Below are 230,686 nucleotides of genomic sequence, written 5' to 3'. Positions count from 1 at the left end.
TCGTAACTGCCGAGCGGGTCGCCGACACCTTTGTCGCAATACTGAAGGCGTCGGGGTTAATCGCCAAGGCGCTTTTGCCGAGTATTTGGTGATACCTGCGTTTAACGCGTTCAAAATCCCTGACAACATCAGTGATGATCTTGCATCAATCTTCGATCCGTTCGGTAATGCTGTGCATACGGCTTTGGCCTTTGACCTGGTTGGCGAAGATGTACTGATCACTGGGGCCGGCCCCATCGGTATTATGGCAGCCGCAGTGGCGAAACATGTCGGAGCTCGACATGTGGTTATCACTGACGTAAATCCCTATCGATTAGAGCTGGCTAAAACCATGGGTGCGACCCGAGCGGTTAACGTAGCACAAGAAGATCTGAAAGATGTGATGCGTGAATTGGGAATGACCGAAGGCTTCGACGTGGGACTAGAAATGTCAGGTGTTCCCAGTGCCTTCGATAGTATGTTGGAGAATATGAACAATGGCGGCAAGATTGCCATGCTGGGTATTCCACCGAATGCAGTTGCGATTGATTGGAATCAGGTTATTTTTAAAGGTTTAACGATTAAAGGGATTTATGGGCGAGAAATGTTTGAAACTTGGTATAAGATGGCAAGCCTACTGCAAAGTGGGCTGGATCTGAAGCCAATCATTACGCACCAATTTCGCGTGGATGAGTTTCAACAAGGCTTTGAGACGATGGGGTCTGGTCAGTCTGGTAAAGTGATATTAAATTGGGAGTAGTCTGCTTATGTCGACGTTTAAACATATCAGCCCAGAGCAAACTTACGCCAAAATTGAAAATGGTGAGGCGCTTGCGATTGCCGATATTCGCGATTATCAATCCTATTTAAATGGGCATATGCCGGCAGCAACGCATTTAAATAATGAAACGATTGCCGAGTTTATGCAAAACACACATATGGATACACCTGTTGTTGTGGTTTGTTATCATGGGATCAGTAGCCAACAAGCCGCTGAGTATCTCGTAAGCCAAGGTTATACGGATGTGTACAGTATGGATCAGGGCTTTGAGGGGTGGCGCCTACGTTATCCCATTGAGTCAGGAGCCTAAGTATGACGCCGCTGGTTGGCTTCCAACATGAGCAAGCAGCGCGCCTTCTAATCGCGCATTTGAATGCGCAAGGAATACCAGCGAGTTATCGCAAGACGGATGATGTGCATGAAGTATTGTTAACTCGCGCAGACGACGTTGAAAAAGCAACACTGCTCACACGCATATTTCTCAAAAATCCGCATGCGAAAGAATATCAATCGAATGCCTGGGAGGTGGGTGAACAAGCTGAACGCTCTGGCTCACTGAACCTTACATTCCCATCGTTGTTGGAATGGCTCAAGGCGCCATTTACGACAGTTATAGCTGTGTTGTGCTGTTTAGTTTATGCGTTGATGGCGCTCGGTGGATTCACTTGGGTCAAGGATTGGTTGTTTATTACGCCAATTGATGCGCTTTTACAACATCATGGATACTGGCGAATTTTCACCCCGAATGTGATCCATTTCTCCCCTCTACATCTTATTTTCAATGTCCTTTGGTGGCTGATGCTAGGCAGTCAAATCGAACGACGCTTAGGACTGTCTGCGATCATTATCATTTTTGTTTTAGCTTCGATAACGTCGAACGTGGCGCAACTATGGGTGTCGGGCCCCAATTTCGGTGGTCTTTCGGGCATTGTTTACGCCGTACTCGGGTTTGTCTGGTGGGCCGGCTGGCTGCGCCCGGATTGGCAGCTGCAGGTCAGTAAACCTATTGTTGGCTTTATGCTCGTTTGGTTAATGATTGGTTTTGCCGACGTGTTGTGGATTTCAATGGCGAATACCGCGCACTTGGTAGGCTTGGTGAGTGGTTGTTTACTTGCTGCAGGATTCGCACGATTAATCCCGAAGTAGCACTTTGGTATGCTGAGAAGTGTTTGCCTCAGCCATTCACTGCTGAAGACTTACTAAAAGCAGAAAGACCAAGATTAGCGCAGTGTTAGCCCTGATAAAGATATTTAGTAAAAATCACATCACTGACAACTGCCTTGCCGGTCTCTTTTTCCAAGCGTTGTTGCAGCAACTGTAAGATGGTGCGGCGAATATCTTCTCGTCCGGTTAGTGATTTAACTTTGTCTTCGGGCTGACGTCCAAAAGTTTCAATCACAATTGCACGCAAGAGTGGCATGTGATGTTCGACAATCTCTAAATTGTCGGCATCGTCCAGCATCAACTCAACAGTGACTCGAACAAAGCCCAGTGTGCGTGCATTTCCGCTAAGATAATTGGTGACGATGTCGGGTTCTAACCCCATATAAGCATATTGCTTTTGCTGCGCAGACGCTGCAGAGCTCATGATTAAGCCTGCGATGACAATGGTTGTTTTAAGTAACTTTTTCCATGCGGCTGGGAACATCGTTTCTTAAACCTTATAAGCCAGTGTGAGTATTCAAAGTATCGCATAAGTTTAGCAAACGCCGGATAAAAAAATACGGCTAAAACGATATATGGATATTCTGAACTCGTGAATGTTAATATTATCGGCAATCACCTGTGTAAGTTTTAAAAGAATTTGTCGAATCAAACCAGCCAACAACCAGCGGCCCCTGTAGCATTAGAATTTGAGTGGCGCGCCAACAATCAACTTGATGTTAGCAATGCCTATTTAGCCAACTGGTTAATGGATACTGGCTCTCTTACCGAGCGTTTACAAAGCATGTGCCGACACTTTACCGTTGAGGTATTGTTTCACGCTCAGATTGCTGCCGATACGAGCAGCGATAGTGAAGCCAACTATTTACGTGAAGTCATATTATGGGGTGACGGTGTGCCTTGGGTATTTGCGCGTTCGATCATACCTGCAGCAATTAATAATGGAGAGCTTCTGGGGCTAGGTGAACAGCCGCTGGGGCAGCGCATATTCAATGATGAGCGTTTTGTTCGCAGTCAATTTGAAATGTGTCGAGTCGCCCGAGACACGCTATGCGCTTATTTGCCGTCGAAGATTACAGCAGTCATTAATTCGTCCACAGGCGATAATATTAAAGAGCTGTATGGCAGACGTTCAGCCTTTCATTTTCTTGACCATCAACTGAGTGTCGCGGAAATATTTTTACCTCAGGCTCCGGCATACAGCCACGGATAACGGATTTTTTGCATGAAAGCGAAGATTTCTGCCTATTGGCAGCTAATGCGGGCGGATAAACCTATTGGGATCTACCTGTTACTTTGGCCCACGTTTTGGTCGGTTTTGATTGCCGCTGAAGGTAGGCCGGCATGGTCTATTGTGGTGATATTTGCCCTCGGCGTGGTGCTAATGCGCTCTGCAGGATGCGTAATTAATGATATAGCTGACCGACACGTAGATGGCAGCGTAAAACGCACTGCGCAGCGGCCCCTGCCGAGTGGTAAGGTGACTTTGCGAGAAGCCCAAGGATTGTTTGCGGTGCTAATATTATTGGCGTTCATCTTGGTGTTGCAGCTAAATTTTCAAACCTTACTACTTTCTGTAGTCGGCCTCCTACTCGCCGCGGCGTATCCGTTTATGAAACGTTATACCCACCTGCCGCAAGTCGTATTAGGAGCTGCGTTTAGTTGGTCTATTCCTATGGCGGCTATGGCGATCCTCGAAGATTTACCACCATGGGTGTGGGGACTTTACTTGGCTAATCTGTTGTGGACGGTTGCTTATGATACCGAATACGCCATGGTCGATCGTGATGATGATTTAATCATTGGGGTGAAATCAACCGCAATATTATTCGGTCTATATGACCGAGCGATCATTGCCCTATTACAGATTGTGTGTTTACTGGTTTTGACCTGGACCGGGTTAAGTCTTGCAATGACATGGCCTTACTATCTGTCTCTGGCTGTTGCAGCGAGCTTATTTGTCGCCCAGCAAGTCATGATCCGCCAGCGTGAGCGTGATGCCTGCTTTCGTGCGTTTTTGCACAACCATTGGGTCGGTATGGTGATCACTATAGGAGTCGCTCTGCACTATTGGTTTTGATAATTAGCAAAACCTAGCTCTGCCCCACAATTGGAATGAAAGTAATGCATCAAAACTAACACTGTGAGCTGGCACATCTAGCATGCGCACAGCCAACTTGTTTTGCTCGCTATGTGCGCAACGCCTGTTTTAATTTATTGCTGTTCAGTTGAAGCCTCGAGTGCAGCGACTCGTGCCTCAAGGGCTTCTAATTTCTCGCGTGTGCGGATCAACACTTGGGTTTGCACATCAAACTCTTCACGGGTGACTAAGTCGAGTTTCGAAAGCTGGCTTTGCAGTACTTGTTTGATGCGAGCTTCGGCACCTTCGGCCATACTTTTCACGCCCGGCGGTACCGCATCAGAGATTTGTTTGGCAATGTCTTCGAGTTTTTTAGGGTCAAGCATGGTGGCGCCTTTACATTATCGTTTATACCCGTAGTTTAAGTGACTGGTTCGAGGATGCAACGATAGAGTTCAACGTCGATTAAAAATTCGTGTAAAATGCTCGCCCTTTTGGTGAACAACCGACACGCTAATTAAATGCAGTTAAACCCCGCGCAACAATCTGCTGTTACCTTTATTTCTGGCCCTTGTTTAGTGCTGGCGGGTGCTGGTAGCGGCAAAACGCGGGTAATTACCAATAAAATAGCCTACCTAGTGCGCGAATGTGAGATGCCAGCCCGGCATATTGCAGCAGTTACGTTTACCAATAAAGCCGCGCGCGAAATGAAAGAGCGCGTTGCCCAAACCTTAGGCAAAAAAGAAGCGCGAGGCCTGATGGTTTCTACCTTTCACACGCTAGGTTTAACTATCATCAAAAAGCATGTATCCCAGTTGGGTTTGAAAGCGGGTTTTTCGCTATTTGACGACAAAGACAGCATAGCCCTGCTAAAAGACCTCACTGAGGCCGAGTTTGATGGCGACAAAGACCAACTCAAGCTATTGCAAACCTGTATCAGTAATTGGAAAAATGACCTACTTTTACCTGAAGCACTGAGTGCGCGGGCAAGCTCACCTGCGGAAAAGCAATTTGCTGCTTATTATCAGCAGTATCAAAACCACTTGCGCGCCTACAACGCGTTAGATTTTGATGATCTTATTTTGCTGCCAACTCTGCTGTTGCGTAGCAATGAAGAAGTGCGGCAGAAATGGCAAATCCGTATTCGTTACTTGTTAGTCGATGAATATCAAGATACCAACACTAGTCAATATGAACTGGTTCGATTATTGGTGGGCGATAGAGCTCGTTTTACTGTGGTTGGTGATGACGATCAATCGATTTACTCTTGGCGTGGCGCGCGACCGCAGAATTTAGTGTTATTACAAGAGCACTTTCCTGCATTGAAAGTGATCAAGCTTGAGCAAAACTATCGATCTTCAGGGCGCATCCTGCATAGCGCCAATATCTTGATCCAAAATAATCCGCATGTGTTTGAGAAAAAGCTGTATTCAGAATTGGGCTATGGTGAGCCATTGCGCATCATTATTGCTAAAAATGAAGAACATGAAGCAGAACGCGTGGTCGCCGAATTAATGGCCCATAAGTTTATGCAGGCCACTGAATATAAAGATTATGCGATTTTGTATCGCGGCAACCATCAATCTCGGGTTTTTGAAAAGCTGCTGATGAGCAATCGGATCCCATACAAAATCAGTGGCGGGATGTCGTTTTTTGGGCGCGCGGAAATCAAAGACATGATGGCTTATCTGCGGTTGTTGGTAAACGTGGATGATGACAATGCCTTTTTGCGGATTGTTAATTTACCGGCGCGCGGGATTGGTCGAGCCACGCTAGAAAAAGTCGGTAATCTCGCCAATCAACACCACATCTCATTGTTTGCCGCTTGCTGCCATTCAGATTTAGCGCAGCATATCAGTGGCGCTGGTTTGGCGGCTGTTGAACGTTTTGCGCGCTGGATGGTGGAGCTTGCCGACAATGCTGCGCGCGGTGATACGGTTGCAACCATTGGCGAGATGATTAAGTCAATGGGGTACGAAGAATGGTTGTACGAGCACAGTGTCAGTCCCAAAGCTGCGGAAATGGCGATGGCCAATATCAGTACCCTCTATAAGTGGCTCAAAGACATGCTTAATGGCTCTGAATTAGAGCCACCAATGACATTACAGGAAGCTGTAAACCGCTTTATTCTGCGCGATATGATGGAACGAGGTGAAGAGGAAGGTGATGCAGACCAAGTCCAATTAATGACTTTACACGCCTCTAAGGGATTGGAGTTTCCACATGTATTTATGGTGGGCATGGAAGAAGGCTTGTTGCCGCATCAAAGCAGTATTGATGAAGACAATATCGAGGAGGAGCGACGCTTAGCCTATGTTGGGATCACCCGTGCTCAACAAACACTCGTTTTCAGCATTGCCAGGGAGCGTCGTCAATTTGGTGAAGTTATCAACCCCGATCCAAGCCGTTTTTTGTATGAATTACCCCAAGATGATCTAGACTGGGAATTTAAGAAAAAGCAAAAGACTGCGGAAGAGCGTCAGAAAGAAGGCGAAGCCAGTATTGCTAATCTACGGAACTTGTTAAACAAGTAAGTTTGATTAGGCGTCCTTTAACAGTATTGTTGGTGCTAATAGCTTGCCTTGGCCATAGACACACCCCAACTCATGCAAAATGTTGAGTTGCCCCTGATTATCAATCCCATCGGCGATCACATGAAAACGCAGATGTTCACTGATCAGCATAATTGATTGGATCAGCTTCTGATTGCGCTGCGAGCGAGGTAAAGAGCGCACAAAACGATGATCTACTTTGATGTAATCAAAGGGATATGAGAACAGATAGCTTAGCGAAGCTAAACCACTACCAAAATTATCGAGTACCAGCGAAATTCCGGCGCGGCGTAACTTTTTAATCGCCGGTAAAATAAATTGTGAGCGGCGATTCAAATCGTTCTCATCAAATTCAAACACTAGCTTCTTCGGCGAAATGCCGGCTTGTTTGATTTGCTCTAATAGGCGGTTTACCAGATTGCCTTGAATAACATGGTTGATCGACATGTTGATCGCAATCTTTGAATCCTTGTCTTTACCAGCCACCGTTTCCCAGTGCTTAATCTTTTCACACGCGTATTTCAGCATGTAATTATCAAGTTCAAGCGTAAGCCCTGACTGCTCCGCTATTTGCCAAAATTGCTCGCGTTTTACCTTACCTAAGGTCGGGTGCTCCCAGCGCACGTAACATTCGTAATATACAGGTTCGCCATCAGCCAATGACACCGTGGGCTGAATAAAACATTGGAACTCCGCATCGCGCAGCGCCTTGCGGAATTCATTTTCAAGTTCAAGTTCTTCCAACAGCCGCTCACGCATGCTTTTATCAAATGTAATGAAGCGCCCACGCCCTTGTTGCTTGGCTTGGTACATAGCGGCATCGGCATCTCGCAAGACTTCTTCAGCTTTTTGATAAGTGATATCTAGGTGTGCAATACCAATACTTGCACCGGAATACATCTCTTTTTCTTCCAGTACAAAGGGTTCTGCAATTGAGTCGATGACTCGGCTCGCGACTTCTTCAACGTCATGAACATCATCAAAATTATCAAGTAGAATGACAAATTCGTCACCCCCTAGGCGCGCCAGCAAATCATGGCCACGAATGCAGGTGTTAATGCGTCTGGCGACTTCAATCAAAAACTGGTCGCCGGCGTGGTGGCCCAAGGTATCGTTGATCACTTTAAAGCGGTCTAAATCAATAAACAGCACTGCAAAATTGTTTTCTGGGTGGCGCTTTTTGTTCGCCACCGCGAGCTCTAAACGGCTGTTAAACATGGTGCGATTGGGCAGATCGGTTAGGCCGTCGTGATGCGCATCATGGATCAAGCGTAATTCTATTTCTTTGCGTTGTTCGATTTGATTCTTGAGGATCTCATTAGCGCGATTAAGCTCTTTGGTGCGTGCTTCAACCCGTTCACTCAGCTTTAAGGTGTATTGTTGGATCGCCTCAGACTGGCGCTTCCGTTCCATCGCAACCGCGATATGGTGTGACACATAGCGCAGGAGTTCGAGGTCTTTACTGGTGTACTTGTTCTGCTTACCGTAAGTTTGTACTGCAATTACACCTGAGATCTCTCCATCGACCACCAGGGGTGAACCCAACCAAGAGTTAGAGCTAGTCAGCATGTTTTGCGCAACGCTAACATCTAATTCACCACTTTCGACCAGCTGGACAACTCGTGAGGGGTTAATCATTTCGGCCTGACCACTGCGCAAGACAAACTCGGTCAGTCCATAGCCTAAGGGGCGTTTATCTGGCGCACTGTCTTTCTCATCGCTAAAGTACGGAAAGTTCAGGTGTTCTTTTTCTTCATCTAAGATTGCAACATAACAGTTTGGCGCGCTGATCAAACGCGAAATGATGCTGTGCAACTGCGAATAAAACGACTGCATGTCGTCATCTAAATTCGCCGCGACTTCAGATATTTCAAATAGAGCTTGTTGCAATGACTCAACTTTCTGGCGCTCTAGAATTTCTTCTTGCAAGTCATCGTTAATTTGCCGCAGTTGTTTGGTTCGCTCGCGGATCGTGCGTTCTGTCATTTCACGACTTTTCACCCGGTCCACGGTCGTAACAATATGCTGGGAGACGAAAAGCAAGACTTCTAAATCATCATTCGAGTAGCGCAGGCTATCATCATAGGTCTGAACCACCATCGCGCCGATCACTTGTGAGCCACGTTTAAGTGGCACACCGATAAAATCAGACGGCACTGAACCCATGATCTTAATACCTTTGGCTCCCAGCACTTCTTCAGCATTTTCTTTACCAAAGACAACATATTCGCCACTGCGTAAGATGTGTCCGGTGATACCATCCATCAATTGCTCAGCCGGGATCTGTTTTACCGTTTGCTCATCGAATTCATCAACAAAATAGACAAAGTCGATAATTTTTTCTTCGCGCTCGTAAAACGCAACGAAGAAGTTATCGGCGTTCATAAAGTCGCCAACAATGTCATGGATAGAGCGATAAAGGTTTTGTAAGTCACTGACTGAACTGGACAGTTCAGAGATATCAAATAGGGCTTTTTGCACCCGCTCCGCGCGCTTGTACTGCTCGGTCAATTGTTGCAGTTGAGGAATGAGTTCGCGTAACTCTTCTTCTGACAGGTCGTTTTTGGATAGATCTGCTGTCATTCTCTCTCTCGTGCAACGTTGGTTGGATGTCGAGTGTGGCCGCTTTGCAGCGGCCAAAATAGACTAGATGCCTTCGATCATGTATTCAATAGCGGCTTTGATATCGTCGTTAGAGCAGTCGCCACAGGTTCCCATTGGCGGCATGGCATTGATACCGTTGATGGCGTTTTCCCAAACTGTATCGAAGCCTTTTTCGTCCAAGCGAGGTTGCCAATCAGCTGCGACCTGCAGCTTAGGGGCACCCAATACGCCAGAACCGTGACAGGCTACACAAGCTTGGTTATAAATGTCTTGACCTGAACGAGGGCCTGCCGCGGCAGCACCTGCTGCTTCAGCGCCTGCTACATGAACTGAACCATAAGGTTTGATGCGCTCAGCAATTTCTTCATCTTTCATTTCCTGAGCATTGAGTGTTAGCGCACTGAACAATAATGCTGACAAACCTACTAAAACTTTTACTTTCACAACAGACTCCAGCCGTTCGTTAATTTCGCGATTTATTGTGTCAATTCGGTTTAAAAGGCGAACTGTCACAATTTTGCAGACTCCCGATTATAGCGGTAATTTCAATCGGGACAACCGTTAACATTGATGATATTACGCAAACCTCGGTATTTCGGTTTTAATCGCACTTTCAGAGTGACAAAGCGGTTGAAGCATTAATGTTTGCAACGTATTATTGGCGCCTCTTCACGGCACCCGTAGCTCAGCTGGATAGAGCGTTGCCCTCCGGAGGTTACGGACATCCGGGAATAGGGAAAAGTGAGCAACGGACATTGTGTTAAGAATACGACGCAACGTCGTGTATGATAAAAATTGAAGTAAAAAGTTTATCCGCCCCTAGCTCAGCTGGATAGAGCGCAGCCCTCCGGAGGCTGAGGTCAGAGGTTCGAATCCTCTGGGGCGGGCCATTTCCCTCTTTTTTGTACTTTGCTTTTCTTGGTCACAAACCTTCAAAAAGCATTCTGTGACCAGATTGTGACCAAGCTAAGGGATTTACATTTCACCTCAGTAGCCTCTTGTTCCCTTGACCTCCAAAATATTTTTCATAGATTTCTAAAAATAATCTTCAAAAAAATGACAGACTATTTTTTGCCGTTATCTTGGTTTACATCATGGTAGTAACAGATGACGGAGGTATTCCATGAAATTAAGCAAAACGAGCAGTGATTTAGTCGCGCTATTTAACGTTGTCTATCAATATCGAGTACGAGAGTGGTCACTAAACTCTGAACCTTATAAACAAGACTTGGAAACAATTGAATGGTATCGAATCAGCCAGGCACAAGCATATGCAGAACTCGAACTATTCAAAACGTCGGATTTATATGATGTGTTACAGGAAATTTTTGACACTGGATATAGCGGTGAGAATTTGATCGCCTTTGCAGCATATGTTGTGAATGTGCGCGGACTGCCAAATCCTATGGCGGATGAGCCTGCATTGATTTCGCAAGATCTTCATCAATGGTTGTTTGCAAACCAGAAACAGTTTAAGAGTTTTGATTTTTCGTTTAAAAACTTAGAGGAAGCTTATAAGGAATCATGCTGGCATCAATGGTGTGAAAATCACAGTAGGCTTGTCTAATAGGATTAACTTTGATCAATTCTCTTGTCCAGACTGCAACAAACATAATTACGAATACTTGGGCGAAGCTTTTGGACTAACAGCAAACGTAATGGGTGGTTTACGATATCGACCATCCATTGCTTCACGACTAACTCATATCCCACTCTTCAACCAAGCATAACGAGTCTGGTGCACAGCGCTTCAGAATGTCTTTGTTTACTTCGATATTCGGAATGAAATCAACGCCGATAAAATAATCGTCACCAATCACATTTGCGCCATACTTTTCTGGTTCTCTTAGCAGTTGAGGTAAAACATGCTTAAATGGCACGGTATAGCGGTTGGGATAGTAGTTATTGCCGCCGCGATACTGGGCAATACCCAGCTTTTCGAGCTGTTGTATCCAAAGGTCGCTGTATGGACCTACTTTGAATACAGCAAATTTATGGGTATCGCTTTTACTGGCGAACTGATCGAGAGGGTGCTCTTTAACATCTTCGTCGATCAAAAAGATTTCGTATTCGAAGCCAAGCATCACTGTTCCTCACAAAGTTGATTGTGCGCCTCAATTTTCTTCCATAATTTGGAAACAATAAACTCTGGATCATCTAACGAGGAAGGATTTCTAAGTTTATTGAGTGGATACCAGACGCCATTCGTTTCTTTATAGAAAACGAGTTTATAAATATTGCCTGTGTGAGAAACTCTTTCCTTCTCTATGCATTCTGATATCCGTGTATAAGCTTGATTAAGGCTTTTAGGGTTAGGCTTTATATCTAGCGCCTCAGGAAGTTCTATGGCGCCACAGTAAACGACTCCCTTTTCGAACGGTAGGTAATCAAACCAGCCTGTGCCTTCGGGTGTTTTACTAGAAGAGAAGGAGTCAGCTGCCGTCAATTGTTTGAGCGTAAGTTTGATGAATGAATAGTTACCTAAACCAATTCGCAAACTCTCATGACATAATCTAAAGTCCACATCATGATAAAATGAACGTCGAATTTCCGAAGATAGGTCTTCAAATTTCGGTACTTTAACTGCGACTAGCAGCTCATCGCCATCATCAAATATTTTTACTTTAAACGGCTTTGGCTTTTTTCTGACAAAACCTTGTTCTTTAATTGATGCAACATCTACTTCGGCAATAGCTTTTGCCCCTGGAGCAAAAGTTATATGCTTGTCTTCACAAGTCCAACGCTTGCCATCAAATACGAGATGAATATTTTTCTTCCCTGAATTCATTTTATTCTCCCTAAGTTATTGCAAAAAAATTTCTAAGCGTCTAACGCTATTCAACCAACGCTTTCAATAAAGCATCTCTCGCATCTTGATAAAACTGAATATCCACTTTCGTGGCCATATCATCGGACAAGTCATAGAGTTGTCGACGGGCGGTCACGGGCATGAGAAGTGCGGTTGCCCCTTTTTCTACGGCTAATTCAGCAATGTTGACGGCATTGTGAATTGGCTCGATTGAACCACCCAGGTTAATTTCACCGACAACAATTAATCCACCTTTTACCGGCTTCTTGAGTAAGGCACTGCTCATTGAGATCAGTACAGGTACTCCAAGCTTTGCGCCTTTCTTAGCGGCGTCAAATGCGCGTAATTGAATGGAGTATTCGTGGGAGCGGGGTTCGCGGTCTCCAACTAACGAGGCAGCGCGAGCATAAAGGTTTTGTTCAGCATAGCGAACAGACTCCTTGAATGCGGGTGGCGCTGGGTTATTGAGGATCTTCACGCCCGAACCGGGGCCAGCGTTCACTTCAATTCGATACAAGCCTGCATTGTCACCTGTATCTTGGCCGCCTTCGCTGATGGTCCAGATTTGACCTGGTTCCATCGGGTCATCACCGATTTCGTTATCAGAGCTCAGTTCCGGGGTGGCAACGAACTTCTCTACGCCATCATCACCAATAAAGTAGCTAAAGTGAGTATTTCTGAATTCAGCTGCGCCAATCCTTTTTTGTTGTTCTTTGACACGGCGACGAACTTCTAGCGCCAACCTTACTGACCACTCTAAATCTTCGTCAGAAACCTGCATATCTGGCAAGGGGTATAGCAGCTTCAATAACCCTGATGCGGTTTTATTTACTGCATTGGTATCCCGTCCACTTAACGCTCCACCAAAGTGAACACGGTTCTGTAATACACTTACTCGGCTTTGAAAGCGCAGTCGGCTCAAGCATTCTGAGAAGAAGTCACTGACCAATCCAAAATGATCAGTGACCAAATCCGAGCTCATTTTAGGAATATCCCAACCAGGCAAGTATCCATGGATACGATCCATCCAGGCCGTGTCGTCGCGCATCTCTTGCGGCAAAGGTCCAAAAAGGTGGCCTACGCGCTGTTGATGTTCTACATCGACATCAAAATTGCCTACGAATACCATTGAACCATCGGCTCGAATGCTTTCTTTGCCCCGAGAAAACTCCCCAGACTCCATGTAGCCTTTCATGATATTAATGCCTTCCTTTGAGTCAAAGGAAATACCGCTAATCTCATCAAAACACACCACATCGTATTGGCACACCAGGCCACGTGCTCCGGTGGCGTTATTGACAAACATTTTTGCAATTGTCGCTTTACCGCCAGAGATAAGGTGCGCGTAGGGGGAAACCTGTTGAAATAGATGACTCTTGCCGGTTCCGCGAGGGCCTAATTCAACCAGATTATAATTACGTTCAACAAAGGGGACCATTCTCAAAAAGATTGCATCTTTGGCTCGGTCGTCCAGCTTGTCGGGCTCGAGTCCAATGCCCCGTAGCAAAAAATCTTTCCACTCCTCAGTAGTGAATTTAGCGCGAGCTTCGCCTAAGGCATCTAATACATCTCGCTTAGACAATTGAATGGGTCTTAACTCCCGAATTCCGAACGCGTTACCTTTTTCTTCAGCAATAAGGCTGTCGTATTCAAGGGTAATCTCAGCGTAAAAGCCACCGGTTAACAAACGCTCATTATCATCTACCAGATTGTCATTGATTCGCACCTTATTCAGCTGAATGCTAGGCAAAGAAGCAAGATAGCCATTGTCTTTCTGGCTGAAGCGAGCACTGACCAAGTCAATGAGTTTTACGGTGCCGTTTTTATATGCTTTAGCTTTGAATAACTCTTCTTCACCTGCTCGAACCGTACGCGACTCAAGTTGCTTTTGTACGATTCCTAACCCTTCATTAATGTCTTCTGGGTCAGTGCTCGCACAATAGCGTCCTAACATAAATTCTACGACATAAGTTGGAACCGGAAATTGCCTCGCAAAAGTTCTGACAAGATCTTTTCTAACTAGATACCCTTCTAGTGTTTGTGCCGCTTTTAAATCTAATTCATCAAGTTCCATCAATCTTCCTCTCCAACAATAGTTGGCTGCTTAGCAAGCACATTTCCGGCCTCATCAATTAACACGGTAACTGCAGATGTGCCCTCATGATCGTCATCAACCATTAAGCTGCATTTGCCATCTTTAAGTAGCTTTCTGGGGCTAATTTCAGACGCTTCATTAGCTGGCTGCGTTCGCAACACCGCAGTTACTGATGGACTATCAGCCTCGCATTTCAGTTTGCAAACAAGTCCTACCCAGCGAGCCTCAGTAATACTGGCTGATATCGCACTAACTTGTGATGGCTCTTGTCGATTTAAAATGCTGATCACCGGGGTGTAGCATTCTTGAAGGCTTAATCCACCATGATCATAGTGTTTCCCAGCAATAAAACTTCTGGCACCTGGAGCCATGGCTACAGAAACCTCCGGGTGCCAGTGCCATCCCAGTGTTAAGTGATCTGTTTGCACATTTTCTTTAATTAAGGCGCATCGCCCCCATCGAGTTTCAGTGAGATATTTTGCTATCTCGACTTTTTGCATGGGGGAGGGCGTCAATATCCAGCCGTGGTCGGTGACAATTCTGATTTTCCGCCAACCTGCAGCGAAAAGGTCTTCCACTCGCTCAACTATTTCATCGAGTAACGTATTAATCCGTCCGGCAAGTTTTAATTCTTTTACATGGCCTTCTTTATCGATATCGCCAGTTTGAACCCAAGCGTTAGTGCTTGGATCGCCTGTTTCATTTTCTCCTAGATACGCCCAGCCTTTCTCTGAGAGATACTTCTTCAAATAGTGGGATGAAAATGCGACGTCACTTTCTTGAAGGCTAGGTTTAAAATCTTTATCTGATGATCGGCCGGTGATTTTATCGTTTACTGGGGTAACGGCCGCTTTGGCAGTCGATGTTACCGACGGTAGTGCAGACCAATCGCTGGTCAACGTAACATCACCTAGGTTATTCAGTTTGTCGATAAGGCGTTGTGCGACATCAAAGCGTAGTCCGTCGACAAAAAATACAACCTCACCACCTACCTCATAGTGAGCGGTAGCCTCTCTCGCAACATTTTCTCGTTGATATCCGTTTCGCTTAACCAGTGACTGAAAGTTATTCGTAACTTCTTCCAACCAGGGTGTATAAATAAGATCAAGCAGAGACTTCACTAACGTTTGATGATGGGATTTAAGGTTATAAGCAAGCGCCTCGAGCATATGGTTATCCGCTTGCCAGAATGTGTTGCGATATTGCTCTGCCATTTCATCAATGCTAAGCCCAGAAAAGGCGTGTTCGGTGAGTTTCGCTACAATAGCAAGGTGTTCTAGCACACCTGCCAGTGGTGAAAGTCCCAAATCAAACCAAATCCAATTTCGGCGGTCTGCGTGTTCTTGTTCCAGTTTTAAAAGCTGGCGCCGGGCTTCTGAGCTGCCTGCTTTGCCAGGAATATTTTGCAATGCCTTTTCTAATTGAGATTCTAATTGGTCATTAAGTGCGGGGTAGCTTGTGCCTTCAGCGGCAAGATCGGGCTCTACTTTCATCAGCAGTTCTGGTAGTTCTGCATAATGATGGCAGGTTTCAACATATCGCTGCCAAACGGATTCCCATGGCCCCTGTCTGGCGCACAGCCTTTCTGCTGCGGTCAGTTCTCCATCTTTATCTGGATTAAAGTGATATTCCGTTTCCCAAATGCTCGCTAATGCTTCCCATCTTGCTTGATCCCAGTTCTCTTTTGCGCGTTTGGGGGCATTCATCCAAACCAAAAGGTCACGCACAGGGTCGCTCGAAATCAGCTTATTAAAATCGGGCGCTTCTAGTCGCTTATTCGCTAAATCTTCACGTTCACTTTCTAGTATTTCGGGGACAACTTTAAGCAACGCTTTTTGTGTATTGTTGTCACCAGCCACATCTAAACCGGCACCACCGCTTTGCGAGAGTAAAAATGCGTTTACTGTCCAGTCTCGTCCAGCACTGTTATACGCCCACCACGTTCCTCGATATTGCAATTCGGCAAGCGGCTTAAGTTCATCAGGGCAATTTGCAATTGCCCTTAAGTCTCTGCGTTCATAGCCAGGTAAATATATAATCGGTGTTTTATCGGTTGGATAATCAAACTCTGGCAACACACCTTCAATAACGCACTTAATCCAAATGGCAGGGCCCATGCGCTTATCAGGGTTGTAATCACCCAGCACCAATAGCTCGGGCATTGCAGATTGGAGCAAGGGTAATGCGCTTTCCCAGTCACGTTTTTTATCCGTCCACAACACCACTGAAGGCGCTACCTGGATAGCGGAATTGTACTTAGCGCTATATCGTATTTCTTTACACAACAGGTCAAGTAACTTCATTCACTATTACCTTTCGCATCTCTAGCGAGCTGTTTCTCCTCTAGGCTCAAATGGTGCTCATTAATGCGTGCGCCGAGTTTTTCGCCGTAGTCGGGGCCCAGGTGATACCAGGGGGCCGACTCGACATCGGTGCCACGGTCTTTGGCCCATTTAATGTTAGGCTTGGCGCGCAGTAGCCCTGCGCCTTTTTTGCCCATGTCTTTAGCCAGCATAAAGGGGCGAATATTTAACCGTACACCATCGTTTAAGTCGGGTTCCCAGCCAATAGGTTGCTCTGACAGCGGCTTCCAACGCACGAAAATATCGTAGGGCTTTTCACCGCGCAGGATATTTTCTAATTCAGCTTTCAACGTTTGCGCGGCACCCAAGCGAACATCGGCACCGTCAACACCATCAGCAACACCTGCCTGCTGAGTGCGGATCCAGTCACCCAGGTAGGTATAGATAAGCCGTTCAAGACCGGCTCTATCCAGCTTGTGGTAGTTGACCAGCACACTAAAGCCATCTTTCAGGCCATCCCAAATGTGCCAGATGAACGGACGGTGTTGGAATAGCCTGCAATGTTGCTCAAAGAACTTGTCCCGTAGCCAGGCATTGAGTGATTTGCTGCCTACTGATTGTAGTAATTGATTGCGAACGCTCACCGTCCACTGGTCGCCATAGGCAGCTTCCAATATGGATTCTAGTCGACTATTAGCCGCCTTTTCTCCCCGCACGGGTGGAATACACACAATGCCATCGTCATCAACCAGTGCATTAAATACGTCGCAGCGATCAATCCATGCTCGCTGCTCATCGGCCAATTCCATTTCCGCATCCAGCTCGGCTGGCCATTGATAGCCAAGCAATCTAGCCACAGCAACATGCAATACGGTATCGTCAGTGCGTAGGTCTGATTCGGCCGTCCACTTTGTTTCTTCATCCCAAATAACTGAGCCGCAGGGGTGCCCATGGAATATCCATTGGGTGGGGTCGTCAGAATAGGGTTTGGGCAGGCCATTGGGATATTGTTCTTCAGCGACTTTGGTCCAATAAGCGAGATCGAAAGGAACTTTGACCAAAGTGGCGTTAGTGACATTCAACTTCTGATCAATTCGACGTACCGCTTCGTTGTATTCTGGAGAGGAGCAGAAGCACCAGATTGCGGGAAGGTGGGATTCGTTGTTTGGAAGAATCACAGAGCAATTTGTATCGAAATGAACGCCAGTGTGAATAGTACACGGCAACTCTCCCATTTGCTTAACAACTAATCCGGCCTTACTTAAAGCATCCGTACCACGCAAATAAGCCTGTCCACGATCAAAAGCTGCTTCTAAATCATCGTTAAACCACAGTAAGAGGTCCTTTCCGCCAAAATCGACATTCGATTCAATTGTGCTTTGCCAGTACTTCCAATCTCCTGTAACTTCCTCGATTTCCCAAAACCTTCGACCATAATGAGGTGCATCAGCAGGTGAAACTCCTTGTAATCCTGATGCAATTTGCTGAAGTAGCGCTATCGCATCAGTATCATCCAGTGCAACCCTCGCATCCGGATTCTCCAGCTGCTTCGACTGCACAACACTTTTCACTTCCGCCGAAATCAACTGCTCAGCTTTTTCGGCTGCCGTGCGAGGTTCGGAAACATCCACCCCACGAATCAGTTGTCTGCGCTCAGCAGCATCAAATAGCCCGCCCGATTCTCTAGCAGAATTGCCTCGGCTAAGGTTGATTAATATGGCTTTAACGACCTCACCGCTAATGGTCTCAAACGCACCGGGCCCCAAACGAGCAATTAAATGCCATGTGGCTTGCGTGAGTAATTTTTCCCGAAACATCTTGTAACTTGTTAAGAACAACCAATTTTGAGGCAAGACAATGCTCGAGCTTCCGCCTTGTTTACAGAATTCTAGGCACCGGTCGAGAAAGACTGTGGCAAGGTCGTTTTTACCTTCGCCATAATATCTCTCACAGAACGACTTTAATGTTTCAGCCTGTTTGCCTCTTGCCAGATAAGGCACATTGGTAATGACCCAATGATATTGACTAGACAGCAACTTAGCTGCTTTCACTAACCCTTGTGCAGCAATACCGGCCTCAAAGGATTGCGATACCTGACTTGTTTCTAGGTCTTGGTTTTTCTTTAACGCTTCATCTGCTTCAAGTGTGTCACTAAGTACTTTTTCAAGCTCATCCCATTTAGCAATTTTGGCGCTATGTAAGCGTTTGGGGTTGATGAGGCTGCCAAGCACCGGCGCGTCTTTAAACGTTTCGTACATCCAATCTAGGGCGATTGTCAGGTTCTGTTTACCTGCTTTTTGGCTGAGCGCTTTCCATTCGTCTTTTGCGGCGGTAATCGACAAGCCACTGCAGGCAAGGTGTAACTCTGGCAATTGGCGATAACCAATAGCTTCATCTGTTTTGCTGTCTTTCGGGTAGCGCCACGCTTCCAATGCTAAAGCAAAGGCGGCAAGTTCTACACAGCGCTGGTCAAGCTCCAGGCCATGGATGTTTTCGGCCAGCACTTTGTCAACCGCTTGCTCTGCTGTGAGTTCTTCCATTTCCATGCGCATGGGCACGAGCATTAAAAACGCTGCAACCAAGAAATGACCGGAGCCACAACAGGGGTCGAGGGTTTTAAGTTCGCTTAAGTGTTCTGGCCAACCTTCAAAGAAGCCCGATGCGGGTTGCCATTGGTCATTTTCCTTAACAAAGCGAAGGTAGGTAAGTGGCACGCCGGGAATGGTAGCCTTTTCTCTCAGCTCTTGTTCAGATGTTGCATTGGTGAAGTCATCCTGGCTTAACCGTTTTCCTGCCCACCAGGCGCCTAAGCTGTTATCGAGCAGAAAGCTCACCATATAGGGTTCGGTAAAAAGTTGTGTTACCGGAGACAACTCATCGGCGCCAATTTTGACTTCCGATTTGTTGACTTCGTCTTTACGTTTGCTCTGCCAGAACTGGTATACCCAGCCAAGACTGTCTTGAGCTTGAAACACCTCTGGCGCTAATCCAAGCACCAACTGCTCTAGTTCCCGCTGTAGCTCAGGGGCAAACTGCAACTTGAACACAGGGGAGTCGATGCGAAATATCTGCGGCAACATTTTTGACGCAAGCACGCCGGCTAATGCCCAGCCACTATTACACTGCGCTTCAAGATCATCCTGAAACACGCCGTCTTGCACCAGTTCATTACACTCATCGATGGTCAAAGGTGTGTATTGGTCGTACATCAACAAGCTGTTTTGCTCCAAGAAGCGGGCGAACAACATGCGATGCCAGTGCTCATAGGCCACTTCAGTGACCAGCTTATTAATTCCTTGCTCACCATTGGCGCGGCGGATATCGCCCAATTGGCGACCATGGGCACGCAGCTGGTTTCGAAGTGCGCGCTGAGACTCATCGAAATAATCGGGCGCTTTGTTATCCCCCACTGCTAAGCGTTCAAGTGCTTGTTGGGCGGCTTTTTCTGCAATATCACGGGCCTTAATGACGGTGCGTTCAAGGCCTGTGCGCAATGTTTTTTCGAGTGGTTTACGTGTAGTCATTAGAAGCTCACCGGTCCATCGTTTAACTTATCTAATACTGCTTTTTTCACTTCATCTAACCAGGCATCTAGCTCTTGAGGACTGCGTACAGTGACACGTCGAGGTGAATAATGTTGCACCTTTGGCTCTAACATTTTCACTGCTTCTTGGCGCGCATTTTCAAACTTTGACGTCAACGAGTCTGTTTTGTCCCGCCATTGTTCTAGCGTGGTATTTTCTAGTGCATCGATCAGTGCATCTGTCGTACTGATATCCGGTGCAGGTGTGATAGCCAGATGACGGCGTGTCCAAATGTCGGTTTGTTGCTCCTGCGTTAATTTCTGCCAATCATGGTCCGCGTTGAGTTGATCTGCCAATGACTGGTGTGTTGCTTGGTAATCGTCAATACGATGTTTTAACGCTTCACGTAGTTTTTTGACCAACTCTTTCGTTGTGTCGATGACTGGGTTGGGGTCATCAAGTAAAGAGCGATTCTTTACAACGGTGTCAGCAAGGTTTTTAGCTGGCTCGAAAAAGGCAAGGCCTTCGCTGAGTCGCAGTAATTCTTGTAACTGCGCCCAATCATGACGACGCTGCTTTATTTTCTCCGCCGTTGCTTTCCAGTCAGTCAATGCCGCCTTAATGGCATCTTGATTATCAAGGATCACTTTGAGTTGAGCATTGCCCGATTGGCGCGCAATCTCGTCAAAAATAGCGCTGTCTGGCGCAGGTGGGAACGGCGCAGAATCGCCGGCTTCTTTGGCCAGCTCGCGTCCTTTTTCGGCAAGTAAAATTGCTTTGGCTTTTTCTTCGCCTTTTTCGCACTTGATGCCTGCGGCAGAAATCACGCTTTTGATTTTGATTAAATCGACTGGGCGAATAGTTAACTGTTCAGGCCGGAAGGTTGTGCTGGGTAGTTGTTTTCTCTCTAATTCGGATGCTTTTAGCCCAGGTTCAGCAATCAGCACGCCTGCAGCGAGCATGGCGTACAATGCACCATCGATCGCATCCTGAGACCAGCCATAGCCCTTGCCTTGAAAGTTTTCGCGAATTTCTTTTCCGGTCTTTGATACGCCGATAAAGCTCTTTATCTTAGCGCACACAGGGTGCTTTTCAGGATCATCATTGTGTCCCACTGCTTCCATTGCATTTTGACCGCCATCTTTTCGAGCTCGTTCAATAACGCGCGCCCAACCGGCGTGGTCAGCTACATCAAATTCATTGTATAGGCGAATCACTGAGGCTTTGGCTGCGGTTTCTACTTGTTCGGCAATGGAGTTACCGTCAATTTCACTGCCACCGGCCTGGAGCACGGTGACACCATCGAATATTTCTTTTAACAGGGTCTGCACATTACGCTCAGCATCTCGCTTACGTGTTTCCATGGCGCTGCGAGCATCTTTACCGGCCTCTGTTCCTGGAATACCGCGCTTTTGAAGTGTGGCGTCGGCAGCATGCTCAGCGATAATAGCTGCTGACAGCTCAGAGCGGTTTCTCGCCGGAATATACAGATATATGGTAGGGCTATCTGTGGGCGCACGGCGTGCTTCGGTTAAGAAACTGTTTTCGTCAAGACTCCATCCATCCTGAACCCAAGCATAGACTTTCTCGTCAGCGTCACGCGGTAACTCTGCATCGAAACAAGGAATTACCTGCCTAACTTCGTTCGTTTGTCCTTGTGTTACGCGAACTTTGCTTAACTCCGCCCTGACTTTTTTATGTAGCAAATCTTCACGAAGGTTTTCCACTCGCTGCATGTTACCGCGTAAATCCGCTTCTTCTTGACGGAAGGTGTCATACCACTGTGCGCTTTCTTGTGTTTGCACGCGATATTCAGTACCAGCTCCTGTCTGCATGGCCATGATATGCCCGTCATCCACCAAAGCTTGTAAGAGCGAGGGCACGGCCGTGCGTATTTCGTCCTTACCGTTCTTAAGGTCGTCAATTAGCAGATCCGCCAACATTTCTGCAGTCGCACGCACGCCGCAATCTGCGGCTGGCTCGGTAGGTAACTTGCCGATAAGGAGAACAAGGGAAAGGATCCGGGCTTTTAATTTGCTTGTGCTGTCACCGGCAGCCAAGCGCCCGATAATTTCACCCATTTCTTTTGAGACAACACCGGTTTGGATCAAGTTGACCGATATTTGATCGTAGATGAAATCAGCAGGTACCACATGCCCGAGGGCTTTATTTGCGGTTGCTTGAGCCGCTTCATGAATGACTTTAAGCTGATTTCTCAGCTGCGATACAGTACCGGTAGTATCGACGATGCGAAGAACTCTTTCCCAAAAACGTCTGCGAACGGGTAGCAGCGGATAGTCAGCAATCATCACCCGCTCATCGTCCTGGTGATGCTCGATACGCGTGCCGCGCAAGTGCCTGGAGATCTCGCCCAGATTATCTTTTAGTACCGCATCAATTTTTGGCTTAACGTCCTCTTTTTTAGACAGTATAACTTTTCGAATAACCGCTTCTACGTCAGTGTCTGAAAGTTGAATGGGTAATTGGAAGCGCCCCATCAAACGTTGCAAATTCGGCATGCCTGAAAGTGCACTTTGGCCAGTGCCAACAAACAACAACTTATTAGAGAATGCAGCATGCTTACAGCAGGTTTCTACTACCTCTTGCACCATATGAGCTTTGTCAGAGTCGTTACCTACGTATTGCTGAACTTCATCCAGCACAACGAGCGTTAATGGAAATTTGCCATCTACAGAGAGTGCCTCGCTGATAGCGTTAACCATTTGATTATTGGTAACGTCAGTTACGTGGGGATATTGTTCTTTAAGCAGTTGTCTCATCTGTTTGATGTCGTCGGCAAGGGTGGGGTCGGCTTCTAAAAGCGCACCCGCAATACTGCGAGACATGTATAGATCGTCTAGTTCATCCAGCCATTCATCGTCTTCTGCTTCCACCGCTGCTTTGACCTGGTCAAGTAACCCTTGTTTTTTAAGCCACATAACAAAACGTGCTTGGTGATATTGTTCAGGTAGCCCCGCAGATTTAAAGACGATATTCAAAAGTGCCAGGCGGACATTATTGTCTGCGCCTGAGCCTAATGTGCCTGATGCAGCATGCAAGCCTCCATACCGCTTTGCTTGGTTGCTGAGCTCGACAAGATTTTCTCTAATTTCATCAGGTAGGAGAGCGATATCTCTAGCAGACGAACCATCAGGAAAGAGCTGATTTATCCATAGTGCTCTCAGCATTTTGGCTAGGTGAGATTTACCTGATCCGAAGAAACCCGATATCCAGACACCTTTTTGTTCGTGTTCTTGTGTAAGGTTCGTCAGGTAATTAGACAGAATTTGTTTAAGCCCTTTTTCATACTCGCCATCACAAACAAAGGTATCTAATTCATAGCGCAGTGTTTTAAGTGCCTGCGAGGACTGGTCGTCTTTAACTTCTGCAACACCGTTGTTAGCTAAACGGTTCTGCATTGGATCTTTTTGATAAATTTCTTGATTTAACATGGTTGGTAACTCCTTTTTGACCAAGTTAGTTGTCAGCCGTAATTGCAGTTGCTAGATACCCCCAGCCATCTTTCGCATCGAGAAGCCGGTATTTGTTATCGATATACTCACCAGGGAAGAACACCAGTAATCGCCCGGGTACATAAGCTGAAAGCTGCTTAACAAAATCTGAAACGGATGCGAAACCAAACAATGTTCCACAACCAATTAACGCGACTAGCGTATTGTCGTTAACTTTGCCATCCAATGAGTCGGCGAGCTTTTCAACAGACTGCCGAGCAAATTTTTTATACTTTGTCTTTAAGCTTTCGGGATCGTCGAAGTATTCTTCACGATATTTTTGCGACGCCATCCATTCTGGGAAAAGGCGAGTAATGTCCAATTCAACCCAGTTGTGATTTTCAGATGTCGTCGCGAATTGAAATTCTTCAATGCGAGAGCGAAGTTTTAGTTCGTCCTCTTTATGATAAACCGCGAAAAGTACGCGTTGCTCGTCTGATAATCCTTGAATCCAAGGAATGCTGATAAAGTTTGAATAACTCTTAATAAGACGTTCGAGTCGATTACTCATTTAACCAATTCTCCTCTTCCCGGTTTAATAAACCTGAAAGACCAACCTCGATAACTTCACTTGAGTGTTTAAACGATATGAGACCCATGTGGCCAGCTAGTCGCGCTAACTCGAGCAATTTTTCAGTCCGGCACTGGAGCATTTGAGCCCAGGTTGATGTGAATAATCTATTGCCGGTGGCACCTTGTACTCGTCCAAGGATTATTGCGAAGACGATATTAACGGCCTTGATCTTGGGTTCACTACGCGTTTTTTTAACTCGGCCTGATAAGTAGCCTGCGTTTGTCCACGTACCGTTTACGTTTTGTGCAAGAGATTTCAGCATTGCTGGGCTGTATCTGTCGGGGAATTGTTCATTAAACGCGTCTTCCATTTGTTGTCTTGACAGCGTCTCGCCGATGTTAAGTTCTAAAATCGTAGAGAGCGACGCCCGAAGCAATGGGTCACGAGCGAGAGCCATTTGGCAAGCCAATAAAGGCCGAGCTTCTTCATCTGATTCCCACAATAATCTGAAAATTCGGAATAAAGGAATTTCTGTATTCATTCCGTAAAGATCGACTAAATGGCGCCAAGTCAATTGGCGTGCTTTCATAGATGGCTTATTGAGCGCATTAAATTGTTCAATATCTTGTTGGTATTCCTGAGCAGTTGCGCTTGAGGAATGTCTTTCAAAAAGTACTGTCAACTCCGCCAGCATCATAGTTCTGCTGGAATGGGCGCCATTTCTACCGTATTTGAAGCCAAATTTTTCTTGGATTTCTTGCGTTATCATTATTTGGTCTTTTCAAGTAATTCACCAACTTCACAATCAAATAACTCACACAGTTTGTCGATTGCATCAAGGTCGATGCGTTGAGCTGTCTCTTTGTAAAGCAGGGTGACTGTATTCCGGTTTAAGCCGGTTTCTCTAGCCACATCCATGATCTTCATCTTTTTTTCGCCCATTAATCGAGCTAAATGACACCTAATCACACCGTTTAACCTCGTAAATGACTTAATGTCATCCAGAATGGCAAAAAGCCATTGACAAATACATTCTGCGATGTAAAATGTCATTCAGGATGGCAAATTGAGTTTTTGAATGTCTATTTGCTGTTTACAGTATCACGAAGTAGAGGTAATAGCGATGCAAACCACGTCAAATTTTCTAACAACCGCTGAGCTTTCCAAAATGATCAAATACGACTGCCGCACCATTCGTGAGCAGTTAAAGGATTCGGTATTGATAGAAGGAGTTCACTACATACGGCCATTTGGTGGTCGTAAGATTTTGTATGTCTGGGACGCTATTCAGCGTGACATGTGCAAGTTTTCTAAGCAAGCCATGGCGATTCCTATGAGTAACGGAGGTGTGACCCATGCCTAGTATTAATGTGCGCAAAGAAACCGGAAAGCTCTATCTGGATTTTCGATTCCGCAACATGCGCTGTCGCGAGCAAACCGAACTCAATGACACGCCGGCGAATCGCAAGCGCTTGCAAGTGTTGTTAGACAAGATCCAAGCGGAAATTCTGTTGGGGCAGTTTGACTATGCGGCCACGTTTCCTAACAGTCGGATGCTCAATAAATTAAAGCAAACTGCGGACGTTATTGCCGCCAAGAGCGAAGTTATTCCGACTTTTGATGCTTTCGCCAAAGCTTGGTTTGAAGAGCAAAAAGTGCAGTGGAGTAAAAGCTATACGGCCTCGATTGACAATATCGTGTTTGGAAGACTGGCTGTCTATTTTGAAAATGTGCCAATAAATGAAATCACTAAACAGCAACTTCTTCAGTTTAGAAGTCACGTGTGCAGGTTAAAGAAAAAGGATGGCAGTACACTTTCGCCCTCTCACGTGAATCGGCACATGAAAATTGCTAAGGCTATTCTCACGGAGGCAGCTGAACGATTCAGCTTTACCAATCCATACGGAAAAATCAAACCCTTAAAGGTACCAAAGTCGGATATCAAGCCGTTCACGCTAGATGAGATTAATCAGGTTTTAGCCAATTGTCGCCCTGACTTCAGAGAGTATTTCCTCATTCGCTTTTTCACTGGCATGCGCACAAGTGAAATAGATGGGTTGCAGTGGAAGCATGTCGACTTTGATAAGCGCCAAATCTTGGTTCGTGAAGCGTTAGTAGGTGGCGAGCTCGGTTATACAAAAACCGACCACAGTCAACGAAATATCGAAATGAGTGAACCGGTGTTCGAAGCGCTAAAAACCATGCAAGGTCGCACTGGCAAATTCCAATTCGTATTTGTTAATAAAGCTGGGAAGCCACTCGAACACAACGCAGTTACAAAGCGTGTTTGGTATCCATTGTTACGTAATCTTGGCATCCCTAAACGCAATCCTTATCAAATGCGACATACCGCTGCGACGCTTTGGCTTGCAGCAGGTGAGTCACCTGAGTGGATCGCACAACAAATGGGGCATGCCAATACAGAGATGTTGTTCCGAGTGTATTCGCGCTACGTCCCCAATCTAACCCGAAAAGACGGCTCTGCCGCCAATGCCATGTTTTCAAAAGTAGTAGGAGATACTCATGATGATGAAGCCGCAGAATAATTACTTTCCGCTATATTCAGTTGAAGAATGTTATCGCTTCAAAGGCGACTACTTTTTGGCGGGTTTTGTGACTAAAGCCGATGAGCAAAAGAACCTGTTCGCTGAGATTCGAATCTCTGATGCTACTGGCACACAAGTTTTGTATTGCAGAGACAACTCATGTATTGAGGGTGATATTCAGCCAAATTCAATGGTGCATGTAGAGGGAAGAGTAGAACGAATAGGTAAGCGCCCTTACTTATCCTGTAAATACATAGGAAGTTCAGTGAAAGGCGGGCTATTTTTCCGAAACCTTTTACAGTTGCCTTCGTCACTCTGCCGCGACCCGATTTCATTAGGACGGCTAATTAGATTAGTTGATTCAATAGGAATGAATGAGTTGAAGGCGTTTGTGACTGATGTAATTTTACAATCAGACGTCGCACTCAAATTCCTAACCTGCCCGGCAAGTATTAAGTATCACCATAATTACGCAGGTGGTTTACTCGATCATTCACTTGAAGTTGCAAGCAACTTTGCTGCGACGAAGGCGGCCAAGAGCATCCAGTATGATCTAGCGGTTGTCGCAGGTTTGCTTCATGATATCGGCAAAACTAGGACCCTTACGCCTGATCTTACACTTACCGATGTTGGGATAATGGCAGAGCATGACTCGCTAACACTAGAAGTTTGTTCTGGCGCACTAGCGAAGCTGTCACATATCAATGCATGGGCGGCAAACCAACTTAGACACGCCTGGACATGCTCAACGCCCGGTTCTCGATACGGGCTTAAACCCAAAACCGAACTAGCTAGGCAGCTACAACAGCATGACCGCGACAGTGCGTTTAACAGCGAATTTAATTCAACTAACGAAACTAATTAATTTAATTAACGGAATTAATGTTATGGCACGTCATGCAGAGGTAAAAGAGAAAGAGATCATTGAAGCTGCACTCAAATTGGAGGAAAAGGGCAAGATACCTAATCCCGGTTCAATCAGGGCGCAGCTTGGTTTTCGGGGTGGATTAGCCCGTATCCGCAGAGTGTGGGAAGGCTATCAAGAAAAACGGGGTGGCAATGAAGATGATGATGAAAATCAGTTCACTATTGATGATTTACCGACAGAATTGTCTGATGCCTATAACTATCTGCTTGCCAATCAGAAAAAGACATTAGAAAGTCTGATCGTTCAAGCATACAACCGGTGCCAAGCATTATTTGAAAAACGATTAAGTGAGCACACAAGTCAGCATAACCAGCAACTGCAGTACTTTAAGGAATACGAAAACAGTGCAGATGAATCAATTCAAAAGTTAGAAGATGAGCTTCGCTCGCTGCATTCTGAACTTAAAGAGCTTGCCGATCAGAATGCGAAACTGATCTTGAATAACGCTGAACTAAAAGGGCAGGTTAAAGCCTTTGAGCAGAGTATTAAGCAAGCTGAGCAATCGTGAGGGAGTTGAATGAGATTGAATCTATCCGAGTTTGCTTTGTTTTTTACAATGCTGACGCTGTCAAATATCGTGATCATGACCTTCGTTTTTTACCTGTGTTTAGACACCGTAATTGGGTTGTTTACAGGTATGAATGTGAGTGTCAGCCTATTTCAATCCATGGCAGTTGCCATTTTTATAATGGCTCTAAGAGGAGCATTCATGCTCAAACTAGACTCAGAAGATTAACCGCAATATCACAACAGCTACCCCATTACACTCAAGGTATGTATTTCATTTCTGTATTTGTAGCTAGCACCCCGGGGATCATAATAGCAAGTACGTGGGATACGTACTTAATCGCATTGCTGGAGTATCGTTCAGCATCAGAGCTCGGCTTTTGAGGATGAAGAAAGTACAAGCGCGCACGACCATTTTTGAACTTCTCAGACAAAACTTCATTAGGTGATATTTTGATTGATAAGTCGGCATCTATCTTATTCCACTGTTCTTTCACCCGCGATCTTTCATACTTAGGCATATCCAGCTCAAGTTGCCATTCTCTTACTTTAGAAAAACGCAACGCAAAGCGCATAAACCGATAAAACTCATCTGCATCATCGAATTTCAGATAGCTTTGGCTATTCATGGCTGTATTTATCACTCGCTGAATAAACCATATCAGTTCAGAACGTTCTAACTGAAAAAGTTTCCGAGCGGATTCAACAGCCAGCTCGGCTCTCTGACGCTCAGCATTAGATGCAGGCTTGATAGGCATGAGTGGTGTATTCTCATTGCGACATTTGGTAGGGAAAAGTCGGAGCTTACCCTTCGAAGTCCTCAACTCCGAGGCGGCGACTGCTCGCTCATACCAATCGTTTATGACGGAGTCTTCCAGGTTTAGCATGTCTGCAACTTGAGGAATGGTTTCACCTTTTTCGAGGTGCTCCAGTGCGGTCAAGCAGTCAGCATAGGTAGTTTTTCTCTTAGGGTGAATGAGCTGAGGTTTATCTACTTCGATTACCTGAGGATTACTAGTCTGCTTGCCACACAATGCTTCAATCAAGAGGGTTTGTATCTCATGCTGTTCAGGCCTATCGCTAGCACACCTTCGAGTTATAAGGTGTTTGCTCAATGCTGACAGGTTCTCCCAGTATCGACGGCTGCGCTGGCATGGGTTGGCACTTAAATGTTCGTACAGAATAATGTCTGTAAAGTGTAGATAATTTCTGAACGTGGTTTCAGGGCTTAAATGGCCTGCAAATGCCGCGATTTCATACAACATGTCTCTACTGTTATTAACCGCAAAGAATCGTCTAATCTGCGCGACCTGCTTATCTGTGTATGGGCATGATGTCAGAAGCAAATCAGAAGAAAGTACGGCTTGTAGTGTTGAAATCGCTTTATGCCTCAAATGATAGGTATGAATATGCTCTCCACACACCTGACTTAACCTATCACTGAACTTATTGTGAAAATCACTCAGTGAATAAGGCAAGTTGGCGTTGTCGCTATTCGAAAAAAGTAATTGTCCGAGTTGATTATTAGCATCTAGAAGGCGCCGCTTTAAGTAGGATTTGAATAGACAAAATTCCTGTGGCTTTAACATTAGAGATAATGGGATCTTTCTCCGTGCAGAATATGACTTGTTCGTACCAAATCTATTTTGACGAATAAAAATGCAATGCTGAGCTGAGGGCTCGACATCTTGCAGTCTTAACTTTAATACTTCGCTCGGTCTTAGCCCACATCGAGCCATTAAAATCGCAGTCAACACCAATCCCTGGCCTTTCAAATTCTGATGTTCATCCACTTCACTGATGCTATTAATAAATCGGATAAAATTGGATTCACTGATGACATAGTTGCGAATATTACTAACCTTTGAAATAAATATGTCATCGAACACCGGCAAGGTCGTATTAAATACTTCATTGCTGAAAAAGAATAACTGTTTGATAATACTAACTTTATCTGCTTGTGAGATGTTATTTTCGCTCACGGCTAGCAGCGCTTCTAGTAGCTCAGTCATGCCGTATTCATCCAGAGTGATTATGTCGACGTCTTTAGTGAACGAAAGCCAATGTGTGCCTAGGTGAGATAGATATGTTTCAGCAGTTGAAAGCATCCAAGATTGCTCTTTGATTCCTTTTTCAAAGAAACCGAGCAGCATGGTTTGCGGTAATGATGCGGAAACAGATTTCAATGAGTCTAGTTTACGAAGTGTCTCAGAAATCGGAATGACACTGCCGTTTGGATCTTTAGATTTAATTGCGTGACGCAAATTTGATAGAAAAACCTTGTCAGTTAAACGCGATTTCGGAAGTGTTTGTGCTGATTCGCGCGGAGTTTCTGTTTCTACTGAAAGTTGCTCGCCTTTTGGACGATAGTCAGGTTCAGTGTGCCAAAATGTTTTCCAGCAAGATGGACTCATGCTGGTTGCGCTTGTCTTCCCAGTCGCATAGTTGACTAAGTATGCCGGTAAGTTAATCTCTGGATGCTCCGCCGCATAAAGAAAGCCCGCCTCACAAAGCACTTTTAAACTGCTGATACGTTTAAACTCTACGACCGAAGCAAAGTGTTTTTTCACTATTTGAAACAGTGATTTATCGTCCTGCTTAGCTAGCCTTCGTTTGTCTTTGGCGGCGTTAAGCGCATGAATGGCTGCTAATGTCTCTGTATCTATAAGCCAGCGACGAAAACCTTCATTACCAGATTTAGCAACATCTGCGGGAGAAAACTCAAGATATGGCCCAATTGGACTTATTTTTATCTCTAACTCATCCTTCACAATCATGTTTATGAGTTGAGAAAGGTACGCTGGTTTCGCAAGGCCTCCACTGTAGATAGCCAGCATTATCACACGCACTACTTTTTCTTTATTAGTCGTCATCTTACCTGCTTGGGATATTTGCAAACTCAGTGCATCGGCGGCTTTAGAAAAAGCCGCTACTTTACGAAATTTTTCTAGAAGCCAAGGCGAGGAGTTCCGGTTTACATTACTCATAATGTCACCTTCAGCGGCGAGATTAACATCAATTCAAGTTCATCATTGAGGGCATTTGCGATATGTCGCATGTCTGACATATCCAAGCTACTGTAGGATGAGAATGATTCATCAAGCAGGTTTTCATGCCCCATATACGCATCGATTGCAGGAGGTTTAAGGTCAACCCATCGTGCAAGGGCAGATCGGATCCAATGTCGATTCCAATTGCCTCGCGCTTTTATCGCTGGAATATCAGAGCTCATGGCAGCAGAATGGCTGAACGGTTTTAGACCGGTATTAATCCATAAGTGAAAGAGGCCAGTTTCACCATCTAGAGTGCGTCGAAGTATGTCAGCTTCTGTAGGGTAGATGTATTGAATCTTCGTGATGAACGAGTTAAGAAATGCCAGGTAGAACTTAAATTGTATGAATGCAGAATCATTAAGTGGTACAACCCGCGCAGATTCACGATTCTCTTTGTCGTTAATAAGAACTACTCTGCGGGACACGTCGAAGTTTTCGAATTTGCCGTAGTACTTGCGTGATGGACGGTGACCCGTGCACATATTCAGCAAGACCACAGTGTAATAAGTGTAACAGTTAAACAACTTCCAGTGGTCTTTGGTCTTAAACCGTTGCAAATTTGTGATTGTCTTGGTGAGCTTTTCAACGCCTATCTTTATTTCAAATTCCGGGACTCGGAAGTTACTTCCCATAGCAGGTATCATGATTCGATTGTTAAGCACTGACTCAATTTCAAATTGAGGAAGCTGTGCAATTTTCATGAGCGCATTTACAAACTGATAATGCTTTTTCGCCAGCTCAGCTGCGCTCATTGATAGATATGAACTTCCACCGTGTTCTTTTAGTGGCGTATTTGAAATCCAGTGAACTTCGGCCTGCGTTAAGGAACACTTAGCTGCATGCATCTTGATATATTGCTTTATACGCGTAAGGGTAAGGCGAGACTGAGTCGCTCGATTCAGTGTTTTCAGCAGCTCAATAGCCTCTTCAGTGAGTACATCTGTAGACTGACCCGATGCGGCTTCTATCGACTCAATAATATCTCTCGGAAGGATCACGAATGGGCTGAGGTTGCCCGATGATGAGGCTTTATCCTCAGAACAGTCTTTATTCCACTTTGGAAATGTCAGGGTTGAAAACAAGATGCCAAACTCTGTGCCCACTTCATATCTAATTTCAACATCATCACGCGTTAAATATTCAAAGCTACGACCCGTAAAAAGCGAGGCCAGTAGCACGCGTTCGACGATGCCAGAGTCTGATTGACAACAATACTGAACTAAGCATTTCACATCATGCTGGCTGAGCGTGTTGTAGTCGCACATCAATAGCTTTTCACGTTTTAATTTGTGTTGGCCTGCCATTGAGGAAGTATTGGTGTTTGTTGCCGAGCTCATTTCATTTCCTCCACCTTACCCAAGAAGTAGCGAACTGATGCTCGGCTCTCGCCTGTAAATTCAATGATCTGAGCTTGCAATGTCTTCGGAGTTCGGCCTGAAAAAAATCTGAATATTAATTCTTGGGGAACGTTAGAAAAGAAAAGTGCCAGGTTTGGTAACACTGCACTTCTGCAAGAGAGCGAAAGGATTGCATCTAAAGTATAGCTCCAAGCTTTGAACTCAATATTAGAAGGACCATTGAGAACATCTTGTTTTCTTACGTTTTCAGGGGTTAGTAACAGTGGTAGCCAACCAGTGAAAAAGACTTTATTCCCGCATGAGCGTTCAAAGAAGGCTAAATGCTGTCTCTGGCTAAAAAGCTTAAGTTTATGCTGTGAGATTGGAGCAGATGACGAAGAACAGAAAATCTCTTGAGTCAGCTCGAAAGCAGGAACCGCCAGCTGGTGGCAGATAAGATTTGGGACTAATTTTTTATCATTTAAATGCTGCATAACAAACCCTCAATCAACAAACGTTAATTCAAAAAATTCATGTTGTTGTTTAAGGTGCTGCTATCAGCACACGGTCAGATTAAATGCAGATTTCCTTTGTCGTCAAACTAAAAAAGATTTTTTTGTTCAGTTTTGCGAGGTTTCTCTATTTTTGGGTTCTGGCAAGTTTTAACTTTGTTGGATTTGCGAGTTTTTTAGGGCATTTTTCACACTTTTTCTCATCGGTGAACCAGGCTCCAAATCAAAGTGTTAGCCTGAAGTTGATTCATTTTTTGATGAGGAAATTTTATGCATATGAACCCCATGATTAAAAAACTTTTTAAATACGCCAAAGCCTACGAAAAAATGCAACGCGGAAAAAAGAGCGTTTCTAAAAGCAAATTAGCTTATGAATTTGTCTGCCTCATATGTCAATCGCGGAGTGATCTCGTGTTCTTGCTGGATGAGAAAGCGCTGACAATGTTAACGAGGTTGGAGCAATTTACGCTGCTCAAAATCTTGTGTGATATTTACGGAGAGCCGAGTACTTGGAAGAATTTCGAAGGCAAGCCAACACCATGCAGCACACTGTTAAGGCTCGAAAAGGAGTATCTTGAGGCATTCGGATCCACTCAATATTACGATTTTTCGTATGCATTTCGTGATTTTCATGACTATCTTCATCCCAATGACAAGTATAGAGTCGATGAAGAAATAATCATGCTTGCTGATAGACCAGTGCGGCATGTGGGGTTGTGGCAGAGAATAATAAGTTGGATGGCGCAATCACGAGTGTCTAGATGGAGTCGTGCCGATTATGACCAAAACGTGCCGTTTTAACGCTATTTGTAGAATATCAGACAACGGGATAAAGCGGATCACCCCAAAGTGTGTTTGGATTATCCATCATCGTATTGATAATCACAGGCACCAGCTTGCCGAGAAAAGCAGCACCATCTTTAATTTGTTGTCTATTCGCTGAGCTCTTCCAGGTTGCACCACCATGCACCAATTGGTTTCTCAGTGTATACATACGTTGCAAAACAATTGATAAAAGCCGAGTGGTATTTTGCTCACCGAGCGCCTTATTCGCGGCACTATTTGCATTCTCGAAACTGGTTTTCCACTCTTCCTCACTTATTTTGCCGCTTACATGGTCCCAGAAAGGTTGATAAACAAATTGGTTAGACAGTAGCAAACGGATACTGGATGTAAATTGCTGCCAGACCAGATTGTACAGGGCGTTATCTGTGTCTAGCTCAACGAGTTTTGCAATGAACTTGGAGAAACTGGTTGTCTCACTTCCTCGAACAGTAAATTCCAAGTCTTGTGCGTAGGCGGCATTAAATGAAATCCATAAGAATATAAACTGACTATCTAAGTCATCGCCACACTGTTCTGATTTATCTAGCCAAGAGAGTGCTCTGTGTACTCTAAGGCCTAGCGATTCTGGAAATGAGTCGCGGATTTCCCTCTGTTTTGTTTTAAGCGTTTTGTAATCCATAAGTCCTCCGTTACTGTCGAAAAAAGCGTAGCAAGAGTTTGTACCTCTCGCCATTTAATCTCTTTCCTTGTTAATTATTTCGGTTTTTATTTGACAGTTTATAAGACAGTGTATATAACATAATGACTGTCAAATAAAAGTGTTTTGAAATGTCTGACTACAGCATTGAGCAATTAGAAGAGTTAACGGGGTTTGCGCGGCGCACTATCCGCTTTTACATCCAGCAAGGGTTAGTTGAAGCGCCCTTCGGTGCACGCAAAACACCGAGCTACACACAGCAACATGTTGAGCAGTTACTTAAAATCAGGCAGTACAAAGATGCTGGATTAAATCTAAAACGAATTGCACAACTACTTAATTTTTCGAACGAGGAAAGTGACGTACCAGAAAATCGAGAGCAGATAGGTAGCGTGTCACTTGTCTCGCGGATTTGCATTGCTAATGGTGTTTCGCTTGATATAGACAGGAGCCAATGTTCGCTAAATGATGCTCAGATTCGTCAGTTAGCCAGCGACGTCATTTCATGCCTCAATAAACTCCACGGAGCGTCTCATGATTGAACCCAAGTTGCATTTATCTGCCACTATTGATGTCAAATTTAATGGGCCTATGGCGCTGACCAAATATTCACTCAAGGTAGAGAACGCTACCCGCTCAAACATTGAGGCGCTTTATCACTTTGCGTTACCTCGTGAAGGTTCATTGTTGCGGTGTGAAGTGAAGATGGATGGTCATGTTTTTAGCAGCACTGTTATGAAGCGGAGAGACGCGAGCAATTTGCATGAGGAAGCAATAGAGGAAGGTCGTCGTTCAGTACTTTTAGAATCCATGGATGATGGTGTTTATGGTTTAAACGTAGGTAACCTTGATGCAGGCGAGTCGCTAAAGATTGAGATGGATATCGCGAGTTTGCTGACAATATCCGAATGTGGGCAGGCTTATACCTACCGATTACCAACTACGATAGCACCGCGCTATGGGTTAACGGGAAATGACATCGAGCCGGAGTACAACTTTTTCGCGCGCTACCCATTTGCGATGAACGCGACACTGCCAAGTGATGCGACGATTTCTTCAAGTTCGCATTCCGTATTAGAAAGCGATGATGCTTGTGTTTTAAGCGGTGAGCTCGACCGAGATATTTTTATAACCTGGCATCAAAAGCCTGATAATCGATTACTCTGCGCATCTTACGAAGGCTCTAGCTATACACTTGGCTTTCCAATTCAAGTAGCTGAACAAAGCCAAAGTAATCAATCAGAAGAAAAACATCTTCATGTGGTATTAGATAGGTCTGGTTCGATGATGGGGCCTGCAATTCAATTGTGCAGAAGCGCATTGAGTCAGGTAGTAAAAGGTGTTGGTGAAAACACCTACTTTAATCTTACATCATTTGGCTCACATCACAGTACGTTGTTTAAGTCAGCACGAAAGATGACACAAGTTGATCGAGGTCTTTGCTTGGGTGAAATTGGTCTTATTGACGCCAACATGGGCGGTACAGAGCTTGTATCTGCACTTCTGCATTCAGCGTGGCAATTATCAGAAAATACTCAGCCTAAGCATCTTCTTCTCATTACCGATGGCAATATGCATATGAGTGATGAAGAAGTGGCATCAATTGAACTGCTGTGTGTTCAACGTAAAGCTAATCTTCACATCATAGGCATAGGTTACAGCGTCAACGCTCATGCGCTAACAAGGTTGCACAATACCGTTCCCGGTACGCTACATATTGTTAATCCAAATGGTGAGCTGTCTAGCGTTATTGAGAATGTGATAAGGATAATCGAGTCAATACCTAAACCATCATCACTTAGTTGGAAGGGTGCACCAGATTGGTCAGTCATGCCGAGAATATTGTATTCCGAATTGTCACAGCCAGTTATGGCAGCTGGTAAACAAACACTCATCGACAACCAGCAAGAAACGAACTGGCACCCTGAAGAGATAACAGGAGAGTGGGCGAAAGCACTGGTTCACATTGCAGCAGCAAAGCACCTTCATTCATTATCTTCGGCTGAAGCCACTACCCTTGCTGAAAAATTAGGAATGTTAAGCCCGTATACAAGTTTTTTGATGCAGGATGTCGGTAATTCAAGAGTGGAAACCCAAGCTATTCCTACCGTTATTCCACAGATGACGTCACCGACATCGGTTACAGTAAATGCATGCCATTCAGTGTATTCAAATCACCTTTCACCAAGCGACTGTGATGTGGAGTATTTAGATATACCAGCGTTTTTACGAAAAACCAGTGGTGACGAAGTAATTGAAATTCAGAAAAGTAAGCCTGCACTCGAAACATTAATGCAAAACTTATTACAAGATTTGGACCGCCGCTGGTGGCGAGAGTCGAGTTGGTCAGAAGATACTTTGCGAGGCATGATAAACAATAATGCTCTGATTGATACGATCATAGAATTTGCGAACGAGCAGGCAATGCCGGTACGATTTGTTATTTTTGCCATGTTACTTGCTCACATTAATCATGATTATCTCAAATTAAGTTTAACCGATAGAGTTGATAGGCGAGTACACCGGTTGGAAATTAAACTGTCTGAGTCGCTAAAAGCGTCAACCGAGACTTTTTATAGGCAACTACAGAACGACTCGGTTGAGTGCTCATAAAAATTCACTTAGGGTGAGCATATGTTAGGCGTTTTTGGTGGCGACATAATTGGTTCTGTTTAGGAATTCAAGAAACGCACTCCATACGCATTCACTCCGCTTTTTTATCCAAAATCGCATATCACTATCGATTCCATGTGTTTAATTGCCATTATGGATTCATTGAGCCATGATGAAAAGGCATAGCTACCTTAACAAAGCTAAGTAGTCTCGCTGATAGTAGTAAGTAATATTACTTTGTGTAATATTACTTATTTGCCAGTTCTTCACAGTGGATAGAAAGCTCGTGAATACTCTTTATACATGGATAGGTAATACTGATATCAAAAATATGCAGCAAGATGAACATGCTGCTATTTCAACGATAGCGCTACAAAATCCTAAACCATTTGATCGTGTCTTTATTTTTGCCAATGACTGGGAAAATGATTGGATGCCTTATGAAAAATGGTTAGTAAAACAACTTAAAGAAGCAGGCCGCCCATTCGACAATGTAGCAATCTTCAAAGCCAATATAGACGGCCCAACAGACTACCCAACGATTATAAGGGAAACGGAGAAATGGGTTTCTAAGCTATCTGAAGAAAGTGAAGAGCTTTATATCAATATTACTTCAGGTACACCTGCGATGAGTGTAGCATCTGTCCTTGTCGGTAAAGGTAAACACAACACGTATTTCATTCAGTCTAAACGTGACAACACTATAGAACATGTAGATGTTCCAGTTGATTTTGGTCAAGCCTACGTAAAATCTGCTGCAAAAAGCATTGCAGATAAAGCCGTTAAAGCACCCTCATCCCACAAACAGTTCGACAATATCATTGCTCAATCACAAATAATGCAAAGCCTAATCACTAAAGCAAAACGTGTGGCTGAATCTGAACTAGAGTTGCCTGCTTTAGTGTTAGGCGAGACGGGAACGGGTAAAGAAGTTATTGCTAATGCTATTCATGCGGCGAGTCCTAGAGCTGGTAAACCTCTGAAAACAGTAAACTGCGGAGCATTGCCTGAGTCATTAGTAGACTCCATCTTATTTGGACATGTTAAAGGAGCTTTTACTGGTGCGAATGAAAAGCACGAAGGGTTATTTGAACAAGCCAATGGCGGCACGCTATTTCTTGATGAGGTAGGTGAATTAACGCCAAGTGTCCAAGTAAAGCTGTTGCGGGCTTTACAGCAAGGTGAAATCACCAGAGTTGGTGATAAAAAAACGATATCAGTTGATGTCAGGATCATTGCTGCTACTCATAAAGATTTACTGCAACTTGTCGAACAGGGCGAGTTCAGGGAAGACCTATTCTATCGTTTAGCGGTTGGCCTATTGCATATCCCACCTCTTAGAGAACGTCATGAAGATATTGAGCCATTAGTTTTGGAATTAGTAGACGAACTCAATCAGGCCGCAAACAAATACCCAGGTTACAAAAGTAAGAATATTTCTGAAAAGGGAATAAAATTTATTAAGTCACAACCTTGGCACGGCAACATTCGCGAGTTATGGAACACAATTAATAGAGCTTTTTTGTGGTCGGATAAAGAAAAGATTACCGATGTAGATATCAAAAATGCACTAATCGTTCGTTCACCGAAAACTGAAGATTCTCAGGTGGTTTTGTCACTCGGTCAACAAGTAGATATTTACCATCTTATTGAAAAATATAAGAAAAAATACGTAGTGGCAGCAATGAAGGCTACTGGTAATAACAAAACGAAAGCGGCAAAGATGCTCGGTTTAAATAGCCAACAAGTGATTACTAAGTGGATTGAAGCTTTGGATATAGAGATCTAATAATATGTTTGAAATTGTCCCGTATTAAAACTTGGCACTTGACCTGCAATTTAAGGAATATCAAATCATGAAAGGAAGACGTTATGACTTTTATTGTAAGAGAACAAGATCGACTATTAATTGCTCCTGAGCTAACAAATAGCCAGCATGCACTTACAAGAGAATGTCAAAGAGGCATATCTAAAAAGCAGGTAATTCTGGTTTACAAATACGGTCGTGTTATTCACGCAAGACGCGCTAGCTATTATGTTATTGGCAAAAAAGAAATTGAAAGATATGGCTCTATAGAGCCTGAATTGAAAGAGATGAATGGAATTCAGCTTGTTGTATCCTCAAATGGAACAGTATTGACAGCCTTCAGAAACAAAGCGCTTAGAAAGATCCGTCCATTCAAGCACAGCCACAAACACTTACATTAATTTGTAGGTGATCGAAGTGAATCAATCAAAATTAAAAGGATAGAAAATGAGTTTAAAAAAATTCGCAGTAGCAAAAGCCAGAGCTCTCCCTGTCATTATTCTAGCTGATACCAGTGGCAGTATGTCGGTAGATGGAAAGATCGCCGCGCTTAATGAAGCTGTTCAGAACATGGTTTCTACATTCAAACAAGAATCAGCACGACAAGCTGAAATTCAAGTGGGTTTAATTACCTTTGGTGGTGATAAGGCTGAAATGCATCTACCACTTGCTAAAGCATCTGAAATAGAAGTTATGCAGCCACTCGATGCAATTGGTCGCACACCGATGGGACATGCCTTTGAATTAGCAACGGAGTTGCTTGAAGATAAAGAACTAATCACATCCCGCGATTATCGCCCTGTATTAATTTTACTTTCTGACGGTATTCCAACCGACAGTTGGCAAGCAGGTTTAGAAAGTTTAACCACGAGTGAACGCGGTCAAAAAGCCAGCCGTTTTGCAATGGCAATAGGGGCTGAAGCTAATATCGATGTACTTGAAGCATTTAACAATGATTTAGAAGCGCCAGTGTTTAAAGCTAATGAAGCCAGAGATATTCACCGTTTCTTTAGAGCGGTCACCATGAGCGTAACAGCTCGCTCTCAAAGCAGAACTCCTAACGAACTCGCACCAATTAACTTTGATGAGTTAGACAACGATGACGACGACTTAGGCCTAGATTTAGAAGGTCAATGGTAAGTATTCGTCACCTAAGTGTTTCAGTCATTGGGCCTAGTCATTTACTTAATGGTCAGCCCAATCAAGATTCGGTGCTAGTAAAAAGGGTGCCAAGCGGTTGGCTCGCCGTTGTTTGTGATGGCATGGGATCTAAGCCTGATTCTGATGTGGGATCAAGACAAGCATGTCGAGCTGCATTTGACGTGATTAAGACGGTTGATTTCAGTATTGAAAGTAAAGCGCTGATCAAACGGGTTTACCAAAAGTGGTTGAACTCTCTTGGCGATATCAAAGCCAGTGATGCAGTGACAACTTGTTTAATTGCTTGGGTTTCTAATAGAGGAGAACTAAGAACGTTTCAGTTAGGCGACGGTTTAATTTTAACATCGCAACAGACAATTGAGAATTCGGATACAAATGATTTTGGCAACATCACTACAGGTTTAGGTAAATCTAAACAGTATTCAGACTGGCAGGTAACGAAGCAGCAATTGAGTGTAGGTGATGTAATTGCGCTTATGACCGACGGCATTAGTGAAGATCTGCACCAAGGAATGGAGCTGGACTTTGCAAATTCGATTGTTGAAAGCACTAAGGGCAAGAGTATTAGGCAGGCTAAAGCTTGGTTAAAAAACGAATTTAGGAACTGGGGTACACCGAATCACACGGATGATAAAACCATCGCAGTATTGGTTTTGAGCTGACTGTGCAAAACAAAGGTTATAAACAAATGACAAGAGAACAAACAAAAAAGCGCATTGTAACCGACACCTTTGGTCAAGAGTTTGAGTTAGTTAAAAAGATTGGACAAGGTGGTCAAGGAGTTGTTTGTACAACTCAGATTGATAACGTGCTGGTTAAAATGAGCACGCAGCGAGATAAAGAGAAAAAAAGAAAGTGGCTTGAGCATGTTCATTGGTTAATGAGGCAACCTTTAGAGCAATTAAACATTGCTAAACCATTCTCGCGCATTGCTATGAAAGGGAATAACTTTGGTTACGCCATGGAACTGATGGACGGACTAATTCCTCTAGAATCGTTAATGAATGAAACTGAAGAGTTAATTGCGGCGGAAGGTTCACCAGCGCATTACTTATCAACGGGGGGCTTAAAACGTCGAATGACTATTTTGGCAAAGCTTGCCAGAATACTGTCAGATCTTCATGCAAGAGGTTTAGCGTACGGTGACTTATCTCCGGCTAACATTTTTGTTTCAGAAAACCCTGATTACTCTGAAGTGTGGTTGATTGACTGTGACAACATTTGTGTCAATCAACGTGAAAGTTTTGACTCTTTGGTAGATGAAGGCAAGCCAGGTCGCATTTTTAGCCCAGGTTTTGGTGCACCAGAAGTTGTTAATGGCGAAAGCTTTGTTTCCTCGTTAACGGACGCATGGAGCTTTGCAATCGTCGCGATGAAGCTATTAACAACTAATCATCCATTTATTGGTGAAGCTGTTGAAAATGGTACTCCTGAAGACGAAGAGCAAGCGTTTGCGGGTGAGTTACCTTGGATATACCACCCAACTGATCATGCAAATGCGTTAGATCAAGATAGCCCCAAAGGCATTCCATTAGAGCTGGTAGCGCTAAAGCCTCTTTGTAATTTATTTGAGCAATGCTTTAACGCGGGTAAAAACGATCCGCTAGCCAGACCGAGTTTAAGTGAATGGGCGGAAGTCTTTGAACGGCTTGCGCATATGCTAGTGAAGTGCCAAAACAAAGAATGTAATGCTTCTTTTAACTTCTTGGTGAGTGACGGTCATTTAGAGTGCCCTTTCTGTGGTACTTCAATGAACAACAGCCAAGTCTTGTATATTCGTAATAACCTCCAAGACTTATCAATTCTAGAGCTACCTAATACAACGCTAAATGATACATACGTTGATACGGGGTATCATCAAACGCTTAATATTGGAGAAACCATCGTAATCAAAAACTCTTGCCCTGGCTCTATGTACTGGTCTGAATCACAAGAGCTACTGTCGATAAGCTTTTCCAAAGAGGGTTTAGAGATCACGCCAATAGGTGTTAAATCTTTTGAGATGGGGATAGGTAAAAACAAACTTCAAACGTTCAACTCGAAAACACCAATATCGGCTTCCACAAGAGCTAATCAATGGCTAGTCATTAAGCCAATTGTCGAGACCACTGAGCCGCAAATAGCTAACTTGTTTAGGTTGAGGTGGTAGGCTGATGAAAACACAAGATCTAAAGCATTTAACTCAAGAAAAGATTATTGAAGTTGCTATTGAAGAGGATGCTATTTCGACCTTGGATTGTGAACAAGATATCTCTTTTCACATTATCCATGACGAGCTGTTTATTAAACAAAGGGAGCTCTTAGCACAGGTTACTAACGCTGAAGTATTTGATAGTTATGGTGACATTGAGCACTTTATTTGGATTCCGATTTCTAAAAAAGAAAACAAGGTGCTTATTCAAACGATCCCCTGCTTACCGAATAATTTGGATTTTCACGAGCTGCAAGTTTCTGTAGATGAAAACATTATTGAGCAAGTTGCTACACTCGCAAAGCTAAAAAACAAAGACATTGATAGCGTAACAGATTGGCTAAAAAGCGAGTTTGTACTTGATGTTAATAACCAATCGAGAGTGCTAACAGCGATCAGTAAAGCAAGCCTTGCTGAAAATAGAGGGATAACGATTGTCGGTAAATCGAGTTTGCTTGAAGTGCAATATACTCCAGAGCAAAGGATGTGGGCGAAATCGGTTAAGAAATTGCGCCGTAAAGTAAAGTTCGATTTGAGTTCTATAGATTGTGAACTATCGTTTGTTGACTATACGGTTGCAGCTCGAATTCAAGACCCTTTAGTGAAGCAAAAGCTTGAGGAGTTAAATCGAGATAATTCAACATACATAAACTTATGGAACCAATATAACCAAAAAGTTAAAGAAAAAGCGGTAGAACTCGCCAATAACGCTGGCTTTGTTCGTTATATCAAAATCGATAAAGAAGACTCAGTTGATGGTGTGAAGTGGAAGTTTTATTTCCAAGAAAAAGATATTGAGAAAGTTAAACAACTAGCCGCAATTTTAAGAGAAGAGCCTAACCATACATTAGAGATCAACAAGCGCTTGCCTAGCTGGTTAGAGAATAATATTGGTGATATAGGGCTTGAAAAGGATGAGACGGTAGAGAGTATAGCTGCTCAATTCTCGGGGTATACTAACCAGTATATAACGCTCAACTTAAACTCTTACGGAAAGCCTGAAGAAAAAGGTGTTATTTATTTGTCGATTAGTGGCTCAATTGTGCAAATGCAACGACGCGAGCAAGCAAGGGATTCAATTGCAGGATTTTTGAACCCAATGAAAGACCTACGTCTGTTAATTGAAGATCAAAATTTTAGTATTTCTAGGCAAAAACAAGCTAAAAATAAATTAAAGCCGTTAACTGCTGCGGCGAGAAGATCCTTTAAAGGTGAGCCAACAGCAAAGCAGATAGAAGCATTAGATGTTGCTTTAAATACACCTGATATTGCCTTAATTCTCGGCCCTCCAGGTACGGGGAAAACTCAAGTTATTAGTGCGCTGCAAAATAGATTGGCAGAAGAGCATAAAAGCAATTTAACGGGGCAAATACTACTTACTAGCTATCAAAATGATGCAGTGGATAATGTAATCGCTAGATCCGAGGCATTTGGTATTCCGGCTATTAGAGCGGATGACAATACCCGCGCCCCTTATTTATTGGAGCAGTGGAGCCAGAAACAAACAAGCAATTTAACTGAAGTTGCGAATGAGTTAGTCCAAAATGACGGCAGTTATAAAATTATAAAAAACATTCGCAAGGATATTGCGACTATACTAGCTTCTCGTGTAGATAAAAAACAAAAACACGAGCGAATCAAAAGTCTTCTAGAGGATATTGATAATCTTAGGATCAACCACGGTTTTGATATACCTCAGTCCCTAAAAGCAAAACTTGAACAACAGTTTGAAACTCAAGTCGATGAGAGCAACCCAACTTCTAATCCTTTGTTACTGAGACAAGTTAGAGGTTTACGAACCTCTGAACGATCGTATGACGATGATGGCTATGAACAGTCTTTCAAGTGTCTATCCGCTTTACGCAGAACTGGGCGATATGAAGAAGAAGTAAAAGTTCTTGATGAAATTATCGATAAGCTGACTCTCAGTGCTGAAGACTTTGAAAAAATCAGAAAAATCAAAAATAATTTACTAGATGATTTAATCCCTGATTACCGACCTAAGTCCTTACAAGTTGAGCTTTCAAAAGAAGAAATATCAACGCTCCATCAATTGAATGAAGTTATCGCTAAGCATGCAATGAATTGTGCTGCTGGAATACCTGATGTTATCGAGGAGTATTTAGACTTAATCAAGTATCAACCGGATTACCTTGCAAAAAGTGTTAGAGACTACACCACTTCAATTGGTGCATCGTGTCAACGCTCTGTGGGTCAACAGGTTGTAAAGTATAAAGAACAAATTAATGCTTCTTTGGATGAAGTCGTTGGAGATTTTACCTTCGATACGGTCATTGTGGATGAAGCTGCCAGAGCAAACCCGCTTGATTTGTTTATTCCAATGGCACTGGCAGCGAAGCGCATCGTATTGGTTGGAGATCACTTCCAGCTACCGCAAATGTTAGAACCCAATATCGAAAAAGAAATGATTGAAGCAGGTGACTTGCAACAAGAGACTGCTAAAGCAATCAAAATGAGTCTTTTTGAGCGACTATATACGCAATTAAAAGCTCGCCAAGCCAAAGATGGGATTCAACGAACTGTGATGCTCGATACCCAGTTTAGGATGCATCCAGATATCGGCGGATTTGTTAGTCGATGGTTTTATGAATCTGAAGGAGAGCCAAAACTTGAAGCAGGCTTAAGTAAAGATCATTTCGATCTCGGTATTGCGAAGTATAGAGGGAAAGTAGCCGAATGGATTGACGTGCCATTATTGTCAGGCAAAGAGCAGCGTTCTGGAACCAGTTGGCTGCGCGATTGCGAAGCGCAAAAAGTGGTTAGCGAAGTGCAAGAGCTTTTAGCGGAAAATCCTCATCTTAGTGTGGGAGTGATTACCTTCTTTGCGGCCCAGCGAGAGTTAATTCTCAGCAAGCTCGCAAAAGTAGGTATCTGCCAACAGACTAAAGATGGCTGGGAGTATTTGCCTGGCTATAAAACTACTGATGAAGGGAAAGAAAAAATTCGAGTTGGCTCTGTTGATGCATTTCAAGGAAAAGAGTTTGATGTGGTGATCCTATCAACAGTGCGTTCAAATAACATTACGGCATCAGATGAAAATGCATACCGAAAAAAATACGGCTTCATTCGCACACCAAACCGTTTAAATGTGGCGTTTAGTCGAGCTAAGAATTTAATTAAAGTTGTTGGTGATAAAGCGATGTTTTCTGGCGAGTCCGCCGAAAAAGCCATTCCTCAAGTATGGGCATTTATTCACGAACTCTGTGAGGTGAATTCATGATTACACACAGAGATATTCAGGATGTTTGCTATTTAAAAAGTAAGCTGAATCGATACCAGAATGAAAAAGATATCTTTTGGCCGTTTTATTTATGGCGTGTCGCTGCACCTAAAAGTGAGCCAAGCTTGAATATTTTTCAGCTGTTGGTGTTAAAGCTTGTTTTGGCAGGGTGTCGTGACAACGAAAAATTATGCCGATATAGCAATTTAGATAAAGAGCTTATCAGGTACGTATTAGCTCAGTTAACTAATGATGGTTACCTTGACGGTTGGAACCATACCGACAAAGCCAAGCAGTTACTTTTGGGTATAGAAGAGTCTTCAAACGAGAAAACAAGTTATTACATACTTCAAGATGCAACAACGGGAAAGTTGATGCCGAGAGTGCTCTCGTCATTACCGCACATAGGAAGCATGGACTTCACTGAGCGCTTTCCACAATTTGTTCGAAGTAAAGGCTCAGGTAAGTTGATAATGCCTTTATTGATTACCAATACCGTTAAGCCACAAGCGCCATCCTCAGAGCAAATGAACACCAGCTTAAGAGCATATCGCAGAGTATTGAACCAGTTAAAGCAAGCTGACTTTTATATATCTGACGATGCGCTAGAAGTTACGTACTCAATTGAGTTTATTGAACCTGAACCTATCGCAGCGTTTATCCACACAAAGCTATTTTCAACAATTTCTGGTGAGCGCTCATGGTATTTATCTGACCCAACGGGACTAACGGAAACCCTTCCAGAGCTAAATGATGTTGCCGAGCAGTTGTTAGATTCAAATAAACACTTTGCTTCTAGAGTTAATGAGGTAATGGGTATCGCTGAAGATGAACATACGCTCAATTATAAGCAACAAGAACAGCTATTTGAGGAGCAGGCAAAAGTAGAGTTGTTATCAAACTATCCTTGGGTTCAGGAATATTCACTGATAGAAAAGCATGTATTAGCAACACTGAGGTTTAAGAACCAGGTTGAACAATTGAAAACGCCTAGGCCAGAAGTCTTGGAAGGGTTGTTAAGTGAGTTGCAAAAAATAATCGAAGCTTGGTTGAAAACCTTTATGAAGCCTAATGAAGCCAACAATGACTGGGAAATTTTAGTTATGCGGTGGAACGGAAATAGACCTGTTTTTCAGCATGACAAAAGACTTATTGAGCAAATTTACTTAGGAGTTAGCGGCGTTAGTGCCTATGCCGCGAAAAGGTTAGCAACCGTTAGAGGGGGCAATGTTCAGTCAGCAATGACAAGAGGCAATCAATCATTAAAGCCGATGCTAGCCGCGATGTTATTAACGTTTCCAAAGGTTATGGAACAATTATCAATGCAACTGCCTAACTGGTTAGACGATGCAATTCGGCTTGCAGATGATAGAAACCAAAAAGCCAGTCACGCAAGTGGCGAAGTTTTAACTAAAGAAGAGGTTCAAAAACACTTCTATTCAGTAGATGAATTATTAAAAGCTTTAGACAAAGTATTAGGGAGAAAATAATGGCGAAACGTAACAAATCAAGGACGCCCCAGCCGAAGGCTAATAACTTATCAAATTCAGCATCAGATAAAATAGGGAGCGCATTAGCTTCCGTTGATAACTTGGTAGAAGGTCATAGTGAATCTGGTTTTGGCACACTGGCAGAAAAACTTAAGCTAGCAAAAACTTCACATGATGCTGCGAGTGAAGAACAAAAAAGAGAAGCTGCTGAGTCTTACGGTGATGATATTCAAACTCTGGTTGGTGAGCTGAAAAAGCTGGTAGAGCAAAACAGAAAGCTTGAATCGGAGAATAAACAAAGCTTATCAAGAACAAAGCAATTAGAAGAGTCAGTAGACGAGCTTAAAAAGAAAATTGAGTCAGAAAGAAAAGAAATAGATAGGGAATCCAAAGAGCTTTTAGCTAACAAAAAGAAGAATGCTCAAGAAAGAGCTGAAATTGCCAACAAACTCGAAGAGCTTAAAGAGAAAGAACTTGATGCTCAAAGTGGTTTTGCAGCAAAACACATGGAAATGCTGGATTCATTTGAGGAAAAACAAAATAAGCTTCTCGAATCATTGGAACAAAAAAAATCAAATCTTGAAAAAGAAGTACATGAGCTAACTATGGCTAAACAATCGTTGAATGAAGCGGAAAAAGCCTTGCTTGAAGAAAAGCTACAAGAGTTATTTTCTAAAGAAGCAGAATTAGAAGAAAAAGAGTTCCAATTAAATCAAGAAAAAAAACAAATTGAGAGAAAGCGTAAGCAAGCTCAGTTAACTAATGAAGAAGCGAGTAGTTATAAAATTTCACTTAAAAATGAAATTGAGAAAGAGTTTACCTATCAGATATCTTCACTTGAAAACCAGAAAGCTAGCCTTGAAAAACAAATTGCTCAGTATGACCAAGGTGAAAAGCAGTTACTTGCAAAGTTGAGTTCGTTTAAGGACTTAGAGAGACAATTTGGTGACGCTTCGCCGCAAGAGGTTTTAGAGCAACTTAATCACTACAAACAAGCGGTAAACAAACTGCGTTTACAGTTAGATGAGAAGCCTAGTGAACAGCTTGAACAAAATTTCAAAGAGCTAAAGAAGACTTACGAGGCATTAGAGCAAGAATACAATAATGCTCATGCAGAGCTACAGCAAAATAAAGTGCAGCTTACAAAAAGTAGAATGTCCGTTATTGAGTTAGAGCACGTTCAAAAACAGAAGCAAACTTTGGAAAAACACAATCAATTGTTAAAGGCCGCGGTTGACCAGTTGAGCGCTGATGTTGATGATCTCGTTAATAAGCAACAAGCTAAAACCGCATTCCCAGCTCTTTTAGAGCTTGATAGCAAACTGAGAGCTAAAGGGATAACAGAGTCTATTCCGTCATTAAGAAACTTTGCAGTGGAGCTTCAGCATCGTATTGCTTGGGACTCTCATGAACAGAAAGAATTGTTCTATCGCCTTGAAGATATTTGGCTGTTTATTGCTGGCCTTGCGATGAGCCGTTTACATATCCTACAAGGGATCAGCGGCACAGGTAAAACAAGCTTAGCAAAAGCATTTGCAAGAGCTGTTGGTGGTGGTGTGAAAACCATATCTGTTCAAGCTGGTTGGCGTGATAAAGGAGATTTAATTGGTCATTTTAATGCGTTCGAGAAGAAGTTTTACGAGCAAGAAACTTTGCAAGCTTTATATGAAGCGCAATCTCCAGCATACAGTGATCGTCCATACATCGTTTTACTAGATGAAATGAATCTTTCCAGACCAGAACAATATTTTGCAGAGTTTTTATCAGCTTTAGAATTAGATCCCAAAGACCGCATTCTTACGTTGATGACAACAGGACAACCTAATGGGCCTGAAAAGTTAATTGATGGAAGAAAAATTAAAATACCCGAAAACCTTTGGTTTGTTGGCACAGCTAACCACGATGAAACAACGTTTGAGTTTGCTGATAAAACTTATGACCGTGCCCATGTAATGGAGCTTCCAAGGCATAAGATTTCGTTTGAAATCAACAAAAATCTTGAGCAAGTGACTTACAGTTTTGATTCACTTGAGGCAGCATTTGAAGCGGCAGCTAACAAACATAATTCTCAAGTCACTAAACTTATTAAAGCATTAGATAGTTCTGAGCTTTCAATGATTCTAGAGGAAGAATTCAATGTTAGTTGGGGCAATCGACTAGAAAGGCACATGATTAGATTCATACCAGTGATGCTTGAGTGTGGCAGTGATTTGGGTTTCGCCTTGGATCATATGTTAGCAACTAAGGTGTTAAGGGCGGGTAAAGCGACTGGCCGTTATGACACTGAGCATGAAGATATTTCAAACCTTATTGATGCATTAAACGAGTTTTGGCGTACCCAGGGCTTTAATTCCAAACCTGAAGCGAGCTTGAAACTCTTAAATAATGAATTGAAGAAAAAGAATAGTCTTTAATGATTACTTGGTATGACAGATTTAACGGGAAGTTAGTAGAACAGCTTCCTAAAAATATTGTGCCTGGAAGATATGCGGCTCAGGAATCGTGCATTTTTAATGGACATTCAAATATTCAGCCAGATGATTTTCTTATTTGTGATGGAACTGAAAGGTTTCACATTGGATCTCAGGTAGGCTCATTTATACATAATGAAAAGTCAGGAAAACTTGAGGCGGAACTAGAAATTATCGAGAGTGCAATACTCGCATATCAAGAAGCGGTTGATTTGGGGAAAGATAGCTCTTTTCTTATACCAGATAAATTACTTGCTCGCTTTGAGTTAACTAAATTTGAGGAATTACTATTCGATGTTCTAAAAAAAGGTCATCTCCAAGAAATTGCCAGACGGCCTAGAATGGAGTTAATTTATGAAGAGCATCTTGTTCCAGTATCCAGAGCTAAAAAAGTAGCAGGCTCTGCCAATGCTCACCTAGCTTCTCATTCAGAGTGTTGGCAAACCAGGACATTAACTGGTGTGATCCCTAAGCAAATCCTCGCTTTAGAAAGTGAAGACCAGCTCAATATTTATGAAAATCGAGTCTATGTGAAATTACTGGGTAATATTGAGCAATATCTAATTAAGCGCATTTTAGAAGTTAAAAAATTAGAAGAATTATTCAAGCAAGCAGTGAGCTTTCAAAATGCGGAAGGTATTTATTTCGAGTTACGGGAGAGTATCTTTACCTTGTGGGGAGAAGGCTTTTCTGATGATGATCAGGGGGATGATGCCGCAATACAAGGAATAGCAACACTTGAACTGTTAACGAAGATGTTGAAAAAAGTAAGAACATTACAACATTCAGGTTTGTACCTAACGTTAACTCATAATATTCATGTCCCACTTAAGTTAAATATGACCAACGTTTTGTCACATGACCAGCATTATCGTCATGTAGCAAGGTTATGGAACAGTTGGTTGGATACCCAGCAAGCTGATAATCTCGAACCTGAACAAATATTTCAACGAAATAAGAAGGTTGCAGTTGCATATACACAATATTGTTGTGACTTGGTGAAACGAACGTTGTATGAACTTGGTTTTAAAGAGTTACCATCAAACCGCTTTAAAAGAAACGGAAACCAGACTATTGATCTTGAGGTTACATCTGGCTCTGAAATCGTATTAAGAACACCTGAGCGTAGTTTATTTTTTATTCCGTGTTTCACTAATAGTATTGACCTCTCAGACACAGAGTTGATGGAAAACAGTCACAGGATATTGCTTTCTTTAGGTTCAGCCGTAGAAATGAATGAAAAACATCTTTGCGCCGCACCAACCAATTTTTATTCATTAGAACAACTAGCTGTTTTGATTTCGAAGTGGTTAATCAGTCAAACATTGAAAACTATTGGAATTACAGTATCTAAAGCTCCATCACTGCTTTTAAAAACGTTAAACCAAATGAATAAAAATGGCTATTGGAAGCTTGAAAATAATAGCGTCACCATAATAAAGCCATGCCTAGCTATTAAACCTCAGTTATTAGAATTTAAAAAAGAACACAAGCAGGATGTTTCTATCGCTCAGGCTGTTGATGCAGTTACTGAGGCAGCAGAAAGTTTTGAAGAGCTGTTGTTCTGCCCTTGCTGTGGTGTAAAAGCTGATGAAAACCAATGGATTTCTAGAGATGACAATTGCTTTGCAATTCGAAAATCCAGCTGTAATCACCTATGGGAGATTAACCGACAAGCAGATGGCAATAAAGTATTAAAAGTCGTACCAAATAAGGTTGTTGATAGTGACATGCTAAATGACTTTACGCGTACAGGCAGATTTAGCCTTTTAGTAAATGTATAGATAAAATTAATTACTCTTAAATAAGATTCTTTACGAATTCAAGTCTTTGTCATTGCTTGTTTTTTTGTTATCCGTTTGAATATATTGGGTATTTTGTTTTTGGTTTGATTTTGGCATTGCTATGCGAAGTTATTAACTTCGGAATGTCTTTAATGAACCAACAATCGATACAAACAGTAATTTTTGCAAACTCTATTAAACACGGTCAGCATTGCGTTGCTGGAAAGACATTAGACGGTAGGCATTGGGTTAGACCTGTGGCGGATAGTGACGGAAAAGAATTAACACATACCCAAGCCAAGTGCCGTAACCCTCATGGTACCTTTAACGTTAAGCCTTTACAAAAGGTAACCATCGGTCTTACAGCTCATGTTCCATTGATAAACCAACCTGAAAATTACTTGATTGATGATAGTGTTTGGCAGCAGAACTACACGTTAGACCACCATCATATTATCAATTTTTTGGACCATCCATCAGATTTATGGGGTAAAGGTGATAGGGTAAGATATGAGCTTATCAAATTAGGTCAACTGGTTGTTTCTCAAAGTTTATATTTAGTGCAAGTGAGTAATTTAAGCCTATATGTTAGTCCGTTTAATAAACGAAGAGCATCTTTCAAATACAATGGTTGGGAGTATGATTTACCAGTGACTGACCCCAGTTTCGACGCTCTTGTTCAAGACACACGTGCTATTAAAGGGATACTTTGCATTAGTTTAGGAGAAGAGTTTGAAGGTAATTGCTACAAATTAGTTGCGACTATTTTCTAAGGGGACATGATGAACTTGTATACAATTGGCTTTACGAAAAAAAACGCGGAAACATTTTTTACTTTCTTACAAGAATCTGATGTCAAAACACTCATTGACGTTAGGTTAAACAATGTCTCACAGCTAGCGGGCTTTGCGAAAAGAGATGATCTTAAGTTTTTTTTAAAGGAACTTTGTGGCGCTGATTACGTACACTCGCCAGAATTAGCTCCAACGAAAGATATATTATCTGCATACAAAAAAGGCGAAATGCCTTGGAATGTTTATGAAGACAGATTTTTAAACCTCATGAGCCAAAGAAATATTGAAAAGTTAATTACGCCAAAATTATTAGAGGATGGTTGCTTACTTTGCAGTGAACATGAACCTCACCTATGTCATCGAAGCTTGGTTATACAGTACCTTAACGAGCACTCAAACTTAGAATTAAAAGTGAAACATTTATACTAATGAACAGCGTTTTAATACTTTATCCAAGCCTTTTTAAATGTTATTCAAAGTTTTTAAGAAAGGTGCAAAAAATCACTTCTAGCTTAGGAGAAGTTGAGATTGTTTTTTCTGATGATCCGAACCAATTTATACAAAAAATATGTGCTGAAAGCTCTGGTCAGATTATTAGCAAAAAAGTAGATGCTTGGACGGTAGAGCGTATAACACATGCCATAATTTTTGATGACGGTGAAGAATTTTCCGAAGAAACAAAGTTATTAACCTTAAATGATAAGCCTTTAAGATTAATAAGGATAAAATTAACAAGGGTTATTAATATAAAACATGAAGCTAAGTATCAATCGGAAAAAAGCACACCAAGTTATGAATATATCGGGAGAGGGTCTTACTGGGGTAATCCCTATTCAATGTTTGAAGACGGCGATGACCGAGACGAAGTAATTCGAAAGTACAAATATGATTTTGATTTTGAGAAATTTCCTAATAAAGAGAAAAAGGAAGTTTATAAATTAGCCGGAAAGCGGCTCGGATGTTTTTGTAAACCACAACCTTGCCACGGTGATATATTGGCTGATTTTTTAAACCAGTGGGATGATGGAATGTAAAGGGCGCTTATTCGTTACGAGATCGTACAACCAAATCAGAATATGGAAGGAACGCAAGTGTCAGATAAAAATATCAGTTCGTTTCCACCAGAAGTGCAATAGCATCTTTAATATTATGTATATTGCTAAATCGCCCCGAGAAACGGCGAAACAATTTATGTGGGATGTAATCCCGTTAAGTATACATTGTAGTGCGAGACTGTAATAATTGTCGCTACTGATTATACTACTCATTGTTGTGGACTTTTTCGCAGGGCTCAAAACTGGCTAATTTCATCACGCGAAATCATAAAGTTTTGTGACCGTACTGTGACCATCGGTGTTAATCGGGGTAAGTTGGCTTTTTAGCGAATGCGTCCTAACACATTGATATACCTATTAATGCCGTTTTTCGCAGGGGTGCGACTTTTAGCCACTTTTCGCAGGGTCGCTCTCCGGAGGCAAAGGTCATAGGTTCGAATCCTATCGGGTGCGCCATATAAACTCACTCACTTTAATAAGCTTGAGTATCGCGATAGCTTTACTCAGTGATATTGTTAAGCGCAAACAGAATTGCCCTTACCGTTTTTCTATAGTGTTGCATTGACATTGTAATGATCTCAAAATTGTTAGAAATAGGTTCATTTAAAGCTTTTTGTAAATTCTCCTTCGAATTAGCGATAGAAATGAATGAAAAAGTTTAAACGTATACTAGAATAACAACCAAATTACCCAAGTCGCTGCTAAGCGGGCCTTTCAGTTGAAAGAGAATATTGACTACTATTCTTCCAATGCTCAATCACTGGCCGAGCAATACAATAGCGTTCAATTTGAATCAGTTCATAAGGATTGGTTAGACCTAATTCCAAGTGCAGGCATGGTTCTTGATGTTGGAGCTGGTTCTGGCCGTGATGCTCGTTTTCTGGCTGCAAAAGGTTTAAGTGTTGTTGCTGTCGAACCTGCGGATGGTATTCGTGAGCTTGCACAGCAATATTTTGTCGGAAAACCAATTCACTGGATTGCTGATACATTACCTGAACTATCTGCGGTATATGCACTGCACACAAAGTTTGACTTGATACTTTTAAGTGCCGTTTGGATGCACATACCACCCTCCTCGCGGCAGCGAGCATTTCGAAAGTTAAGTTCTTTACTTAAGCCTAATGGGAAATTAATTATTTCATTAAGGCATGGCGCTTGTCGTGATGAGCGCACAATGTATCCAGTTTCAGCAGATGAATTGTCGCAATATGCGAATCAATTTGGTCTTACATTTAAGCTGTTAACAACGTCACAACGAGATGATGAATTAGGGCGTGATGATGTCAGTTGGCAAACGGTTTTGATGTCACTTCCCGATGATGGAACCGGTGCATTCCCCTTAATTCGGAATATCGTGGTTAACGACAATAAGTCTTCAACTTACAAAGTTGCTTTGCTAAGAACTCTTCTGCGCATTGCTGAGGGGCATCCAGGAGCCATTATCGAACAAACCGATGAGCATGTTCTCCTTCCTGTTGGCCTAGTCGCTTTGTATTGGATGAAGCTATATAAGCCATTAGTTGATCAATTTGGTATGCAACAAAACAGTAATAACAACAAAGGGCTCGGATTCATCAAAGCTGATGGGTGGCAGAGACTTACTTCTCACAATTGCAATGACTTTTATATCGGAGCCAGTTATTTCGAAGGTAAGGTTGTGCAATCTCTTTATCAAACTTTGAAAGATATCGCCTCCACTATTAAGAGTATGCCAGCTAAGTACACCACGTTACCAGGTACTAAAGATGCCGTATTTCAGGTCGAACTTCATCGAACTATGAAGCCAGATGGGCAGCTCACTTTAGATTTTAAATTTTTGTCATCGCTCGGAAGGTTTCTTGTTCCAAAGTCCATTTGGGATTCATTAACGCGATTTAGTGTGTGGATTGAACCCACTTTGGTCAACGAGTGGGCAACGTTAATGGCGAGTTATGGTCGCAACAAAGAAAGTCAGTTTTCTAAATTAGACTATCTAAATGCGTTAAATTGGGACAACCCAGAGCGTACGACTTCGCGCATAAGACAGCGAGTCAATGATTTGTTGAGATCGGAAAATGTTGTTTGCTGTTGGTCAGGTAAAAGCTTACACAGAGCTGACTACGCTGTAGATCATGCATTTCCATTTGCGCGTTGGCCAAACAATGACTTGTGGAATTTGTTGCCAAGCATGACTAAAATTAATGCGCAAAAGTCAGATAAATTACCCACTGGATTAAAGCTAATTGAAGCTAGAGAATTTATTACTTATTGGTGGAAGCAAGGCTGGCAAACGAATCAAGCTGAATTCTTTAGTCAGGCAAATTTAGCGTTACCCAATTTGAAACCAGAGAATACTAACTTCGATGATGTATTTGCTGCATTTGCGTTGCAAAGAGATCGCTTAAAAGATTTCCAACAGTTAGCGGATTGGCAGTAAAAGTAAGTATCTAGGAATTAAACCGAAAACGTTTGTAAATTTGATAAGTACCAATTTACACTGCTATGAATGAACGTATCACTTTATACTGATACCTCCTTTTTTTTGCGCTTAATTCCTCAATTGCTCGAAAAAACCAGATCCGCTAGTCGCTAAAAACCGTATCAATTGTCGCAATTATTGCCCCAAATTTTTCTAATTTGTGTTACTTTCTGGTGACTTGCATCAGTCATCATTGGATTCAGGAGCGCCGTTAAATCATGAGCTTATTTTGGGTATCCGTCATCATGCTAATTGGTGTGCTAGTGCCTGTTGTGACTGAGCGCTTTGGGCGCACTGCGAATACGCTTTTCACCATGCTCGCACCGGCCATTGCCCTCGCATACATCATTAGCTTGGTGCCAACGGTTTTAGCCGGAAACGTGGTAACCGAGCATCTTGAGTGGATACCGAGTGCCGGCTTGGTGCTTTCCATGCGCTTAGATGGATTGGCATTAATGTTTGCGTTGCTGATCCTCGGCATTGGCTTACTCATTATACTTTATGCGCGGTACTATCTATCTGCGCAAGAGGCCGCAGGCCGCTTTTTCGCCTACTTAATGCTGTTTATGACGGCGATGTTATCGATCGTGCTTGCGAATAATATTTTGCAACTTTGGATGGCGTGGGAAGTCACCAGTATTAGCTCGTTTTTACTGATCAGTTTCTGGGGTAGCAAATCTGAATCACGCAAAGGCGCGCGCATGGCGCTTACAGTGACCGGTGCGGGTGGCTTAGCGCTGCTCGCAGGGTTACTGTTGGTCGCTGACGTGGTCGGTAGTTACGATCTGGGTACCATACTGGCCAGTGGCGATGTTATTAGAGAGAGTACTCTGTACCCAGTTATACTAATATTGGTATTACTTGGGGCATTTACTAAGTCGGCTCAGTTTCCATTTCACTTCTGGTTGCCTCACGCCATGGCGGCGCCAACACCAGTAAGTGCTTACTTGCATTCTGCTACCATGGTAAAAGCGGGTATTTTCTTGTTGGCGCGTTTTTTCCCAGTACTATCAGGCACCGACATGTGGTTCTTGATTGTGACACTGGCGGGATTAACCACCTTGGTACTCGGTGCGTATGTTGCGTTGTTCAAACATGATCTCAAGGGATTATTAGCTTATTCAACGGTAAGTCATTTAGGTTTGATTGTACTGCTATTGGGCATGGACACTCAGCTAGCCACTGTTGCGGCCTTATTCCATATTATGAACCACGCGGTATTCAAAGCTTCTCTGTTCATGGCAGCCGGGATCATTGATCACGAATCAGGTACCCGCGACATGCGCAAATTAAATGGTTTGTGGCGTTTTATGCCATATACCGCAACCCTAGCGATGGTCGCAGCAGCGTCAATGGCGGGTGTGCCGCTGTTTAATGGCTTCCTCTCCAAAGAAATGTTTTTTGCAGAATCCTTACATCAGGAAGCCTTAGGCTTTTTGTTTTGGATGATCCCGGTGCTAGCGACTCTTGCAGGTATTTTTGCCGTTGCTTATTCACTCCGCTTTGTGCATGACGTATTTTTCAATGGCGACCCGATTGATTTGCCGAAGACACCGCATGAACCGCCACGGTATATGAAAATCCCAGTCGAGATTTTAGTGGCACTGTGTTTGTTGGTTGGGGTATTCCCTGGCTTTATGGTTGGAGATTTTCTTGACGCTGCAGCGCGTGCTGTGGTGGTTGGAGAACTGCCTTACTACAGTCTGGCAATTTGGCATGGATTTAACTTACCTCTCCTAATGAGTGTGATCGCGATTGTCGGTGGTGTGGTTATTTACGCCTACCGGAACCAGCTCTATCGCTTCCAAGGTCAGTTCAAAGAGTCCGACGAGAAATTAGTTTTTGAAGGTGTTATCCAAACATTAGTGGGGTACGCTGAAACGGCTCACAATAAATTAAGTAATGGCTCGTTACAGCGTTATGTCGCGCTACTACTTATGTTCACGGTGGTTATTACGGCGATACCACTGATTAATCTTGATGTGGCAGCATTACATCTACCTGATCAACCCGTTAGCTTTGCCGAAATTATTGCGGGGATCATCCTATGTGTCAGCGCCGTGGCAACCGTTATCTTCCATCGCAAGCGAATGCTAGCGCTGATTTCTTTATCCGTGGTTGGTCTTATTGTATCAGTTGCATTTGCACGTTTTTCAGCGCCAGATTTGGCCCTGACCCAATTGGCAGTGGAAGTTGTGACCGTCATTTTATTAATGCTAGCGCTTTACTTCTTACCACAAAAGACGGTCACCGAGTCTGCGCCCTCGCGCGTTGTTCGTGACTTAGGTATTGCAGCTGCGGTTGGTGGGATCGTGGCAACGATTAACTATGCGTTTATCACTCAACCGTTAAATAGTATCTCCGAGTTCTATTTGGCCAATAGTAAAACCGGAGGTGGTGGCACCAATGCGGTCAACGTTATATTGGTCGATTTTCGTGGGCTAGATACACTGGGCGAAATATTGGTGCTGGGTATTGCGGCTTTCGGTATTTTCAAATTACTCACCGGTGTCCGCTTATCCATGACCACAGCCAATGACAAAGGTATCCCATGGTCGGAAGACAGTCATCCGCCTATTTTAACGATGATTTCGCAAAGCTTGTTGCCCCTTGCGTTATTAGTCTCATTTTATATTTTCTTGCGCGGACACAATATGCCTGGGGGAGGATTCATTGCAGGTTTGATCACTTCAGTCGCGCTGATCCAGCAGTACATTGCACATGGGGTTGATTGGATCAAACCGCGCCTGAAGGTGGATTATCAGGCGTTAATTGCGTGGGGGGTGTTAATTGCTGCGTTTACGGGCATCGGGAGTTGGTTCTTTGGTCGCCCCTTTATGACCACCTGGTTTGATTATTTTGACATTCCAGTCATTGGTGAAATTGAGCTCGCTAGCGCTTTGATATTTGATTTAGGCGTGTATTTAACAGTGGTAGGTGCCACCTTACTCATTTTGGCGAATTTAGGTAAGTTGACATCGGTTCATCGACCGACTGCGGAGGAATAATGGAAACTTTATACGTAGTATGTGTGGGTGTTATCACCTTTTGCGGTGTGTTCTTGTGTTTACGGGGGCGGACATTTTCGGTTGTTGTTGGTCTCACCATGTTGTCTTATTCGGTGAATTTATTCTTATTCTCTAGCGGGCGTTTGAATTTGGATGGGGCGGCGATTTTAGGTAAAGCCGAAAATTATGCGGACCCGTTACCGCAAGCATTGGTGCTGACTGCAATCGTTATTGGTTTTGCGATGATTGCCTTCGTTGTGATTTTATCGATGCGGGCGCGCGCCGACCTTGGCAATGATCTCGTTGATGGTCGCGATCCGCCCGATACTGACAAGCGCGTTAAGCCCATCAGGAGTAAACTATGATGGTGCATTTGCCGATCCTACCCATTTTAATTCCATTGGTTGGTGGCTTGTTGATGTTGCTGCCACCCTTTGTGGGCAGTGAAAAGTACCAATATCGCCGAGTTGCCTCGATCTCGCTATCGGTCTTACAAGTAGTGTGCGCACTGTGGTTAATGACGACGGTTTGGCATGACGGTGCACAAATGTATGCGGTTGGAGACTGGCAACCACCGTTTGGCATTATTCTCTATGCCGATCTACTGTCGAGTATGCTGGTAGCTCTGACCAGCTTCCTGGGGCTTGGTGCAGTCATGTACGCCTGTGCAGGTACTGACCGAGAAGGTAAATATTTTCATCCCTTAATTCAATTCCAATTATTGGGAATTGCGGGAGCGTTTTTAACCAACGACCTCTTTAATCTGTTTGTTTTCTTCGAAGTATTATTAATCGCGTCATATACGCTGCTAATTCATGGTGGTGGTAGGATGAAAACTGCTGCCAGCGTGCATTATGTTATCTTGAACCTGATTGGTTCAAGCTTGTTCCTTATCGCCTTGGGTACCCTGTATGGCACCACCGGTACACTCAATATTGCAGATATGTCGCAGCGTGTTGCCCAATTAAGTGACAGTCAGGCGATAATTGCGCAAGTGGGTGGGAGCTTATTGCTCGTCGTGTTTGGTCTTAAAGCCGCCATGCTGCCATTACATTTCTACCTGCCTAGAACCTATGAGGCTGCGAGTGCTCCAGTTGCGGCGCTGTTTGCGATTATGACTAAAGTCGGTGTGTACTGCATCTTTCGGGTTTATACCGTTATTTTTGGCGAGCAAGCGGGTGAATTAGCGAATATGGTCGAGCCATGGATATGGGTGTTGGCGTTGAGTTCAATTATCGTTGGCACCATTGGTGCCCTGGCGAGTCCAAGTTTGCGGATGTTGGCAGGCAACTTAGTCATTGTATCAGTGGGCACATTGCTAGTGACCTTTGCGTTGAGAACGCCTGAGGCGACTGCAGCGGGTTTATACTACCTTGTGCATAGTACGCTGATCACCGGTGTTTTGTTTTTAATTGCCGACATGATTGGTGAGCAACGTGGTAAGGCGTTTGACCGTTTTGTTATTGCGCGTAAGTTAAAACAACAAACCTTGCTGGGAATTGGCTTTTTTGTCGCCGCCTTAACAGTTGCTGGACTACCGCCTTTTTCCGGTTTTCTGGGTAAATTAATGATCCTGCAGGCGGTCACCGACGGTACTGCGCGTCTCTGGGTCTGGTCGATTATTCTGATCTCCAGCTTAGTAACGATCGTCGCCTTTTCGCGAGCAGGAACAACCTTGTTCTGGCGCTATGCACCCAATAGCGGTCCTAGCGAGTCCGACGGGGCCTCAGCGTGGCAAATCGCAGCCACCGTATTATTACTGGTCGCTTCACCGGTGTTGGTTGTATTTGGCGACAGCGTTATCCAATATACTCGAGCAGCGGCTGAGCAACTGCACAATCTCAATGGGTTATTGGATGTGATGAATTTGCGGGGAGGTTTATGATGCATAGCTTGGCAAAGTTACTGCCCATGCCGCTACACAGTATCATGTTGCTAGTGGTTTGGCTGATGATCAACTCCAGCATGAGTCCGGGCCATTGGCTGCTGGGCGCTGCATTAGCGATAGCAATTCCGCTTTTATGCGAACCGCTACGGGTACCTCAACCTGCCATAAAAAAGCCGCTAAAGGTAATCAGCTATGTATTGCTGGTATTGAAAGACATCGTGGTAGCGAATCTTGAAGTCGCCGTGTTGGTTTTAGGGCCGATGCGTAAAATAAAGCCGGGCTTTGTTGCGGTTCCGTTAGATTTACCTGATGTCTTTCCGGTGACCATACTGGCTAGCACGGTCACGATGACGCCGGGCACAGTCAGCTGTGACATCTCAAGTGACCGAAAATGGCTGTATGTGCATGTGCTGAACATGCCCGCCAATGAACAAAAGGTCATCGATTTTATCAAACAGCGTTATGAAGCGCGCGTGAAGGAGATTTTCGGATGCTAGATATCACCGTAATCATCGTTGCTATCATGCTCTGTGTCGCATTGATATTGAATTTGTGGCGATTGCTGATTGGCCCCCACATTGTCGACCGCATATTGGCTTTGGACACTATGTACATAAACAGTATCGCATTGATTTTATTGTATGGGATCTACAACCGCACTGCCTTGTACTTTGAAGCAGCATTGTTGATTGCCATGCTTGGCTTTGTCAGTAGCGTGGCGTTTGGCAAATATTTGTTGCGTGGCGACATTATTGAATAGGACAGAATATGAGTTTTACTGCTGAGCTAATTATTTCAATACTATTGTTGCTAGGCGGCATATTCGTGTTGGTCGGCTCTATTGGTTTGCTGCGTTTGCAGGATTTGTATGTTCGCTTGCACGCACCCACTAAAGCGACAACCTTGGGCTTGGGTGGGATTTTGCTGGGCTCGTTGGTGTATATGGCCTTTACCCAAGGTTATGTAAGCATCAAAGAACTCCTAATCACTCTATTCTTAGTGATTACGGCGCCAGTAACAGCGCACATTCTAGCCAAGGCCGCGATGCACCTCCAGGTTGGCACTATGGCGCGCACCAAAAATACGCACCATGTCCTCACTGCGCGTGAGCAAAAAGCGCCAGAGGCCTCGCCAAAAGATGAGCAAACAGAAAGTTAAGGCCAGTGATATCATCAACCCGGCTTATCTTGGTGCGCGCAACAGTCGGTGTCTTTCTCTATAGATAGAGCTCTCCCAATCAGCTAGGTTGGTTTCAGACGGAGTGCGGGTGAAGCCATTAAAGAGGCGCACGGTTGCGCGGTTGCGCAATAATTTCTGTAATGATTGCCGACCAATCCCATTCAGGTCAATCACGAGGTTTTCACCGCACGCTTTTGTGATGGACAAAAAAGCAGCGCCAGTGAACATGATGTCACCAATTTGGTAGCACGCGGAAGCCAGCGAAAGGCCAGGTGTGAGCATAACTAAAACAGGTATGTGTCCTAAATTAATGACTTCGCCATCATCAAAAAGATAATCATATCCTTGCGTGCTGCGCACAACCTCCCCCTCGACTAAGCGATAGGATGCTTGTGAGGTTGGTACCCTTAGGATAGCCTTACTGATCCCTATTTCGCCGTTGCAGCGGTGCTTTAGGAAATGACTCGCACTATAGTGATTGGGCTGAGTATGGGTTTCCAGAATCCATTGCAGCGTTAATTGTTGCGCGTTGATGTAGTGGACCAGCGCCTCTACCGGCGAACAATCCACATTGCCGCTAGAGTTTAGCGTGAATGTTGGGTCGATCGCTGCGGCGAATTTTGATGCGTTGTCACTAATGATGTAGCTGACAGTGCGTGTCTGCGGATTGATAAAAGGTTTAACACTAAGCGCCGTCATAATGTTCAACTTGCTGCTGGACACTTGATAATGTATCCAGTGAGACGAGTGAATCGACTACCAGCTCGGATGGAACAATGTGGGTGCTGAGCACAACCGTTTTGGTTTGAGCGAGCAAGCTGATTTGCTCGGCAATTCGTGATGTATTCTTTGCATCCAAGCCCTCGAAAGGTTCGTCGATTAAAATGACAGCAGCGTCGCTTAGCAGTGCTCGGGCTATTCCGAGCCGCTTTTTCTCGCCGCCGGATAGTGTTCTACCTGCATCGCCTAGCCATTCATTACAATCGTCAAGATAGGCCAATCCTACATTGCGCAACGCTTGTTTTACTTGCGTTTGACTTGCCTGCTGATTAGCTATCTGCAGATTGGCAAGCAGTGTGTCAGATAGACAATAAGGAAATTGCTCTACATACAATATGTTGTTTAATACCCCCTGCGGCAGGCTCTCTTGTTGCCCTGATTCTGTAGCAGAACACAACGATCGCGTGCCGGTTGATGGAATGAGCCCTGCGATAGCTTGAAGGAGTCTAGATTTGCCTGTACCGGAGCTGCCCACTATCACATTTAAGCTGCATGGGGCAAAGTAAGTCGATACTGTCGGCATTTGCGTTTTACTGGCTTTAAAATGCGTTAAGTCAATTGCGTGAACAGGATTATCAAGTCGCGGAACGCGCTGATGATTGGTTAATTGTGCATTGAGTGAGCGTTTGGCCTGAACATATTCCAATAGGGTTTGCTGACTGGGCAAACTGGGAGTGAGCCAGTCATTAACGCCGAGTAATACCATTGGAACAATAATAAACATGGCATTGCCTAGCATAGTGTGGCTGTAGTGAGTGAACAGCACACTAATTGAAGTGATACTCAGTAGCAGCAATATAAGCGACATGAGTTTGATACGTCTGTGTTGCAGATTGAGCGCGTGCCTTACGGGATTTAGCGATGGCATATTCACCTGCCCTGCAGCTTGCATATGCCATAGGCTCGCTGATTCAATGTGCTGATGAATATTAAGCTGTTGGTCCCGTTGTAAGGCGACAATTTTCGCTGCAGTGCCCAACAAGCTGACGAGCAGTAAGGCATACAGGATAAAAAAGCTAACACTGAAATACAGCACAATGAGTGATAATGCTGGTATGTAAAATAGACTGATAACATTCAGTAGTGTTAGCGAAAACAGAATTCCACTATTTTGTGCAACGAAAGCCATCCATACGGCAGCAACGCGCTCGCTGTTGTGATTCATAGCGTCGAGAGCTTCGCTGCGTATAACCTCTGTTTGACCTTCTAGCGCAGCAAATAGCCTGTCTCGGAGGTTGGCGAGGCGGAGCAGCAAGTCATGATGGCCAACGAGTAGACTAAAGTAGCCACTGCCGATACGCAGCAGCGCAAGTGCACGAATGACGACGGCAGGTAATACATAATTAAAATTTACCCCAGCAATAGCACAGGCTGCGATAAACCATGAAGCCAGCAATAAAATGGCTATACCAGCGCTATAATGCAATATAGCTAGCAGCAAACTGCCAACTAACGAGGCCTGGGTTGGACGTTGACGCTCGCATATCATGAGTGGATCTCGCCGTCTGCAATTTGCCAATGTTGACTGAACCATGACGTTGGAATTGGTTTGTGTGAAGCCCAAATAACAGTCTTATCATGCAGCTTCTGGCGGAGCAGTTGTGCAAGTGCAAGGTGTTGTTCATGGGTAAGATGAGCTGTGGGCTCATCCAGTAATACTATGTCTGGCTCATGCAACAATACGCGGGCCAATGCTAGACGGTGCGCTTCGCCACCGGATAATGGCGGGTGATCACCAAGCTCGGTATCTAACCCTTGCGGGAGACGCGCGAACCAGTTATCTAACTGAACTGCGCTCAAAGCATTAAGCATTTGTGCAGTCGAAATGCTGTCCTTGCCTAAACATAAGTTGTGCGCCAAGGATGCATCAAGAATGGTTGCTTGCTGTCCGAGCATGAATGGTCGAACCGGAAAGGCGTGAGAAGCTTGACGAAAACTCATGAGTGCCTCCATTAATGCTGTTTTACCGCTACCAGAGTCACCACTGAGTAAGATCCAATCACCCTTACTGAGCGTGATTTTGTTTGCGTGTAAGCGAGGCTTGGCGACTTGATAGTTGAGCCAAGTGACACCCTCGAAGCGGGTCACGAAATAGGACTCTTGAGTATCACCAAGGACTTGATGTAGCCGTTCTGCGCCGGCTTCGGCTTTTGCTTTCTGGTGATAATAGCGACCTAAGGCCTTTAATTCTGAAAAAAGTAACGGCGCTACGAGTAACATGAAAAGGCCCTGCGAAAAGTTTATTTCTGGACCAATGCTGATTTCTCCTAGCAGGCTAAAACCGATAAACACAGCGATTAATGCGATCGCAATCGTAGCGAAGAAATCCAGTACGGTGTTGGATAAAAAAGCCACTCTGACGACCTGCATGGTTTTGCGGTTGACGATATCGCTTGCGTCGGCGAGTCGAGCTTGCTGTGTTGCATGCTGATTGGTCGCGGTCAATAGTGGAAGCGCTTTAAGACGGTCGCTAAAAAGGTCGCCTAAACGTTCAAGTGCGATAAAGTGTCGGCGATGCAGTTGCGCCGCGTGTTTGCCAACTAAAATCATGAACAATGGGATAATTGGAAACGTCATTAACAAGGTCAAAGCAACCACATAGTTGACGGGTATTAAAATCAGAATGACAAGTACAGGAGCAATTGCGGCAAGCCATTTTTGAATACAATATTGCGTAAAGTATTCAGCGACATCAGGAATGTTAGTCATTACCAGTTGCTGCCAAAATGTTGCGCTGAACCGACGTGTGAGCGCTGTTTGTTGCTGTAATAGCGCTCGGTTGAGACGTTTCTCCATACTTTGAATGCTTTGCCATTGTAGAGCAAAAGCAAACCTATCAGCAGCGTAAGATGTTAGTGCCCAGGTTGTACCGCTAATTATCAAGGGAAGCACCTGCTGCCCCGTGATGCTGCGCTCAAACACAATAACCTCTGCCATAAGACTGGCAAAAACACTGAAACTCATAATTTGCGCGAGCAGTTGCACAAGGCGTATAGCCAATACTACAAGTTGCTTGCGACGTAAGGGTTTAGCTTCAGTGCTTAACCAGTCTGATATGGCGGAGTTTGTCGCTGTCATTACGCTTCGTCCGTTCTATCCATATCTTCGGTGGATTCTAACCACATGGCGTTTATGATGCCGAACGAGCAGGCCAATAATACGCCTAGTATCCAGGTGAAATACCACATAATAATTCTCCTTAATAAATTGTGTGTGATTGATTGAGGTCAGCCTGTTTTATACGTCCACGCATCACCCAGAAACCATAGATGGTGTAGGCAAGGACAATGGGTACAAAGATACAAGCTACAATAAACATGGTATTAAGAGTCAACAGTGATGACGTCGCATCCCAAACCGTTAAACTTGCTGCTGGCATAGTGCTGCTGGGCATCAAAAATGGGAACATCGAAAAGCCGGCGGTGAGGATAATGCCGGTTATGGTGAGCGCACTAGCAGTAAATGCGAGGCCACTCTTACCCGAATATGACGCGTTTGCACAAACAATGGCAGCACCAATACCGATGATTGGGGCGCTTAGCATCCAAGGATAAGTCGCATAGTTGCTTAACCAAGCGCCACTGACGATTTCTACCGTTTTTGTCAACGGATTGCTGGTGGCGAGTGGATCGACTGTAGAGGTTATCACGTAGCCGTCTACAGCAAAGTTTAGAATCAATCCAGCAAGAATAAACAAGCCTGCGGTAGCGACTGACAGCACGACAGAAACTTTGCGCGCGCGGTCATACAGGTGTGAGTCTGTTTTTAGCTGTAACCAAGTAGCCCCATGGTTGAGCAGCATAAACACAGAAACCAAGCCAGTGAGTAAGGCGAATGGTGTCAAGAGACCAAAAAAGCTGCCGGTATACGTCGCCTTTAAGGTATCGTCGAGCTCAAAGGGTACTCCGAGTAATAAGTTACCAAAGGCAACACCGAAAATAAGAGCTGGTATGATACCCCCAGCAAACAGTGCCCAGTCCCACATTAAACGCCACTTTTTATGCGGTAGTTTACTGCGATAATCAAACCCTAATGGACGCATCCATAGCGCGATTAAGGTGAGTGCCAAGGCCAGATAGAAGCCCGAAAAAGCGGTTGCATAAATTAATGGCCAAGCCGCAAATATGGCGCCACCAGCGGTGATAAACCAAACTTGGTTACCATCCCAATGTGGACCGATAGTGTTGATCATCACCCGCCGATCTTCATCCGTTTTTCCCACCAAGGTCAGCAGTGCGCCTACGCCTAAGTCAAACCCGTCGGTTACCGCAAAGCCAATCAGCAATACGCCAACCAGTACCCACCAAATGAGGCGTAACATTTCATAGTCAATCATGAGTGAGCTCCTTTAGGTTCGGCATCCACAGTGCCGACAGAAAGTTGTGCAAGTAGCTGTTCTTGTTCTGCAAACGTTGCCGAAGGGCCTTTGCGAGCATACTTTTGCATTAAATAAAATGCGGCGATAAACATGAGCGTGTAAAAGGTGGAATAGGCCACCATAGTGATCACGACATCACTGACAGAGAGGTTTGATACTGCAGTGTGCACGGGCAATATTTCTGCAATGGACCAAGGCTGACGACCATACTCTGCAACAAACCAGCCCGCTTCAGAGGCAATCCATGGGAGCGGTAAACTCCACACCGCGGCCTTAAGCAGCCAACGAGGTTTCGTAATCTGGTGTTTAGTTGAGTAGTAAAAAGCACACAAAAATAACAGCAACATGGCGACACCTGATGCTACCATGATGCGGAAACTCCAGAACAATGGTGCCACCGCAGGAACGCTATACTCCACGGCTTGCGCCAGCGCCGTTTCACTGGGGTTAGTAATATCCTCTGCAAACGGTTCAAGTAGCATGGCAAAACCGAGATCATCCTTATGCGCTTCAAATTGCGCTAACTGTGCGGCTGTCGCTTCACCACTGCGCACCACATCAAGCACAGCATAGGCTTGAATGCCTGATAAAATGCGTTCTCTATGTTCGATTTTGTGATCTTTTAAGCCAGTAACTTCTTCATCTAAAGAACGGGTTGCAATAATGCCCATGGCATAAGGGATCTGGATGGCATAATCGACTTGTTCGGTTTCGTCATTAGGGATCCCAAAAACCGTAAATGGCGCTGGTGCCGGATGGGTTTCATACTCAGCCTCGACGGCAGCAAGTTTTACCTTCTGTACATCGCCGAGTTCATAACCACTCTCGTCGCCGAGTACAATTACGGACAGTATGGACGCCAAGCCAAAGCTAGCGGCAATGGCAAATGAACGACGCGCAAAGGCAATGTCTTTACCCTTTAATAAATAATAAGACGATATCGCAAGTACAAAGACTGCGGCAGTGACATAACCCGCGGAAACGGTGTGCACAAATTTTACTTGTGCAACAGGATTAAACATTACCTCAGCGAAGCTAGTCATTTCCATACGCATTGATTCGAAATTGAACTCAGCTCCCACTGGATACTGCATCCAGCCATTGGCAATTAAGATCCACAATGCCGAGAAATTTGAGCCAAGCGCAACCAACCAAGTGGTCATCAGGTGCTTCACTTTTGACATTTTATCCCAGCCAAAAAAGAACAGTCCGACAAAGGTTGATTCAAGGAAGAACGCCATCAAACCTTCAATTGCGAGTGGTGCACCAAAAATATCGCCAACATAGTGGGAGTAGTAGGACCAATTCATTCCAAATTGAAATTCCATCGTCAGACCGGTGGCAACCCCAATCGCAAAGTTTATCCCAAACAACTTGCCCCAGAATTTGGTCATTTGTTTGTAGATTTCTTTGCCCGTCATGACATAAACCGACTCCATAATGGCCAACATAAAAGTCAGACCCAAGGTCAGTGGCACAAATATGAAGTGGAACATCGCGGTCATGGCAAATTGCCAACGCGACAACTCGACTAGCGTCTCGTTCATATGGTTTCTCCTGATAACGCAGAGCGCTGATTAAATACACCCTTGAGCTGCATCCAACGTGCCAACCCTGCAATTAGCGGAATTCAGCAAAAAAGTTGATCGTGATCAATTCAATGGGCTGGTTTTGCGCTGATTAAGGAAAGCTACAGTCAAATTTGGCGAAAGCCTGTGTCAGTAATGTCAGTTATGACAGCGAGAATTGAGTTGAGGTTAATTTTTGGAATAATGACACTTTTGGTAACAAAGGAACAAAGGAACAAAGGAACAAAGGAACAAAGGAACAAAGGAACAAAGGAACAAAGGAACAAAGGAACAAAGGAACAAAGGAACAAAGGAACAAAGGAACAAAGCAAGCGATAGTCCATGTTCGCTTGCTTACACGATTAATCTTCTTTTGCTGGTGGTGTTTTGGTCAACGAGAATGCGCCACGAATGTCACCCATTGAGAATCCAGTCGCTTGATCGTTTGGGTACAAGGTCTTGATCTGAGCGGCTAGATTCGGTTCTATGTTACTGCCGTGGCAGGCTAAGCAGAGCTGGGTGGTTGGGATGGCTCGCATAAATCGAAAGCCGTCAGGTGTTAACTCGCTACGCTGTAATTGTGTGAACGCCACTCCGTTTTGCATTTGCTGCGCAAATAGCGCCAAACCTACGGCTTCCCAGTCGTCGGGTTGGTTGTCGGCATTACGCGTTTTCAAACTCGTTCGACGCAAGTTCCATCCGTCGGCTGAGAGTTCGGCAGCAATATCAGGCGCTTGATCATTGCAAACCTCTACGGCAGCTGAAAACCCGCCTTGCTTTACCGCACTCATGAGTGCAGTCTTCAGAGCCGAGGAGAATTGATTAATTTTTTCGTCGGCAGCGCGTTCCAGTGCTTGCTGCTGTGCGGCAGAACCGGGAGCTTTTGTTATAGGAGTCCCCACCGTCTCAGCAGCCACTAGCGGGTAGGCGCTGATGGCTAGTATTAATGTCGCGAAAGTGCAGTATTTTGAGCTATTCAACGGCTTACTCCAAACGCTCAATACCCAAGGCTTTAAGTACATATTTTTCATATACAGGTTCACTGGTACCGGTTTTCATTTTACGCATAAAATACTTTTCAAAGGCAATTTTAGCTAAATGCACCCATTTACCTTTCTTAAACCACGTAATATTCCGTGGGGGTATTTGTGGCATAGCCACAAATGCAGCGCCTGTGTCACCCATGTCAGCAAGGCATATGGCATGCCACGTACCTTTGCTTGCAGGTTCTTCGTTATCGACAATGATGGATTTTAAGTTGTGCGCAATTGCGGTCATCATGGTCTCGATCATATAGCCTGTTTTGGGTGTCCCTGTTGGTACGGGCGTGGGCTCAACTGGCGGAATAGCCACACATACGCCACCAGAAAATATATTGGGGTAGGTTGGATTGCGCTGAAATTCATCGGTGATCACAAATCCTTTGGGGTTACATAATCCTTCAACATTCGCGACGGCATCAATACCAGCAAAAGGAGGAATAAGCATGGAGTGGTTAAACGCGATGTCATGATTGAACTCTACTTCACCCTTTCGATTGAGTTCTGAAATGTGCATCAGGCCATCTTCAACCCGATCCACTGTGGCATTGCAGATCCACTTGATATCCCGTGTGCGTAACTCGGATTCTAAAACTGATTTTGAGTCACCCACACCGCCGAGCCCAAGATGGCCAATATAGGGTTCACTGGTGACAAAATGAATCGGAACTTTATGCCTAATTTTTGCATCACGCAGTGCTTTGTCGAGGATAAAAGCGTACTCATAAGCAGGACCAAAACAGCTCGCACCTTGAAATGCCCCAACGATGACGGGCCCCGGATTGGCCACTAGTTTTTCAAAATCTCGGTGGCATGCTTGTGCATGATCCAGAGTACAAATAGATTGGGTGAAGTGCTCTGGTCCCGCGCCGGGAATATTATCGAAGGCGAGTTTAGGGCCAGTAGCAATAATCAAGTAGTCATAATCAACAGCTTCACCATTATCGGTTTTAAGCACATTATTGTGCGCATCAATTTCGACAACTCGACCACAGACAAATCCAATATTTTTCTTCTTAAGGTACTTTTCTATCGGAATGGTAATGGCTTCTGGCTCTCGCCAACCAACTGCAACCCATGGGTTGGAGGGGACAAAACGAAACTCTGGGCGTTCATTCACAACGACCACTTCGTGATTTTTCCCTAAAATTTCCTTTGTTTCATAAGCCGCCGGCATACCACCGGTTCCAGCTCCTAACACCACTACTTTTGCCATTGTTGTTTCCTAAGTCGTTATTTAACAAACGCTGATGAATAAATGTAAATAACCTGTAAACAAAAGGCGTGCCAATCCTGTTTGATTGTAACCATATGAAATTAATGGGTTTTATTTTAAGTTGGGTAGTGCGGTAGATTTGTGTGTATGAATCGTGTCATATTTGACAGCAACTAGGTCAAGATTGTCAGTTTAAATTAGCGCGAATGAATACATCGATTGTCCAGTCCATGATTAATGCCATCGATAAACCAGCAATATTTATCGACACCAAGTACACCATTCTGGCTGTGAATGAAGCTTACCGAGATACTTATGAAACCGAGGTCGTGGTGGGCAATAGTCATTGTTTTGAGATTTCGCACGGTCATCAACAACCGTGTGACAAACATGGTGAAGACTGTCCGATCCAAACCTGCAAGGTAACCAATAAGCCCAGCAGTGTGGTGCATATTCATAATACCGAGTTAGGCAAGACTTACTGCGATATTCTAATGAAGCCGGTAAAGGATGAAAATGGAATAACTATCGGCTTCCTGGAGATCCTTGATCGTATCAACTTTGCTGCCGCAGAATCCGAAGCAAACAAGATGATTGGCTCATCTGCGCCATTTAAGCGCATGCTGACCTTGATTAATCGTGCTGCGAAATCTGAAATCTCGGTGCTTTTACATGGTGAAACAGGCACCGGTAAGGAACTCGTTGCTAAAGCCTTGCATGATTCTAGCTTGCGTGCTGAGCGACCGTTCGTGGTTATTGAATGCACGGGATTAAATGAAAATCTGTTTGAATCTGAATTGTTTGGCCATGAAAAAGGCGCTTTCACAGGCGCGACGCACACCAAGAAGGGGCTTATAGAAGTCGCGCAAGGCGGTACGGTGTTTTTTGATGAAATTGCCGATGTCCCGCTGAGTATGCAAGTCAAACTATTGCGTCTGTTGGAAACCCAGTGTTACCGGCCAGTCGGCAGTACCAAGCAGCGTAAAGCCGATTTTCGTTTGATATGTGCCAGCCATAAAAACTTGCTGCAGTTGGTCGAGAAAGGTGAGTTTCGCCAAGATCTTTATTACCGTATTGCGGGCTTCCCCATCGATTTGCCTTCGTTGCGCGAGCGCCACCAAGATATCCCTGCGTTGGCGCGCCACTTCCTGAGTGTATCGGATTTAAAGCACAAACGATTCAGTGAGGCAGCGTTGCAGATAATTAGTCGCTATGAATTCCCTGGTAACATCCGCGAGTTGCGTAACTTAGTTGAACGTTCAGCACTAATGGCAAATGAAGATATTATCAACCCTGAAGATATACCTAACGCTCCTGCCAATGCGAAAATCCCACACAACGATAGTCAGGCATTAATGTCATTAGAGGAAGCTGAGGCCGGCTATTTAACCTCAGTCTGTGCTCGTCACGATATGCCAATCAATGAACTAGCAGAGACTTTAGGGGTGAGTACTAGAACGCTGTATCGGAAGTTACAAAAATACGGACTAAAATATGATTGAGTCACGCCCTAAACGGACGTGACTGTGAAGCTACTATTATTTACCGAGCGCTAACTCTTGCTCAGTTTTGAAGCCAAAGACTTTACGCAGCACAATCGTGGCTGGACAAAAGCCGGTAAAGCTTTGCTGGAATAGATTGGCGCCAATGAAAACCGTGAACCAAACAAAGTTAGGGTGTACCCAAACAGTAAGTACCACGGACAGTAATACCATGAACCCTGCAAATGCAGTTAACGCGCGTTCAGCAGACATAACGACTCCTTTTTGCTAATAGTAATAGCGATAACGCAGATATACGTTACTCGCGTCGGAAAATTGATTAAAAAATGTGTGTGGCTCGTCACCATAAAAGAGGTTAAGACCACCCGAGACACGCCATTTATCACTGGGACTGTAATCGGCGGTGAGTTTAGCGTAGCCATCACTGTCTGATGTGGAATAAAAATTAAATAGCCCGAGTGTTAAGGTTTGTTGCATAGCCCGATACGTTAGGCGCTGAGTAATAACTACGCGGCTGCGGTTTGACTCATACTCAGGTGTCAATGAGTGTGCAATTAGGGAGTTATGATCGGCGGTGCGCTCCATATACCACTGCACACTACCTGTGAGGTTCTTTATTAACTCCTGCTCGTAACCCACTAACCAGCGCGTTTGACTATTGGCTATGAGTGGATTTGTGCCGGTAGTGTCATCCTTTGAATCATAGTAAGCGAACTCTGCATTGAATAGTCCGCTTGCCAAAGGCGTGATGGCACTAACACCGTAAACCCCTAAGGCTGAAAAATAGGGTAAGCCCTGAGCAGTAAAGCTGCTTGGTGACTTATAATAGCCATCGTAGCCATAGAGTGCGTACTCGGTTTGGCCAACTGTTTTATATAGTCGGATAGCGATTTCCGCCCCTGTCGGCTCGAGCTGAGATTCAACGCTGAATCCAGGCGCGACATTTTGCCCAATCAAGGGAGAGAAGAACGAAAAGTAGTCGCCGTTAATATAGTTATCCGGTGTGAACTCCGGGGTAATCGCGATATCAATATTGGCGACCTCAAAGAAGCCCGACAAGCGCGCGGACAATGAGGGTGCTTTTAAGTAACTATCATCGCGGCCGGCAAAAAACGACTGAAAATCTTTCGGGAAAAGGTCGTTTAAGAATAAGTAATCACCCGTACCCCAGGTCAGCACCTGTTGACCGATTTTAAGATCGAAGTGTTTACCCCATTCCCCGAGACCGGATAAACTGCCTTGCCATGCAGCTTCCCTGAGTTGGGCTTTCCATTGGTCAAGTACACCGTCATAGTAGCCATCGATAGTGAGGTTAAACCGCGATGCAGTAAAATCATAGTCGAAGGTCAATTGGCCACGCAGGTCGGCAAGTGTTAGATCGTCATTGAGCGCGGGATCATTGGCTAACCGGGCGCCTAATGCGCCCTCAAAAAAACCGGAGAAGCGGTAGGGCGTTGGCGCCTCTTCTTGCCATTCACCCATATCCCACTCATCATTACTCCATTCATCGTCTTGTTGTGCATTCACCATCGCACTGCTGAGCACTGCGGCAGTAATACAGCCCAGTAAATGAAGTTTCATCAATTTAGCCATTCGCGCGGTGGGTTACGTAAGCTACGTTCAGTAAACACATCATCGCCTAAGCCGATGTTGTAACGGATATTGCGAAACTCCATCAGTGTATATCCACCACTTTTAAGGTCACTAACTTTGCTGCGCACAACGGTTGGGAATCCTTCCACGTCTTCAATCTGAACGGCTTCAACGCGGCGGTAATTGTCATCACCAGCTTTGAAAAAATCAATCAGAACAGGCAAGTTGGTACTTTTGTCAATGCTGACTACATAGTATGCAAACTCAACACTATCTGGCTTTCTCGGGGTCGCTTTGAGTTGGACTTGGGTGTCTGTCTCAGTCACTAATTCAAATTGATCCTCACTGATTGCGCGGCCAGAAACATCTTCATAATAAAAGTGTGAACCGACAAATGACGTGCGCTTATCGCCGGCAGAAATGCGCTTCACTAAATCTAACGCGGGTAGATATAACCAGCGGTCGTCATCAACGTCAGCATCGGTATGCTTTTCCACCCGAAACACCGTATCTTTAACATCTGCCGGGCGCGAGAAAAAGACCATCATTTGTTGGTCGCCATTATCACTCACATCACGGCGTAAAATAGTAAATTGACGCATCTGTTTGCGACCTTGCGCATCAACGATCATCATACGCGCATCTGAGCGACCATCATCACCAGCGTAATAGGCCGCTTTTTCTGCGCTTTGAACTAAGCTATTGATATCGATCTCAGCGTGCCCTAGTCCAGCGACGGAGAGTGCAGCAACAGTCAATAATGTGCGGATCATAAAACCTCCAAACACCTAGGCGTTAAAAACAATACGCTTCGCCAGCGTCATCACTGCAGGCAAAACTAACAAGGTAACCAAGGCTGAAATAGCCATAATACTGGCTAGGAAAATTCCAACCGTAATGTAAGGTACTAGTGGCGCAAATAAGAGTGGTGTAAAGCCTAATGCAATCACTAGTGCGTTGCGGGATATCGCGGTCGCAGGCTCGCCAAACATGAGTACAAAGGTTTGCTTGATATCTTGGGTTTGCGAGTAAGTCTCGCGCGCGCGCTCTAAAAAGTGGATAGCAAAGTCAACGGAAAGACCAAGGGTCAATGCCGAGAGCACAGCAATAGGCATGTCGTAGTCTTTGCCAATAATACCGATCAGGCCATAGATAAAAGAAATCGTAATGGTCAAAGGTAACATCGCCAGTACACCAAACACCAACGAGCGGAACAACACCACCATCATGATAAACACGATCACGAATGCGCTGATCAGGCTGTCCAGCATTCCAGCAACCATGTTCTCCTGCCATACGACATTAAGGTAAGCTTTGCCTGCCCAACCGAGAGATAAGCCTTCTGGCAACGGATTCTGCGCTACGTAGTTATCGACTACTTGGATAACTTCGGTCATGTCTTGATTGTCACCCGAGGTTAGCTGTAGCCATATCAATGTGCTACTAAAATCGGGCGTGACAAAGTGCCATAAATCATCCGGACGGTGTGATGATTGATATTGGAGTAGGGTTTGAGCAACTGCCTGTGGTGATGACGGTATTTGATAGTCATTTGCTTCACCCGAGCGTAATTCACGATTAACCACCTTGGTTACATCTGCCAAGGAGTTTGATTTACCGACTAAACCGGTTTCTGCCAAATGTGCTTGCAAGTTAGCAACGTAATGCAGTAATTCAGGTGATTGAAAGGCCTTGGATGCACTGAGTGCACGCTCTGCCGTGCGTAATTTCTCATCTAAAAAGTTAATCGCAGCATCAGAATTATCGCCAAATAGCTTATCGTCAATATCAATAATCAGTTGTTGATATTGCTCACTAATTGGTGAATCAGCTAGAGCTTGCACTCGCTCGTCGGCCCAAGCTTTAAGGTCGCTGGGTATTTCATCGCCAAGAAATTTAGCTAACGGTAGCAAGGTATCAGCACTACTTAACACGATATAGGCATCGTAAGTACCCGCAAAGTTTTCATTCAATACTCGATCGGCAACGCGAATTTCATGGTCTTGCTTGAACCAACGCACCGGATTGTCGTTGATTTGTATTTGACTAATGCCCCATACCGAAACTGCGAATATTGCCGTAAAGCTGATCAATAATACTGCCCGATATCGCATCGCTATGCGTCCCAGGGCTTTTGCTGCTGTAGCAATTTTACTGCCGCCTTGTTGCTCATGCATAACGGCCTGCAATTTAGCCAGTGAGGCCTCATTCATACGTGACAAATAAGCGGGCATGAATGCAATGGTGATCATAAACGCCAGAAGAATACCTGAGCCAACGAAAGCACCAAAGATTTGCACCGGTGGGATTGGGGTTAACATTAATGAATAAAAGCCAATCGATGATGTGACCGAGGTGTATAGCATCGGAGTAAATAAGTGACCAACCACTTCTTCAATCGTAGCATTCAAGTCTTTGCCCGGGAGATAGCGATCGCTGAATTCAGACAAGATATGTACTGAATCCACCACCGCGATGGGCATTAAGAAAATGGCGATCATGGATGACATGATGTGCACAGTGAACCCCATACCGATAAGCGCGCCCATCGTGATCATCACCGTCGCCATCGCGACTATCATTGGGGCAATGATCAATGGAATATTACGAAAGAAAATGAATAATAAAATAAAGATGGTTAAGCCGGCGAGCGGTGCTGAGATCCCCATCTGTACAAACATTTCAACGCCAAACTGGTCCTCTGCAACAGGCAAGCCGGTGATGTACCAGTTAGCATCACTCGAGAGCTGATCAATTTCAGATCTGATTTGTTCGGCAATTCGATAACTTTGATTTTTATCTTCGATAGGGACGTAAATCGCCGCTGCTTTGCCATTTTGCGATGCCAATGTCTCCTGCAGTAATGGCAGGCGAGCCAATGCCTCTTGAATGTTGCTGGCTTCTGCTTGCGTGGTTGGTGGTTTTGCCATCATCCATTCAAAGCGGATAGTACCTGGCGCTGATTGGGTAATATTATCAACGGTAGAAATCGACATTAAATCGGCGCTGATCACGCCCTCTACTGCCATTATTGACTCTGTTATGTCAAAAATGTCAGTCAGAGATTCTGGATTGAACACACCTTGTGCATCATTACTATTGACCACTCCGACGACGATCGCATCATGCATCGCGAATTGGGTCTTCACTTGATTGTGAAAGACGCGCGCCGGATGCTCCGCATCTAGCATGTTTTCTGGATCAGTGTCGATTTGAATGCGCGGTATTTGAGCGGTAAATACGACCGCTAAAATGGCTAAAGCCAAGTACACAGACTTGGGTCTAGTGAGACAAAAATGCACTAACTTTTTTGCGATGGATTGCATATAAAACGCCAAAAATAAACAACTCTTGTAAATTCGTTACAAGAAGTATGCCAGCAAACGAATTCGACCCTAAAGATTGTTGTCGATAACACATCGGCAATGAGGTTGCCCAGTGTTACTGGAGTCCATTCGCATTTATGCGAGACTTTATTTTTCCCTTAATTTAATTCCGCATGTAAGTGCGAGTAAATGACGCGCAACGTTGAGTAAATATTCTGTTTAGCCGTCGGCCAAAAAATCGCAATATTGTCGATTAAGCGGTTTTCGCAAAACATCTGTAAGCGATTCGCCATGTCGCTCAGTGGAGCCGAGTGGATACTTTCTAATAAAGTAATTAACTTGCGGGTAGACAGTTGAATATCGCGATTATTATTTTCTTCTACCGCTTTATCCAACTCGGCAATTCTAGCTTCTAAGTTATCCATTAGATCCTGCAGGGTATTGGCTAATGAGGTGACACCTTGGTGGTGCTGTAAGTAAGGCAAAAGATCAAACCAAACCGCAGGCTCTGCGGGCATGGGGAGTTTGGCAAATTCAGGCACTGGCCGTTGCTCTGCTGCAGGTTGCTGTTCATTAACTTGCTTTAACTCTTCTTTTTGCGCGTCAATTAGGGCTTGTTCTTGTGCAGCGAGTTTGTCGGCACTGCTGGCAATTTGCTGTTGTGCGTCTTGCAATGCGTTTTCTTTTGCACTCAGTTGCTGTTTGCTGTCTTGCAGCTCCGCTTCCAAGGCTTTGAGCTGCTCATTCAGCTCTTGTTGGCTGCTATTTTGGTCGTTCAAAGAGGCTTTACTTTGCGCATATTCTTCTTTAACAGAGCGTAGCGCTTCAGTCAGACGCTTCTGTTCGGCTTGCAACGCTTGGATATTGTCTTCGCGCTCTTGCAGACTATTTTGCTGTTCAGCCACTTGCTGCTTGAGTTTTTTCTCTTGCTCTTCTTGCTGTGCCAAGCGGGCTTGCAATGCGTCCGCTTGTTCCTTCGCAGCGTTTAATTCCTGCTGCAGTTTTTGCTCGTCAGATTGAGTTTTGGATACCGTCGATTCGGCACTCTTCAGCGCCTCTAGTTTACTCGCCAAGGTCGACTGCATCTCTTTATTTTGCGCTTCGGCTTGCTCTAATGCCTGCTGGAGCTGTTGTTTTTGTTTTTCTATTTCAGCATGGTGTTGACGCCATTGCTCGTCATTACCAGCCATCATTTCGCGCTGCTTGGTCGCCCGTGACTCCACGTCAGCCATTTCCTGCTTAAGCTGAGCAAGCTTGTCTTGCTGGGCTTTGCGGGCCAGTTTTTCAGCATCGACTTGGCGTTGATGTTCATTCAACTGCGCTTGGGTAGCATCGAGTTGAGCTTTCTTCGCGGCCAGCTCTTCTGCTAACGCTTTTTGCTTCTGTTGATACTGTTGATCACTTTGCGCTATTTTTTCGTCTTGCGCAGCTGCGCGCTGTTCAACATCCTGCAATTCAGCTTTGAGCTTCTCCAGTAAGGCGGCTTGTTGCGCTTTTTCTTCCTCGGTTTGTTGCTGGGTGCTGTTTAACTGCTCGGTTGTGCGCTGTAGCTCATCTTGCTTCGCTTTGAGCTCAGCTTGCAGCTCAGCTTGTTGCGCTTGCCATTTGGCGTCTGCTTCGGCAATTTTTTGTTGTTGCTCAATACTGCGTTTTTCAACCTCTTCCATTTCCTTATGTAATTGGGCCAACTCAGCTTCACGCGCTGCACTTTGTTGTTTTTCCTTTTCTGATAACTCGCGTGCTTGCGCCAACTCTTGTGCCGTTGTGTCTAATTGCGCCTGTTTCGCTTGTAGCTCTTGCTCGAGCTGCTGGGTTTGTTTCTCCATGTCGCCTTTTTGTTGTTGCGACATTTGTTCCAGCATTTTCATTTCGTGCTGTAAATGCTCAACGTAACTGCTCTTGTTGCTTAGCTCCGCTTGAGCAGCCTGGCACATGAGTTCAAGTTCACGCCGCTTTTGTTCAGCAAGCTCACTGGCTTTGCGTTGATTGATTAATTGTTCGCGCAGTTTTTCGCTGGCTTGACTAGAACTGACGAGCTGAGATTGTAAGGTGTTTATTTGCCCACCCACGTCATGCAATTGCTTATCTTTATTGTCGATGGAACTCTTCAGCGATTCAATTTGTGCAAGCGAGGCCTCTAATGATGCTTGCTGTTGCGCTTGTTCTTCTTTCAATCGTTGTGAATTTTGCTCACTGATGGCCAGTTGTTCTTGGGCTTTTTTGTGCTTTTTCTCACTGTATTGCAGTGCATCGGCAATTTGATTGCGTTGCTTCTGCAAGCGATTCACTTTGTCACTGGATTCTTCCAGCTGCGCTTCAAGTTCAGCATTGGCTTCCTCGCTTTGGGCCAGCAATTCGCGGTTGCGAGCATAGTCATCCTGTAATGATTGCAAATGCCCAGTGATGTCTTCATGAGCCTGTTGCAAATCTTGAATGGTGTCCATTTTAGCTGCTAGGTCAGTCTCTGCCGCTTGTAGCTTTTGTTGGGTATCCTCGAGGGAGCGAGCCCGGCTGGCTAATAGATCCTGACTATTTTCAAGTAGCTGTTGTTTTTCCGCAATTTCACGCTCTGCAGCTGCACGCAAGTTGACGGCTTCTAAGCGTGCCGCATTGGCCTGTTCAATTGCGCGTAGATCAACCCATAAGCACAGTGTCGCAATGTACTTTTGTTGATCAAATAAGGGAACCAATGTGACTTCACAAGGCAGCTGGACGCCATTGTGTTCATGCACCCAAGAAAATGAATTCACCTTGTTATCAATAGTGACTTGTTCCAAGTGTTGCGCCATTTCAGCGGCTTTATCTTCTGCGGTATTTAGGGTTGCACTTGCGGGCGATTTGCCGCGCAGTTCATCGGCGTTTTTAACGTCAAAAAATGCACACGCGGCAGGATTTAGCTGGGTAAATCCATCATTACCTAACACTGCAATTGGCATTGCACTGTAGGTAATGAGTCTATCCAGCTTCTGGCTGATAAAATGCTGTTCTCTGGAGTCACTGACCCAGCATACATACGTGGTTTCTTTGCCAGGTAATTTTGATACATCCAGACGGGTAGCAAGCGTATTGTCATCGCCGGTTGCCAATTCGGAAAAGAAATTTTCGATAGCGCCCTTCTGATGTAAAAAGCGTGCAGCAGTGCCGGAGTGTTCCGGATTTTTAAATAATTGGTAAAACGTTTGCGTTTCAAGTTCGTCTTTGCTTTTGTTTAAAATATTGCTTAGAGCAGGATTTACCCGCGTTATTTTATCTTCATCATTGAACAACGCGATCCCAAGTGGGGATTGTTCGATGAAATTCTGTAACGCTTTGGTTTGCGTTGCGGCTTCTTGTTCTAGCCTTTTAACTGGAGTTAGGTCCTCAATAAGCCCAACCATGCCTGCATGAGTGCCATCAACCTTGTAGCTTAGTAGATGTAAATTGATCTCTGCGGTTTGCTCGTCAGCGATTTGAATACTCAGCGTTTTGCGCTTTGCACCAAGACCATCAGAGCTCTTATGTAATGCCTTATACTCATCACTAAAGAATTCAATTTCATCAATCTGTTTGCCTTTCAGACGATTCAACTCGACTTTAAACATCGCACAGAAGGGACGATTACAATCCACAATCTGGTTTTTAGCATTGATGAAGTAAACTGGCTGTGGGCTTGCACTGACCAGCGTTTTTACTTGCTTTTGATAATGTTCAGACTCGAGTTTTAATTTGGCCTGTTTTGCATGGCTAGTGAGTACCAGCGTTGCAGAGACCGGTGCATCTTGTCCCGTGGGTGTATAAGGCTGTGCGTGCACACTGGCAGGAAAGACCTTGTCTGCAACGGTTAGCTCGACCTCTATTTCGGCTGGATAGCCGTCTTTCAGTTGTTTTATCGCGCGCTCCCATTCAGGGCGATTGCCATCACTGAGCAGGCGGGTAAAATCAGCTAAACCTAAAGATTCAGCATCACCAACTCCCAACATTTTTGCCGTTGGCTCGTTGAGCTGAATGGAGTCATCTGCAAATACCAGTTCTGCGGCTGCAATATTGGCGTGCAGCCGGCTATCCATTAGATGCTCATTGATACCTTGTTGCTCGTCAATCTGTTCCTGATAACTGTGAATATCCTCTATGGCCACTAACGTCACAATATCGCCTATTGGCTTTTTCTGGGGGGCTATGCGCATCCGCACTAACTTGTCGCGGTTACCTAGTAAACACTGAACATGCGTTTCTTGCGCTTGCTGAAGCGCTTGTTCAATGGTGTTTTTCAGGTCCTTTGGGCAAATCGAGCTTAATGTTTTGCCTTGCATGTGATCGACTTTTTGTGTCAGGTAATAGGCTGCCATACGGTTGGCATAAATAACATTGCCTTCAGCATCAAGCTGTAAAATACCCGTGGTAAAGCGATCCAGTTGTTCTTGTACGTGTTGGATCCGGCCATCAAATGCCTGCAAATCGGCATCTTTGCCCTTAATCTTGTTGTTAAATATTATCAGCGTGACAATCAGCGCAATGATGACGGAGCATAAAATACCCATAATCACATTAAAAGCGGTTGCGTTGAGAGTTTGTAGAGATTCGGCAAATGCCCACGCTGGACTTGCTAACAATACGAGGAATAAGGTGGCGCTAAGAGTTGCCGTCTTTGATAACAATGCAAGTGCTCGATTTGGCATTCCAGTTCGGTTCCGATGATAGTCAAATTTAACGAAATCAATACTATAAAGGATATCGACACATTATTGCGGTACTAAACCGCATCTTTGGTGCTTAATTCGATACCTTTAACGCGTGTTTTTAAAAATAGCTCATAAAAACATAGCAGAATGCCAATAAATCGCGCGATGAAATAATGTCTATTGCGAATTGAAGGGGCGGCTAGCCGAGTTAGCGCTCCTTTGCACAACTAAAGTTCGCTCAACAATATGCCAGCCTATTGAGTGTCTGTGCCCTAGCCGGCACAGTCTCGACAAAATTGTGTATAGGGCAGTATTTCTAGACGCTCGTTGCCAATCGCTTCGCCGCACTTTGCACAAGCCCCAAAGGTTTTCATTTCAATTCTGTGCAGGGCATTGTTTATCTGATTCAGTTCAATTAACGCTTCATTAAGTAAGTTTTGTAGGACTTCATCATTTTCACGTTCTGTCACTTGCTCTGCAAAATCGGCCGAATGGGATTGAGATATGTCTTTCTTAAGCGCCGCAATTTTATTTAGTAGCTTTTGTTGTTGAGTGCTTAATGTTTGTTTTATCGTCTTCATTGGGCTTTCCTTGTTCATTTAAGATAAGCCATCATTTCATGCTTTTGTGCTGTACGTATTGATTTAACCCAATAGATCGCAGGGTAATTCGAAAATTACCTGATTTCGCACTATTCTTTTGAAACATAGTATTTTCTTGAACTGGAGTGTTTTTGACCTTGCTTCCGATAGCCTCATTGTCCTGTCAGTGGCTACTTCGCTTGAAATTAGCCGTGATCTTTGGAGCTTCGTTACTATGGCCCGCTTGGAGCAATGGTCAAACGACCTCCACTTCAGCGCCAGAAAAAATTGTTTTTGCAGTGGATGAATTTCCGCCTTGGGTTATTGCTAGGGATGATGGTTCTGTATATGGCATTGATATTCAATTCGCAACACTGTTGGCAGAGCGGTTAGAGCTTGAGGTTAGCTTTGTGCTTTGCCCTTGGGCCAGATGCTTAAAGATGCTTGAAGTTGGTTATGCAGATGCATTGGTAAATGTGTTTGATACACCGGAAAGACGTCAATTTATCACGTTTTTTGAACCCGCAATAAGCCTCGACCCACCTAAGGCGTTTTTTTTACATGCAGCAGATGAGAGAGAAATTAGGCGCTACGACGATTTGTATAATAAGGCTATCGGCAGCATTCGAGGGACAAGTTATTTCAGACGTTTCGATATTGATCAGGACTTGCGCAAAGTCGAACTTGTGACTGATGAACAGCTGCTTGATATGCTGTTAAAGCGACGCATTGACCTACTAATCGGAACCCCAGAAACTATCGACTATCTTGCTAGTGTTATGGGGGTAACTGATCAGTTAAAAAAGGCGCAATACTTTTTTGCGAGTAAGCGGCCCACGTTTTTCGGATTAGCAAAAAACTCGCCGTTAAACCGACCCGAATTAATAGAGAAAATTAGTGTTGCACTACAAACCATGAAACGGGAAATGACTTATTCTGTGCTGACAGAAGAGTTTTATACCACCCAAAAAGTCATTCAAGTAGACTCTGGCCTAATAACGAACTAGTACGCTGTATAGATAATGATCTCTGATATCCAAATACCTCAACACATCAAAGTCGGCGCAGGAGCGCTTACCCAAATAGTCGCATTAGTCGAGGAGTTTGGCTGTTCGCGACCGTGTGTTATCGCTGACCCAATTATGATTGAGTTGAATGTAGTCGCGAGAATCGTGGATCTATTTTCGCAAGTCGATATTCCAGTAGTTGTTCATTCTAAAGTAATGCCTGAACCTGATGATGTTTCAATCACTGCTGGAGTGAGAGCAGTTAAACTGGCGCGCTGTGACATATTAATTGCCTTGGGCGGCGGTAGTGCAATTGATAGTGCTAAAGCAATTGCACTGTTAGCTTCACACGGCGGAGAAATGCGCGACTACAAAGTGCCTAGTGTGGTTAAGCAAACAAGCATGCCTGTGATTGCAGTACCGACAACTGCAGGAACGGGCTCGGAGTGTACTAAAGTTACGGTGATCAGTGACAGCCAGTCGCACGAAAAGATGTTATGTATGGGGCCAGGATTAATGCCTGCTGCGGCAATCTTGGATTACGAACTGACCTTGTCAGTACCATTCAGAGTTGCTGCCGACACGGGTATTGATGCGCTGACCCATGCAATTGAAGCGTTTGTAAGCCGCAAAGCCAACCCAATGAGTGACCAGCTTGCGATTAGTGCTATGCGATTGATCGCACCCAATCTCAAGCATGCTTGTTTAACACCAGATAATCACGCTGCGAAAGAAGCAATGATGTTGGGAGCCAGCCTAGCCGGAATGGCATTTTCTAACGCGTCGGTGGCTCTAGTACATGGTATGAGTCGCCCCTTAGGGGTTCACTTCCATGTGCCACACGGAATGAGCAATGCTATGTTGCTGCACACGGTCACGGAATTTTCGCTGGCCGGAAATCCTGTTAAGTATGCAGAGTGCGCCTATCATCTTGGCCTGATTAGCTCTTATCGGGACGTAACTGCAAGTCATCAAGCTTTGTTGAGCTATTTACAAGATATCGTGACCACCTTAAAAGTACCCAGCATGTCCGGATTTGGAATTCTGCAAGCGGATTATTTCGCCTTGCTTGATACTATGGCTGAGCAGGCACTGGCGTCGGGTTCGCCTGCGAATAACCCGCGCACCCTTACCCACGCAGAAATCGTAGATCTATACCAAGCGGTATATGCTTAAGTTACCTTGCTTATGGTTCAGCAAGATGGCCACGGGTCGAGGCAAGTAGTAAGGTGATAACCCCTGCGTGTAGATAGTGAAATGGTATGCAGTGAGTGAAGACAGCAGGCAGATTATTCTTCAGGTTTTTTCTCTATTACCATGTCGGCGTAAGACCGTAGCTTTTCTTTGTGCCTGAGATGAGCAAAAGGATCTTCCGCTTGTGCGGAGTTTAAAGGGAGTTGGGCGGCTTTTTTGGATGTTGAATTTGGTGTCTGGTTTTTGCGCTTTAACAAACGTTGCAATGCGGAGTTAGGCTTGCGTTGTTCCGCAAGCGCCTCTTTGCGTGCGTTATACCACTGATTGGCAATTAGAAAAACCATCACTAAAACGAGCCAAACTGCCCATTTAACGACAAACGACCAACCAACCGCGGGCTCTTCGGTGGTGGCTGAATAACGCAGGTAATCAGCATGGATCTGGCCCACCAAAATAATCGCAAGCACTGTGACAAGTAGGGTTACTAATAAAAACTTATAACGCCGCCAGAGTAAGCCAGAAAGAATAAGATTGATAATTTTGTTCATGATTAGCCGAAGATGTTGAAGCCGAGGACAGCTAGGATAGCCAGCAAACCTTTCTCTTTAATTGCGGAATACAGTTTGGCTTCCTCTTCTTGTACCACAACCTCTAGTTCATCCGGGCTAAAATCTTCGGGCTTGCGCTGCATTAACACAATACGCGTTCGCGCCCGATCAATGGCTTTATCCCGAATTGACTGTTTCACTTTATTGTTTAAAGACGTAAATGGATTGATAAAGCGCTCCGCTGCAATTGGGTTGCTGTAGTGGCTAATTCGACAGAATACTAAAGATATAGTGATGCACGCAGGAAAAATCAATGACGGATTCCCGAACCTAGCAGTCTTGCTATATTCGGCTTTAGCCTGCCAGCATTTGGCTCGGTGAGAAGAAAGGCATAGTTTAAATCAACCCTGCGAGCGACATCATCAGCAGTCCCACCAACAAATAGAGTGGGACTTTTTATCTGCATCATAAGCGCTGCCCAGCTATTGCGTGGCCACTAGCTTAAAGATCAAGCTCGTTTGTGGAAAAACAATCGGTAACTGCATACCCAGCTTCATCAACACGTCACCACTGTATTGCACTTCATTTAGGTGTTCAAGGATCGAAGGGCTGTATTCAAACAATGATCCGGGCCAGACCAGCTCAAGTGTATAGATTGCAGCTGGATCGAGGCCGACAAATCGATATTTTCTTGGTTGGGTGCGTTTCGTTTCAAGCACACTGTTGTACGCAAACAACGCCTCATTCTTGTCTTTTGCAACGATACCAAAATCAATACTCTCATCATTCCTTTCAAGGCGATAATAGTCGCCGTGATGTATAAGGTGACGGTGCGCTTTGTGTAACGCAAAACCTTGTTGTAGGCACTGCATTTCTTGGTCCGTCAATTCTCGTGGATCCATTTCCATACCCATATGGCCAAATAATGCTACTGCAATGCGTGTTGCAATGGGAATGTGACGCCCAGTGATGTGGCAATCGCGCGGACCGACATGTGAACCCATAACAATCGGAGGGATAAAAAATGACGCACCACGTTGAATATGCAATCGGTCCAAAGCATCGTTCGAGTCCGATGTCCAGAAGCGGTCGGTATACTGCAATATGCCAAAGTCAATGCGTGCACCGCCAGATGAACAACTTTCGATTTCTACGTGAGGATGAGCGTTTTTAACCTTTTCGATCAAGTGATACACCGCAAGCGTTTGCTGATGGACTGCTGGACGACCGTTAAAGTTCCCGCTGTGCGTGTTGTCTCTGTTCATATCCCACTTGATGTAAGTAATGAGTGGGTACTCACTTAGCATGGCGTTGATTTGATCAAATAGGTAGTCAAAAACCTCCTGACGGGTGAGATCAAGTAAGAGCTGGTGACGAAAGTTAATTTGTTGATTCCCTGCGGTACTGAGCACCCAATCAGGGTGCTGTCGATAAAGGTCGCTGTCAGGGTTTACCATCTCAGGTTCAAACCAAATACCCATGGCCATGCCCGCTTGAACAACATGGTCGATTAACGGTTGTAAACCATGCGGATAGACTATTTTATCCACCACCCAATCGCCTAAACCTGCTTTGTCATGACGTCGTCCTTTAAACCAACCGTCATCCAACACAAAACGCTCTGCACCGGCATTAGCGGCCAAATCGGCCATTTCCACAAGCGCCTCAAGGCTATGATTGAAGTAAATTCCTTCCCATGTGTTGTAGTGGACGGGGCGTGGTTGCTCAAGGATCCGCGCATCGAGTAGATGGCCTCGCACATGCTCATGAAATTGTTGTGACAATTGATTAAAGCCATGACCACTGTAACTGACATATAGCGTTGGGCTAGTGTAGCTTTCTCCCTGTGCGAGCATGACCTCGGTTGGGTCTAGCAATTCTCCCATTTGCACATAAGTACGTTGGTCAGGTAATAGTTCTACGCGCGTGCGATGATTACCGCTCCAGCCGAGATGAAAGCCGAAACACTGCCCGTGCTCTTCACTGGTATTGGTTGCGTGTAAAATCACTCCCGGGAAGTTATCGTGTGAGGTTTTGCCACGGCGATTTTCCCGACTGTAAGCGCCAAGAAATAAATCAATGCTGCGAGTTTGAAATTCACTCGACCAGCGCCCTTCAAACGCCAAGATTTGATTAATATGGTCGGCCAATGCAATCGTTGGTGCAGCAAGTTCCAGCAGGTTAACGCTGTGTGCATGTTGGTTAGTAAGCCGCGAGTACCCGCTTAACACGTGACTGTGTGGATCAAGGCTTAGGTAGTGTTCTAGTGTCAGTTGGCGCGTTTCATCAACTGCAGTGAAATGCACGCTCTCATTGGCTGTTTGTGCAACGCTGGTTAGTCTGAACGCTGCTGACCAGGCGATACTATTATCGTTAAGCGTTAGTCCTGGATGTCCGGTAAACCCGTCACCAAGCGTGGGCGTTAGACTAAGCGGAGACTCTTCGACGGGAGCGCATTTCGCCTCCTGGCGTTGGGTTAACACCGCAAGCATTTCGTCTTGCACTGAGCTATGTAAACGATCACCAAAGTAAGTAATCGCAGGGACACCGCGACGACAGTCGAACACAATAGAAACACGATCAGAATGCAGATAGATAAATGGTGGCACTGAAATCACAAATATAATCCCCGCTCGAACAAAATTAGTACTACGCTTAATTTGCAGCATTTAGCACTTTATAAATAGCCAATAATACAGCAAAATCCAATCTGTCATATAAATATGTTAAATGTGTAACTAAGGCTTCAATACGTTTATTGGCCGAAGTAGCACATCAGAAGGAAAACTCTATGTTAGGTGTGTGTTATTACCCTGAACACTGGCCAGAAAGCATGTGGCAGGAAGACGCAAAAGAAATGAAGGCGCTTGGGCTGACTTATGTACGGTTGGCTGAGTTCGCTTGGTCAAAAATGGAACCGCGCGCTGGTGAGTATCATTTTGATTGGCTTGATAGGGCAATTAATACACTGGTTAATGAAGGCTTAAAAGTTATCCTCTGCACACCAACTGCGACACCGCCAAAATGGCTGATAGATCAGTACCCAGACATTCTTCCTGTGGATATTTTTACTGGCCAGGTGCGCGGCTTTGGCTCACGTCGTCATTACGACTTCTCGAGTGAAAACTATTATCGAGAGTCGATGCGGATCACCCGTGTAATGGCCGAGCGTTATGCCAATTATCCGGGCGTGGTTGGCTGGCAAACCGATAATGAGATTGCCTGTCATGATACTGCGCACTCGGGCTCTGAAAATGCAAAACGTGCGTTTCAAAACTGGCTCAAGCAAGAGTATGGTGACATTGAGGCCTTGAATAAGGCGTGGGGAACGATATTTTGGTCCATGGAATACCAGAGTTTTGAGCAAATTGAGCTTCCGATACTTGCTGTCACTGAAACTCACCCATCCCACCAACTCGCTTACCGTCGTTTCAGTTCGGATCAAGTGGTGCGTTTTCATAACGACATGGTCGAGATTATTCGCGCGTGTTGCCCTACGCATTTTGTTACCCACAATTTTATTCCTATGGTCGACACGCAAAGTGACAACTTTGCCTTGGCCGACAAGCTCGATTTTGCCTGTTACGACAATTATCCGCTAGGCCGCACAGATTTGTTCTTTGCCAATGCGGACCAAGCTCAATTTAAACGCTATATGCGTACCGGGCATCCTGATTTTGCGGCCTGCTCGTTTGATCACATTCGTGGTATCAGCAATGGCCACTTTTGGATCATGGAGCAGCAGCCTGGCCCGGTGAATTGGGGGCATCATAATCCTAGACCGCTGCCAGGTATGGTGCGATTCTGGTCGTGGGAGGCAGTTGCCCATGGTGCCGGCACGGTCTGCTACTTCCGCTGGCGTCAAGCGCCTTTTGCCCAAGAACAAATGCATGCAGGGATCAAGCGCGTAGATAATTCAAAATCTATAGCGTGGCACGAAATCGAGCAATTCCGCGATGAGTTAGCTCAATCTGGGTTTGATTTAAATGCGCATGTAAGCGCGCAGGTAGCCATTGTAATGACGACCGAAAATCAATGGGTAACAGAAATCGAACGCCAGGGTGACAGTTTTAATCATCAACAAGTTGAATTTGAATATTACTCAGCATTACGCCAACTGGGGATTGATGTTGATTTTATCTCGCCGGATAGCGATCTAACGGGCTACAAGTTAGTTGTTGCGCCTTGTTTACCGATTGCCTCCGATGACTTTATACAGCGCTGCCAAGCCGCTAATGCGCACATCGTGTTTGGGCCCCGCAGTGGCGGCAAAACCCATGAGCTGACTTTTGCGCCAAATCTCGCGCCCGGCAAAATTCAACAATTAATCAAAGTTAAAGTGGCAAGTGTTGAGACGTTAAGGGCTGATTGTGAAGAACCCTTAATATTCAATGGCAAAACATTTGTTAGCAATCGCTGGCGGGAGGAATTGTTCGACTTGCAAGATGTTGTGGTCGTCGCGAGCAATTCGGATGGTAGTGCGGCCGTGGTTGCTAATGAAAAGGCAACTTACATTGCCACCTTGACTGATATTGCCTTCCTCAAGGCTTTATTCATGCAGTATGCCGATAAGTTGCAATTGGATTGGCTTGAGCTCGCTGCAGACATGCGTATTGCAAGACGAGGTAACTTCGCCGTCGTGCTGAATTACGCGGATCAACCACAATCGATAAACCCTCGTCGAGCGGTTGAATATGTGATTGGTAACGCAGATATCGACGCGCATGATGTTGCAGTATTTAAATACCGATAATAAATATGATAAATATCACAATAATGGTTCTGTGTTGTCGATGTGCGTAAACACCATTTAAGAACTGGATGTGAAGCTGATTAGTAAATAAAATTCAAATAAAACAGGTACTTGTGTTTTGTTCTTGGTGGTTTGCAAGGTTTTTACAATATTTAAATGGTCAAAAAATAAACGGTTTGATGCAGTAATAAATACGCTAAATAGTGTTTAAAAATGTAAATGGAATGTTGACACTTAGTATAAATACTATTTAGCATACAGATTGGCATAGGCGTATTTTGCCAACTTGCGGTTCAATGAACGCTAGTGCATTGCACGCGATTACTTGAGCAACCTTAAATAGCATAACGAACACACAAACAGGACACGGGGGCTTCTCATGAAAAGAAGTTATCTTAGGTCGGCGATACAGGCGGCCCTACTTATACCAACGGCAACGTTGGTTACATTGCCTGCGGTAGCTCAAACTGCAGAAGAAGATCCAAATTTTGAAGTTATAGAAGTGCGTGGGCTGGTGAGCAGCTTAAAACGTTCCTTCTCTGACAAAAAGGAATCATTGGTTGTTTCTGATGGTATCGCAGCTGAAGATCTCGGTAAGTTCCCTGATCAGAACGTGGCGGAATCATTGCAACGGATCACTGGTGTTTCTATTGACCGCAATGGTGGTGAAGGCCAATTAATTTCGGTGCGGGGCTTTGGCCCTCAGTTTAACCTTGTGACCGTCAATGGTCGCCAAATGGCGTCTGAACGAGCGGGCCGTGAATTTAGTTTCGACACGCTAGCGGCTGAACTTATTTCAGGGGCTGAGATATACAAATCATCAATTGCTGAAAATCAAAGCGGCGGGATTGGTTCGGTTATCAATTTGAAAACTGCCAAGCCATTTGATTTAGACGGGTTTAAAGCTGCCGGAAGTGTTCAAGGTACCTACGATACGCTTTCTGAAGAATATACACCTGAAGTTTCTGGCTTAGTGAGCAACACCTTTATGGACGGGCGCTTGGGTGTTTTGGCCTCATTATCGGTGCAGCAACGGGAAGCACAGATAAACCAAGCGGATACGCGCGGGTTCTATCGGGTTGATCGTATCGCAACCAATGACTTTGATGCAGACGCGGGAACCGGGAAAGAAGCGTTTAACGTCTATGTGCCACGTAACCTAGACCTTGTTTCAAACTACGAAGACCGCACACGCACCAGTGGAACTGTGGTTGTGCAATACATGGCAACGGATGAGTTAACCTTGTCTTTTGACGGCCTGTACTCCAAGTTTGAAGTTGAATCGCAGGTAAATAACTATGCGAACTGGTTTACCCCGGGTAACTTCCGAGATTTCCAAGTTGATTCGGAAACACAAACGGTTGTGTATTGGGATCACAACTCAGCTATCGATCCTAATGGTGGCGGGTCAGGTGCGACCGACTTTGTGCAACAAGGTTTAGATCGCAATGTTAAGATCCAAGGCTTTGGTTTCAATGCGGATTGGGATATCACTGAAGCATTGAATATGAATCTTGATATTTCAACATCTGAAGCTGAAGATCTGAGTGGCGATCAAAGCCGCGTGTTTACTGTTATGGGATACCCCAATGGTTATACCTATGACTTCACTGGTGGTGGCGATTTGCCATCGTTCAGTAGTGATGGGATCTCTGGTCCTTTCGCATCTAGTGATGCAAGCAAGCTACGCGCTCACTATGTTGAACGCGGCGGTGATGAGCGCGAAGATGAAATTACCGAAATGCGCGCTGACTTCACCTACACTCCCGATAGTGACACCTTTACGCGTATGAAGTTTGGTGTATACACGCAAGATCGAACTAAGTCTGCGAAAGTCTTCCAATCACCTAGCTTCCCGAACTGCTTCTATTGTGGTTATGGTACCGATGTGCCTGATGAGTTGGCCACTTTGGTGTCTCCAAACGATTGGTTTGCGGGGATTCCTGCGGCCTTCTTTGGCTATGATGTTGACGCGTATTTGGCTTACTTAGAAAGTCCAGAAGCGATTGCTGCGCAAACGGCCGTGCGAAATGCCTTTGGTGCGGGTGAGACTGCAGAGGGTAACATCGCTGCGTTTGCTGCGTTGAATGGTTACACCCCTGTTGAGCTGGGTACTAGCTTTACCATCGATGAAGAGATCATTGCGGCATATGCGGACTTCGTTTTCCAAGGGGATTTGGGTGATATTCCTTGGACGGTTAATGTTGGCTTCCGCTACAGCGAAACAACATCGACTGCATCGGGTCTGCAAGATACGCTGTTGGATGTGCAGGAGAACCCAACCGACGGGACTATTCTTGACCAAGTTTATGTGGTTGATGGTTCGGGTCAACGCGTACTTAGCCCAATTTCAATCGAGAATGAGTACAGCAATTTATTACCAAGTTTAAACGCGAAATTCGAGATTGAAGAAGATATGCTACTGCGTTTTGCGTATTCTGAAACCTTGACGCGACCTACTATGTCGAGCATGCGTCCGGTAACCAATATTGGTACAACTCGCCCTGACATTTTATTAGCAAGCGGCGGTAACCCTAACCTTGAGCCTTTCCTATCGGCCAACTGGGATGCATCGTTTGAATGGTATTATGATGATGCAAGTGCTGTTTCGATTGGTATCTTCAGTAAAGAAGTTGAGGGTTTTATTACCAATATCACTGCTGAAGAAAGCTTCTCGTTAGCGAGTGGCGTCTATGTCTTTGACGTAAACCGTCCACGTAATGGTGAAACGGCGAATGTCGATGGTCTTGAAATGGCCTGGACCCATACCATGGAAAATGGTTTCGGTGTGCAAATCAACGCGACGATCGTAAACAGCGATGCCGAGATTGATACTACCGCTACCGCACAAACGTTTGCTTTGGAAGGCTTAGGTGATTCCCAAAACTTCATCGTGTTCTACGAGAAGGATGGCTTCCAAGCACGGGTAGCGTATAACAACCGTGAAGCATTCCTGCAAACATTGAGTAACGGTGATACGGGTGAACCTGAGTTTGTAGATACGTACGGTCAGTGGGATATCAGTGCAAGTTACGATATCGATGAGAACTTCTCAGTCTACTTTGAAGGGATCAACGTGACTGACGAGTACACTGACAAATATGGTCGTATCCGTAGTCACTTTACTGAGCAGGTTAGAACGGGCTCGCGCTACGCCATCGGCGTACGTGGTACTTTCTAAGCGTTGTGTGCTTGCAACCGTTAAGCGTGGTATCGCTTAGCGGTTGCACTTAAGTTGACTAAAGGGAGCATTAAGTGGCTGAAGTCACTCGAAACATAGTGATTGTGGGCGGAGGCACTGCAGGCTGGTTAACGGCAGCTTTGCTTGCGAAACAGCACGGCCATGCGCTATCCATTACGTTAGTTGAATCTTCTGATATTCCAACGGTTGGCGTCGGTGAAGGCACTTGGCCTTCGATGCGCACAACATTACAGAAAATCGGCATCTCGGAAGCGGAGTTTATTCGTGAATGCTCGGCTACGTTTAAACAAGCCAGTCGTTTTGTTGACTGGATCGATGACGCGAATGATGAATATTTTCATCCTTTTACCCAACCTGTAGGTGCCGACAAAGTCGACATTGCCGCCTATTGGCAACAACTCCAACCGGACGTCCCATTTTGTGACGCAGTTACTGTGCAGGCGCAACTGTGTAAGCAAGGTATAGCACCCAAAAGTATTACTCATCGCGACTACGAAACGGTCGCTAACTATGGTTATCACTTAGACGCAGGAAAATTTGCAGAATTACTTAAAAATCATAGTGTAAACAATCTAAACGTACGTCATGTGATAGGTACCGTGACAGAGGTTCAGCAGGATGCTAACGCAAATATTCGCGCGGTAGTGACGGCCGAACAAGGTGTAATTGCGGGCGAATTGTTCGTCGATTGCAGTGGCTTTAAATCCTTATTACTGGGTGAAACACTTAAAGTACCGTTTGTATCGAAACAGGATATCCTATTAGCAGATACCGCTATTGCAGTACAAGTACCCTACCCAAGTGAAGAACACCCGATTGCCTGTCACACCATTTCCACAGCGCAATCCGCTGGCTGGATTTGGGATATTGGTTTGCAACAGCGGCGTGGCGTGGGCTATGTCTATGCGAGTGAATTTGTTAGCGATGCCGATGCAGAGCAGACGCTAAGAGACTACATTGGCGACGGAGCTGACGGACTTGCGGTTAAAACGATTAAATTTAACGCTGGCCATCGCTCTCAATTTTGGAAAAACAATTGCGTTGCCGTTGGGCTTGCTTCAGGCTTTCTTGAGCCGTTAGAGGCTTCTGCACTCATGTTGGTTGAGACCGCTGCTAACTTTATTGCTGATCAATTGCCAGTTACTTCAGCGGAGATGGCGCCGGTTGCGCGCCGGTTTAATCACGTGTTTGCCGCAAAATGGCGGGGCATTATCGATTTTCTAAAGCTGCATTATGTTATGTCGAAGCGGTCAGAACCCTTTTGGCACGCCAATAAAGATCCAAAAACCATTCCTGAATCATTAACTGAATTACTCACACTATGGCAGCATCGTACGCCTAATGAGTATGATTTTATGCAGGATTTTGAAGCGTTTAGTGCGGCGAGTTATGCCTACGTACTCTATGGCACAGGGTTTAAAACAGACTTGGCGTTAACCCAACACCGGTTAACTCAGCCACAACGTGCCAACAAATTTTTTGCTATTCGCCAGCAGCAAAGCGAGCAGTTACCGCTCCGCCTGCCCCGCCATCGCGAATTGATCAATCAAGTATTAACACAAGGGTTTGCTCAGATCTAACCTGAGTGCCTTGAGGATTATAAAAAGAATGTCAAAAACTACGCCGCTAAATCCACAAAAACACGCCAGTACAAAAGTAAAAGCGCGTGAAGATTTCTTAGATGTGATCGCTCAAAATTTTATCAGCTTAACGGCCGATGAGTTTTCTTCTGCTGCGAGTAGCTTTCCGATTATGCTGATTAAGAATGGCCAAAACGGACAATTTCATGCAATTGCATTGACCGCATTTGAGGAAGGCCAGAACCTGTTTTGTAGCCAAGCGGGTCAGCATTGGGAAGGGGTGTATATACCCAAAGCGATACAGCGAGTGCCTTTTGTTTTAGGCCCCGATCCAGAGAAAGAGAATAGCGTAACTACCCATTTAATTAATGAAAATCCGCGGGTAAATGACAGTGAAGGCCAGGCCTTATTTGATGAAAGGGGTCAAGCGACAGGCTTTCTACAAGGGATAGAAAAGCAATTAGCGGATTTTTACCATATGGAACGAGCGACGCAACAGTTCCTAAAGGCTCTTTTGAGTCATAATTTACTGAAAGAGTATGAAGTCTTGGTGCGCTTTTCCTCAGATAGAACAAAGCGGATCAAGGGGTTTTACAATATTGATGAAGACAGGCTCAATAGCCTAAGCGACGAAGTCGCCGCCGATTTCTTCAAACAGGGTTTTTTCGCTCCTATCTATGCGATGTTGAGCTCGGTTACCCAATTCAATCGTTTATTGCGTCTGCAAAATAATCAGTCTGACGACACGATCGTGCAACTGAATATGCGCGCCGTACAGGAGGACGAATTGTGAGTGACCAATTTCTTCAAGTAGTGGTTTTTTTGGGGGTAACCATTGCCATTGCTTTTGCGACATACATGCATTGTCGTGGCAAAGGGCATCGCACAGCCAACCAAAATAAAGAGTATTTTCTCGCGGGTGGAGGTCTAGCTTGGTACTTCGTGGCTGGCTCAATCACTTTGACAAATTTAAGTACCGATCAATTAGTGGGAATGAATGGTAACCAAATGGCTTTACTGTCGCTTTGGGAATTTTCCGCTGTTATCGGGCTAATCATACTCGCGAAAGTGTTTTTACCGGTGTATTACAAATATAAATGCACGACCACTACCGAACTATTAGAACGTCGTTATCAGGACAAAAACATCCGTGCCGTAATCAGTACCATGTTTTTCCTCGGCAGCGCATTAATCTTTTGCCCCGCGGTCATCTATTCAGGTTCCCTGTTTATGATCACCATGTTTAATGTCGACATTCCATTGATGTATGTTGCCATTGCATTTGCCTGTGTGGGTGCAATGTATGCGATTTTTGGCGGTTTGCGCGCCGTTGCCGTATCCGATACCTATTCTGGGGTTTTGTTACTCGGTATGGCAATTACGGTTGTGCTGCTCGCTCTTGCGGCCATTGATTACGACTTTAGCGGGATCCCCAAAGAGCGTTTGACCCTGATAGGCGATGATGAGTCGCCCATTCCCTGGCATACCTTATTAACCGGTATGATTTTCATTCAAATGTTCTATTGGGGAACCAATCAAGTCATTACTCAGCGCGCTATGGCAGCACCGAGCCTCAAGGAAGCGCAAAAAGGGGTCTACGCTGCTGCGATCATCCGTTTGGTGATCGTGCCAGCAATTATCGTAGTACCGGGGATCATTTCATATAAGTTATATGGTGATATCGGCGATGCGGCTTACGGTCGCATCGTAGGAGATGTACTGCCAGCTTGGTTATCGGGTATCTTTGCGGCGGCCATGGCGGCCGCTGTATTAACCACCTATAACAGTAACTTAAACTCTGCGACCGCGCTTTACGTCTGTGATATTCATGAAGCCTATATCAATAAAAATCCGAATGTGCCACGGTTAAGTGGCTGGGTAACAGCGGCACTTACCTTGGTTTCGTTGCTACTGGTACCCGTTTATGCGCAAGCTGATAGCATTATTAACTTGCTGCAACAGCTATACGGATTGTTGAGTATGCCAATCCTTTCGATTTTTATAGTTGGTTTGCTATTTAAAAACGTACACGCCAATGCAGGTATTACCGCTGTTATCTTTGGTGTTGCGCTGTATGGCGCCATGTCGTTTGAATTCTCGCCTATCCATGCGCCATTTGGTTTGCACTATATCCACCTTATGTTCATCACCTTAATTAGCTGTGTCAGTGTAGCGTTGCTAGTGAATCGCGTGGTGTTTAAACAGGCGGCGAGCTTTTCTTGGGCGAACGATGCGGAAGTCAACCTGTGAAAAATTATTTCTTCCCCCAGCATTTAATATTATCATATAAATACTATTATATTGGTGGGTATACTGGATGAGCACAAATAACGCGGCCTTTCGGCGTCGCAATCCATTGACTGGTGAATGGGTGCTGGTCTCACCGCATCGCAATAATCGTCCGTGGTCTGGTGCAGTAGAGAGCGTCCCAGAGCTTAATTTGCCGGTGCATGATCCAAAATGCCCGCTGTGCCCAGGCAATCAGCGTGTGAATGGCGAGCAAAATCCTTCTTATGAAAATACGTTTGTATTTGATAATGACTTTGCCGCATTGACCAACAATGCAGAGAGTCCTACCCAGTCTGAGCCTTTGTTTACACAGGTACCGGCGACAGGACTTGCACGGGTCATTTGCTTTTCTCCTGACCATAATCGCTCGCTACCGCAGCTTGAACAGGATGAAATGCTTGCTGTCGTTGATGTCTGGCGGGCGCAGTATGAGGAGTTGAGTGCACGTTTTACCTGCGTTCATTTGTTCGAAAACAAAGGCGAGATCATGGGCTGTTCGCAGCCTCATCCGCATGGTCAGGTATGGGCTCATCAGCACTTATCCACGGAAATTGAACGTGAAGATGTCAAACAGAGAGCGTATTTGGAGACGCATGGGACTGCTTTGTTGAGCGACTATGCAGTTGCTGAAATAGAGGATGGCTCGCGGGTGGTTTATAAGAATGCTGACTGGCTAGTGGTGGTCCCTTATTGGGCAAAGTGGCCATTTGAAACCCTGGTTGTTTGTCGCCATGCGATTGCGAGTTTTACTCAGTTAACCGACTCCCTTGCGCGCTCTTTAGCACAAGCGATCCGCTATTTAACCATCAAATACGACAATGTGTTTAATTGTAGCTTTCCGTATTCAATGGGTTGGCATAATGCCCCATCAAACTTATCAGATAGCTCGCACTGGGTTCTACATGCGCATTTTTATCCGCCATTGCTGCGCAGCGCTAGCGTGAAAAAGCATATGGTCGGCTATGAAATGCTGGCTGAAAGCCAGCGTGACCTGACGCCTGAAGTGGCGGCACAAATACTGCGCGATGCAAGCGATGTGCATTACTTGGAGAGAGCATAAGCATGGTTGATGAAACTCTACTTGAGGCATTCGTAAAAGCTTACGATTGTTCACCTAGCCATCAGGCGACTGCGCCTGGTCGGGTCAATCTGATTGGAGAGCACACGGATTATAATGAGGGTTTCGTATTGCCCTGTGCGTTGCAATATAAGACGATTGTTGTGGCTCGTCCGCGGCAAGACACAAAGGTTAACGTTATTTCATTGCAATATCCTACGCAACGCGAGCAATTTGATTTATCCAACGAGATAACGCCGGGCGAGTACCCTTGGGGTGACTATGTTAGAGGTGTTGCACAAGAACTTATTGCTGCCGGTTACAGGCTTACAGGTGTTGATTTAGCCATTACCAGCAATGTTCCCCAGGGTGCAGGCCTGTCTAGTTCTGCAGCGCTAGAGGTCGCGATTGGCGGCATGTTTAATGAACTCAATGAGTTGGGGTTGTCAGGGGCGCAAATCGCTCGGTTCGGACAACTTGCTGAGAACAATTTTATTGATTGCCAATGCGGAATAATGGATCAGCTTATATCTGCCCAAGCTCAACATCATGCCGCACTGCTCATCGATTGCGAAAACTTAGCTACTGAGGTGGTCGAAATTCCTGATGACCTATGTTTACTGGTGATTAATAGCAATTATCCGCGCAAACTGGCGGAAAGTGAGTATAACCAGCGTCGGCAGGCATGCGAATTGGCCGCTGCCAAAATGCAAGTAGCGAGTTTGCGCAAGGCGGATATGCATATGTTGTCACTGGTGCAAGGTGATATTCCGGATGAAGTGTATCGCCGTGCTAAGCACGTCATTTCTGAAAATCAACGCGTTTTAGACGCCGTTCAAGCGTTGGCCAACAGTGACTTTACTACGTTATATAACATCATGCACGAGGCTCACTTGTCGTTGAAGTATGATTTTGAGATTACCGTTCCCGCCACTGATGGACTTGTCGATATATGTATGCAAGCGCTAGATAATAAAGGCGCTTGTCGTCAAACGGGTGGTGGTTTTGGTGGTGCAGTTATTTGCTTGTGTAATAAAGATGATGCGACAAAAGTGATAAGTGCTGTCGAGCAACACTACTTTACTCAGTTTGGCTTGCACGCCGATATTCTGCAGTGTGAGCCCTCTCAAGGGCTCACCGTTCAGCGATTGTAACAAATTAGTTAGCAGCCTCAGGGCTGCTTGCCTTGCATGCTCATTCCAGTCGAATAGCGGTCATCGAACCCTAACCAGGGATCGGGTTTTTTGCCATCAATCGGATGTTGATTAGAAGAGCCGCGCACACTCAAATATTTACAAGCATCGGGTGTTTCTTTTACATGGCAATCCATCATCGCCAGAATGAAATGCTGATTAGTCATAGCGAGTGCCTGCATGTCCCAGGTTGCATCCCAATAGTGACCAATATCTAGCTCATTTGACATCGCTGCGGCAGGTGCTGGGTGGGGAGCAATATTATGTCGAGCATAGTGATAAGTTAACATTTGCGTGCTTGGTAGTTGATGTTGCTCATAGAGCCATTGGACCCCGGCATAGCCGGAAATATCATCTAAGTCGCCAGCAATATATAAACTAGGCACCTTAATATTGGCGAGTGATTCAGGGGAAAAAACCTGATGCTGGCCGCCCCATGGTGCCATCAACACAGCAGCCTTCCAACGCGGATCAGCCCCATTCGAGCGGCGCGCAGCACATTGGTTTAGACCCATAGCGACGGCTTGGTTTGTGGCACTGTCTTGCGAACCTGAAATGGCTGCTACATGGTGTTCAGTGAAGGCGTAGCAACCGCCAATAGTGTTTATCGCACCGTATCCGCCCATAGAATAGCCAATCAAACCAGCATGCTCGGCATCAGTGATTGCTGCAAGCAATGGATCGCGCAATGTCCACTCTAACGCAAACTGTTGGTCTAACGAACGGTTCACAAGTGTACTCAGAAATCCTGCTCCAGGGTCAACAGAAAAATCAACATCGGCATTGGTAGAGTCCGTGTGATCGATGCCTATCACTATGTAGCCATGTGAGGCGAGGTGCTCGGCGATATGAAACATAATAGTACGATAGCCGGTATAACCATGTGACACGATCACCACCGGATACTGACCGGATGTTACGGGGGCTGCATCACGCAGGGCTTGCCCGGCAAGCTCAAAAACTGCTCCAGAGCGAGTTTCATTGACGTAACTGGCAGGCTTTCCGCTTTCGGCTATTGCCGGATACCAGGCTTCCAACACAAGTTGTCGGGAATTTAACGCTGGATTGAAGGGGTTTTGATAATTTTCGATGGTGACATTTACTGTTTTAACGCCAACTGAGTAGTTTCCGAATTGACTTAAATGAGGGGCTACATCATTGGGTAAAGGCTTGAACAATTGTTCGGGAGCTGCGTAAATCTGAGTCGTTAAACACAGCTGGGAAAGCAATAATAACCAACGTTTCATACCTGTTTCCGTTGTAATAGGGCAACAACGGCGCTGGCGTTACTGGTCTGCGAGTACCGTCGTCATCATTTTTTTAAGCATTTGCTCGACCAGGGCAAATGCGGTATCCGATTGTTTTTGTACGATTGCGTCAAACACGCGGGTGCACGTTTCAACGCTAGAGAGTTTGATACCTTGCATGCGATTTGAATAGCGAGAAGTGACTCTCAGAGCAGTGCTGGTAAACTCAATTAATTGTATAAAAAAACGATTGTGAGTGGCTTCGAACAATGCGGCGATAAATGCAATATCTGCATCAAGAGTATCATCCAAGCCTGACTCTGCGTCACGCATGCGATCGATGGCCTTGCGCAACTCAACAATATTTTCCGGTTGCGCATGTTGTGCGGCAAGCGCTGCAGCTTGCGGATCAGTCACCAACCGCATTTCAAAAAACTCGCGCAACAATTCCAGTGTCGGTTTGCTCACCAACGTCCATTTGAGGACGTCCGGATCAAACATATTCCAGTGGCGCTCTGGTTGGATCCGGATCCCCTGTTTTGGCCTGGAGCGGATTAATCCTTTCGCCGAAAGCATCTTAACGGCTTCGCGAGTGGAGCTTCGGCTCACACCAAACTGTTCACAAATCTCAGCTTCTGATGGCAGCGCCTCTTCGTAGTCACCGCGGACGATTGCCAAGCCCAACGTGTGGGTTAGATTTTGAGTGATATTTAGTGAGGAAGATTGTGACATTCAGCGTGTTTGTGTGTGGTTAACTTTGGTTAGTCATATAAATACCACGTAATGAACCCCTATGTCACTTTTCCAGCCTCATCTCTGTGCATGAACCCACTAATCCATAGTAAATATATCGCGGAAATGGATATCCGACAGATTCCCCAATCGACGTGCGACTTGTTGCGCCGAAAACTCAGAACCGATAAATCGCTGCCCTGCAAACAGGCCACCCTGAGCTTGCATGTCTGGGGTTATTACCGCACAAAGCGCACTGTCATCAAGGTTCTGATACCACTCAATATGCAGGGGTACAGTGCTCATGCAGAGATTGTCATAACGAGTTGATAAAACGGTTAAAAGTTGCCCGAGACTATTAATTCTTGTGGCTTCTATCTGGGTCAGTGATGTGGCCGGAAATCTCGCTTCCAGACGGGTTGCAAATGGATGGCAATCAGAGTGAAACACCGTAACTTGCCAATCTGCGTTTTCACAAACAACCAGCACTGAGGGCTGGACTTCCCGATGTGTATCAGGAGTTTGAGCAAAGGTAACGCTACCGGCAAATGATGAATGGCTACTTGTCTTTAGCCACTGCGCGATTTCAGCTGTCCGTTGCTGGGGATTTAATTGCGCGAATGAAATCGAATTGACTGTTTCTGCTGGGCTAAACTCAAGAGCTGAGAGTTGCATAACGGGTTGCGATGGAATTTGCAGTGCATTGTGTCCAGTGTTCATAAATCTTTGCCCCATCAAATGTGTTAATTTTGCAAATAAGGGTAACCGTTTACCCTTTGGTTGTTAACCTTCTCCCATTTGCCTTTTTCAAGAAAACATTGAAATTAATTAAAAAGCAAAGAAAAACATGGGCTTGCGTATGTTTGTTTGGCTGACTTGATTTGAGCAGCTATCAAAAAACGCTTTATTATTGGTTTTATTTTACAAAAGGTTTACATAAGGGTATACGCTTTCCCTGATTTTGCAAATGTTTTTCAGAAGGCTTGCAATAAAGCGTATTTATCATAATTATTAACAGCGACAGACGAGCGTCTGTAGTAAACTCTGATGATTAAGTTAGGCTGAGGAAAGCGATAATGGCGACCATGAAACAAATCGCAGATGCTGCGGGCGTATCCCAAGCCACTGTTTCGCGCGTGATCAATGATGGCCCTAAAGTTGGGCGGGCGACGCGCGAACGTGTTAAGTCCATTATTAAAGAACTCAATTATCGCCCCAATGCGAATGCTCGCGCGCTCGCGACCAGCCGCAACAATGCAGTCGGAATTGTTATCGCTGACTTGTATGAACCTTTCTTTGCTGCTCTTGCGCATGGCGTTGAGACGATGGCGCGCAAACACAACACGCAAATCCTGATCAGTGGCGGCTCAATTGGTGCTGAAGCCGAGCATAAGGCTATAGAAACCTTGCTTGAGCATCGCTGCGACGCAATGGTCGTGCACAGTAAAACGCTTCCAGACGAAACACTGATTGCGCTCGCTGACTCTGTGCCCGGATTGGTCATTATTAATCGATTTATCCCGGCAATACCGTCGCGTTGTGTGTGGTTAGATAATCGTGCTGGTGGTCGACTGATGGCAGAATACATGATCAAGCAAGGGCACTCGAAGTTTGCTGTGATCACAAGTGATTTCCCTATTGACGACCCGGTCCATCGATTGGAAGGAATTCAAAGTGCTTTTGACGAAGCAGGGATTGAGTTACGCACCGAAAATATCGAGTATGCGCCGCCTAATCAAGAAGGGGGGGAGGCTGCGATCCAAAATTTATTGTCGCGCGGCAGCGAATTTACCGCCGTTTTGGCTTACAACGACGCTATGGCGTCAGGGGCGATGTCAATGCTATTTGATCATGACATTAAAGTTCCAGAACAAGTCTCAGTGATTGGCTACGATGATATTTTGTTGGCCAAATACTGTCGCCCAAAGCTCACAACTTTGCGTTATCCGATTGAACTAATGGCCTCACGCGCGACAGAACTAGCTTTAGAATACGCGCAAGGACAACAGCCGTTACACGATACCACTTTCAAGTATCAACCGACGATTGTTAAACGCGATTCTGTGAAACGTATTTAGTCGCTGAGAGCACGCCATGAGAACTTTTCAATTAGCCTCTGCTGCAATGGAAGTCACATTGTCTGATTTTGGGGCTAGAATTGTTGATTGGTGCGTGAATATCGGGGGAGAGCAACGCTCGATCGTATTACGCTATCCTGATTGGCAAGATTATTACCTTGATCCCTATTACATCGGTTGCATTGTCGGGCCTTATGCTAACCGCATTCGTGATGGCAAAGTAAAGCTTGAGTCCACATTGATCCAACTACAGCAAAATGACGGCACAAATCATTTGCATGGTGGAGCCAAAGCCTTAGATAAACAGATATGGGAAGTTATCAACCATGATCTTCAGAGTCTGCATTTGCGGTGCATAACCAAAGACGGCTGGAACGGCTATCCTGGACCAATAACGTTTGACGTTATCTACACCTTAGCGGGCAGTGTATTGGACATACAATTAAATGCGTTTGCTGACAAAACGACCGTTGTTTGCTTAACGGGTCACAGTTATTTCAATCTCAACGGCATAAACTCTGACAAGTCGGGGTTGTGCCAATGGCTGCAATGCAATGCTAGCCACTTTGTGCCTAAAGACGATGCTGGATTACCTAAGGCTGTACCTGAACCCGTGCGTGGCAGTATGTTTAACTTCCAAACTGCAACGCGACTAAATGCGCATGCGTCATGGGCATTGTTAGATCATAATTTGGTGTTTGATAATGAATCCCAACGCACGGTGATCACCAGCGACAATGGCGACCTCTCGTTGATAGTTACTTCAGATTACCCTGCAGCACAAGTATACACTGGCTACTATTTGGGTGATGCTTTTGCAGCCAATGAGGGGATCTGTATTGAGCCTCACTTTGGCGCAGATGCTCCAAATAGCTCAGAACAGGGAATTTTGCCTGCAAATACCTCGAGTCGGCATTACATTCGTTACGAAATCATCGTGGAATAAATCAATCCTCACGAATAGTGAGGATTGATTGGAGTGTTGCAGGTTATTCCGCGTCTTCTGCATTGCCTTTAAGGCGGTTACCCATATCGAGATCAAAGGGTGGCATTGGCGCTGAACGGTTATTGCCTGCGGCTAAATAGGTATCCATCCAGCGCATCAGGCGCAATGCATAATCATACTGTGCAGCCGCTTTTCGGTTTCCATGCCCTTCACCAGGATAAAACACTAAACGAACAGGTGTGTTAGTCCTTACTTTCATTGAGCGGTACAATTCCATTGACTGGCTTGGATGTACGCGGGTGTCTTCCTCACCGTGAAGGATCAACGTTGGCGTGGTACTCTTACCCGCATGGAAGATAGGAGAACGTTCTATTAAGTTCATCCAATTGTCTTCCCAAGGCCACTTTAATGAATGCACCAAATGCATTTCGTTTGGAATGTCACTGGTGCCAAACTTAGAGACCTGATTCGAGATACCAACGAATGCGACTGCTGCAGCGAAATGCTCAGACAAAGCCGTTGCCCCCCACATTGAGGCATACCCGCCGTAGGAGCCACCGGTGATGCCTACACGGTCACGATCGATCATGCCGGCGTCAGCCAAGGCATTAACACCATCAACCAAATCATTGAACTCTTTGCCTGCGTAATCGTTTTGGTGCTGCTTAGCATACGCAACACCCCGACCAGTAGAGCCGCGGTAGTTTGGATAAAATACCGCATAACCGTCAGCTGCGCCAAACTGTCCAGCCAGTGAATATGCCGTTAACCAACCATCACTATAGTGGGCTTCAGGTCCGCCATGCACCGTTAGGATCAATGGCCATCCGTTTGCGGGTTTAGGCGTATTAGGAGTGATCAGCAAGCCTTCTACCATCTCGCCATCTCGTGCTTTGTAGCTAAAGGTCGACTGATTAGCCAACTCAATGTCTTTGAGCCAAGCATTATGTGCGCTTAACTTTTTAGCTTTGCCGCGTTGCAGACCAAATACTTCGCGTGGATGTTTTGGACTATCTGCGATAAAGAAGATTTCGCCATCGCCGACATCAGCACTGCGCACGATAATATCTTCAGGGGTCTTAAATGTGCGTTTCACATCGCCATCTTGTGCATAAACCACGAGAGCGCTTTCAACCCCTCGATGAGCAACGGCCAAGATATCCTCCCCCAGCCAGTCAATATCCTGAATGTGTTGTGGAGCTTCTCCCGTGAGTATGGAGAATTCAGGATTATCAGTACGCGCGGTCATTAATACGCCAGTGGCCGTGTCATGTACGTCCAATCCAGCCAAGAACGCAATGTGGTCGCCGTCAGCAGACACTTCAAAGGTGCCTAGCTTACCTGGTATATCAATACGATTGGTGACATTACCAGACTCAGTATTGACCACGTATAAATCGCGTAGCATGTAATAATCATCGATTAAGCTAGTTGGTGCTGCAGCCAGCACAACGGTTTTGCCATCGGTAGCGAGGTCAAAATCAGACACATGACCTTCATCATATACGACGGTAGGTTCAGACTCCGGATGGCTCAGGTCTGCTAGCCACAGGCTGGCTAACCGCGAGTCTTCTTCGTAAGCATAGGCGGTAAAGCCTTTATCCTTTAGGTCCTCACTGTCGTCCTTCGGGCGCGCCACGAAATAGAGCTTCGAGAGATCACTGCTTAGCGCGTAGTCACCGATATCAGTATCAAATTCAAAGCGCTTGATGGCCTCGCCACCTGACAAGGAAATCGAATACAAAGCGGTGTTTTCATCCCCTTCGCGCTTGGTTTTGAAAAACAACGTGTTACTGTCAGCGCTAAATTGCAGCCCACTGACACTCCCTTCTCCGCCGACAAATAGTTGTGGCTCTTTGCCGTCGCGGATCACGTAAATATGATTATCTGCTCGGCCATCATTATCACCGGCAACCAAATTACGGGGATTCGCAAGCGTATACGCTGTAATCTCACCATTGGGCGCAACGGTAACGTTAGCTGAATGTTTGACTTGCGGTAAGTGCTCTATTTCGAATGTTGCAGCGGTGCTAGTGTGGGTAACTGCAGCCATTGCCAAAGCTATGGCAGTCGTTCGCATCGGATGCATGTAGTTGGGTTCCTTGTAGTTGTATTTGACGACACTACTACGATACAAAACCCGATTGCGTTCAGTCCAGTTAACGAGCAACGTTTGCAAACATCAACTGTGCATAAAGCTTAACAGTATGAATTAATTCAGAATTACCACGAGGCGCGAGCATTACTTTGATACAGCCGCCAGACAAAGCCAACGCCAACGCTGTAGGTTAGCTTATCTTCAAATAACGGACTATCGGTGTTCGCTGCACCATGCTGAAGTTGTAGGGTACCGCCGACAAATACGCGCATATTCGGATTGATTGGAAATCCGAGGCCAGCATATAGTTCAGTGCCAAGATAGCCGCCAGAGGCCGCATACGCCGCTCGGTCAACTGTGCTAAATTCTGGGGCGACTGAATAGAAGTATTCGTGTAGCTCACGGCTCGCAAAGGTTGAACTGATAGACAGTGTCAGACTGGTATCGGCGAATAGTCGCCCACGTTGCTGATAGCTGAGCACTGGCTCAACGACAAAGCCTTGGTGAACGATATCACTAAAGTCAGTCGAAAAAACGGCGCGGGTTTGTAAGCGAAAATTAAGTCGGCCGTTGCCACTATTAGCAAAGCTAAAATCTTGGATTTTGTAAATCAATTGCGGACCGAGCTCGAACAAATAGTCCAAGTCAGGCATACCTTGGCGCACCCCATCATCGTCATTCTCTGCTGCAAAAGCACCGCCGAGAGAAATATCAAATTCATAGTCACCCTCATCAACGACCACCGCGCGTGCTCCACCGCCACCACCGACACGAAAGATATCGCCACGATAAACGACGTAAGGGGCAGCCAGGGCAATGAAGTTACGCTCACTAGAGGCAGGATAGTTGGGCACCTCTGCCAAGCCACCACCAACGCCAAATTCCCACAATGGTTGAGACTCGGTAACATCCTCAAAGCCACTAAAATCGCGATCAGGACTGTCCTTAGAATTGGCAAGTGCTGGCGACAGCGCAGCAATTAGGCCGTAATTAAAGCAGGTGGCTAAGATAATCGGAAATAGACGCATATGCACTGCCAACAGAGAGATAATTATTCAGTAACGTCGAGTGACACAGGAGGATCAATTTCTTGATAGAAATAGTCTAGCAGCATTTGTTCTATATCTGTCTTCAAGTCATCAAAAAACGCAGCGTCATCGGTTACCGCTAAGTCATCATAAATAACGGGCTGATTAGCTTCATACGCCGCTAAACGCTCCTTATATAACGCAATCACTTCAGCATTTTCCGGTTGCTCCGCCTGTAATGTCGCAATCGCTTGTTTCTGCGTTTCGATAGCTTTGGCAAATTGTTGGTTGGCTGCATAAGCCGCAGCGAGCGTATCAACATATGAATAATTTGCTGTCGCGATACCATCTTTTATCAATGATTCAGCCATGCTAACCGCGTGCTGTGGCTCATGTAATTGGTTGTTGTCCAACGTTGCGAGGAACCATGCGGTATTGTTAATACTATCCGGCGTGTTTGATTGGGCGTATTCTGCCAGCAGTTGCCGAGCCTTACTGATATTTACGCGAGTTGCCAAGCCATTAACATGGATTTGGATCATCTCATAAACACTGATCACCGAATTGTCTTTTTGGTAAGCACTTTCCAGTAACCATAGAATATTGGCATCACGTTCAAGTAGATTTAAACCCAAGGCATAGAGTGCACCTAGGTACGCTTCAGCAGGCGCGAATCGCAAGTTTGCCTGCTGGCGGATGCGACGCTCTCCGTTAATTCTATCTTGCTCATCTTCGCCGAGTAGAAACAAAATAATGTTGGCTAAAAACTCTGCGTTTTCGTCACTATTACCGATCTCCCGCAACCAGCGATAAGCTTCACCCCAATTTTGATCATCATGCTCAACGGTATAAGCCCAAGCGATTCGTTTTTGTGCTGCTAGCCAGTCCTCGTTGGCAAGCGCTAAACAGCGCTCAAACGACTCTGTAGCAGCGGCATTTTGCACCTCGTTGCAGGCGAGTAAATCAGGTTCCCACGCAATTTCTGAACTCGCGTTATTGAGCTGGGGCTTATTTAACGCTACGCCGATCAACAAAATTGTTGTCACCAGAAATGCAACGACAGCGCTATTTACTAGCCACTTGGTATTAGCATGGCCAGCGGCATGATTGACTGCGACATAAGGCGAGATTTCGCCATTCACTGCGCCCAGCAATTGGTCGGTCACGCTATCGCCCAACTGGCTATGTAGCTGTTGCCTGTGATTTTGCCAGGTCAGCTGACGCGCTAATTCTGGGAGCACAAAATCAGGTAAATCGAAACTGAATTGTTGGGCCTGATTGGCTGATACATAGGTTGTGCACATATCAGCAATTGCAATGCGCAAAGCGGAGATACATCGGAAGTTAGCCTTGCTGAACTGACTAAGAATACTTATCCATTGTCCGTGGTTTGTGCGTAGTTCTGGCGTATTAAAAGTGTGTTCAACGTTTTTAAGGATTGCCTGAACGAAGGCATAATCGTTGGTGTCAAGTTGCATGGGTTGTGCATATCTCAGCGCCTCTTCTCGAGCGCACTCTAGGATTGCATATTCATCATCAGTGCTCAGCGAGTCGGCGGCAAGCGCCAATGTATAAGCCTTTTCAATTTTCTGCGGGTCGCGCGTTGGCTCGATTGCCAATGTTTGCCAACAACTCAGTGCCATTCCATTGCCTTTAACTACTTAAATGACCAACTTTAACATAAATCAAGGCTCCGTCCTCTTTGGTGAAAGGCGTATGCTCACTTAAATGCGGGCTGCGCAGCCAACTGCCTGCCGGATAACTGCCGTGCTCATCGTGAAATGTTCCCTGCAGGACTAAAATTTCTTCGCCACCCCAATGTTTATGCGGCTGGAATTGGGTATGCGGCGCCCACTTAACTAAAGCGACACTCTCATGCTCGAATTGATGTAGACTCATCACTTGAAGGCCTGTAACGAGTCCCTGCGACCAAGCTTGCTGATTGGTATTAAGCGCGAAATGTGCAGTATCGTTTGGTGAGAACTGATGCAACTTTACGAAAATTAACGCACCTTCAGGACCCACTCGCGGTGTGTGTTTAGTGCCAATTGGGTTACGCAGATAAGTTCCAGCAGGATAACTCGCGTGCTCATCGGCAAACACGCCTTCAAGCACTAAAATTTCTTCACCGCCAGCGTGTTCATGTGGAGGAAATGTTGAATTCGGTGCATAGCGAACCAATGAGGTTGCTCTGGCGACTTCATCGCCTATCCTGTCCAGCATCATACGCTCAACCCCTTGAATTGGGCTGTCAACCCACTGATAGTCGTTGGGCGTGACGACGACACGTTGGTTAAAATCGCTGTTAATGTACATACTCAGTGACTAATCTAGTGGCTAAATAAATTCGACAGCTACTCAATGCTTTGTTTATACAACGCGAGTGCTTTGACATTATCCTGCTTACGCTCACTGATCTGTGCCAGCAGGCGCAGCCGCTCTTGATTGGGGGCTAACTTAATCGCCTTTTGCAGCGCTTTTTCCGCCAGAATATCATTGCCACAGTTATAGGCGATGGATCCCAGCGTGGTTAAGTAATCCACGTTGTTTTCATCTTTCTTCAGCCAGTGCTCTAACAATTTAATACTTGGCGCAGGGTTCGGTAATTGCAGTTGTTGCATTAACGGCAGTAAGGCGTCAACGGGCTTTTCTGACTGCCATTCCACCAAGTGCTTTTGCGCATCATGATGCATTCCTTGGTCAAGTAATTGCTGGACATAAGCGGCTTGCTTGGCTCGATCACGGCGCACACTGCGGGGCAACTGATGCCAATGCTGAATTAATTGGTTAGCCCCCGATTTGCTGGCAATTTCGGCAAATTCTCCTTTTGCAGCCCGTTGAGCCCAATCTGCATAATCGTCGCCAAGCGGTTTGCGCCAGTCAGATAAGTGCGCTTGGATATCTTTCCAGCGCCCCATTTGAGCTAATATGCGTATCCACAAGCGCACACTGGACACTCGCTGTTGCTCTTTTTCATCCATAGCCTCAATGACCGCCAACGCTTCAGTTAAGCGGTTGTGGGTGAGATGATTCTTGGCCACACAAATCTTGGCAGCATAGTCAGCGCTGCTTTGATCGGCGGCTTTTTGCCAGAGTTTTTCCGCGCGCTCATGATCACCTAGTTCGGCGGCGACTTGTCCAGCAGCAAGTAAGTTTACGCCATCAAAATCGCCTTCTTCAGTGCGCGATAACCAACGGTTTGCGCGCACCAAATCACCCTCAAAATACGCAGTGATCCCCTTAAAATAAGCTTTGTTAAGACGCCGCTGACTCCAGCCACCCAGCCATACTGATGAGCCTGAAAGCAATCTAAACAGACGCTTAATCGCCCATTCAATGGCTAGAAAACCCACTACTGCAGCCAACAAAATAAAACCTAAAGCGACAACGCTAAGCTCAATCGTGTAGTTACCCATTGCAATCAGCACGTAACCCTTTTCCCCCGCCAGTGATGGCCCAGCGATCATAGCAACCATTAAGAATAGGAATAACGCGATTAGCATGATCAATCGTGTCATAGTGCTTGGTCTCCAACTCTAAACGCTGCATTTATGCGGTCGTTCAGTCGGTCTTCCAGCGGTTGCTGCACCTTAAATTGTTGCGGTAACGGTTTGCTAATATCAGTTTCCAGTAAATTCTGTAGTGCATGGGTAAATTGTTGCACTGCGGTGTTATCCAAATCGAAATCCTCGATTACGATCGACATGGCGCGTTGCAACGATTGCTGATACAGGGTGGCCTCTGCATTCATCGCCGCTGATTTGGCTTGCAGAAGCGTCAGACTCAGTTGCTCTTTCAATAACCACTGTATTTTTTCAGACATGAGAGGTTCAACCGGTTGATCGCGGTGCTTCACGCTAACAAAATCGTCCATCATTGCGCGCATGGTGCGTCGCAAGTTTTGCCACCAGTCTGCGACAGAATCTGTCAGTGGTTCTAATTCTTGCCCAGCGGTTGGTTCAGGCAGTTTTAGTGCATCTACAGGCAGTTGTTCAATCAGCGGTAACATCCCTGATAGTGACAACGCCACTGATGTGAGCGACACGGGATTAATCTGTTGCAATGTTTGTATGTCTTCAGCCAACAACTGACGCAGTGGCAGCAGTGACGGGTCTCCCAAATCCGCAAGTCGTGTATCAGCTGCACTCAACATCATAAGTGCGCTACGAATGTCTCCTTCTAACCAGAGCTTGCGGCCCGCCATACGTACTAAATAATCAGCCTCTGCCAAAAGCCAGTCTGAGGGGCGACGCCCGCCGACTTCATCCAACTGTGCTTGTAATTGGCTAATTTGGGCTTGCAGCAATGCATTGTTATCGCGCAATTGCGCCACAGTAGCTGCAGTGGCTTGATTTTGCTTATCTTGGTCTGCAATGAGTGCATTCAAGGCATTGGCATTGGCTTTTTGACCAGCGCTTACTTGAGTTACTAGGGCTTGTTGCTGGGCTAATGCCGTTTGATTCTGTTGGACTTGCGCGTCGCCCTCGCGCAGTTCTGTCCAATAATACCAGCCGCCTGCGCCAAGCGCGGCAAGTAATATTAGCCAGTTTAAGCCGAGAAAAAACCACAGGCCCCCTGAACTATTGCGTCCTTGTGGGTGTGAAGTGTCCTGCTTAACTTTGTCAGAGCCTGCATCCTCGCGCTGACTGTCATTCGGCGCGTTCGACGTTAGGGCTGTTGAGGAGACTGTTGAATCCGGATCTGCCATGCATTACTCCATGATTTGATGAAGACACTTTAACAACGCTGCGTCGCTCGCGCCAGCGCTTATATACACAGATTGTAGACCATGTTGCAGAATCAAATTAGCGATCCGTTGACTGGGTACTATCCAATTAATCGTTGGCTTTATTTTTGCGTCAATATGCTCGAGTAACACAGCAACCGATTCACCATTTGTAACCACTATTGTGCTTGCAGTATTGATGGTTTGGAGCATAGACGTGTTCACGGGAAGAAACTCGCGCTGATATACCGCCTGCTCGGTGACCCATGCTCCGCGCTGTGTTAACGCCGAATAGAGGTTTTTTCTGCCGCCTTGACCTTTGACGATAATAATTGACTTATGTGCAACATCAGCGAGGCAAGACATGGCTAACACCCCTTCTGACGTCTGTTCGTTTGGGAGTAGACAAAAATCAGCATATTCCTCCATCGCCGTTTTGGTTTTTTGTCCAATCGTAATTAATGTTGGAGGAAGATGATCGGAATGGCTGTGTCGGAATGCCTTTACCACCATTGCAGCCGCGTACTGACTTGTAATGATCATAATTTGCGGCGGTTTTTCGGTACTTTTTATGATGTTTGTGAGCGCTAACAAACCGCTTTCATCAATGATTATTTCTTGCAACGCAAGGCCGCTTACTGGTTCTTGCAGTTGGGCCTGTTGGAACGCCTCTAGACTTGCAGACAGTGCTTGTAATGGCCTTACCAATAGGATCACGTGAACTCCTCAGTGACTCAATGCCGCGAGTATTGTGCCAGCACCTTGACGCAAAAGGTCTTCCGCAACGCGCTCGCCAATGGCGGCAGCGTCGCTAAATGTGCCAATAGCCTCGGCGGTGAAGCGCTGTGTACCATCCGGGCTGGCTACTAGGCCACGCAAGGTTAATGTATCAGCATTGATTTCAGCAAAGCTGCCAATGGGTACTTGGCAGCCGCCCTCTAGTCGCGCGTTCATCGCGCGCTCTGCCGTTACCCGATAATACGTTGGCGAATGCTGAAGTGGTTTTAGTAAATCTCGTAACTCAGTGTCATCAGTGCGGCATTCAATACCCACCGCGCCTTGACCTACTGCAGGCAATGAGAGAGACGCCGGTAATGTCGCGCGGATCCGTTCTTGCATATTCAGCCGGATTAAACCTGCCGCTGCGAGTATGATGGCGTCATATTGCCCAGCATCCAATTTACTTAAACGTGTATTAACGTTGCCACGCAAATCTTTGATCAGTAAATCAGGCCGATGGAATCGCAACTGACTTTGACGACGCAAACTTGAAGTGCCCACAACCGCGCCCTGCGGCAAGGCGGCTAGACTCTCATATTGATTGGAGACAAACGCATCAAAAGGATTCTCGCGCTCACAGATTGCATATAAACCAAAGCCCTCAGGGAAGGCTACTGGGACATCTTTCATTGAGTGCACGGCAATATCTGCGCGTCCTTCTTGCATGGCAATTTCGAGTTCTTTGATAAACAAGCCTTTACCACCAATTTTGGCGAGGGGAGTATCCAAAATTCGGTCACCTTGCGTGGACATTGGCACGAGTTCGACTTGAATACCTGCATGGTGATGTTCAAGTTGCGCTTTAACGAATTCTGCTTGCCATAGGGCCAACGCACTTTTGCGCGTTGCAATACGAATAGTTCTGTCTGTTGTCACAATAGAAAATACACTAAACAAATTTTAAATAGTGTAACTGAATTGATTGATTCGCACATCATCACCTGCTGTGATGATGGAATTTTGATTAGCTGTATTTCCCTCGTTGTTGATCAGCATCAAGGAGAAGCATTTGCGATTTTTCTACATTACGAAAAACCTTGGGAGGTATTTTATGTTCAGTAATGAAAATGGGATTGATAGAGTCATTCGAGTAATTCTAGGAGCTATTTGGCATTAGTACCCGCTAGGCTGCCCATACGCAGCCTGCTGCAAAATTTGCAAGGCGGCAGACGCAATTAAAGCTCTACTTTTTTCGGATACCACGCGTCAGCCTGTGGAATGTAGGTAGCGGTATCTGCACGCCATTCCCGCATCACACTTTTACTGTAATTTAAGTAAAGCTTACCGTCTAGGATAGTGAATGCTTCTTCATCCACCCCGACCAGGCGGCCATCGGACATGGCATAAGCACAGTAACCGCCATACTGCGGTGCATATTTTTCTGGGTCAGCAACAAACAGCTCCAAATGCTGTTGTGATGAGAAATACCAATCCGCACCACGCCAACTAGTGGTGTAATCTTCACTGCCTTTAACGGCAGCGTTTTGGGTAAAATAGGCAACCGTATCGTAGCCATAGATGGCTTTATTATTGAAAGTGCCGGTTTCGATGGGAGCGTCTGCCAGTGCATTAGTGCTAATGAAGATGATTAGGAGTGTAACTGAGCGCAGCCAATGAGTGAGTGTAAACATAAGTTTTTCCGTCGTGATTTACTAAGCAATAAAACCGGAGGACAAAAGAAAAACTTTCAATCGATGATGAATTATGCGCTGCTGACATTTGGTGTAGCTAGCGCATGAGATTGCACTGCAGAGCATGCTGGTTAATTGAGTGCTCATTTGCTAGTCTGACAACACTCCATCTGCACGGACGCTAAAAACCTCACATGCAAGAATTAAATCCCGCATATATCCTCGCGGTAGCAGAGCAACTGTCCTTTGTGAGCGCCTTTTTAGGCGGCATATCCGCCACTATATTGGTCACCATTGTGGTGTTTATGTCACCGAAAAAATCCGTGAGCTGGATTGTTTCTAGCTCAGCTTTAGCTGCCTGTAGTCTGTTGGTGGCGGTTGTGGCTGCGTGGCGATTAACGATCCTGCTGCACCCGGAAATACCATTTCAAGTCGAATCTGGCGTTATCAAAACGCTATGGACGGGAATGTTGTTGGGGTACGGATTAGGTTTCCTCTCCCTACTGGTAAGCATTGGCTTGTCGGGTTGGCTGCGCTCGCGTAAAAGTGGTTTCATTACTACGGCCATCGCGAGTGTGGCCGTGCTGTTCTTTGTTCTGGCAACCCCGTTTGGTCTGTAGATTTTGCACAACGGGAGCGCAGCGATCGAGCGTATAAACACGCAATTGGGTAGTAGTGATGACCGGTAGCGTGATATCGCTGCTTGGGTGATATACGCTAAGCAAATTAATGTAATGCCAAGGTATATCTGCTCGATTGCCTATTCGCTTCGGTTTTTCCCATGGCTTTGGCGTCCTCTACCATAATTGCCATGGAATCCAGGACATCGAGGAAATCCCTAAGTTGCTCTGGATTCATTTGTGCTGATAACGTTTCGATTTTAGCAATAAGGCTTTTTGTAGGTAATCTCATAAGTGTCAATTTTCCGTAACTTGCGTTTAGTTGAGTATTACTTATCAAAATCCTTGCCAGATTGGCTTGTTACACAAAGCTAGCTTAATCAATGATATTCTGTGATGCTATAAATCAGACATCAAATTAAAAGCCAGTGATACAGTCAGGGTTTGCGAAGATGCAGACTGTTATCGCCATCAACAGATAAGGGTCTCCAAGTAACAGTGTCAAATATCACAACAAAATACCGCCGCGATATGGGAACCTTGGGTGTCCTTTTTATTGTTGTTAATGGTTTGATAGGTGCCGGTATCTTTGGGCTACCCGAGGCTTTGCATGTAGCGGTAGGAAGTTTCTCGCCGTGGCTATTATTGCTAGGAGGGATCTTAGTACTCGCAATAGTCATTTGCTTTGCTGAATTGACCAAACTCACCGACCGTTCCGGCGGTCCGCAGCGTTACGTTGGCGATGCTTTTGGTGCTTACCCTGGGTTTGTGGTTGGTTGGACATTCTTTTCTGCACGCTTGATCAGTCAAGGCGCAAATGTACTGGTGCTCGTTGCCTATGCCGCAGCTCTTTGGCCTGCGGTTGGGCAGGGAGCGGCAAAAGTGATTCTAATTATTGCAATTCTCGGTGGCATAACCTTAGTCAATGTTATCGGCATTAAGCGCGTTGTTGCGGTGCTCGGAGCAATGACTTTTTTGAAATTATTTCCTTTGCTTATCCTCTTGGTGGTTGGGGTGGGAGCTGCCACAAGTCCCGGCGCAGTATCTCTACCACAGTTCTCGGCAGTAGAAGGTATCGCTCTCGCCGCACTGTATGCTTTTGTCGGATTTGAGAATGCTACCGTACCGGCTGGAGAAACCAAAAACCCTAAGCATGCCATGCCACGTGCTCTGCTTTTAGGAATCGCCATCGTCACGATGATTTATTTCGGCTTGCAATGGGCCTATACCCACAGTGCAATCGCCGGTACAGCACCAGCCGCACCTCTTACCGCGCTTGCACGGGAATACGGTGGCGATATTGGCGCATGGTTAATTGCTGCAACGATAGTGGTTAGCGTGTTAGCGAACCTTACCGCTGGGCATACCTCGGCGAGTCGCATGCCGGCGGCGCTGGCGGAGGATGGGCTGTTACCCAACTGGTTTGGAAAAGCTTCACGCTGGGGAACGCCAGCAAACTCAATTATATTTTTCGGATTGGGCGCAGTCTTTTTCTCATTGTGGGATGACTTTTTAGCGCTCGCGGCGGTCAGTACGCTGGCGCGTTTGTTGGCTTACATTGGTTCTATTATTGCTTTACCCAAATTGCGAGCTCAAGCGGGTTTACCCTTATTTAATCCAACTATTCTGCTAACAATTCCCATTGCTTTGGTATTGAGTATTTGGTTAACGCTGCAAACAAACGCAAATCAATGGCAAATCTTGGGTGGCTTTGCGGTGGCAGGAACCGTGCTGTTCTTTGTTGCGCGCAAGCGTTAAAACCCCACAAACACAAAGAATAAGTTGATTGCGATGCGTACCTGCGAGATATGTTGAATGACGCTGACATCGAAACGGGACAATCCAATAAACCCCCGCCGACTCATAAGGATCGATTGCCTTAGCTAAAGCAATCGATCCTTAACTACCAAGACTCTTTTCAGAAAAAATCTTGTATTAAAAGCAGCATCTCTAGTTATGGGTCTTAAACTGCAAGCGGCTTACTGTTTAACAAACTTCAAGGTAAAGCGGTCGCTTTCACCAATTTGACGGTTGCGCTCTTTTTGTTCTTCGTCGTCGACGTTTAATGATGGTGGTAATGACCAGACTCCGTTCGCATGGTCAGCGGTGTCTTTGGGATTGGCGTTGACTTCTGAAGCTGCAACAAAGGTTAAGCCATTGGCTTCTGCAACGTCGATTACCCAGCTTTGTTTGACGTAACCAGTAAAAACGCTGTCATCACCGTCTTCCGGCAATCGGTGACCCACGATACCAAATACGCCGCCAGGTTTAAGTACTTCGTAGACCGACTTAACTACATCCGCAAATACCTCGTCACGCTTCCATCCATGGACGCTGCGGAAAGATACGACCATATCTGCTGAGGCTGGGTTGCCAAGACTACTCTTGGCTGGTGGATCAAACGGTAAAATAGTGATCTTACCAAAGCGGTCTGTATCGGCAATACGTTCCTGATATGCCGCCATCGCTCGGGCGTAGTAGCTTGGCGCGTTTTCGCGTTCCATATTAAAGTGAGCGGCGATTAAATGACCTTCTTTGGCCAGGTACGGCCCAAGGATCTCCGTATACCAACCACCACTTGGCGCTAACTCAACCACTGTCATCGTCGGTTTAATACCAAAAAATTCGAGGGTTTCTTTAGGGTTTCTGAACCGGTCGCGAGCACTTTCGTCAGCACGGTCTGCGGCGTTAACGGCGGCTGCAAGCTGATTATCGGCCCACGCCAAGTTACCCAACGACATTAACAGCACGCAGCTCGCGGCAAATGCCTGAGTTAGGCGAGTAAAGGTACATTTAAACATAATTTCTCCATGGTTTATTATTGCTCTAGTAATTGGTTGATGTAACCGCTGGTATCCAATCCAATACGGTAAAAGCGTCTGTTTCGGTTAATTTTAATGTCAAAACAGCTCATGTATTATGGATTTCGTCCCTTAGACTCATCTATGGAACTATTGGTGCGCGGTTGTTATCTCATAGTTAGATGAATGTTTTAAAGGAAGTGCTAAATGGCCCGGTTGAAACTCGCTAATAAATGGTATGCTTTGGTAGCTATTGGTGTTTTTTTTGGAACGACAGGCTGTGCCATTGTTGACAACTCCCTATCTGAAGCAAATTTGGCGGAAAAAACGGCCTTGGCTCCCGGTGAATTTAATCAACAGTTACTGCCCATTCACCAACGCAAGGCGATCCTTAATGCGGAGCTTAAGGACACAAAAAGCACAAGTGGGCAATAGTTAGTGAGCGCTCGCTTATATTCTGCATTCGACGGCAAAGGTTACTTCAGCCTTTCTTGCAGCCATCCTGAAACATCAATAACTTCTTGCATGCACACGTTGTGTTGCATCACGTATTCTTTCCATTCCACGTTGTAATTATTCGCTTTTAACGCTTGATAGGCCGTATGGCCAAGAAACATGGGGACAACTTCATCTTGCTGGCCATGACAAAATAGAATGGGTGTATTGGTGTTAGCGTCAGTTTTTTTGCTGCTGAGTTGATCCGCTTCACATAGGTAGGTGCTCAGGGCCATAACACCTGCAAAAGTAGTGTTACCTCGGGTTGCTAGATGCAAAGCAATTACGCCGCCCTGCGAGAAGCCAGCAATGATAATACGGGAGCTTGGAATGCCCGCTGCCACTTCGGCATCGATAAGTTGTTGTACCTGCGCTGCTGATTCTTCGACGCCTTGTATGTCGGCGCGAGAATTGAAATCGAGACTTTTAATGTCATACCAAGCACGCATTGGCATCCCATTATTGATGGTCACCTGGCGCACCGGCGCGTGGGGAAAGATGAAGCGAATACCGTGGCCTGCAGGGAGCTTTAACTCTGGTACTATAGGGGCGAAACCATTACCCGAATCGCCAAGTCCGTGCAGCCATATAACCGTAGCAGTGTGCTCTCCCGGAGCTGGAACATCGACAAATTGTAGCGCTTCGGTCATGTTGCTAATCCTTCTTGGTATTCTTGTTATGGTTTGTCAGCCGCAGTGAACTACGCTTGTATATCACGCTTTTGTGATACTTATGCTACCATTGGAGCAGCATTTTTCACCAGAGCATATTGCTCAATTTTTAACGTCTTTTATTGTCTATGGCCCAACTTCTTGGAAATCTCTTTATCCTGTCAGCGCCGTCAGGAGCAGGCAAATCCAGTTTGATCAAAGCGCTACTAACTAAACATGAGGGGTCCGTACGTGAGCATAATGGCGCGTTGCAAGTGTCCGTTTCACATACTACCCGTCAACCAAGGCCCGGAGAGAATGATGGCGAACACTATCATTTTGTCTCACGCGAAGAGTTTGAAGGCCTGATAAAGCAGGATGCGTTTTTTGAATGGGCCGAGGTATTTGGTAACTATTACGGTACCTCGCGCGTTGTAATTGAGGAAACGCTCGCGCAAGGCGTAGACGTGTTTCTTGATATTGATTGGCAGGGCGCGCGGCAGGTGAAAAAGCAGTTGCCAGATGCTGTTGGGATCTTCATTTTACCGCCATCCGTGGACGTATTACGTGAACGCCTAACCTCGCGGGGGCAAGACAGTGAAGAAGTGATCGCTGCGCGCATGCAAAAGGCCAAAGATGAAATGAGTCACTACCACGAGTTCGATTATGTGCTGATAAATGATGATTTTGAAACTACGCTAGAAGCCCTCGAATCTGTGGTTTTTGCTCAACGTGAACGGTTAGTCAATCAACAGCTGCGCAATAAAGCATTAATTGATGCTTTATTAGCATAAATGACTACCGTCTGTACAAAGCTTAGGCTATACTACGTGGCCTTTTTTAAAGTAATCGCATAATCGGAGAACGACATGGCTCGCGTTACAGTCGAAGACGCCGTAGAACAAATCGGCAATCGTTTTGATTTGGTATTAGTTGCTGCGCGTCGTGCACGTCAATTAGCTACTGAAGGTAAAACACCTCAAGTGGATATGGGCAACGATAAACCAACCGTGACGGCATTGCGTGAAATCGAACAAGGTTTGGTTACTGCGGCAAGTATCGAAGCGGAAGAAATGCGTGATCAGCAGCATCAAGACGAAGTTGAATTTGCTTCAGTGGCAAATATCCTGTCTGAATAATAAAAAGACACTAAAAGATCGCCTAACGCCAGCATTTTGCTGGCGTTTTCATTTGGTTATTTGAATTAAAGGCCTTATTCTACTGAATAGGTTTGGCTTAACGTAAACACTGTGTATTTATTCGAAGGACTACAAAATAAGATAGCGCAATATTTGCCACCCGAGCAGATCGCTGTGGTGCGCGATTCATTTGTAGTTGCCCGGGACGCCCATGAGGGGCAAATGCGCTCCAGTGGCGATCCGTATATTACTCACCCAGTCGCTGTCGCTGGGATTCTTGCAGACATGCACATGGACCATGAAACCATCATGGCCGCGCTGATGCACGATGTTATCGAAGATACGCCCGTTAGCAAACAGCAACTAGAAGACCAGTTCGGTACCGTGGTGGCTGACTTGGTTGAGGGCGTGAGCAAGCTCGACAAAATTCAATTCAGTAACAAACAAGAAGCCCAAGCAGAAAACTTCCGTAAAATGATGATGGCGATGGTGCAGGATATTCGCGTCATCCTGATCAAGTTAGCGGATCGTACCCATAATATGCGCACCCTAGGATCGTTACGCCCAGACAAGCGCCGACGAATCGCTCTGGAAACGCTCGAAATTTATGCGCCAATCGCACATCGCTTGGGTATTCACGACATGAAAAATGAGCTTGAAGATCTTGGCTTTCAAGCCATGTATCCTATGCGTCATCGGGCCCTAAAGTCTGCTGTTGTGCAAGCTCGCGGCAATCGTAAAACTATCATTGAAAATACCCGCCTTGAGTTGGTTACCCGGTTGGAAGAGCATCATATCGAAGCTTCTGTGATTGGGCGTGAAAAGCACTTGTATTCGATTTATCGCAAGATGAAAAACAAAGAGCTGATGTTCAATGAAGTGATGGACATCTACGCGTTTCGAATTGTGGTTGACACAGTCGACAATTGTTATCGCTCTTTGGGCGCTATGCACTCTTTATATAAGCCCATCGAAAACCGCTTCAAAGACTATATCGCAATCCCGCGCACCAATGGTTATCAGTCACTGCATACCTCATTGATTGGTCCACACGGGATCCCGGTTGAAATCCAAATCCGTACCCATGAGATGGACCAGATGGCTGACAAGGGCGTTGCGGCGCATTGGTTATACAAGGGTGAAGATACCGATACCACCGCGCAGTTGCGAGCGCGTAAATGGATGCAGTCATTACTGGAATTGCAACAGAGTGCGAGCTCATCTTTTGAGTTTATTGAGTCGGTGAAAACTGATTTATTTCCAGATGAGATTTATGTATTCACGCCGGATGGGCGGATTATCGAATTACCCACGGGTTCTACCGCGGTTGATTTTGCCTACGCAGTGCATTCCGATATTGGTAACACCTGTGTGGGCGTAAGAGTCGAGCGGCGCAATTATTCATTAAGTAAGCCTTTAGAGAATGGCCAAACGGTCGAGATTATTACTTCACCACGAGCCAAGCCCAATGCTAACTGGTTGAACTTTGTGGTCAGTGCGCGTGCCCGCACCCGTATTCGTCAGTATTTACGTAAGCAGCAATCGCAGGAAGCCGTGACTATGGGTAATCGCCTGTTACGTCACGCGCTGGGTGCAATTAAATTAGACGATATTCCACAAGCGGATAAAGACCGCGTGGTCGCTGAAACTAAGCACGAGACCTTCGATGATTTATTGGTGGATATTGGCTTGGGGAATGAACTTTCGGCTATCGTCGCGCGCCGTTTATTGGGTGAAAATACTGATATCCCCGAGAAAAAGGGCGACGTTGCGATCAAAGGCTCTGAAGGTTTGTTGGTGCACTACTCGCAATGTTGCTATCCGATCCCTGACGATGAGGTTGTAGCGATATTAAGCCCTGGTCGAGGAATGGTCATCCATCAAACCGGCTGTACCAATATTCGCAAGTTAACCAAAGAAGAGCCGCAACGGGTCCTTCCGATGCAATGGGAAAAAGGTGCAAAAGGCGAGTTTAAAGCGTCACTGCGCATTGAACTGTTTAACCATCAGGGGACTTTGGCTACGCTTACAAATACAATTGCGGGCTGTGACTCAACCATTATCGGTCTGCAAACCGAAGAAAAAGAAAGCAACATTTACTACATCGACTTGCAATTGACTACCGTCAACCGAGTCCATCTAGCGCGTATTATGCGTAAGATCAGAACCATGCCCGAAGTGCAGCGTGTGTCTCGACATAGCAAGACGAAAACCCGACAAACCGCATAAATTAATTAGGAATTATTATGTCTAAAGCGATTATCTCAACGGATCGTGCGCCACAAGCTATTGGCACATACAGCCAAGCTGTTAAAGCAGGTACAACGGTTTATCTTTCTGGTCAGATCCCATTAGTACCAGAAACCATGGCCATGGTTTCTGAAGACTTTGCTGAACAAGCCCATCAGGTATTTAAGAATCTCAGCGCTGTATGTGAAGCCGCAGGTGGTACGCTGCAAGACCTGGCAAAAGTGAATATCTTTCTGACTGACCTCAGCAATTTTGCGACCGTCAATGAAATCATGAGTCAGTATTTTAGCAAGCCTTATCCTGCACGCGCTGCAATCGGTGTTGCGCAATTACCCAAAGACGCGCAAATCGAAATCGATGGTGTTATGGAGATGCCTGAATAATCCCATGAAAATGTCAGCCGAGCGTAATGCTAAAATCCGGGCATTACTAAATAAACGTCAGCCTGACCTAACGGTATTGCTTGAAGAAGTGCATAAGCCACACAACGTGGCTGCGATTGTGCGTAGCTGCGATGCCGTTGGTATCCATCAAATCCATGGTGTATGGAATAACAAAAATACCGTGCGTAAGGGAACTGCGGTTGGCAGTAATATGTGGGTTAAGAGTCACGGTCATGCAACGATTAATGATGCGGTCTCTGATCTCAAAGCCCAAGGTATGCAAATTTTGGTAACCAATTTGAGCACTAAAGCCGTCGACTTTCGTGAAGTGGACTATACGCGGCCCACGGCAATTATCATGGGCCAAGAGAAAACCGGTGCGACAGCGGAAGCCATCGCGCTAGCGGATACCGATATCATAATTCCCATGGTTGGCATGGTGCAGTCGTTGAATGTATCGGTCGCGGCGGCGCTGGTACTTTATGAAGCACAGCGTCAGCGAGAGGTGGCTGGCATGTACAATGAATCTCGGTTACCTGAAGATGAGCGCCAACGAGTCTTGTTCGAAGGTGGCTTCCCACGCTTGAGTCAGTTTTGTAAAGACAAGTCCATTATCTATCCACACGTAAACGAGGATGGAGAAATCATTGCGGATGACACTTGGTGGGAGCAGCTCAGATTATCAAAACAGGCAATGCAGGATATAACCGCGACTGACGAATAAGGTCATTTTGCCTGAAATAATTAGCTGGCTGCGCAGGTCTGATGCTGTGACTTTTATCTAGCAGAGAAATCTTATGCGCAGTTATTTATTTTTAATGTTTATTCTTCTGGGGTTGAGCTTACCCGTTGCCGCTTTGGATAGAGCGGTTGTTGCTGAACAAGCTGACAGTGTTACGCCCCTTTTGAATGGGCAAACCATTCCCAACACAACCTTAAAGCTTGCAGATGGATCGCCGGTTAGCTTGGCTGCATTGGCTATGCAAAAGCCGAGCATTATCTTATTTTACCGTGGTGGTTGGTGTCCTTACTGTAATCGCCAGTTGGCTGAGCTAAAAGATATAGAAGCGGAGTTAGTGAACCTTGGCTATAAGGTTTTGGCTATATCCCCTGAGTCTCCGGCGCGCTTACAAGAACAAAAACTGACAACCGAGTTTGCTGTAACCCTGTTATCTGATGAGTCACTGGAGACTATTCGTTCATTCGGGATTGGATTTTACGTCGATGCACAAACCAGCAATCGCTATCAAAACGACATGGGGATTGAGTTGACCGAAGATGCTAACCAGCGTTCCGTATTGCCAGCTCCGGCAATTTTTATCGCCGACACCCAAGGTATTATTCAGTTTAGTTACGTAAATCCCAACTTCAGGGTACGTCCTTCCGCACAGTTGTTATTGAATGTTGCGAAGGCATTAAAATAGCTAAATTTGCTACGCATGCGGCGTGATCTTTGTTTACTATTACACGATGCAAATGTAATGAGCACAGTTCATGCGATTGATATTACTGTTGTGTTTAATGCTTGGTGCAAGCCCGCTAAGTGTTGCAGATGACACGCTGCGGGTAGCGAAAAATGCTGACGATATAAAGCCGTTATTAATCGGCCAGTTCGCACCCAATGTGCAATTAAAGACGGAGTTTGGTGGCAACGTAATGTTGCATAGCTACATTGAAAAGCGCCCAACGGTTGTTATTTTTTATCGTGGTGGCTGGTGCCCTTATTGCAGCCGCCAACTAGCCGGTTTAATCGAAGTCGAGCAGCGGATCCTCGATCTGGGTTATCAAATATTGGCGATCTCGCTGGATAGTCCGGAACGTTTGCAAGCCCAACAGGTGACGCAAGATTTTACCCTTACCCGTCTTTCTGATATGAACTTAAATGCAACCCTCGCATTTGGCTTAGCCTATTATGTGGATGATGAAATGGTTGAGTTTATCCGTGGTCAGCGGGGCGCTGAGGTAGTTACCTTGGCAGGAGAGAATAAAGTTGTTTTGCCTGTACCTGCTGCCTATATCATTGATACTACAGGCTTGGTAAAGTTTGCCTATGTTAATCCCAACTACCAAGAGCGCATCAATCCGCACTTGCTCTATCAGGCCGCGCGATTATCGCGTTAAGAATTTTAGTGATCGCAGTTAATTTAAGTGGCGGTGCATGACAATAACCGCAAATAGTCCTGTTACTGAATTAAAAGGTGTCGGCGCAAAGGTGGCCGAGCGTCTGGATAAGCTGGGGATCCGTACTATCCAAGATGCACTGTTCCACTTACCCACGCGCTATGAGGACCGCACTCGCATTTACCCGATTGCTGATTTACAGCCTTTTCTGCACGTGAGTGTTACGGGCGAAGTGACCTCCAGTGCGGTGCAGTTTGGGCGTAAACGCATGTTAGTGACGCGCATAAATGATGGCACCGGTTCGCTAACATTGCGTTTTTTTCATTTTACTGCAGCGCAAAAGAATATGTTAGACAAAGGCCAAAAGGTGCGTTGCTTCGGTGAGGTTCGCACTGGCAAACACGGCCTCGAAATGATGCATCCAGAATTCAAATTGCTAACCGATAATCCCGACCAACTCACTGTAGAAGAGTCGTTAACGCCGGTGTACCCAACCACAGAAGGTGTGAAACAGATAACTCTGCGCAATTTAACCGATCAAGCCTTAGCGAAATTAAAACAAGGGTTTCTACCAGATTTACTCCCGCCGGGTATGTATCAACAGCAAGTGCCATTAGAAGAAGCTCTGCATCTAATACACAGGCCCTCACCAGATATCGCTACTGATTTGCTAGAACAGGGCAAACACCCAGCCCAGCAGCGCTTGGCATTAGAGGAATTGCTTGCCCATCACCTAAGCATGTTGAAGTTACGTAAACAGGCTAAGCAGGTGACGGGCTTTGCAATCCCACCCAGTATTGACCTGCGCCAGAGATTACTTGCCCGCTTGCCATTTGCACCAACCAACGCGCAAACACGTGTGCTGGAAGACATTCAGCGTGACTTAAGTCAGGCGTCTCCAATGATGCGATTGGTGCAAGGTGATGTTGGGTCAGGTAAAACACTCGTTGCTGCTCTGGCTGCATTAAGCGTAATTGAAGCGGGCTACCAAGTGGTTCTGATGGCACCTACCGAGCTTTTGGCAGAACAACATGCAAGTAACCTCAATGGCTGGTTACAACCATTAGGCATTACAGTAGGTTGGCTTGGCGGTAAGCTTAAAGGAAAAGCGCGGACAGAATTACTCAGCTTACTTGAACGTGGGCAAATCGATTTGCTAGTAGGCACGCATGCGGTCTTCCAGGAGAGTGTTAACTACACAAATCTGGCCCTTGTAATTGTTGACGAACAACATAGATTCGGGGTGCATCAGCGCTTAGCATTACGTGAAAAAGGAGAGGCGCAAGGGCGCTATCCGCATCAGTTGATCATGACGGCAACGCCGATCCCGCGTACCTTGGCAATGACGGCTTACGCTGACTTAGATACCTCCATCATCGATGAGCTCCCACCGGGCAGGACCCCAGTGACTACGGTGGTTGTGCCAGATAGTCGACGGATTGATGTAGTAGAGCGGGTGCGCCAAGCCTGCGCTGAACAAAAGCGCCAAGCCTATTGGGTGTGCACATTGATTGATGAGTCTGAAGTATTGCAGTGTCAGGCTGCCGAAGAGACTGCGATAGCGCTCACTACTGCATTGCCTGATCTACGGGTTGGCTTAGTTCACGGACGCCTGAAGGGGCCTGAAAAGCAAGCGATTATGGCGCAGTTCAAAGCAGGCGATTTGGACCTCTTGGTAGCGACCACTGTGATCGAAGTCGGTGTGGATGTGCCCAATGCGAGTCTGATGATCATTGAAAATCCGGAACGCTTGGGACTTGCGCAGTTACATCAGTTGCGCGGTCGGGTTGGACGCGGCGCGGTCGAGAGTCATTGTGTTTTGATGTATCAAAGTCCGTTATCAAAAACAGCGAGCAAGCGCTTAGCGGTTATGCGTGAATCCAACGATGGGTTTTATATCGCTCAGCAAGATTTAGAAATTCGTGGTCCCGGAGAATTATTGGGCACAAAACAAACGGGCATCGCCGATATGAAAATTGCTGACTTGGTGCGCGATGCAGAATTGATCCCACAAGTGCAAAGCCTCGCGGAGGACTTGTGGCAACGCTATCCCAGCTACGCACAAGCGATCATTAACCGTTGGCTGCAATATAAAGAGCACTATGGCAATGCCTAATAAAAATTTAATGAATAGTATTCCTGTTATCAAAGAATTACCTATTGATCATGCATTTACGATAGAAGAACAATTATTCACAATTTATCTTAGAGAAGTATTAGGCGATGAAAATTGGCATCTGGCAGGCCACTCGGATGATACCTTGGCCCTTGTTGTAAAAGCAGACTCTCTCGCCCTGCGTAACTTGTCAGAGCCTAAGCAGTCTGATGTTAGTGTTGATTTCTTATCGCCGGCACTGGCCTATCGACAAGCCAAAGGTGGCGGCAAAAGCGAGCTTTTGGTGAAGGCCATCGGGATCAAAGGCGCTGCTGACTATCATGTAGTTGATGCGACTGCGGGGCTGGGTACCGATGCCTTTGTGCTGGCGAGCGCCGGTTGTCACGTGACCATGTTGGAACGCTCTCCAATAGTCGCGGCCCTGCTGTATGACGCATTAACCAGGTTAAAACAGGCATCACTTTCCGCAGACTGGCAGCAACGATTAATGTTGCAACGTGGCGATAGTGTGGCATTGTTATCACAGTGGCCGGTGGAAAAGACCGTTCCTGATGCAATTTATTTAGATCCTATGTTTCCTCACCGCAAAAAATCGGCGTTGGTGAAAAAAGAAATGCAAGCACTACAAAAGCTACTTGGTGTCGATCCAGACGCTGATGCATTGTTAGCGCCGGCAATGGCATTGGCTAAGAAGCGTGTAGTGGTGAAGCGTCCAGCTAGTGCACCTTTTTTAGCGGAGCGAAAACCAAATTTGTCGATGAGCAGTAAAAAGCATCGCTTTGATATTTACCTTACATAATGACAGGAGAACGCAATGTTAGAAGTTGGTTCACGTTTACCCGAAGAGACCCTCAGTTATTTGCACAATGGCGAGATGAAAAACCCGCATACGAATGATTTATTTGCGAATAAAAAAGTTGCTTTTTTCGCAGTGCCTGGCGCTTTTACGCCCACATGTTCTGCGGCTCACTTACCCGGCTTCGTTGCGTTAGCCGATCAGTTTAAGGCGAAAGGTGTGGATAGCATTATTTGTTTGTCGGTTAATGACGCATTTGTTATGGACGCGTGGGGCAAGTCACAAAATGCTGAACATATTTTGATGGTGGCTGACGGTAACGCGAGTTTCACGCAAGCCTGTGGGATGGATATGGACACCGATACCTTTGGGGGTATCCGCTCTATGCGTTACAGCATGCTGGTGGACGACGGTGTAGTCGTGGCGTTAAATGTAGAAGATCCTGGTCGTTTTGAAGTCAGTGATGCAGAAACATTGCTTAACGCACTTTAAGTTAGCATACCTAGCAACACTCATTGGGGTGTTGCTAACCCTCCTTACCTGATCTTTGCTATCATTTCGTTTTAATTTTTCCTGAGTTGCAAGCATTGGACAATTTCGATGTAGTTATTATTGGCGCAGGGGCCGCTGGTTTATTCTGTGCCGCCCAAGCGGGCAAGCGTGGACGTCGGGTGTTAGTTGTCGATCATGTTAAACGGCTGGGCGGAAAGATCCTGATGTCGGGTGGTGGACGTTGCAACTTTACCAATATGTACGCAAGTGCCGAAAACTTTCTATCGAATAATCCGCATTTTTGTAAATCAGCGCTGAGTCAGTATACCCAGTGGGACTTTATTGCACTGGTGAGTGAATATGGTATTGCGTATCACGAGAAAACGCTTGGGCAATTGTTTTGTGATGATTCAGCGAAACAGATCGTTGATATGCTGTTATCCGAATGCAACAAAGCTAACGTGACTATTCATAATCGTACTACGGTCACAGGTATTGAGAAAACAAACGACGGATTTTCTATCGGTACATCGCAGGGGCAATTCAACACAGAATCATTAGTAGTAGCCACCGGTGGCCTAAGTATGCCAAAGCTCGGAGCAACGCCATTGGGTTATAAAATCGCTGAACAGTTTGGTATTCCCATTACCCCTGTGCGTGCAGCATTAGTCCCCTTTACTCTGCATGAAGAGGATAAAAACACGCTAGCCGAACTCAGTGGGGTATCCATAAAAGCCATTGCGTCCTGCAATGACATGGCTTTTGATGAGAGCATGTTGATCACTCATCGCGGTTTGAGTGGGCCTTCTGTTTTACAAATTTCAAGTTACTGGGAGCCGGGTGATACAGTCACATTTGATATCAGTCCAAGCACGAACTTTGCCAGTCAAGTGTTGCAAAAGCAGAAAGAGAATAGTGATTCTTTATTGTCTACGGTGCTAACTCAGTGGTTTCCCAAGCGTTTTGTGCAAACGATCCTCAACCTTTTCGGAATTGCAAACAAGCCGCTGAAGCAATACTCCGAAAAGCAATTAGCGAGCGTATGCCAACAGTTCCATCAATGGCAAGTGAAGCCCAATGGCACCGAAGGATATCGCACTGCAGAAGTGACGTTAGGAGGCGTAGATACCAATTATCTATCCTCTAAAACTATGCAAGCGAAAAATGTTGAGGGTTTGTATTTCATTGGTGAAGTTGTCGATGTTACCGGTTGGTTGGGCGGCTATAACTTCCAATGGGCTTGGTCGAGTGGCTGGGTTGCCGGACAGTATGTTTAGTGTTTATCCTAAGCCTAACTTTTGGTAATTAAAAGTTTTGTCGAATGTCATTGTAACGGCCAATTTGCTTTAGGACGTTTAATTTTTCATCGAAAGCATCTCTTAAATCTCTATTTGTAAAACCAACATAAAACCACAGTGGGTTTTCCTTTACCGGTAATAGCACTCCGACAAACATATCTATTTCAAGTAATTTTAATTCTTTATTCATGCGGTTGCTTAATTGTTTCAAATGCCAGGCTAGCAGCGTGTCATCGATTAGTATGACTTCACATCTTTTGTTCAACCAGTCCACAACTTGCCTTTTTTGATCGGGATATTCCCAGTAATCACTTTTACTGGCTGCCCATTTATGAAGGCTCAGATGCTGATGTGAATTTTGCCAAGCGCAGATACTATATGTTTTAAGTTCATTAATATTATCTAGAGTGAAACTTGATTTAGAGTGATGAAACGCATAATTAGAATAGGAAATGAAAGGTTGGGAATAGTACATATTGGGATTGTCATTTTGGACTTCCACGGCAATGTCGACCTCACCATCAGAAAGTAATTTCAACATGCGTTGGTTTGATACATAAAGCGGCGTAAATTCCCACTGCAATTGTTTAGCTACCTCATTGAACAGTCGAAGACTAATGCCATCACCTTGAATTTCGTCTATATATGGTGGCCTGCTTTGCCCAAAAGCTACAGTAAGTTCAATCGCTTCAACACTTACAGATTGGGTGATCGACAACAACAAGCATACCCATTTCATCTGTTTTCTCGTCAGAATTTACATTCGTAATAATTTAATTATAGAAGCGACGCCGCCAAAAGTAGTAAAAAACGGCTAGTTTTTGTTCTGATTTATGATCGAGCTCATTTTATAGACTGGGTATTTCGACATCCTCGATGGCTTTACGCTGCAAATTCTGCGCACTCTGCATGGAGAGAATAATTTCTTGATATATACCGTTTGCTTGCAGTGGGGCAAACATAGGTAGTTTATCAATATACGCATAATCGAGGTGACCTAATCGCATCGCGCGTGACAAATTCACTAAGGTCGCTTCACGATCATTATTCGCAATGGCAAATATGGCTCTTGCGACAAATAGTTCGGGTTTTTGGTTGTCATTAAGTGTAGGAAACGAACTTGCCGTTTGAGGGGCTACATCGCTCTGTGCTCGATGCCACGTTGTCCAAGCGATGACGTGAAGTGCATTGGGGTCAATAGCCTGCGCAGCCTTAAGGGCTTGCTCAGCCTGCTCAGCCTGCGCTAATCGATGATAAAGGGTATACGCAAGTAAGTAACTTTGTACCGAGCCTTCGTGACGTTGGTGAAACTGGCTGAGTAAAGTTATTGCCGCTTTATATTCATCGTTTACTAGCAACAAACGTGCGTAGGCGAGATTTACTCCAGGATCGTCAGGTGATAGCTGTAGTGCAGCCTCAAACCAGTCTCGTGCCAATGTGTAAGTGCCGGTTAAGTACAAAATCCGAGACACATTTAGAAACTGAGCCCGATGTTGATCACTTTGATTCTGTAAACTGAGTTCTAACGCATCACGCAGTTGCCCCTTTTCGATGAGTAAGTGTGCCAGACTTAAGGCAATCTGTGCGTTCTCGGGTGCTTGTTGATGCGCAGTTTCATAATGCCCAATCGCATTAGTGATGTTTCCAGTGACCTCAGAATAGTAACCGCGGAGCCACAAATAGCTTGGATTAGTGGGGGCGTTTAATAGTAAACGTTCGATCATCTGATTGACGGGCGATAGCAGCTGTTTATCCGCATTAAACTTGAGTACACCATCAAGGCTCGCTTTTGCCAACCCGAAGGCAATCGCAGGGTCATCAGGATCGGTGCTATACAAGTCTTGATAGAGAGAAATCGCTATCGAATTGGTGTACTGCGTTGAGGCATTCGCGTACTGCTGTGCACGCGCTAGTTTAACGCGTGTGTAGACACTGGCATCGAGACCATGTTCGACTGGACTATTGGCCGCGCTCACTGGCGGCACAGAGGGTTCTGCTGCGGGTTGTAGCCAATAGATGAGCAGACTAACAATGACTAATGCTGCACCAGCAAGCAGCCACGGCTGTATCCGCTTAACATTAGTCAAGAAGGTAACATCATTAGCAGTATCGGCTTGAATGCTAGGTACCCAGCGATAGCCCTCGCTACGCACGGACTCGACAAAACTAACACACTCCTCGGGTAATGCTCGACGTAGCAATGAGACGCGCTGTGATATGGTGTCGTCACTGACAAATTTTTCCTTCCATACTAGCCGGGCAAGATCTTCCGTAGAAACGACCGCATTTTGAGCAGCAAGCAACGTTGCCAACATTTCAAATGTTAGCCCTCTGATCGACAGCGCTTTCCCTTGATAGAAAACTTGCCGTCGTTCCAAGTCAACAGTGAGGCCTCCCGTCTTCACGCGGGCTTGTGTGTGGCTATTTGTCATAACGAAGTTTACACGTCCTTAGCTTCAGACTTCATGCAATCGAGTGATCAACTTCCCGTGCTGTTGACCATTCGTTGCAGTTATCGGCGCCTTGGCGCCAAAACAACTAAAGGGCACCCAGCAAGCAGGATGCCCTTATCTCAAATTATGTGGTTAACTGCGCTTGTTGGAGCAAGGCAGAGTTGCCTGATACAAACATATCTGACGAACCTCTTCTTTGGTTGCTCCACCGATGCAGAAATCTAACCTTAACAACACGGTTTCTTCGATACCGCCGTTAGATTTTGCGCGCCATTTCCATGAACTGACATATTCCTTAGCGTGCCTGCGTAGACCAAAACTCGGCACTACGGTTTCTGTTGTGACGTCGTCAACCTCACCATTTTCATCAATCGTAATACTGAAAATGGCACATCCCCTCGCCCCAGCGCGCTCGATACTGCGGGGCATAGTTAACACCTCGGGCTCTATTCGCTCCCAGGATAGAGACTCGCCGGACTCAGGAACCAATAAGGTTTCTATAACGTCTGTCTGCAACACCACTTTATCGCTTTGCGCGTAAGTAACCATGGATGTCAAGCAACTCACCGTGCATGCTGCTACGAGTCCTTTACATACCAATTTTTTCATCCTTTCAACCTTTCTGTTTATCAACCGTCACCGCCTGTTTCACTGCCACCCTGCAAGCGCAGAATACCTTCACGAGCCGCCTCTTCCATGGCTGCGCGTTCTTCTGCAGTGCGACAAACGCGTGTCATCATATTTGAGCCGATGCGTTTTTCCATTTTGCATACTACGCCGTCATCATTGTTAGCGCTGCTGGCAGTGTACTTTTCTGAGTAACGTGTACCTGTGCTCTCACAACCCAATAATGCAGCCGATGCGGCAAGCGTTATTAGTACGGGTAAGTGTAAAACGGTTTTTGTATTGCGTGTAGTCATCTTGTTGTTCCTTAGTGTCGTATACACCATCCTATAGTTAGAAACAAAGCATCAAGCGTGCAATTAACAATTCATGAAATTGCTGGAATTTGGTTACTTTCAGAAATCTTAAGAATCTTAAACAACTGATTTAAAATGAAAAAGTTGTGTAGTAATGATTCTTTGGAGTAAAAGGAATAAAGGATAAAAAATGTAGGCTGAAGGGCTTTAACCCGAACCAGAAGTCAACCTGTTATTGTTGGGCAGCATAACTTTGACTTTCAAGCCACCACCTTTGCGCTGCTGTAAGGAGATACTGCCGTGGTGAGCATCGGTGATTTCTCGGCACAACGCTAAGCCTAAACCACTCCCGCTGGCTTTGGTTGAGTAAAAAGGGATGAGTGCTTGCTCTAATACCGCATCGGACATGCCTGACCCACGATCGGCCACTTCAAGAATGCTGTAATCCCCACTGTTTGCAACGGTCAGGATGATGTCATCTGGCGCACTGCCGGACTCTTGCGCATTTTTAATCAGGTTGATCAATAATTGCTCTAACTGAATCGCATCGGCGATTAACCTAACATCATTGACAAGATTAAAACGAAATGGCCATTGTTCTGCCAGTTGATGCAGTAACGACTCAATATCCACGCTAACGAGCTTGGGTTGTGGTAGCTTAGCAAACTTACCGTAGCCTTGAACAAAGTCAGATAAATGCGATATACGGTCCTCAATGGTAGAGAATACTCGTTCTAAACGCGGCTCGTCGACATTTTTGGTGAGCAGTCGACCGCTGTGGATCATGGATGAGATTGGGCCAAGGGAATTGTTTAACTCGTGGCTTATAATACGAATAACCTTTTTCCAAACAGCAACTTCTTGGCGGCTGAGTTCACGGGTCATTTGTTTCAAAATAAATAAGGTATGTGCTTGACCATTAAGATTGAATCGCCCGGTTGACAAGTACCAAGTTTGACTTTCTTGGCCCTCCTGACTGAGCGTAAATAACCCTTCGCGGGCAGCTTTAAACTGGGCTTGAAGTTCTTCGTTTGTGTTCGCGATTAAACTGGATAACGGTTGACCTTCCAGGGTATGGCGCGAGGCAAAGAATTGTCGTGCAGCAATGTTACTGAATACGACTTGTTCCTGATCGTTGACCAAAAAAAGTGCTTCTGGCGAGCTTTGAGTGATCTTATCAAGCAACAGTTCGCGCTGATAGATCCACTGCTTTTCGCGCCGCATACGATCCGCTGTCTCGTTATATAGGGCGCAAAGCTGAGTGAATTCGTCGTTCCCAGCAACTGCAAGACTTGTAGAATATTCTCCGTCCTTCAGATTCAGCAGACCCGTTTCAAGCGCATCAATCCCGTCACGTAGTCGCTTAGTCATTGTCGTAGCGATGGAAAATGCCAATAGGACAATCCCAATCGACAACAAGCTTGTGTGCCAAAGGTTTAACTCACCAAAAAAAAACAGTGGTAAGCTCGCTATGCCTCCGCTCAGCACGGCAGCCAGCTGAATTCGGCGACGCAGAGGTAGATGCATCAATACTCGATCCCATACTTGGCCAAACGGCGATACAAGGCTTGCCGACTTAGCCCGAATTCGCGTGCTACCCGGGCAATCACGCCCTGATGTTCACGCATAGCAGATTCTAACGCTTGCTTATCTGGTTCGATAGCCGGTTCAGACGTATTCCCTCGCGATGGTGGTGCTAATGAAAAGTCAACGGCTTCAATAATCCCCTGGGGCTTTAATACTGCCACGCGCTTGCAGGCATTCTCCAATTCACGCACATTACCGGGCCACGGGTATTCAGTGAGGGCCTTTTCTGCGCCTAAACTGAGGGTTCTGCCCGGCAAAAAGTAATGTGCTAAGGGCACAACATCATCAATTCTTGCCGCTAAGGGAGCAAGCGGTATTTCGATGACATTCAAGCGATAAAAAAGATCTTCGCGAAACTTACCTGCTTGAATATCTTGTAGCAGATTAGCATTGGTCGCGCTGATCAGGCGCACATGGGTCTTTTGTGTTTTAACCGATCCTAAGCGCTCAAATTCACCCGTTTGTAGTACCCGTAATAATTTGGTTTGGCCCTCATAAGACAAGTTGCCAATCTCGTCGAGAAATAAAGTCCCACCGTTGGCTGCCTCAAAGCGACCGATGCGAGTTTTGTGAGCGCCTGTATATGCACCTGCTTCGGCACCAAACAGCTCTGCTTCAATTAAGTCGGCTGGTAAAGCACCACAATTCACTTTGACAAACGGCTTATTGGATAACACGGATTCAGCATGGATGAGTTCTGCAATCTTTTCTTTGCCAGCGCCATTGGGACCCGTTATCAAGACTGAAATATCTGCACGAGCAACTTGGATTGCCATATCAACCGTGCGTTGCATAGCATGACTTTGGTAGATTAAACCCACTGACTGAGCAGCACTGCGACTATCTTGCGTAGCTTCTAGTTGGCGCTCTAGCTGCGCGGTTTGACGTTTCGCTTTGCCCACCTCAAGAAGATTGGCGACAGTGGTGATAAGCTTATCATCGTCCCAAGGTTTGGCGATGTAGTCTGCGGCTCCTGCTTTTATTAACGCGACGGCTTGCTCCAAATCGGTCCAAGCCGTGATTAAGATAATCGGTAAATGTGGATTAATATTGCGTAACTGTTGAAATAATTCACAGCCTTCTTCACCCGAGGTTGTGTCCTTGGTGAAATTCATATCCTGGATGACCAAACCAATGCGCAGCTGATCCACCAGTGTGACCGCCTCATCAGGAGAAGTGGTAGTGACCACGTCATAATCGTGCAACTCAAGCACCAACGACAGTGCTTGCAGCACTGCCGGGGTGTCATCAACGATTAAAATCTTTTCCATACGTTTATCACTTTCCGTTTAAATTGAGCGGGTAGCGATACTTGGAGAGATGTTTGCTGCGCGATTTGCTGGCATCAGCACCGACAGAAGACTGACAACCAGAACAAAAAAAGCGGTCATTGCAACGTAAAGGTAATCTAGCGCTGGCACTGAAAATTCCCGCATCATTACATTTCCTAAGTATATTGCTGCAATACTACCTAAAACTAACCCTGCTGCACACACAATGCCGTTTTCAACTAAGAAGTAACGCACAATCGCCGACTTGCGTGCGCCCAACGCTCTACGAGTACCTATTTGCTTAGTCCGCTTGCTAATGTTGAATACAGTCATACCAAAAATACCGAGTGCAGTGATTAAAACGAGCACAACAATTAACACCACCAACATGCGCAGCATTAATACGTCTGCGGCGTTGTATTCCGCTTTCGCTTCATCCATGCTGGTTAACCCCATGACTACGCGTTCCTCATATTCATTCAATAGGATTTGCTCGATTTTACCCATGACTTCAGCGCGGTCCTCTGCACGTGTACGCACAACAAACTTTTGATATGGACTGAGTTCAATATTGGGGAAAATTGAGAAGTTGTCGGCGGCTTCGTCCTTTAACCAAGGTCCTTTCATATTTTCAACAACACCAATAATCGTGACCGGATCGTTGCCGATGTATAACTGTTTGCCTAAGCCGTCGCCATCGGGATATAGCGCATTTAAATAGCTGCGTGACACAACCACCACTTTAGGCAGCACTGTGGGATCATCAGTCAATTCAACTTCGCTTGGCATAAAGTTACGCCCTTCACTGATTTCCAGTCCTAAAGTGGCAAAGATCGATGCATCACCTCCAGTAAACGCAGTGCGGACATTCCGAAATTCATCGCTATCACGTTGACTGATGGGTAAAACCGAGAAGCCAGACGCAGAGCCGCTGCCAGACAACGGGATCTCGCGGATCAACGAAGCGCTTACAACACCAGGAATATTGCGAATGGTTTCTTGGGTCTGTAGGAGCAATTGCACAATGCTTTCTGGCTGGCCAAAGGTATTGATTGCAAAGCCAAAAATTTCATCTTCAGGGTAACCTGTGTCTTGCTGTAAATACTGCGCGCGATCGTTAATGATAAACGCGGCGTTACTGACAATGGCGACAGTAATCGCGATTTGTAGCAATAGTAATATGGCACCCGCTTTGGAGCGGAATAATGCGCTGATAATCGGTTTGATTTCTAACATGAGTTGCTCCTTATTGGGTTTTAAGACAAATCGCAGGGTTTGTTCTGCACACTAGCCATGCCGGGTAAAGACCTGCCACAACACAGGCAGTAATCGCTATGATTGGTGCTGCTAATAGCATGGTGAGATCCATGGTTGCCAGAGCACTGTAATAGCTGAATGTGGCTCGCACGCCCCACAGGCCAAGTTGCGCTAGTCCAATTCCGATGAGCCCACCGACAAATCCCAGCATGGACACTTCTACAATGTGCTGTAGAAAAACCTGCCGTTTATTAGCGCCTAGGGCGCGTCTGACACCGACTTCCGGTACACGTTTTAAGAATTTACCGAGTAGCAAACCGAGTATGTTAGCTAGGCAAACCGCGAGAAACATAAAGCTCAAGCCAACCAGAACACGATTATCTTCAGTGACTACTCGATTGTAGTCCAGCCATTCACGCAAATTACGCAGACCAAATTGGACCTCACTGCGTTCAAAACGCCCTTTGGTAGCCTCTTCGGCAAGATAGTTTTGTAAAAACTCGCGATATTCAGCAACTTCTTGGGGCGTATCGAGCTGGACCCAAAACTGCAACCAGAATTGCTCAGAGCGCAATTTGTCATCAAAGGTTTGGACTTCTTCAAACTTCCAGCCGTTGGTATTACCCCAGTTATGAATTTGCAAAGGTTCAATCAACGTGATGGGGATCATTAAGTTTTCTGGATCATTAAATGCGCCATTGGTTAAGTCGTAGTACTTGATGTGAAAGTCAAAGTTTTGATAAACCCCAACGACCCTAAACGCGCGTTTATTCAAATAGACCTGCTGGCCCACTGAGTTTTCACCACCAAATAGCTTTTCATTTAATTCACGACTGATCACTATGACCTGCTCGGCTTTGTCTTCTTGCTCCTGTGACCAGGGTGCACCATATTGAAAGTCGACATCAAAGGCAGTGAAAAAGGTATTGGCTGTTACCCTTACGCTTTCCATAAAAGGCTTGATTCGGTCATCGTTTAAGTGGATACCGTAACCTGAACGCACCGATGGAACTTTGATCCCTGGCGAGTCTGCGCGATACAAATTCATCGTGTCACGGTAGGTTAACTGATGCGGTAGGTTATCTTCCGTCCACCAATTATTGCTTTCATCTATGGTGTTGAGTTGCGGGTGAAACAGTTTATCGCTTTTATGCGGTAATGGGTCCATCGACATCATGTAATAGACCGACAGGCTCGTCATGGTAACGCCAATACCAACAGCAATCGCGATCACCATCAGCAAACTTACCATTGGGGTGCGTTTGAAGCTGCGCCAGCTCAAGTCAATATAATGTAACAACATTGCTTTACGCCTCCGCCACGATTGGCTGAGAGTCAGCCATCTGTTTTTGGTAAAGGGTGAAATCTGCGATTTGGCCGTCCACGATTTGAATGTTACGCGGAGCTCGACGCGCTAACTCAGGATCGTGCGTCACCATCACAATCGTGGCACCGTTGCGGTTGATGGTTTCTAGGAGTTCCATGACTTGGCGCGCCATTAAGCTGTCTAGATTACCGGTTGGTTCGTCGGCTAACAAAAAGCGCGGCTCACCCGCGAGCGCCCGAGCAATGGCAACACGCTGTTGTTGGCCGCCAGATAACTGCTGCGGTAAGTGCTTCATACGACTACCTAAGCCGACTTGCTCTAAACAATCCATTACCCGGCGTTTACGCTCGGCAGACTTGATGCCGCGATAGCGCAAGGGAACTTCCACGTTTTCAAACAAGTTGAGGTCAGGGATTAAATTAAAGCCTTGAAAAATGAAGCCGATTTTTTGATTACGCAAATCAGCGCGTTGATTATCGGATAACTTGCCAATATCTACGCCGTCCAACAGATACTGACCTGCAGTAAATGACTCTAGCATCCCCGCAATATTGAGAAAGGTCGTCTTTCCTGAACCGGAGGGGCCAGTTACTGCAATAAATTCACCTTCTTCAACGCGCAAATCGAAATCGCGTAATGCGTGCGTTTGGACCTTTTCAGTTTGGTAAACTTTGCTGATGTTCTTCATTGTTAGCATGTTTGTATTCCTTGTTTTACTGGCGCAGCAGAATAGTGTCTGCGTTATCAAAAGATTGATAGTTTGAAATGATGATTTGGTCGTTCTCTTGCAGTCCTTCGAGTACTTCGATTTCGCGCATGCTGTAGGCTCCCAGGCGAATGTCGACTCTACGCGCTAAGTCACCATCAACTTTGTAGGCTGCATAACCACCGGCCTGAGTAAAGCTACCGCGACGAACTTTGAGTACGTTTTGTTTACTGTCTAATAAAACTCGTGCAGTAACCTGTTGGTTTTGACGTAGTTGCGACACATCAGCGCCGTTTAAACGGACGCGTGTGGTTATTTCACGATCTTTAATTTCTGGAGATACAGAGGAAACCACGCCTTCAATCCTTTGATTGCCTATGCGGATTTCAACAGGCAAGCCTAAAGCAAGTTCATTGGCATAGCTTTCGCCAACTTGAACTTCGGCTTCATACGCGCTTAAATCGACTAGCGTCATGAGTGGCGCATTCTTACTCACTAGTGCGCGCGGCTGAACGAGCAAGTTTCCGACCACACCATCAACACTGGCACGAATCGTCAGCTCGTCTAATTGTCGTTCGAGTTCCTGAACCACCAAGGTTTGGCGCTCCAGCGTACTGCGCGAGCCTTCTAGTTCAAATGCAAGGGTATCCTTTGCCAACAAGCCGGTTACTTAATTTGTGCTTTTAGCTTGAGTTAATTTATTGAAAGCCTCATACTGTATATAATTACAGCATGGGGCTTTAATTTGGAATTACAAAAAAAATCTTACGCAAGGATTTCGGAGACGATACCAAAGGCTTTAAAAGGCCTACAGGTAAACGGATGTAAGAATCCTGCTTGTGCAAATTTCTGTATCGATCCTCATGATTACAATCCAGCAGAATACAGCCTGAGAAAAGGAGCTAACCCATTTTATAAAATATCGGGGGCTGGCAGAAATGAACCTAACCTCCAGTGCAGAGTGTGCGGCGAGATCACCCCTATCAAATCTAATGTAGGTATTTTAGAAGAGGAGTTTCGCTTGTCTTCATATTTGCGCGAACCCTCATACACTTGTCCTAATACCGAATGTAATAATCACCTTATGTCAATCAGCGATAATCCTAATCTATATAAAAGACATGGTCAAACATCAGGCAACACGAGGTATCAATGCAAGCGCTGTAAAAAGACATTTTCTGATGGTAATAAGCGGCGTCAACATCGACGATCAGAAATAAACAAAAGCTTTTTTTTACATATAGTCAATAAAACACCAATGAGACGTATGTGCGAGATATTGGACATATCGTCAAAAACCTACTTTGATAAGTTAAATTGGCTGTATGAGCAAAGTTTGGCATTCGCTAGAGAACGAGAAAATCGATTGTTAAAAAATACCTACGCTCATAAAGTCGATATTTGTACTGACAGGCAGGTGCATATTAGCAATTGGAGTGATCGTAAAGATAAAAGAAACATTGAGTTGTGGGCGATAGGTAGTGCCGATAATATCAGTGGGTATGTTTTTGGCGTCCACTTTAATTATGATCCGTTAGTCGATAGAAAGGCTGCTGAGATTGACGCCAGTGCAATAAACCCTAAAATCACGCCGCCACACCTTCAACCTCATGCACGTCTATGGTTACAACGTTACCATAGCGAAGAGCTTACTGTATCAACCCACGAGCATGTAAACGGTATATCTAAGCTTGAAAATAGTTCATTTGAACAAGCCGAGATATTAGATGGTACTACAAAACTCCCAGATAAAGGTGCATTGGTTCATAGTGAATATACGATGTATGCACACTTCTTATTAGTAGCAAGGCTCTTGGGAAATGTTAAGCAAGTACACTACTCGCTTGATAGAGAGACCGGAATAAGAAATGCTTTTATGCTTGCAAATAAAGATCGCGTGTCCAATGGCACAGCCCATGCGTTTTACGTCAAAAACACGACAGGATTGACCGTTGATGAAAAAAAAGAAATCGTAAAAGATTTTTATAAGGCATTTAAAATAATCGCTGGCAAGTCGTTCAAATCCGCTACTGGTACGGAAAGATACAATACAATTATCAGCATGCTTCGACAAAACATACCTCAGGCAAAACCTATCCCCTTTAGTAAAGAAATGTGGCTTAGGCATCCTCATTTTACGATGCCTGAACCAGAGAAATTAGTGGCAGCATTAACACCGATAAGGCACTTATCCATTCAAGAGCAAGCTGAACTATATAAACCCTCATCACTTGCCGCGATAGATAGATTTTTTATGTTTGTCAGACGCCGCGTAAGTCTTTTGGAACGCAGTAAGTCTGTAGCAGCAAGCGAGCGCCGCAAATGGCATGGGTACAGTGCCTATGACCCTTATTCATATTTGAAGGTCATGGAGATTGTGCGGCTCTTTTACAATTATTGTTTACAGGCAAAAGATGGGACAACAGCAGCTATGAGACTTGGTTTGGCGAAGAGACCAATCAGATTAGAGAGTATTGTATATTTTGAAAAGTGATTCCGTCCTTTGCAACTCACTGTTTAACATTAAGAAATCCATGATATTATATTTAATTGAAAGTTTTAGGGGAAAAGTGATAATGATTGTAAAAGGATTTACTGTAGGGCTGTTATTAATTAGTTTAAGTGGGTGCGCTTCATTTATCGCTAATCAAATGACAAGCCCAAAAAACTCTAACGTAGAGGGCAATATCTCAGATTGGGCTGTTGAGCAACAATTGTGTGATAGCAATAATTACTGTGTTAAAGCAATAGGTTTAGGTGAGTCTGCCGCAGGTTATCACAGTCTAAAATTTACGTTTCATATCAATGATAACCATAAGATTTGGCGCTACGAAACCAAAAATGACGATGTTGAAACCGCCAAGCCACTCGCAAACCATTTGATATTACTCTTTACTGGATATAGCCAACCCACTCAGGTCTTATACATACATCAATTATGGTTACAACAGATGACGGGCGCAGAAGTTATCGTTATACCTAGCGCTGAGAACACGGAAACGTTTAAATTTGGTCTAGATTACGTCTCTCCGCTTGTCGCTGAAATTCAAAGATTAAACCCTACAAAAATACACCTTATTGGGTTCTCAATGGGTGCACTAGCAGCAAGTGAGGTCGCGAAGGAAATTGACAATACCAGACTCTATTTGGTTGCGCCAATGACCGACTTTGACTATTCAGCTAAAGCGGTTTTCGACCTTTTTTATAAAGACAAGATATACGCAAAGCTTATCTCCCAAGAAACGCTTGAGGATGCAATTCAAATTGTTTATGAAAAATCAGGAACAACATCAAAAGATACTGATTTAATAGCAAAACTGAATGAAGTGAAATCACCTACATTTATCTATGCGTCGAATAAAGATAGAGTTGTTGAGCATTTCGCTTTTAACGCTATTCCAAATGATAATGTTGATGTAAATATTTACGGAGAGTTAAATCATTTAGAAATGGTTGCTCTGTTAAGTCAAGATTTGATGACTGACTTCGTATCTGATTTACTTGAAAGGCCTGTGTTAAAGAGTGAAATTACAACTCTAGGTATATTATGTGATTTTGATGATGACGATTGCCTAAATCAATTACCTGATTAGCGCACAAAAAATAAGGCGAGTTAAAAACTCGCCTTAGCACAAATTAAGTAACCGCCTTGCCTTTGCCAATGCCACTTCTTGTTGCGCGTGTTTGAATGTAAGTTTTGCACGGGCTAAATCGTCGACGGCTTTCTCATGATCTATTTGGCTAATGAGATTGTTCTTAATACTCTGATTAGCACGACGGTTCTCACGTTCTGCAGCTTGTAAATCGACTTCTGCGAGGTCTAGCCGCTTGGTTAACTCTAATGTCTGACGTCTAGCGTCCAGTTCTTGGCGGGCCAACTCGCCCTGTAGTCGTTGCCTTTCAGATATTTCTTGTTGCAGTTGATTTTCCAGTTCTGGACTGTCAACCACCGCGACGATGTCATTTACTGCTACGCGATCACCAGGATTAACTTGCAGATCAACAAAGCCTTGTTGCGGGGCATAGAGTTGTGGTGCATTGGCAGCAACAATTCGTCCATTGGCAACGATATCGCGTACTAGGTCGCCACGCTCCAGTGTGGCAATTTGGAGGGTCGCGCGATCCACCGATTTTTGTGCACCGGTGGTTGTGAGAAGTGCTTGAGCAGCAAAACCGACAAGCAACAAAAGCGCGCCGGCGATTATGGCCTGCCGTTTAAATCGACTGTTGTCTTTAACGATGACATCTTGGTCACTGGTGTCTTTAATCAAAACAATACTCCATTGAGTTAAACCGGCGGACAGGGGCAAGGTTTTCATCCACTGTCAGGTTACTATGGGTATGTTTAAGCGAAGAGCGTGCCAGTAGTTAAGTTGTTGATAATTAATGAAAAGTCAAGCTTTTGGCGGGGGCGGTGAGTGTCCGCGGACAGAAAAAGTGTCCGGGCGGACACTTTTTCAGCTTAATTTATTTCTGTTGCAACAAGTAATCCAAACCACCGCTGATCGCGGCTATTTGAGCATCAATGCATTGTTCTGGGGTTGCCTTGGGGCTATCTGGATAAACTTCCGTTGTGGTCACATAGGGCGCTTGAGTAAATCCACCGCACAGGTGCAGGGAGTGTTTATCATAATGGATAACACCGGGTTGCTCGATAGCGACACCAATAATTTTGCCATCTTGATCGGCTGGTGCGATGTGGGTGACTTTGGCAACCGAAGCAATGACCGCTGCTTGAAACCCAGGCTCGGGGCGACTGGTGTCACCGACGGTATAAAAGCCATCCGGTATATTCCAGATGTCGTGGGTTGTACCATCGCGCGCCGCTAAAGCTGGACGGAATTCTGAATTGTCAGTATCCGTGGTTTCATGCAAATCAAAATGCGCTAACAAGTTTGTTTTTTGGGCAGCAATGTAAGCCATTGCTTGGTCAGCTTCTGGCGATGATCCGTTAGCAAAAAATGAGCGATTAGGATCGACTGCATCGGGATTCCAACGATTAATCGTTTCGTAGCCCCACGGGCTTAAACAGGGCAGTACAATAAAATTCAACGCATTGGCATAACGTTCGGCTGCTGTTAGCGCAAATCCCAGCGCACCATGCACGCCACTGGTTTCGTAGCCATGCACACCACCAGTGATCAAAATAGTGGGCTTGTCTGCATGCCACGCCAGCGATTTTGCTGCAAACAGTGGGTAACGCGCTTGGTCATAGGGCAATGTGCCGTATTGCTCGATACCAAACTGAGCATCTAGTAATTTTATTTTTGTCAGCACTTCATCAGCATATGAGCGTTTGATTGATTGTTGTTTTAGCCACTGCGCTTTCTCGAGATCACCCCAAGGGTGTCCGGGTGTACCGATTGGATAGTCTGAATTCAAGTCAACTCCTTTTAATGATGTAGGGTAAAGGCACGCTGATCGCGTTTGTTAAACCGTTATACTCTAGCGTGTTATGCAGTGAGATTAAATCACTGGAGCAACCGATAAAACAATCAACGCTAGCGAGTAATTCATGCTATCTTGCGAGCCATATTCATGCTGAAGGATTTTAATATTCATGTTTAAGCACCTGTGCCAACTGTCAGTCCTCTCTGCCGCCATAACTTTGTTGCTCGCAGTAGATGCGAACGCACAATTATCTGCATTTACCGATGGTCCTACGATCAAGGGCTACGGTAAAAAGATGGTAATACCCGGTCAAGAATTCACGCCGCAACAACAATTCGCTGTTGCATTTGATGTCGCTGAGGGTGCAGATGCAGGAACAATCAATCGGCGTTTTGATAGCCTAGCCCGGTTTATCAATATGCATACAGCAGCGGGTGTGCCTAAAGAAAATATTCGGCTCGCGTTAGTCGTGCATGGTAAAGCGAGTCTTGACTTACTGAAAAATCAAACCTACCAGCAAGTGCATCAAACCGACAACCCCAATTTAGGGCTTCTTGCTGCGTTACAGGCTAATCAAGTCCGTATAATTTTGTGTGGTCAAAGTGCAAAAGCGTATGAGATTGAACATTCTCAATTAGCTGATGGGGTTGAAATGGCTTTATCGGCGATGACCGCTCATGCCTTGTTACAGCAGCAAGGCTATACCGTAAATCCATTTTGATTGAAGGATAGACAGGGAATGAAAAAATTCGGTTTACAGAACTGCATCAAGGTTGCCGCGCTGCTTTTTCTGTTGAGTGTATCGAACTTTGCCAATGCGTTGGAATTTACCATTAGCGAAAAAGATATTAATCGCTTTGCTAAACTCGCTTTCCCCTACAAGCAGAGTTACAACGGCGCGGATATATTTTTTTCAGATCCTAAAGTCATCCTCAGTGGTCTGGAAAATGAATTGCGTATTCAAACCAAGATCAGTGCATATAAAAATAATCAACTGCTGAAAGCCGATGCTGAAATTACTGGCGAGCTCCGGTATGACCCAGTCGATTATAATTTACAAATTAAAGAGCCCATGGTCAGTGAGTTCAAGTTACTCGAAAGTACGATGGATGATGCTGATCAGATTATTCGTGGGATCCGCGATGTCGTGGGACAGTCATTGCCGGTTATTGTATTGATAGATTTGGACACCTTGGATATGGGTTTTGGTAAAATCCAGCCTAAGTCGATTGTTGTTGGTCACAAGAAACTCATTATTACGCTATAGACAGGTTTTTTAACATGCACAAAGTCGCCATTCTTACCATGGACAGTCTCGACGATTTCTTCGCCTACGATAGTCTGCTTGATGCGCCATTTGCGGCCGCTGGTTGGCAAAGCGAGCATGTTTCTTGGCGCCAGGCCGATGTGGATTGGAACCAATACGACGTAGTGATCGTGCGCAGTCCTTGGGACTACCAACAAGACCCAGATGCTTTTCTTGCTTGCCTGCAACGCATCGATGCTTCCAAAGCTGTATTAGAGAACCCATATTCTTTAATGGAGTGGAACCTTGCAAAGACTTATTTGCTGGATTTGGCGCAGCAAGATGTGCCAATTGTTCCGACACTTTGGTTTGATGCCTACGACCCTTCCATGCTTGCACAGGGTTTTGCCGCTTTTGCCAGCGACGAGATTGTAGTTAAACCAGTGGTTAGTGCGAATGCCGATTTCACCTATCGAATTGCACAGTCAACGAGTGTAAATCTGCAAGACGAACTAGCTCAGGTTTTTGCGGATCGCGCGTTAATGATCCAGCCTTTTTTGCCTGCAATAGTATCACCCGGTGAATATTCGTTATTTTATTTTGATCATAGGTTTAGTCACGCCATTTTGAAAACGCCAAAGGCACAGGACTTCCGTGTGCAAGAGGAGCATGGTGGGCAGTTGAGCTTGATCACGCCTAACGAGCATATGCTTACAGTGGCCGAAAAAACACTGGCAGCATTACCCTCCCGTGCATTATATGCTCGGGTCGACCTGATTGAGACTGAGAATGGCTTTGCAATTATGGAGGTTGAGCTGATTGAACCGTCGCTGTATTTCAATATGGATCCGACGTCGGCCCAACGTTTTGTGGATACTTTTTGTCAGAAATACCCAAATTAACTAGGGCAGAGTAATCGTTCCTTGCAAATAGCTCACGGCATGCCCCGCTAATAATACGCGCTCGCCTTTGACTTCACATCGAATACTGCCACCTCGTTTTGACTTTTGTTCAGCGTTTAGTTGCTGCAGCTTAAGCCGTTTTGCCCAGAATGGTGCGAGTTGGCAGTGCGCAGAGCCTGTGACCGGATCCTCATTCACCCGTAATTTAGGAAAGAAGCAGCGACTGACAAAATCTGCATCGAGGCCCCGAGCGGTAACAACTACACCGCGCAGTGGAAGCTGCGAAAGCAGCAAAAAGTCGGGCTTCAGCGCGACCAATCTCGCTTCAGTATCAACTTCAACCAGATAATCAAAGCCTTGATACACGCCAACAACACCGTCGCCTAATGCTTGCAGCAAATGCGCTGGAGGTTCGCATTCCTGCACGATCGTAGCTGGAAAATCCATCACATAACGATCGTTCTTGCGGTGTACAACTAATTCGCCACTGCGCGTAAGAAAACGCAGAGGATCCATCTGACTTAATTGCTGTGTGTAGATAACATGAGCTGCCGCGAGTGTTGCATGTCCACACAAATCAACTTCGGACTCAGGGGTAAACCAGCGTAACTCGATGGTATTTTCACTTATTACGAAGAAAGCCGTTTCCGATAAATTGTTCTCATCTGCTATACGCTGCAGGATGTCATCACTGAGCCATTGATCAAGCGGACACACTGCGGCTGGGTTACCCCCGAAAATTTTGGTGGTAAAAGCGTCGACTTGATAAATCGGTAGCTGCATTTGGGTTTCCTGTGGTTCGAAAATCTTAGAGTAGCCTATTTAAGATGACGAAAACCACTGTTAGTGCGCATTTGATAGCGCATTGGTAAAGACGCTAGCACTGATTTACTGCTAGCGTCTTTAGACCGAGGTTTAACTAAGTCACCAGTGTTCTAATTGGCTCACTTCTGCCGATTGTCACGCGCGTGACGCTTCACCTGTTGAGTGTTACGGTCACGACTCACTGGTTGGCGTGATTTAGGCTGTGCGCGCTGCACTTCGCGTGAGACTCTCTGGGTTTCGCGCGGTGCCTTGAAAGTCGGTTGTTGCTTGGCTGCGCGTGGAGGTGCCACATGGTTGCGCTGTTCAACACGCGGTTGTACAGTCGCTGCCTGGCGCTTACTGGGTTGTCGATGCTGTGTAGGACGCGGTACTTCAAGTCGCTCCCGTTGCGGAGCTTTAACGACATCGCGCTGTTGGCGCGGAGTTTCTGTGCGCACTTTAGGCATATTGTGACTATTCGTCGCTATACGTTTAGTTGAGTTGGGCTGCACATATTTTACCTTTCTATTGTGTTGCTCTAGTTGAGTCGGCACAGCGCGCTGATATTCGCCATACCGAGTATTCATAACTTCTCGATTGCGCACAACTTTTAACGGTTCGCGTTGGCGATATTCGCGGTGGCGGACAACACGTTCGTTATAACGCGCACGGCGATGTTGGCTATTATGTGCCCAGCGCTTGTATTCGCGGCTATAAACGCGCTTGTGGTCGCGATAATAAGGGCGATACGTTGGTGTAGTGTTGATCACCACATAGCCATGATGCCAATGAAATCCGCCAAAGAAAAAGTGTGAGGCAATATGGATGCTGGGACTCCAGTAAAAGCCAGCACTCCAATGATAATGTCGCGGATGGTGCCAATAATAAGGTGTGCGAGCGTGCCACCAGTTCCCATAAACCACTCGGGTATCATAATAAGGCACATACACTACACGGTCACGAACGGTTTCAATCACCACCACATCATCTTCGCGTGCCACGCTGACATAATCATTACTTTGCAAATTGCCCTCACGATAGGCAACTTCGCGCAACGCTTGAATGCGTGACATGACCCACTCTTCATCGGCAATTACTGCATCACCAAGATAATTGAGCCAATCGATATCTTCACTCATTTGCGCCAATATCCGGTCAAATGGTGTCAGTGCTTTCACACTGGGATCCCAGTCAAAAGCGTCTACTCGCTTTAGGATCTGATCTTCTGACAGGTTTTGATTATTTTCGCGCCAACGTGCAGCCCGAATGACATCCATGGGGTAAGTCGAGGCGATTAATACATGCGTCAGTAATGTATCGGGATACAAAGCGATGGGGGCAAGTACAGTATCGAGTTGCTCCTCATTTAACACGGTACTTGAGTATTCTCCGCTATCATAGTCTCGCGCACTGGCAAACTGTATGGCTAAACTGATACTGAGAATTAGCGCAATTGCATAAATAAGTGCGATTCGTTGCGTTGACTTCATAGGATTCTCCCTCTTAATTCGTCCAATGCAAAGATCATTGGTACTAGCGTAATCATGGTTATAGTGCGTAGCGCCTTAACCAAACCTGAATGCTATGCAACGGTCTGAATAACTTGGTTAATTGCATTTATCAGACAATAAGCGCAGAGTAAGGGGGTAAGTGTGATGCCCCAAATGAGTCAAATGGATTATTTTTTTAAGTTAGTGCCAAGGCTAAATATCTCGTTTACGCGAGCTAGCGGCATATTGCCTGTACGTCGGCTAATGACAGCGTTAAAGGACTTAAAGGCGAATCCAGCGTACTCACCCACAACTCATTTTTTTCTTGATTTTAGAGGTGTAGAAGAGATTACTGGTAGTTTAGACGACTACGAGCAGCTGGCGCATCTTGCAGTCAATATGCAGTCTGCGGAAAATACCAAAACGGTATTTGTGCTTGCCGGGGATAAACCTGCCGTGGAACGCTATGTAGAAGGCCACACTTTGATGGCATCGCAGTCTAATCGACAGTATATCGTTGTTAACAATGGTCAGCTTGAAGCAGCGCTAAGTGAATTGGGCTTGCACCAGCTTCCAGCCAGTCTGGCGGCTTCTGAGTGAGACCAGCTCCAGTAGGGTAAATGATTGTAGCGCTATTTAAGTAGATGTGGGTCGAACAAATGGCCCAGCTTTTCCGTTTTGGTTTTTAAATAGTGGCGATTCTGGTCAGTTAAGCCATGGTCGATCGCCTTGCGTTCCACAATGTTGATCCCAAGCTCCGCCAACGCCGCTGCTTTTCTCGGATTGTTGGTCATTAGTACGACATTTGCAACGTTCAGGGTCTCAAGCATGAAACCACAGATAGAATATTCACGTAGGTCTGCGTCAAAGCCTAAATGCAAATTGGCTTCAACCGTATCCATACCGGTGTCTTGCAATTGGTAAGCTTTAATTTTATTCAGTAATCCGATGCCCCGGCCTTCTTGGCGAAGGTATAACAGCACGCCTTTGCCATGCTCGACGATATTTTGCAGCGCTTTTTCAAGTTGAAAGCCACAATCGCAACGGGTACTAAACAGTGCGTCGCCGGTTAAACACTCAGAGTGCACACGGATGGGTACGGCTTCATCGGCCTGCCAATCGCCGTAGGTCAATGCCACGTGTTCTTGGCCTGACGACTCCACAAATCCATGGATACGAAACTCACCAAAGCGTGTGGGAAGCTTAGCGGCGCTGATGTATTCAAATTGTGGACTTGATTGTGTCATCTTTATCTCAAGCGGTTGCACGGCATGGCTATTGCGTAGAGCCAATGTAAGGCCGTTTTAAGGCAAAACAAGGGTTATTGACCAAATGCTTTGAAATCATCCAGTGGTGCTGGCATTGCAATGCCATAGCCTTGTGCATAGTCAACCCCCATTCTACCTAATTGCACTTTAATATCCGAATTTTCTACAAATTCAGCGACGGTTTGCATACCGATGGCTTTTGCTACGTCATTAATTGAGCGCACCATGGCAAGATCAATGGGGTCGGTTAATAAATCGCGGACGAACGCACCGTCGATCTTTACGTATTGAACCGGCAATTGCTTCAAATAACCGTATGAAGAAAAGCCGCTGCCAAAATCATCTAACGCAAAGGTACAGCCAAGCTGGTGAAAGGTTTTAATAAACTCTAAGGTTTCGTCCATCTTAATGATCGCCATACCTTCGGTTATCTCAAAGCAAATCTTGCTGTACGGCACATTAAATTTTTCAAACGCGTTAAGCACGTACAGTTTAAAATCTCTATCCGCGAGTGATTGACCGCACAGATTGATATTACACTTCTGCAATTCTTGTGCATGAATTGGATTGCGGTGTAACCATTCGAAGTAATGAAGGACTACCCAACGATCGATTTTTGCCCCCAGTGAATAGCGCTCAGCCGCTGGCAAAAATGCGCCTGGTGGTACGAGGTCGCCTTCTTTAGTTTGCATCCGCAACAGGATTTCATAACGATGGCCATCGTCGGCTAAATGCAATGGCTGATAGTGTTGGTAGTACAGCTTAAAATTGTTTTGTTCAAGTGCCTCGTTAATATGTGCTAACCAATTCAGTTCGCTCTCATAGCGCTTGGTCGTAATGTCACTAAGGGAATAACGGTGGATTTGATTGCGCCCCTGCTCTTTAGCGATGTAGCAAGCGGCGTCAGCCATACTCATCATTTGTTCGGGTGAATCGACTTTTTCGGTGCGTTCAACTAAACCAATACTGATCCCCAGCGAGAACACATTGTTTTCCCACATAAAGCGAAAGTCAGACACGATATTCAGTATACGATTTGCCAACACAAAGGCTTGGTCGCTATCACTTTTGGTCATCAATACACCGAATTCGTCGCCACCTAAGCGTGCCAAAAGACCACGCTCACCGACACCTTCATCCAAGAGTCGAGCGAGCTGTTGCAGCAAGGCATCGCCCGCCTTGTGCCCGCAGGTATCATTAACGACTTTAAACTGGTCAAGATCCATATAGAGCAAAATTAATGGCTCGTCGATGTTAAAGGGAAGAGTAAGTTGGTGCTGTAACTGTCGTTCAAACTCGCGGCGATTATTAACCCCAGTGAGCGAATCATGTGTGGCAAGATACTCGAGGCTAATATTAGATTGCTTGCGTTCAGTTACATCAAATAGAGAACCATATAAGAACGTCTGGTCTCCTTCGCTATGTAGTTGACATGAAAGAGAAAACCAGAACTCAGTGCCATCTTTACGTAAGCCGCGAAACTCTCGTCCAAGGACTGTTCGGTGAGTGCGTAGCTCCCCAATTAAAACATCGCGCTCGTTTCTGTCGGCATAAAATTCACTGGTATTTTGCACTGCACTGAGCATTTCATCTTCACTGCTATAGCCAAATAATTGCCACATTGCAGGATTGACTGATAATAATATCCCGTCCGGTGTTGAGGTATATAGGCCTTCTGCAGAATTACGAAACAGCTGATAAAACTGACTCAGGTTATCTATTTGCTTTTCTTGCTTGCTTTGCTCCAAGCGCATCAATACTTGTTGATTGATTTCAATTGCCACGCCGAGAATCAATATACCCAGGGTGGTAAATGAAATAATCAACAAAGTCCCCGCATTATCAAGCATGCCCATGTTTTTATACAAATAAAGATTCGATCCTGCAGCAGTGATTAACAGAATCCACCCAGCGATAAAAATGAGCGCTGGTCGACTGCTAAAGCGCACGTAGTAGCGCAATGCCATGCCGCACTGGCTAAGCATGCTCAAGCCGATGATGAGCCCATTAACAGCAGCCTGCCAGCTGTCAGGTGTTAGCCATTTATTGACAATAATTGCGAATGGAATGAGATAAATAACATACTTGTAGAATTTAGGAGTACGGGTAAACAGGGCTACGCTGACTTTGCTCGTTAAGAGTAAGAATAGAGCTAGGAATATGCTAGTAAATACGCGGTTGTATTCAGTAATTTCTGTGATCTGAGCAATAACCCCTTGAATGTTAAGGACGCAGAGCATTAACACACAACAAGTCAATGAAAACCAGAACCGCACTGGACTTTTCAGCACCAGATAGGTAATCAGAAAATACAGGGTAAATACCGACATTGCACCGACGAAAATACCAAACAGCACCTGCGTGTTTTGTTGTTCTAATACCCAGGCTTCAGAGTTTTTTAGAGTGATTGGCGCGAGTAACGGGTTGTCATCAGTCAATCGAATATAAACGCTGACTTTTTCATTTACGGCAAGTGAGATTGGTGCGATAAAATTGCGATGATTGATCGGTCGCTTGTCGAAAGCCTGGGTTGCGCCCATTAAATGGGAGGCAACAATCCTATCCAAGTCATCGAGAATAAATATATCTACACTATCAATATTCGGATCGTTGACGCTTAGATATAAGCCTACAGGCGTTTCGGTTTTATTCGTTATAGCGCTGCGGATCCAAAGACTTTGACCGTCCAACAGTGCGCTTTTATCCCAGCTGCCTGTCCAGTTGTCCAATAACTGTACTTCACTCAGTCTGCGCGTGTTTTCAGTGCGCAAAGATTCAGCAAAATCCTGCAAGTCAATCAGTGACACAGAATGATCGATATCAATGTTTACATTGCGCTTTGCTTGGGCATTGACATTGGCACTCAGAAAACCGAGGAGAGCGCCAATACACAATACCCAATAAAGGAACCCTGTATTTCGCAAGCTGTGGTTAGATGTTGACAAGCGGTTACCTTTTGCTCTTTAAACAGAAGCGTAAGTTATTAATAGATAATACTAATCCCAGTTTAGACTAACTGCTACAACTTAGTGCAATGCCTTTTTCTTGTGCCGGCGGAGGGGTGGCGAATGGAGCATTTGCTGGGGTGTCTTCAAAGGGAGCTGTTACCGCCGCAAATAGTGCCTCTGCAACCGAAAAATCATCATCATAAGCGGCCGAAATGGCATGCTGGAGATGATGGTTTCTGGGCACGATTGTAGGGTTGACCAGGCGTAATTCATTGGTATCAATTGAGTGACGTTCACATATGTTTTGGTAATCGTTTAGCCACTGGTGTATCGCACTTCGATCGATAAAGTGATCAATCAATTGGCTAGGTGCGCTCGCGGCACAGGAGAGTAACCGGAAGCTTTGTGTGTAATCACGTTGCTGCTGCTCCAGCATATCAAACCACTGGACGCGCAATTGGTCGGCGCGGGACTTATCGGGATGTTCACTTGGGATCTGGTCGAAACCAAACTTGGTAGCAATAAGTTTTTGATACGTGCGCATTAATACTGGCTCGAACAAGGATAATGCTGCCGTTATCGCATCGACCGATAAATAGTGAGTAAAGGCTTGCGCCAAGGCATTCAGGTTCCACAATGCGATGCCTGGTTGTTGGTCAAATGCATAGCGACCATTGTAGTCAGAATGATTACATATATAGCTGGGGATAAAGTCATCGAGAAAAGCATAGGGGCCATAATCGAAGGTTATGCCATGAATCGACATATTATCAGTATTCATAACCCCGTGATTAAAGCCAATAGCTTGCCAGTGTGCCACTAAATGCGCGGTTGAAGTTACAATAGTACGCAATAATTCGAGGTAACGGTTAGGGTCATCCTTGAGGGTTGCAAAATGGTGGGAAAAACAATACTCAAACAGCGCATCCAGCCGCTCTTTTTGTCCAGTATAATGATAGTACTCGAAATGACCAAAGCGTATATGGCTTGCACACGTGCGGATTAGCATTGCGCCGGGTTCAATGGTTTCACGTTGCACGGGCTCGGTACTGGTAAACAAGCACAAGGCGCGCGAAGTCGGTATACCCAGTGCGTGCATAGCTTCGCTGACAATGTACTCGCGCAGCGTTGACCGTAACACTGCGCGACCGTCAGCGTGGCGAGAGTATGGGGTTGGTCCAGCACCTTTTAAATGCAGATCCACACGTTCGCCAGAGGGCGAGATTATCTCAGCAAGCAGGTGTCCCCGCCCATCACCCAACGCGGGATTCCATTGACCAAACTGGTGACCACCATATTTTTGTGCCACGGCATGCTGCTGCCATGGGCTATTGGGTTCACTGAGTAAATCTTTCCAGTCGTTGCGCCACACGCTCGCAGCGATCCCTAATTCATGCGAGAGATTATGGTTTATCATGGCAAGGCGTTGATCGCGCAATAACCTCACTTTGACGGGGGAGGTTAATGCTTGCAATTCATTGGCGTAGGTGTAGCTTAACTGCATCAAATGTCAGCTCTAAAACGAGGTTGGAATGCCATGGTATCAATACGTACGAAATTAGTAATGCGATCGTTGTCAATTGCTGTGCTCAGTGGCTTATTAGTGTTCAGCGTGCAAGCGGGTGATGCAGCCGCTGGGAAAAAGCGAGCGACGGTCTGTGCCGGCTGTCATGGCAATGATGGTATGGCATTCATACCCAACTACCCCAATTTAGCCGGGCAAAATGAATTGTATTTGATTGATGCGCTTAAAGCTTACCGCGACGGCATGCGTCGTCATATGCAAATGACTCCAATGGCGAGAGGGTTAAGCGATACGGACATCGAGAATTTAGCAGCTTACTACAGCGGCTTAACACCAAAAACAAAAACCACAGAGTAAACCAAATCTACAATCTCAGTGTATCTATCGGATATTTAGTGCAATAGGCAATCGATATGCTGGTTTTACATCATTTAAATAACTCTCGCTCACAGCGGATCTTATGGTTACTCGAAGAGTTAGACGTTGAATATACATTAAAAACCTATCAACGCGACGCTAAGACCAATCTTGCTCCTGCCGAATTAAAGTTGGTTCATCCCTTGGGTAAGTCGCCGGTAGTGACCGATGATGAAGTCACCATTGCGGAGTCTGGTGCTATTATCGAATACCTTGTCACACAATATGGCAATGGCCAGGCGCTAGCAGAGCTGTCGCCCGCAGAAAAGCAAGAACAATCGTTCTGGTTACATTTTGCCGAGGGCAGCTTTATGCCACCGTTGGTGACCAAGATGGTACTGGAGAAAGGCAGAGATAAAGCGAAACCTTTCTTTATCAAATATATCGTCGAAAAATTTGTGGATGCCGTGATGGATGCCTACTTTGGGCCTAATATTAAGGCAAACATTGCTTTTGTAGAACGCCACTTAACTGGGCGCGAATGGTTTGTGGGTGAGCATTTAAGTGCAGCGGATTTTCAAATGAGCTTTCCGCTTGAGGCGATTGTGGCGAAACAGGGGAAGGATGCCTTTCCTAATATTGCTGCTTTCGTTGCGCGGATCCACGCACGCGATGCCTATCAGCGCGCGCTCAAGAAGGGCGGGCAATATGATTATGCCTAGGCAATATCACTTAAACTATCGAGATACTCGTTGATTACCATTAAGAATGCGTCACCATAGCGTTCGAGTTTGGTTGCGCCAACACCGGATACAGCCAAAAATGCACTTTTTGTGGTAGGCATTTGTGCAGCCATGTCGGCGAGCGAAGCGTCACTAAACACCACAAAGGGTGGCACGTTATCTTCATCCGCAATACTTTTACGTAAATGCTTAAGTTTGGCAAACAAGCGTTTGTCATAAGCTTTTTGCATTGTATTAGTTTTTGCTGCTTTCACGCTTAAGCGCGGTATTGCCAAGTCACATGCAACTTCGCCGCGCAGAATATCGCGCGCGGCCTCCGTCAGCTTCAGAGCCGCCCCTTGGGTAATGTCGATGCGTAGATACCCCTTATGCACCAATTGATTAATTATGCTGTGCCAATAGGTATCAGGCTCAGTTTTACCTATACCGTAAGTACTGAGCTGTTCATGCTGGTTCTCAATGATACGTTTATGCGATTTGCCGCGCAGAACATCGATTACATATTGCGCTGCAGCACTTTGCTGGATCCGCAATACGCAAGAGAGGACTTTTTGTGCAGTGACCAGGCCGTCAAAATGACGCGGCGGATCGAGACAAACGTCGCAGTTGCCACAAGCTGTTCCGGCAAATTCGGAAAAATAATTGAGCAATACTTGTCGCCGACAGGTTTGTGCTTCTGCAAATGCCTCCATGGCGGTAAATTTCTGGGTTTCTATTGCTTCTCGCTCAGAGTTGCCCATCGCGATCCATTGGCGAATACGGGCGCCATCTTTTTCATCGAAAAGCAGTAATGCTTCGGAAGGCATGCCATCACGTCCGGCGCGCCCAGTTTCTTGATAGTAAGCCTCTATACTGCGTGGTACATCATGATGTAGAACATAGCGAACATTACTTTTGTTGATCCCCATGCCAAATGCAACAGTGGCGACGACTATATCAATAGCATCAGTTTGGAAGCGCCGCTGCACCCAATTTCTTTGTTCGCTATCCATACCGGCATGGTACCCCGCCGCTTTGAGCCCAGCTTTATGGAGTTTTTCACTGAGTTCGTCTACCTTACGGCGACTATTACAATATATGATCCCACTGCCTTCTTGCTGTTTAACATAGCTAAGGACCTGATCAAACGCCTTATATTTGGGTAACACATGGTAGCGAATGTTGGGACGGTCAAAGCTACTTTTGAGGACCAATGGCTCGTGTAAGCAAAGTTGTTGCTGGATATCGGCTTGAGTCGTTATATCTGCTGTGGCCGTCAAAGCCATCATTGGAATATTTGGGAAGTGCTGTTTGAGTTCGCCAAGACGACGATATTCTGGGCGGAAATCATGGCCCCAATGGGAAACACAGTGGGCTTCATCGATAGCAAACAAGGAAACATTGACACTGCGGATAAACTGCAAAAAACGAGGTTGTAATAAACGCTCGGGGGCAACATAGACAATCTTGAGTGAGCCGGATTGTAAGGCGTCATACGTTTGTTGTTGTTGCTCTTCATCGATACTACTATTAATAAACGCCGCGGCGACACCGCTGAGTTTCAGTTGCTCGACTTGATCTTGCATTAACGCAATCAAGGGAGAGATAACAATCGTAATACCCTCCAGCATTAAAGCCGGAACTTGATAACATAATGACTTCCCACCACCGGTCGGCATCAACACTAAGCTATCACCACCAGCAAGTGTATTCCTAATGGCGTCGAGCTGCCCTGCGCGGAACGTTGAATAACCGAATACGTGGGCAAGCACCTGTTCTGGTGTAGCAGTATTTTCAGCTGTCAACGTGGATGATTGCATAAGATTTAGGGAATCGATGGTAAACTATAGCGAAAGAAACCGATGGCCCTATGATACGCATTTTTGCGTCACGCTTCACTGGCTAGTTGTGACAAGTTTTTAAGGATCGAACAATGACTGAACAATTACCCGAATTGATCGAAGAGTTGGTCAATACGCCGGAGGATACATCCCAGATAGCGCGTTCTTCTGCAATGTTGGAGTTGGACGATCCAGATATCGCGTTAATTCTCGAATCATTACCTGTTGAACAGCGGATTTTGACTTTTAGTGCATTGCCAAAGCACAGAATGCTAGATGTGTTGGTTGAGATGCGGGCGGATCCGCGGGAAATATTGATCGACGCAACGCCGCAAGATCAGTGGGCCAGTATCTTTAGTGACATTGACGCTGAAGACTTATTGGAGTTGATGGACTCGCTGCCTAATCGACTCATTGACCGCGCCTATGAGGCACTTGATTCACAGCAACAGGCCTACTTTGATGACGCCCGCCAATTCCCAGTCGAGCAAATTGGTCACTGGCTTAACCATGACCTATTGGTTTTGCCACTCAATGCCAAAGTAAGAGAGGGGTTGCGTTTGATCCGTCGGGGTGTGCCCAACTATTGCGACACTATCTATTTGCTGAATCGTTCAGGGCAGTTCGCCGAAGCGGTAAAACTCGCACGGGTATTTAATGCCGCCGAACATATTCCCTTGGTTGAACTGGCGGAGGATGGGCTCACTGTGCTTAAGGCCACTGATGAGAATGTCTCTGCGTCTCTCTTAGTCCAACGCTCGGGCTATACATCATTACCAGCGGTGGATGATAATAATAAGTTGGTGGGGCGCTTGGATATTGGTGCCGCGTCTGAATTAATCAATGAGAATTACGAGCGCCAAGTCATGGCAACCGCTGGTATGGACGAGGATGAAGATTTGTTCTCGCCGGTAGCAAAAAGCGCAAAAAATCGTGCTTTGTGGCTGGGTATTAACCTACTGACGGCGTTTTTGGCCTCTTGGTTTATTGGCTTGTTTGAGGCCACATTACAACAGGTTGTGGCACTGGCCGTATTGATGCCAGTGGTCGCCAGTATGGGCGGCATAGCCGGTAGCCAAACGCTTACTCTGATCGTGCGTGGTTTAGCGCTGAAGCAGGTAACCACGGCCAACGTCCAGGCGCTACTTAAAAAAGAGTTTCAGGTTGGTGGGGTTAATGGTGTTATCTGGGCAATCGTCATCGGCATTGTGGCTTTTTTCTGGTTTGCCAATCCATTATTAGGCATGGTGATAGCGCTGGCCATTCTGGTTAACATCATCAGTGCAGCATGCGCCGGTGTATTTATCCCCGTCTTGTTGGATAAACTTAAAATCGACCCAGCGCTTTCTGGTTCGGTCATCTTAACGACGGTCACGGATATTGTCGGCTTTGTTGCATTTTTAGGTCTCGGGACGTTGTTTTTACTATAAATTTGAATAGGAAACGCGCACAATACGCGCTCTCCTCAATGATACTGCTTAACGTAAATGTCTGATCCAGCTCAACAGTCTCGCGCAGGCGTGCTCTTCGCCATAGCCGCCTACAGTATGTGGGGCTTCGCGCCATTGTATTTCAAATTACTGCAGCACATGCCCGCGGCAGAAATATTGGTGCATCGGGTGGTTTGGTCAGCGTTAATACTCATCGGGTTAATAGCCCTCAGGCAGCATTGGACCAAAGTAAAAGCCGCGCTTACCTCGCGCAAAGTTATGCTGGTGTTGTTGGCGGCTGGTATATTGTTAGCCGGCAATTGGTTGCTGTTTATTTGGGCAGTTAATAACGACCAGTTGCTAGAAGCAAGTCTGGGTTACTACATCAACCCGCTGTTTAATATTCTGTTTGGTAGGCTTTTCCTGGGCGAACGCTTGCGGCCATTACAGAAACTAGCGGTGGTCTTGGCCATTAGCGGTGTGGCTGTAGCAATCGCGGGGTTAGGCTATCTTCCCTGGATTGCTCTGGTACTGGCTGTGTCGTTTTCATTGTATGGATTACTGCGTAAAACTGTTGCCGTTGATTCGCTTCCAGGCTTGCTCATTGAAACTATGATGATGTTGCCGCTGGCATTGGTGTACTGGGCTTTCTACGCCAGTGATGCGAGTAATCTGGGATTGAATAGCTGGGACATGAACGGACTATTGATAATGGCCGGTGTAGTCACTACAGCCCCATTGTTGTGTTTTACCGCCGCAGCTCGTCGGATCCAGTATTCAACGCTAGGCTTTTTCCAGTATATCGGGCCTAGTATCATGTTCGTCCTAGCGGTGTTCTTTTACCAAGAGCCGATTGATCAAGCACGCATGATCACCTTTGCTTTTGTTTGGACGGGTCTGATGATTTTTTGTTGGGACTCTCTGCGCAACTTCCGCCAGACGCGCAAACTTGCCAAAACCAAACCGGTTTAGTTGAAGTCAGATTCTACACGATTGCGGCCACTACTTTTCGCTTGATAAAGTAGCGTGTCAGCTTTGGCGAGCATGGCATCCAGATTTTTGCGCCCTTGTACAGTCACGCCAATGCTTGTGGTTACCTGCAAATCTTGCTGTTGAAAGCGGATCTGCTTGTGTGACAACGCCTCACGAAAGGCCTCTAATCGTTCAATCACTTCCTGGGCTGGGATATTGGGCAAATAGATACAAAACTCCTCACCACCAAAGCGTGACACGTGAAAATCCGAGAATTGACTGGCAATCAACTTCGCCACATCTTTCAGTACCTTATCGCCCGCATCATGGCCGTAGGTATCGTTGATTTGCTTAAAATGATCTAAGTCGACTAAGGCGACAGCCTGATTTTCAGGTTGGCTGCGCGATACATGATTGACCGAATAGAAAAAGTGCCGGCGATTGGGTAAACCGGTTAAATAATCCGAGTTGGCAGCACGTCGAATCGCTTCCACATTTTCGATGTATTCAACATTTTGGTTAATACGGACCAAAAATTCTTCTTGGCAAAAGGGTTTGTGTAAGAAGTCATTGGCGCCGCTTTTTAAAAAGCGCGCAGAAAGCAAAGCGCTGTTACCTGATGAAACACCAATGATGGCAAGTTGCTCCTTCGGCATTGATTTGCGTAACTCCGCAACAAATTCTGTACCGGTCATGTCAGGCATGGTTTGGTCGGTGATCACCAATTGAATATTCATGCGTTCGTGCAGGATAGCTAGACCTTTCTCGGCGCTTTCTGCTTCAAAGGTCTGAAAGTTATGGCGTCGTAACATAGAGGTCATTGAGCTACGGCTAACCCGAGAATCGTCCACCACTAGCACCCCAATATGTTTGTTTTTTTCCATCCGGGCCAATAAGCGACTTAAATAGTCATAGACTTGTGCGTTTTCTTTGGGGATGTAGTCGGCTACGTCTTTACTTAGCACATGTTCGCGTGTGTCATCATCGAGGCGGCCGGTGACTACAATAGTAGGAACAAAGCTCGCGATGGTGTAATCGATGGCTTCACCAAATGGAGCATCGGGGAGGTTGTAATCCACCACGGCGCAAAGATAATCTTCTGGATTGGTGGTGCCAAATACGTGCTTGGCTTCAGTCAAAGTTGACGCGCAGACGGGTACTAGCTTGGCTTGAAGTACCAGCTTTTTGATGATGTTCATACTGGTAGAACTATCTTCAATTACTAATACTTTCTTTTGCATACCATCATCACCACAACGATTATTGGCTTAACTGTATACTAAGTAACCTATAATTTCGATAATTTAGCGTAGCTTAGCACCAACCATTTGGTGCCCACATCATCAAAGTTGACTTGCACCCGCGCCTGCGGGCCTGAACCCTCGCAATTTAACAGGGTGCCATCGCCAAATTTAGGGTGCATCACCCGGTCACCAAGCGCAAAACCACTGTCATCCACAGCGTCAAAGCTACTTTGTTGACTAAACCGATTTTGCACTGGGCGTGCAACCGTGCTGCGCAAGCGAACTTCTTCTAAACAGGCCTGCGGCATTTCTTTAATAAATCGTGATCGGGTGTGGTATTTGTCTTGGCCATAAACCCGACGGCTTTCTGCATAGGTTATATAAAGCTTTTGCATTGCTCGCGTCATGCCGACGTAACAGAGTCGACGCTCTTCTTCGAGTCGACCTGGCTCATCATGGCTTTGTTGACTGGGAAACATGCCTTCTTCAACGCCAGCCAAGAACACCATTGGAAATTCAAGTCCTTTAGCGGTGTGAATCGTCATCATTTGCACAGCGTCTTGGTGGCTATCCGCTTGTGCTTCACCCGCTTCAAGAGACGCATGCGCTAAAAAGGCATCTAACATTGTCATATTCTCGACATCATCAGGCATTTCAAAAGCTTTACACGCAGAAACTAGCTCTTCTAAGTTTTCAATGCGTGATTGTGCTTTTTCCCCTTTCTCTGCTTGATACATTGCAAACAAGCCTGAACGTCTAATGGCAATGTCGGCTTGCTTTTCTAGCGGTTCGTCCAGCGTTGCAGCTTTAAGCGATAGGATCAAATCAATAAAGCTCTGCAATGCTGTTGCTGCGCGCCCAGAAAGGCGTTTTTCGGCCAATAGCGTTAAACTGGTCTGCCACATCGATTGATCCAGCGAGCGGGCACTTTCACGGATCTGTGCAAGCGTGCGTTCGCCGATACCACGGGTAGGCGTGTTCACTACCCGTTCAAAGGCCGCATCGTCTAATGGCTGATTGATCATGCGCAGATAGCCTAAAGCATCTTTTACCTCTTGGCGCTCGAAAAAGCGCAGCCCGCCATAGATACGATAGGCGATTGATTGATGCAGTAAGGCTTCTTCGAGTACCCGCGATTGAGCATTATTACGATACAAAATCGCGCAGTCGCTCAAGGCATTACCATAATCATTCCAACGCTTAATCTGAGAAACAATGAATCGGGCTTCATCCATCTCATTGAAGCCAGCATAGAGTGAGATGAGTTCGCCTTCCTCGCCTTCGGTCCAAAGCTCCTTGCCTAAGCGGCCTTGATTGTGATCGATGACTGCATTTGCGGCTTTCAGTATGGTAGCGGTGGAACGGTAGTTTTGCTCCAGTCGAATGGTGTTTGCGCCAGCAAAGTCGCGTAAGAAATATTGGATATTATTGACATTAGCACCACGCCATCCGTAGATTGATTGATCATCGTCACCAACAATCATCATATTGTTATCACCGCTGGCCAAGAGTTTTAGCCAGGCGTATTGAATGTTGTTTGTATCTTGGAACTCATCCACCAATATTGCTCTGAAACGACGCTGATAATGAGCCAATAAAGTCGGATGGTTCAACCATAATTCGTGTGCTCGCAGCAATAATTCAGCAAAATCGACCAGTCCCGCCCGGTCACACGTTTGTTGATACACTGTGTAGATTTCACGCATTTTGATCTGGGTAGGATCATTGTGTGTTTCGATATGCTGAGGACGCAAACCCTCGTCTTTATTGCCATTGATAAACCACTGGATCTGCTTTGGTGGGTAATGCTTTTCATCCAGATTCATACTCTTCAGCACGCGTCGAACGAGTCGGTATTGATCATCAGAATCGAGGATTTGAAAACTCTGTGGCAGGCGGGCTTCCTCATAATGGCTGCGTAACAATCGATGCGCCAGACCATGAAAGGTCCCAATCCACATGGTATGTAATGATTGCCCCATTAAATTTTCAATCCGCCCGCGCATTTCTCTGGCTGCTTTATTGGTAAATGTCACGGCCAGTATGCTGTGTGGAGCAATGTGTTCGACTTCCATTAACCACGCGATACGATGCACTAGTACGCGGGTTTTACCACTGCCTGCACCAGCCAAAACTAGCATGTCGGAAGGCGGGGCAGCGACCGCGTCGCGCTGTTTGTCATTCAAATCATCGAGTAATCGAGAAACGTCCATAGTACTGCAGAGTGGTTAAATCAAATCGCGAGTATACCAGTTTATCTGTGAATTTATACAGCGGTTAACAAAAGCAGTGTTATCGCAAAATGTCGTTTTAGCTGAAATTTTCAAAGCTTGATTATCGACTTGCCACATCAGAGGGTGTGCTTTTTTTGCGTACTAAATGATCTGTAGCTACGACCTAAAGGTAACCATTGTCAGAAAACTTTTAATTGAATAAACCCTATGCAATTTCGTGAATGGTATGATGCGTTGGCTAAGCCAGAATGGACGCCTGATCCAGCGTTTATTGGACTGATGTGGCAAATTCTATACCCCATTATCATCGTCACCTTTGCATGGGTCTTTATACAAGTTTGGCGCAAGCAGTATCCCAAAAGCTTAGCATTACCCTTCGTTATAAACTTGATCGCAAATCTAATTTTTACGCCTATTCAGTTTGGATTGCGCAATCTTGAGCTGGCGACGCTTGATATTTTTATCGTATGGGGCACGATTGTTTGGATGATTGTTGCGGTGTGGCGACATAACCAATGGATTGCTCTTGCCCAGTTGCCTTACTTCACCTGGGTTTCGGTGGCTACGGTATTACAAACCATGATTATGGTCATGAACTGGTAGCGCTAAAGTCTGGCTCAGTAGCGACTTAATAGTCGCAGGGGGGATGATTGGCAAGCGCGTACGTAGCTACTTGCCGCAGTAATTCCTGAGTTGCTGGCGCAATATCAAGATGTGGTACCGTTAGTAATAGGTCAGCGGGAAATTCAGTGATAACTTCAAATAAAACCAGCGCGGTTAAGAAACTGCCAGCGAGTGCTGCGTGGTTGCCATCCGCAGCATGTAGTTCGAGTTCGGGGTTGATTTCCAACGCGCGTTCCCATGCATAGCCGATGGGGGCGACACATGCGCCACTTTGGGCTGCAATTTGTGCATGAATATTATGGATATAATCGGTTTCAGCGGCTCTTCCCGCTTGTGCCCACTCAGGGAACATGATTGGCTTGGCCGCACCACTAAGTGCCAGTTGTGCCAAGTAAAGTGCCCCATTGATAGGGTATTCATTCTGGAAGCTTTGGGAGTATTTTTGCGCTTGTAGAATTACATGCGTCCACGGCTCAGCTGCCAACGCTGCTAGCGTTTGCGCGGATCCCGCGTGTTCACTTAGAAACTGAAATTGGGGAACACGAAAGACGTAGCTGCTGTCCGGTCCGAAGTGCTGTTCAATCAGCATTTTTAACAGGTTAGGTAAGTTATTCGCTGCAGTGTGGCTGTTACCGAGCATAATGACTTTAAAGCGAGCTTCTTGAGCGTGCTGTGCTGGCGGTAGCGGTGTAATCAAATTGTCGTTACTGTTAGACCCGCCGCTTCCTCCGCATCCGCTGATCAGTAACATTATTATGCCAAGCCAAATTCGCATTCTTTTAGTCTCGTGCTTATCTTCGCCTAGCTTAGGTAAACCTCAGACGCTTGCCCATGTTGCCTGTCCCGCAGCTAATACCTTCTGTCTGTTCTAACGCGTGTTGGGGGAAATGGAAAGTTTATGGTGATTTGTCGGGTCGTATTGAAATACGCAGTAGTGTCCTTACATCTACCACACTATCCCCAAGGGAACTCATCGAATGCAAAGTATAGACAACAATACGCAAAGGTTTTGGCTGACCTTAAAGCAACAAGCACAACGCACAGTTCAACAAGAGCCTCTCTTGGCCAGCTATGTTCATGCATGCATTTTGGCGCATCACAACTTCGAGAGTTCGCTAAGTTTTATATTATCCAACAAGTTGTCTGACAACGTAATGCCGGCACTCGCAATACGCGAAGTATTCGACGAGGCCTATCTACTTTCACCCAGCATTGTTGAGGCGGCGATGTGTGACAGTATCGCTATCGTCAATCGTGATCCGGCTGTCGACTCCTACTTGCCTGTACTGATGTACTTTAAGGGGTTTCAGGCCGTTCAGGTACATCGGTTAGCACATTACTTGTGGCATAAAGGGCGACATGATTTAGCGCTTTTCTTGCAAAGTCGAAATTCTGAAGTTTTTGGTGTCGATATTCATCCTGCTGCGAATATTGGTAAAGGCGTGATGCTAGACCATGCAACCGGTATTGTTATCGGTGAAACTGCGGTGGTAGAAGATAACGTTTCGATCCTACAAAACGTTACGTTGGGTGGAACGGGCAATCAGTCGGGTGACCGACATCCGAAAATCCGTGCTGGAGTTATGTTAGGTTCAGGCGCCAAGATCTTGGGCAACATTGAAATTGGCAACGGCAGCAAAGTTGGTGCAGGTAGCGTAGTGCTTAGCGATGTACCTAGCGGCGTTACCGTCGTTGGCGTACCTGCGAAGATAGTCGGTAAACCCGATTGCTGCATGCCTTGTGACTCTATGCAGCAAAATGTCTTAGAGGATAAAGAATAGCTATTCTTCATCCTTATTAGAGTAATTGATAGAGTTCTTCTAATGCAGTTAGTTGTACTGTGGGTAATACGCGCACAGGCTCTTGAGCTACCGTCATTGCGCGATTACAGGCAAACCAAGCGGTTTGAAATCCTAAGCGATGAGCAGCCCAAACGTCTTTAATTAAATGATCACCAATGTGTAACACTTCACCCGCTGGCAAGCAAAGATGAGCGATCGCAGCATTGAACATACTTGGGTCAGGCTTCATCGGCGCGGCAATGTTGGCTTGAAAAGTGTGTTCGAAGAATTGCTCAATACCCACTTGTGTCAGGTCAACATTACCATTTGTTATTGCCACTAATGGGTATTTTTGGCTCAGTTTTTCTAATAAAGAATAAATATTCTGATTTACTTTGAAAGCGCTACGTTGGTTGAAAAAGTGCGCTAGTCCGCGATCGGCGATTTCAATTTGTTTTTGTTCTGAGAATTTGGCTTGTCTTGCCAGCGCTTGTAAAACTTTATGTCGCAATAGGCTCATATCAGAAGCCAAACGCGGCTCTTGCTGCACCAACGCGTGGCGGTGGTGCATCCAATGTTCGCCCATTAGCGCTGCAACGGGTGGGTATTCTGCGTGCAAAAAGTCAGTTAATGCCTGCGTTGCCAAACGAATAATCGGGCCGTTATCCCATAAGGTATCATCTAAATCAAAAGTAAGGGCTTTGATCCGCGCCAAAGGACGATAAAAAATCATGCGTTACCTCAGTCCTTCTTGCGCGCCCGCGGATGGGCTTTGTCATATACCGCGGCTAGATGTTGAAAATCTAAATGTGTATAGACTTGAGTCGTGGATAGATTGGCGTGACCGAGCAATTCCTGTACTGCGCGCAAGTCTCCACTCGACTCTAGCATATGCGTAGCAAATGAATGCCGCAGTTTATGCGGATTTACTGCGCTATCAAGGCCTTGCTGCAAAGCAATACGATTCAACCTGTTCGCTACCTGGCGGTTAGAAATACGCTTTTGCTGCTTACTTAAAAACACGGCCTGAGCACCTGGATTGGCGAAACTGGCCCTGACTTTTAGCCAATGTGACAGTGCCTCCTGAGCCTTACGGCCAATCGGCAATATCCGTTGTTTTGCACCCTTACCGGTCACTCGCAGTGTGTTGTCAGGCTGTATATCTTGCAAATTTAAGCCTGTTAACTCGGAAAGTCGCAAACCACAACCATAGAGTAATTCAAACATGGCGATGTCGCGGGTAGTTAGTAAATCGTCCTGTTCGACGTTATCCAACAGTCGTTGCGCTTCATCAACGCTAAGTTGCTTGGGGAGTGGCTTGGGTAGCTTAGGTGCCTGTACTCCGTCGCAGGGATCAACAGATATAATGTTTTTTCTTAATAGGTATTGGCAAAAGGTGCGCATTGCAGACAGACGATTCGCGGTACTTCGCGCTGATAGTCCAGCTTTACGGGCACGCATGATGGCAGACTTAACGTGCAGTGTTGACACTTTTTCAAGGTTGTCACAATCCAGATCTGCAAGTAACGCTGTTATCTGTCGTTGATATTGCTCACAAGTGCGCTCCGATAGCCCTCGCTGGGCCCTGATATACTGGATGAAATCAGCAAGGTGTTGCTCGGTGCTCACGGCAACCATCGGTTAAAATCCGATGGCGTCGGGCAGTAAAATGTTTAAAAACTGTTGTAGCTGTGTCAGCAGTAAGGTATCCATATCGGGATTGAAATGCCCAGGATCGTTGCTACCCACCGCCAAAATACCCAAATCCTTATCAGTGCCTAATCGAACTAATACGACTGACTCAGCGGGTTGCTCATCGAACAGTAATTGCTTCTCATGCTGGCTAAGGCGGCCAAAGTAAAAAAGCTTATTTTTGAAGTGCTTCTCGGTAAACAAACGCTGATGTAATTCAGACATTGCATATGGACCAACGAAAGGTTTCACTGCGACAGCAGACAACTTAAGCTGCGTTAACATAACCTCTTCGAGCGTGTTTTGAATATCACTAAAGTCTTGGCATCGCCACAACTTGATATTGAGGTCCACATAGACCCGATAAATACGCTCATTTTGTTTGGCAATGGCGATCAACTGATGGATCTTGCGACTTAATTGGCGGACTTTATTGCGCAGAATTTCACTTTGCTTCTCTACCAGCGATACGCTGCCATGCTGTTCATGCGGAATTTCTAATTTTTCTAATAACTCCGGACAATGTGCAAAGAACGCTGGGTTTTGTAACAAGTACGCGCGTACTTGTTCGGCGCTGACTTGTGAGTCCTCACCGGTATCGAGTGTGGCTATTGATGGTTGGGTGGCATCTTTCATAGTTGGAAATGCCCATCGTAAATATGTTCTGCAGGCCCTGTCATTTTTAGTACGTTATCCTTACCTTGCCAGCGAATCTTTAAATTACCACCTGGCAATTCAACTCGCACATCTTTGCCTAATTTACCTTGAATTTGTCCTATTGCAACTGCTGCGCACGCGCCACTACCACAAGCCAATGTTTCACCAGTGCCGCGCTCGAAAACGCGTAATTTTATGTGGGTCGGATTAAGGACCTGCATAAAACCTACGTTTACCCCTTCTGGGAACCGCTCGTGCTGCTCAAGTAAAGGGCCAAGCGTTTCCAGATTCGCGGTGTTGATATCTTCGACCTCCATCACACAATGGGGATTACCCATCGAGACGGCACCACAAAATAGGGTATAGTCGTCGGCGCGAATGACATAGGTCTTTTCTTCTTTCTGCGCCACCATCGGAATTTCGGCGGGGGTGAAAATGGGTTTTCCCATATTGACGGTAACATTCCCGTCGCGCTCGATGTATAACACCATACGTCCGGCTTTCGTGCTAACGACAATCTTATTGCGGTTGGTTAAGCCTTTGAGTTTTACAAAGCGCGCGAAACATCGGGCGCCATTGCCGCATTGCGACACCTCAGAGCCGTCAGCATTGAATATTCGATAATGAAAATCTTGGTCCGGATCGTAAGGTGGCTCGACCATTAGTAACTGGTCAAAACCTATCCCGAAATTGCGATCTGCTAGCCTTTGAATTTTTTCTTTCGACAAAAATACATTCTGCGTAACATTATCGATGACGACAAAGTCATTACCCAGTCCATGCATTTTTGAGAATTCTACAAGCATTAGCAGCGCATTATTATTTTCGTTATGGGTATAGTTTACGTAAGTTTATGCTCTCCTTTCCAGAGATCTTTTAGTTTTTCTCGTTCTCGGACCAAATAAACCTGTTCTTTATCCACCATAACTTCTGCTGGACGACAACGACTGTTGTAATTCGAGGCCATGACAAAGCCATAAGCACCGGCACTGCGCACGGCCAACAAGTCACCTTCGGCAATGGCTAAGTCGCGTTCTTTACCGAGAAAATCGCCGGTTTCACAAACCGGGCCAACCACATCATACATTCGCTTTGTGGCCTTCATATTTTCTCTGACCGGAACAATCTCCTGCCAAGCTGAATACAATGCTGGACGTAATAAATCATTCATTGCGGCATCCACAATGGCAAAATTCTTTTCTTCACCGGCTTTAATAAATTCGACTTTGGTAAGTAAGATACCTGCATTACCGCTGATGGCTCTGCCGGGCTCCAAAATTAACATCAAATCTTCGCGCCCGCTTAATTGCTTGGCCATAGCGGCAGCATAATCATTGGGATGTGGTGGTTCCTCGTTACGGTAACGCACCCCCAAACCGCCGCCGACATCTAAGTGTTTAATTTTGATCCCCATTTCGGCGAGCTCATCAATAAGAATTAATAAGCGTGATAAGGCATCGACAAATGGGGTTAAGTCAGTTAGCTGTGAACCAATGTGACAGTCCATACCAACAACTTCTAGATGACTTAAACTGGCAGCTAACTGATAAACTTCTTTGGCACGTTCGCGTGCAATGCCAAATTTATTGGCTTTCAGTCCAGTGGAAATATAGGGATGTGTTTTGGCATCGACATCTGGGTTGATACGCAAGGAAATACGCGCAGATACGCCTAATTCTGCTGCGACGCTATTAATCCGATGTAATTCACTTTCCGATTCGACATTGAAGCACAGGATCCCTTGGGTTAGCGCAAAGTGGATCTCTTCAGGTGTTTTGCCCACACCACTGAAAACTACTTTGGCTGGGTCACCGCCGGCGGCTATGACTCGCGCAAGTTCGCCGCCGGAAACAATATCGAAACCGGATCCCAGCTTCGCAAGCACACTGAGTACACCTAAGTTTGAATTGGCTTTTACTGCATAGCAGACCAAATGAGGATGCGTACCTACGGCATTATTAAAGGCATGCCAATGACGCTCCAACGTTTTACGTGAATAGACATAGCAGGGGGTGCCAAAATCAGCAGCAATCTGTTCTAGCGGCACTTCTTCAGCAAATAGCGCGTCATTTCTGTAATTAAAGTAATCCATTTACGGTTGCTCTTCAGTTGCTTTCGCCGGGGCCTCGTCGGGAGACTGCTGTTGGTTGTTTTGACTGGGCTCGGGCAGATAAAGTGCACCTCGATAACCACAACCGACGGTCGCTAGCATACAGGCAATCAATGCAAAGATAAGAACGGAATATTTTTTAGTTTTCACAGGCTCTAAGCGATGAGTTCAAATCGTGTCGATATCATCGCATCGACGCTTTAAAAAGCAAGTGCCATTAATCGTTGGCGAGTCTGTTCGGGGAATTTTACCTGTTTCCATAAGGACTCACAGAGGTTGTTTTTACTATCCCAGTCTTGTTTTGTGATCCAGTCGATTAACAGGTGAGGATCGTGCGGAAAATCAATGGGTTCTATTGTCGGCACCGCAAGCCACTCCTCAACGGCATCAGTATCTAATTGATACATGACCTCGCACAGGGCGAGTTGTTTCAAGGTGTATGCATTTGAGAGTTGTTCAAACTGACCCGCGAGAGGTTTGAGCAGCAGCTTTTTACCCAACTTAAGTGCTTCACTGGACAATTCAAAGCCGGCATTTGCGATTACTCCTGCTGATTGTTTTAACTTTCGCTGGAAGGGTTCAACTGCGGTTGGATGCCAAGTCACGTGACTGTGCTTTTGTACTTGCTGTATGGCCGGATGAAAACAAGTGAATGAAACCTCACTTAAAGGTTCGAGCATCGCCTCAATATCGGCAATTGCTTCAAAGGGCAGATAGACAAGATAGCCTTCAAGTGACGTTTCATTGGCCGTCACATCATGAATGAATGGCGGTAAGATGGTTTGCCCAAAGTGGTACCAATGCACGCCAAGTTTGATATCAGCGGGCGCGAAACTGCGCATAATAATTTGGTCAATAAAGGTTGCACCTGTTTTCGGTGCGCCCAAGTTGAATGCCGCTTGGTGACTGATTGACATCGAGGGGACACCGCAGCGTTTGGCTGCCCATGCGGTGATGGGTTCGAAATCATTAAGGACAAGGTCGTAATGGGTTAGATCAAGCCGTTTAATGTCATTCAATAGACGACAGGCGCGTGCGTTTTTTAGGGTCTGAAAATGATTAACTCGCCCCTTACTGGTAGCGAAACTCAAACCGGGAAAGCTGGTAAATTCGCCAAACGCGTGCATATCAAAATACTGTTCTACAGGACGACCACTAAAAAAATAGTCGACCTCTACGTCAGGACGCTCCGCGAAAGCGCGCGCCATGATGCGAGCCCTTGTGATATGTCCATTGCCGGTACCTTGTACCCCATATGCGATTCTCATACTACGACTACGCCATTACTTTAAGACTAAACAAACCCACGCTGGTACCTAAGACGGCTCCTGCAAGAATATCACTGGGATAATGCACGCCTAGCAGGATCCGTGACATACCAATAAGCCCGGCCCAAAGGATGGCAAGACCTGCAATCTGTGGATAAAAATAACTCAAGATTGTCGCCATCAAAAAAGCCGCCGCAGTGTGGCCGGAGGGCAAACTAAATTTGTCCGCTGGTTGTATGTGCGCATTGAAATTATTCAGCAGATCGGCCGGTCTTGGACGTTTTAACCATTGTTTCAATAGTAAAAACAGTGGCAACTCAAATGCATATGCCAGTAAACCAACGTAAATGAACAATTCACCATGGATAGGATCATACAACCAAAGTAACGCAGCGATCAGAAGATACAGATAACCGTCTCCAGTTTTTGAAATAAATAGAATGGGACGCATACCGATGCTATCGCTAGCATTGAAAATCCAGAAAAACAGACGCCGGTCTTGCTCAAGTAACCCTTTCAATCGCATTGCTCTGTACTCTACGCAACAATCCTTTGGGCAAAATAGTTAATTTGAGTGACATAATTGTGACGCTTTCGCGACGTGTTGATGACAATGCACCAGGCGTTACTGGCGTTACATGACAAGTCGGTGCTAGACTGCAATCACAGGGGTATCTAAGGAATAACCATGGAATACAACACGTCCGAGCTTTGTGACCTATTTGCTGACAGCGTAGATGTCGTTGAACCAATTTTTTCTAGCTATGGTGGGCGACTGTCTTTCGGCGGCGAAATTACCACCATTAAGTGTTATGAAGATAAAGGCTTAATTGATCGAGTCATTGCAGAAAATGGTGAAGGTAAGGTTCTCCTCATTGATGGGGGTGGTTCGCTACGTCGCGCTTTAGTCGATGCTGTAGTCGCGCAGCAGGCGGTTGATAACCAATGGGAAGGTATCATCTGTTATGGCAGTGTTAGAGATGTTGATGCCTTGGAAGATCTCGATCTTGGTATCTTAGCTGTGGGTAGCATCCCGGTATTAGCTGATGATGAGCAAACTGGCGATGTTGATGTAGCAGTTAACTTTGCTGGTGTGACTTTTTTACCCGAAGATCATATCTACGCTGATAGTACTGGTGTTATATTATCGCCAGAGCCGCTGGACGTAGATTGATACTTGGTTTACGCGATAGCGGCGGTGCACCCGCTGTGCGTTGAATTAGAGCAATGCAGCTATAGCATTGCTCTGACGTCTTCATTCTGAGCCTAAGATTATTGCGACTCTTTTTGCTCAGCAAATACCTCATTTAAATAGGCGGCAATTCGTACGCCTGCTTGTTGTAGCCTGAGCGTCGCCGTCGGTATGTGTTGATAGAGATAGTTCCAAGACAGATTGTTAGCGTCTTCAGGGTAAAGCCCATCACGATAGGTTGTGGACTCTGCAATCCAGGTGGCAGGATTGCTATCCCACCATTCTTGTACGTTATCTTTTGAGATTTTCGCACCTAACCATTCGGACCACTCGGTGTACGACAACTGGCGTTGATCAAGCAATCCAGAGTCCCACACGCGGTGCAAATTTGAATCTTCCCAAAAGAAGCGCACTTTCACATCGTTACCACCGCGATCAGTACCATTCCCCGCATGCAGAGGCTGATGCAAATCACCGATGATATGCACAATAAAGCGCAGCGCCAACTGCTTGTCTTCCAAGCTTGCTCCTTGGTCCAACAGCGTCTGACGGAACTGCGCTAAAGCCGTAACACTATCGCCCTGCTCTGGGGCTCCGACCTCATGGTAATGCTTTCCTTCGGGTACGGTTACGTAATGATAAGGGCCAGCAACCTTTTGCCAAAAATGTGCTGGGTTTGAACGTTGTTCATCGGCATAGGTTGAAGCTTCGGCCAAGGTTTCATTGGGCAGTAATGCAGTTATTGCTGCTTTGGCTTCAGTTGAAAGGTAACTTTCAGCAATCTTACCAGTGACACGATGCCCGGTTTGTCCCCATGCCAATGCATCTGCACTGACTAGCGACAACCCGGCGACTACTGATAGAAGAACGTTTAGTCTCATTTATTAATCCTCTTTTTGTTGTGGCGAATAGCCCCAACGATCAACTAAGGTTTGTGGAATTTGTAGATGATCTAGAATACGCGCTACGACAAAATCGATAAGGTCATCGATACTTTTGGGTTGGTGATAAAAGCCAGGTGCTGCCGGCATCACCGTTACCCCTAGGTTACTTAAAGTGAGCATATTCTGTAAATGTATTGACGATAAGGGCATCTCTCGCGGCACAATAATTAATTGACCTTTTTCTTTGATCACCACATCCGCCGCGCGCTCGATCAAATTGTCGCAGCCGCCTCGCGCTACCGCAGAAAGGGTGCCCGTGCTACAGGGACAAATTATCATTTGTTTAGGTGCGGCTGAGCCAGACGCTACTGGCGAAAACCAGTCTTCTTTGCCGCAATAAATAATTTGCCCTGGCTTGGCACCCAGTTTTTCAGTAAACCAAGCACTTGCCTTCTCTTTGCCACTGGGAATTTGAATATTTTCTTCAGCAGCAAATACCACTTTCGCGGCTGCTGAAACCAACAAATACACGTGAATATCGGCTGCAATCAATTGCTCTAATAAGCGCAGTGCGTAGGGTGCACCTGACGCTCCGGTGATTGCTAGAGTAATGTGTTTGGGCGTAACGTTCGCTTGCATCAGAGTGCTTTTCCAAGTTGGGTCAGTAGTTTTCCGTGGATCCCTTCAAATCCACCGTTACTCATCACGAGAATATGTTGCTTGGGAATGCACAAAGCATTTGGACTTCCCAGCGGAACATCGGCTATGTGATGCTCATTACGCACCAACTCAGTAACCAGTTCATCAACACTGCTAAATACGTGGACCGGACATCGACTCGCCGCTTTAACTTCAGCAATTGACCAGGTGACGGAATCCGGAATATAAATGAAAACTTCATCTGCTTGAGACCAAGCGTCAGCTAGTAGATCCTTATGGATCCCCATCTTCATGGTATTGGAACGTGGCTCTAATACCGCGATAATACGTTCTGAGCCAACGCGCTGACGAAGCCCTTCAACCGTGGTTTTTATAGCGGTTGGGTGGTGCGCAAAGTCATCATACACGGTGGTATGTCCAACTTGGCCTTTTATCTCCATGCGGCGCTTGACGTTCTTGAAACTGTTTAAAGCTGCTATTGCATCATCGATTTTCACGCCGGCATGGTGGGCTGCCGCCACTGCCATGACGCCATTGAGAACATTATGCAAGCCAATCAAGGACCAGTCGACAATTCCTTGTGGTTTACCGTGATGGAGAATTTCAAACAAACTACCGTCTGCTTCGAGTAAGTGGTAAAACCATTCTGCACCGAGGGATTGCTGTTCGCTCCAACATCCTTGCTGCAAAACTGACTGCAGATTTTCATCGCTTTGTGGGGCGATTATTAGGCCGTTCCCGGGTACGCTCCGCACTAAGTGATGGAACTGGCGCTGGATGGCAGCGAGATCATCAAAGATATCTGCATGATCAAATTCTAAGTTATTAAGAATAAGTGTTCTTGGACGATAATGAACAAACTTGGAACGCTTATCAAAAAAAGCACTGTCGTATTCATCGGCTTCAATAACAAAAAACGGGCTTGAGCCGATCCGAGCTGAAATGCCAAAATTCTGTGGGATACCACCAATCAAGAAACCAGGGTTTAACCCTACATGGTCCAAAATCCACGCCAACATACTGCTTGTCGTGGTTTTGCCGTGGGTACCTGCGACGGCTAACACCCAGCGATCGTTGAGAAGATTATCAAGTAGCCATTGCGGACCGCTGGTGTAAGGTAAATTGCGGTTGAGAACATACTCGACAGCAGGATTGCCACGCGCCATGGCGTTGCCGATAATGACCATATCAGGGGCGGGTTCAAATTGAGTAGTATCGTATCCCTCGGTGAGCTTGATGCCTAAATCCGCCAACTGCGTTGACATTGGTGGATAAACATTCCGGTCAGAGCCCGTGACCTCATGACCTAAAGCTTTGGCAATCGCAGCAATACCACCCATAAAACTGCCGCAGATGCCGAGTATGTGTACGTGCATAGGCGAAAAAGTGACTTCAATCCAAAGTTGCAATGACCGCCACTGTATCAAATGCGGATGCTGACGAATAACAGTTTTAACAATTTTGCTAACAAGGGTACAATTATTCGCCATTGGCACACCTTAAGAACAATAACACGTGCCGTTTTACTGACCGTGCAATGACAACACAGTCAGAATCTTACCCCTACAGAAAAAAGAAGGCTTACAGTCAGCATGAAACGACTTAATTCACAATTGCAAAATGATGGTGCACCGCTAGAACTTATCCTATTGATCAGAACCCTTCTGGCCGGATGTAAAGAAATATCCTTCCGGGTTAGCCAAGGAGCCCTTGCTGGCGTTCTCGGTTCAACGCTAAGTGAAAACGTGCAAGGTGAAAAACAAAAGAAATTAGATGTTATTTCGAATCAAATTTTAAAGGATACGTTGCGTGAATCTGGTTATGTAAAGGCGATTTCTTCTGAGGAAGAAGACAATGTTGTGCCGTGTAATCCTGAAGGGAAGTATTTGGTTAGTTTTGATCCTTTGGATGGTTCTTCGAATACAGAAATCAACAGCCTTATTGGCACGATTTTCTCAATTACGCATGCACCGCAGTGGATGCAACCCGATGATCCGTCGGCATTTTTACAGCCGGGCACGCAAATGGTAGCAGCCGGGTATGTGTTGTATGGTCCTTCCACGATGCTAGCTATGACCACAGGCCGTGGCACCCACTTGTATACTTTGGATAAAACCCATGGCGGATTTCTGGTTACCCAAGCCAATGTGAAGGTACCCGAAGAGACCAGTGAATTTGCGATTAATACATCGAATCAACGACATTGGGAAGAACCGATCCAGCGCTACGTGGCAGACCTAATTGCTGGTTCTGAAGGTCCTCGCAAGAAAGATTACAACATGCGCTGGGTTGCTGCGATGGTGGGTGATATTCATCGCGTACTCTGTCGTGGCGGTATATTTGCCTACCCATTTGATAAGCGTAATCCAGCCAAACCGGGTAAGTTACGCTTATTGTATGAAGCAAACCCAATGGCTTTTCTCATGGAACAAGCGGGTGGATTGGCTGATACCGGTGCGGGCCGGATCATGGAAGTGATGCCCTCTGAAATCCATCAGCGTGTACCTACTCTCTTAGGCTCTAAAAAAGAAGTAGAAGCCTGTTTGAGCTATTACCAAAAGTAAGGTTGCTAGTGAGCTGGGCGAGAGTCGCGGGACCTTGCCCTAGTCGCAATAAACCCTTGCGACAAACGTCGTAAGTGGATGTCAATTGGGTGATAAATCCGTATAATCGTCGGCAAAATTTTAAACCTATTAAAATAAAGGAAACTCTTATGAGCTTGAATGCGATCCCTGCGGGCAATAAGTTACCCGATGAAGTTAATGTGATCATCGAAATTCCAGCGCACTCTGATCCAGTCAAATATGAAGTGGACAAAGACTCTGGCGCGCTATTTGTTGATCGTTTTATGGCAACTTGTATGCATTATCCGACTAACTATGGTTATGTTCCCCATACATTGTCTGACGATGGCGACCCTGTAGACGTGCTAGTTGTTACACCGTTTCCATTGCTGTCTGGGTCTGTGATTGCTGTGCGCCCTATCGGGGTCTTAAAAATGACCGACGAATCAGGTGAAGATGCTAAGGTGTTGGCTGTTCCGGTTGATAAATTGTCTACCATGTACCGCAATGTGCATAAAATCGACGATGTAGAACCCTTGTTGTTAAAGCAAATCGAGCACTTCTTCGCTCACTATAAAGATTTGGAACCAAACAAATGGGTTAAAATCGAAGGTTGGGAAGGTGTTGATGCAGCTAAACACGAGATCACTTCGAGTGTTGAGCGTTATCAACAGCAAGCGTAAGACTTTCTGTCACGTGATGATTTGAAAAAGGGCCCTTAGTGGGCTCTTTTTGGTTTTGCTAAGTAAAACGTGTTAACTAAGAGCCTAATAATAAGTGAGGATCGAATACGTACATGAGACGCATAATTCTATTGCTAATCGCCATTAGCTCTCTCGCTGCAAGCGCTAACGAGTATAAAGAACTTTTTTGGGAAGACATGGCCCCTGCTGATTTTGCCATTCCAGAAATCCCGGTAACTCATGATGGCAGCATGACACAAGCGATGCCTAATGCTCCCGTGATTGAGGCGCTGAATGGACAAAAGGTAAAGATCCCTGGCTTTATTGTGCCGTTAGAGGGTACAGCAGAATTGACCACAGAATTTCTACTGGTGCCATACTTTGGTGCGTGTATTCATGTTCCGCCACCACCGTCGAATCAGATAGTTTATGTAAAATTTACCTCGGGCGTGCCGATAGATAATCTATACGACGCCGTATGGGTGGCGGGCGAGTTGTCGACACAGGGCTGGAGCGGCGACATCGCTTCTGTAGGCTATACCTTGGCAGGCGTCAGCGTAGAGCCATTTGATGGTTAACATTTGTCTAACAATTAGCCTATACTGAGGTTGCCAACGGTTTATTGGCTGATTAAAGAAGGGTAGTTATGAATTTCTTAGCACGTATGTCAATTGCACAAAAACTATACCTGATCCCATTGATCGGTTCGGTGCTATTTGTGGTCTATTTGATTATTACCTATAACACCGCATCGAATAATGTCGATTTGCTTGATGATGCAAAGGATGTGCAGTTTCCGGCCTTAATTGATTCGCGCGAAGCGCTAGTCAATATGGAGAAGGTCAAAGATACTTTAAGCGCGGCTGTCACGACCGGGGATGAGGAGTCATTGGAACGCGCGAAGGAATTCGCTGCCATTACTCAATCAAAGCTATCCGATATCGGTAAAGTTGACCCAACCTTGCGTGCCGAGTCGACCCAAATTTTAAATTTATTTAACGATTATTACGAGACCGCGTTTGCGGTCAGTCAATCCATGGTAGATGGTACCGCAGACTTTTCTAAACTGGCACAGCAATCGCAAGAGATGAACGATGCCTTTGACGCTGCGACTTCGCAATTAGATAGTTTTAGCGACAAACGCTTGAAGACTTTCCAAAGTGCGATAGAAGAAAGTAACGATAGTGCACAGTCACTAATAACCATTGGTTTGTTCATGGGCGTGGGCACTACGGTACTGCTGTTCGCGACAGCATTGCCGGTAGTCACGTCACTGCGCAGCAGCATTGTCGACGTGGTTAAATCGTTAAAAGATATTGCCCAGGAAGATGGCGACCTCACGGTGCGCATCGAAACGCAAAACAAGGATGAAATCGGAGACTTGGTTTATTGGTTTAATCAGTTCGTGACTAAACTGCAAAACGTAGTCCGCGAAATTTCTGAGTCGTCAATGCCACTGGCTGATTTGGCCAATAATCTGAATCAGGTATCGGATCAGACGCAAACCACGATTTCAGCGCAACAACGTTCCGCTGCAGATGCGAAGACTGCGGTCGACAATATGACAATGAGTGTGAACTCAGTTGCGACTAGTGCTGCCGAGGCAGCTGAAGCCGCGACGAATGCTTCAACCGCGGCAAGCGATGGTCAGCGCGTGGTGAATTCAACAGTGAATAGTATTCAAACCTTAGCTGATAGTGTGGAAGAAACTGCTGAAGTTATCCGTAAACTTGAAGCTGACTCTAATCAAGTGGGCGTAGTGTTGGATGTGATCAAAGGCATTGCCGAGCAAACCAATCTATTGGCCCTCAATGCGGCAATTGAGGCCGCGCGCGCAGGTGAGCAGGGGCGCGGATTTGCGGTCGTTGCCGATGAAGTAAGAACGTTGGCATCGCGCACGCAAAAATCCACCGAAGAAATTCAGGCAACTATTGAGCAACTACAAACGGCGGCGCGCTCAGCAGTAACGGTGATGGGCAAAGGCACCGAGCAAGCGTCTGTGAGTGTTGATGAGGCCAACAAAGCTGGCCAAAGCTTAGCGGTAATTAATGAGACGATTGCTAAGATTACACAAATGAATGACTTGATTGCGAATTCAACCGGTGAGCAACAAGCGGTCGCCGATAGTATCAGTGCGAATGTTGATGATATTAATAATCGTACCCATGATACTGCTCGCAGTTCAAGCCAGCTGGGAGAGGTGAGTCAAGAACTGGCGCAACTATCCCAAGAGTTCATTCGTATTATGGGGCAGTTCAAGTACTAGCCGTGTATACCAGGCGATCGGTTAAAATCTAAAAAGGGGGCTTTTAAGCCCCCTTTTTAATGCATTGATTAGCGGGTAATCAGCGTTTTATTTTTGGCTCTCGATCCAGCGTAATATTTTCTGTTCTAATACGGCAAGCGGTAACGCGCCAGTACCCAGCACTTGGGCATGAAATTCTTTGATATCAAAGGCATTACCCAGGGCGCTTTCTGCTTTGCTGCGTAACTCTTGGATCTTCAAAGCACCCACTTTATACGCCAAGGCTTGTGATGGGATTGCAATATAGCGCTCAACCTCCGCGACCACTTCGGTGCGGGTCATGCCTGAGTTGTCTAGCATAAAGTCAATGGCTTGTTCGCGGCTCCAGCCTTTAGCATGAATGCCGGTATCAACGACCAAACGCATCGCGCGTAATTGCTCATCCTGAAGCGTACCGTAGCGGTTCCATGGGTTTTCAAAAAAGCCCATTTCATAGCCTAAGGTTTCTGCATACAGAGCCCAGCCTTCGACATAAGCGGTATTACCACCAAAACGCATAAATGCTGGCAATGCTTCATTTTCTTGTGCGAGACTGATTTGGAAGTGATGGCCTGGCGCACCTTCGTGCAAATATAGCGTCACATTGCCTGTGGTTAAGCGACTCGGAAGATCATACGCGTTGAAATAAAAGGTCCCAGGGCGTGAACCGTCGGGTGTACCTGGCATATATGAACCACCAGCGCTAAATTGCTCAATGGATGGATCATAGGGCTTAATTTCAAGGTCTGACTTAGGTAGTAATGAAAAGTACTCATCAATTTTGGCATCAACATCGCGACCAATTTGATAGTAACTTTCGGTCAATGCTTCTCGGCTAGTTGGTTGAAATTGAGGATCCGTACGTACATAGTCAAAGAATTCGTTTAAGCTCCCAGCAAAGCCAACTTCGTCTTTAATTTGTTGCATACCTGACTTGATCCGAGCAACTTCTTGTAAGCCTAAGTCATGCAGGTAATCAGGGGTTAATGGAAGAGTTGTCGTACTTTCTACCAGTTGCTGATAGAGCTCAGCACCGCCTTTCATTGCACTGAGACCGACGCTTTCGCGGGCAATAGGAAGATATACATCACGCAGAAAATCCCGCATACGAGCCGTAGCGTCATACAACTCTTGTGTCGCGACCTCGTAACGTGCCGTCAATTCAGTTTTCTGTGCGGCACTAAACGATTCAGGAAACTGAATCACCGGCCCCCAAAACTGCGATTCTTTCATTGGTATAGCGAGCTGAGTATCCAATTGTGAGATCACTCGCTCAATGGTTAGTTTTGTTTCAAGAACGCCTGTTTCCATACCTTTTTTAAACCATTCGATCGCACGATCATTAATGGCAATGTAGTCTTTGTGGCGGGATAAATTATCTTCATAGTGTTTAATCGTTTTGAATGGCGCAGCGCCTTTACCACTCGCGAAGTTTGGATAGAACGTATGAAAACCACTGAAGTGATTTACAGGTCGCACAACGGTTAAAGCCCGAATCCCCGCCGATTGGCCTTGCAGCGTTTGTTCCTGGTCATATTTAAATACGTCATACGCTAACTGATCAGTTTCATTCAGCTGTGCGCGGTCGATATGCTTAAGCATTTCCAGGTTCAATAAAGTATCGGTGCGCGAGGCAATATATTGTGCCTCAGTTAAATAGTCACCAATCTTATCGGCGCGACGCATATCACCACGAAATAGACCTGACAGTGGGTTGAGCGCAAGTTGCCGCTCATCTGAATCTGCAAATAGCGCAAACAAGGCATCATGTGCGCTTTGCTGCTGATTAATATTCGCTTCCTGTTGGTTCGCGGCTGCGAAGCTCGTGAGTGGGAAAGCTGCGTGGGTTAATAGCGTGGTGCCGAGCAACACAGATTGAACTAATTTCACCTTAACTCCTAGTTTTGTAGGGTGTTATACGCGCCTCATACTAACTGAGGGTGGTGTAACAAGCGATGGCATAATCGTTAATGAAGCAGGACCCTTTGTAAGCAACTGTTTCAGCACTAATCATCAAACATTGATTTTTGATAACTGATTTATCGTTCAGCGCGCAAGCTCAGAACGAGTTGCTATACTCTATACGGTACCTGTTGGAGTTAGTTAAATGTCGCTGAAAAAATCATTGTATTTATGCCTGTTGATATTGATTGCACCACTCAATCACGCCGAAGAATTAAAGCTCGGTTCGCCATACTTTCCCCCTTACGTTTATTTTGATATTGATGGTGAACTGACAGGGTTGTGGATGACGCAGTTAACCCCTGTACTTGAAAATGCGGGTATCACCTACAACGCAGTACATATTCCGATCAAACGGTTTTATTCTTCAGCTGCAACCGGCAAGATAGACTTATTCGCTATGCCAAAAGGTAGAGCCGGACTGGAAAATGTATTGTTTAGTCAGCAACCCTTCTCACATTTCGATTTGCGGGCGTTTTGGTTGGATGGCAAGCAAGGTATAACATCAACGGCTGAACTCGCGGATAAAAAAGTGGCTTTGATCAAAGGGTATACTTACGGCGGCGTACTGCAAAATGACTTAACGACAGAAGCTCGAAGTAACTTTGTGATCGCAGATAATCAAAATACTGCCTTACAAATGCTACTAAATCATGAGGTCGACTACGTTTTGGGTTATTGGGCAATTATGACCCACTTGCAAGAGTCCTATCCCAACATGCAAATTAATAATATGAAAATTGCTGAGTTGCCCATCTATCTTGCCATCCATAAGAACGTTGCTGGAGCGGAACAACTCATGCAACGCTTTGATGCTGCTATGCAATAGCCATTGGTGTGCAATGAAAATATGACTGAGCGTTTACCCTTATATAAAAAACTGACAGTACTGTTTCGTATTGAACCTGGTTGTTTGGGCCCCCAAGGCGCAGACTACGTTGAAGAGTTTTGCGTGTATGTACGCAAACAATTGAAAAGCTTTGAAAGTGGTATAGTGCGCTGGGTAATCAAGCCGCGCTACGACAAAAGTTTGCCCGAAATCGAGTATTCACTGCAACAACAGCCAGCCGATCAGCAAGCGGTTGAGACGTTTTTCAGCGATGTAGGCAAATCTCTGAGTCAATTCGAAGAAGCGCTGGAAGAAAAATTAGCAGCGTCAGTTGAAGAGTTTTTTGAACGCTGAGCCTCAATGCTTAAGTCTCTCGCAAGTTATCGCGCAGATGATTGGCTGGTCAATATCTCGAGTTTTCGGTAAACTCGCAACTGTATGAAATTAGTCATTGCGTTGTTTTGCATTCTTACATTGAGTTTCTCCGCCACCAGCGGTGGTCTCAGTGTGGCTGCTATTCACGGTGAACATGCTCCCGGTGTCATGCTGCATGATGATGCTGCATGTGCACAGCATGCGGTTACGGCGACCCAAAGCAGCAGCGCACACGACTGCTGCGGTGAAGACAGCACAAACATGATAGCGAATACCTGTGATGAGCAGTGTCAAACCTGCTGCAATGACCTCAATATCAGCCATGTTGCGCTATTAACAGCTGCTAGTCGAATGGGCAATGCTGTTACTAGGGTTAAATTTACATCCTCCACAACGTTGCCAGAAGCACCCCATAGAGATCCCATTATCCCTCCCATTATCTGAATCACAGATTTGTTCAAAGGCCCTTTTCAAGCCAGATAACCGAGTGAGAAACTAGTATCGCAACGTTGTCTCTGACTATCGCCAATCGAACAAATACTATCAATTAATCAATGTTAGCGCGGAATTTTCCTGCCGCAGCGAATACGTTAAATGGAACGACAGAATAAAGATAACCAGGAGTTTGATATTCGTGTTGTTATAACAATTGTCACAGAACCTTGGTTCTGTGGTGGGGTTAAAAGTCAGTAATAAGCATCTTACTGGAAACGACCTCAATATTTGGAGGCTATTGTGAAACCGATTTTTAGCGCACTACTCGTACTACTTTTCGTTGCTGCTGCACCGGCTATCAGGGCGCAGTCTAGTGCAATCTTGACCGAACCAGCGCAGACAGAAAGTGAGCGATATGTTTGCCCAATGCACAGTCATATTGTCAAAGACCATCCAGGGACATGCCCTATCTGCGGAATGGATTTAGTACTCCGTAAGAACAAGCCTAGCAAGCGCCTCGATGTGGCCGTTAGCGGAGCCATGCAACAGGCCATGGCGCTAACCACCGAGATTGCGGGTATCAGTAAATTATGGCGCTTTATCTATACCTACGGTTCAGTCCAGTTTGATGAGACTAGTTTGCAACATATACATCCTAGAGCGTCTGGCTGGATAGAGAAACTCACAGTCAATTCACTGGGGCAACAAGTACGTAAAGGTGAACTGCTTTACGAGTTGTATGCGCCTGATCTACTCGTTGCGCAGGAAGATTTTCTCTTACTTTTATCTTCCCAAGCGAAGAATAAGCCGTTGCTTGAACGGAGTAAGCGACGCTTAAGTTTACTGGGTATGGAGCCAAAACTGATTGAGCAACTAGAGCAAACCCGCCAAGTCCGTTATCAAGTTCCTTATTACGCTCAGCAGGATGGGATTGTCTCTGCGCTAGATGTGCGCGAGGGTATGTATATTGAGCCAGGGGTTAGCATTATGACTGTCGCCGACCTCTCGAAGGTGTGGGTGATTGCCGATGTATTTGAACACCAGATGGATTGGGTTAAAACCGGCAAGGCTATAGAGATTGATATTCCCGCACTGGATCTGTACAAACTTGAGGGCACCGTTGAGTTTATCTATCCAACCTTGGATCCAGTCACGCGTACCTTGCAAGTGCGGTTGGTACTGGATAACCCTGAACAACGGTTAAAACCTGATATGTTGGCCACCGTGCGCATTTACGCTGGGCCAAAGGAAACGCTAAATATTCCGGTAGACGCATTGATCCAAACCGAGAAGCATAATCGAGTTTTCGTACAAGTGGATGATGGTACTTTCCAACGCCGTGATGTCGAAGTTGGGATTGTGACTCATGGCCGTGCCGAGATTCTTGCCGGATTAGACGTTGGCGAGCGAGTAGTGACTGCGGGACAATTTTTGCTCGACGCAGAAGCCAATCTCAATAATGTGGCGACACGTACCCGTGCGCTTCCTCCGCAGCATCAGCACTAGGAGACGCAAATGTTGTCTAAGATTATAACCGCTTGTGCGCATCGGCCTTATCTGGTGCTACTAGTCGCGGTATTGTGTTTGGCAGCGGGTTATCGCGCAATGCTACAAACCCCCGTTGATGCGATCCCCGATCTCAGTGATGTCCAAGTGATTGTTAAGGTGAATTACCCCGGCCAAGCCCCCGATCTTGTCGAACAGCAGATCACTTATCCGTTGTCGACGATTTTAATGTCGGTACCGGGCAGTGAGACCGTGCGGGGGTATTCATTTTTTGGCGATGCCTACCTCTATGTGATCTTTGATGAAAATACCGACTTGTATTGGGCGCGCGCGCGGGTGCTCGAGTATTTGAATCAGGCGCAAAGCGAATTGCCTATGGGCACATCTATTGAGTTAGGGCCTGATGCATCCGGGGTTGGTTGGATATTTCAATATGTTTTACGCGACAGTTCGGGTACCCACAATCTTGCCGATCTGACCCGCTTGCAAGATTGGTTTATTCGCCAAGAGTTGCAATCGGTTGCAGGCGTTAGCGAAATCGCAAAAGTGGGAGGCATGGTTCAAACCTATCAGGTGGTGATTGACCCACTGAAACTGGTTAATTACCAGCTCACCTTGGCGCAGGTCCGTAACGCAATTGTTACGGCGAATAATGACGTTGGTGGCTCAGTGATTGAGTTGGGCGAAGCGGAATACATGGTGCGCAGTAAAGGTTATTTAACCTCACTGACTGACTTTTCGACTATCCCATTGGGAATTGATAATGCACTAGGCACTCCACTTCAGTTAAAAGACGTTGCAACAGTGCGCTTAGGGCCACAAACTCGCCGCGGCGTGGCTGATTGGAATGGTGAGGGCGAAGTCGTTGGCGGTATTGTCGTGATGCGCGATGGTGAAAATGCATTGGCGGTAATCGATGACATAAAAGCTAAAATTGAGCAGTTGCAATCTGCACTTCCACCGGGGGTCACCATTGAGACTGCCTATGACAGAACGGGCTTGATCACACGTGCTATCGAATTTTTGCAAGAGAAGTTAGTGCAAGAAATGTTAGTTGTGATTGTGGTTTGCGGGTTGTTCCTGCTGCATGTGCGGGCAACATTGATCGTTGCTTTGTGCCTACCTAGCGCTCTTCTTCTGGGCTTTGCATTAATGCGTGCGTTTGATATTAACGCCAATTTGATGTCTTTGGGCGGTATCGCTATTGCAATCGGCGCTTTGGTTGATGCAGCAATTGTTATGGTCGAGAACGTACAGAAGCATCAGGAGGATGCCCGTAAGCATGCCCGCACTGTTACTCATGTGCAGCTCGTTAAAACCGCCTGCATTGAAGTCGGTCCAGCGCTGTTCTTTTCATTGCTGATCATAACCTTAAGTTTTATCCCAATTTTTGCCCTTGAAGGACAAGAAGGGCGCTTATTTTCACCGCTTGCGTTTACCAAAACCTTTGTGATGGCAGCCGCTGCACTATTGTCCATTACATTAGTGCCTGCATTGGTTGTTTTACTGTTAAAGGGGCGTGTGCCAGAAGAAGACAAAAACTGGTTAAACCGTGGCCTAAAAGCATTGTATCGCCCGTTTTTAAACGCCGCTTTACGTTGGCCATATTTGATTGTGGTATTAGCGATAGGTCTTGGCGCATCAGCAATCTACCCATGGCAAAAATTGGGTAGTGAGTTTATGCCAACCTTTGACGAAGGGGACCTGCTGTATATGCCCACCACATTACCGGGAGTTTCTATTCAAGAAGCGGGGCAGATATTACAGCAAACCGATCGCCTAATTAAAACAATCCCGGAAGTAAAAAGTGTATTCGGCAAAGTGGGAAGAGCAGAGACTGCTACCGATCCCGCGCCGTTAACGATGATAGAAACGACGATCCAATTGCATCCTAAAGCTGAGTGGCGAAGCGGCATCACGTTGGATGACATCATTGATGAGTTAGACAATACGGTGCAATTTCCCGGCCTCACGAATGCATGGGTGCAACCGATAAAAACCCGTATCGATATGTTAAGTACAGGAGTAAAAACGCCCGTTGGGATCAAGTTGTCGGGCGACAGTTTGGCGGATATATCGGCGGCGACCACCCGTATTGAACAAATCGTTGGGGGGATCAATGGGACTTCATCGGTTATTGGCGAGCGTCCTTTATCCGGGCGTTATCTCGATATTACGCCGAATCGTTTTGCGGCCAGTCGCTACGGGCTAACGGTTGAAGATATTCAAGATGTGGTGCGCTCAGCCATTGGCGGAGCCGTCGTGGCCACTTCGATACAAGGCACAGAGCGCTTTCCGATCAATGTGCGCTATCCGCGCAGTTATCGTACCGATCTGCAGTCCATAAAAACCTTGCCCTTTGCCAGCCCAACGGGTGCATGGGTGACGCTTGAGCAGGTGGCTGATATCCGGTTAAGTGATGGGCCATCGATGATCAAATCGGAGAATGCCAGAACCATTGGATGGGTGTTTATTGATTTGGCGCCGCAAGTCGTCATGGGAGACTACGTCAAGAAGCTTGAGGAGGCCTTGGCGACAGTTGACCTACCCCAGAAGGTTACTTGGAGTATTGCGGGTCAGTATGAATATCAACAGCGGGTAGCGGATAAGATGGCTTGGATAGTACCGGCAACATTAGTCATTATATTCGTATTACTGCAATTACTGTTTAAGCAAACTTGGCAGGCGCTGTTGGTTATGGCAACACTGCCGATTGCCTTGGCCGGTTCATTATGGATGGTGTATTGGCTGGACTTTCAGCTATCAGTGGCGTTAGCGGTGGGGATGATTGCACTAGCCGGCGTTGCGGCAGAGTTTGGCGTGGTCATGTTGCTGTATCTCAACAACAGTTGGGAGCAACAAACCGGCAGCGCGCAAGATAAGATCAGCTATGGGGCGCTTCAGCGCGTGCGACCGAAAGCCATTACAGTGCTGACAATTATCGCCGGCTTGATACCCATTATGCTGGGCGAAGGTAGCGGTAGCGAAATAATGCAGCGCATTGCAGCACCCATGTTGGGCGGAATGTTGGTCAGTCCGTTGCTGTCGATGTTAGTGATCCCCGCCGTTTATTGGCTAGTGAAACGTGGGACAATGGATAAACCCTAGTTCTGTCGGTGGACATAAGGAGGGCAATGCCCTCCCCGAGGTTTACTGACCTGCAGTGTAGATATTTTCGGCGCGGTTAAAAAGCATCCATGAAGTAAGAATGTACTTATCGTTAGAGATCGGCATGCAGCCGCGATGCGTATGGGTAAAGTACGCTGGTGCAATGACCATTCGCCCGGTTTGCGGTTGAATCGATTTATTTTGATAAATAAAGTCTGTTGTACCGCCTTCGTCAACATCATTGAGGTAATACATAAACAGCAAATTGCGGTGCAAAGCTTCGTTGTGCCCTTGCTGTGGATACACCTCGGAGTGCCAGTAGGGGTAACCACCTTCACCGGCTTTATAGTGCTGTGCATTCACTTCACCTATACGAAATAAGTAGTTTAATAGATTCCGTAAATTGGGCCGCCCGACCTCAGCATAATTTTCATCCGTTAAACGTACTGGTTGTTTGGTTTCAGGGTGAGCAACGGTCAATCCAATCGGACCGATCAAGGCGAAGTGATACTTGTCGATGTAGCGTAATAAGTGTTCACCGGTGATCTGTAAGACCTTTTGAAACAATGGGGCAAATTCAGGGTGCTGGCTAAAAGAAACATCGGTACTCTTTTTACGCTCAGGATCGACACCACCGCCGGTACGCCCGGGGTTTTTATTTGGACTCGCTTGAAATGCCTGAATAATTTCTAAACACAGATCAGCTGGCAACGCCTTATCAATAACTTCGATAAAATCGGTATTTGTGGTTGTCTGTTGCTCAGTTTTCATTGCTCGTTTCCTTGATATGGGCAAGTAGTTGCTGTTTAAGCTCGCCTTCTATAGGCTGCGATTTTTGGCTCTGGTAGTCAAAATGTACCATCGTGGTAGTACCCGACGCACAGCAGACATCCTGTTGCCAAACTTCTTGATAAACATCAAAAGAACTTTTGCCTAAACGACTGATCCACGTTTTGATGGTGACGGCTTGTCCGTAATAGATTTGCTTCAGAAAATCGACTTTATAGCTGGCTAAGATCAGCGGCCAATTAGCCAAGTCTAATTCAGGGGTGAAAAGCCTAAAGATTGGTTCACGGGCGGTTTCAAACCAACCAACGACGACAGTATTACTGACATGTCGTAGGGCATCTGTTTCGTAAAATCTGACGTTAAATTGTTCTGATAACATAACGTTTAGTTCCTGCTTAGTACTTATTATTGTTGTTTTAGCATGGGTTTTAAGAAATGCCCGGTGTGGCTTTTCTTGACCTTACAAATGGCCTCGGGGGTGCCCTCTGCAATTATGTTTCCGCCGCCAGCACCGCCTTCAGGACCAAGGTCGACAATCCAGTCGGCAGTTTTAATCACATCTAAGTTGTGCTCAATAACTACCACCGTATTGCCGTGGTCACGCAAGCGATGCAGAACAGTAAGTAACTGGCGAATATCATGGAAGTGCAAGCCAGTGGTCGGCTCATCAAGAATATACAGAGTCTTACCTGTGTCGCGCTTAGATAATTCGCGGGCCAGCTTTACCCGTTGCGCTTCACCACCCGATAGGGTGGTTGCCGCTTGACCCAAACGAATATAGGACAGCCCAACATCCATCAAGGTTTGCAGTTTGCGCGATATGGCTGGGATTGCATCAAAGAATTCACGGGCATCCTCCACCGTCATTTCCAAGACTTCATGGATGTTTTTACCCTTATAACGGATCTCTAAGGTTTCACGATTATAACGTTTGCCATGACATACATCACAGGGTACGTAGACATCGGGTAAAAAGTGCATCTCGACTTTGATCACGCCGTCACCCTGGCAAGCTTCACAGCGCCCACCTTTAACGTTAAAACTAAAGCGCCCCACTTTATAACCGCGCGAGCGTGATTCTTGGGTTCCAGCAAAGAGCTCACGGATAGGGGTGAAAATTCCCGCATAGGTTGCTGGGTTCGAGCGCGGCGTTCGACCGATCGGGCTTTGGTCAATGTCTACCACTTTATCTAGGTGTTCCATACCGCTAATGGTGTCGTAGGGTGCTGGTTCACCCGTGGTGGCACCGTTCAATTCACGGTGCGCAATGCGATAGAAAGTATCATTAATTAAGGTCGACTTACCCGAGCCAGATACGCCGGTAACACACGTCATTAGGCCAACTGGGATCGATAAATTAACATTCTTAAGGTTGTTACCACGTGCGCCGGTGAGTTGAATGTACAGATCATCTTTAGGAGTACCGCGCTTTTTCGGCACTGCAATGATTTCGCGGCCGCTGAGGTAGGCACCAGTTAAGGAACGTTCGTTCTTTAATATATCTTCGAGGGTTCCCTGAGCAATAATTTCACCGCCATGCACCCCAGCGCCCGGGCCAATATCCACAATGTGATCAGCTTCACGTACAGCATCTTCATCGTGTTCAACCACGATCACCGTGTTACCTAAATCACGTAAATGCGTAAGTGTCTTTAACAAACGTTCATTATCCCGTTGGTGCAAGCCAATCGACGGTTCATCCAATACATACATAACCCCAACCAATCCAGCACCGATTTGGCTGGCAAGCCGAATGCGCTGCGCTTCTCCGCCTGACAGGGTGTCGGCACTGCGTGACATCGAGAGGTAATTCAGCCCCACGTTGACTAGGAAACCCAAGCGATCTTGAATTTCTTTTAGGATCTTTTCGGCAATCTTTGCGCGTTGACCAGACAGTGCCAGTGAGTCAAAAAAATCAAAGGCTTCAGCAATGGACTTGTTTGCCACTTCCGGCAAATTGATGTCATCGATGAACACGTTGCGTGCTTCCAGTCGCAAGCGTGACCCACCGCAGCTGCCGCAAGGTTGGTGGCTAAGGTACTTGGCTAGCTCTTCACGCACCGCGTTGGATTCGGTTTCACGATAGCGCCGCTCCATGTTGGGTATAATCCCCTCGAAGGGATGATTGCGCTCCATCACATCGCCGCGATCGTTAATGTATTTGAATTTCAGTGATTTACCCTTACTGCCATGCAAGACAATGTCTTTGGCTTTATCCGCAAGAGAATCAAAGGGGACACTGAGATCAAACTGAAAATGCTCTGCTACCGCTTGCAACATTTGGAAGTAGTAGTAACTGCGTTTATCCCAACCGCGGATCGCTCCGCCTGACAGGCTAAGTTCAGGGTTAGCTACGACACGGGCGGGATCAAAAAACTGGCGAGTGCCCAGTCCATCGCAACTTTGACACGCTCCCGCGGGATTGTTAAACGAAAAAATCCGCGGCTCTAACTCGGTGATGCTATAGCCACAGTGTGGGCAGGCAAAATTCGCTGAAAAGACAATTTCTTCCTGTTCCGGCTCATCCATGTAGGCAACTTTGGCGCTACCAGCAGACAACTGCAGTGCTGTTTCGAAGGACTCTGCTAAACGCAGTTGTAAGTCTTCACGCACCTTAAAGCGGTCAAGGACAACTTCAATGGTGTGCTTTTTGTGCAGGTCCAGTGTGGGTGGATCAGATAAATCACAGACTTCGCCGTCGATACGCGCACGAATGTACCCTTGTGCTGCTAGGCTTTCGAGGATCTTGATATGTTCACCCTTACGCTCTTGGACGACGGGGGCAAGTAGCATCAGCTTAGTGCCTTCTGGCATTGCCAATACTTTATCAACCATTTGACTAATGGTTTGCGCATTCAACGGTACATGGTGGTCAGGGCAACGCGGCTCGCCCACACGGGCATACAACAAACGCAAGTAATCGTAGATTTCAGTAATCGTACCCACCGTTGAGCGTGGGTTGTGCGATGTTGACTTCTGTTCGATAGAGATTGCCGGTGACAACCCTTCTATGTGATCCACATCGGGCTTTTCCATCATCGACAAAAATTGCCGCGCGTAGGCCGACAACGATTCAACATAGCGGCGCTGACCTTCGGCATATAAAGTATCGAATGCCAAGGAAGACTTGCCCGAACCTGACAATCCCGTAATCACGATCAATTTATCTCTGGGAAGCGTTAAATTTATGTTTTTCAGGTTGTGGGTGCGAGCACCGCGAACTTCAATTTTATCCATATTGCCGCTTAGAAAAGGAAAACCACCAGTATGCCACAGTGGAGCAAGAAAATATCGCTTGTTTACGAATTCGTTTACGTCTGGATCAATCAATTGTGGTACACTCTCGCGCCGTTAATAGGGAGCTCGAAAGAAGATTGAACGCAGTAGAGATTAGAACCGCTTTATCACTCGCGGCAGTATATATGTCGCGGATGTTAGGTTTGTTCATGGTTATGCCGGTGTTGGCCATTGCGGCGACTGAGTTTGCTGGTTTTTCACCGTTGTTACTCGGCTTAGCCATTGGTGGCTATGGACTGACGCAAGCCGTGTTACAGATCCCTATGGGTATGTTGTCGGATCGTATCGGGCGTAAACCCGTGATCATCGCTGGACTGAGTGTCTTTGCCCTTGGCAGTATTCTTGCAGCTCTGGCAGATAGCTTATGGTTACTGATCCTTGGGCGTATTTTACAAGGTGCTGGTGCGATTGCTGGCGCAGTCATGGCGCTTGCCGCAGATACTACAAGAGTTGAGCAACGCACCAAAGTAATGGCAATTATTGGGGTGTCGATTGGCATGTCTTTTTACGTTGCCATCCTATTAGGCCCGTTACTTGCGCCCATTGCCGGTTTATCCGGTTTGTTTGGATTGACCGCAATCTTTGCCGTGGTCTCTATTTTTCTGGTGATATTTGCAGTCCCAAATACGCAGCAACTGCAATCCAGTGGTGAGGTTTTACCGCAGAAACAACAGCTAAGGGAACTGTTGTATCAGCCTGAACTATTCAAGTTAAACCTCAGTGTTGCCCTGCTGCATATGATGATTACGATACTATTTGTGAATTTACCGGTGCAGCTACGCTCGGTCGGCTTAGATTTATCAGCGCAATGGCAATTTTACGCGCCGGTTTTCGCTGTGTCACTGTTGTTGCTGGGTGCCTATATGCAAGTCGCCAAGCGTATCAAAACGTCTGTGGCTATCCAGATCCCAATTATTTGCTTATTAGTCGCATTTTGGGGCTTTGGTTACATGCCGCTAACGTCTAGCAGCGTGGCTATTTTTACCCTGATATTTTTTGTCGGATTTAACTTCTTAGAAGCACGCTTCCCCGCATTGGTTTCAATGTTTGCGCCTGCTGGTTCAAGGGGTAGCGCAATGGGTATATATGCCAGTTTTCAGTTCTTTGGGGCATTTTTAGGGGGCATGCTTTCCGGCACATTGATCAGTTGGTTTGGGCAACAAACCTTGTATGCTGTTTTGATTGGGATGTGCGTGCTTTGGGTTAGTTTATTTTTGAGATTTGTTGGTCACACGCAATTAAAACGCGTTACACTAGCGCTAGATCCTTCACAGACAGATGCAGGTGCAATCACTCAGGCCTTAATCCAGTTAAAAGGCGTTATTGAGGTTAACCCAGTGCTTAATGAAGGCGTTGTATATTTGAAAGTCGACCCGATGTTTGATCAGCAACAGGCAAAACAAGCACTCGCGAACGATAAGAATTAGGAGAAAGTGGTTATGGCCAGTCGAGGCGTGAATAAAGTCATTTTGGTAGGCAATTTAGGTAACGATCCTGAGATCCGTTACATGCCAAATGGCAATGCAGTTGCGAACTTAAGTATTGCGACCAGTGAGAGTTGGAAAGACCAACAAGGCAATATGCAAGAAAGAACCGAATGGCACAGGGTGACCATGTATCGCCGCTTGGCAGAAATTGCCGGTGAGTACTTAAAGAAAGGTTCTCAAGTTTACCTTGAAGGCAAGTTACAAACCCGTAAGTGGCAGGACCAACAAGGTCAAGACCGCTACACCACAGAAATTATCGCGGACCAGATGCAAATGCTGGGTGGTCGCGCTGAAGGTCAAGGGCAAAGCCAGGGTGGCGGTTATCAACAGCGCCCACAAAATCAAGGGGGTCAGCAAGGTGGCTATCAACAATCACCAAGCAACAACCAGCGCCCTGCGCAAAATAATCAAAATCAAGGCAACCAGCCACCGCCAATGGCAGAGCCAGACTTTGATTTTGATGATGATATTCCGTTCTAACCAAAGACAAATTACAAAATGTTGAAAAAATCTATCAAAGGTCTGTTTATACAGGCCTTTTTAGTTTTTTGATAGAAAAAATGTTGAAAAATAGAAGGTATTTTCTATATTACTTTATAACAAAAAATAAATGTTTATTATTGAGTGTTTTTGAAAGTCGCAATTAAAAAATTTAAAAGTGGAGAGCGCTACGTCTTTTTATTGGGAGAAGATGGCGTCCCTGATTTTTGGGTCACTCATTTTGTCACGCAAAAACTGCGAATGACTAAAGCGGCAACATCAATTGAGCAATACCTAAAAGACATTAAACATTTGAAGCGTTGGGAGGAAATAAACGGTAGAGATCTTCTTGATGAAATATACAAAGGCAAAGTACCCAGTCGAGATGATATTAGGGATCTGAAGGAACACTGTTTATATCAGGCCAAAGCCCTAAGACAGACAACTGCAAGTAATGTGGTCGATATGGGACAATTTCACTTATCAAAATCACAAGACAAGCCCACGATTAGTAAATCTCAATATATCTCCAGAATTGCTCATATTGCAGAGTTCTTGCACTTTATTGGTAAAGAGCGAGTAAAGCATAAACCAACCGCCTCCGAGCTTTTTGATGACTTAGATGAAATGAAAGCTCGACTCAAGGGCGGTAAGCCAAAAGGAAAATCGAAAAAAACTTTCTTGGACAAATCTGGTATTCCAGATGATGTCTTTGAAGATTTTGTTGAGGTGGCAAAGCCAGATTCACGTTACAACCCGTTCAATAATCCCGTTGTTAAGTTTAGAAACTATCTAATTGTGCAAGTGTTGTATGAGACTGGATTTAGGTGTGCCGAGTTACTAGCGCTTCGGATAAGTGATATAGGAACGGAGACTGATAATCCAACACTGTCAGTTGTTAGACGACATGACAGTAAAGATGATCCTCGCTTAAAAGAGCCAACAGCCAAAACGCTTGGCAGAGCGGTTTCTATCTCAAAAGACTTAAGAGACTTATTAAATACTTATATTAAGGTTCATCGTGCGGATACGATAGTAGCGAAAACACATCCATTCATATTCGTTTCACACAAAGGCAAAAAGGGACACTATCAATCTGGGCAACCGATCATTCAGCAAACTATTAACGATATATTTAATCGGATAAAAAATGTGAATTTAGAGCGTTTCTGGGGTATTACGCCTCACTCTTATCGACATTATTTCAATGATCAATTGTCAGTCATGATAGATGAAGAAAGGCAAGCAGTTAAGCAAGAGGTTAAACGATTAGAGCTGGCTGGTTTGCATCAAGAGGCGAAACAATACGCCAACGAAAATACAATTACAGAGCAAAGAGAGCTTGAAATTCGAGCAGAATTAAACGGACATTCATCCCTCAAATCAGGTGAGATTTATCTTAAACGAACTGCAAGAAAGCAGGCTCAAAATGTACGTAAAAAAATGCAATCGAGGATGAAGCAAAGAGTAGAAGGAAGTTTTGATGGCGACTAAGGCAACCCAGTTAAAAGATTCAAGAAGCACAAGAACGAAATCAGATAAGCGATACAGCAAGGCGAACTATGAATTTGATGTGTATGGTGATCGTTGGCAATTAGATGCAAATAAGTCGCTGAATTTTAAGCTACTCGCTTCGCTACATTTAGATCCAAAGCTCGTAATTAATTTCAAACTGGCCTTGGCAGACTATGCTTCAGAATTTTCGTCTTCTTATGTGTTCAATATATTCATGTTTAGCCGATTGTTTTTTGCTAATGGCGTGAGTGATGCCATTCGTGAGGAGCATATAGTAAATTTTAAAGCGAATCTGACTAAAAGCACAGAGTACAAGCTCGGTTACATCCGTGCATTTTTACTAGATTGGCACGACAAGGAGATCAAAGGGGTCGATAAGAAGGCGGTTAATCTGCTGAAATCACTTACACTTTCTGGCAATGAAAAAGGAAAAGCTGTTGCTTTAGGTTGCCCTTTTAGTGGAGCGTATTCATTTGAAGAACAGGCTGCTTTTTTAAACTGGTATGTTAATGCCTTTACTGACAAACTCATCTCGTTGGCTGATTATGCGTTTATCATGGCATTGCAGAAAACAGGTGCCCGTCCCGTTCAACTTACGCAACTTTATTTCTGCGACTTGATAACAAGGGTTGAAGACGGAGTTGAGCACTTTGATCTACAACTGCCGAATGCCAAGAAGCGTGATGAGCATTTTAGAGGGTCGTTTCAGGCCAAAAAAGATACTGATGAAGACTTAATGCTAGTGCTAACAGCACAGGCAAATCAGTCCATCAATACTGTTGAAAAACAATTCGATATTAAATTGACATCCGGTCAAAAGAAGCAAATCCCTATTTTCCTCAATACACGAGAAGTCGCTAATCTCGCCACTTTTGAAGAATTTGAAAATCTTCAAAAAAGAACGCCGGATTTATTATGTTTGCTGAAGACAGGTGCAACTCCATCAGTCAGTGACATAATCAGACGTCTATCTCACCTTTGCCCTTTGAAAACAACAAGGATCAGGTTGGATGACGGATTTGGTGATTTGCATATTAACCCTAGGCGATTCCGTTATACCCATGCAACCAATATGGCAATGCTAGGCGCAAGCGACTATGCCATAGCCGAGGAATTGGGGCATTCAGATACCCAGCAAGTGAAAGTCTATACAGAGTTCACAGAAGAAATGGCTGATAGACTTGATGAAGCACTTGCATCGGACTTAACGCCATTAGCGCAAGCATTTTCGGGAACTTTGATTGATAGTGAAAAAGACGCAATTAGGGCCAATGACCCTCGCAGTCGAATCAACAATAACGATGGCAACCCCGTTGGAAGCTGTGGAAATTTTGGTTTCTGTGCAAATGGGACGATTCACTGTTACACCTGCAATAAATTTCAACCTTGGCTAAATGCACCTCATACAGAAGTGCTGAAAAGTGTAATTTTGGAACGTGATCGTAAGCGTGATATGGGGGCAAGTGAGTTTGTGTTGCAAGGTCATAATCGCAGCATCGATGCCATTAAAGTCGTCATACAAAAGTGCAATGCTAGAAAGCAAGAGTTGGAAAAAGAAGGTGCATTAAATGGCTGATGTATTGGTATTTACACCTAAGCACAAACTAGATTTCCAGAAAAATTATGCTGACTTTATAGCATTCGCAAAAAACGATTTAACGCTTTTTGGTGATCAAGAGTTTGAAGCTCCTCTTGGAACTCAAAAAGGGTGGGAATGCGATAAATGGTCTTGGGAGACGGCTAGAGGAAAAACATTAACCATCGTATTTGGTAGAAGTTTAAATAATAGGCAATATAAATCATTCAAACAGCCATTTGCTGACTTTGCCAAAGCCTATGTGCGATACCAACAGTCGCTCAATCATAAAGATTCGACAGTCTGGGCTTCATCGTTGGTTTGGTTGCATAATGCCCTAGAAGAAGACGCGACTCAAAATAAAAGAGCAGACGTTGATATTATGTGCCTCAGTAACTCAATTATTAATCGTGTTGAAGAGCAGATTAAGAACAGTGATTTAAGTGCTAGAGGCAAGCGCAGCATTGGCCTTTCATTTGAAAAGGTATTGAATTTCATTAAGGAAAAACGTTTAAAGTTGGACTTGCAGGAATGGTCAAACCCTTTTCCTCGTCAATCTGATTCCCAAATTAAACTTGATAAAGACAGTCGGAAAAAAGAAGAAGATAAATGTCCTTCTGACTATCAAATGCTCCAAGTGGCAGACGCTTTTCACAAAGCTAAAACACCTCGTCAAAAATACTACACTAGCCTATGCGTTATACTGATGTGTCAGCCGAGTCGGTACGTTGAACTGAAAGGCTTAACAATCAACTCATTACAAAAAAGTGATAAGGGGCGTTGGTATTTATTGTGGAACCCAGCAAAAGGTGGCGATCCCGTCAAAAAATGGGTGCCTAAACTACTAGAGGATGTTGTAAAGCAGGCATTTGATAGGCTTATTAAAATCTCAGCTCCTGCTAGATCGGCTGCGAAATTTGCTTATGAAAATCCAGATGTATTCTTAGTGCATGATGAGTGCATTACACCTGCGGATTTTCCTCAAGACAAACCGTTAACATACAACCAATTCGCAAAAGCGATGGGGCTCAGGACTGGAACAAATAGCAAGGGAGGAAAGATAAACTGGTCAAATAACGGCACATTTAAGTGGGTGAACAATTTGATCAACAGACTCAATGGAGTATCCGATTGGAAAAAAGAATTATTGAGAGAGAATAGTATTTCTGAGGGCAATGAGGTACTGAACAAAGTCACCTTAAAACCAACAGGCATTAGTATTACATTCCCTAGCTATAGCGATCTTCGCTCTCGTGTGGATCAAAAGTATAAATCTCAAAACTTTCCTAATTATGGTGATGTCAAAATCTGGGACTGCATTACCTTAGTTCGAGAAAAAGAGTTTCATAAAGAGTTTGCTGTTAAGCCGTTTTCATGGGTAATGCCGAAGCATGGAGTGTTGAGTGATGCTATCGGTGCAACTGAATTCTCAAAAGAAAGGCCAATTGAATCGGTTTTTGATGAATTGTCTATTACTGACGAGGGTGGCTCTCGATTGAAGTTAACTACTCACCAATTTCGACATTGGCTGAACACTAAGTTAAAACTCGCTGGCGAGGAAGACTGGTTGATTGCCAAATGGTCAGGTCGAGCGGATATAGAGCAAAACAAAGCATACGATGGCCGAACACAAGAGCAAAAATCACGACTGACAAAGCGTATAGGTCACGTTGAAAATAGAGAGGGTGTCATGACAGTTGCTCAGGCCAATCAGTTTTTATCGCCATACACATCTGAGTCGCCACCCCCTGCAATCGTATTGCATGACCTGGGCTTACCCGTTTCTCTTAAGTCACTTGGGGTTGACCGCTCAGGCGTTGCTCAGTTCACAGGACTAGGTTACTGCGTTCATAACTATGCAGAAAGTCCGTGTGTTAAAAATGCCGATTGTGCGGTTTGTAGCGAGCATGAATGTCTGAAAGGTTTACCAAATGCCCTAGAAGAACTTAAAAACCTTCAGAAGCTCTATGAGGAGCAATTAGAGGATGCAAAACTGAAAGTCGGTGATAATGTTTTTGGTGCAGACCGTTGGGTGACGAGCTTAGGTTTCAGATTGTCAAAGATTAAAACCATTATTGCTATTATGGAAGACCCAAACAGACCTGATGGTACACCTATCAGAATTCCAGATGAGTTAGATCCTTCGCCTGTGAAACGTTCTCTAAATATTGATGAACAAAATGTCATTCCGACCTTCGACCTGACTGCGCTGGCAATATCAGACATGGAGGAGTAAAGGTGGCTTTTGTAGAAAACAACAAAGAAAAGATACTGGCAATCATCGATGGGTGGAGCGGCAAGCTGACCTATAACTTGCTCTCAGAAAAACTACAGAAGGAGTTAGGCCTAAAGGAGCCGCCATCGCGTTTCACTTATTCAAATTACGCTGATATCAAACATGCATTTGATTTAAAGAAACAGGAGTTGAGAAACAAGAAGTCAGTTGCGATAGAAGAGGCTAAAACGCTTTTTGAAAGCTCTGATAAGTTGAGCCATTTATTGAAAAATTTGAGTAGTGATAATGCAACCATAGTTGAACTTATCAAACGAGTTGAAAAGCTTGAAAGCGAGAACGAGAAGCTTTATTCAGAGAATAAAAGACTAAGTGATCAAAACGACATTCTGCTCGAAAGATTTGCCAGGTGGCAGCACAACCTTCAAAAAATGGATAACGTTGATTTAAATAAGCTTGCTGCGACGATTGACAATGGTTTACCTGCAAAAAATAGAAATTAATAAGATTATTGCCTTAGCGACTGACAGCTGTGGGCAAGAGGAGATAAGCTGTGTGTAAACACGAAGTGTTTTCCATCAGTTTATCCCTCGCTCTGCGAAGCAGATGTCCCTGCTGTTGAGGGAGCCAACTCAATCATGCTGTAACAGTTTAAAATGGCGGCGCTGATCTAAACTGCTCGCCATGCTGATTCGAACAGATCCGCTGCACTGGTGAATATTGAACTTTGTGCTGGAGAAACTGACCGCTACGAGCGAATTGCAGATCTTGAGTGAGTTCAACCTTAAGATCCGCTAAAGACAATTAACAGACATACGATCCGGTGGAAAATCGAGATCACGAATGATAAAAGTGTATGTAAAGCAGAAGTAGTAGATTCCCATCTTCAAATATCAACAGCCAGAGGTCACGGAACCGGTTGTCGGTACTGTTCCATCCTCACGATTGTAATAATAGGCATAGCATAAATCAGACAATGTCATACCTTTTAGCCAAATTAGCACTAAACCATTTGCACCATTGGTTGTTTCGGGGAAGCCTGGAGCGTTAGTTTGCCTTCCTACACCACATAAGTCATTGACAGTGCACGTTCTGTTGCTTCTTGTAAAATCAATAGGCTTGCCGATATCTAAAATATATTTCCAAACGCCATTCCAATAACCTTCAGGGTACCCGCCATATACCTGTAATTGGTCAGACGGCAACCCGATGTTCTCTATAGTAACATTACCATTCTCAATGTTTTGGATAAGCGATTTGGTTCTAACTAAGTCTGCTGTATTTTTCATTGCCGATGCTGTGCTTTTAAGTACACTGACTTTTGCATCTGCAGAAAAATCCAGAAAACGCGGAGCTGCACTGGCTGCTATGATCCCCAGGATTACAATCACTATGATTAACTCAATGAGCGTGAAGCCTCTGGCTTTTAGCGCGAGTGTTCTGGTATTCATTATGACGACCTACATGAGTCCAAACTTTTTTTTCCTTGCCATTGGCGGTGGTATTTTTGTGACAAAACTTCCTTTCAGCGCAGTGTAACTCAGCGTTTGTTGAATGTCAGCTAAAATGCCCTTATGTCACGTCGATTATATAAAAAACTGACTGCCTGGAATACGTACAAAGTGATCGTTCAGCAATGCTGAAACCAACGGCAGCTACTGGCACAGAACAGTTAATTTCAAAACGCGAATCCAACCAATGCTTCATTTGTCGAAGCTAAAATTAAAATCTACTTTCCAACCTCAGAATGCAACTAGCGCATCAACGGCAAAGATTTCGTTCAAATGCTTTTTAAAAAACTGACCGATCGTAGTTTTAGCAATGGCAACTAAGCCAATCAAGCTCGCACACTCCGTGCGATGGAACATATATTCGCAAGCGTGTTTCACATTTTAGTTAACTATTACTTGGCCGCTTATTGCAGCGTTATCTTCTTAAAGCATTGCTTGACGTCTATTACTGCTTTGAGTAATACGCCAAAAACATATCTGCAGTATCGTTTGCAAGGGTCGTACGCTGCTGATCATCAAGTGGGGGATCAAACCGGATAATTTGAGGCCAAAAGGCTTGTCCTTTAAGCAAACTCACTATCTGCTCATTCGCTTTATACGGATCCATCGTTTTAAATCGTTTATCAGCGTTTGCGGCTTTTAACCATCTTACAAGTGCTGTGTCTTGTTCAAAAAACTGATGCACTTCTCTATTAAACAATTCGGGATTATTTATTGATTCAGTGATAGCAACTCTTATTAACTCGATTGTATCAGTGTGTTTTGCCAGGTTGAGTTCATTTTCAATTAAGACTACGAGTTGGGCTTTTAACGAAGTCTCTGGCGTATAGACAAGCTCAGACGTCACTACATTTTGACACCAAATTTCCTTGATTACATGGGTGACTAGCACTTCCTTACTTGCGAAGTGATTATATACAGTGCGTTTCGAGACCTGTGCTACTTCCGCAATTTTGTCCATGCTAGTGTCGTTAACACCAAATTCTTTAAACGCCTTTACCGCACCTTGCAAAATAGCTTCACGCTTTAATTCGCTGCGCGTTTTTTTACCTTCGCTCATGGTCTTTAACTTCATTCATGACACTATACTTCCACATAATCTTCGATCATTTTTACACTGATCAGTTTACTTTTCAAATTTATATTATAAACTATACCGTGTAGTTTACTTATTTGGATTAAATATGAATAACGAAAGTCTTAGTTTGCGAGCGCAACGAAAACTTATCCTTGTTTTTCTAGCTATTTTCTCATTAATCACGGCTTGCTCTGAAACGCAGAAAGAAGAATCGCCTGCTGATGCCATAGTTACGGTCAAACTAAGCCAAGTACTGGATGCTTCGGATGTTACAAAGCGAACTTTCCCAGCTGAAGTCTCTGCGGTTAAAACCATAGATGAAAGCTTTGAAGTATCCGGTCGATTAATAAGCACCAATTTACAAACGGGTACACTCGTGAAAAAAGGCGATGTACTTGCACAACTTGACCCTACCCCCTTCAACCAATTGGTAGACGAAGCTGAAGCTCGTTTTACACAAGCCCGTCGTGACCTAGATAGGATTTCGACTACTTTTGAAAAAGGGCTTGCTTCGCTGAGTGAGTTTGATAGCGCAAAAACCAGTTTTGAACTTGCTGAAATTGCCTTAAAAAGAGCGAAAAAAGATTTAAGTTATACAACACTAGTCGCACCGTTTGATGCTCAAGTATCAGAACGTTTAGTTGACAAAGGGAGCTATGTGAAATCAGGTGAGATCATCGCGCGACTGCAGGATATTTCTCGCTTTTACTTTAATATCAATGTTCCTGAGCGTCTTGTAAGTGGTTATCAAGAAGGCTCTTTATTACAAGCTAACGCGACTATAATTAGCTCACCCGAAAAACAATACATACTCGAATACGTAGAGCACGACACTCAGCCCGATCCAGTTACTCAAACCTACAAGATTGTGTTTGCTGCTAAAATAAGTGACAGCAGCTTAACCCCTGGTGCCCGCGCCGTAGTAGAGGTTACATTGAATCGTCAACACTTCGGCGAAGGGTTTCTAGTGCCATTTTCGTCACTTGTAGGAAATGACAATGAAGGCTTTAAAGTATGGAAGTTTAATCAAAGCACACAACTAGTCGAACCGGTTAAAATCGATGTTTTACAGATTGATGGTGACTACGCGTTAGTTGAGGGCTCTCTGACTATTGAAGATCGTGTTGTCGCTGCCGGTGCTAACAAAATGCGAGAAGGGCTTCGCGTAAAAGCCTATCAAGCGGAGCGCTAATATGGATATTGCCCGTTATGCAATTAAAAAGCCGGTTAATGTCTGGCTGTTAGTATTGGTACTCCTAATTGGCGGCTTGGTAGCGCTTAATAACATAGGCCGCCTAGAAGACCCTGCATTTACAATCAAGCAAGTGCGCGTAGTAACTCTTTACCCTGGCGCAAGCGCGATAAAAGTTGAACGAGAAATTACCGAGCCTTTAGAAATTGCCATCCAGCAAATGTCACAACTCTATCGGGTGACGTCTATTTCAAAGCCTGGCGTTTCTGAAATCACAGTAGAAGTTGAACCACATTACGACACTAATATGTTGCCTCAAATATGGGATGAATTGCGAAAACGCGTTAGAGACGAGGCTAGTTCGCTTCCCAGTAGCGCACAATCGCCAATGGTGTACGATGATTTTGGTGACGTATACGGTATGTATTACGCTCTTACGGCTCCCGACTTTAGCCCACAAGAATTACGTGAGTTTGCCCGTGTAATTCGACGAGATTTGTTGGTAACAGAAGGGGTAGCAAAAGTTCAGGTAACGGGCGTGCAACAAGAGCAGATTGTTGCTTATATCAACCCTTATGAAATTGCCGGTCTAGGAATTTCGTTTCCAGATTTGACTAATTTGCTAGCCGAAAACTTAAAACCATTTAATGGTGGACGAATTGCGGTTGACGGTAAAAAAGTCAGAATTGCAATTGAAAGCGCAGCAGACCGCCTGGATGAGATTTACAATTTAAGTCTTGTCGTGCCTGGTACTACCCGCTCAATCAAAATTCGCGATATTGCCGAATTAGAGATTGGCGCAGTAGACATACAACCGGTGTTGGTCAGACATCAAGGCAACGAGGCTATTACCCTCGCGGTGTCTGCGCTTGATGATGTTAATATTGTCGATGTCGGTAAAAACGTCAAAGCCAAGGTCGATACGCTATTATCAAAACTACCGGCTGGACTAAGTCTCTCTCCTATTTATGATCAAGCTTCTTTGGTCCAGCGCTCTGTCGACGGATTCATTACTAACTTAGTGTTATCGGTTTCGGTGGTTACTATCACTCTATGTTTATTTATGGGGTGGCGTAGCGGGATCGTAGTGGGATCCGTTTTACTAGTTACTGTTATGGGTACTGTGTTAATCATGTGGTTGATGGGTTTGCAACTGCAGCGGATCTCTCTTGGTGCAATGGTTATAGCAATGGGCATGCTAGTGGACAACGCGATAGTTGTCGCTGAAGGAATGATGCTGCGAATGCGCCAAGGAAAATCTGCAACCGAAGCAGCAAGCTTTATTGTTAAGCGCACTCAATGGCCGCTACTGGGTGCTACTGTTATCGGAATTGCTGCGTTTTCGGGTATCGGCTTATCCGATGATGCAACCGGCGAATTCCTCTACTCCTTGTTTGCTGTAGTAATGGTTTCTTTGCTCTTAAGCTGGGTATTAGCAACCACTGTAGTGCCGCTATTCGGCAAATACTTTTATCAGGTGGGTGATAGCGATCAACGAGATGAGGAACCTAATTTTTTCTACCGAGGCTACCTGTCTATATTGCACTTTGCACTCAAATTTCGTTGGGTTTCAATCGCCTTTCTAATCTTGGTAACCGTGATTGCTTATGCAAGCTTTGGGATGGTCAAACAAGGTTTTTTCCCGTCTTCAAATGCACCTCTATTCTTGATTCATTATTGGGGACCACAATCTCAGGACATTAGGAGCACAACGTTACAGGCTAAGAAAGCTGAACAAATAATCCTACAGCAAGAAGAGGTTTCCGCAGTTACCACTTTTATTGGCCAAGGAGCAGACCGGTTTACCCTGACCTATGCGCCTCAACAGGCCAATGAAAGTTACGCATTTTTCTTAGTACGTTCGAAGACCCGTGAACAAATTCCAGCATTGATAAAACAGCTCAGCACAACACTTCCCTCAAGCGATTTAAATGCGAGTTTTTATAGTGAACGGATGCAGTTTGGTCCAGGTGGAGGAGCAAAGTTAGCGGCTCGATTCTCAGGCCCCGACCCTGAGGTTTTAAGGCATTTAGCTACGCAAGCACAAAACATTATGTTCGAAGACGGTAAATTACATGACATTCGCCATAATTGGCGCGGGAAAGGTTTGGCCATTAACACCCATTATGATGCTTTTAGTGCTGGTATCGCAGGCGTGTCGCGAAATGATTTTAGTCAAGCAATTCAATATGCAACCAATGGTTTAGAGCTAGGTCAGGTAGTTGATGGCGATTATATATATTCAATAAAAGCAAAAATGTCTGCCGCCAATAGCTCTGAGCTTGAGGCTATCGAAAACAATCAAGTATGGAGTTCTTCAGAGCGTACCTATCTGCCGTTTCAACAGGTTTCAACCGGCGTAGAGTTAATCAACGAAGAAACCCAAATACACAGGCGCAATCGTGTTAGAACCATCACTGTTTTTGCCGAACCGGGCGTACAAGAGACTGCTGGCAAAGCCTTTAGTCGAATTCGTCCACAAATTGAATCAATTACCCTGCCCGACGGCTACATTTTAGAATGGGGCGGCGAATACGAAGCGTCTGCCGAAGCTCAAGAGGCACTCGGCTCTGGGCTGCCGATTGGATTTTTAGTGATGTTTTTAGTCTCTGTGCTGTTGTTTGGACGAGCAAGACAGCCACTTATTATATGGTTAACCGTTCCAATGGCGATAGTGGGTGTTGTGTCAGGTCTGCTAGCTGCTGATTTGCCGTTCGGCTTTATGTCCTTACTCGGGTTTTTGAGTCTATTTGGCATGTTGATTAAAAACGCCATTGTGCTGATTGAAGAAATTGATTTACAAATCGACGAAGGTAAAGACAAAAAAACAGCCATTGTTACCGCTAGTGTGAGTCGTTTACGCCCAGTCGCCCTTGCTGCAATCACCACTATTTTAGGAATGGCTCCCCTGCTTTTTGACCCGTTTTTTGCTGATATGTCAGTAACAATTATGGGCGGGCTTGCCTTTGCGACGATTTTGACAATGATCGCCGTCCCCTTGTTGTACAGTATTTTATTCAGGGTGAGTTATCGCTGAAGAATACGCTACTCTAATTAAATGTAACGAAAACAGCGATTATAAAATAGATTAATTGACCTTCAGTTGACTCTTTATGACTTAGCTTTAGGTCCATAAATCTACCCTAACCGCTGGAAACTAAACCATGAAAAAACCACCTTATTTTGCAATGGCATGCACTGCGATTGTGCTATCAGGATCTAACTCATTAAATACACATAAAGCTATTAGCTTCGATGCCATAGATACCCCATATCAAGGTAAATGGATACTTGAAAATCGTAGGAACCACCAATGAAATTCAAATCAATTATACTGATATGCACTCTGTCTGTACCAGGACTCGCTCACGCTAACACTCAGATTTCCGCAGGTACAGGCTATCAACATGGCTCACTACTAGGGGCACAAATCGCGTTCAAGTATAAGTCGAATTAACGCTATACACTACCCATTATTACAGCTGTCTTTAGGTTGTGATTGATTTTTTCGAAAGGAGGTGTGTGGTGATATTTGTGAAAATGACGCCCGTTAATAGCTTATGTTAGCAGTCCTTAGGTACTGAATGACGAGAGCTACGCGCAATCAGCCCTGCCATGAATGGCCTATGCCCCAAAATCGAAGTCGCGTTGAACGGTAAAGTATTCATCGTACTGCTCATCAGGAGGCGCTCGTAGGGGTGGAAATAACGCCACTTGAGTCGATAGCGGGTAAATTTTGTCTAAATGCCCCAGTATTTTTTGAATAACAACAGTGTCTATAATGCAGGCAATTATGGTGACATTATGTTTTTGACATTTTTCGCACTCGGTTATGTCAATATTGAAGACTCTTTTTAACCTTTGCGCCCACGACATGCTACGGGCATGGTAGGGTTTATTTGAACCCTTCAAATGCTCTGCTAAACGAGGGCTGTTCTTTCCCCGTTGTGAGGCTGTTACTTTTGCCCTCACATTGCTGTTAGGTGCAAATACCCCATAAAATCGAGTCAGGTTAAGTCTAGGTGGAGGAATGAGCGCTACTAGTTTGCCAATGAAATCAATTGGGTTAAAGAATACATGTGTAGTGCCATCTCGATACGGCGTTTTCAATTCATAGCGCACTTTCCCATGGTCTGTCATGTTTAAACGTTGCTCAGCGCTTGAAGATGTGATGTGGGCAGCCTATGCCGACGACGAACGCATTGTGTATTGCGACAACCAAAAGCAGTGTTGGCTATACGCTGATGGCAACACAACTCCGATACCGCAACTAAACGGCAAGCTATACGGCAAACGCGCCGTCATGCGCAACGGCTCAATCTATGGTCTCGACGGCGACCATATGCTTTGGCAATACAACCTTGCTACAGCAGAGTTCAATGAGATAACGCGCGTAAACAAAGACGTTATATACGTCAGTGATGTGAACGCGCAGCAGATGCTAGCGACCAAATTTATTGGTGGACGTCGTGAATTGGTGGAGTTAAGTGCAAGTCGATAAACGGAATTTGCGGGCACAGAGACTAAACGCTCACATAGAAGGCAAACCTGTGTCAAGGCGCTATTCAACCGACCAATAACGATTGTAACACCGATAGGGAAGCGCTCCTGCCAACACCAACAGAAAAACGCCAAACATTTAACGAGTGTCATGGTGTAACGATATTAAACAGACCATCTGGCTTGTCTAGCAGGCCAACAAACGTCAATAAATCAAGTTTGCTACCGGTTATCTCCAGTTCGTTACCAAACAACGCATCCCGAATGTTGGCATCGCCCACTAGAATATCGACAAACATTGGAACGGTGACGCTGATCACGGTTTCAGCCAGAGTGTTGGCGCTCACTGCTTGGTGATGAAGAACCGAATTGTTCACGGTCAAAAGGTAATGCTGATTTAGGTCAGTAAAGTTTACCTTAATGCTTAATTGCACACCCTGAGCCTTTTCTCCATTCAAACGCACGGCCATTGTGGTAAAGAAGTTTTCTACATCAGTATTAAGCAAAATATCCTTCATCGCCCTTGGTTCTATACCCTTGGCTGGCTTGCCGTTGCGCAACTCATTTGCCGCACTCAAATAAACACCGCGCCAAGGCGCAGACTCCGCTTGATAACCGAGTTGGTCGTAAACTTTGGCCAGTAGCGCTTTTGCAGAGAGGTTATCCGGTGCGGCAAAGACAGCGTGATTAAGTAATTCGGCTAACCAACGGTAAGTCGCATTCGCAGCATCACCATCAGCTTGATTGGCTTGCTCAAACTGCTCAGTTGCGGCGTTTACCACCGCATCTGTGCCGCCCATCATTTGCATATAGCGTTGCGCCGCTGCAGTTTCTGGCAGAGGGTGCAGTTGTGCGGGATTGGCATTGTACCAGCCTAGGTAGTATTGGTAGACCGCCTTGGCATTATGTTGCACGCTGCCGTAGTACCCCTGATTATGAAAATTTTGAGTTAATTCTTGAGGTAATTTTATTGTATTGGCTATTTCATTCGGCGTAAAACCATGATTTATCATGCGTACAGTTTGATCATGGATATATTTATAGGTGTCTCGCTGTTGTGCCAGAAAATCACTGATTTGCGCTTTTCCCCAAACTGGCCAATGATGGCTGGCAAAGTAAACTTCTGCATCGGCAAAACGTTGACGCGCCTCGTCGATATAACGTGACCACAGCATCGCATCTCTAACTTTAGCGCCGCGCAATGTATATAAATTATGCATATTTCGGCTGACCAACTCTGCTCCACAGAAGGCTTTTAGTTGGGGAAGATAGAAAGTAAATTCAGCAGGAGCTTCGGAACCTGACACTATTTGAAAGACAAAGGTTACTCCATCAATGCTCAGCGTTGTGTTATCGGATGATATAAGTTGCGTCGGTCGCTGATAGCTAAAAGTGCCAAAGGCGGGTTGCTTACCCAAACCATTGCCTACATGGCCTCTTTCATCAACCGCAAGATATTTACCATACATGTAGCCTGCCCTGCGTCCCATAGCCACACCCGCGACAATGTTTTCGCTTGTCGCCTCATGGTCAAATCCAGCAGGTGCAATTATTTGGAGTTCACTTCGTTCCTGCGCAGTCAAGTGCTGTAATATGCCTTTAACACCGCCAAAGTGGTCAAGATGACTGTGCGTGAAAATAATCGCTTTGACGGGCTTTTTACCCAAATGTGTTTGTGCGAATAAAAAAGCCCGACTGGCGGTTTCGGTAACGGTCAAAGGATCAACGATGATCCAACCACTATCCCCCTCAATGATTGACATATTGGCCAAGTCGTAGCCCCGCAGCTGATAGACGCCCTTAGTAACTGAAAACAAACCGTGTATATTATTCAGGGCAGCTTGTCTCCACAGACTCGGATTAACGCTATCCGGTGCATTTTCGCCTTGTGGATCGATAAACCCATAAGCATTCATATCCCATATCACCTCTCCTTGCTGGGCGGTAATCAGTAAATCGGTGTCCTGTGCCACCAAACCTTGGCGGGCAAGCTCAAAGTCGGTGGTATTCGCAAAGGGCCGAGATGCATAGACAGCTTGGTTCGCTTGAATTGTAGCCGGAGTGGCTGCGGTGTGACCGACTGAATTGGCGTCAGGCTCAAATGCAACCTGCTCTGTGCATCCGGTAAGTGTCTGCAGCAACAGGAAAAAACTGAACCATTTAGGCAGGTGTTTTGATCGAGTCACGTGCATACCTCATGATGCTCGAATTGGCGATAATTTGAGCTAGTATAGAAACTTCAGTATTATCCATCCAATCAATATTTTATATTTGTAAAATCCATGAAGCTGAATTTGAAGTCTATCGACCTTAACTTGCTACCTGTATTTGAAGCCATTATGGAACATGGTCAAATCAATCTCGCCGCTGAGTATTTAGGGATGAGTCAACCCGCGGCAAGCGCCGCCCTGCAACGGCTTAGGGTGACCTTTAAAGACGACTTATTTATTCGAACCCGCCAAGGCATGTTACCAACTGCAAAAGCTAAAGCGATGTATGAGGGTATTCGCTCTTCATTAGATGGACTGAGAGTAGAGCTCTCACCAAACCAAGAGTTCAAACCCGAACTCTGTGAACACAAGTTTAGCGTTATGGGGGGCGATTATTTTGACATGATACTGTTAGGTGAGTTGCTGACCCAACTTGAACATTTAGCACCGCTCGCGACGATTGAATCCAGTGCATTAAACTTTGATGTCGGATTGGAGCTACTAGACAAAGGCCAACTCGATTTACTACTGCACTATGACAAATCACTAGCAGCGTCTTTTCCAACCCGCAAATTATGCCAAGAATCTCTCACTTTGGTGATGTCAGCCCAGCATCCAAAGGCGCATCAAGTGATAGACGAATTCACCTTTTTTGAATTACGCCATGTCGTGCAACCACAGATGAAAAGTACCATTAATCAGCTTGATGCAATCTTAGGCAGGCGACTAAACGAACGCCAGATTTGCGCACGCGCTTGTTCAGCTACGTCTGCGGTGATGGCGATAAAAAAAGCGCATTGCATCGGGGTTTTGCCCCGTCGACTGGCAACCCTATTAGCCGAACATTTTGATCTGTTGGTCAAAGACTTTCCACTTGACTCGCCCCAGATCGATATTTTTTTATCCTGGCCAAGATTTTCCGATCAAGAGCCTGCTCATCAATGGCTGCGAGAGCTTGCTTTTCACTGTTTGAAATGAGCGCATTTTCAATGCAACGACGCTCATTACGATTTACCAAGTGTTTGCAAGGTAGTGAGCTGAGGAAAACACTTACTGCTGACCATGGGCCCTCACGTCAGATTTGAAGCGCTCAGCGTTTTCTCGCTCTTGAGCTGCAACGTTGCCTTTACCAAAAAATGCCCAAAACGGCTCTGGGATTTCGAGTGCACGCTGGGTAGCAGGGCGAGCGTCGATTCTATCAAACCAAGCCTGCAGGTGCTCCAAACCATCAACACTTACGTTTGCCCAATAGTACGCACGCGCCCAGGTGTATGTGGCCATATCAGCAATCGTGTACTCGTTATTGACCAAAAATTCTTTGCCTTGCAAATGGGTGTTTAACACTTCCATCAAGCGACGACTTTCATCCACATAGCGCTCAATCGCAAACGGTACCTCGTTTCCATTCTTTGCGGCAATGCGCTGAAAGTACATCGCTTGTCCCATCATTGGGCCAATTCCCCCAATCTGAAACATTAACCATTGCAGGGTTTTGGACTTCTGATCCGGCTCAGACGGTAGGAATTTGCCATATTTTTCAGCTAAGTACCAAAGAATAGCGCCAGATTCAAAAACAACAAAATCGTTATTGGAGCGATCGACGATAGTCGGGATGCGCCCATTAGGATTAAGTTTCAGGTAGTTTGGCGCTTTTTGCTCCTGCTTTGAAAAGTCAATATGAGTTAGGTCGTAATCGACGCCGGCTTCCTCTAGGAAAACCACTGGTTTCCAACCGTTCATGGTAGAGGCTGTATACAGGTGAATATCTAAGTATAAGTCGAATTAACGCTATACACTACCCATTATTACAGCTGTCTTTAGGTTGTGATTGATTTTTTCGAAAGGAGGTGTGTGGTGATATTTGTGAAAATGACGCCCGTTAATAGCTTATGTTAGCAGTCCTTAGGTACTGAATGACGAGAGCTACGCGCAATCAGCCCTGCCATGAATGGCCTATGCCCCAAAATCGAAGTCGCGTTGAACGGTAAAGTATTCATCGTACTGCTCATCAGGAGGCGCTCGTAGGGGTGGAAATAACGCCACTTGAGTCGATAGCGGGTAAATTTTGTCTAAATGCCCCAGTATTTTTTGAATAACAACAGTGTCTATAATGCAGGCAATTATGGTGACATTATGTTTTTGACATTTTTCGCACTCGGTTATGTCAATATTGAAGACTCTTTTTAACCTTTGCGCCCACGACATGCTACGGGCATGGTAGGGTTTATTTGAACCCTTCAAATGCTCTGCTAAACGAGGGCTGTTCTTTCCCCGTTGTGAGGCTGTTACTTTTGCCCTCACATTGCTGTTAGGTGCAAATACCCCATAAAATCGAGTCAGGTTAAGTCTAGGTGGAGGAATGAGCGCTACTAGTTTGCCAATGAAATCAATTGGGTTAAAGAATACATGTGTAGTGCCATCTCGATACGGCGTTTTCAATTCATAGCGCACTTTCCCATGGTCTGTCATGTTTAAACGTTGCTCACTAATTGCGGGGCGACTAATGTAACGGCATAGCCTTTCTAATTTCTCTGGCTCGTCGGCATCAGCAAACACTCCCGCATGCAGCGAAAACCCGCTTGTATTGGCTAACTGACCATATTCACCCTTGGAGCTTGAAGGTAAGGTTTGTAGCGTAAATACCTTTTGACCTTGTTGTGGTCCCATAGCAATGCGATAGCTTACGGAGGCCCCTTGCAACTGCAATAGACTATCTTCATCATCAATAGGTAAGTTAAGAAAACTGTTTTCTATGTCGCGCTCCACTAACCCCACTTTCTCCAAATAGTTGGCAATGCGACAGCTAATGGTGTGCACTAGCTCCACCATGTCGCTATGGGACGGCGCTTTGATGCGGGTAAAAGTTGTGCCACCCCATGGATTTTCACTAATCGCGCCTTCTAAGAACAACATGTGGAAATGGATGTTTAGATTAAGGGCGCTACCAAATCGCTGAATAAGGGTAACTGCCCCAGTTTTCGCTTGTTTGTTGGTAAAGCCTGCTTTGTTCACAATATGCGTGGAAATGACGCGATGAATGATTTGCATCACTTTGCTTAATTCACTTGGGTTTCTTGCTAGCAACAGCCGAAGTGGAATGGGTAAGCTTAAGACCCACTGGCGAATTGGATAACCAAGTAATACATCATCTACAAGAAGCGCGGCACTTTCTGCCATTCTTCTGGCTCCGCAGCTAGGGCAGAACCCGCGTCGCTTACAGCTAAAAGCGACTAACTTCTCATGCTTGCAGTCGCCACATACCACGCGTAAAAAGCCGTGCTCTAGTCGACCACAACGCAAGAACTCATCAAACTCACGCTCAACATATTTGGGTAGATTCTTACCTTGCACCGCTAAGTTATCGGTAAACTCAGGGTAGTATCGTTCAACTAATTGATAGAGTAGCGTTGTTTCAGGTCGATGGCGCTTGTATGTTTCACTTTGTTGCTTTGCCTGCACATTTGTTCATCCCTGAATTATGTACCGACGAGTGTGGCAAAAAGAGTACCAGTTTACGACTGGCTGAGTGTCCGGTTGCGGATGGCAACTGCCAGTCAAAAACGACCTCTTCAATGCCTCCTTATGGCACTGAATGATCATTCCAAGCAGCAGAAGTGATCACTGTAGACCAGCAGAACCGATCACTCCTATCAGCCCCACCATTAAAAGTCTATTTGAACAATTCTTTAATTATGAACCTAATTAATGTAGTTAATTAAGTGTATGAACTTAAATGTACTTTGACATATAAAGTTCGACTCATTATGATGTGCACTAAAGGTATAACTTTAGTACAGGTTCATAGGAATGGCTTTAATTGGATTTGCAAGGGTAAGCACACAGGAACAAGACCTTGCCTCCCAAGTGCAAGCATTAAAAGACTTTGGGTGTAGTGAGATATTTTCGGGCAAGCAAAGCGGCAACTCTAAAGATAACCAATCTAAGCTTGAGGAAATGATCCGTTACATAAGGCGGGGTGACGTGGTGTGCGTTACTAAGCTTGATCGCCTTGGCCGAAGCTTGAAAGGAATCATGGATGCAATTGACGATATCCACTCTAAAGGCGCCTCTCTAACAACCCTGGACGGTGTAATCAATAGCGCTGACGACTCTCCGTTTGGCAAAGCAGTTCTCCATGTTATTGCCGTTTTCGCTGAGCTTAATAAAAGTCTCATTGTTAAAAATACTACCGAGGGTCGCCAACACGCCATCGCACAGGGCAAACATATGGGGAGGCCTAAAACCATATCTGACCGCGACAGAGAAAAGATCAGAAGACTTGTGAAGTCCAAACAAAGGTCGCAAAACCAACTTGCTAAGGATTATGGAGTTAGTAGAACAACAATCAAGCGAATCGTTGAAGGGGGTTAGGATGACTAAGAAAGCAGGTGAGTTAAACAGGGAAAAGTTCATTGCTTGGGTAGATGAAATGAAATCACAGGATTCTCCTGATTGGAATCGATTCTTCTACGACGGCAAATTATCCCCAGCTGCTGTTGCGGCAGAAATAAAGATTGGTAAGGACGCATTTAAAAGAAAAAACAACCCCAAATTGCGTGAGATGTTCGATGAATTACAAGATGAGCTATCGGAAAGTGGTATCTATCACAAGCGAATTTCACGGTTGAAAGTAGAAGAGGTAGTTGAAAATCAACCGTCTGAAAACGTAGAGGAGGTTACTGATTCGGCCAAAATTAGGGATCTAAAAAGGGCGAATCGCCGATTGCAAAACGAGAATGCAAAGCTGGCCGCAGAAATCGCTAAGTTGTCAGAGTTTAAAGAAGTGCTAGTTGAGATGAATCTATGGAAGTAAGCAACGAAGCGTTTCTTGTGCGATTGACGCAAATTTATCAATATTCTCCAGACGCAGTTCGGCTGGGTGCTCAATTTGTTTACGCTCAACGTGCCGGAGCGCACCGCATTACAATACTTACCACTCAAGATAAACTCAATTTTGAACCAAGGATTGGGCAGCAATGGGAAATCGCCAAAGAGCTTAATCATGTTATACGGCAGCAACCAATACCAGGGCATCCAAACAAATATCTCCATCATTGGCGATTTATGGAACCCAAGCTTAAATGTGTCATGCCTGATAGCGGGAGAGGTTTTGTAGAGTTCGTAAGTAAGGACAAGAAACTGTTTCCTGGTATTGGCCCTGTCCACGCTCAGACTTTATGGGATGCATTTTCCAATCACTTGTTCGCAACGTTAGAACAAGACCCAGACGCACCTTATGAACACGATAAATCGATTTCAAACTTCGAGGCGTTAAGGGCTGTTCTCTTAAGTGATGAACGCGTAAGAACGTTATATAAAGGCATGTCAGCTTTTAATAACTTGAAATATGCAAGTCAGTTCGTGGAATGGGAAATTGAAGAGCCAATTCAGCGACAACTCTTTCGATTCGCAGATAAAGATGCGACTACTTTTTTGAAGGAAAACCCATATAGGCTTTTTTCATTAGGGATGCGTTTTCATAAGGTCGATGCGATTGCGCAAAAGCATTTTAATGTTGCAGATCAAGACGAGAAAAGATTAACGGCTATTGTCGAAGAAGCGCTTAGGCAATGGAGCGATAAAGGCCATACATTAGCTGAATGGGATGACATAAAGCCAACTATCAGAAAGCTTCTCAATAATGATCTTCAGTTAGTTGAGAAAGCACAAGAACTCAAAGGCGATATCATTGGTTTCACAAAGCAGGATGATAAGTATTTTGTCAGTGGCAACTTCATATTTGAAAAAACTATCGCTAAACGGTTCTCTAAGCTTCGTAATATAAAACGCCATTGGCTTGATGAACACGAGCAAGCTTATAACGCAATAATCCCTGAAGGTTGGGTGTTAGAAAAAGCGCAAGAAAAAGCGATAAGGAGAGCATTAACCAGTTATGTTTTTGCATTGAGTGGAGGTGCAGGTACAGGCAAAACAACCACTACTAGGTTCATCGTAGATATTTATCGTCAACTCGGCTATACCATTTATCCAGCAGCCCTTTCCGGTAAAGCTGCAAGGCGTCTACAGCAATCTATCGGCATTAAGGCCAGTACAATAGCTCGACTTTTAAAAGAAAAGAATATTGATGGAAATAATTGTGTATTGCTGATTGATGAAGCTTCAATGGTAGATGCTTACACTATGTGGCGATTGGTGACACTGTTTCCAGACCGAGCAAGAATAATCCTCGTGGGTGACCCTCATCAGCTCCCTCCTATTAATGCAGGCTTTGTACTCAATGACGCTATTAAAAGTGGCGTCATCAATCATGTTGAGCTTGATGTCGTTAGAAGGACTGGGGTTAATAGTACAGTCCCTGCTTACTCTAAAGCAATTCGTGATGGAGTATTGCCAAAATGCTTAAGTACGGCAGACATCCACTTTCAAGAACCCGCCGTTAATGTAGTTGAAGATGCTGTGCAAGCATACAAGAATTACGAGAGCGCTATGGTAGTAGCTCCGACAAATGCGACGGTAAGAATTGTCAACGAAAGACTTCAAGAAGAAATCAATCCTAATGGGGATAAGCTGGACTTAACTGGTATGCCCGTAACCAAAGGGAATTACACATTTAAAAAAGGCGACCCAATTGTTATTACTCTGACTCGGTATGCAGATGACGTACAGAACGGGATGCTTGGCAAAATAATCAGTGTGGACGCTAATGAAGAACATGCTTGCACTGTAGAGTTGGAGGATGTTGATAAAGACGGTAATTCGCGTGTATTAAACATTGATTGGGATTTGTTTGAGTATGTCGACCTCGCCTACTGCTTAACACTACATAAGCTACAAGGTTCTCAAGCGAAGAATGTTATTGTCCTGCTGGAGCGAGGTCAGTTGCTTGATCGCAGTTGGCTATACACAGCTGTTACACGAGCGGAAGATAAAGTTAGAATCATTGGTCAAAAGTCAGATTTTGAGTACGCAGTTTATCGAAAAGGGGCATCCTATTTACGTAAGACAGGCTTGGTAGAAATGTTGATTAATGAGTGTAAATCACCATAAAACAAACAAAAAACAACAATTATTAAACATTATGTGATTTAGATGTTTATTTTTAAAGTAGGGGGAGTTAACGCAGGTCTTTATTAGAGACTGTAACTAATTTTGTGTAACTGCTAATCACATCATACTCTATTGAGAGTTAAGGATTGGCAGATGCAAATGAACAAAAAAGAGCTTGAAGCTTTCGCAAAGGAAGCGGCCAAAGGCATTAAAACGCCTGAGGACTTAAATGAATTTAGTCAGATGTTGAAGAAGATCACCGTTGAAGCGGCGTTGAACGCTGAAATGGATGAACATCTTGGCTATGAGAAACACCATAAATCGACCGCAACAAACAGCCGCAACGGGAAAAGCAGCAAACGGGTTAAAACCGAAGATGGCGAGTTTGAACTTGATACGCCTCGCGACCGTGATGGCTCTTTTGAACCCAAACTCGTCAAAAAGCACCAAACTCGTTTCACGTCCATGGACGATAAAATTCTCTGGTTATATGCGCAAGGCATGAGCACCCGAGAAATCGTCAACGCCTTTGATGAATGGTATGGCGCAGAGATATCACCCACACTGGTTTCTCGTGTGACCAATGCCGTTATCGAACAAGTGATTGAGTGGCAATCTCGCCCACTGGATGCAATTTACCCAATTGTTTATCTGGATTGTATCGTAATCAAAATCCGGCAAGACAAACGAGTCATCAACAAATCCATCTTTTTGGCGCTGGGTATCAATACTGAAGGCCACAAAGAGCTGATGGGCATGTGGATAGCTGAGAACGAGGGTGCCAAGTTCTGGTTAAACGTCCTGACTGAACTTCAGCAGCGAGGTGTTGAAGATATTCTCATCGCGTGCGTGGATGGTCTGAAAGGCTTTCCTGATGCAATTAATACGGTCTTCCCTCAAACGCATATCCAACTCTGTATCGTTCACATGGTTCGAAATTCATTAAAGTACGTTTCGTGGAAGGATTACAAAGCCGTAACCGCTGATTTAAAGCGTGTATACCGTTCAGCGACTGAGGACGAAGCCTTGCTTGAACTGGAACGCTTCAGCGATACCTGGGACGACCAGTACCCACAAATCGCCAAGTCTTGGCGTAACCATTGGCAAAATCTGAATACGCTGTTCAATTACCCTGAAGATATACGCAAGGCCATCTACACAACCAACGCGATTGAGTCGCTCAACAGCGTGATCCGTAAAGCCATCAAGAAGCGGAAAATCTTCCCCAGTGATGATTCTGCAAGAAAAATGGTTTACCTTGCGATCAAAGACGCCAGCAAGAAATGGACGATGCCCATTCGAAACTGGCGTCAGGCAATGAGCCGTTTTATGATTGAGTTCGAGGAGCGCCTCGAAAAGCACATTAACTAAATGGCAGTTACACAGAATCTGTTACAGGCTCCTTTATTATAAAGAGTTTTCAACTCCACTGCCCCTGCTTTGTGCTGTAATTTGTTATAGATAACCTTTCTAGAGTTCACCTGAGACATATTCTGTAAAGAATTCTAATTAAGCCCTTATTTTTAAGGGCTTTTTATTTGTCTGCTAGACACCTGTCTAAAACTGCCTCTCACACGGGATCCCATCGTTATCCCCATCCATTTTAGTGTTTGGGCAATTGCGGAGGAAGAACTCAGCTTCTTCACGCGAACGCATTTGACTGCAGTATTGCCTACCGTCGCATTTAAAAGAAGAAGTTTCTTGTTCAAAAGCAACCACAGGCAATTGCTGCGCAGTATGCTTTACGTTGGATTCTTCCACACTATGGTTCACATAAACACGATAACCAATAGTAACCAAGAATATGGCAATAACAATTTTCTTAAACATTTAGATTCATTCCCTTGATCATTTTAAAACTTCGCAGCTTGGCATATTAGCCCTTTAATATAAGCGAAGTCGATTTGGTCTCGGCTTTTGAAGTTCACATGCCTTCTGAATTTGCCGGAGCCTTTAAGAATCTTACGTTCGTCATTTAATTGCGGGCCATTACTGAATGACAACTGGACGTGAGCAGAATAGACAAAGACGCCACAGAACTGCCCCTCTTTTTCTTCTGGCTTTAGAGTGAAAAGCGTCCCTCCATATTTACTGACGCGATTGCTATCAGGGACACAGCTTGTAATAAACTCCTCAAGCTCACTTGCGATAGAGGTTAATTCCATTGAGTTATTGTCCATAAATAAGCTTCCTTTTCGAAGAATGCTTTGCGTCTAACATACCAACGAACCGAGGGTGTGAGCTTTATTGGCTTGCTATATGCCAACCACGTTTTCACATGCTCATCACTATGCGTATGCTGAGTGAAGAATAAATTGTAGCTTAGCTATGGCAGACCTTTACTATTTAGCCGCACCAAAAAGGCAACAAATTTAAGCCTAAAAAGTGATTTGTTAGAAAAGGCTCAAAGCTTGAAAGTTAACTTGTCGGTAACTCTAGAGCAAGCATTAAGCGATAAACTTAAATTTGTGGAAGCTGAAAAGTGGAAGCGCGAAAATAACGCTGCGGTAGAAGCCTACAATGAATTTTTAGCCGAGAATGGTAGTTTAAGTGATGAGTACAGGGATTTTTGATGCCGCAATTTGATGTATACAAAAACCCAGTAAGAAAACGAGAGAAACTTATCCCTATTTAGTGGACGTACAAAATCCAGTAATCGAACAATTGGCAACGGGCTTAGTTGTACCATTAGCGAATGTGAACGCTAAATCCAGCATGATGATGAAGAAATTAACGCCCGCATTTGCGGCTGGTTTGCAGCGCAGCGGAAAACCAGTCCGACAACATGCGCTTGTCATGCCAATTACTATTGAACAATATTGAGAACCCTAAAAGCTTCCAATGTAAGCTTTTTCCTCAACGCCAAATCTGAACGTTTCTCTACCTCAATGTGGTTTGCAAAAAACCATGTCTGATTGTTGAAAACAAGATAACCTACATACCATCCGTCTTTGCCAGACCAGCCAGTCTTTGACCAGATTTTAATCTGACTGTTGCTCTCTGACAGCATAATGTTCTTCAGTGTTTTAATATGTTGTTTCTGTATTGGTAGATTCTCCGCATACAGTTTACGCAAGAAACTAATTTGATCTTTCACAGAAACCCTAAGATCACCATCGAGCCAAAATCGTGTAATCTCGCTACCGGTTAATTGGTTTCCGTAGTCAAAATCTTTAAGGTACTTATGATATTTTAATTCGCCTACTTTTTTAGCATAGCGCTGATAGCACCATACACATGAGTACTGAAAGGCTGTTTTTAGAGTTTGATCTTTGTTCCATGGAGCGAATTCGCGTTCTACACCATCCCAAGCGATGACTTCAGAAGAGTCCTTAATCAAACCCTCCTCTAATATGATTAGAGTATTTGGAATTTTAAATGTTGAAGCTGGGACAAAGCTTTCTTCATCGTCAACGTTGTATTGATACTTTGTCTTGCCATTGGCAGATTCAATTAGCATTGACCCATTAATATTGTTAGACCTGTAAAGACTCTCTATCTCATTCTCTATAGCATATATGTTAGCTGATAAAGCCCATATAACTAGTAGTCCCAAATATTTCATGCCTGTCCTGATTTTAATGTGCGCGTGGCATAACTGCTTATTAATACGACCTCATAGTAACACCCCTTTCCCGTGAAAACCCTATTCTAATGTTTTCATAGGAAAGACCGCGTGCTGCTTGAATTGCGCTCGTAACCACTAATTAAACGGGTCACTCCATTTTTCTTCTTCAGCGATACTTTCGTCAGTCAAGGTTTTCAGAAAAGCAACCAGTGCTGACTTTTCTTCAGCGGTAAAATTTAACCGCACCGGATCGCCATTCGCATCGGTCAGAGCAGGGGATAATGTCGGGTGTGCTTGAATGCCGCTGTTGTAGTGTTCGACAACCTCTTCCAGAGTCGCAAAGCGACCGTCGTGCATGTACGGTGCGGTAAGTTCGATGTTTCTTAGGCTGGTAGTTTTAAAACGCCCTTCAAATATAGGATTATTGAATACTGCGCCAGCGCCTTCATCCGTTGTTACGGTATCCAGTCCATTGTTCTGCGGGCCTGGATTGGCACTGACAAATGCCTCAGTAGTATGGCAGCCAAAGCAAGCGCCACCCCCATTCGGGATAGTTCTGAAAAATAAGTTCTTGCCTAAGTTTTCTTCAGTAGTGAAGTTAACAAAATTGTCTCCAGGCGCATTGGCTAATGCTCTGCCTTCATCATATTTACTGCTGTAGCTCACAATGCTGCGAACAAACTGGGCGATGGCCTGCGCTATTTTGGTGCTAGTTACCTCTGTTGAACCGAATGCATTGGAAAAAAGTTCAGGGTAATAATCTTGCGCTTCTACTGTGGCCTCAAGTTGTTCGAGGGTTATGCCCATTTCTGTCGGATCCTGAAATGGCATTAATACCTGTTCTTCGAGTGTGGCGGCGCGTTCATCCCAGAAAAAGCGTCCGCGCTGATAATAGCGGGCGTTAATCAACGTCATTGAATGACGGGCGGTTGTACCCCCTTCAAAACCCAGACTAAACGCAGCATCGTCGGAGAATCCTAATTCTTGGATATGGCAGGATGCACAGGCAACCGTTCCATTGGCACTGAGCTTTTTGTCGTAAAATAATACTCGCCCGAGCGTTGCTCCATCATTGGTGACAGGGTTATCTGCTGGCGTATTGTCCAAGCCATTTACCGCCGTCGGTAACGGCTGGCCTGGAACGTTTGTGGTAAAATGCGCAGGTAAATCCAACGTCGCATAGTCAAACGGTGTACTCGGCAGATTGAGTTCTGAGACTGGCTCGGGAGAGACTTGGATCGGCTCGTCTTGTGGCGGGGTAACATCTGTACTCTCACTTTCGCTGCCACTGCCACAGGCGACCAAACTGAAAGCTGCGATTAAAGTTAACCAAGAATTCTGTCCATTTTGCATACGTTACTACCACCACTTGTTTACTCATTCGACGCCACCGAGCGGTGTACACCAGATTTTTCGTTATGCAGCCAGTGTAACCACGTGGATGTAAAGTAACGTCGGGTAAGTGTAAAGATTACGTAAATCCATGTTCTATTAATTCCACAGTATTGATGTCAAAGGTGGGGCTGTCACAGGCCTTTGTATCTGCAACATATTTACAAATCTCGATTTCGGCGTATGGTATTTGCGCATAATGATCTTGTTAAAGGATTAACCTTTGAAACACCTAACTTCACTGTCTTTAACGCTAGTTTTGCTACTCACGCTTGCGGCTTGTAGCCAAGCTCCTGAACCGACTTCATCAAGCGTACATGGCGCTGATCCTGCCCTACCCAGTTTTGATATTCCCTACGAAAAGTTCGTGCTAGACAATGGGCTTGAAGTGGTGATGCACCGCGATACTTCCGATCCGGTGGTTGCTGTTTCGTTGACTGTGCATGTGGGGAGTTCACGTGAAGTAGAGAATCGCACCGGTTTTGCCCATTTGTTTGAGCACTTATTGTTTCTTGAGTCGGAAAACCTAGGCAAAGGTGGACTTGATCAAATGAGCGCAAGAATTGGCGGCTCAGGCGCCAATGGCTCTACCAGTCGCGACTGGACCAACTACTTCCAAACCGTACCCAAAGACGCGTTGGAAAAAATGATTTGGGCCGAAGCAGACAAGTTGGGATGGTTTATCAATACGGTCACGGATCCGGTGCTGGCCAAAGAAAAGCAAGTGGTGAAGAACGAGAAGCGCTTGCGTGTTGATAACCAGCCCTACGGGCATACCTCATATGTTATCGATAAACTATTATATCCAAGTGATCATCCATATAGCTGGCAGGTGATTGGCTCACTAGAAGATCTGCAGGCAGCGACATTGGATGACGTTAAGGCATTCTTCAATCAGTGGTATGTACCCAACAACTCGACACTAGTCATAGCGGGAGATTTTGACTTTGCTCAGGCAAAGGCATGGGTGCACAAGTACTTTGACGAAATACCACGAGGTCAAGCCATTGAGCAGCGCGCTGCTATGCCAGTGGCGTTAACTGAATCAAAACGCGCTTATCATGAAGATAATTTTGCCAACTTACCGGTATTAACCAAAGTTTGGCCTACGGTAGAGTCTTATCATCCCGACGAATACGCGCTAACTATGCTTGCGACGTATTTGGCCGATGGCAAGCAAGCGCCGCTGTACCAGTTATTGGTAGATGAGATGAAGCTAACGGCAAACGTGCAAATGCGCCAACGTGGGTCTGAATTAGCAGGTCAAATGTATCTCTCGGTGCGGGCCTTTGAGAATACTCCACTAGATAAAGTCGATGCTGCGCTGGCTGAAGCGTTTAAACGGTTTGAGGAACAAGGGATCTCAGACGCTGACTTAGCGCGCATTAAAGCCGGTCAGGAAACTCGGTTTTATCAACAGTTGAGTAGTGTTCTGGGTAAAAGCATTAGTTTGGCGCAATACAATATTCTGGCTGACGACCCTGGTTATGCCGAGCAGATGATTGCACAAATCATGAGCGTTACAACGGCAGATATTAAGCGCGTATACCAGACCTACATAAAAGACAAACCTTTCGTGGCAACAAGCTTCGTACCGAAAGGGCAAAGTGAACTCGCGCTGACCGGCTCTACCCGAGCGGATGTGGTTGAAGAACAAATTATTGCTGGCGCTGAAGAGGCTTTTGACGCGAGCATACAGGCAGAATATGAACCGACGCCTTCAACCTTTGATCGCAGCCAAGAGCCAGCCTATGGCGCAAGCTATGTGATCCAACCCCCGCAAGTCTGGCAAAACCAACTATCGAATCAATTAGCCATTATTGGCATTGAAAACTCGGAAGTGCCGTTAGTCAATGCTCACTTAAGAATCACCGGCGGTAAATTGTTGGATCCTGATGCGAAGCCTGGTGTTGCCAATTTACTTGCAGGAATGCTCACGCGTGGCACGAAGTCACGCACTGCCGCTGAATTTGAAGCACAGGTTGAACAATTAGGTTCAACGGTTACCGCAACGGTTAACGGGAGTGCAACGGATATTTACATCAGTGCGCTAGCGCGTAATTTTGCGCCGACGCTTGAATTAGTCAGTGATATGTTACTCAACCCACGTTGGGACAGTACTGAGTTTGCGCTATTAAAACAGCGTACGCTGGATGCCCTGCAGCAACAACAGGCAAATCCCAATGCTATTGCTGTGAACCAATTTAATCAATTGCTGTATCCTGATGATAAGCGTGGCATCAATTCGCAAGGCACGCTGGCTGCAGTCGCAGCGATCACCATTGAGGATTTACAAGCGTATTACGAGGCTTACTATTCACCTGCCGTAGCGACTTTAATGGTGGTTGGTGATGTGCCGCAATCGGTGGCCATTGATACCGCGCAAAAGAATTTGTCCAGCTGGGCGAATAGGGCGGTTAATTTACCGAATTATGCACTCCCTGAACCGCCGCAAACTGCACAAGTCTATTTTTATGATGTGCCAGATGCCAAGCAGTCAGTATTAACGATTGGGAGTCCTGCATTAAAAGCGACAGATAAGGATTATTACGTCGCTAGCATCATGAATTATAAATTAGGTGGTGGTAGTTTTGCGTCGCGTTTAACTCAACAACTGCGCGAGAGTAAGGGATATACCTACGGAATATTCTCTGCTTTCGATGGCAGCCAGTTTGCTGGTGACTTTACTATCAGTAGCAGTGTTAGAACTAATGCAACGCTAGAATCGATGACGTTAATTCGGCAAATCATGGCTGACTACCCAGCAACATTTACTGCCGAAGACTTAGCCACCACGCAAAGCTTTATGCTGCGTAGTCAATCGCGGGCCTTTGAAACGGCGCGCTCTAAATTGAGTATGCTACTGAATATTAGCCAGTACAATTATCCGCTTGATTACGTGCAACAACGGCAACAAGAAATCGCAGATATTAGCGTTGCTGATATCAGCGCATTGGCGCGTCAGTATGTCGATCCGAATCGTATGTATTGGTTGGTGGTGGGTGATGCAAAAACCCAGTTACCAAGGTTGAAGGATTTCGCTGGTAGCGCGCCGGTAATGCTGAATAATCAAGAGCCAGCAGTGAATGATTAAGGCAATTGAATAAAACTAGCACTTTTAACTTAACTTTGGTGTAATTGGGTCAACTAACGCAACAATAATCACAATAATGCGAATTGGTTGGCGACAATACATCCGTTCTAAACTGCAGCGAAAGTCCTCCTTCGCTGCGGTCGGAATTTCCTTGTCAGAAGACACGGCTTGTTTTTCAGCTTTACAGGCCACTGCCAATGGTTTTGTAGTCAAACTGTATCATGAAACGCCCATTGGCAAGTGGCAAGACGCCTTAAATCGCTGGACAACAGACAACAATGTGGGGGCTGCACAGTGTGCGGTTTCCGTATCGACGCATTTGTATGAAATTTTCCAATTAGAAAAGCCAAATGTTCCGGACGACGAGCTGCGTCAGGCGCTGACCTGGTCAGTTAAAGAGCTCAGCAAAGACAGTTTCAAAGCACCGGTTTTTGATTACTTTGACTCACCCGCTAGATCTGCTGGTAATCAACAGGTGAACGTTGCGGTGATTGAACAGCAACATGTTGAGTCTATTATCAGCGCAACGATAAATGCAGGTTTAACGTTAGCGTCAATATCGGTTGAAGAATTGTCGATTTGTAATCTGGTGCCAGTCAGTGATGAACCGGTGTTGACCTTGTTACAGAAAGCCGGTGAGGAAATTCATTTAGCCATCGTCAAACAGGGCCAGCTTTACTTTTCACGCAGTCTAAAAGGATTTGAAAATCTGGGCAGTTTTTCGGTTGATGAATTGCAGATGGGCGTAATGGACTCGCTGACCGTTCAAATCCAACGCTCAATGGATTACTTTGAAAGTCAGCTGCGTCAAGCTCCCGTGCGTAAGGTATTATTTAATATCGAAGCGTCAAACAGTCAGGCCATAGGTACTCAAATTGCTGAGATTTTGCGGGTCGATGCGCAGCCATTTGACTTACCGGCAGGGATTGTAAATACGACCGAGCAAGCTTTGACTTATCAGTGTGTTGGTAGTGCGTTAGCGTTGTTGGATTGGTCAGCTGAACAAACTGAGCGAGCCGCATGAAGAATCGGGTAAATCTATATTTAGAGGAATACCGGCCAACCCTCGATTTACTGAGTTTAGGTACGCTGATCACCGTGTTCACGCTTTTGTTCTTAGTCGTGGTTGCTGCACGCATTGGTTTATCCGTTGCCGGTGGGCAAGACGCCAAAAACTTGGAACGTGTCTCTGCGGAAGTCACGCGCAGTAGTAATTTGGCTAAAGAGCTGACGAACGCCCTGCAAGCGCGCAAAGAAGATCCTCAGTTATTGGCAATTTTTGCCGGTCTGCAAGCATCTTTGGAGGCGAAAGAACGGCTCAAACAAGCGCTGGGTGAACGCGAAGTGATGAAGTCAGCTGGTTTTTCAGTACTTCTACAAGAGCTTGCACAACATCATCATCAAGAGCTTTGGCTCACCCGCATCAATGTTGCAGGAAATAATATGGTGTTGGATGGTCAAGCCTTAACACCGACTGCATTGCCGCAATGGTTAGGGAAGCTTGGTCAAGGTGACTATTTCTCAGGTCGGGAATTTGACCAAGCACAATTATTGCGTGAAGAGCGTGGCCTGTTATTTAGCCTTTCTACAGAGCGAAGTGGGCAAAGAAGGAATGGCAATGCGGGAGGGCAAAACTGATGTTTGAGCAACTCCAGCAGCGTTATCAGGAATTGTCGGGCCGCGAGAAGAATCTGGTTTTATTAACCGGCGTAGTATTGATCTTGTTTGTTGGGTTTACCTTTTTGGTAGAGCCACAGTACTTAAAAAATCAACAAGTTAAAAAGCAGATAGCCACAGCACAGATTGAATTGGCCAGCGCACAACAACAAATTGCGTTGCTTCAAGAAGCCTTAGCCGATGATCCGAATGCCCAGCTACAGCAGCGTATCGGCAGCATAGAACAGCGTATTGTCGCCCTCGATAGCGCCTTTGCCACGCAAATGCGAGAACTGGTTCAACCGCAGCAAATGCCCATGGTCATTGAGCAGATGTTAGCGCAGGCTAAGCATCTCGAATTACTCGAGTTAACCTCCATTAAACCCATTAACGTGTTTGCAAACAGCCATGAAAATGCTGATCTCCCGTTGTATCAGCACGGTGTTAAATTCGTTTTTGCAGGTCAGTATGCTCAAGTTATCGACTATCTGAAAGCCGTAGAAGCCTTGCCTTGGCAAGTCTATTGGCATGCATTTGATTATCAGGTTGCGGACTACCCGAACGCGCAAATTACGCTGGAGATTTTTACTTTGAGTACCAGCCAAGCATTTATTGGAGTGCAATGATATGCGTGCTTTGTACGGTTTATGTTTGTTCAGTACCTTAGTGTTTGCGCAAACCCAGCAAAGTGTTGATCCGACGAAACCTGCGAACATGCTTATGCCAGCAAAAGATATTACAGCAGCGCAGGATGTTAACGGTATCCAAGTAACGGCGATCTTACAAAAAGCCGACACGTATTTTGCTATTGTTAATGATAGAGTGATGCGGGTGGGTGATCAGGACTTTGGCGCTACAGTCAAGTCGATTGATCAAGACACTGTTGTATTAGAAATTGTTACCAATGGCGTCATGGAAGAACGCCGGTTACGTGTGATCTCAGCGGAAAATATAAAGAAAAATGCGACAGAGAACTTCTAAAACTATGCAAATTATTATTCGAAAAACGCGCTGTGATTATGCGTTGCTAATGATGTTTCCTGTATTTTTATTGGGGTGTCAAAGTGTGCCTCCTAGTCACGTTGAAACGTCTCTGCAGCAACAGTTGGAACAACAAGTGGCGACCGAGCGTGAGGCCGAAGCGCAGCGCCGAAATCAATTGGACACATTACCAGCATCGGTTAGTGCTGCATTGCAAACCTTACCTGGGCAAGAGCAATCCGGGCTCTTTAGTAGCGAGAAGTATGATATCAACGCGCAAGGGGTTGATGCCGCTGCCTTTTTTGCTGGTCTTGTGACTGACACCCCGTTCAGCGTAGCAATTCACCCAGAAGTTAGCGGTAACATTTCACTGAATTTAAAACAGGTATCACTAGAACAAGTGTTTGATTTGGTGGGAGAGCTATACGGATTTGATATTACCCGACAAGGTTCCATTTATCGCGTGCGACCTGCGGGTATGCGCACTGAAACGTTCAGTATCAACTATCTACTAATGCAGCGTGATGGGGCGACGCAAACTAGCATTATTTCCGGCGGTGTATCACAGGCGCAAGGCAATAACAGTAACAACGGCAACAGTAACTTTAACAATTTCAGTGGTAATTCGCAGAACAGTAATAATTTAGGTTCAGGATTAAATAATAATACCAACGGTACGGTGATCAGCACGCGCACGGAAACCAATTTCTGGGCAGATCTAGCAACAAGTTTACAAGCAATGATCGGGAATGAGGGAGGACGTACCGTATTTGTGACTCCACAAGCCGGCTTAGTCACAGTTCGAGCCTTGCCTGACGAACTTAAAGCTGTGCGTGAATACTTACAAGTGTCTGAGACGAATTTGCAGCGCCAAGTTGTGTTAGAAGCTCGGATCCTAGAGGTCTCTTTGAATGATGAATATCAACAAGGTATAAACTGGAATCAAGTATTAGCTCATGCCGGCAGCACCGACTTCCAGTTTTCTACTTCTGCAGGGGCGATTGGTAATGAGATTTCGGCAGCGTTGGGCGGTATCACTAGCCTATCTTTCTTAAATCAGGATTTTTCTGGTGTTCTCAACCTACTCTCCACGCAAGGCAATGTGCAGGTTCTGTCGAGTCCGCGAGTGACAGCAACAAATAATCAAAAGGCAGTCATTAAAGTCGGTGACGATGAATATTTTGTCACTGATGTGTCGAGTCAGAATACGATTACCTCGACGACAACATCAGTCGTTCCTGATATTGAGTTAACACCTTTCTTCTCCGGTATTGCGTTGGATGTAACACCGCAAATCGATGATAAAGGCAGTGTTCTTTTGCACATTCATCCGTCAGTGATTGAAACTCAAGAGCAAGAAAAAGTCGTGACCTTGAATCAGGAGCAAATCGTGTTGCCATTGGCACAGAGCACGATCCGTGAATCAGACACCATCATTCGTGCGAACTCTGGCGAAATTGTGGTGATTGGTGGCTTGATGCAATCAAGTATCACTGAAGTGAACTCAAAAACACCACTGTTGGGCGATATTCCTTTGTTAGGCAATTTATTTAAGAACCGCCAAGATAAAGAAGTTAAAAGTGAGCTGATCATTCTACTTAAGCCAACCGTGGTGGGGGTTGGTACATGGTCAGAGCAACTGCAGATGAGCCAAGAGCAAATGGCTGATTGGTTGTACGTGGATTGAGCATGTATTTGTATCACTTTGGGATAAAGGAACTGCCGTTTACGCTAACACCGAACACGCAGTACTTTTTTGGATTGCCAAGTCATCAAGAAGCGCTACAGGTGTTAACCACAGCGCTTAAAACGGGTGAAGGCTTTATCAAAGTGACCGGCGAGGTTGGTACCGGTAAAACCTTGATTTGTCGTAAGTTGCTAAATGAAATGCCCGACCATTTTGTCTCTGCATATATTCCCAATCCCATGTTATCTCCGGCAGAGCTGCGCCGAGCAGTTGCCGCTGAACTCGGTGTAACTTTAGCAGCGAATTCTGATCAACAAGATTTCACGCAGCGCATTCAAGAACGCCTGATAGAGATCCATCAGCAACGTCGTAGTGCAGTATTGATTATTGATGAGGCGCAAGCCTTGCCAATGGAGTCTATTGAGGCACTGCGGTTGATGACGAATCTAGAAACTGAGTCGCGTAAATTGCTGCAGGTGATCTTATTTGGGCAGCCAGAATTAGACGAAAAGTTATCATTACCTGAATTGCGCCAATTAAAACAACGTATCACCTTCGCCTATACCTTGAGATTAATGGATGCGGATCAGGTGTATCAATACGTAAAGCATCGCATGCGAGTGGCCGGCTATTCCGGCGCTGAGGTATTCGATCGGCGTTGCGCAGAATGGCTGTTTAAAACCAGCAAAGGCACTCCGCGTATTGTCAATGTGGTGTGTCACAAGGCGTTGATGCTGGCCTATGGGCAAGGTCGGCACACCATCGAGATTGCCGATCTAAAAGCTGCGATAGCAGATACCGAAGCTGCCCATCCCGTATCACAGTCTTACTGGTTAGTCTGGACCTTGGCATTACTGGCGTGTTTTGCCTTTACTTTATTGGTGTATTTTGCGCCGTGGAGTCGGCAATGAGTGTGGTCAATCAGATGCTCAAAGACTTAGAGCAGCGCAATGCTGAAGAGCAGACACATTCCGCTGTGTATCAGGCGCCAGCGTCGAAAGCCACAAGTGCTAAATTGTTGCTGATTATCATTGCGCTATTATGTGTGGCAATTCTGATTATGGCAGCAAGTTGGTGGAGCGCCAAATCAGCAATACCAGTATCTGCGTCTACCTCGCCGGTCGTTGAAACTATTGGAGGTACGCCTAATCAAGCCAGTGGCAGCCAAGATTCGCTGGCTTCTGCAAAAATTGGGAGTGCGACTGCAGAACTCACCCTAGCGGGGAGCGAGCAGCAGATAAATAAAGTAACTCTAGAGCAAGCTTACACGGCAAGCGCAACAACTACTGTTACAGCCCAAGACAGCGCTCAGCGGCAAAGCGCTGTTGCGAACATGCATGGCCAACCGGAAGCTGCGTCTGAAAATACTGAGGTTACATCTGCAACAACCAGTATGGCTACTGAGGGAGTCGAGCAAACGCTTAAATTGCCCCAAGAAGCTGACGATATTGCAGCCGCGGCGGCAGTCAAAGAAGCGCCTTTTGTTAGTGGTCAAGATCCAAACGCTGCTAACACGGCGCCCGTATTTAAGAAGTCCTCGAACGCCCAATCCTCCGATTTAAGCCTGCGTGACCGCGCCTTGTCTGCAGTTCGTGCCGGCCAGGACGA

At 45.3% G+C, this 230,686-nt stretch carries 200 protein-coding genes, 1 tRNA gene and 1 pseudogene (2 of these 202 cut by a window edge); 107 read left to right on the top strand and 95 right to left on the bottom strand.

Features of this window, described 5'->3' with window-relative positions; genetic code table 11:
• The 3 genes in view from tdh to glpG are tightly spaced (at most 7 nt apart) and all read left to right on the top strand, a layout consistent with a single transcriptional unit that may run on beyond the window.
• Positions 1 to 739: the 3' portion of an L-threonine 3-dehydrogenase gene (gene tdh / locus AC121Z_RS17150; protein WP_498125546.1), read on the top strand. It extends 287 nt beyond the left edge of the window; the window shows 739 of its 1,026 coding nt (coding positions 288–1,026); its start codon lies off the left edge, out of view; the stop codon is at positions 737 to 739.
• Between the two features lie 7 nt (positions 740 to 746).
• Positions 747 to 1,070 (top strand): thiosulfate sulfurtransferase GlpE, encoded by a 324-nt coding sequence (glpE, locus tag AC121Z_RS17145; RefSeq protein ID WP_498125545.1) that lies wholly within the window; start codon positions 747 to 749, stop codon positions 1,068 to 1,070.
• Between the two features lie 2 nt (positions 1,071 to 1,072).
• On the top strand, positions 1,073 to 1,906 hold the full coding sequence (gene glpG, locus AC121Z_RS17140; RefSeq protein WP_498125544.1) for a rhomboid family intramembrane serine protease GlpG: 834 nt from the start codon (positions 1,073 to 1,075) through the stop codon (positions 1,904 to 1,906).
• An 85-nt stretch (positions 1,907 to 1,991) separates the two neighbouring features.
• On the opposite strand, the gene AC121Z_RS17135 is transcribed toward glpG, so the two are convergent.
• The gene (locus AC121Z_RS17135; RefSeq protein ID WP_498128293.1) at positions 1,992 to 2,348 is read right to left on the bottom strand and encodes a flagellar basal body-associated protein FliL; all 357 of its coding nucleotides are present in this window, start codon (positions 2,346 to 2,348) and stop codon (positions 1,992 to 1,994) included.
• A gap of 216 nt (positions 2,349 to 2,564) precedes the next feature.
• Between AC121Z_RS17135 and AC121Z_RS17130 the strand changes: the two genes are divergently transcribed.
• Positions 2,565 to 3,137: a chorismate--pyruvate lyase family protein gene (locus AC121Z_RS17130; RefSeq protein WP_498125543.1), complete on the top strand. Its 573-nt coding sequence runs from the start codon at positions 2,565 to 2,567 to the stop codon at positions 3,135 to 3,137.
• 12 nt (positions 3,138 to 3,149) lie between these two features.
• The gene (gene ubiA / locus AC121Z_RS17125) at positions 3,150 to 4,004 is read left to right on the top strand and encodes a 4-hydroxybenzoate octaprenyltransferase (RefSeq protein ID WP_498125542.1); all 855 of its coding nucleotides are present in this window, start codon (positions 3,150 to 3,152) and stop codon (positions 4,002 to 4,004) included.
• 134 nt (positions 4,005 to 4,138) lie between these two features.
• Here ubiA and ubiK read toward each other — a convergent pair whose 3' ends face one another.
• Positions 4,139 to 4,390, bottom strand: coding sequence for a ubiquinone biosynthesis accessory factor UbiK (gene ubiK, locus AC121Z_RS17120; protein ID WP_498125541.1), 252 nt, complete (start codon positions 4,388 to 4,390; stop codon positions 4,139 to 4,141).
• A 135-nt stretch (positions 4,391 to 4,525) separates the two neighbouring features.
• On the opposite strand from ubiK, the gene rep reads away from it, so the two are divergent.
• Positions 4,526 to 6,538 (top strand): DNA helicase Rep, encoded by a 2,013-nt coding sequence (gene rep, locus AC121Z_RS17115; protein WP_498125540.1) that lies wholly within the window; start codon positions 4,526 to 4,528, stop codon positions 6,536 to 6,538.
• Between the two features lie 6 nt (positions 6,539 to 6,544).
• Here rep and AC121Z_RS17110 read toward each other — a convergent pair whose 3' ends face one another.
• Both AC121Z_RS17110 and AC121Z_RS17105 read right to left on the bottom strand, forming a co-directional pair.
• Positions 6,545 to 9,139, bottom strand: coding sequence for a sensor domain-containing diguanylate cyclase (locus AC121Z_RS17110; RefSeq protein ID WP_498125539.1), 2,595 nt, complete (start codon positions 9,137 to 9,139; stop codon positions 6,545 to 6,547).
• 63 nt (positions 9,140 to 9,202) lie between these two features.
• Entirely contained in the window at positions 9,203 to 9,604 is a 402-nt protein-coding gene (locus AC121Z_RS17105) for a c-type cytochrome (RefSeq protein ID WP_498125538.1), read from the bottom strand.
• 369 nt (positions 9,605 to 9,973) lie between these two features.
• Between AC121Z_RS17105 and AC121Z_RS17100 the strand changes: the two genes are divergently transcribed.
• Together AC121Z_RS17100 and AC121Z_RS17095 are read left to right on the top strand one after the other, a co-directional pair.
• Positions 9,974 to 10,050: transfer RNA gene (locus AC121Z_RS17100), tRNA-Arg, on the top strand.
• A 233-nt stretch (positions 10,051 to 10,283) separates the two neighbouring features.
• Positions 10,284 to 10,727: a hypothetical protein gene (locus AC121Z_RS17095; RefSeq protein WP_498125537.1), complete on the top strand. Its 444-nt coding sequence runs from the start codon at positions 10,284 to 10,286 to the stop codon at positions 10,725 to 10,727.
• A 130-nt stretch (positions 10,728 to 10,857) separates the two neighbouring features.
• On the opposite strand, the gene AC121Z_RS17090 is transcribed toward AC121Z_RS17095, so the two are convergent.
• Genes AC121Z_RS17090 through AC121Z_RS17050 form a run of 9 tightly spaced genes read right to left on the bottom strand, consistent with a single transcriptional unit; the run spans position 10,858 to position 24,970 of the window.
• Positions 10,858 to 11,244: a hypothetical protein gene (locus AC121Z_RS17090; protein ID WP_498125536.1), complete on the bottom strand. Its 387-nt coding sequence runs from the start codon at positions 11,242 to 11,244 to the stop codon at positions 10,858 to 10,860.
• Entirely contained in the window at positions 11,244 to 11,948 is a 705-nt protein-coding gene (locus tag AC121Z_RS17085) for a hypothetical protein (RefSeq protein WP_498125535.1), read from the bottom strand. The genes AC121Z_RS17090 and AC121Z_RS17085 overlap by 1 nt, the downstream gene beginning before the upstream one ends.
• A 46-nt stretch (positions 11,949 to 11,994) precedes the next feature.
• The gene (gene brxL, locus AC121Z_RS17080; RefSeq protein ID WP_498125534.1) at positions 11,995 to 14,043 is read right to left on the bottom strand and encodes a BREX system Lon protease-like protein BrxL; all 2,049 of its coding nucleotides are present in this window, start codon (positions 14,041 to 14,043) and stop codon (positions 11,995 to 11,997) included.
• Complete coding sequence (gene pglZ / locus AC121Z_RS17075; protein ID WP_498125533.1) at positions 14,043 to 16,367, bottom strand: BREX-1 system phosphatase PglZ type B; 2,325 nt, start codon at positions 16,365 to 16,367, stop codon at positions 14,043 to 14,045. The genes brxL and pglZ overlap by 1 nt, the downstream gene beginning before the upstream one ends.
• The gene (locus tag AC121Z_RS17070; RefSeq protein ID WP_498125532.1) at positions 16,364 to 19,891 is read right to left on the bottom strand and encodes an Eco57I restriction-modification methylase domain-containing protein; all 3,528 of its coding nucleotides are present in this window, start codon (positions 19,889 to 19,891) and stop codon (positions 16,364 to 16,366) included. Before AC121Z_RS17070 ends, pglZ begins: the two co-directional genes overlap by 4 nt.
• Complete coding sequence (brxC, locus tag AC121Z_RS17065) at positions 19,891 to 23,343, bottom strand: BREX system P-loop protein BrxC (protein WP_498125531.1); 3,453 nt, start codon at positions 23,341 to 23,343, stop codon at positions 19,891 to 19,893. The genes AC121Z_RS17070 and brxC overlap by 1 nt, the downstream gene beginning before the upstream one ends.
• 25 nt (positions 23,344 to 23,368) lie before the next feature.
• Entirely contained in the window at positions 23,369 to 23,914 is a 546-nt protein-coding gene (locus AC121Z_RS17060) for a DUF1788 domain-containing protein (RefSeq protein WP_498125530.1), read from the bottom strand.
• Complete coding sequence (locus AC121Z_RS17055; protein WP_498125529.1) at positions 23,907 to 24,686, bottom strand: hypothetical protein; 780 nt, start codon at positions 24,684 to 24,686, stop codon at positions 23,907 to 23,909. The genes AC121Z_RS17060 and AC121Z_RS17055 overlap by 8 nt, the downstream gene beginning before the upstream one ends.
• On the bottom strand, positions 24,686 to 24,970 hold the full coding sequence (locus AC121Z_RS17050) for a helix-turn-helix domain-containing protein (RefSeq protein WP_498125528.1): 285 nt from the start codon (positions 24,968 to 24,970) through the stop codon (positions 24,686 to 24,688). The genes AC121Z_RS17055 and AC121Z_RS17050 overlap by 1 nt, the downstream gene beginning before the upstream one ends.
• Before the next feature lie 70 nt (positions 24,971 to 25,040).
• Here AC121Z_RS17050 and AC121Z_RS17045 point away from each other — a divergent pair, with 70 nt between their 5' ends.
• The 4 genes from AC121Z_RS17045 to AC121Z_RS17030 are packed head-to-tail and all read left to right on the top strand — an operon-like array spanning position 25,041 to position 27,899.
• Complete coding sequence (locus AC121Z_RS17045) at positions 25,041 to 25,280, top strand: hypothetical protein (RefSeq protein ID WP_498125527.1); 240 nt, start codon at positions 25,041 to 25,043, stop codon at positions 25,278 to 25,280.
• A complete protein-coding gene (locus AC121Z_RS17040) occupies positions 25,273 to 26,463 on the top strand; it encodes an Arm DNA-binding domain-containing protein (protein ID WP_498125526.1) in 1,191 nt (396 codons plus the stop codon). Before AC121Z_RS17045 ends, AC121Z_RS17040 begins: the two co-directional genes overlap by 8 nt.
• Entirely contained in the window at positions 26,441 to 27,328 is an 888-nt protein-coding gene (locus tag AC121Z_RS17035) for an HDIG domain-containing metalloprotein (RefSeq protein ID WP_498125525.1), read from the top strand. Before AC121Z_RS17040 ends, AC121Z_RS17035 begins: the two co-directional genes overlap by 23 nt.
• A gap of 22 nt (positions 27,329 to 27,350) precedes the next feature.
• Positions 27,351 to 27,899 (top strand): DNA-binding protein, encoded by a 549-nt coding sequence (locus AC121Z_RS17030; RefSeq protein WP_498125524.1) that lies wholly within the window; start codon positions 27,351 to 27,353, stop codon positions 27,897 to 27,899.
• A gap of 259 nt (positions 27,900 to 28,158) precedes the next feature.
• Here AC121Z_RS17030 and AC121Z_RS17025 read toward each other — a convergent pair whose 3' ends face one another.
• From AC121Z_RS17025 to AC121Z_RS17015, 3 genes are read right to left on the bottom strand one after another with little or no spacing between them, the layout of a single operon-like run.
• Positions 28,159 to 30,885, bottom strand: a complete 2,727-nt coding sequence (locus tag AC121Z_RS17025) for a site-specific integrase (RefSeq protein ID WP_498125523.1) — start codon at positions 30,883 to 30,885, stop codon at positions 28,159 to 28,161.
• The gene (locus AC121Z_RS17020) at positions 30,882 to 32,288 is read right to left on the bottom strand and encodes a site-specific integrase (protein ID WP_498125522.1); all 1,407 of its coding nucleotides are present in this window, start codon (positions 32,286 to 32,288) and stop codon (positions 30,882 to 30,884) included. The genes AC121Z_RS17025 and AC121Z_RS17020 overlap by 4 nt, the downstream gene beginning before the upstream one ends.
• On the bottom strand, positions 32,285 to 32,782 hold the full coding sequence (locus AC121Z_RS17015) for a hypothetical protein (RefSeq protein ID WP_498125521.1): 498 nt from the start codon (positions 32,780 to 32,782) through the stop codon (positions 32,285 to 32,287). Before AC121Z_RS17015 ends, AC121Z_RS17020 begins: the two co-directional genes overlap by 4 nt.
• A gap of 288 nt (positions 32,783 to 33,070) precedes the next feature.
• Between AC121Z_RS17015 and AC121Z_RS17010 the strand changes: the two genes are divergently transcribed.
• On the top strand, positions 33,071 to 33,601 hold the full coding sequence (locus AC121Z_RS17010; protein ID WP_498125520.1) for a hypothetical protein: 531 nt from the start codon (positions 33,071 to 33,073) through the stop codon (positions 33,599 to 33,601).
• Between the two features lie 16 nt (positions 33,602 to 33,617).
• Here the strand turns inward: AC121Z_RS17010 and AC121Z_RS17005 are convergent, their stop codons facing one another.
• Positions 33,618 to 34,265 carry a hypothetical protein gene (locus tag AC121Z_RS17005; RefSeq protein ID WP_498125519.1) on the bottom strand — a complete coding sequence of 216 codons (648 nt, stop codon included), beginning with the start codon at positions 34,263 to 34,265 and terminating at the stop codon, positions 33,618 to 33,620.
• 149 nt (positions 34,266 to 34,414) lie between these two features.
• Here AC121Z_RS17005 and AC121Z_RS17000 point away from each other — a divergent pair, with 149 nt between their 5' ends.
• The 21 genes from AC121Z_RS17000 to AC121Z_RS16900 all read left to right on the top strand — a co-directional run bounded on the left by AC121Z_RS17000 (position 34,415) and on the right by AC121Z_RS16900 (position 61,402).
• Positions 34,415 to 34,825: a MerR family transcriptional regulator gene (locus AC121Z_RS17000; RefSeq protein ID WP_498125518.1), complete on the top strand. Its 411-nt coding sequence runs from the start codon at positions 34,415 to 34,417 to the stop codon at positions 34,823 to 34,825.
• Positions 34,818 to 36,896: a vWA domain-containing protein gene (locus AC121Z_RS16995; RefSeq protein ID WP_498125517.1), complete on the top strand. Its 2,079-nt coding sequence runs from the start codon at positions 34,818 to 34,820 to the stop codon at positions 36,894 to 36,896. Before AC121Z_RS17000 ends, AC121Z_RS16995 begins: the two co-directional genes overlap by 8 nt.
• Before the next feature lie 286 nt (positions 36,897 to 37,182).
• Positions 37,183 to 38,685, top strand: a complete 1,503-nt coding sequence (locus AC121Z_RS16990; RefSeq protein WP_498125516.1) for a sigma-54 interaction domain-containing protein — start codon at positions 37,183 to 37,185, stop codon at positions 38,683 to 38,685.
• Between the two features lie 83 nt (positions 38,686 to 38,768).
• Positions 38,769 to 39,104 (top strand): hypothetical protein, encoded by a 336-nt coding sequence (locus tag AC121Z_RS16985; protein WP_498125515.1) that lies wholly within the window; start codon positions 38,769 to 38,771, stop codon positions 39,102 to 39,104.
• Positions 39,105 to 39,150: 46 nt separating this feature from the next.
• Positions 39,151 to 39,843 (top strand): vWA domain-containing protein, encoded by a 693-nt coding sequence (locus tag AC121Z_RS16980; RefSeq protein WP_498125514.1) that lies wholly within the window; start codon positions 39,151 to 39,153, stop codon positions 39,841 to 39,843.
• Positions 39,837 to 40,526 carry a PP2C family serine/threonine-protein phosphatase gene (locus AC121Z_RS16975; RefSeq protein ID WP_498125513.1) on the top strand — a complete coding sequence of 230 codons (690 nt, stop codon included), beginning with the start codon at positions 39,837 to 39,839 and terminating at the stop codon, positions 40,524 to 40,526. The genes AC121Z_RS16980 and AC121Z_RS16975 overlap by 7 nt, the downstream gene beginning before the upstream one ends.
• A gap of 26 nt (positions 40,527 to 40,552) precedes the next feature.
• Complete coding sequence (locus AC121Z_RS16970) at positions 40,553 to 42,013, top strand: protein kinase domain-containing protein (RefSeq protein ID WP_498125512.1); 1,461 nt, start codon at positions 40,553 to 40,555, stop codon at positions 42,011 to 42,013.
• A gap of 4 nt (positions 42,014 to 42,017) precedes the next feature.
• On the top strand, positions 42,018 to 45,296 hold the full coding sequence (locus AC121Z_RS16965; RefSeq protein WP_498125511.1) for a DEAD/DEAH box helicase: 3,279 nt from the start codon (positions 42,018 to 42,020) through the stop codon (positions 45,294 to 45,296).
• A complete protein-coding gene (locus AC121Z_RS16960; RefSeq protein ID WP_498125510.1) occupies positions 45,293 to 46,786 on the top strand; it encodes a hypothetical protein in 1,494 nt (497 codons plus the stop codon). The genes AC121Z_RS16965 and AC121Z_RS16960 overlap by 4 nt, the downstream gene beginning before the upstream one ends.
• Positions 46,786 to 49,200, top strand: coding sequence for an AAA family ATPase (locus tag AC121Z_RS16955; RefSeq protein ID WP_498125509.1), 2,415 nt, complete (start codon positions 46,786 to 46,788; stop codon positions 49,198 to 49,200). Before AC121Z_RS16960 ends, AC121Z_RS16955 begins: the two co-directional genes overlap by 1 nt.
• Entirely contained in the window at positions 49,200 to 51,041 is a 1,842-nt protein-coding gene (locus tag AC121Z_RS16950) for a hypothetical protein (protein ID WP_498125508.1), read from the top strand. Before AC121Z_RS16955 ends, AC121Z_RS16950 begins: the two co-directional genes overlap by 1 nt.
• A gap of 152 nt (positions 51,042 to 51,193) precedes the next feature.
• Positions 51,194 to 51,814, top strand: a complete 621-nt coding sequence (locus tag AC121Z_RS16945; protein WP_498125507.1) for a dual OB domain-containing protein — start codon at positions 51,194 to 51,196, stop codon at positions 51,812 to 51,814.
• A 6-nt stretch (positions 51,815 to 51,820) separates the two neighbouring features.
• On the top strand, positions 51,821 to 52,264 hold the full coding sequence (locus tag AC121Z_RS16940; RefSeq protein ID WP_498125506.1) for a DUF488 domain-containing protein: 444 nt from the start codon (positions 51,821 to 51,823) through the stop codon (positions 52,262 to 52,264).
• Positions 52,264 to 52,869 (top strand): DUF4326 domain-containing protein, encoded by a 606-nt coding sequence (locus AC121Z_RS16935; RefSeq protein ID WP_498125505.1) that lies wholly within the window; start codon positions 52,264 to 52,266, stop codon positions 52,867 to 52,869. Before AC121Z_RS16940 ends, AC121Z_RS16935 begins: the two co-directional genes overlap by 1 nt.
• Before the next feature lie 739 nt (positions 52,870 to 53,608).
• Positions 53,609 to 55,306, top strand: coding sequence for a class I SAM-dependent methyltransferase (locus AC121Z_RS16930; protein WP_498125504.1), 1,698 nt, complete (start codon positions 53,609 to 53,611; stop codon positions 55,304 to 55,306).
• Between the two features lie 260 nt (positions 55,307 to 55,566).
• A complete protein-coding gene (locus AC121Z_RS16925; RefSeq protein WP_498125503.1) occupies positions 55,567 to 58,356 on the top strand; it encodes a monovalent cation/H+ antiporter subunit A in 2,790 nt (929 codons plus the stop codon).
• Entirely contained in the window at positions 58,356 to 58,721 is a 366-nt protein-coding gene (locus AC121Z_RS16920) for a Na+/H+ antiporter subunit C (protein WP_498125502.1), read from the top strand. The genes AC121Z_RS16925 and AC121Z_RS16920 overlap by 1 nt, the downstream gene beginning before the upstream one ends.
• On the top strand, positions 58,718 to 60,241 hold the full coding sequence (locus AC121Z_RS16915; protein WP_498125501.1) for a monovalent cation/H+ antiporter subunit D: 1,524 nt from the start codon (positions 58,718 to 58,720) through the stop codon (positions 60,239 to 60,241). The genes AC121Z_RS16920 and AC121Z_RS16915 overlap by 4 nt, the downstream gene beginning before the upstream one ends.
• A complete protein-coding gene (locus AC121Z_RS16910; RefSeq protein WP_498128291.1) occupies positions 60,241 to 60,741 on the top strand; it encodes a Na+/H+ antiporter subunit E in 501 nt (166 codons plus the stop codon). Before AC121Z_RS16915 ends, AC121Z_RS16910 begins: the two co-directional genes overlap by 1 nt.
• Positions 60,735 to 61,004, top strand: a complete 270-nt coding sequence (locus tag AC121Z_RS16905) for a K+/H+ antiporter subunit F (protein WP_498125500.1) — start codon at positions 60,735 to 60,737, stop codon at positions 61,002 to 61,004. The genes AC121Z_RS16910 and AC121Z_RS16905 overlap by 7 nt, the downstream gene beginning before the upstream one ends.
• An 8-nt stretch (positions 61,005 to 61,012) precedes the next feature.
• Positions 61,013 to 61,402 (top strand): Na+/H+ antiporter subunit G, encoded by a 390-nt coding sequence (locus tag AC121Z_RS16900; protein ID WP_498125499.1) that lies wholly within the window; start codon positions 61,013 to 61,015, stop codon positions 61,400 to 61,402.
• Positions 61,403 to 61,426: 24 nt separating this feature from the next.
• Here the strand turns inward: AC121Z_RS16900 and AC121Z_RS16895 are convergent, their stop codons facing one another.
• The 8 genes from AC121Z_RS16895 to AC121Z_RS16860 form a co-directional block, all read right to left on the bottom strand.
• Positions 61,427 to 62,122 (bottom strand): MBL fold metallo-hydrolase, encoded by a 696-nt coding sequence (locus AC121Z_RS16895; RefSeq protein WP_498125498.1) that lies wholly within the window; start codon positions 62,120 to 62,122, stop codon positions 61,427 to 61,429.
• Positions 62,109 to 63,692: an ATP-binding cassette domain-containing protein gene (locus tag AC121Z_RS16890; RefSeq protein ID WP_498125497.1), complete on the bottom strand. Its 1,584-nt coding sequence runs from the start codon at positions 63,690 to 63,692 to the stop codon at positions 62,109 to 62,111. The genes AC121Z_RS16895 and AC121Z_RS16890 overlap by 14 nt, the downstream gene beginning before the upstream one ends.
• Complete coding sequence (locus tag AC121Z_RS16885) at positions 63,689 to 65,281, bottom strand: ABC transporter ATP-binding protein/permease (protein WP_498125496.1); 1,593 nt, start codon at positions 65,279 to 65,281, stop codon at positions 63,689 to 63,691. The genes AC121Z_RS16890 and AC121Z_RS16885 overlap by 4 nt, the downstream gene beginning before the upstream one ends.
• Positions 65,281 to 65,391: a cytochrome bd-I oxidase subunit CydX gene (cydX, locus tag AC121Z_RS16880; protein ID WP_498125495.1), complete on the bottom strand. Its 111-nt coding sequence runs from the start codon at positions 65,389 to 65,391 to the stop codon at positions 65,281 to 65,283. Before cydX ends, AC121Z_RS16885 begins: the two co-directional genes overlap by 1 nt.
• A gap of 11 nt (positions 65,392 to 65,402) precedes the next feature.
• Complete coding sequence (gene cydB / locus AC121Z_RS16875; protein ID WP_498125494.1) at positions 65,403 to 66,539, bottom strand: cytochrome d ubiquinol oxidase subunit II; 1,137 nt, start codon at positions 66,537 to 66,539, stop codon at positions 65,403 to 65,405.
• On the bottom strand, positions 66,536 to 68,128 hold the full coding sequence (locus tag AC121Z_RS16870) for a cytochrome ubiquinol oxidase subunit I (RefSeq protein ID WP_498125493.1): 1,593 nt from the start codon (positions 68,126 to 68,128) through the stop codon (positions 66,536 to 66,538). The genes cydB and AC121Z_RS16870 overlap by 4 nt, the downstream gene beginning before the upstream one ends.
• Positions 68,129 to 68,511: 383 nt before the next feature.
• A complete protein-coding gene (locus AC121Z_RS16865) occupies positions 68,512 to 69,129 on the bottom strand; it encodes a Tll0287-like domain-containing protein (RefSeq protein ID WP_498125492.1) in 618 nt (205 codons plus the stop codon).
• A gap of 4 nt (positions 69,130 to 69,133) precedes the next feature.
• A complete protein-coding gene (locus tag AC121Z_RS16860) occupies positions 69,134 to 70,405 on the bottom strand; it encodes an NAD(P)/FAD-dependent oxidoreductase (protein WP_498125491.1) in 1,272 nt (423 codons plus the stop codon).
• Positions 70,406 to 70,611: 206 nt separating this feature from the next.
• On the opposite strand from AC121Z_RS16860, the gene AC121Z_RS16855 reads away from it, so the two are divergent.
• Positions 70,612 to 71,907 carry a sigma-54 interaction domain-containing protein gene (locus tag AC121Z_RS16855; RefSeq protein ID WP_498125490.1) on the top strand — a complete coding sequence of 432 codons (1,296 nt, stop codon included), beginning with the start codon at positions 70,612 to 70,614 and terminating at the stop codon, positions 71,905 to 71,907.
• Between the two features lie 36 nt (positions 71,908 to 71,943).
• Here AC121Z_RS16855 and AC121Z_RS16850 read toward each other — a convergent pair whose 3' ends face one another.
• The 6 genes from AC121Z_RS16850 to AC121Z_RS16825 form a co-directional block, all read right to left on the bottom strand.
• On the bottom strand, positions 71,944 to 72,159 hold the full coding sequence (locus AC121Z_RS16850; RefSeq protein WP_498125489.1) for a YgaP family membrane protein: 216 nt from the start codon (positions 72,157 to 72,159) through the stop codon (positions 71,944 to 71,946).
• 15 nt (positions 72,160 to 72,174) lie between these two features.
• Entirely contained in the window at positions 72,175 to 73,488 is a 1,314-nt protein-coding gene (locus AC121Z_RS16845; RefSeq protein ID WP_498125488.1) for a DUF1302 domain-containing protein, read from the bottom strand.
• Positions 73,488 to 74,273: an outer membrane lipoprotein-sorting protein gene (locus AC121Z_RS16840; protein ID WP_498125487.1), complete on the bottom strand. Its 786-nt coding sequence runs from the start codon at positions 74,271 to 74,273 to the stop codon at positions 73,488 to 73,490. The genes AC121Z_RS16845 and AC121Z_RS16840 overlap by 1 nt, the downstream gene beginning before the upstream one ends.
• 15 nt (positions 74,274 to 74,288) lie before the next feature.
• On the bottom strand, positions 74,289 to 76,826 hold the full coding sequence (locus tag AC121Z_RS16835; RefSeq protein ID WP_498125486.1) for an efflux RND transporter permease subunit: 2,538 nt from the start codon (positions 76,824 to 76,826) through the stop codon (positions 74,289 to 74,291).
• A 158-nt stretch (positions 76,827 to 76,984) separates the two neighbouring features.
• Positions 76,985 to 81,481, bottom strand: a complete 4,497-nt coding sequence (locus AC121Z_RS16830) for a PAS domain-containing protein (protein ID WP_498125485.1) — start codon at positions 81,479 to 81,481, stop codon at positions 76,985 to 76,987.
• A gap of 275 nt (positions 81,482 to 81,756) precedes the next feature.
• Positions 81,757 to 82,065, bottom strand: coding sequence for a TraR/DksA family transcriptional regulator (locus AC121Z_RS16825; protein WP_498125484.1), 309 nt, complete (start codon positions 82,063 to 82,065; stop codon positions 81,757 to 81,759).
• A gap of 152 nt (positions 82,066 to 82,217) precedes the next feature.
• Here AC121Z_RS16825 and AC121Z_RS16820 point away from each other — a divergent pair, with 152 nt between their 5' ends.
• Positions 82,218 to 83,072: a substrate-binding periplasmic protein gene (locus AC121Z_RS16820; protein ID WP_498125483.1), complete on the top strand. Its 855-nt coding sequence runs from the start codon at positions 82,218 to 82,220 to the stop codon at positions 83,070 to 83,072.
• 15 nt (positions 83,073 to 83,087) lie between these two features.
• Entirely contained in the window at positions 83,088 to 84,248 is a 1,161-nt protein-coding gene (locus tag AC121Z_RS16815; RefSeq protein ID WP_498125482.1) for an iron-containing alcohol dehydrogenase, read from the top strand.
• Positions 84,249 to 84,361: 113 nt separating this feature from the next.
• On the opposite strand, the gene AC121Z_RS16810 is transcribed toward AC121Z_RS16815, so the two are convergent.
• Both AC121Z_RS16810 and AC121Z_RS16805 read right to left on the bottom strand, forming a co-directional pair.
• Positions 84,362 to 84,814 carry a hypothetical protein gene (locus AC121Z_RS16810; protein ID WP_498125481.1) on the bottom strand — a complete coding sequence of 151 codons (453 nt, stop codon included), beginning with the start codon at positions 84,812 to 84,814 and terminating at the stop codon, positions 84,362 to 84,364.
• Positions 84,815 to 84,816: 2 nt separating this feature from the next.
• The gene (locus tag AC121Z_RS16805) at positions 84,817 to 85,014 is read right to left on the bottom strand and encodes a hypothetical protein (protein ID WP_498125480.1); all 198 of its coding nucleotides are present in this window, start codon (positions 85,012 to 85,014) and stop codon (positions 84,817 to 84,819) included.
• Between the two features lie 120 nt (positions 85,015 to 85,134).
• Here AC121Z_RS16805 and AC121Z_RS16800 point away from each other — a divergent pair, with 120 nt between their 5' ends.
• On the top strand, positions 85,135 to 85,209 hold the full coding sequence (locus AC121Z_RS16800) for a PEP-CTERM sorting domain-containing protein (RefSeq protein ID WP_498128290.1): 75 nt from the start codon (positions 85,135 to 85,137) through the stop codon (positions 85,207 to 85,209).
• Positions 85,210 to 85,296: 87 nt separating this feature from the next.
• Here AC121Z_RS16800 and AC121Z_RS16795 read toward each other — a convergent pair whose 3' ends face one another.
• Positions 85,297 to 87,483 carry an alpha-galactosidase gene (locus tag AC121Z_RS16795; protein WP_498125479.1) on the bottom strand — a complete coding sequence of 729 codons (2,187 nt, stop codon included), beginning with the start codon at positions 87,481 to 87,483 and terminating at the stop codon, positions 85,297 to 85,299.
• Positions 87,484 to 87,605: 122 nt separating this feature from the next.
• Between AC121Z_RS16795 and AC121Z_RS16790 the strand changes: the two genes are divergently transcribed.
• The 7 genes from AC121Z_RS16790 to galK all read left to right on the top strand — a co-directional run bounded on the left by AC121Z_RS16790 (position 87,606) and on the right by galK (position 98,849).
• Positions 87,606 to 89,567, top strand: a complete 1,962-nt coding sequence (locus tag AC121Z_RS16790) for a beta-galactosidase (protein WP_498125478.1) — start codon at positions 87,606 to 87,608, stop codon at positions 89,565 to 89,567.
• A 379-nt stretch (positions 89,568 to 89,946) separates the two neighbouring features.
• Complete coding sequence (locus AC121Z_RS16785; protein ID WP_498125477.1) at positions 89,947 to 92,748, top strand: TonB-dependent receptor; 2,802 nt, start codon at positions 89,947 to 89,949, stop codon at positions 92,746 to 92,748.
• A gap of 74 nt (positions 92,749 to 92,822) precedes the next feature.
• Entirely contained in the window at positions 92,823 to 94,349 is a 1,527-nt protein-coding gene (locus AC121Z_RS16780) for a tryptophan halogenase family protein (protein WP_498125476.1), read from the top strand.
• 28 nt (positions 94,350 to 94,377) lie between these two features.
• Positions 94,378 to 95,142 carry a SapC family protein gene (locus tag AC121Z_RS16775; protein ID WP_498125475.1) on the top strand — a complete coding sequence of 255 codons (765 nt, stop codon included), beginning with the start codon at positions 94,378 to 94,380 and terminating at the stop codon, positions 95,140 to 95,142.
• Positions 95,139 to 96,599 (top strand): SLC5 family protein, encoded by a 1,461-nt coding sequence (locus AC121Z_RS16770; RefSeq protein ID WP_498125474.1) that lies wholly within the window; start codon positions 95,139 to 95,141, stop codon positions 96,597 to 96,599. Before AC121Z_RS16775 ends, AC121Z_RS16770 begins: the two co-directional genes overlap by 4 nt.
• 67 nt (positions 96,600 to 96,666) lie before the next feature.
• Positions 96,667 to 97,698, top strand: a complete 1,032-nt coding sequence (locus AC121Z_RS16765) for a UDP-glucose--hexose-1-phosphate uridylyltransferase (RefSeq protein ID WP_498125473.1) — start codon at positions 96,667 to 96,669, stop codon at positions 97,696 to 97,698.
• A gap of 2 nt (positions 97,699 to 97,700) precedes the next feature.
• A complete protein-coding gene (galK, locus tag AC121Z_RS16760; protein WP_498125472.1) occupies positions 97,701 to 98,849 on the top strand; it encodes a galactokinase in 1,149 nt (382 codons plus the stop codon).
• A 17-nt stretch (positions 98,850 to 98,866) separates the two neighbouring features.
• Here galK and AC121Z_RS16755 read toward each other — a convergent pair whose 3' ends face one another.
• The 3 genes from AC121Z_RS16755 to AC121Z_RS16745 all read right to left on the bottom strand — a co-directional run bounded on the left by AC121Z_RS16755 (position 98,867) and on the right by AC121Z_RS16745 (position 101,587).
• A complete protein-coding gene (locus tag AC121Z_RS16755) occupies positions 98,867 to 100,135 on the bottom strand; it encodes an alpha/beta hydrolase family protein (protein ID WP_498125471.1) in 1,269 nt (422 codons plus the stop codon).
• A gap of 39 nt (positions 100,136 to 100,174) precedes the next feature.
• Positions 100,175 to 100,867, bottom strand: a complete 693-nt coding sequence (locus tag AC121Z_RS16750) for a FadR/GntR family transcriptional regulator (protein ID WP_498125470.1) — start codon at positions 100,865 to 100,867, stop codon at positions 100,175 to 100,177.
• 99 nt (positions 100,868 to 100,966) lie between these two features.
• Positions 100,967 to 101,587 carry a hypothetical protein gene (locus tag AC121Z_RS16745; RefSeq protein ID WP_498125469.1) on the bottom strand — a complete coding sequence of 207 codons (621 nt, stop codon included), beginning with the start codon at positions 101,585 to 101,587 and terminating at the stop codon, positions 100,967 to 100,969.
• A gap of 356 nt (positions 101,588 to 101,943) precedes the next feature.
• On the opposite strand from AC121Z_RS16745, the gene AC121Z_RS16740 reads away from it, so the two are divergent.
• Positions 101,944 to 102,945 (top strand): LacI family DNA-binding transcriptional regulator, encoded by a 1,002-nt coding sequence (locus tag AC121Z_RS16740; protein WP_498125468.1) that lies wholly within the window; start codon positions 101,944 to 101,946, stop codon positions 102,943 to 102,945.
• 16 nt (positions 102,946 to 102,961) lie between these two features.
• Positions 102,962 to 103,891: an aldose epimerase family protein gene (locus AC121Z_RS16735; protein WP_498125467.1), complete on the top strand. Its 930-nt coding sequence runs from the start codon at positions 102,962 to 102,964 to the stop codon at positions 103,889 to 103,891.
• Between the two features lie 43 nt (positions 103,892 to 103,934).
• Here AC121Z_RS16735 and AC121Z_RS16730 read toward each other — a convergent pair whose 3' ends face one another.
• The 9 genes from AC121Z_RS16730 to AC121Z_RS16690 form a co-directional block, all read right to left on the bottom strand.
• Positions 103,935 to 105,980: a S9 family peptidase gene (locus AC121Z_RS16730; protein WP_498125466.1), complete on the bottom strand. Its 2,046-nt coding sequence runs from the start codon at positions 105,978 to 105,980 to the stop codon at positions 103,935 to 103,937.
• Positions 105,981 to 106,114: 134 nt separating this feature from the next.
• Positions 106,115 to 107,017, bottom strand: a complete 903-nt coding sequence (locus AC121Z_RS16725) for a MipA/OmpV family protein (protein ID WP_498125465.1) — start codon at positions 107,015 to 107,017, stop codon at positions 106,115 to 106,117.
• A gap of 23 nt (positions 107,018 to 107,040) precedes the next feature.
• Positions 107,041 to 108,660: a hypothetical protein gene (locus tag AC121Z_RS16720; RefSeq protein ID WP_498125464.1), complete on the bottom strand. Its 1,620-nt coding sequence runs from the start codon at positions 108,658 to 108,660 to the stop codon at positions 107,041 to 107,043.
• Between the two features lie 10 nt (positions 108,661 to 108,670).
• Positions 108,671 to 109,333, bottom strand: a complete 663-nt coding sequence (locus AC121Z_RS16715) for a cupin domain-containing protein (RefSeq protein ID WP_498125463.1) — start codon at positions 109,331 to 109,333, stop codon at positions 108,671 to 108,673.
• A gap of 38 nt (positions 109,334 to 109,371) precedes the next feature.
• Positions 109,372 to 110,535 carry a heme biosynthesis HemY N-terminal domain-containing protein gene (locus tag AC121Z_RS16710; RefSeq protein WP_498125462.1) on the bottom strand — a complete coding sequence of 388 codons (1,164 nt, stop codon included), beginning with the start codon at positions 110,533 to 110,535 and terminating at the stop codon, positions 109,372 to 109,374.
• Entirely contained in the window at positions 110,532 to 111,725 is a 1,194-nt protein-coding gene (locus AC121Z_RS16705) for a uroporphyrinogen-III C-methyltransferase (RefSeq protein WP_498125461.1), read from the bottom strand. Before AC121Z_RS16705 ends, AC121Z_RS16710 begins: the two co-directional genes overlap by 4 nt.
• 3 nt (positions 111,726 to 111,728) lie before the next feature.
• Entirely contained in the window at positions 111,729 to 112,460 is a 732-nt protein-coding gene (locus AC121Z_RS16700) for a uroporphyrinogen-III synthase (protein ID WP_498125460.1), read from the bottom strand.
• 9 nt (positions 112,461 to 112,469) lie between these two features.
• Positions 112,470 to 113,399, bottom strand: a complete 930-nt coding sequence (gene hemC / locus AC121Z_RS16695; RefSeq protein ID WP_498125459.1) for a hydroxymethylbilane synthase — start codon at positions 113,397 to 113,399, stop codon at positions 112,470 to 112,472.
• Positions 113,400 to 113,698: 299 nt separating this feature from the next.
• Positions 113,699 to 114,154: a YHS domain-containing (seleno)protein gene (locus AC121Z_RS16690; RefSeq protein ID WP_498125458.1), complete on the bottom strand. Its 456-nt coding sequence runs from the start codon at positions 114,152 to 114,154 to the stop codon at positions 113,699 to 113,701.
• A 194-nt stretch (positions 114,155 to 114,348) separates the two neighbouring features.
• Here AC121Z_RS16690 and AC121Z_RS16685 point away from each other — a divergent pair, with 194 nt between their 5' ends.
• Positions 114,349 to 114,774, top strand: coding sequence for a hypothetical protein (locus AC121Z_RS16685; protein WP_498125457.1), 426 nt, complete (start codon positions 114,349 to 114,351; stop codon positions 114,772 to 114,774).
• A gap of 106 nt (positions 114,775 to 114,880) precedes the next feature.
• On the opposite strand, the gene AC121Z_RS16680 is transcribed toward AC121Z_RS16685, so the two are convergent.
• Positions 114,881 to 115,066 (bottom strand): hypothetical protein, encoded by a 186-nt coding sequence (locus AC121Z_RS16680; protein WP_498125456.1) that lies wholly within the window; start codon positions 115,064 to 115,066, stop codon positions 114,881 to 114,883.
• 206 nt (positions 115,067 to 115,272) lie between these two features.
• On the opposite strand from AC121Z_RS16680, the gene AC121Z_RS16675 reads away from it, so the two are divergent.
• On the top strand, positions 115,273 to 116,532 hold the full coding sequence (locus AC121Z_RS16675) for an APC family permease (protein WP_498125455.1): 1,260 nt from the start codon (positions 115,273 to 115,275) through the stop codon (positions 116,530 to 116,532).
• Positions 116,533 to 116,753: 221 nt separating this feature from the next.
• Here the strand turns inward: AC121Z_RS16675 and AC121Z_RS16670 are convergent, their stop codons facing one another.
• Positions 116,754 to 117,575: a class I SAM-dependent methyltransferase gene (locus AC121Z_RS16670; protein WP_498125454.1), complete on the bottom strand. Its 822-nt coding sequence runs from the start codon at positions 117,573 to 117,575 to the stop codon at positions 116,754 to 116,756.
• A gap of 207 nt (positions 117,576 to 117,782) precedes the next feature.
• Here AC121Z_RS16670 and AC121Z_RS16665 point away from each other — a divergent pair, with 207 nt between their 5' ends.
• Complete coding sequence (locus tag AC121Z_RS16665; protein WP_498125453.1) at positions 117,783 to 118,010, top strand: hypothetical protein; 228 nt, start codon at positions 117,783 to 117,785, stop codon at positions 118,008 to 118,010.
• 41 nt (positions 118,011 to 118,051) lie between these two features.
• On the opposite strand, the gene AC121Z_RS16660 is transcribed toward AC121Z_RS16665, so the two are convergent.
• Positions 118,052 to 118,720 (bottom strand): alpha/beta hydrolase, encoded by a 669-nt coding sequence (locus AC121Z_RS16660; RefSeq protein WP_498125452.1) that lies wholly within the window; start codon positions 118,718 to 118,720, stop codon positions 118,052 to 118,054.
• A 143-nt stretch (positions 118,721 to 118,863) separates the two neighbouring features.
• Between AC121Z_RS16660 and gmk the strand changes: the two genes are divergently transcribed.
• The 11 genes from gmk (at position 118,864) to AC121Z_RS16605 (ending at position 129,294) form a co-directional block, all read left to right on the top strand.
• The gene (gene gmk, locus AC121Z_RS16655) at positions 118,864 to 119,514 is read left to right on the top strand and encodes a guanylate kinase (protein WP_498125451.1); all 651 of its coding nucleotides are present in this window, start codon (positions 118,864 to 118,866) and stop codon (positions 119,512 to 119,514) included.
• 75 nt (positions 119,515 to 119,589) lie between these two features.
• A complete protein-coding gene (gene rpoZ / locus AC121Z_RS16650) occupies positions 119,590 to 119,859 on the top strand; it encodes a DNA-directed RNA polymerase subunit omega (RefSeq protein WP_100643468.1) in 270 nt (89 codons plus the stop codon).
• A 111-nt stretch (positions 119,860 to 119,970) separates the two neighbouring features.
• Positions 119,971 to 122,088: a bifunctional GTP diphosphokinase/guanosine-3',5'-bis pyrophosphate 3'-pyrophosphohydrolase gene (gene spoT, locus AC121Z_RS16645; RefSeq protein WP_498125450.1), complete on the top strand. Its 2,118-nt coding sequence runs from the start codon at positions 119,971 to 119,973 to the stop codon at positions 122,086 to 122,088.
• A gap of 17 nt (positions 122,089 to 122,105) precedes the next feature.
• On the top strand, positions 122,106 to 122,492 hold the full coding sequence (locus AC121Z_RS16640) for a RidA family protein (RefSeq protein WP_498125449.1): 387 nt from the start codon (positions 122,106 to 122,108) through the stop codon (positions 122,490 to 122,492).
• A 10-nt stretch (positions 122,493 to 122,502) separates the two neighbouring features.
• Positions 122,503 to 123,216: a tRNA (guanosine(18)-2'-O)-methyltransferase TrmH gene (trmH, locus tag AC121Z_RS16635; RefSeq protein ID WP_498128288.1), complete on the top strand. Its 714-nt coding sequence runs from the start codon at positions 122,503 to 122,505 to the stop codon at positions 123,214 to 123,216.
• A gap of 73 nt (positions 123,217 to 123,289) precedes the next feature.
• Positions 123,290 to 123,916: a peroxiredoxin-like family protein gene (locus AC121Z_RS16630; protein WP_498125448.1), complete on the top strand. Its 627-nt coding sequence runs from the start codon at positions 123,290 to 123,292 to the stop codon at positions 123,914 to 123,916.
• A 70-nt stretch (positions 123,917 to 123,986) separates the two neighbouring features.
• Positions 123,987 to 124,613: a peroxiredoxin-like family protein gene (locus tag AC121Z_RS16625; protein ID WP_498125447.1), complete on the top strand. Its 627-nt coding sequence runs from the start codon at positions 123,987 to 123,989 to the stop codon at positions 124,611 to 124,613.
• 37 nt (positions 124,614 to 124,650) lie between these two features.
• A complete protein-coding gene (gene recG, locus AC121Z_RS16620) occupies positions 124,651 to 126,729 on the top strand; it encodes an ATP-dependent DNA helicase RecG (RefSeq protein WP_498125446.1) in 2,079 nt (692 codons plus the stop codon).
• Positions 126,722 to 127,528 carry a class I SAM-dependent methyltransferase gene (locus tag AC121Z_RS16615; protein ID WP_498125445.1) on the top strand — a complete coding sequence of 269 codons (807 nt, stop codon included), beginning with the start codon at positions 126,722 to 126,724 and terminating at the stop codon, positions 127,526 to 127,528. The genes recG and AC121Z_RS16615 overlap by 8 nt, the downstream gene beginning before the upstream one ends.
• Before the next feature lie 15 nt (positions 127,529 to 127,543).
• Positions 127,544 to 128,017, top strand: coding sequence for a peroxiredoxin (locus AC121Z_RS16610; protein ID WP_498125444.1), 474 nt, complete (start codon positions 127,544 to 127,546; stop codon positions 128,015 to 128,017).
• Between the two features lie 95 nt (positions 128,018 to 128,112).
• Positions 128,113 to 129,294 carry a BaiN/RdsA family NAD(P)/FAD-dependent oxidoreductase gene (locus tag AC121Z_RS16605; RefSeq protein WP_498125443.1) on the top strand — a complete coding sequence of 394 codons (1,182 nt, stop codon included), beginning with the start codon at positions 128,113 to 128,115 and terminating at the stop codon, positions 129,292 to 129,294.
• 28 nt (positions 129,295 to 129,322) lie between these two features.
• Here AC121Z_RS16605 and AC121Z_RS16600 read toward each other — a convergent pair whose 3' ends face one another.
• The 10 genes from AC121Z_RS16600 to AC121Z_RS16555 all read right to left on the bottom strand — a co-directional run bounded on the left by AC121Z_RS16600 (position 129,323) and on the right by AC121Z_RS16555 (position 139,494).
• Positions 129,323 to 130,054, bottom strand: a complete 732-nt coding sequence (locus AC121Z_RS16600; protein WP_498125442.1) for a substrate-binding periplasmic protein — start codon at positions 130,052 to 130,054, stop codon at positions 129,323 to 129,325.
• Between the two features lie 109 nt (positions 130,055 to 130,163).
• Positions 130,164 to 131,747, bottom strand: a complete 1,584-nt coding sequence (locus AC121Z_RS16595) for a tetratricopeptide repeat protein (RefSeq protein ID WP_498125441.1) — start codon at positions 131,745 to 131,747, stop codon at positions 130,164 to 130,166.
• A 153-nt stretch (positions 131,748 to 131,900) separates the two neighbouring features.
• Complete coding sequence (locus tag AC121Z_RS16590; RefSeq protein WP_498125440.1) at positions 131,901 to 132,377, bottom strand: energy transducer TonB; 477 nt, start codon at positions 132,375 to 132,377, stop codon at positions 131,901 to 131,903.
• Positions 132,378 to 132,397: 20 nt separating this feature from the next.
• Positions 132,398 to 132,688, bottom strand: a complete 291-nt coding sequence (locus AC121Z_RS16585; protein WP_498125439.1) for a hypothetical protein — start codon at positions 132,686 to 132,688, stop codon at positions 132,398 to 132,400.
• Positions 132,689 to 132,895: 207 nt separating this feature from the next.
• Positions 132,896 to 134,215, bottom strand: a complete 1,320-nt coding sequence (locus tag AC121Z_RS16580) for a sensor histidine kinase (protein ID WP_498128287.1) — start codon at positions 134,213 to 134,215, stop codon at positions 132,896 to 132,898.
• Positions 134,215 to 135,546, bottom strand: coding sequence for a sigma-54-dependent transcriptional regulator (locus AC121Z_RS16575; RefSeq protein ID WP_498125438.1), 1,332 nt, complete (start codon positions 135,544 to 135,546; stop codon positions 134,215 to 134,217). Before AC121Z_RS16575 ends, AC121Z_RS16580 begins: the two co-directional genes overlap by 1 nt.
• A gap of 18 nt (positions 135,547 to 135,564) precedes the next feature.
• A complete protein-coding gene (locus AC121Z_RS16570) occupies positions 135,565 to 136,782 on the bottom strand; it encodes an ABC transporter permease (protein ID WP_498125437.1) in 1,218 nt (405 codons plus the stop codon).
• 10 nt (positions 136,783 to 136,792) lie between these two features.
• Positions 136,793 to 138,106, bottom strand: a complete 1,314-nt coding sequence (locus AC121Z_RS16565) for an ABC transporter permease (RefSeq protein ID WP_498125436.1) — start codon at positions 138,104 to 138,106, stop codon at positions 136,793 to 136,795.
• Positions 138,107 to 138,110: 4 nt separating this feature from the next.
• Entirely contained in the window at positions 138,111 to 138,827 is a 717-nt protein-coding gene (locus tag AC121Z_RS16560) for an ABC transporter ATP-binding protein (protein WP_498125435.1), read from the bottom strand.
• Positions 138,828 to 138,843: 16 nt separating this feature from the next.
• Positions 138,844 to 139,494, bottom strand: a complete 651-nt coding sequence (locus AC121Z_RS16555; protein ID WP_498125434.1) for an efflux RND transporter periplasmic adaptor subunit — start codon at positions 139,492 to 139,494, stop codon at positions 138,844 to 138,846.
• 87 nt (positions 139,495 to 139,581) lie between these two features.
• On the opposite strand from AC121Z_RS16555, the gene AC121Z_RS16550 reads away from it, so the two are divergent.
• Positions 139,582 to 141,330, top strand: a complete 1,749-nt coding sequence (locus tag AC121Z_RS16550) for a hypothetical protein (RefSeq protein ID WP_498125433.1) — start codon at positions 139,582 to 139,584, stop codon at positions 141,328 to 141,330.
• A 40-nt stretch (positions 141,331 to 141,370) separates the two neighbouring features.
• Complete coding sequence (locus tag AC121Z_RS16545; protein WP_498125432.1) at positions 141,371 to 142,429, top strand: hypothetical protein; 1,059 nt, start codon at positions 141,371 to 141,373, stop codon at positions 142,427 to 142,429.
• A 33-nt stretch (positions 142,430 to 142,462) separates the two neighbouring features.
• On the opposite strand, the gene AC121Z_RS16540 is transcribed toward AC121Z_RS16545, so the two are convergent.
• Together AC121Z_RS16540 and AC121Z_RS16535 are read right to left on the bottom strand one after the other, a co-directional pair.
• Positions 142,463 to 143,107: an HlyD family secretion protein gene (locus AC121Z_RS16540; protein WP_498125431.1), complete on the bottom strand. Its 645-nt coding sequence runs from the start codon at positions 143,105 to 143,107 to the stop codon at positions 142,463 to 142,465.
• A gap of 196 nt (positions 143,108 to 143,303) precedes the next feature.
• Positions 143,304 to 144,218 carry a M14 family metallopeptidase gene (locus AC121Z_RS16535; RefSeq protein WP_498125430.1) on the bottom strand — a complete coding sequence of 305 codons (915 nt, stop codon included), beginning with the start codon at positions 144,216 to 144,218 and terminating at the stop codon, positions 143,304 to 143,306.
• A gap of 178 nt (positions 144,219 to 144,396) precedes the next feature.
• Between AC121Z_RS16535 and AC121Z_RS16530 the strand changes: the two genes are divergently transcribed.
• From AC121Z_RS16530 to AC121Z_RS16520, 3 genes are read left to right on the top strand one after another with little or no spacing between them, the layout of a single operon-like run.
• Complete coding sequence (locus AC121Z_RS16530) at positions 144,397 to 144,948, top strand: DsrE family protein (RefSeq protein ID WP_498125429.1); 552 nt, start codon at positions 144,397 to 144,399, stop codon at positions 144,946 to 144,948.
• Between the two features lie 18 nt (positions 144,949 to 144,966).
• Positions 144,967 to 145,494 carry a hypothetical protein gene (locus tag AC121Z_RS16525; protein ID WP_498125428.1) on the top strand — a complete coding sequence of 176 codons (528 nt, stop codon included), beginning with the start codon at positions 144,967 to 144,969 and terminating at the stop codon, positions 145,492 to 145,494.
• 14 nt (positions 145,495 to 145,508) lie between these two features.
• A complete protein-coding gene (locus AC121Z_RS16520; protein ID WP_498125427.1) occupies positions 145,509 to 146,375 on the top strand; it encodes an ATP-grasp domain-containing protein in 867 nt (288 codons plus the stop codon).
• On the opposite strand, the gene AC121Z_RS16515 is transcribed toward AC121Z_RS16520, so the two are convergent.
• Positions 146,376 to 147,158: a PhzF family phenazine biosynthesis protein gene (locus AC121Z_RS16515; protein ID WP_498125426.1), complete on the bottom strand. Its 783-nt coding sequence runs from the start codon at positions 147,156 to 147,158 to the stop codon at positions 146,376 to 146,378.
• A gap of 161 nt (positions 147,159 to 147,319) precedes the next feature.
• A complete protein-coding gene (locus AC121Z_RS16510) occupies positions 147,320 to 148,669 on the bottom strand; it encodes a DUF3300 domain-containing protein (protein ID WP_498125425.1) in 1,350 nt (449 codons plus the stop codon).
• A 183-nt stretch (positions 148,670 to 148,852) separates the two neighbouring features.
• On the opposite strand from AC121Z_RS16510, the gene AC121Z_RS16505 reads away from it, so the two are divergent.
• Positions 148,853 to 149,269 carry a hypothetical protein gene (locus AC121Z_RS16505; protein WP_498125424.1) on the top strand — a complete coding sequence of 139 codons (417 nt, stop codon included), beginning with the start codon at positions 148,853 to 148,855 and terminating at the stop codon, positions 149,267 to 149,269.
• A 32-nt stretch (positions 149,270 to 149,301) separates the two neighbouring features.
• Here the strand turns inward: AC121Z_RS16505 and ribA are convergent, their stop codons facing one another.
• From ribA to AC121Z_RS16490, 3 genes are all read right to left on the bottom strand, one after another.
• Positions 149,302 to 149,916, bottom strand: a complete 615-nt coding sequence (gene ribA / locus AC121Z_RS16500) for a GTP cyclohydrolase II (protein WP_498125423.1) — start codon at positions 149,914 to 149,916, stop codon at positions 149,302 to 149,304.
• Between the two features lie 74 nt (positions 149,917 to 149,990).
• Positions 149,991 to 152,882 carry an EAL domain-containing protein gene (locus AC121Z_RS16495; RefSeq protein ID WP_498125422.1) on the bottom strand — a complete coding sequence of 964 codons (2,892 nt, stop codon included), beginning with the start codon at positions 152,880 to 152,882 and terminating at the stop codon, positions 149,991 to 149,993.
• 67 nt (positions 152,883 to 152,949) lie between these two features.
• Positions 152,950 to 154,389: a protein adenylyltransferase SelO gene (locus AC121Z_RS16490; protein ID WP_498125421.1), complete on the bottom strand. Its 1,440-nt coding sequence runs from the start codon at positions 154,387 to 154,389 to the stop codon at positions 152,950 to 152,952.
• Positions 154,390 to 154,449: 60 nt separating this feature from the next.
• Between AC121Z_RS16490 and AC121Z_RS16485 the strand changes: the two genes are divergently transcribed.
• Together AC121Z_RS16485 and AC121Z_RS16480 are read left to right on the top strand one after the other, a co-directional pair.
• Positions 154,450 to 154,767: a c-type cytochrome gene (locus AC121Z_RS16485; RefSeq protein WP_498125419.1), complete on the top strand. Its 318-nt coding sequence runs from the start codon at positions 154,450 to 154,452 to the stop codon at positions 154,765 to 154,767.
• Positions 154,768 to 154,823: 56 nt separating this feature from the next.
• Entirely contained in the window at positions 154,824 to 155,489 is a 666-nt protein-coding gene (locus AC121Z_RS16480; protein ID WP_498125417.1) for a glutathione S-transferase family protein, read from the top strand.
• On the opposite strand, the gene recQ is transcribed toward AC121Z_RS16480, so the two are convergent.
• Entirely contained in the window at positions 155,486 to 157,309 is a 1,824-nt protein-coding gene (recQ, locus tag AC121Z_RS16475; RefSeq protein ID WP_498125416.1) for a DNA helicase RecQ, read from the bottom strand. The two genes, AC121Z_RS16480 and recQ, sit on opposite strands and share 4 nt — an antisense overlap.
• 113 nt (positions 157,310 to 157,422) lie before the next feature.
• Between recQ and AC121Z_RS16470 the strand changes: the two genes are divergently transcribed.
• On the top strand, positions 157,423 to 158,760 hold the full coding sequence (locus tag AC121Z_RS16470; protein ID WP_498125414.1) for a magnesium transporter: 1,338 nt from the start codon (positions 157,423 to 157,425) through the stop codon (positions 158,758 to 158,760).
• 57 nt (positions 158,761 to 158,817) lie between these two features.
• The gene (rarD, locus tag AC121Z_RS16465) at positions 158,818 to 159,732 is read left to right on the top strand and encodes an EamA family transporter RarD (protein ID WP_498125412.1); all 915 of its coding nucleotides are present in this window, start codon (positions 158,818 to 158,820) and stop codon (positions 159,730 to 159,732) included.
• Here the strand turns inward: rarD and AC121Z_RS16460 are convergent.
• Together AC121Z_RS16460 and uvrD are read right to left on the bottom strand one after the other, a co-directional pair.
• Positions 159,729 to 160,973 (bottom strand): GGDEF domain-containing response regulator, encoded by a 1,245-nt coding sequence (locus AC121Z_RS16460; RefSeq protein WP_498125411.1) that lies wholly within the window; start codon positions 160,971 to 160,973, stop codon positions 159,729 to 159,731. The genes rarD and AC121Z_RS16460 overlap by 4 nt on opposite strands.
• Positions 160,974 to 161,020: 47 nt before the next feature.
• Complete coding sequence (gene uvrD, locus AC121Z_RS16455) at positions 161,021 to 163,189, bottom strand: DNA helicase II (protein ID WP_498125409.1); 2,169 nt, start codon at positions 163,187 to 163,189, stop codon at positions 161,021 to 161,023.
• A 228-nt stretch (positions 163,190 to 163,417) separates the two neighbouring features.
• On the opposite strand from uvrD, the gene AC121Z_RS16450 reads away from it, so the two are divergent.
• Positions 163,418 to 163,813 (top strand): TspO/MBR family protein, encoded by a 396-nt coding sequence (locus tag AC121Z_RS16450; protein ID WP_498125408.1) that lies wholly within the window; start codon positions 163,418 to 163,420, stop codon positions 163,811 to 163,813.
• 25 nt (positions 163,814 to 163,838) lie between these two features.
• Here AC121Z_RS16450 and AC121Z_RS16445 read toward each other — a convergent pair whose 3' ends face one another.
• On the bottom strand, positions 163,839 to 164,585 hold the full coding sequence (locus AC121Z_RS16445) for a hypothetical protein (RefSeq protein ID WP_498125406.1): 747 nt from the start codon (positions 164,583 to 164,585) through the stop codon (positions 163,839 to 163,841).
• 226 nt (positions 164,586 to 164,811) lie between these two features.
• Here AC121Z_RS16445 and cysE point away from each other — a divergent pair, with 226 nt between their 5' ends.
• Positions 164,812 to 165,615: a serine O-acetyltransferase gene (gene cysE / locus AC121Z_RS16440; protein ID WP_498125405.1), complete on the top strand. Its 804-nt coding sequence runs from the start codon at positions 164,812 to 164,814 to the stop codon at positions 165,613 to 165,615.
• 16 nt (positions 165,616 to 165,631) lie between these two features.
• On the opposite strand, the gene AC121Z_RS16435 is transcribed toward cysE, so the two are convergent.
• From AC121Z_RS16435 to AC121Z_RS16400, 8 genes are read right to left on the bottom strand one after another with little or no spacing between them, the layout of a single operon-like run.
• On the bottom strand, positions 165,632 to 166,348 hold the full coding sequence (locus tag AC121Z_RS16435) for an HAD-IA family hydrolase (protein WP_498125403.1): 717 nt from the start codon (positions 166,346 to 166,348) through the stop codon (positions 165,632 to 165,634).
• 8 nt (positions 166,349 to 166,356) lie between these two features.
• Positions 166,357 to 167,253, bottom strand: coding sequence for a tyrosine recombinase XerC (xerC, locus tag AC121Z_RS16430; RefSeq protein WP_498125402.1), 897 nt, complete (start codon positions 167,251 to 167,253; stop codon positions 166,357 to 166,359).
• Positions 167,254 to 167,256: 3 nt separating this feature from the next.
• Positions 167,257 to 167,943 carry a DUF484 family protein gene (locus tag AC121Z_RS16425; protein ID WP_498125400.1) on the bottom strand — a complete coding sequence of 229 codons (687 nt, stop codon included), beginning with the start codon at positions 167,941 to 167,943 and terminating at the stop codon, positions 167,257 to 167,259.
• Positions 167,940 to 168,770 carry a diaminopimelate epimerase gene (dapF, locus tag AC121Z_RS16420; protein ID WP_498125398.1) on the bottom strand — a complete coding sequence of 277 codons (831 nt, stop codon included), beginning with the start codon at positions 168,768 to 168,770 and terminating at the stop codon, positions 167,940 to 167,942. The genes AC121Z_RS16425 and dapF overlap by 4 nt, the downstream gene beginning before the upstream one ends.
• A gap of 35 nt (positions 168,771 to 168,805) precedes the next feature.
• Complete coding sequence (gene lysA / locus AC121Z_RS16415; protein ID WP_498125396.1) at positions 168,806 to 170,056, bottom strand: diaminopimelate decarboxylase; 1,251 nt, start codon at positions 170,054 to 170,056, stop codon at positions 168,806 to 168,808.
• Positions 170,057 to 170,224 carry an LPS translocon maturation chaperone LptM gene (lptM, locus tag AC121Z_RS16410; RefSeq protein ID WP_498125394.1) on the bottom strand — a complete coding sequence of 56 codons (168 nt, stop codon included), beginning with the start codon at positions 170,222 to 170,224 and terminating at the stop codon, positions 170,057 to 170,059.
• Positions 170,225 to 170,274: 50 nt separating this feature from the next.
• A complete protein-coding gene (locus AC121Z_RS16405) occupies positions 170,275 to 171,342 on the bottom strand; it encodes an MJ1255/VC2487 family glycosyltransferase (protein ID WP_498125393.1) in 1,068 nt (355 codons plus the stop codon).
• A 7-nt stretch (positions 171,343 to 171,349) separates the two neighbouring features.
• The gene (locus tag AC121Z_RS16400; protein WP_498125391.1) at positions 171,350 to 171,862 is read right to left on the bottom strand and encodes a phosphatase PAP2 family protein; all 513 of its coding nucleotides are present in this window, start codon (positions 171,860 to 171,862) and stop codon (positions 171,350 to 171,352) included.
• Positions 171,863 to 172,030: 168 nt separating this feature from the next.
• Here AC121Z_RS16400 and rraA point away from each other — a divergent pair, with 168 nt between their 5' ends.
• Positions 172,031 to 172,516, top strand: a complete 486-nt coding sequence (gene rraA, locus AC121Z_RS16395) for a ribonuclease E activity regulator RraA (RefSeq protein ID WP_498125390.1) — start codon at positions 172,031 to 172,033, stop codon at positions 172,514 to 172,516.
• Positions 172,517 to 172,614: 98 nt separating this feature from the next.
• On the opposite strand, the gene AC121Z_RS16390 is transcribed toward rraA, so the two are convergent.
• From AC121Z_RS16390 to mpl, 3 genes are read right to left on the bottom strand one after another with little or no spacing between them, the layout of a single operon-like run.
• Positions 172,615 to 173,415 (bottom strand): S1/P1 nuclease, encoded by an 801-nt coding sequence (locus tag AC121Z_RS16390; RefSeq protein ID WP_498125388.1) that lies wholly within the window; start codon positions 173,413 to 173,415, stop codon positions 172,615 to 172,617.
• Between the two features lie 3 nt (positions 173,416 to 173,418).
• Positions 173,419 to 174,057 (bottom strand): flavin prenyltransferase UbiX, encoded by a 639-nt coding sequence (locus AC121Z_RS16385; RefSeq protein WP_498125387.1) that lies wholly within the window; start codon positions 174,055 to 174,057, stop codon positions 173,419 to 173,421.
• Positions 174,057 to 175,454: a UDP-N-acetylmuramate:L-alanyl-gamma-D-glutamyl-meso-diaminopimelate ligase gene (gene mpl / locus AC121Z_RS16380; RefSeq protein WP_498128286.1), complete on the bottom strand. Its 1,398-nt coding sequence runs from the start codon at positions 175,452 to 175,454 to the stop codon at positions 174,057 to 174,059. The genes AC121Z_RS16385 and mpl overlap by 1 nt, the downstream gene beginning before the upstream one ends.
• Before the next feature lie 216 nt (positions 175,455 to 175,670).
• Between mpl and AC121Z_RS16375 the strand changes: the two genes are divergently transcribed.
• From AC121Z_RS16375 to AC121Z_RS16360, 4 genes are all read left to right on the top strand, one after another.
• Positions 175,671 to 176,642 carry a class 1 fructose-bisphosphatase gene (locus tag AC121Z_RS16375; RefSeq protein WP_498125385.1) on the top strand — a complete coding sequence of 324 codons (972 nt, stop codon included), beginning with the start codon at positions 175,671 to 175,673 and terminating at the stop codon, positions 176,640 to 176,642.
• Between the two features lie 149 nt (positions 176,643 to 176,791).
• Positions 176,792 to 177,325: an inorganic diphosphatase gene (ppa, locus tag AC121Z_RS16370; protein WP_498125383.1), complete on the top strand. Its 534-nt coding sequence runs from the start codon at positions 176,792 to 176,794 to the stop codon at positions 177,323 to 177,325.
• A gap of 113 nt (positions 177,326 to 177,438) precedes the next feature.
• A complete protein-coding gene (locus tag AC121Z_RS16365) occupies positions 177,439 to 177,903 on the top strand; it encodes a DUF3299 domain-containing protein (RefSeq protein WP_498125381.1) in 465 nt (154 codons plus the stop codon).
• Positions 177,904 to 177,971: 68 nt separating this feature from the next.
• Positions 177,972 to 179,591 (top strand): methyl-accepting chemotaxis protein, encoded by a 1,620-nt coding sequence (locus AC121Z_RS16360; protein WP_498125380.1) that lies wholly within the window; start codon positions 177,972 to 177,974, stop codon positions 179,589 to 179,591.
• A gap of 87 nt (positions 179,592 to 179,678) precedes the next feature.
• Here the strand turns inward: AC121Z_RS16360 and AC121Z_RS16355 are convergent, their stop codons facing one another.
• Complete coding sequence (locus AC121Z_RS16355) at positions 179,679 to 181,499, bottom strand: DUF885 domain-containing protein (protein WP_498125378.1); 1,821 nt, start codon at positions 181,497 to 181,499, stop codon at positions 179,679 to 179,681.
• Between the two features lie 217 nt (positions 181,500 to 181,716).
• Here AC121Z_RS16355 and AC121Z_RS16350 point away from each other — a divergent pair, with 217 nt between their 5' ends.
• The 5 genes from AC121Z_RS16350 (at position 181,717) to AC121Z_RS16330 (ending at position 187,824) form a co-directional block, all read left to right on the top strand.
• The gene (locus tag AC121Z_RS16350; RefSeq protein ID WP_498125377.1) at positions 181,717 to 182,400 is read left to right on the top strand and encodes a substrate-binding periplasmic protein; all 684 of its coding nucleotides are present in this window, start codon (positions 181,717 to 181,719) and stop codon (positions 182,398 to 182,400) included.
• 21 nt (positions 182,401 to 182,421) lie between these two features.
• Positions 182,422 to 182,754 carry a hypothetical protein gene (locus AC121Z_RS16345; protein WP_498125376.1) on the top strand — a complete coding sequence of 111 codons (333 nt, stop codon included), beginning with the start codon at positions 182,422 to 182,424 and terminating at the stop codon, positions 182,752 to 182,754.
• Positions 182,755 to 182,838: 84 nt separating this feature from the next.
• Entirely contained in the window at positions 182,839 to 183,219 is a 381-nt protein-coding gene (locus AC121Z_RS16340) for a hypothetical protein (RefSeq protein ID WP_498125375.1), read from the top strand.
• A 291-nt stretch (positions 183,220 to 183,510) separates the two neighbouring features.
• Positions 183,511 to 184,716 carry an efflux RND transporter periplasmic adaptor subunit gene (locus AC121Z_RS16335; protein WP_498125373.1) on the top strand — a complete coding sequence of 402 codons (1,206 nt, stop codon included), beginning with the start codon at positions 183,511 to 183,513 and terminating at the stop codon, positions 184,714 to 184,716.
• A 9-nt stretch (positions 184,717 to 184,725) separates the two neighbouring features.
• Entirely contained in the window at positions 184,726 to 187,824 is a 3,099-nt protein-coding gene (locus tag AC121Z_RS16330) for an efflux RND transporter permease subunit (RefSeq protein ID WP_498125372.1), read from the top strand.
• 42 nt (positions 187,825 to 187,866) lie between these two features.
• Here AC121Z_RS16330 and AC121Z_RS16325 read toward each other — a convergent pair whose 3' ends face one another.
• The 3 genes from AC121Z_RS16325 to uvrA are packed head-to-tail and all read right to left on the bottom strand — an operon-like array spanning position 187,867 to position 191,850.
• On the bottom strand, positions 187,867 to 188,595 hold the full coding sequence (locus AC121Z_RS16325) for a 2OG-Fe(II) oxygenase (protein WP_498125371.1): 729 nt from the start codon (positions 188,593 to 188,595) through the stop codon (positions 187,867 to 187,869).
• Entirely contained in the window at positions 188,585 to 188,992 is a 408-nt protein-coding gene (locus AC121Z_RS16320) for an acyl-CoA thioesterase (protein WP_498125370.1), read from the bottom strand. The genes AC121Z_RS16325 and AC121Z_RS16320 overlap by 11 nt, the downstream gene beginning before the upstream one ends.
• A gap of 26 nt (positions 188,993 to 189,018) precedes the next feature.
• Entirely contained in the window at positions 189,019 to 191,850 is a 2,832-nt protein-coding gene (gene uvrA / locus AC121Z_RS16315) for an excinuclease ABC subunit UvrA (protein ID WP_498125368.1), read from the bottom strand.
• 185 nt (positions 191,851 to 192,035) lie between these two features.
• Here uvrA and AC121Z_RS16310 point away from each other — a divergent pair, with 185 nt between their 5' ends.
• From AC121Z_RS16310 to AC121Z_RS16285, 6 genes are all read left to right on the top strand, one after another.
• On the top strand, positions 192,036 to 193,337 hold the full coding sequence (locus tag AC121Z_RS16310; RefSeq protein ID WP_498125366.1) for an MFS transporter: 1,302 nt from the start codon (positions 192,036 to 192,038) through the stop codon (positions 193,335 to 193,337).
• Between the two features lie 12 nt (positions 193,338 to 193,349).
• Positions 193,350 to 193,877, top strand: coding sequence for a single-stranded DNA-binding protein (ssb, locus tag AC121Z_RS16305; RefSeq protein ID WP_498125364.1), 528 nt, complete (start codon positions 193,350 to 193,352; stop codon positions 193,875 to 193,877).
• A 150-nt stretch (positions 193,878 to 194,027) separates the two neighbouring features.
• Positions 194,028 to 195,371: a tyrosine-type recombinase/integrase gene (locus AC121Z_RS16300; protein ID WP_498125362.1), complete on the top strand. Its 1,344-nt coding sequence runs from the start codon at positions 194,028 to 194,030 to the stop codon at positions 195,369 to 195,371.
• Positions 195,361 to 196,968 carry a site-specific integrase gene (locus AC121Z_RS16295; RefSeq protein ID WP_498125361.1) on the top strand — a complete coding sequence of 536 codons (1,608 nt, stop codon included), beginning with the start codon at positions 195,361 to 195,363 and terminating at the stop codon, positions 196,966 to 196,968. Before AC121Z_RS16300 ends, AC121Z_RS16295 begins: the two co-directional genes overlap by 11 nt.
• Complete coding sequence (locus tag AC121Z_RS16290) at positions 196,961 to 199,204, top strand: hypothetical protein (protein WP_498125359.1); 2,244 nt, start codon at positions 196,961 to 196,963, stop codon at positions 199,202 to 199,204. The genes AC121Z_RS16295 and AC121Z_RS16290 overlap by 8 nt, the downstream gene beginning before the upstream one ends.
• A gap of 2 nt (positions 199,205 to 199,206) precedes the next feature.
• A complete protein-coding gene (locus tag AC121Z_RS16285) occupies positions 199,207 to 199,704 on the top strand; it encodes a hypothetical protein (protein ID WP_498125358.1) in 498 nt (165 codons plus the stop codon).
• 390 nt (positions 199,705 to 200,094) lie between these two features.
• Here the strand turns inward: AC121Z_RS16285 and AC121Z_RS16280 are convergent, their stop codons facing one another.
• Together AC121Z_RS16280 and AC121Z_RS16275 are read right to left on the bottom strand one after the other, a co-directional pair.
• Positions 200,095 to 200,652 carry a prepilin-type N-terminal cleavage/methylation domain-containing protein gene (locus AC121Z_RS16280; protein ID WP_498125356.1) on the bottom strand — a complete coding sequence of 186 codons (558 nt, stop codon included), beginning with the start codon at positions 200,650 to 200,652 and terminating at the stop codon, positions 200,095 to 200,097.
• 505 nt (positions 200,653 to 201,157) lie between these two features.
• The gene (locus AC121Z_RS16275) at positions 201,158 to 201,787 is read right to left on the bottom strand and encodes a TetR/AcrR family transcriptional regulator C-terminal domain-containing protein (protein WP_498125354.1); all 630 of its coding nucleotides are present in this window, start codon (positions 201,785 to 201,787) and stop codon (positions 201,158 to 201,160) included.
• Positions 201,788 to 201,896: 109 nt separating this feature from the next.
• On the opposite strand from AC121Z_RS16275, the gene AC121Z_RS16270 reads away from it, so the two are divergent.
• Together AC121Z_RS16270 and AC121Z_RS16265 are read left to right on the top strand one after the other, a co-directional pair.
• The gene (locus AC121Z_RS16270; RefSeq protein WP_498125352.1) at positions 201,897 to 202,982 is read left to right on the top strand and encodes an efflux RND transporter periplasmic adaptor subunit; all 1,086 of its coding nucleotides are present in this window, start codon (positions 201,897 to 201,899) and stop codon (positions 202,980 to 202,982) included.
• A 1-nt stretch (position 202,983) separates the two neighbouring features.
• Positions 202,984 to 206,019: an efflux RND transporter permease subunit gene (locus AC121Z_RS16265; RefSeq protein WP_498125351.1), complete on the top strand. Its 3,036-nt coding sequence runs from the start codon at positions 202,984 to 202,986 to the stop codon at positions 206,017 to 206,019.
• 587 nt (positions 206,020 to 206,606) lie between these two features.
• On the opposite strand, the gene AC121Z_RS16260 is transcribed toward AC121Z_RS16265, so the two are convergent.
• Complete coding sequence (locus AC121Z_RS16260) at positions 206,607 to 207,122, bottom strand: transposase (RefSeq protein ID WP_498125349.1); 516 nt, start codon at positions 207,120 to 207,122, stop codon at positions 206,607 to 206,609.
• Here AC121Z_RS16260 and AC121Z_RS16255 point away from each other — a divergent pair.
• The gene (locus tag AC121Z_RS16255; protein WP_498125348.1) at positions 207,121 to 207,483 is read left to right on the top strand and encodes a hypothetical protein; all 363 of its coding nucleotides are present in this window, start codon (positions 207,121 to 207,123) and stop codon (positions 207,481 to 207,483) included. The two genes, AC121Z_RS16260 and AC121Z_RS16255, sit on opposite strands and share 2 nt — an antisense overlap.
• A gap of 148 nt (positions 207,484 to 207,631) precedes the next feature.
• Here AC121Z_RS16255 and AC121Z_RS16250 read toward each other — a convergent pair whose 3' ends face one another.
• Positions 207,632 to 209,674, bottom strand: a complete 2,043-nt coding sequence (locus AC121Z_RS16250; protein WP_498125346.1) for an alkyl/aryl-sulfatase — start codon at positions 209,672 to 209,674, stop codon at positions 207,632 to 207,634.
• A gap of 90 nt (positions 209,675 to 209,764) precedes the next feature.
• On the opposite strand from AC121Z_RS16250, the gene AC121Z_RS16245 reads away from it, so the two are divergent.
• Complete coding sequence (locus AC121Z_RS16245) at positions 209,765 to 210,670, top strand: LysR family transcriptional regulator (RefSeq protein WP_498125344.1); 906 nt, start codon at positions 209,765 to 209,767, stop codon at positions 210,668 to 210,670.
• A gap of 72 nt (positions 210,671 to 210,742) precedes the next feature.
• On the opposite strand, the gene AC121Z_RS16240 is transcribed toward AC121Z_RS16245, so the two are convergent.
• Positions 210,743 to 211,432, bottom strand: a complete 690-nt coding sequence (locus AC121Z_RS16240) for a glutathione S-transferase family protein (RefSeq protein ID WP_498125342.1) — start codon at positions 211,430 to 211,432, stop codon at positions 210,743 to 210,745.
• Positions 211,433 to 211,645: 213 nt separating this feature from the next.
• Positions 211,646 to 213,151, bottom strand: a complete 1,506-nt coding sequence (locus AC121Z_RS16235) for a transposase (protein ID WP_498125341.1) — start codon at positions 213,149 to 213,151, stop codon at positions 211,646 to 211,648.
• A 348-nt stretch (positions 213,152 to 213,499) separates the two neighbouring features.
• Between AC121Z_RS16235 and AC121Z_RS16230 the strand changes: the two genes are divergently transcribed.
• From AC121Z_RS16230 to AC121Z_RS16215, 4 genes are all read left to right on the top strand, one after another.
• The gene (locus tag AC121Z_RS16230) at positions 213,500 to 214,063 is read left to right on the top strand and encodes a recombinase family protein (RefSeq protein WP_498125339.1); all 564 of its coding nucleotides are present in this window, start codon (positions 213,500 to 213,502) and stop codon (positions 214,061 to 214,063) included.
• A gap of 1 nt (position 214,064) precedes the next feature.
• Positions 214,065 to 214,505 carry a VPA1267 family protein gene (locus AC121Z_RS16225; protein ID WP_498125338.1) on the top strand — a complete coding sequence of 147 codons (441 nt, stop codon included), beginning with the start codon at positions 214,065 to 214,067 and terminating at the stop codon, positions 214,503 to 214,505.
• The gene (locus AC121Z_RS16220; RefSeq protein WP_498125337.1) at positions 214,496 to 216,700 is read left to right on the top strand and encodes an AAA family ATPase; all 2,205 of its coding nucleotides are present in this window, start codon (positions 214,496 to 214,498) and stop codon (positions 216,698 to 216,700) included. Before AC121Z_RS16225 ends, AC121Z_RS16220 begins: the two co-directional genes overlap by 10 nt.
• A 159-nt stretch (positions 216,701 to 216,859) precedes the next feature.
• Positions 216,860 to 218,071: an IS256 family transposase gene (locus tag AC121Z_RS16215; RefSeq protein WP_498128131.1), complete on the top strand. Its 1,212-nt coding sequence runs from the start codon at positions 216,860 to 216,862 to the stop codon at positions 218,069 to 218,071.
• A 186-nt stretch (positions 218,072 to 218,257) separates the two neighbouring features.
• On the opposite strand, the pseudogene AC121Z_RS16210 reads toward AC121Z_RS16215, so the two are convergent.
• Both AC121Z_RS16210 and AC121Z_RS16205 read right to left on the bottom strand, forming a co-directional pair.
• Positions 218,258 to 218,389, bottom strand: a pseudogene (locus tag AC121Z_RS16210) (excalibur calcium-binding domain-containing protein); the annotation flags it as partial.
• A 164-nt stretch (positions 218,390 to 218,553) separates the two neighbouring features.
• Positions 218,554 to 218,880 (bottom strand): DUF1801 domain-containing protein, encoded by a 327-nt coding sequence (locus AC121Z_RS16205; RefSeq protein ID WP_498125336.1) that lies wholly within the window; start codon positions 218,878 to 218,880, stop codon positions 218,554 to 218,556.
• 231 nt (positions 218,881 to 219,111) lie between these two features.
• Here AC121Z_RS16205 and AC121Z_RS16200 point away from each other — a divergent pair, with 231 nt between their 5' ends.
• Positions 219,112 to 219,273 (top strand): type II toxin-antitoxin system CcdA family antitoxin, encoded by a 162-nt coding sequence (locus tag AC121Z_RS16200; protein ID WP_498125334.1) that lies wholly within the window; start codon positions 219,112 to 219,114, stop codon positions 219,271 to 219,273.
• Between the two features lie 61 nt (positions 219,274 to 219,334).
• Positions 219,335 to 219,523 (top strand): putative type II toxin-antitoxin system PemK/MazF family toxin, encoded by a 189-nt coding sequence (locus tag AC121Z_RS16195; RefSeq protein ID WP_498125332.1) that lies wholly within the window; start codon positions 219,335 to 219,337, stop codon positions 219,521 to 219,523.
• Here the strand turns inward: AC121Z_RS16195 and AC121Z_RS16190 are convergent.
• Both AC121Z_RS16190 and AC121Z_RS16185 read right to left on the bottom strand, forming a co-directional pair.
• Positions 219,507 to 220,265, bottom strand: coding sequence for a penicillin-binding transpeptidase domain-containing protein (locus AC121Z_RS16190; protein ID WP_498125331.1), 759 nt, complete (start codon positions 220,263 to 220,265; stop codon positions 219,507 to 219,509). The two genes, AC121Z_RS16195 and AC121Z_RS16190, sit on opposite strands and share 17 nt — an antisense overlap.
• Before the next feature lie 138 nt (positions 220,266 to 220,403).
• Positions 220,404 to 221,621 carry a cytochrome-c peroxidase gene (locus tag AC121Z_RS16185; protein WP_498125329.1) on the bottom strand — a complete coding sequence of 406 codons (1,218 nt, stop codon included), beginning with the start codon at positions 221,619 to 221,621 and terminating at the stop codon, positions 220,404 to 220,406.
• A 262-nt stretch (positions 221,622 to 221,883) separates the two neighbouring features.
• Between AC121Z_RS16185 and AC121Z_RS16180 the strand changes: the two genes are divergently transcribed.
• The 8 genes from AC121Z_RS16180 to AC121Z_RS16145 form a co-directional block, all read left to right on the top strand.
• Complete coding sequence (locus AC121Z_RS16180) at positions 221,884 to 224,754, top strand: M16 family metallopeptidase (RefSeq protein WP_498125327.1); 2,871 nt, start codon at positions 221,884 to 221,886, stop codon at positions 224,752 to 224,754.
• A gap of 151 nt (positions 224,755 to 224,905) precedes the next feature.
• Complete coding sequence (locus AC121Z_RS16175) at positions 224,906 to 225,778, top strand: MSHA biogenesis protein MshI (RefSeq protein ID WP_498125325.1); 873 nt, start codon at positions 224,906 to 224,908, stop codon at positions 225,776 to 225,778.
• Positions 225,775 to 226,392 (top strand): PilN domain-containing protein, encoded by a 618-nt coding sequence (locus tag AC121Z_RS16170; RefSeq protein WP_498125323.1) that lies wholly within the window; start codon positions 225,775 to 225,777, stop codon positions 226,390 to 226,392. Before AC121Z_RS16175 ends, AC121Z_RS16170 begins: the two co-directional genes overlap by 4 nt.
• Complete coding sequence (locus AC121Z_RS16165) at positions 226,392 to 227,036, top strand: hypothetical protein (RefSeq protein ID WP_498125322.1); 645 nt, start codon at positions 226,392 to 226,394, stop codon at positions 227,034 to 227,036. Before AC121Z_RS16170 ends, AC121Z_RS16165 begins: the two co-directional genes overlap by 1 nt.
• 1 nt (position 227,037) lies before the next feature.
• Entirely contained in the window at positions 227,038 to 227,391 is a 354-nt protein-coding gene (locus tag AC121Z_RS16160; RefSeq protein ID WP_498125320.1) for a hypothetical protein, read from the top strand.
• Between the two features lie 4 nt (positions 227,392 to 227,395).
• Positions 227,396 to 229,078, top strand: coding sequence for a pilus (MSHA type) biogenesis protein MshL (mshL, locus tag AC121Z_RS16155; RefSeq protein WP_498125318.1), 1,683 nt, complete (start codon positions 227,396 to 227,398; stop codon positions 229,076 to 229,078).
• Positions 229,079 to 229,080: 2 nt separating this feature from the next.
• Positions 229,081 to 229,989 (top strand): ExeA family protein, encoded by a 909-nt coding sequence (locus tag AC121Z_RS16150; RefSeq protein ID WP_498125317.1) that lies wholly within the window; start codon positions 229,081 to 229,083, stop codon positions 229,987 to 229,989.
• Positions 229,986 to 230,686 carry the 5' portion of a tetratricopeptide repeat protein gene (locus tag AC121Z_RS16145; protein ID WP_498125315.1) on the top strand. It continues 514 nt past the right edge of the window, so only the first 701 of its 1,215 coding nucleotides appear in the window; the start codon lies at positions 229,986 to 229,988; its stop codon lies beyond the right edge, outside the window. The genes AC121Z_RS16150 and AC121Z_RS16145 overlap by 4 nt, the downstream gene beginning before the upstream one ends.

The organism is Alteromonas sp. DYW1 (genome assembly GCF_059752595.1).
This window is presented reverse-complemented; position numbering and strand designations above follow the sequence as displayed.

Excerpts from the sequence above, each read along its gene's own strand:
- AC121Z_RS16960 (WP_498125510.1), top strand. The coding sequence starts at position 45,293 with ATGATTACACACAGAGATATTCAGGATGTTTGCTATTTAAAAAGTAAG.
- AC121Z_RS16910 (WP_498128291.1), top strand. The coding sequence starts at position 60,241 with ATGCATAGCTTGGCAAAGTTACTGCCCATGCCGCTACACAGTATCATG.
- dapF (WP_498125398.1), bottom strand. The coding sequence starts at position 168,770 with ATGCTTGTAGAATTCTCAAAAATGCATGGACTGGGTAATGACTTTGTC.
- AC121Z_RS17025 (WP_498125523.1), bottom strand. The coding sequence starts at position 30,885 with ATGAGTAATGTAAACCGGAACTCCTCGCCTTGGCTTCTAGAAAAATTT.
- AC121Z_RS16755 (WP_498125471.1), bottom strand. The coding sequence starts at position 100,135 with ATGAAACGTTGGTTATTATTGCTTTCCCAGCTGTGTTTAACGACTCAG.
- AC121Z_RS16735 (WP_498125467.1), top strand. The coding sequence starts at position 102,962 with ATGAGAACTTTTCAATTAGCCTCTGCTGCAATGGAAGTCACATTGTCT.
- AC121Z_RS16925 (WP_498125503.1), top strand. The coding sequence starts at position 55,567 with ATGAGCTTATTTTGGGTATCCGTCATCATGCTAATTGGTGTGCTAGTG.
- AC121Z_RS16690 (WP_498125458.1), bottom strand. The coding sequence starts at position 114,154 with ATGTTTACACTCACTCATTGGCTGCGCTCAGTTACACTCCTAATCATC.
- AC121Z_RS16595 (WP_498125441.1), bottom strand. The coding sequence starts at position 131,747 with ATGACAAATAGCCACACACAAGCCCGCGTGAAGACGGGAGGCCTCACT.
- AC121Z_RS16515 (WP_498125426.1), bottom strand. The coding sequence starts at position 147,158 with ATGCAGCTACCGATTTATCAAGTCGACGCTTTTACCACCAAAATTTTC.
- AC121Z_RS16795 (WP_498125479.1), bottom strand. The coding sequence starts at position 87,483 with ATGCTGCAAATTAAGCGTAGTACTAATTTTGTTCGAGCGGGGATTATA.
- AC121Z_RS16205 (WP_498125336.1), bottom strand. The coding sequence starts at position 218,880 with ATGGACAATAACTCAATGGAATTAACCTCTATCGCAAGTGAGCTTGAG.
- AC121Z_RS16510 (WP_498125425.1), bottom strand. The coding sequence starts at position 148,669 with ATGAAGTCAACGCAACGAATCGCACTTATTTATGCAATTGCGCTAATT.
- mpl (WP_498128286.1), bottom strand. The coding sequence starts at position 175,454 with ATGCACGTACACATACTCGGCATCTGCGGCAGTTTTATGGGTGGTATT.
- AC121Z_RS16615 (WP_498125445.1), top strand. The coding sequence starts at position 126,722 with ATGCCTAATAAAAATTTAATGAATAGTATTCCTGTTATCAAAGAATTA.
- AC121Z_RS16220 (WP_498125337.1), top strand. The coding sequence starts at position 214,496 with ATGGAAGTAAGCAACGAAGCGTTTCTTGTGCGATTGACGCAAATTTAT.
- AC121Z_RS16350 (WP_498125377.1), top strand. The coding sequence starts at position 181,717 with ATGTCGCTGAAAAAATCATTGTATTTATGCCTGTTGATATTGATTGCA.
- AC121Z_RS16585 (WP_498125439.1), bottom strand. The coding sequence starts at position 132,688 with ATGACTACACGCAATACAAAAACCGTTTTACACTTACCCGTACTAATA.
- ssb (WP_498125364.1), top strand. The coding sequence starts at position 193,350 with ATGGCCAGTCGAGGCGTGAATAAAGTCATTTTGGTAGGCAATTTAGGT.
- AC121Z_RS16945 (WP_498125507.1), top strand. The coding sequence starts at position 51,194 with ATGAACCAACAATCGATACAAACAGTAATTTTTGCAAACTCTATTAAA.
- AC121Z_RS16665 (WP_498125453.1), top strand. The coding sequence starts at position 117,783 with ATGGCCCGGTTGAAACTCGCTAATAAATGGTATGCTTTGGTAGCTATT.
- AC121Z_RS16520 (WP_498125427.1), top strand. The coding sequence starts at position 145,509 with ATGCACAAAGTCGCCATTCTTACCATGGACAGTCTCGACGATTTCTTC.
- AC121Z_RS16670 (WP_498125454.1), bottom strand. The coding sequence starts at position 117,575 with ATGTTTAAATGTACCTTTACTCGCCTAACTCAGGCATTTGCCGCGAGC.
- ubiA (WP_498125542.1), top strand. The coding sequence starts at position 3,150 with ATGAAAGCGAAGATTTCTGCCTATTGGCAGCTAATGCGGGCGGATAAA.
- AC121Z_RS16545 (WP_498125432.1), top strand. The coding sequence starts at position 141,371 with ATGATATTATATTTAATTGAAAGTTTTAGGGGAAAAGTGATAATGATT.
- AC121Z_RS16570 (WP_498125437.1), bottom strand. The coding sequence starts at position 136,782 with ATGTTAGAAATCAAACCGATTATCAGCGCATTATTCCGCTCCAAAGCG.
- AC121Z_RS16705 (WP_498125461.1), bottom strand. The coding sequence starts at position 111,725 with ATGGCAGATCCGGATTCAACAGTCTCCTCAACAGCCCTAACGTCGAAC.
- rraA (WP_498125390.1), top strand. The coding sequence starts at position 172,031 with ATGGAATACAACACGTCCGAGCTTTGTGACCTATTTGCTGACAGCGTA.
- AC121Z_RS16365 (WP_498125381.1), top strand. The coding sequence starts at position 177,439 with ATGAGACGCATAATTCTATTGCTAATCGCCATTAGCTCTCTCGCTGCA.
- AC121Z_RS16160 (WP_498125320.1), top strand. The coding sequence starts at position 227,038 with ATGCGTGCTTTGTACGGTTTATGTTTGTTCAGTACCTTAGTGTTTGCG.
- AC121Z_RS17010 (WP_498125520.1), top strand. The coding sequence starts at position 33,071 with ATGCATATGAACCCCATGATTAAAAAACTTTTTAAATACGCCAAAGCC.
- AC121Z_RS16890 (WP_498125497.1), bottom strand. The coding sequence starts at position 63,692 with ATGATATGCGAGCGTCAACGTCCAACCCAGGCCTCGTTAGTTGGCAGT.
- AC121Z_RS16435 (WP_498125403.1), bottom strand. The coding sequence starts at position 166,348 with ATGATTTTTTATCGTCCTTTGGCGCGGATCAAAGCCCTTACTTTTGAT.
- AC121Z_RS16405 (WP_498125393.1), bottom strand. The coding sequence starts at position 171,342 with ATGAGAATCGCATATGGGGTACAAGGTACCGGCAATGGACATATCACA.
- AC121Z_RS16785 (WP_498125477.1), top strand. The coding sequence starts at position 89,947 with ATGAAAAGAAGTTATCTTAGGTCGGCGATACAGGCGGCCCTACTTATA.
- glpE (WP_498125545.1), top strand. The coding sequence starts at position 747 with ATGTCGACGTTTAAACATATCAGCCCAGAGCAAACTTACGCCAAAATT.
- AC121Z_RS16185 (WP_498125329.1), bottom strand. The coding sequence starts at position 221,621 with ATGCAAAATGGACAGAATTCTTGGTTAACTTTAATCGCAGCTTTCAGT.
- AC121Z_RS16725 (WP_498125465.1), bottom strand. The coding sequence starts at position 107,017 with ATGCGTCTATTTCCGATTATCTTAGCCACCTGCTTTAATTACGGCCTA.
- AC121Z_RS16740 (WP_498125468.1), top strand. The coding sequence starts at position 101,944 with ATGGCGACCATGAAACAAATCGCAGATGCTGCGGGCGTATCCCAAGCC.
- AC121Z_RS16190 (WP_498125331.1), bottom strand. The coding sequence starts at position 220,265 with ATGAAATATTTGGGACTACTAGTTATATGGGCTTTATCAGCTAACATA.
- AC121Z_RS17110 (WP_498125539.1), bottom strand. The coding sequence starts at position 9,139 with ATGACAGCAGATCTATCCAAAAACGACCTGTCAGAAGAAGAGTTACGC.
- AC121Z_RS16745 (WP_498125469.1), bottom strand. The coding sequence starts at position 101,587 with ATGAACACTGGACACAATGCACTGCAAATTCCATCGCAACCCGTTATG.
- AC121Z_RS16265 (WP_498125351.1), top strand. The coding sequence starts at position 202,984 with ATGGATATTGCCCGTTATGCAATTAAAAAGCCGGTTAATGTCTGGCTG.
- AC121Z_RS16505 (WP_498125424.1), top strand. The coding sequence starts at position 148,853 with ATGGATTATTTTTTTAAGTTAGTGCCAAGGCTAAATATCTCGTTTACG.
- AC121Z_RS16450 (WP_498125408.1), top strand. The coding sequence starts at position 163,418 with ATGCAATTTCGTGAATGGTATGATGCGTTGGCTAAGCCAGAATGGACG.
- AC121Z_RS17070 (WP_498125532.1), bottom strand. The coding sequence starts at position 19,891 with ATGACTACACGTAAACCACTCGAAAAAACATTGCGCACAGGCCTTGAA.
- AC121Z_RS16940 (WP_498125506.1), top strand. The coding sequence starts at position 51,821 with ATGATGAACTTGTATACAATTGGCTTTACGAAAAAAAACGCGGAAACA.
- AC121Z_RS16385 (WP_498125387.1), bottom strand. The coding sequence starts at position 174,057 with ATGCAAGCGAACGTTACGCCCAAACACATTACTCTAGCAATCACCGGA.
- AC121Z_RS16920 (WP_498125502.1), top strand. The coding sequence starts at position 58,356 with ATGGAAACTTTATACGTAGTATGTGTGGGTGTTATCACCTTTTGCGGT.
- rarD (WP_498125412.1), top strand. The coding sequence starts at position 158,818 with ATGTCTGATCCAGCTCAACAGTCTCGCGCAGGCGTGCTCTTCGCCATA.
- AC121Z_RS16250 (WP_498125346.1), bottom strand. The coding sequence starts at position 209,674 with ATGCACGTGACTCGATCAAAACACCTGCCTAAATGGTTCAGTTTTTTC.
- AC121Z_RS16330 (WP_498125372.1), top strand. The coding sequence starts at position 184,726 with ATGTTGTCTAAGATTATAACCGCTTGTGCGCATCGGCCTTATCTGGTG.
- AC121Z_RS16610 (WP_498125444.1), top strand. The coding sequence starts at position 127,544 with ATGTTAGAAGTTGGTTCACGTTTACCCGAAGAGACCCTCAGTTATTTG.
- AC121Z_RS17060 (WP_498125530.1), bottom strand. The coding sequence starts at position 23,914 with ATGAGTAATCGACTCGAACGTCTTATTAAGAGTTATTCAAACTTTATC.
- AC121Z_RS16480 (WP_498125417.1), top strand. The coding sequence starts at position 154,824 with ATGCTGGTTTTACATCATTTAAATAACTCTCGCTCACAGCGGATCTTA.
- AC121Z_RS16630 (WP_498125448.1), top strand. The coding sequence starts at position 123,290 with ATGCGCAGTTATTTATTTTTAATGTTTATTCTTCTGGGGTTGAGCTTA.
- AC121Z_RS16580 (WP_498128287.1), bottom strand. The coding sequence starts at position 134,215 with ATGCATCTACCTCTGCGTCGCCGAATTCAGCTGGCTGCCGTGCTGAGC.
- AC121Z_RS16340 (WP_498125375.1), top strand. The coding sequence starts at position 182,839 with ATGAAATTAGTCATTGCGTTGTTTTGCATTCTTACATTGAGTTTCTCC.
- AC121Z_RS17040 (WP_498125526.1), top strand. The coding sequence starts at position 25,273 with ATGCCTAGTATTAATGTGCGCAAAGAAACCGGAAAGCTCTATCTGGAT.
- AC121Z_RS16280 (WP_498125356.1), bottom strand. The coding sequence starts at position 200,652 with ATGAATACCAGAACACTCGCGCTAAAAGCCAGAGGCTTCACGCTCATT.
- AC121Z_RS16150 (WP_498125317.1), top strand. The coding sequence starts at position 229,081 with ATGTATTTGTATCACTTTGGGATAAAGGAACTGCCGTTTACGCTAACA.
- AC121Z_RS16230 (WP_498125339.1), top strand. The coding sequence starts at position 213,500 with ATGGCTTTAATTGGATTTGCAAGGGTAAGCACACAGGAACAAGACCTT.
- brxC (WP_498125531.1), bottom strand. The coding sequence starts at position 23,343 with ATGTTAAATCAAGAAATTTATCAAAAAGATCCAATGCAGAACCGTTTA.
- AC121Z_RS17005 (WP_498125519.1), bottom strand. The coding sequence starts at position 34,265 with ATGGATTACAAAACGCTTAAAACAAAACAGAGGGAAATCCGCGACTCA.
- recG (WP_498125446.1), top strand. The coding sequence starts at position 124,651 with ATGACAATAACCGCAAATAGTCCTGTTACTGAATTAAAAGGTGTCGGC.
- AC121Z_RS16460 (WP_498125411.1), bottom strand. The coding sequence starts at position 160,973 with ATGCAAAAGAAAGTATTAGTAATTGAAGATAGTTCTACCAGTATGAAC.
- AC121Z_RS16390 (WP_498125388.1), bottom strand. The coding sequence starts at position 173,415 with ATGAGACTAAACGTTCTTCTATCAGTAGTCGCCGGGTTGTCGCTAGTC.
- AC121Z_RS16215 (WP_498128131.1), top strand. The coding sequence starts at position 216,860 with ATGAACAAAAAAGAGCTTGAAGCTTTCGCAAAGGAAGCGGCCAAAGGC.
- AC121Z_RS16815 (WP_498125482.1), top strand. The coding sequence starts at position 83,088 with ATGATCTCTGATATCCAAATACCTCAACACATCAAAGTCGGCGCAGGA.
- AC121Z_RS16310 (WP_498125366.1), top strand. The coding sequence starts at position 192,036 with ATGTCGCGGATGTTAGGTTTGTTCATGGTTATGCCGGTGTTGGCCATT.
- AC121Z_RS17000 (WP_498125518.1), top strand. The coding sequence starts at position 34,415 with ATGTCTGACTACAGCATTGAGCAATTAGAAGAGTTAACGGGGTTTGCG.
- AC121Z_RS17015 (WP_498125521.1), bottom strand. The coding sequence starts at position 32,782 with ATGCAGCATTTAAATGATAAAAAATTAGTCCCAAATCTTATCTGCCAC.
- ppa (WP_498125383.1), top strand. The coding sequence starts at position 176,792 with ATGAGCTTGAATGCGATCCCTGCGGGCAATAAGTTACCCGATGAAGTT.
- AC121Z_RS16345 (WP_498125376.1), top strand. The coding sequence starts at position 182,422 with ATGACTGAGCGTTTACCCTTATATAAAAAACTGACAGTACTGTTTCGT.
- pglZ (WP_498125533.1), bottom strand. The coding sequence starts at position 16,367 with ATGAAGTTACTTGACCTGTTGTGTAAAGAAATACGATATAGCGCTAAG.
- AC121Z_RS16985 (WP_498125515.1), top strand. The coding sequence starts at position 38,769 with ATGACTTTTATTGTAAGAGAACAAGATCGACTATTAATTGCTCCTGAG.
- AC121Z_RS16270 (WP_498125352.1), top strand. The coding sequence starts at position 201,897 with ATGAATAACGAAAGTCTTAGTTTGCGAGCGCAACGAAAACTTATCCTT.
- AC121Z_RS17085 (WP_498125535.1), bottom strand. The coding sequence starts at position 11,948 with ATGAATTCAGGGAAGAAAAATATTCATCTCGTATTTGATGGCAAGCGT.
- AC121Z_RS16225 (WP_498125338.1), top strand. The coding sequence starts at position 214,065 with ATGACTAAGAAAGCAGGTGAGTTAAACAGGGAAAAGTTCATTGCTTGG.
- AC121Z_RS16950 (WP_498125508.1), top strand. The coding sequence starts at position 49,200 with ATGATTACTTGGTATGACAGATTTAACGGGAAGTTAGTAGAACAGCTT.
- AC121Z_RS16765 (WP_498125473.1), top strand. The coding sequence starts at position 96,667 with ATGAGCACAAATAACGCGGCCTTTCGGCGTCGCAATCCATTGACTGGT.
- glpG (WP_498125544.1), top strand. The coding sequence starts at position 1,073 with ATGACGCCGCTGGTTGGCTTCCAACATGAGCAAGCAGCGCGCCTTCTA.
- AC121Z_RS17020 (WP_498125522.1), bottom strand. The coding sequence starts at position 32,288 with ATGAGCTCGGCAACAAACACCAATACTTCCTCAATGGCAGGCCAACAC.
- AC121Z_RS16895 (WP_498125498.1), bottom strand. The coding sequence starts at position 62,122 with ATGACGGCGCTTAGTGTTAAACCTTTTATCAATCCGCAGACACGCACT.
- AC121Z_RS16575 (WP_498125438.1), bottom strand. The coding sequence starts at position 135,546 with ATGGAAAAGATTTTAATCGTTGATGACACCCCGGCAGTGCTGCAAGCA.
- AC121Z_RS16720 (WP_498125464.1), bottom strand. The coding sequence starts at position 108,660 with ATGGCACTGAGTTGTTGGCAAACATTGGCAATCGAGCCAACGCGCGAC.
- cysE (WP_498125405.1), top strand. The coding sequence starts at position 164,812 with ATGCAAAGTATAGACAACAATACGCAAAGGTTTTGGCTGACCTTAAAG.
- AC121Z_RS16750 (WP_498125470.1), bottom strand. The coding sequence starts at position 100,867 with ATGTCACAATCTTCCTCACTAAATATCACTCAAAATCTAACCCACACG.
- AC121Z_RS16245 (WP_498125344.1), top strand. The coding sequence starts at position 209,765 with ATGAAGCTGAATTTGAAGTCTATCGACCTTAACTTGCTACCTGTATTT.
- AC121Z_RS16360 (WP_498125380.1), top strand. The coding sequence starts at position 177,972 with ATGAATTTCTTAGCACGTATGTCAATTGCACAAAAACTATACCTGATC.
- AC121Z_RS16525 (WP_498125428.1), top strand. The coding sequence starts at position 144,967 with ATGAAAAAATTCGGTTTACAGAACTGCATCAAGGTTGCCGCGCTGCTT.
- AC121Z_RS16935 (WP_498125505.1), top strand. The coding sequence starts at position 52,264 with ATGAACAGCGTTTTAATACTTTATCCAAGCCTTTTTAAATGTTATTCA.
- AC121Z_RS17050 (WP_498125528.1), bottom strand. The coding sequence starts at position 24,970 with ATGACATTTTACATCGCAGAATGTATTTGTCAATGGCTTTTTGCCATT.
- AC121Z_RS16870 (WP_498125493.1), bottom strand. The coding sequence starts at position 68,128 with ATGAACGAGACGCTAGTCGAGTTGTCGCGTTGGCAATTTGCCATGACC.
- AC121Z_RS16710 (WP_498125462.1), bottom strand. The coding sequence starts at position 110,535 with ATGACACGATTGATCATGCTAATCGCGTTATTCCTATTCTTAATGGTT.
- AC121Z_RS16470 (WP_498125414.1), top strand. The coding sequence starts at position 157,423 with ATGACTGAACAATTACCCGAATTGATCGAAGAGTTGGTCAATACGCCG.
- cydX (WP_498125495.1), bottom strand. The coding sequence starts at position 65,391 with ATGTGGTATTTCACCTGGATACTAGGCGTATTATTGGCCTGCTCGTTC.
- AC121Z_RS16900 (WP_498125499.1), top strand. The coding sequence starts at position 61,013 with ATGAGTTTTACTGCTGAGCTAATTATTTCAATACTATTGTTGCTAGGC.
- AC121Z_RS17035 (WP_498125525.1), top strand. The coding sequence starts at position 26,441 with ATGATGATGAAGCCGCAGAATAATTACTTTCCGCTATATTCAGTTGAA.
- AC121Z_RS16485 (WP_498125419.1), top strand. The coding sequence starts at position 154,450 with ATGCGATCGTTGTCAATTGCTGTGCTCAGTGGCTTATTAGTGTTCAGC.
- AC121Z_RS16825 (WP_498125484.1), bottom strand. The coding sequence starts at position 82,065 with ATGAAGACGATAAAACAAACATTAAGCACTCAACAACAAAAGCTACTA.
- AC121Z_RS16240 (WP_498125342.1), bottom strand. The coding sequence starts at position 211,432 with ATGAACGGTTGGAAACCAGTGGTTTTCCTAGAGGAAGCCGGCGTCGAT.
- AC121Z_RS16625 (WP_498125447.1), top strand. The coding sequence starts at position 123,987 with ATGCGATTGATATTACTGTTGTGTTTAATGCTTGGTGCAAGCCCGCTA.
- AC121Z_RS16730 (WP_498125466.1), bottom strand. The coding sequence starts at position 105,980 with ATGCATCCGATGCGAACGACTGCCATAGCTTTGGCAATGGCTGCAGTT.
- AC121Z_RS16255 (WP_498125348.1), top strand. The coding sequence starts at position 207,121 with ATGTTTAAACGTTGCTCAGCGCTTGAAGATGTGATGTGGGCAGCCTAT.
- AC121Z_RS17095 (WP_498125537.1), top strand. The coding sequence starts at position 10,284 with ATGAAATTAAGCAAAACGAGCAGTGATTTAGTCGCGCTATTTAACGTT.
- AC121Z_RS16320 (WP_498125370.1), bottom strand. The coding sequence starts at position 188,992 with ATGTTATCAGAACAATTTAACGTCAGATTTTACGAAACAGATGCCCTA.
- AC121Z_RS16325 (WP_498125371.1), bottom strand. The coding sequence starts at position 188,595 with ATGAAAACTGAGCAACAGACAACCACAAATACCGATTTTATCGAAGTT.
- AC121Z_RS16955 (WP_498125509.1), top strand. The coding sequence starts at position 46,786 with ATGGCGAAACGTAACAAATCAAGGACGCCCCAGCCGAAGGCTAATAAC.
- AC121Z_RS16905 (WP_498125500.1), top strand. The coding sequence starts at position 60,735 with ATGCTAGATATCACCGTAATCATCGTTGCTATCATGCTCTGTGTCGCA.
- ubiK (WP_498125541.1), bottom strand. The coding sequence starts at position 4,390 with ATGCTTGACCCTAAAAAACTCGAAGACATTGCCAAACAAATCTCTGAT.
- AC121Z_RS16775 (WP_498125475.1), top strand. The coding sequence starts at position 94,378 with ATGTCAAAAACTACGCCGCTAAATCCACAAAAACACGCCAGTACAAAA.
- AC121Z_RS16885 (WP_498125496.1), bottom strand. The coding sequence starts at position 65,281 with ATGACAGCGACAAACTCCGCCATATCAGACTGGTTAAGCACTGAAGCT.
- AC121Z_RS16640 (WP_498125449.1), top strand. The coding sequence starts at position 122,106 with ATGTCTAAAGCGATTATCTCAACGGATCGTGCGCCACAAGCTATTGGC.
- AC121Z_RS16260 (WP_498125349.1), bottom strand. The coding sequence starts at position 207,122 with ATGACAGACCATGGGAAAGTGCGCTATGAATTGAAAACGCCGTATCGA.
- xerC (WP_498125402.1), bottom strand. The coding sequence starts at position 167,253 with ATGGTTGCCGTGAGCACCGAGCAACACCTTGCTGATTTCATCCAGTAT.
- AC121Z_RS16445 (WP_498125406.1), bottom strand. The coding sequence starts at position 164,585 with ATGTTACTGATCAGCGGATGCGGAGGAAGCGGCGGGTCTAACAGTAAC.
- AC121Z_RS16980 (WP_498125514.1), top strand. The coding sequence starts at position 39,151 with ATGAGTTTAAAAAAATTCGCAGTAGCAAAAGCCAGAGCTCTCCCTGTC.
- galK (WP_498125472.1), top strand. The coding sequence starts at position 97,701 with ATGGTTGATGAAACTCTACTTGAGGCATTCGTAAAAGCTTACGATTGT.
- ribA (WP_498125423.1), bottom strand. The coding sequence starts at position 149,916 with ATGACACAATCAAGTCCACAATTTGAATACATCAGCGCCGCTAAGCTT.
- rpoZ (WP_100643468.1), top strand. The coding sequence starts at position 119,590 with ATGGCTCGCGTTACAGTCGAAGACGCCGTAGAACAAATCGGCAATCGT.
- AC121Z_RS17030 (WP_498125524.1), top strand. The coding sequence starts at position 27,351 with ATGGCACGTCATGCAGAGGTAAAAGAGAAAGAGATCATTGAAGCTGCA.
- uvrA (WP_498125368.1), bottom strand. The coding sequence starts at position 191,850 with ATGGATAAAATTGAAGTTCGCGGTGCTCGCACCCACAACCTGAAAAAC.
- AC121Z_RS17135 (WP_498128293.1), bottom strand. The coding sequence starts at position 2,348 with ATGAGCTCTGCAGCGTCTGCGCAGCAAAAGCAATATGCTTATATGGGG.
- AC121Z_RS16170 (WP_498125323.1), top strand. The coding sequence starts at position 225,775 with ATGAAGAATCGGGTAAATCTATATTTAGAGGAATACCGGCCAACCCTC.
- AC121Z_RS16660 (WP_498125452.1), bottom strand. The coding sequence starts at position 118,720 with ATGACCGAAGCGCTACAATTTGTCGATGTTCCAGCTCCGGGAGAGCAC.
- AC121Z_RS16790 (WP_498125478.1), top strand. The coding sequence starts at position 87,606 with ATGTTAGGTGTGTGTTATTACCCTGAACACTGGCCAGAAAGCATGTGG.
- AC121Z_RS17090 (WP_498125536.1), bottom strand. The coding sequence starts at position 11,244 with ATGCTTGGCTTCGAATACGAAATCTTTTTGATCGACGAAGATGTTAAA.
- AC121Z_RS16995 (WP_498125517.1), top strand. The coding sequence starts at position 34,818 with ATGATTGAACCCAAGTTGCATTTATCTGCCACTATTGATGTCAAATTT.
- AC121Z_RS16915 (WP_498125501.1), top strand. The coding sequence starts at position 58,718 with ATGATGGTGCATTTGCCGATCCTACCCATTTTAATTCCATTGGTTGGT.
- AC121Z_RS16840 (WP_498125487.1), bottom strand. The coding sequence starts at position 74,273 with ATGATCCGCACATTATTGACTGTTGCTGCACTCTCCGTCGCTGGACTA.
- cydB (WP_498125494.1), bottom strand. The coding sequence starts at position 66,539 with ATGATTGACTATGAAATGTTACGCCTCATTTGGTGGGTACTGGTTGGC.
- AC121Z_RS16810 (WP_498125481.1), bottom strand. The coding sequence starts at position 84,814 with ATGAACAAAATTATCAATCTTATTCTTTCTGGCTTACTCTGGCGGCGT.
- AC121Z_RS16560 (WP_498125435.1), bottom strand. The coding sequence starts at position 138,827 with ATGCTAACAATGAAGAACATCAGCAAAGTTTACCAAACTGAAAAGGTC.
- AC121Z_RS16600 (WP_498125442.1), bottom strand. The coding sequence starts at position 130,054 with ATGAAATGGGTATGCTTGTTGTTGTCGATCACCCAATCTGTAAGTGTT.
- AC121Z_RS16970 (WP_498125512.1), top strand. The coding sequence starts at position 40,553 with ATGACAAGAGAACAAACAAAAAAGCGCATTGTAACCGACACCTTTGGT.
- AC121Z_RS17055 (WP_498125529.1), bottom strand. The coding sequence starts at position 24,686 with ATGATAACGCAAGAAATCCAAGAAAAATTTGGCTTCAAATACGGTAGA.
- AC121Z_RS16165 (WP_498125322.1), top strand. The coding sequence starts at position 226,392 with ATGTTTGAGCAACTCCAGCAGCGTTATCAGGAATTGTCGGGCCGCGAG.
- AC121Z_RS16975 (WP_498125513.1), top strand. The coding sequence starts at position 39,837 with ATGGTAAGTATTCGTCACCTAAGTGTTTCAGTCATTGGGCCTAGTCAT.
- AC121Z_RS16835 (WP_498125486.1), bottom strand. The coding sequence starts at position 76,826 with ATGCAATCCATCGCAAAAAAGTTAGTGCATTTTTGTCTCACTAGACCC.
- uvrD (WP_498125409.1), bottom strand. The coding sequence starts at position 163,189 with ATGGACGTTTCTCGATTACTCGATGATTTGAATGACAAACAGCGCGAC.
- lysA (WP_498125396.1), bottom strand. The coding sequence starts at position 170,056 with ATGGATTACTTTAATTACAGAAATGACGCGCTATTTGCTGAAGAAGTG.
- AC121Z_RS16295 (WP_498125361.1), top strand. The coding sequence starts at position 195,361 with ATGGCGACTAAGGCAACCCAGTTAAAAGATTCAAGAAGCACAAGAACG.
- AC121Z_RS16590 (WP_498125440.1), bottom strand. The coding sequence starts at position 132,377 with ATGAAAAAATTGGTATGTAAAGGACTCGTAGCAGCATGCACGGTGAGT.
- AC121Z_RS16275 (WP_498125354.1), bottom strand. The coding sequence starts at position 201,787 with ATGAAGTTAAAGACCATGAGCGAAGGTAAAAAAACGCGCAGCGAATTA.
- AC121Z_RS16425 (WP_498125400.1), bottom strand. The coding sequence starts at position 167,943 with ATGAAAGATGCCACCCAACCATCAATAGCCACACTCGATACCGGTGAG.
- AC121Z_RS16715 (WP_498125463.1), bottom strand. The coding sequence starts at position 109,333 with ATGTACATTAACAGCGATTTTAACCAACGTGTCGTCGTCACGCCCAAC.
- mshL (WP_498125318.1), top strand. The coding sequence starts at position 227,396 with ATGCAAATTATTATTCGAAAAACGCGCTGTGATTATGCGTTGCTAATG.
- brxL (WP_498125534.1), bottom strand. The coding sequence starts at position 14,043 with ATGGAACTTGATGAATTAGATTTAAAAGCGGCACAAACACTAGAAGGG.
- AC121Z_RS16685 (WP_498125457.1), top strand. The coding sequence starts at position 114,349 with ATGCAAGAATTAAATCCCGCATATATCCTCGCGGTAGCAGAGCAACTG.
- AC121Z_RS16290 (WP_498125359.1), top strand. The coding sequence starts at position 196,961 with ATGGCTGATGTATTGGTATTTACACCTAAGCACAAACTAGATTTCCAG.
- AC121Z_RS16830 (WP_498125485.1), bottom strand. The coding sequence starts at position 81,481 with ATGCCAAATCGAGCACTTGCATTGTTATCAAAGACGGCAACTCTTAGC.
- AC121Z_RS16490 (WP_498125421.1), bottom strand. The coding sequence starts at position 154,389 with ATGCAGTTAAGCTACACCTACGCCAATGAATTGCAAGCATTAACCTCC.
- AC121Z_RS16680 (WP_498125456.1), bottom strand. The coding sequence starts at position 115,066 with ATGAGATTACCTACAAAAAGCCTTATTGCTAAAATCGAAACGTTATCA.
- AC121Z_RS17045 (WP_498125527.1), top strand. The coding sequence starts at position 25,041 with ATGCAAACCACGTCAAATTTTCTAACAACCGCTGAGCTTTCCAAAATG.
- AC121Z_RS16850 (WP_498125489.1), bottom strand. The coding sequence starts at position 72,159 with ATGTCTGCTGAACGCGCGTTAACTGCATTTGCAGGGTTCATGGTATTA.
- AC121Z_RS16855 (WP_498125490.1), top strand. The coding sequence starts at position 70,612 with ATGAATACATCGATTGTCCAGTCCATGATTAATGCCATCGATAAACCA.
- rep (WP_498125540.1), top strand. The coding sequence starts at position 4,526 with ATGCAGTTAAACCCCGCGCAACAATCTGCTGTTACCTTTATTTCTGGC.
- AC121Z_RS16565 (WP_498125436.1), bottom strand. The coding sequence starts at position 138,106 with ATGTTGTTACATTATATTGACTTGAGCTGGCGCAGCTTCAAACGCACC.
- AC121Z_RS16965 (WP_498125511.1), top strand. The coding sequence starts at position 42,018 with ATGAAAACACAAGATCTAAAGCATTTAACTCAAGAAAAGATTATTGAA.
- recQ (WP_498125416.1), bottom strand. The coding sequence starts at position 157,309 with ATGCAATCATCCACGTTGACAGCTGAAAATACTGCTACACCAGAACAG.
- AC121Z_RS16530 (WP_498125429.1), top strand. The coding sequence starts at position 144,397 with ATGTTTAAGCACCTGTGCCAACTGTCAGTCCTCTCTGCCGCCATAACT.
- trmH (WP_498128288.1), top strand. The coding sequence starts at position 122,503 with ATGTCAGCCGAGCGTAATGCTAAAATCCGGGCATTACTAAATAAACGT.
- AC121Z_RS16860 (WP_498125491.1), bottom strand. The coding sequence starts at position 70,405 with ATGGCAAAAGTAGTGGTGTTAGGAGCTGGAACCGGTGGTATGCCGGCG.
- AC121Z_RS16845 (WP_498125488.1), bottom strand. The coding sequence starts at position 73,488 with ATGAAACTTCATTTACTGGGCTGTATTACTGCCGCAGTGCTCAGCAGT.
- AC121Z_RS16375 (WP_498125385.1), top strand. The coding sequence starts at position 175,671 with ATGAAACGACTTAATTCACAATTGCAAAATGATGGTGCACCGCTAGAA.